Source organism: Micromonospora sp. WMMD708 (assembly GCF_049315245.1).
GTDB classification, from domain to species: domain Bacteria; phylum Actinomycetota; class Actinomycetes; order Mycobacteriales; family Micromonosporaceae; genus Micromonospora; species Micromonospora wenchangensis.
On sequence record NZ_CP186060.1, the window covers coordinates 5,078,173 to 5,308,858 of the forward strand.

181 protein-coding genes, 3 tRNA genes and 5 pseudogenes (2 of these 189 running past the window's edge) are annotated in these 230,686 nt (G+C 72.0%); 80 read left to right on the forward strand and 109 right to left on the reverse strand.

The genetic code is table 11. From position 1 onward, the window contains the following. The 8 genes from mutM to rsmD all read right to left on the reverse strand — a co-directional run. Window positions 1-312 carry the 5' portion of a bifunctional DNA-formamidopyrimidine glycosylase/DNA-(apurinic or apyrimidinic site) lyase gene (mutM, locus tag ACN260_RS22340; protein WP_422752892.1) on the reverse strand. 546 nt of this gene lie to the left of the window's left edge, so only the first 312 of its 858 coding nucleotides appear in the window; the start codon lies at window positions 310-312; its stop codon lies beyond the left edge, outside the window. After that, the gene (rnc, locus tag ACN260_RS22345) at window positions 305-1,213 is read right to left on the reverse strand and encodes a ribonuclease III (protein ID WP_422752893.1); all 909 of its coding nucleotides are present in this window, start codon (window positions 1,211-1,213) and stop codon (window positions 305-307) included. Before rnc ends, mutM begins: the two co-directional genes overlap by 8 nt. Then, a complete protein-coding gene (locus ACN260_RS22350) occupies window positions 1,210-2,223 on the reverse strand; it encodes a phosphate acyltransferase PlsX (RefSeq protein WP_422756796.1) in 1,014 nt (337 codons plus the stop codon). The genes rnc and ACN260_RS22350 overlap by 4 nt, the downstream gene beginning before the upstream one ends. 135 nt (window positions 2,224-2,358) lie before the next feature. Further along, complete coding sequence (gene rpmF / locus ACN260_RS22355) at window positions 2,359-2,532, reverse strand: 50S ribosomal protein L32 (protein WP_088646032.1); 174 nt, start codon at window positions 2,530-2,532, stop codon at window positions 2,359-2,361. Between the two features lie 5 nt (window positions 2,533-2,537). Further along, complete coding sequence (locus ACN260_RS22360) at window positions 2,538-3,101, reverse strand: YceD family protein (protein WP_422752894.1); 564 nt, start codon at window positions 3,099-3,101, stop codon at window positions 2,538-2,540. Window positions 3,102-3,212: 111 nt separating this feature from the next. Continuing rightward, on the reverse strand, window positions 3,213-3,710 hold the full coding sequence (locus ACN260_RS22365) for a hypothetical protein (protein ID WP_088646034.1): 498 nt from the start codon (window positions 3,708-3,710) through the stop codon (window positions 3,213-3,215). Between the two features lie 153 nt (window positions 3,711-3,863). Next, the gene (gene coaD / locus ACN260_RS22370) at window positions 3,864-4,349 is read right to left on the reverse strand and encodes a pantetheine-phosphate adenylyltransferase (protein ID WP_088646035.1); all 486 of its coding nucleotides are present in this window, start codon (window positions 4,347-4,349) and stop codon (window positions 3,864-3,866) included. Then, complete coding sequence (gene rsmD / locus ACN260_RS22375) at window positions 4,346-4,909, reverse strand: 16S rRNA (guanine(966)-N(2))-methyltransferase RsmD (RefSeq protein ID WP_422752895.1); 564 nt, start codon at window positions 4,907-4,909, stop codon at window positions 4,346-4,348. The genes coaD and rsmD overlap by 4 nt, the downstream gene beginning before the upstream one ends. A 304-nt stretch (window positions 4,910-5,213) precedes the next feature. On the opposite strand from rsmD, the gene ACN260_RS22380 reads away from it, so the two are divergent. After that, window positions 5,214-6,491: a hypothetical protein gene (locus tag ACN260_RS22380; protein WP_422752896.1), complete on the forward strand. Its 1,278-nt coding sequence runs from the start codon at window positions 5,214-5,216 to the stop codon at window positions 6,489-6,491. Window positions 6,492-7,003: 512 nt separating this feature from the next. Here ACN260_RS22380 and recG read toward each other — a convergent pair. Both recG and ACN260_RS22390 read right to left on the reverse strand, forming a co-directional pair. Continuing rightward, on the reverse strand, window positions 7,004-9,208 hold the full coding sequence (gene recG / locus ACN260_RS22385) for an ATP-dependent DNA helicase RecG (protein WP_422752897.1): 2,205 nt from the start codon (window positions 9,206-9,208) through the stop codon (window positions 7,004-7,006). After that, a complete protein-coding gene (locus ACN260_RS22390) occupies window positions 9,205-10,824 on the reverse strand; it encodes a DAK2 domain-containing protein (RefSeq protein WP_422752898.1) in 1,620 nt (539 codons plus the stop codon). Before ACN260_RS22390 ends, recG begins: the two co-directional genes overlap by 4 nt. Before the next feature lie 221 nt (window positions 10,825-11,045). On the opposite strand from ACN260_RS22390, the gene rpmB reads away from it, so the two are divergent. Together rpmB and ACN260_RS22400 are read left to right on the forward strand one after the other, a co-directional pair. Next, window positions 11,046-11,237 carry a 50S ribosomal protein L28 gene (rpmB, locus tag ACN260_RS22395; RefSeq protein ID WP_046569512.1) on the forward strand — a complete coding sequence of 64 codons (192 nt, stop codon included), beginning with the start codon at window positions 11,046-11,048 and terminating at the stop codon, window positions 11,235-11,237. Window positions 11,238-11,348: 111 nt separating this feature from the next. Then, entirely contained in the window at window positions 11,349-12,602 is a 1,254-nt protein-coding gene (locus tag ACN260_RS22400) for an ATP-grasp domain-containing protein (RefSeq protein WP_422752899.1), read from the forward strand. 30 nt (window positions 12,603-12,632) lie between these two features. On the opposite strand, the gene ACN260_RS22405 is transcribed toward ACN260_RS22400, so the two are convergent. After that, window positions 12,633-13,094 (reverse strand): GNAT family N-acetyltransferase, encoded by a 462-nt coding sequence (locus ACN260_RS22405; protein ID WP_422752900.1) that lies wholly within the window; start codon window positions 13,092-13,094, stop codon window positions 12,633-12,635. 22 nt (window positions 13,095-13,116) lie between these two features. Beyond that, on the reverse strand, window positions 13,117-14,055 hold the full coding sequence (locus ACN260_RS22410; protein WP_422752901.1) for a thiamine-phosphate kinase: 939 nt from the start codon (window positions 14,053-14,055) through the stop codon (window positions 13,117-13,119). A gap of 121 nt (window positions 14,056-14,176) precedes the next feature. Here ACN260_RS22410 and ACN260_RS22415 point away from each other — a divergent pair, with 121 nt between their 5' ends. The 10 genes from ACN260_RS22415 (at window position 14,177) to ACN260_RS22460 (ending at window position 26,531) form a co-directional block, all read left to right on the forward strand. Further along, entirely contained in the window at window positions 14,177-14,410 is a 234-nt protein-coding gene (locus ACN260_RS22415) for an Lrp/AsnC ligand binding domain-containing protein (protein WP_088646044.1), read from the forward strand. Further along, the gene (locus ACN260_RS22420; RefSeq protein ID WP_422752902.1) at window positions 14,411-15,055 is read left to right on the forward strand and encodes a DUF3515 family protein; all 645 of its coding nucleotides are present in this window, start codon (window positions 14,411-14,413) and stop codon (window positions 15,053-15,055) included. Between the two features lie 1,129 nt (window positions 15,056-16,184). After that, on the forward strand, window positions 16,185-18,317 hold the full coding sequence (locus ACN260_RS22425; RefSeq protein WP_422752903.1) for a hypothetical protein: 2,133 nt from the start codon (window positions 16,185-16,187) through the stop codon (window positions 18,315-18,317). 46 nt (window positions 18,318-18,363) lie between these two features. Further along, complete coding sequence (pelF, locus tag ACN260_RS22430) at window positions 18,364-20,205, forward strand: GT4 family glycosyltransferase PelF (RefSeq protein ID WP_422752904.1); 1,842 nt, start codon at window positions 18,364-18,366, stop codon at window positions 20,203-20,205. After that, window positions 20,205-21,722: a hypothetical protein gene (locus ACN260_RS22435; protein WP_422752905.1), complete on the forward strand. Its 1,518-nt coding sequence runs from the start codon at window positions 20,205-20,207 to the stop codon at window positions 21,720-21,722. Before pelF ends, ACN260_RS22435 begins: the two co-directional genes overlap by 1 nt. Before the next feature lie 37 nt (window positions 21,723-21,759). Continuing rightward, window positions 21,760-22,557, forward strand: coding sequence for a sugar phosphate nucleotidyltransferase (locus tag ACN260_RS22440; protein ID WP_422756797.1), 798 nt, complete (start codon window positions 21,760-21,762; stop codon window positions 22,555-22,557). After that, complete coding sequence (locus tag ACN260_RS22445; RefSeq protein WP_422752906.1) at window positions 22,554-23,447, forward strand: NAD-dependent epimerase/dehydratase family protein; 894 nt, start codon at window positions 22,554-22,556, stop codon at window positions 23,445-23,447. The genes ACN260_RS22440 and ACN260_RS22445 overlap by 4 nt, the downstream gene beginning before the upstream one ends. A 53-nt stretch (window positions 23,448-23,500) precedes the next feature. Further along, window positions 23,501-24,877: a nucleotide sugar dehydrogenase gene (locus tag ACN260_RS22450; protein ID WP_422752907.1), complete on the forward strand. Its 1,377-nt coding sequence runs from the start codon at window positions 23,501-23,503 to the stop codon at window positions 24,875-24,877. Then, on the forward strand, window positions 24,874-25,839 hold the full coding sequence (locus ACN260_RS22455) for an NAD-dependent epimerase/dehydratase family protein (protein WP_422752908.1): 966 nt from the start codon (window positions 24,874-24,876) through the stop codon (window positions 25,837-25,839). The genes ACN260_RS22450 and ACN260_RS22455 overlap by 4 nt, the downstream gene beginning before the upstream one ends. Next, window positions 25,839-26,531 (forward strand): hypothetical protein, encoded by a 693-nt coding sequence (locus ACN260_RS22460; protein ID WP_422752909.1) that lies wholly within the window; start codon window positions 25,839-25,841, stop codon window positions 26,529-26,531. Before ACN260_RS22455 ends, ACN260_RS22460 begins: the two co-directional genes overlap by 1 nt. A gap of 144 nt (window positions 26,532-26,675) precedes the next feature. Here the strand turns inward: ACN260_RS22460 and ACN260_RS22465 are convergent, their stop codons facing one another. Next, window positions 26,676-27,302 carry a TetR/AcrR family transcriptional regulator gene (locus ACN260_RS22465; protein WP_422752910.1) on the reverse strand — a complete coding sequence of 209 codons (627 nt, stop codon included), beginning with the start codon at window positions 27,300-27,302 and terminating at the stop codon, window positions 26,676-26,678. A 106-nt stretch (window positions 27,303-27,408) separates the two neighbouring features. Here ACN260_RS22465 and ACN260_RS22470 point away from each other — a divergent pair, with 106 nt between their 5' ends. Then, entirely contained in the window at window positions 27,409-28,431 is a 1,023-nt protein-coding gene (locus ACN260_RS22470) for a hypothetical protein (RefSeq protein WP_422752911.1), read from the forward strand. A gap of 68 nt (window positions 28,432-28,499) precedes the next feature. Here the strand turns inward: ACN260_RS22470 and ACN260_RS22475 are convergent, their stop codons facing one another. Then, complete coding sequence (locus tag ACN260_RS22475) at window positions 28,500-29,096, reverse strand: TetR/AcrR family transcriptional regulator (protein WP_422752912.1); 597 nt, start codon at window positions 29,094-29,096, stop codon at window positions 28,500-28,502. A gap of 211 nt (window positions 29,097-29,307) precedes the next feature. Between ACN260_RS22475 and ACN260_RS22480 the strand changes: the two genes are divergently transcribed. Continuing rightward, window positions 29,308-30,327 carry an aldo/keto reductase gene (locus ACN260_RS22480; protein ID WP_422752913.1) on the forward strand — a complete coding sequence of 340 codons (1,020 nt, stop codon included), beginning with the start codon at window positions 29,308-29,310 and terminating at the stop codon, window positions 30,325-30,327. Window positions 30,328-30,426: 99 nt separating this feature from the next. On the opposite strand, the gene ACN260_RS22485 is transcribed toward ACN260_RS22480, so the two are convergent. Then, complete coding sequence (locus tag ACN260_RS22485) at window positions 30,427-30,642, reverse strand: hypothetical protein (protein ID WP_422752914.1); 216 nt, start codon at window positions 30,640-30,642, stop codon at window positions 30,427-30,429. Window positions 30,643-30,708: 66 nt separating this feature from the next. After that, window positions 30,709-31,611, reverse strand: a complete 903-nt coding sequence (locus ACN260_RS22490; protein ID WP_422752915.1) for an oxidoreductase — start codon at window positions 31,609-31,611, stop codon at window positions 30,709-30,711. Window positions 31,612-31,669: 58 nt separating this feature from the next. Here ACN260_RS22490 and ACN260_RS22495 point away from each other — a divergent pair, with 58 nt between their 5' ends. Both ACN260_RS22495 and ACN260_RS22500 read left to right on the forward strand, forming a co-directional pair. Next, complete coding sequence (locus ACN260_RS22495; protein ID WP_422752916.1) at window positions 31,670-32,263, forward strand: TetR/AcrR family transcriptional regulator; 594 nt, start codon at window positions 31,670-31,672, stop codon at window positions 32,261-32,263. 40 nt (window positions 32,264-32,303) lie between these two features. Beyond that, window positions 32,304-33,173: an alpha/beta fold hydrolase gene (locus ACN260_RS22500; RefSeq protein ID WP_422752917.1), complete on the forward strand. Its 870-nt coding sequence runs from the start codon at window positions 32,304-32,306 to the stop codon at window positions 33,171-33,173. Between the two features lie 143 nt (window positions 33,174-33,316). Here the strand turns inward: ACN260_RS22500 and ACN260_RS22505 are convergent, their stop codons facing one another. From ACN260_RS22505 to ACN260_RS22515, 3 genes are all read right to left on the reverse strand, one after another. Then, complete coding sequence (locus tag ACN260_RS22505; RefSeq protein WP_422752918.1) at window positions 33,317-34,318, reverse strand: trypsin-like serine peptidase; 1,002 nt, start codon at window positions 34,316-34,318, stop codon at window positions 33,317-33,319. Between the two features lie 271 nt (window positions 34,319-34,589). Further along, complete coding sequence (locus ACN260_RS22510; protein WP_422752919.1) at window positions 34,590-35,684, reverse strand: D-alanine--D-alanine ligase family protein; 1,095 nt, start codon at window positions 35,682-35,684, stop codon at window positions 34,590-34,592. 150 nt (window positions 35,685-35,834) lie between these two features. Beyond that, window positions 35,835-36,065 (reverse strand): hypothetical protein, encoded by a 231-nt coding sequence (locus tag ACN260_RS22515; RefSeq protein ID WP_422756798.1) that lies wholly within the window; start codon window positions 36,063-36,065, stop codon window positions 35,835-35,837. A gap of 253 nt (window positions 36,066-36,318) precedes the next feature. On the opposite strand from ACN260_RS22515, the gene ACN260_RS22520 reads away from it, so the two are divergent. Together ACN260_RS22520 and ACN260_RS22525 are read left to right on the forward strand one after the other, a co-directional pair. Next, a complete protein-coding gene (locus tag ACN260_RS22520) occupies window positions 36,319-37,164 on the forward strand; it encodes a helix-turn-helix domain-containing protein (protein WP_088646065.1) in 846 nt (281 codons plus the stop codon). A 7-nt stretch (window positions 37,165-37,171) separates the two neighbouring features. Continuing rightward, window positions 37,172-37,372 carry a DUF397 domain-containing protein gene (locus tag ACN260_RS22525; RefSeq protein ID WP_145918315.1) on the forward strand — a complete coding sequence of 67 codons (201 nt, stop codon included), beginning with the start codon at window positions 37,172-37,174 and terminating at the stop codon, window positions 37,370-37,372. A 65-nt stretch (window positions 37,373-37,437) separates the two neighbouring features. On the opposite strand, the gene ACN260_RS22530 is transcribed toward ACN260_RS22525, so the two are convergent. The 5 genes from ACN260_RS22530 to ACN260_RS22550 form a co-directional block, all read right to left on the reverse strand. Then, window positions 37,438-38,508 (reverse strand): ROK family protein, encoded by a 1,071-nt coding sequence (locus ACN260_RS22530; RefSeq protein WP_422752920.1) that lies wholly within the window; start codon window positions 38,506-38,508, stop codon window positions 37,438-37,440. A gap of 159 nt (window positions 38,509-38,667) precedes the next feature. Then, the gene (locus tag ACN260_RS22535; protein WP_422752921.1) at window positions 38,668-39,459 is read right to left on the reverse strand and encodes a putative protein N(5)-glutamine methyltransferase; all 792 of its coding nucleotides are present in this window, start codon (window positions 39,457-39,459) and stop codon (window positions 38,668-38,670) included. 157 nt (window positions 39,460-39,616) lie between these two features. Then, window positions 39,617-40,747: a cystathionine gamma-lyase gene (locus ACN260_RS22540; protein ID WP_422756799.1), complete on the reverse strand. Its 1,131-nt coding sequence runs from the start codon at window positions 40,745-40,747 to the stop codon at window positions 39,617-39,619. Between the two features lie 29 nt (window positions 40,748-40,776). Further along, window positions 40,777-41,784, reverse strand: a complete 1,008-nt coding sequence (locus ACN260_RS22545) for an NAD(P)H-dependent glycerol-3-phosphate dehydrogenase (RefSeq protein WP_422752922.1) — start codon at window positions 41,782-41,784, stop codon at window positions 40,777-40,779. A 40-nt stretch (window positions 41,785-41,824) separates the two neighbouring features. Further along, window positions 41,825-42,550: a lysophospholipid acyltransferase family protein gene (locus ACN260_RS22550; protein WP_422752923.1), complete on the reverse strand. Its 726-nt coding sequence runs from the start codon at window positions 42,548-42,550 to the stop codon at window positions 41,825-41,827. Window positions 42,551-42,678: 128 nt separating this feature from the next. On the opposite strand from ACN260_RS22550, the pseudogene cofC reads away from it, so the two are divergent. The 3 genes and pseudogenes from cofC to ACN260_RS22565 form a co-directional block, all read left to right on the forward strand. Continuing rightward, window positions 42,679-43,332: pseudogene (gene cofC, locus ACN260_RS22555) on the forward strand (2-phospho-L-lactate guanylyltransferase); the annotation flags it as partial. A gap of 459 nt (window positions 43,333-43,791) precedes the next feature. After that, window positions 43,792-45,960 (forward strand): RNA degradosome polyphosphate kinase, encoded by a 2,169-nt coding sequence (locus ACN260_RS22560; RefSeq protein WP_422756800.1) that lies wholly within the window; start codon window positions 43,792-43,794, stop codon window positions 45,958-45,960. Window positions 45,961-46,009: 49 nt separating this feature from the next. Next, entirely contained in the window at window positions 46,010-46,894 is an 885-nt protein-coding gene (locus tag ACN260_RS22565) for an NUDIX hydrolase (protein ID WP_422752924.1), read from the forward strand. A gap of 137 nt (window positions 46,895-47,031) precedes the next feature. Here the strand turns inward: ACN260_RS22565 and ACN260_RS22570 are convergent, their stop codons facing one another. The 3 genes from ACN260_RS22570 to leuC form a co-directional block, all read right to left on the reverse strand. Beyond that, window positions 47,032-47,760: an HU family DNA-binding protein gene (locus tag ACN260_RS22570; RefSeq protein WP_422756801.1), complete on the reverse strand. Its 729-nt coding sequence runs from the start codon at window positions 47,758-47,760 to the stop codon at window positions 47,032-47,034. 172 nt (window positions 47,761-47,932) lie between these two features. After that, window positions 47,933-48,520, reverse strand: a complete 588-nt coding sequence (leuD, locus tag ACN260_RS22575) for a 3-isopropylmalate dehydratase small subunit (protein ID WP_422752925.1) — start codon at window positions 48,518-48,520, stop codon at window positions 47,933-47,935. 15 nt (window positions 48,521-48,535) lie between these two features. Further along, entirely contained in the window at window positions 48,536-49,978 is a 1,443-nt protein-coding gene (gene leuC / locus ACN260_RS22580; protein ID WP_422752926.1) for a 3-isopropylmalate dehydratase large subunit, read from the reverse strand. A 49-nt stretch (window positions 49,979-50,027) separates the two neighbouring features. Here leuC and ACN260_RS22585 point away from each other — a divergent pair, with 49 nt between their 5' ends. Next, window positions 50,028-50,714: an IclR family transcriptional regulator gene (locus ACN260_RS22585; RefSeq protein WP_088646078.1), complete on the forward strand. Its 687-nt coding sequence runs from the start codon at window positions 50,028-50,030 to the stop codon at window positions 50,712-50,714. 308 nt (window positions 50,715-51,022) lie between these two features. Here the strand turns inward: ACN260_RS22585 and ACN260_RS22590 are convergent. From ACN260_RS22590 to ACN260_RS22605, 4 genes are all read right to left on the reverse strand, one after another. Continuing rightward, window positions 51,023-51,098: transfer RNA gene (locus ACN260_RS22590), tRNA-Glu, on the reverse strand. 281 nt (window positions 51,099-51,379) lie between these two features. Then, a tRNA-Glu gene (locus ACN260_RS22595) sits at window positions 51,380-51,452 on the reverse strand. A 139-nt stretch (window positions 51,453-51,591) separates the two neighbouring features. After that, window positions 51,592-51,663, reverse strand: a tRNA-Gln gene (locus ACN260_RS22600). 108 nt (window positions 51,664-51,771) lie between these two features. Then, entirely contained in the window at window positions 51,772-52,575 is an 804-nt protein-coding gene (locus ACN260_RS22605) for a fumarylacetoacetate hydrolase family protein (protein WP_363652387.1), read from the reverse strand. A 153-nt stretch (window positions 52,576-52,728) separates the two neighbouring features. On the opposite strand from ACN260_RS22605, the gene ACN260_RS22610 reads away from it, so the two are divergent. Both ACN260_RS22610 and ACN260_RS22615 read left to right on the forward strand, forming a co-directional pair. After that, complete coding sequence (locus ACN260_RS22610) at window positions 52,729-54,309, forward strand: hypothetical protein (protein ID WP_422752927.1); 1,581 nt, start codon at window positions 52,729-52,731, stop codon at window positions 54,307-54,309. 33 nt (window positions 54,310-54,342) lie between these two features. Continuing rightward, the gene (locus ACN260_RS22615) at window positions 54,343-55,227 is read left to right on the forward strand and encodes a 3-methyladenine DNA glycosylase (RefSeq protein ID WP_422752928.1); all 885 of its coding nucleotides are present in this window, start codon (window positions 54,343-54,345) and stop codon (window positions 55,225-55,227) included. Window positions 55,228-55,269: 42 nt separating this feature from the next. On the opposite strand, the gene ACN260_RS22620 is transcribed toward ACN260_RS22615, so the two are convergent. The 8 genes from ACN260_RS22620 to ACN260_RS22655 all read right to left on the reverse strand — a co-directional run bounded on the left by ACN260_RS22620 (window position 55,270) and on the right by ACN260_RS22655 (window position 62,247). Then, entirely contained in the window at window positions 55,270-56,424 is a 1,155-nt protein-coding gene (locus ACN260_RS22620; protein ID WP_422752929.1) for a cellulose binding domain-containing protein, read from the reverse strand. Between the two features lie 88 nt (window positions 56,425-56,512). Continuing rightward, on the reverse strand, window positions 56,513-56,911 hold the full coding sequence (locus tag ACN260_RS22625) for a DUF4180 domain-containing protein (RefSeq protein WP_422752930.1): 399 nt from the start codon (window positions 56,909-56,911) through the stop codon (window positions 56,513-56,515). A gap of 110 nt (window positions 56,912-57,021) precedes the next feature. Next, complete coding sequence (gene arfB, locus ACN260_RS22630) at window positions 57,022-57,447, reverse strand: alternative ribosome rescue aminoacyl-tRNA hydrolase ArfB (protein WP_422752931.1); 426 nt, start codon at window positions 57,445-57,447, stop codon at window positions 57,022-57,024. 133 nt (window positions 57,448-57,580) lie between these two features. Further along, complete coding sequence (locus ACN260_RS22635) at window positions 57,581-58,444, reverse strand: S1C family serine protease (RefSeq protein WP_422752932.1); 864 nt, start codon at window positions 58,442-58,444, stop codon at window positions 57,581-57,583. A 61-nt stretch (window positions 58,445-58,505) separates the two neighbouring features. Then, a complete protein-coding gene (locus ACN260_RS22640) occupies window positions 58,506-59,465 on the reverse strand; it encodes a VWA domain-containing protein (protein WP_422752933.1) in 960 nt (319 codons plus the stop codon). Further along, on the reverse strand, window positions 59,462-60,442 hold the full coding sequence (locus ACN260_RS22645) for a DUF58 domain-containing protein (RefSeq protein ID WP_422752934.1): 981 nt from the start codon (window positions 60,440-60,442) through the stop codon (window positions 59,462-59,464). The genes ACN260_RS22640 and ACN260_RS22645 overlap by 4 nt, the downstream gene beginning before the upstream one ends. Then, window positions 60,439-61,488, reverse strand: coding sequence for an AAA family ATPase (locus ACN260_RS22650; RefSeq protein ID WP_088641647.1), 1,050 nt, complete (start codon window positions 61,486-61,488; stop codon window positions 60,439-60,441). Before ACN260_RS22650 ends, ACN260_RS22645 begins: the two co-directional genes overlap by 4 nt. Window positions 61,489-61,725: 237 nt before the next feature. Continuing rightward, on the reverse strand, window positions 61,726-62,247 hold the full coding sequence (locus ACN260_RS22655) for a hypothetical protein (protein WP_422752935.1): 522 nt from the start codon (window positions 62,245-62,247) through the stop codon (window positions 61,726-61,728). 396 nt (window positions 62,248-62,643) lie between these two features. Between ACN260_RS22655 and ACN260_RS22660 the strand changes: the two genes are divergently transcribed. Beyond that, the gene (locus ACN260_RS22660) at window positions 62,644-63,579 is read left to right on the forward strand and encodes an endonuclease/exonuclease/phosphatase family protein (RefSeq protein ID WP_422756802.1); all 936 of its coding nucleotides are present in this window, start codon (window positions 62,644-62,646) and stop codon (window positions 63,577-63,579) included. Between the two features lie 15 nt (window positions 63,580-63,594). Here the strand turns inward: ACN260_RS22660 and cimA are convergent, their stop codons facing one another. Next, window positions 63,595-65,178, reverse strand: coding sequence for a citramalate synthase (cimA, locus tag ACN260_RS22665; protein ID WP_422752936.1), 1,584 nt, complete (start codon window positions 65,176-65,178; stop codon window positions 63,595-63,597). A 252-nt stretch (window positions 65,179-65,430) separates the two neighbouring features. On the opposite strand from cimA, the gene ACN260_RS22670 reads away from it, so the two are divergent. Both ACN260_RS22670 and ACN260_RS22675 read left to right on the forward strand, forming a co-directional pair. Next, the gene (locus ACN260_RS22670) at window positions 65,431-65,889 is read left to right on the forward strand and encodes a PRC-barrel domain-containing protein (RefSeq protein WP_422752937.1); all 459 of its coding nucleotides are present in this window, start codon (window positions 65,431-65,433) and stop codon (window positions 65,887-65,889) included. An 82-nt stretch (window positions 65,890-65,971) separates the two neighbouring features. Continuing rightward, window positions 65,972-66,727 (forward strand): tyrosine-protein phosphatase, encoded by a 756-nt coding sequence (locus ACN260_RS22675; protein ID WP_422752938.1) that lies wholly within the window; start codon window positions 65,972-65,974, stop codon window positions 66,725-66,727. A 659-nt stretch (window positions 66,728-67,386) separates the two neighbouring features. Here ACN260_RS22675 and ACN260_RS22680 read toward each other — a convergent pair. Together ACN260_RS22680 and ACN260_RS22685 are read right to left on the reverse strand one after the other, a co-directional pair. Next, window positions 67,387-68,484 (reverse strand): branched-chain amino acid aminotransferase, encoded by a 1,098-nt coding sequence (locus tag ACN260_RS22680; RefSeq protein WP_422752939.1) that lies wholly within the window; start codon window positions 68,482-68,484, stop codon window positions 67,387-67,389. Between the two features lie 111 nt (window positions 68,485-68,595). Beyond that, a complete protein-coding gene (locus ACN260_RS22685) occupies window positions 68,596-69,627 on the reverse strand; it encodes a 3-isopropylmalate dehydrogenase (RefSeq protein WP_422752940.1) in 1,032 nt (343 codons plus the stop codon). 221 nt (window positions 69,628-69,848) lie between these two features. Here ACN260_RS22685 and ACN260_RS22690 point away from each other — a divergent pair, with 221 nt between their 5' ends. Further along, entirely contained in the window at window positions 69,849-70,724 is an 876-nt protein-coding gene (locus tag ACN260_RS22690) for an FAD:protein FMN transferase (RefSeq protein ID WP_422752941.1), read from the forward strand. A gap of 359 nt (window positions 70,725-71,083) precedes the next feature. Beyond that, on the forward strand, window positions 71,084-71,440 hold the full coding sequence (locus ACN260_RS22695) for a hypothetical protein (RefSeq protein WP_204956794.1): 357 nt from the start codon (window positions 71,084-71,086) through the stop codon (window positions 71,438-71,440). A gap of 87 nt (window positions 71,441-71,527) precedes the next feature. Here the strand turns inward: ACN260_RS22695 and serA are convergent, their stop codons facing one another. The 5 genes from serA to ACN260_RS22720 form a co-directional block, all read right to left on the reverse strand. Then, window positions 71,528-73,126 carry a phosphoglycerate dehydrogenase gene (gene serA, locus ACN260_RS22700; RefSeq protein ID WP_422752942.1) on the reverse strand — a complete coding sequence of 533 codons (1,599 nt, stop codon included), beginning with the start codon at window positions 73,124-73,126 and terminating at the stop codon, window positions 71,528-71,530. A gap of 490 nt (window positions 73,127-73,616) precedes the next feature. Beyond that, window positions 73,617-74,630, reverse strand: a complete 1,014-nt coding sequence (gene ilvC, locus ACN260_RS22705; RefSeq protein ID WP_422752943.1) for a ketol-acid reductoisomerase — start codon at window positions 74,628-74,630, stop codon at window positions 73,617-73,619. Between the two features lie 69 nt (window positions 74,631-74,699). Continuing rightward, window positions 74,700-75,215 carry an acetolactate synthase small subunit gene (gene ilvN / locus ACN260_RS22710; RefSeq protein ID WP_067307043.1) on the reverse strand — a complete coding sequence of 172 codons (516 nt, stop codon included), beginning with the start codon at window positions 75,213-75,215 and terminating at the stop codon, window positions 74,700-74,702. Window positions 75,216-75,281: 66 nt separating this feature from the next. After that, window positions 75,282-77,165 carry an acetolactate synthase large subunit gene (locus ACN260_RS22715; protein WP_422752944.1) on the reverse strand — a complete coding sequence of 628 codons (1,884 nt, stop codon included), beginning with the start codon at window positions 77,163-77,165 and terminating at the stop codon, window positions 75,282-75,284. Between the two features lie 241 nt (window positions 77,166-77,406). Next, window positions 77,407-79,821, reverse strand: coding sequence for a putative bifunctional diguanylate cyclase/phosphodiesterase (locus ACN260_RS22720; RefSeq protein WP_422752945.1), 2,415 nt, complete (start codon window positions 79,819-79,821; stop codon window positions 77,407-77,409). Window positions 79,822-79,931: 110 nt separating this feature from the next. Here ACN260_RS22720 and ilvD point away from each other — a divergent pair, with 110 nt between their 5' ends. Beyond that, window positions 79,932-81,779, forward strand: coding sequence for a dihydroxy-acid dehydratase (gene ilvD, locus ACN260_RS22725; RefSeq protein ID WP_422752946.1), 1,848 nt, complete (start codon window positions 79,932-79,934; stop codon window positions 81,777-81,779). A gap of 105 nt (window positions 81,780-81,884) precedes the next feature. Here the strand turns inward: ilvD and ACN260_RS22730 are convergent, their stop codons facing one another. The 7 genes and pseudogenes from ACN260_RS22730 to ACN260_RS22760 all read right to left on the reverse strand — a co-directional run bounded on the left by ACN260_RS22730 (window position 81,885) and on the right by ACN260_RS22760 (window position 92,061). Continuing rightward, complete coding sequence (locus ACN260_RS22730) at window positions 81,885-83,549, reverse strand: SulP family inorganic anion transporter (RefSeq protein WP_422752947.1); 1,665 nt, start codon at window positions 83,547-83,549, stop codon at window positions 81,885-81,887. A 107-nt stretch (window positions 83,550-83,656) separates the two neighbouring features. Beyond that, window positions 83,657-83,986 (reverse strand): annotated as a pseudogene (locus tag ACN260_RS22735) (ArsR/SmtB family transcription factor); the annotation flags it as partial. 106 nt (window positions 83,987-84,092) lie between these two features. Next, window positions 84,093-86,102, reverse strand: a complete 2,010-nt coding sequence (locus ACN260_RS22740) for an FAD-dependent oxidoreductase (RefSeq protein WP_422752948.1) — start codon at window positions 86,100-86,102, stop codon at window positions 84,093-84,095. 132 nt (window positions 86,103-86,234) lie between these two features. After that, window positions 86,235-88,706, reverse strand: a complete 2,472-nt coding sequence (locus tag ACN260_RS22745) for a glycoside hydrolase family 2 protein (RefSeq protein ID WP_422752949.1) — start codon at window positions 88,704-88,706, stop codon at window positions 86,235-86,237. After that, window positions 88,703-89,605, reverse strand: coding sequence for a carbohydrate ABC transporter permease (locus ACN260_RS22750; RefSeq protein ID WP_422752950.1), 903 nt, complete (start codon window positions 89,603-89,605; stop codon window positions 88,703-88,705). Before ACN260_RS22750 ends, ACN260_RS22745 begins: the two co-directional genes overlap by 4 nt. 114 nt (window positions 89,606-89,719) lie before the next feature. Further along, window positions 89,720-90,733 carry a carbohydrate ABC transporter permease gene (locus ACN260_RS22755; protein ID WP_422752951.1) on the reverse strand — a complete coding sequence of 338 codons (1,014 nt, stop codon included), beginning with the start codon at window positions 90,731-90,733 and terminating at the stop codon, window positions 89,720-89,722. A 50-nt stretch (window positions 90,734-90,783) separates the two neighbouring features. Beyond that, complete coding sequence (locus ACN260_RS22760; protein WP_422752952.1) at window positions 90,784-92,061, reverse strand: extracellular solute-binding protein; 1,278 nt, start codon at window positions 92,059-92,061, stop codon at window positions 90,784-90,786. Between the two features lie 384 nt (window positions 92,062-92,445). Here ACN260_RS22760 and ACN260_RS22765 point away from each other — a divergent pair, with 384 nt between their 5' ends. Continuing rightward, entirely contained in the window at window positions 92,446-93,465 is a 1,020-nt protein-coding gene (locus ACN260_RS22765) for a LacI family DNA-binding transcriptional regulator (RefSeq protein ID WP_422752953.1), read from the forward strand. 28 nt (window positions 93,466-93,493) lie between these two features. Here the strand turns inward: ACN260_RS22765 and ACN260_RS22770 are convergent, their stop codons facing one another. After that, entirely contained in the window at window positions 93,494-96,094 is a 2,601-nt protein-coding gene (locus ACN260_RS22770; RefSeq protein WP_422752954.1) for a putative bifunctional diguanylate cyclase/phosphodiesterase, read from the reverse strand. Between the two features lie 219 nt (window positions 96,095-96,313). On the opposite strand from ACN260_RS22770, the gene ACN260_RS22775 reads away from it, so the two are divergent. Then, entirely contained in the window at window positions 96,314-96,688 is a 375-nt protein-coding gene (locus ACN260_RS22775) for a PH domain-containing protein (protein WP_302741084.1), read from the forward strand. A 38-nt stretch (window positions 96,689-96,726) separates the two neighbouring features. Here the strand turns inward: ACN260_RS22775 and ACN260_RS22780 are convergent, their stop codons facing one another. Next, window positions 96,727-97,653 carry a 2-hydroxyacid dehydrogenase gene (locus tag ACN260_RS22780; RefSeq protein WP_422752955.1) on the reverse strand — a complete coding sequence of 309 codons (927 nt, stop codon included), beginning with the start codon at window positions 97,651-97,653 and terminating at the stop codon, window positions 96,727-96,729. 169 nt (window positions 97,654-97,822) lie between these two features. On the opposite strand from ACN260_RS22780, the gene ACN260_RS22785 reads away from it, so the two are divergent. From ACN260_RS22785 to ACN260_RS22795, 3 genes are all read left to right on the forward strand, one after another. After that, entirely contained in the window at window positions 97,823-99,628 is a 1,806-nt protein-coding gene (locus ACN260_RS22785; RefSeq protein WP_422752956.1) for a GAF domain-containing SpoIIE family protein phosphatase, read from the forward strand. 70 nt (window positions 99,629-99,698) lie between these two features. Further along, complete coding sequence (locus ACN260_RS22790; RefSeq protein WP_422752957.1) at window positions 99,699-100,862, forward strand: PQQ-dependent sugar dehydrogenase; 1,164 nt, start codon at window positions 99,699-99,701, stop codon at window positions 100,860-100,862. A gap of 102 nt (window positions 100,863-100,964) precedes the next feature. Then, window positions 100,965-102,599 carry a metallophosphoesterase gene (locus tag ACN260_RS22795; RefSeq protein WP_422752958.1) on the forward strand — a complete coding sequence of 545 codons (1,635 nt, stop codon included), beginning with the start codon at window positions 100,965-100,967 and terminating at the stop codon, window positions 102,597-102,599. Between the two features lie 145 nt (window positions 102,600-102,744). Here the strand turns inward: ACN260_RS22795 and ACN260_RS22800 are convergent, their stop codons facing one another. From ACN260_RS22800 to ligA, 6 genes are all read right to left on the reverse strand, one after another. Beyond that, complete coding sequence (locus tag ACN260_RS22800) at window positions 102,745-105,102, reverse strand: transketolase-like TK C-terminal-containing protein (protein WP_422752959.1); 2,358 nt, start codon at window positions 105,100-105,102, stop codon at window positions 102,745-102,747. A 153-nt stretch (window positions 105,103-105,255) separates the two neighbouring features. Beyond that, window positions 105,256-106,755 (reverse strand): Asp-tRNA(Asn)/Glu-tRNA(Gln) amidotransferase subunit GatB, encoded by a 1,500-nt coding sequence (gatB, locus tag ACN260_RS22805; protein WP_422752960.1) that lies wholly within the window; start codon window positions 106,753-106,755, stop codon window positions 105,256-105,258. Window positions 106,756-106,768: 13 nt separating this feature from the next. After that, window positions 106,769-108,244, reverse strand: a complete 1,476-nt coding sequence (gatA, locus tag ACN260_RS22810) for an Asp-tRNA(Asn)/Glu-tRNA(Gln) amidotransferase subunit GatA (protein ID WP_422752961.1) — start codon at window positions 108,242-108,244, stop codon at window positions 106,769-106,771. A 94-nt stretch (window positions 108,245-108,338) separates the two neighbouring features. Then, window positions 108,339-108,644 (reverse strand): Asp-tRNA(Asn)/Glu-tRNA(Gln) amidotransferase subunit GatC, encoded by a 306-nt coding sequence (gene gatC, locus ACN260_RS22815; protein ID WP_088641698.1) that lies wholly within the window; start codon window positions 108,642-108,644, stop codon window positions 108,339-108,341. Between the two features lie 187 nt (window positions 108,645-108,831). Beyond that, on the reverse strand, window positions 108,832-111,267 hold the full coding sequence (locus tag ACN260_RS22820; RefSeq protein ID WP_422752962.1) for a putative bifunctional diguanylate cyclase/phosphodiesterase: 2,436 nt from the start codon (window positions 111,265-111,267) through the stop codon (window positions 108,832-108,834). Between the two features lie 166 nt (window positions 111,268-111,433). Then, complete coding sequence (ligA, locus tag ACN260_RS22825) at window positions 111,434-113,572, reverse strand: NAD-dependent DNA ligase LigA (protein WP_422752963.1); 2,139 nt, start codon at window positions 113,570-113,572, stop codon at window positions 111,434-111,436. Window positions 113,573-113,752: 180 nt separating this feature from the next. Here ligA and ACN260_RS22830 point away from each other — a divergent pair, with 180 nt between their 5' ends. Continuing rightward, window positions 113,753-114,265, forward strand: coding sequence for a type II toxin-antitoxin system PemK/MazF family toxin (locus ACN260_RS22830; protein WP_422752964.1), 513 nt, complete (start codon window positions 113,753-113,755; stop codon window positions 114,263-114,265). Window positions 114,266-114,340: 75 nt separating this feature from the next. On the opposite strand, the gene ACN260_RS22835 is transcribed toward ACN260_RS22830, so the two are convergent. The 7 genes from ACN260_RS22835 to ACN260_RS22865 all read right to left on the reverse strand — a co-directional run bounded on the left by ACN260_RS22835 (window position 114,341) and on the right by ACN260_RS22865 (window position 121,138). After that, the gene (locus ACN260_RS22835) at window positions 114,341-115,354 is read right to left on the reverse strand and encodes an ADP-ribosylglycohydrolase family protein (RefSeq protein WP_422752965.1); all 1,014 of its coding nucleotides are present in this window, start codon (window positions 115,352-115,354) and stop codon (window positions 114,341-114,343) included. A gap of 88 nt (window positions 115,355-115,442) precedes the next feature. Beyond that, complete coding sequence (locus ACN260_RS22840; RefSeq protein ID WP_422752966.1) at window positions 115,443-115,811, reverse strand: VOC family protein; 369 nt, start codon at window positions 115,809-115,811, stop codon at window positions 115,443-115,445. 36 nt (window positions 115,812-115,847) lie between these two features. Then, a complete protein-coding gene (locus ACN260_RS22845; RefSeq protein ID WP_422752967.1) occupies window positions 115,848-116,855 on the reverse strand; it encodes a methionine synthase in 1,008 nt (335 codons plus the stop codon). A 45-nt stretch (window positions 116,856-116,900) separates the two neighbouring features. After that, the gene (mnmA, locus tag ACN260_RS22850; protein ID WP_422752968.1) at window positions 116,901-117,974 is read right to left on the reverse strand and encodes a tRNA 2-thiouridine(34) synthase MnmA; all 1,074 of its coding nucleotides are present in this window, start codon (window positions 117,972-117,974) and stop codon (window positions 116,901-116,903) included. Window positions 117,975-118,361: 387 nt separating this feature from the next. After that, window positions 118,362-119,537, reverse strand: coding sequence for a cysteine desulfurase family protein (locus ACN260_RS22855; RefSeq protein WP_422752969.1), 1,176 nt, complete (start codon window positions 119,535-119,537; stop codon window positions 118,362-118,364). Between the two features lie 105 nt (window positions 119,538-119,642). Beyond that, complete coding sequence (locus ACN260_RS22860) at window positions 119,643-120,311, reverse strand: class F sortase (RefSeq protein ID WP_422752970.1); 669 nt, start codon at window positions 120,309-120,311, stop codon at window positions 119,643-119,645. After that, on the reverse strand, window positions 120,308-121,138 hold the full coding sequence (locus ACN260_RS22865; RefSeq protein WP_422752971.1) for a DUF4397 domain-containing protein: 831 nt from the start codon (window positions 121,136-121,138) through the stop codon (window positions 120,308-120,310). Before ACN260_RS22865 ends, ACN260_RS22860 begins: the two co-directional genes overlap by 4 nt. A 250-nt stretch (window positions 121,139-121,388) precedes the next feature. Between ACN260_RS22865 and ACN260_RS22870 the strand changes: the two genes are divergently transcribed. Further along, window positions 121,389-121,991, forward strand: a complete 603-nt coding sequence (locus ACN260_RS22870; RefSeq protein ID WP_422752972.1) for an RNA polymerase sigma factor — start codon at window positions 121,389-121,391, stop codon at window positions 121,989-121,991. Next, window positions 121,945-122,856: an anti-sigma factor gene (locus ACN260_RS22875; protein WP_422752973.1), complete on the forward strand. Its 912-nt coding sequence runs from the start codon at window positions 121,945-121,947 to the stop codon at window positions 122,854-122,856. The genes ACN260_RS22870 and ACN260_RS22875 overlap by 47 nt, the downstream gene beginning before the upstream one ends. A gap of 158 nt (window positions 122,857-123,014) precedes the next feature. On the opposite strand, the gene ACN260_RS22880 is transcribed toward ACN260_RS22875, so the two are convergent. From ACN260_RS22880 to ACN260_RS22895, 4 genes are all read right to left on the reverse strand, one after another. After that, entirely contained in the window at window positions 123,015-123,974 is a 960-nt protein-coding gene (locus ACN260_RS22880) for an electron transfer flavoprotein subunit alpha/FixB family protein (RefSeq protein ID WP_422752974.1), read from the reverse strand. 11 nt (window positions 123,975-123,985) lie between these two features. Next, window positions 123,986-124,765, reverse strand: coding sequence for an electron transfer flavoprotein subunit beta/FixA family protein (locus ACN260_RS22885; RefSeq protein ID WP_422752975.1), 780 nt, complete (start codon window positions 124,763-124,765; stop codon window positions 123,986-123,988). A 214-nt stretch (window positions 124,766-124,979) separates the two neighbouring features. Next, window positions 124,980-125,402, reverse strand: a complete 423-nt coding sequence (locus tag ACN260_RS22890; protein ID WP_422752976.1) for a hypothetical protein — start codon at window positions 125,400-125,402, stop codon at window positions 124,980-124,982. After that, window positions 125,399-126,196, reverse strand: a complete 798-nt coding sequence (locus ACN260_RS22895; protein WP_422752977.1) for a GNAT family N-acetyltransferase — start codon at window positions 126,194-126,196, stop codon at window positions 125,399-125,401. The genes ACN260_RS22890 and ACN260_RS22895 overlap by 4 nt, the downstream gene beginning before the upstream one ends. A gap of 11 nt (window positions 126,197-126,207) precedes the next feature. Between ACN260_RS22895 and ACN260_RS22900 the strand changes: the two genes are divergently transcribed. The 3 genes and pseudogenes from ACN260_RS22900 to ACN260_RS22910 form a co-directional block, all read left to right on the forward strand. Then, window positions 126,208-126,630 carry a YidH family protein gene (locus ACN260_RS22900; RefSeq protein ID WP_422752978.1) on the forward strand — a complete coding sequence of 141 codons (423 nt, stop codon included), beginning with the start codon at window positions 126,208-126,210 and terminating at the stop codon, window positions 126,628-126,630. Continuing rightward, the gene (locus tag ACN260_RS22905; RefSeq protein ID WP_421485995.1) at window positions 126,627-126,947 is read left to right on the forward strand and encodes a DUF202 domain-containing protein; all 321 of its coding nucleotides are present in this window, start codon (window positions 126,627-126,629) and stop codon (window positions 126,945-126,947) included. Before ACN260_RS22900 ends, ACN260_RS22905 begins: the two co-directional genes overlap by 4 nt. A 27-nt stretch (window positions 126,948-126,974) precedes the next feature. Further along, window positions 126,975-127,337 (forward strand): annotated as a pseudogene (locus tag ACN260_RS22910) (PLD nuclease N-terminal domain-containing protein); the annotation flags it as partial. A 138-nt stretch (window positions 127,338-127,475) separates the two neighbouring features. Here ACN260_RS22910 and ACN260_RS22915 read toward each other — a convergent pair. The 4 genes from ACN260_RS22915 to ACN260_RS22930 form a co-directional block, all read right to left on the reverse strand. Beyond that, window positions 127,476-128,294, reverse strand: coding sequence for an ABC transporter permease (locus tag ACN260_RS22915; RefSeq protein ID WP_422752979.1), 819 nt, complete (start codon window positions 128,292-128,294; stop codon window positions 127,476-127,478). Then, complete coding sequence (locus tag ACN260_RS22920; RefSeq protein WP_422752980.1) at window positions 128,291-129,259, reverse strand: ATP-binding cassette domain-containing protein; 969 nt, start codon at window positions 129,257-129,259, stop codon at window positions 128,291-128,293. The genes ACN260_RS22915 and ACN260_RS22920 overlap by 4 nt, the downstream gene beginning before the upstream one ends. A 144-nt stretch (window positions 129,260-129,403) precedes the next feature. Further along, on the reverse strand, window positions 129,404-131,026 hold the full coding sequence (locus ACN260_RS22925) for an acetolactate synthase (protein ID WP_422752981.1): 1,623 nt from the start codon (window positions 131,024-131,026) through the stop codon (window positions 129,404-129,406). Window positions 131,027-131,163: 137 nt separating this feature from the next. Then, window positions 131,164-131,937, reverse strand: coding sequence for an enoyl-CoA hydratase-related protein (locus ACN260_RS22930; RefSeq protein WP_422752982.1), 774 nt, complete (start codon window positions 131,935-131,937; stop codon window positions 131,164-131,166). A gap of 100 nt (window positions 131,938-132,037) precedes the next feature. Here ACN260_RS22930 and ACN260_RS22935 point away from each other — a divergent pair, with 100 nt between their 5' ends. Next, window positions 132,038-132,565, forward strand: a complete 528-nt coding sequence (locus ACN260_RS22935) for a DUF6232 family protein (protein WP_422752983.1) — start codon at window positions 132,038-132,040, stop codon at window positions 132,563-132,565. A 121-nt stretch (window positions 132,566-132,686) separates the two neighbouring features. Next, window positions 132,687-133,169 (forward strand): DUF6232 family protein, encoded by a 483-nt coding sequence (locus ACN260_RS22940; protein ID WP_422752984.1) that lies wholly within the window; start codon window positions 132,687-132,689, stop codon window positions 133,167-133,169. Between the two features lie 37 nt (window positions 133,170-133,206). On the opposite strand, the gene ACN260_RS22945 is transcribed toward ACN260_RS22940, so the two are convergent. Next, window positions 133,207-134,739 (reverse strand): dienelactone hydrolase family protein, encoded by a 1,533-nt coding sequence (locus ACN260_RS22945; protein ID WP_422752985.1) that lies wholly within the window; start codon window positions 134,737-134,739, stop codon window positions 133,207-133,209. A 72-nt stretch (window positions 134,740-134,811) separates the two neighbouring features. Here ACN260_RS22945 and ACN260_RS22950 point away from each other — a divergent pair, with 72 nt between their 5' ends. Next, window positions 134,812-135,540 (forward strand): hypothetical protein, encoded by a 729-nt coding sequence (locus tag ACN260_RS22950; protein WP_422752986.1) that lies wholly within the window; start codon window positions 134,812-134,814, stop codon window positions 135,538-135,540. Window positions 135,541-135,548: 8 nt separating this feature from the next. Here the strand turns inward: ACN260_RS22950 and ACN260_RS22955 are convergent, their stop codons facing one another. Both ACN260_RS22955 and ACN260_RS22960 read right to left on the reverse strand, forming a co-directional pair. Next, complete coding sequence (locus tag ACN260_RS22955; protein ID WP_422756803.1) at window positions 135,549-136,454, reverse strand: ribokinase; 906 nt, start codon at window positions 136,452-136,454, stop codon at window positions 135,549-135,551. A 171-nt stretch (window positions 136,455-136,625) separates the two neighbouring features. Further along, the gene (locus tag ACN260_RS22960) at window positions 136,626-137,456 is read right to left on the reverse strand and encodes an ABC transporter ATP-binding protein (protein WP_422752987.1); all 831 of its coding nucleotides are present in this window, start codon (window positions 137,454-137,456) and stop codon (window positions 136,626-136,628) included. A gap of 128 nt (window positions 137,457-137,584) precedes the next feature. Here ACN260_RS22960 and ACN260_RS22965 point away from each other — a divergent pair, with 128 nt between their 5' ends. Both ACN260_RS22965 and ACN260_RS22970 read left to right on the forward strand, forming a co-directional pair. After that, window positions 137,585-138,592, forward strand: a complete 1,008-nt coding sequence (locus ACN260_RS22965; protein WP_422752988.1) for an ABC transporter ATP-binding protein — start codon at window positions 137,585-137,587, stop codon at window positions 138,590-138,592. Further along, window positions 138,589-139,602: an ABC transporter permease subunit gene (locus ACN260_RS22970; RefSeq protein ID WP_422752989.1), complete on the forward strand. Its 1,014-nt coding sequence runs from the start codon at window positions 138,589-138,591 to the stop codon at window positions 139,600-139,602. The genes ACN260_RS22965 and ACN260_RS22970 overlap by 4 nt, the downstream gene beginning before the upstream one ends. Before the next feature lie 99 nt (window positions 139,603-139,701). Here ACN260_RS22970 and ACN260_RS22975 read toward each other — a convergent pair whose 3' ends face one another. After that, window positions 139,702-140,877: an ROK family transcriptional regulator gene (locus ACN260_RS22975; protein WP_422752990.1), complete on the reverse strand. Its 1,176-nt coding sequence runs from the start codon at window positions 140,875-140,877 to the stop codon at window positions 139,702-139,704. 199 nt (window positions 140,878-141,076) lie between these two features. On the opposite strand from ACN260_RS22975, the gene ACN260_RS22980 reads away from it, so the two are divergent. Beyond that, window positions 141,077-142,537 (forward strand): glycoside hydrolase family 3 N-terminal domain-containing protein, encoded by a 1,461-nt coding sequence (locus ACN260_RS22980; RefSeq protein WP_422752991.1) that lies wholly within the window; start codon window positions 141,077-141,079, stop codon window positions 142,535-142,537. A 49-nt stretch (window positions 142,538-142,586) separates the two neighbouring features. On the opposite strand, the gene ACN260_RS22985 is transcribed toward ACN260_RS22980, so the two are convergent. Together ACN260_RS22985 and ACN260_RS22990 are read right to left on the reverse strand one after the other, a co-directional pair. Further along, window positions 142,587-142,928: an STAS domain-containing protein gene (locus ACN260_RS22985; RefSeq protein WP_422752992.1), complete on the reverse strand. Its 342-nt coding sequence runs from the start codon at window positions 142,926-142,928 to the stop codon at window positions 142,587-142,589. A 353-nt stretch (window positions 142,929-143,281) separates the two neighbouring features. Then, window positions 143,282-143,944 carry a GNAT family N-acetyltransferase gene (locus ACN260_RS22990; protein WP_422752993.1) on the reverse strand — a complete coding sequence of 221 codons (663 nt, stop codon included), beginning with the start codon at window positions 143,942-143,944 and terminating at the stop codon, window positions 143,282-143,284. Window positions 143,945-144,140: 196 nt separating this feature from the next. Here ACN260_RS22990 and ACN260_RS22995 point away from each other — a divergent pair, with 196 nt between their 5' ends. Together ACN260_RS22995 and ACN260_RS23000 are read left to right on the forward strand one after the other, a co-directional pair. Further along, entirely contained in the window at window positions 144,141-144,341 is a 201-nt protein-coding gene (locus ACN260_RS22995; protein WP_422752994.1) for a DNA repair protein, read from the forward strand. A gap of 233 nt (window positions 144,342-144,574) precedes the next feature. Then, entirely contained in the window at window positions 144,575-145,093 is a 519-nt protein-coding gene (locus tag ACN260_RS23000; RefSeq protein WP_422752995.1) for a hypothetical protein, read from the forward strand. Window positions 145,094-145,199: 106 nt separating this feature from the next. Here ACN260_RS23000 and ACN260_RS23005 read toward each other — a convergent pair whose 3' ends face one another. After that, entirely contained in the window at window positions 145,200-145,925 is a 726-nt protein-coding gene (locus tag ACN260_RS23005; RefSeq protein ID WP_422752996.1) for a Clp protease N-terminal domain-containing protein, read from the reverse strand. A 210-nt stretch (window positions 145,926-146,135) separates the two neighbouring features. On the opposite strand from ACN260_RS23005, the gene ACN260_RS23010 reads away from it, so the two are divergent. Next, complete coding sequence (locus ACN260_RS23010) at window positions 146,136-146,963, forward strand: DUF72 domain-containing protein (RefSeq protein ID WP_422756804.1); 828 nt, start codon at window positions 146,136-146,138, stop codon at window positions 146,961-146,963. 22 nt (window positions 146,964-146,985) lie between these two features. Here ACN260_RS23010 and ACN260_RS23015 read toward each other — a convergent pair whose 3' ends face one another. Next, window positions 146,986-149,586 (reverse strand): tetratricopeptide repeat protein, encoded by a 2,601-nt coding sequence (locus ACN260_RS23015; protein WP_422752997.1) that lies wholly within the window; start codon window positions 149,584-149,586, stop codon window positions 146,986-146,988. 348 nt (window positions 149,587-149,934) lie between these two features. Here ACN260_RS23015 and ACN260_RS23020 point away from each other — a divergent pair, with 348 nt between their 5' ends. From ACN260_RS23020 to ACN260_RS23045, 6 genes are all read left to right on the forward strand, one after another. Next, window positions 149,935-151,227, forward strand: coding sequence for a hypothetical protein (locus ACN260_RS23020; RefSeq protein ID WP_422752998.1), 1,293 nt, complete (start codon window positions 149,935-149,937; stop codon window positions 151,225-151,227). Window positions 151,228-151,722: 495 nt separating this feature from the next. Beyond that, window positions 151,723-153,057, forward strand: coding sequence for an MFS transporter (locus ACN260_RS23025; protein ID WP_422752999.1), 1,335 nt, complete (start codon window positions 151,723-151,725; stop codon window positions 153,055-153,057). Further along, a complete protein-coding gene (locus ACN260_RS23030; RefSeq protein ID WP_422753000.1) occupies window positions 153,054-154,871 on the forward strand; it encodes a prolyl oligopeptidase family serine peptidase in 1,818 nt (605 codons plus the stop codon). The genes ACN260_RS23025 and ACN260_RS23030 overlap by 4 nt, the downstream gene beginning before the upstream one ends. Before the next feature lie 246 nt (window positions 154,872-155,117). Further along, window positions 155,118-157,103: a RiPP maturation radical SAM C-methyltransferase gene (locus ACN260_RS23035; RefSeq protein ID WP_422753001.1), complete on the forward strand. Its 1,986-nt coding sequence runs from the start codon at window positions 155,118-155,120 to the stop codon at window positions 157,101-157,103. 11 nt (window positions 157,104-157,114) lie between these two features. Then, on the forward strand, window positions 157,115-157,798 hold the full coding sequence (locus ACN260_RS23040; RefSeq protein WP_422753002.1) for a DUF5825 family protein: 684 nt from the start codon (window positions 157,115-157,117) through the stop codon (window positions 157,796-157,798). Between the two features lie 480 nt (window positions 157,799-158,278). Then, the gene (locus ACN260_RS23045; RefSeq protein WP_422753003.1) at window positions 158,279-159,313 is read left to right on the forward strand and encodes a glycoside hydrolase family 11 protein; all 1,035 of its coding nucleotides are present in this window, start codon (window positions 158,279-158,281) and stop codon (window positions 159,311-159,313) included. An 83-nt stretch (window positions 159,314-159,396) separates the two neighbouring features. On the opposite strand, the gene ACN260_RS23050 is transcribed toward ACN260_RS23045, so the two are convergent. The 9 genes and pseudogenes from ACN260_RS23050 to ACN260_RS23090 form a co-directional block, all read right to left on the reverse strand. Next, entirely contained in the window at window positions 159,397-161,748 is a 2,352-nt protein-coding gene (locus ACN260_RS23050; protein WP_422753004.1) for a ricin-type beta-trefoil lectin domain protein, read from the reverse strand. Window positions 161,749-162,174: 426 nt separating this feature from the next. After that, window positions 162,175-163,410, reverse strand: coding sequence for an RCC1 domain-containing protein (locus ACN260_RS23055; protein WP_422753005.1), 1,236 nt, complete (start codon window positions 163,408-163,410; stop codon window positions 162,175-162,177). Between the two features lie 177 nt (window positions 163,411-163,587). Further along, window positions 163,588-164,976 (reverse strand): lectin, encoded by a 1,389-nt coding sequence (locus ACN260_RS23060; protein WP_422753006.1) that lies wholly within the window; start codon window positions 164,974-164,976, stop codon window positions 163,588-163,590. A 429-nt stretch (window positions 164,977-165,405) separates the two neighbouring features. Further along, window positions 165,406-168,099, reverse strand: a complete 2,694-nt coding sequence (locus ACN260_RS23065) for an RICIN domain-containing protein (protein ID WP_422753007.1) — start codon at window positions 168,097-168,099, stop codon at window positions 165,406-165,408. Window positions 168,100-168,472: 373 nt separating this feature from the next. Beyond that, window positions 168,473-170,131, reverse strand: coding sequence for a glycoside hydrolase family 44 protein (locus tag ACN260_RS23070; protein ID WP_422753008.1), 1,659 nt, complete (start codon window positions 170,129-170,131; stop codon window positions 168,473-168,475). Between the two features lie 380 nt (window positions 170,132-170,511). After that, window positions 170,512-171,774, reverse strand: a complete 1,263-nt coding sequence (locus ACN260_RS23075; protein WP_422753009.1) for a DUF6357 family protein — start codon at window positions 171,772-171,774, stop codon at window positions 170,512-170,514. Next, entirely contained in the window at window positions 171,771-172,424 is a 654-nt protein-coding gene (locus ACN260_RS23080; protein ID WP_422753010.1) for a hypothetical protein, read from the reverse strand. Before ACN260_RS23080 ends, ACN260_RS23075 begins: the two co-directional genes overlap by 4 nt. A gap of 414 nt (window positions 172,425-172,838) precedes the next feature. Then, a complete protein-coding gene (locus tag ACN260_RS23085) occupies window positions 172,839-173,669 on the reverse strand; it encodes a M23 family metallopeptidase (protein WP_422753011.1) in 831 nt (276 codons plus the stop codon). Window positions 173,670-173,928: 259 nt separating this feature from the next. Beyond that, window positions 173,929-174,087: pseudogene (locus ACN260_RS23090) on the reverse strand (pentapeptide repeat-containing protein); the annotation flags it as partial. 554 nt (window positions 174,088-174,641) lie between these two features. Here ACN260_RS23090 and ACN260_RS23095 point away from each other — a divergent pair. Beyond that, a complete protein-coding gene (locus ACN260_RS23095) occupies window positions 174,642-176,135 on the forward strand; it encodes a hypothetical protein (RefSeq protein WP_422753012.1) in 1,494 nt (497 codons plus the stop codon). Between the two features lie 379 nt (window positions 176,136-176,514). Here the strand turns inward: ACN260_RS23095 and ACN260_RS23100 are convergent. The 7 genes and pseudogenes from ACN260_RS23100 to amcA (ACN260_RS23130) all read right to left on the reverse strand — a co-directional run. Then, window positions 176,515-176,865: pseudogene (locus ACN260_RS23100) on the reverse strand (cyclic-phosphate processing receiver domain-containing protein); the annotation flags it as partial. 487 nt (window positions 176,866-177,352) lie between these two features. Beyond that, window positions 177,353-177,652: a hypothetical protein gene (locus ACN260_RS23105; RefSeq protein WP_422753013.1), complete on the reverse strand. Its 300-nt coding sequence runs from the start codon at window positions 177,650-177,652 to the stop codon at window positions 177,353-177,355. Between the two features lie 69 nt (window positions 177,653-177,721). After that, entirely contained in the window at window positions 177,722-178,384 is a 663-nt protein-coding gene (locus ACN260_RS23110) for a pentapeptide repeat-containing protein (protein WP_422753014.1), read from the reverse strand. A gap of 76 nt (window positions 178,385-178,460) precedes the next feature. Continuing rightward, window positions 178,461-178,646: a multiple cyclophane-containing RiPP AmcA gene (gene amcA, locus ACN260_RS23115; RefSeq protein WP_422753015.1), complete on the reverse strand. Its 186-nt coding sequence runs from the start codon at window positions 178,644-178,646 to the stop codon at window positions 178,461-178,463. After that, window positions 178,643-179,779, reverse strand: a complete 1,137-nt coding sequence (gene amcB, locus ACN260_RS23120; protein WP_422753016.1) for a cyclophane-forming radical SAM peptide maturase AmcB — start codon at window positions 179,777-179,779, stop codon at window positions 178,643-178,645. Before amcB ends, amcA (ACN260_RS23115) begins: the two co-directional genes overlap by 4 nt. A 2-nt stretch (window positions 179,780-179,781) precedes the next feature. Further along, on the reverse strand, window positions 179,782-180,129 hold the full coding sequence (locus ACN260_RS23125) for a hypothetical protein (protein ID WP_422753017.1): 348 nt from the start codon (window positions 180,127-180,129) through the stop codon (window positions 179,782-179,784). Further along, window positions 180,126-180,287, reverse strand: a complete 162-nt coding sequence (amcA, locus tag ACN260_RS23130; RefSeq protein WP_422753018.1) for a multiple cyclophane-containing RiPP AmcA — start codon at window positions 180,285-180,287, stop codon at window positions 180,126-180,128. Before amcA (ACN260_RS23130) ends, ACN260_RS23125 begins: the two co-directional genes overlap by 4 nt. Window positions 180,288-180,699: 412 nt before the next feature. On the opposite strand from amcA (ACN260_RS23130), the gene ACN260_RS23135 reads away from it, so the two are divergent. From ACN260_RS23135 to ACN260_RS23165, 7 genes are all read left to right on the forward strand, one after another. Further along, window positions 180,700-182,037: a hypothetical protein gene (locus tag ACN260_RS23135; protein WP_422753019.1), complete on the forward strand. Its 1,338-nt coding sequence runs from the start codon at window positions 180,700-180,702 to the stop codon at window positions 182,035-182,037. After that, window positions 182,034-182,579 (forward strand): flavoprotein, encoded by a 546-nt coding sequence (locus tag ACN260_RS23140; RefSeq protein ID WP_422753020.1) that lies wholly within the window; start codon window positions 182,034-182,036, stop codon window positions 182,577-182,579. Before ACN260_RS23135 ends, ACN260_RS23140 begins: the two co-directional genes overlap by 4 nt. A gap of 69 nt (window positions 182,580-182,648) precedes the next feature. Further along, a complete protein-coding gene (locus ACN260_RS23145) occupies window positions 182,649-182,999 on the forward strand; it encodes a hypothetical protein (protein WP_422753021.1) in 351 nt (116 codons plus the stop codon). A gap of 720 nt (window positions 183,000-183,719) precedes the next feature. Then, on the forward strand, window positions 183,720-187,166 hold the full coding sequence (locus tag ACN260_RS23150; RefSeq protein ID WP_422753022.1) for an AAA family ATPase: 3,447 nt from the start codon (window positions 183,720-183,722) through the stop codon (window positions 187,164-187,166). A 267-nt stretch (window positions 187,167-187,433) separates the two neighbouring features. Continuing rightward, complete coding sequence (locus ACN260_RS23155; protein ID WP_422753023.1) at window positions 187,434-188,204, forward strand: DUF429 domain-containing protein; 771 nt, start codon at window positions 187,434-187,436, stop codon at window positions 188,202-188,204. Beyond that, on the forward strand, window positions 188,201-188,791 hold the full coding sequence (locus ACN260_RS23160) for a DUF6361 family protein (RefSeq protein WP_422753024.1): 591 nt from the start codon (window positions 188,201-188,203) through the stop codon (window positions 188,789-188,791). Before ACN260_RS23155 ends, ACN260_RS23160 begins: the two co-directional genes overlap by 4 nt. A gap of 51 nt (window positions 188,792-188,842) precedes the next feature. Next, window positions 188,843-190,351, forward strand: coding sequence for a PIN-like domain-containing protein (locus tag ACN260_RS23165; RefSeq protein WP_422753025.1), 1,509 nt, complete (start codon window positions 188,843-188,845; stop codon window positions 190,349-190,351). Between the two features lie 414 nt (window positions 190,352-190,765). Here ACN260_RS23165 and ACN260_RS23170 read toward each other — a convergent pair whose 3' ends face one another. Further along, the gene (locus tag ACN260_RS23170) at window positions 190,766-191,908 is read right to left on the reverse strand and encodes a DNA cytosine methyltransferase (RefSeq protein ID WP_422753026.1); all 1,143 of its coding nucleotides are present in this window, start codon (window positions 191,906-191,908) and stop codon (window positions 190,766-190,768) included. A 291-nt stretch (window positions 191,909-192,199) separates the two neighbouring features. Between ACN260_RS23170 and ACN260_RS23175 the strand changes: the two genes are divergently transcribed. Genes ACN260_RS23175 through ACN260_RS23185 form a run of 3 tightly spaced genes read left to right on the forward strand, consistent with a single transcriptional unit; the run spans window position 192,200 to window position 198,626 of the window. Next, window positions 192,200-193,807, forward strand: coding sequence for a sigma-70 family RNA polymerase sigma factor (locus tag ACN260_RS23175; RefSeq protein WP_422753027.1), 1,608 nt, complete (start codon window positions 192,200-192,202; stop codon window positions 193,805-193,807). Then, complete coding sequence (locus tag ACN260_RS23180; protein ID WP_422753028.1) at window positions 193,804-196,869, forward strand: helicase-related protein; 3,066 nt, start codon at window positions 193,804-193,806, stop codon at window positions 196,867-196,869. The genes ACN260_RS23175 and ACN260_RS23180 overlap by 4 nt, the downstream gene beginning before the upstream one ends. An 11-nt stretch (window positions 196,870-196,880) precedes the next feature. Beyond that, the gene (locus ACN260_RS23185; RefSeq protein WP_422753029.1) at window positions 196,881-198,626 is read left to right on the forward strand and encodes a hypothetical protein; all 1,746 of its coding nucleotides are present in this window, start codon (window positions 196,881-196,883) and stop codon (window positions 198,624-198,626) included. Here the strand turns inward: ACN260_RS23185 and ACN260_RS23190 are convergent. Beyond that, window positions 198,613-199,029, reverse strand: coding sequence for a very short patch repair endonuclease (locus ACN260_RS23190; RefSeq protein ID WP_422753030.1), 417 nt, complete (start codon window positions 199,027-199,029; stop codon window positions 198,613-198,615). The two genes, ACN260_RS23185 and ACN260_RS23190, sit on opposite strands and share 14 nt — an antisense overlap. 136 nt (window positions 199,030-199,165) lie before the next feature. Here ACN260_RS23190 and ACN260_RS23195 point away from each other — a divergent pair, with 136 nt between their 5' ends. The 5 genes from ACN260_RS23195 to ACN260_RS23215 all read left to right on the forward strand — a co-directional run bounded on the left by ACN260_RS23195 (window position 199,166) and on the right by ACN260_RS23215 (window position 216,029). Then, entirely contained in the window at window positions 199,166-202,069 is a 2,904-nt protein-coding gene (locus ACN260_RS23195) for a helicase-related protein (RefSeq protein WP_422753031.1), read from the forward strand. Then, entirely contained in the window at window positions 202,066-206,769 is a 4,704-nt protein-coding gene (locus ACN260_RS23200; RefSeq protein WP_422753032.1) for an Eco57I restriction-modification methylase domain-containing protein, read from the forward strand. Before ACN260_RS23195 ends, ACN260_RS23200 begins: the two co-directional genes overlap by 4 nt. Further along, entirely contained in the window at window positions 206,766-213,104 is a 6,339-nt protein-coding gene (locus ACN260_RS23205; protein WP_422753033.1) for a DEAD/DEAH box helicase, read from the forward strand. The genes ACN260_RS23200 and ACN260_RS23205 overlap by 4 nt, the downstream gene beginning before the upstream one ends. Beyond that, entirely contained in the window at window positions 213,104-215,239 is a 2,136-nt protein-coding gene (locus ACN260_RS23210) for a UvrD-helicase domain-containing protein (RefSeq protein ID WP_422753034.1), read from the forward strand. The genes ACN260_RS23205 and ACN260_RS23210 overlap by 1 nt, the downstream gene beginning before the upstream one ends. A gap of 178 nt (window positions 215,240-215,417) precedes the next feature. Further along, window positions 215,418-216,029, forward strand: coding sequence for a hypothetical protein (locus ACN260_RS23215; RefSeq protein ID WP_422753035.1), 612 nt, complete (start codon window positions 215,418-215,420; stop codon window positions 216,027-216,029). Window positions 216,030-216,316: 287 nt separating this feature from the next. Here the strand turns inward: ACN260_RS23215 and ACN260_RS23220 are convergent, their stop codons facing one another. From ACN260_RS23220 to ACN260_RS23235, 4 genes are all read right to left on the reverse strand, one after another. Next, window positions 216,317-217,789 carry a tyrosine-type recombinase/integrase gene (locus tag ACN260_RS23220; protein WP_422753036.1) on the reverse strand — a complete coding sequence of 491 codons (1,473 nt, stop codon included), beginning with the start codon at window positions 217,787-217,789 and terminating at the stop codon, window positions 216,317-216,319. Then, window positions 217,786-218,184, reverse strand: a complete 399-nt coding sequence (locus ACN260_RS23225; protein WP_422753037.1) for a hypothetical protein — start codon at window positions 218,182-218,184, stop codon at window positions 217,786-217,788. Before ACN260_RS23225 ends, ACN260_RS23220 begins: the two co-directional genes overlap by 4 nt. Next, window positions 218,181-219,068 carry a DUF2637 domain-containing protein gene (locus tag ACN260_RS23230; RefSeq protein WP_422753038.1) on the reverse strand — a complete coding sequence of 296 codons (888 nt, stop codon included), beginning with the start codon at window positions 219,066-219,068 and terminating at the stop codon, window positions 218,181-218,183. The genes ACN260_RS23225 and ACN260_RS23230 overlap by 4 nt, the downstream gene beginning before the upstream one ends. Before the next feature lie 384 nt (window positions 219,069-219,452). Continuing rightward, entirely contained in the window at window positions 219,453-220,340 is an 888-nt protein-coding gene (locus tag ACN260_RS23235; protein WP_422753039.1) for a replication-relaxation family protein, read from the reverse strand. 1,279 nt (window positions 220,341-221,619) lie between these two features. On the opposite strand from ACN260_RS23235, the gene ACN260_RS23240 reads away from it, so the two are divergent. The 4 genes from ACN260_RS23240 to ACN260_RS23255 all read left to right on the forward strand — a co-directional run bounded on the left by ACN260_RS23240 (window position 221,620) and on the right by ACN260_RS23255 (window position 224,633). Further along, a complete protein-coding gene (locus ACN260_RS23240) occupies window positions 221,620-222,594 on the forward strand; it encodes a hypothetical protein (protein WP_422753040.1) in 975 nt (324 codons plus the stop codon). Between the two features lie 128 nt (window positions 222,595-222,722). After that, the gene (locus ACN260_RS23245) at window positions 222,723-223,052 is read left to right on the forward strand and encodes a hypothetical protein (protein WP_422753041.1); all 330 of its coding nucleotides are present in this window, start codon (window positions 222,723-222,725) and stop codon (window positions 223,050-223,052) included. Window positions 223,053-223,139: 87 nt separating this feature from the next. Then, window positions 223,140-223,694, forward strand: a complete 555-nt coding sequence (locus ACN260_RS23250) for an HAD domain-containing protein (RefSeq protein ID WP_372445874.1) — start codon at window positions 223,140-223,142, stop codon at window positions 223,692-223,694. Window positions 223,695-224,135: 441 nt separating this feature from the next. Beyond that, a complete protein-coding gene (locus ACN260_RS23255; protein ID WP_422753042.1) occupies window positions 224,136-224,633 on the forward strand; it encodes an NUDIX domain-containing protein in 498 nt (165 codons plus the stop codon). A 214-nt stretch (window positions 224,634-224,847) separates the two neighbouring features. Here ACN260_RS23255 and ACN260_RS23260 read toward each other — a convergent pair whose 3' ends face one another. Together ACN260_RS23260 and ACN260_RS23265 are read right to left on the reverse strand one after the other, a co-directional pair. Next, entirely contained in the window at window positions 224,848-225,555 is a 708-nt protein-coding gene (locus ACN260_RS23260) for an SDR family oxidoreductase (RefSeq protein ID WP_422753043.1), read from the reverse strand. A 2-nt stretch (window positions 225,556-225,557) separates the two neighbouring features. Continuing rightward, window positions 225,558-226,913, reverse strand: a complete 1,356-nt coding sequence (locus tag ACN260_RS23265; RefSeq protein WP_422753044.1) for a transcriptional regulator — start codon at window positions 226,911-226,913, stop codon at window positions 225,558-225,560. A 285-nt stretch (window positions 226,914-227,198) separates the two neighbouring features. On the opposite strand from ACN260_RS23265, the gene ACN260_RS23270 reads away from it, so the two are divergent. The 3 genes from ACN260_RS23270 to ACN260_RS23280 form a co-directional block, all read left to right on the forward strand. Beyond that, the gene (locus ACN260_RS23270; protein WP_282267781.1) at window positions 227,199-227,333 is read left to right on the forward strand and encodes an FxLD family lanthipeptide; all 135 of its coding nucleotides are present in this window, start codon (window positions 227,199-227,201) and stop codon (window positions 227,331-227,333) included. A gap of 110 nt (window positions 227,334-227,443) precedes the next feature. After that, window positions 227,444-230,473 carry a lantibiotic dehydratase gene (locus ACN260_RS23275; RefSeq protein ID WP_422753045.1) on the forward strand — a complete coding sequence of 1,010 codons (3,030 nt, stop codon included), beginning with the start codon at window positions 227,444-227,446 and terminating at the stop codon, window positions 230,471-230,473. Beyond that, window positions 230,470-230,686 carry the 5' portion of a lanthionine synthetase C family protein gene (locus ACN260_RS23280; RefSeq protein WP_422753046.1) on the forward strand. 1,046 nt of this gene lie beyond the right edge of the window, so 217 of the gene's 1,263 nt are visible here — the first part of the coding sequence; its start codon is at window positions 230,470-230,472; the stop codon falls past the right edge of the window. The genes ACN260_RS23275 and ACN260_RS23280 overlap by 4 nt, the downstream gene beginning before the upstream one ends.

Here is a 230,686-nt window from a genome sequence, read left to right on the forward strand (position 1 = left end):
GTCGGCGAACCGGAACCGGACCCGCAGGTGCAGTTCGTCGGCCGCCTCGGCCGGCTGGAGCAGCAACTGCCCCGACATGCCCAGGTGGCCGACGAGCGCGTCCCCGCTGTCCAGTGGCAGCCAGAGGTACTTGCCGCGCCGCCGCACGTCGGTCACCGTCCGGCCGGCCAGCACGTCGGCGAAGTGCGCCGCGCCGGGCAGGTGCCGTCGCACGGCCCGGGGGTGGCGCACCTCCACCGTCGCGATCCGCCGGCCGGTGACCCACTGGGCCAGTCCCTGCCGTACGGTCTCGACCTCGGGCAGTTCAGGCACGGCCCAGTCCCGCCTCGGCGGTCCCGTCCCCCGCCGGGACCACCGCGTCGGCAGCCGGCCCGTCGGACGCGGCCGTACCGTCACCGGTGGCCGCGGGCGTGCCGTCTACGGCAGCCCCGGGCGTCGCGTCGGCCGTCCCGGTGCCGGCCCCGTCCTGCTCGGCCGTCCCGGTGCCGGCCCGGTCCCGCTCGGCCTGCGCGGTGAGTTCCCGCCAGGCCGCCTCGGCGGCCCGCTGCTCGGCCTCCTTCTTGCTGCGCCCCTCCGACCCGCCGTAGCGGTTGCCGGCCACCACCACCCAGGCGGTGAAGGTCTTGAGGTGGTCCGGGCCGGTGCCCTCGATCCGGTACTCGGGCACCCCCAGGCCGAGCGCGGCGGTCAGCTCCTGGAGGCTGGTCTTCCAGTCCAGCGCCGCGCCCCGACCCGCCGACTCGGCCATCAGCGGGTCGAACAGCCGGTGGATGACGACCGCCGCGGTGTCCAGCCCGTGCTGGAGGTAGATCGCGCCGAGCAGCGCCTCCAGGGTGTCGGCGAGGATGCTCGCCTTGTCCCGCCCGCCGGTGGTCTCCTCGCCCTTGCCGAGCAGCAGGTAGGCGCCGAGCCCGTCCGGGCCGAGGCCCCGGGCCACGTCCGCCAGGGCGCGCATGTTGACCACGCTGGCCCGTAGCTTCGCCAGTTGCCCCTCGGGCAGGTCGGGGTGGTTCCGGAACAGCGCCGTGGTGATCACCACGCCGAGCACCGAGTCACCGAGGAACTCCAACCGTTCGTTGGTGGGCAGCCCCCCGTTCTCGTACGCGTACGAGCGGTGGGTCAGCGCCCGCTCCAGCAGCTCGGCGTCGAGTGTCACCCCGAACGCCGCCTCGAGGTGGCTGACGGGCGCACGCCGCCGCTTGTCGTTGCTCATGTTCCTACCTCTGCTTCGGTCCCGCCGGGATACGCGGGCGGATGATCCGCGTGCCGGGCGGCGGGTGCGTTCTGGACCGCCGGGTCGGTGCCGTCGTCGGCGGGAAGGAGCGCGACCTGCTCCCGGACCTGGTCGGTGGCGCGGCGACGCCAGAGGTGGGCGGCCAGCGCGATACCGGAGGCGACGTCGTCCGGGGTCGCCGCACCGTGGCAGACCACCACCGTCCCGGCGACCCCGAGCAGGGCCGCCGCCCGGGGCGCTCCGCCGCTGGTCGGTGGACCCCCGGCCATCGCGTACGCCCCTTCGATGGCCTTGAGCAGGATGTTGCCGGTGAAGCCGTCGGTGACCACGACGTCGGCGCGGACGCCGGAGGTCACGTCGTACCCCTCGACCAGGCCGACGTAGCGGGCGTCGCCGGGCAGCGCGGTGGCGGCGAGCAGGGGGTCGGCGGTGCGGCGCGGGCGGTCCCCCTTGCCGGTCTCGGTGCCGACCGAGAGCAGGCCGACCCGGGGGGCGGCGACGGCGTGGGCGACGGCGGCGTAGGCCGCGCCGAGCACGGCGTGCCGGGCCAGGGTGACCGGGCGGGGTTCCAGCGAGCCGCCGACGTCGAGCAGGACCACCGGGCCGGAGACGGCCGGGAGCGTCGCCACCAGCGCGGGCCGGCGCACGTCGGGCCAGCGGCCGAAGCCGAGGGCGGCGGCGGAGACGGTGGCGCCGGTGGACCCGGCGGAGACGAGCGCGTCGGCGGCGCCGTCGCGGACGGCGGAGACGGCGGCCCGGACGGTGCTGTCGGCGCGGGGCGCGTGCTCGGTCGGTCCGGCGGCGGTGCGGGTGGCGCGGATGGTGATCCGGGTCTGTTGCGCCGGGGTCAGGGCGTCGACCACCCCGGCCGCGACCTCGGTCGGGCCGACGAGCAGCAGGTGCAGGTCCGGGTCGGCCCGCACCGCCCGCAGAGCGCCGTCAACCACGACGGCGGGAGCATCGTCCCCGCCGAGGAGGTCAACGGCGATCCGCGCGGTGCCCGACTCCCTCGCCGGGCCGGCCGGATCAGGCCGGCCGGCGTCGGAGGGAGCCGGGGCACCGGGCGATCGCCGGGGTGCGTGCGCCACCCGACCCGTGGTCGGGGGTGTCACTCGGCGTCCAGGTCAGACCTCGAGGACCTGGCGGCCGTTGTACGTGCCGCAGACGGAGCACGCCGCGTGCGGCAGCTTCGGGGACTTGCACTGCGGGCAGGCCACGGTCGCGACCACAGCCGCCTTCCAGTTCGCCCGGCGGGACCGGGTGTTGCTGCGCGACATCTTGCGCTTGGGGACGGCCACGGTTCCTACTCCTCTGTACGGTTCAGTTGCGACAGGCTCGCCCAACGCGGGTCGATCTGCTGGTGGCTGTGATCGGCCGGCAGATCGTCCCGGTGCACCCCGCATTCGGGGCACAGTCCCGGGCAGTCCTCCCGGCAGAGCGGGTTGGTCGGCAGCGTGAGCACCACCGCGTCCCGCAGCGCCGGCTCCAGGTCGATCAGATCGTCCTGCATCCGGCCCACCTCGTCCTCGTCGGTCGTGATGTCCGTGGTGCTGTTCTCGTACGCGTACAGCTCCTGGACGTTCACGGTCAACGAGTAGTCGATCGCGCGCAGGCAACGACCGCACTCGCCCTGGACGGGACCGGTCACGGTCCCGGAGACGAGCACGCCCTCGGACACCGACTCCAACCTCAGGTCGAGGTCGAGGTCCGCGCCCTCCGGCACGCCGATCAACTCCACACCGAGGTCCGCCGGTGCCGGCACGACCCGCCGTAGCGTACGCAACGCGCCAGGGCGACGCGGCAGGTCCCTCGTGTCGAGGACCAGCGGCGCCCTGGGGTTGAGTGATGAAGGCGAGTGTTTGGGCATAGTCAGACTCCGGCCGGTGAGAGGCCGACAAAAAAGGTTACCTGGGCGACCGCCGGGTCGTCGAACCGGGGGGCGACGCCCGACCCGTCCGTCGGTGGGATGAGGTGCCGCTCAGAAGGGTAACGGGCGTTCCGCCTCGTCCCCACCGAAGGTGCCGATCTCCCGCAGCGCGTGCATCTTGTCCCGCCCGCGCTCGATCGAGGCCAGCGCCCGGGTGAGGAACTGCTCGAAGTTCGCCAGCGCGGTGTCGACGTAGTCGTCGACCTCCTCGCGCAGCCGCTGCGCCTCGGCGCGGGCCTCGGCGATGATCCGGGCCCCCTCGTGCTCGGCGGAGACGGTGATCTCGTTCACCGAGACCAGCCGGGCGTGTTCCGCCTCACCCTCGCTGATGATCCGGTCGGCCTCCCGCTTGCCGGCCTCCATGATCTTGTCCCGCTCCTCCAGGAGGGCGGCGGCGCGGCGCAGGTCGGCGGGGAGTTCGGCGCGCATCTCGTCGAGGGCGGCGATCATCTCGCCCCGGTCGACCATGCAGTTGTTGCGCGACATCGGGACGGAGCGCGCCTGCTCCACCATGGCGATCAGTTCGTCGATGCGGTCGAGCGGGTCCACCGGTACCTCACTCCTGTCGTTCGTCGGCCGACCTACATGATGCGGCCTGCGCCCGGCTTCGGCGCTGCACCACATGATGTCGTGCCCCGGCCACCACCGCCGCCACCACCCCGGCCCGACGCGCCGCCCGGGTCCGCACGCCGGGGCGTACGGTCAGGGGCGCGGGACGGTCAGCCGGGCCTGCAGCGCCCGGCGGACGGTGTCGGGCACGTGCGAGGAGATGTCGCCACCCCACTTCGCCACGTCCTTGACCAGGCTGGAGGAGAGGAACGAGTAGAGCGGGTTGGTCGGCATGAACAGCGTCTCCACCCCGGCCAGGCCGATGTTCATCTGGGCCATCTGCAACTCGTAGTCGAAGTCGCTGACCGCCCGCAGGCCCTTGATCAGCACACTCGCCTCCTGCGCCCGGCAGAAGTCGACGAGCAGCCCCCGGAAGGACGCGACCCGCACGTTGCCGTACGAGGAGGTCACCTCGCGGAGCATGTCGATCCGCTCCTCGACGGTGAACAGGCCGCTCTTGGACTGGTTCACCAGCACGCCGACGATCACCTCGTCGAAGAGCCGGCTGGCCCGTCCGATGATGTCGAGGTGTCCGTTGGTGACCGGGTCGAACGAGCCGGGACACACCGCACGTCTCATGATCGGCGACCGTACCAAAGAGTGGTCTCGCCGTAACGCCGGCTGCGCCCGGCGGTGATGCCCCGCACCCAGTCGACCGGGCCGCTGCGGGTGGACCGCTCGACCACCACCAGCGCGTCGGGGGCGAGCCAGTCGTGCTCCACCAGCCCGGTCAGCAGGGCGGTGATCTCGTCGTCCGGCACCGCGTAGGGCGGGTCGGCGAAGACCACGTCGTACGGCGCGTCGCCGGGTCCGGCCGCGACCACCCCGGCCACCCTGCCGGTGACCAGCCGGGCGGCGGGGGCGGCCCGCAGCGCGGCGACGTTCTCCCGGATCACCCGGGCGGCCCGGGGGTCGGACTCGACCAGCAGCACGTGCGCCGCGCCCCGGGACAGCGCCTCCAGCCCGACCGCGCCGGAGCCGGCGTACAGGTCGGCGAAGCGTGCCCCGTCCAGGTCCACCTCGGTGGAGACGGCGCTGAACAGGGCCTCACGGACCCGGTCGGAGGTGGGTCGGGTGCCGCCGCCGGTGGGTGCGGCGATCCGTCGTCCGCCGAGCGTGCCGGCCACGATCCGGGTCACGGTCTGCCCCTGTGCATGCCCTGACGCTACGCGACGGGTGACGCGGGCCGGCGACGCGGTACGTCCGGCCAGGGTGACCAGATGATCACCGGGAGTAGATCAATGATCTCACATGCATAACAACACTCCGCGTACCGGCTGTGCACTATGTCCGTATCGACGGGCCCACTAGGGTCGGCCCGGTGCCGGTGCCGCTCCGCCGGCCGGGGCGCCGCACCGGCGTCGTCGCGGCGCTCCCACCCTGCCGCGACCCGTAGACGCCACCCCCGCCGCGCCCTGACGCATCCTCACCCCGGGAGTACGCGTGACCCGTCCCCAGCTGTCGCCACGGCGACCGCTCGCCGTGACCGCCGCCGCCCTGGCCGGCCTGGCCACGGCCCTCGCCCTGACCGCCCCGGCGGGCGCCACCTCAGCGTCGCCGTCTCCGACGGCCACGCCGACGGTGGCCGCCACGCCGAGCGCGACGGCCGGCACCCCGTCGGGTGGCGAGCCCACGCCGTCCTGCGTCGCCGCCGCCGACGCCCGCTACACGCACACCTTCGACGGGCCGGCGGGCAAGGCGTCGATCACGCTGACCAACGGCCCGCTGTGCCGGGGCGAGGAGCAGGACCTGGCCCTGGTCTCGTACGTGACGCCGTCGGCGAAGTTCGCCGTCCCGCAGTACGTGCTCGACAAGTCGGTCAAGAAGTTCACCGGGGTGGCCCCGGGCGAGCTGGGAGTGGCCACCCTCGACTTCGCCGTCGAGGTGCCGAACTGCTACACCCAGGTCGACTTCGTCTTCGGCAGCAAGCTGATCGACCCGTTGACCGACACCAGCGACCGGTACGGCGACCGCAAGGTCGGCAGCCCGACCGGCATCGGCGCCCGCTCCACCGGCCCGCGCGCCTGGTACAACGGCGGCTCGGGCACCTGCTCGGCGGCGCCGGAGGTGATCGCCGAGTCCGACTGCGACGGCAACGTCGAGCTGACCCTGGTCAACCGCGGCGGCAACGCCGGGGCGACCTTCGCCATCGTCGGCAGCGGCGGCTTCACCGAGCAGGTGACCGTCCCGCTGCGCAAGATCGAGACCCGTAGGCTCAGCGCCGGACAGGCGCAGGAGATCACCGTCACCGCCCCCGGCATGAAGGACTTCACCGGCGGCTGGCAGAAGCCCGCCGACTGCCAGCAGCCCGAGGTCGGCGCCCCCGACGCCAGCTACGAGTCGAGCTGCGACAAGATGACCTTCCGGATCAGCAACCCGGAGGACGGCACCCCGCTGACCTCCGTGTTCACCCCCAACAAGGGCGAGTCGAAGAAGCTCACCGTCGAGCCCGGCCGGACCGGGACGGTCAGCTTCCCGGCCAGCAAGGGGCTCACCGTCACCGTCACCGGTGACCTCGACTCCGGTGGCCCGCTCAAGTGGGAGCAGCCGAAGGACTGCCCGTCCACCGGTGGCGGCGGTGGCGGCGGCGACCAGGACGGCGGCCTCCCGGTGACCGGCGCGGCGGCCGGTGCCATCGCGGCCGGCGCGGCCACCCTGCTGGTGGCCGGCGGGGTGCTCTTCCTCGTCGCCCGACGTCGGCGCATCCGCTTCACCGTCTGACCGCGACACCGCCGACCCGCACCACGACGCAGGCGCGTGCCGACCCGATGGTCGGCACGCGCCTGCGTCGCTCCCTGGCCCCGGAGCGGAGCCGATTCGAGCGGAACAGACGCGGTCGCCGACACCCACGAGCGCCAACCGCTCCAGCGCTACCCGGTACACCCCCTTGCACCAATAACCTCATGGGCGTCCTTTGGACCTGATGACGTCAACGATTCACCGCACGAACCAACCCAAAACCCACCGAAACGAACCGGACAGAGTGGACCCCACAACCGCGAGCTCCGAGACCGGGCGGGCTGCCACGGCTTGATGCGTCAACCTCATCAGCTCTGAAGGACGCGGATGAACCATGCTCCGCTGCCGTCACTCACCGCGCGCCGCCACTGCGCGCCACCGCCCGCCACCGCGCGCCAGACACCCGCAGCGGGTGCCGGCACGTCAGCGGCCCACCAGCGGCCCCTCGGCCAGGGCGGGTTGTCACGCCGGGACCGGGACCGATCGGGGGGCGGTCAGCCCTTCTCCAGGTATTCCGCGCGTTCCTCGTCGACCAGGGCGGCGACCGAGGCGGCCAGGGCCGGGTGCCGTGCCAGCTCCGGGTCCTGGTCGACCAGGGTGACCGCCTCGGCCCGCGCGTCACGGATCAGGTCGGCGTCGCGTCTCAGAGAGAGCAGCCGCAGGTGCGAGCGGCGGCCGGACTGGGTGGCCCCCAGCACGTCGCCCTCCCGGCGCTGCTCCAGATCCAGCTCGGCCAGCTTGAACCCGTCGGTGGTGGAGGCGACCGCCTCCAGCCGCTCCCGCGCCGACGAGCCCTCGGCCGCCTCGCTGACCAGCAGGCAGAGCCCGGGAGCCGAACCCCGACCGACCCGACCCCGGAGCTGGTGCAGTTGCGAGACCCCGAACCGGTCGGCGTCCAGCACGATCATCACGGTGGCGTTGGGCACGTTCACCCCGACCTCGACCACCGTGGTGGCGACCAGCACGTCGAGGTCACCGTCGGCGAAGGAGCGCATCACCGCGTCCTTCTCGTCGGCGGGCAGCCGGCCGTGCAGGACGCCGATCCGCAGCCCGTGCAACGGCCCGTCGGCGAGCAGCGGCGCCACCTCGGTCACCGCCAGCGGGGGGCGTCGCCCGTTGTCGTCCTCGCGGGGCGGCTCCTCCTCGCCCACCGACCCCTCACCGATGCGCGGACACACCACGTACGCCTGGTGGCCGGCGGTGACCTCCTCGCGCACCCGCCGCCACGCCCGGTCCAGGAAGGCCGGCTTCTCGGCCGCCGGCACCACGTGCGAGGCGATCGGGGACCGGCCCTGCGGCAGTTGGGACAGGGTGGAGGTCTCCAGGTCGCCGTAGACGGTCATCGCCACCGTGCGCGGGATCGGGGTGGCCGTCATCACCAGCACGTGCGGCGGCTGGTCGGCCTTGGAGCGCAGCGCATCGCGCTGCTCCACGCCGAACCGGTGCTGCTCGTCGACCACCACCAGGCCCAGGTCGGCGAAGTCGACCCCCTCGTAGAGCAGGGCGTGGGTGCCGAGCACGATGCCGGCCCGCCCCTGCGCGACCTCGGCCAGGGCCCGCCGCCGGGCCGCCGCGCCCAGCGAGCCGGTGACCAGCTCCACCCGGGTCGCGTCGGCGGCGGCACCCAGCTCACCGGCCTGGGCCAGCGGGCCGAGCAGGTCGAGCATGCCGCGGTGGTGCTGGGCGGCGAGCACCTCGGTCGGGGCCAGCAGCGCCGCCTGGCCGCCCGCGTCGACCACCTGGAGCATCGCCCGCAACGCCACCACCGTCTTACCGGAACCGACCTCACCCTGTAACAGCCGGTGCATCGGATGTGGGGCGGCGAGGTCGGCGGCGATCTCGACGCCGACGTCGCGCTGCCCGGGGGTCAGCTCGTAGGGCAACCGGGCGTCGAACGCGTCGAGCAGGCCACCCGCCTTCGCCGGGCGCGGCTTCGCCGGCCAGGACGCCGCCCGCAGCTTGCGCTGCACCAGGGTCAGCTGCACGGCGAACGCCTCGTCCCACTTGAGCCGGCGACGGGCCCGGTACAGCTCCTCCTTGCTGGACGGCCGGTGGATCTCGCGCAGCGCGGTGCCGATGCCGACGAGCTTGCGGTCGGCCCGCAGGGACGCCGGCAGCGGATCGTCCGGTGGGGCGACCGTGTCCAGCACCACCCGGACGCACCGGGCGATCACCCAGGTCGGCACGGCGGCGGCGGCCGGATAGACCGGGATCAGCGCCCCGGCGAACTCCTCGACCTCCTCGGAGGCCGCCGCCTCGCCCTCACCGCCCTCGCCGAGCAGCACGTATTCCGGGCCGTTGAGCTGCCGCTTGCCCCGGAACTCGGTGACCTTGCCGGCGAACAGGCCCCACCGGCCGGGGCGCAGCTCGCGTTCCCGCCACGCCTGGTTGCCGAAGAAGGTCAGCGTCAGCGTCCCGCCCGAGTTGTCGCCGACGGTCACCTCCAGCAGGTTGCCCCGGCGCTGCCGCATCGGACGCACCGCCGTGCGCTGCACCTGGGCCAGCACGGTGACCTGCTCACCGACGTCCAGCGACCGGATGTCGGTGTGCTCGCCGCGCTCGTCGTAGCGGCGCGGGAAGTGGTACATCAGGTCACCGGCGGTGTGCAGGTCGAGATGACCGGCGAGCGCCTTCGCGGTCTTCTCCCCGACCAGCTTCTTGAGCGCGGTGTCCACCGTGGCCGGTTCGGCCGTCGTCATTCGACCCCCACCAGGAGCGGATAGTGCGGTTGCCCGCCCGGGTACGCCTGCACCTCGACGAAGGGCCAGCGCCGGGTCACGTGCTCCCGGACCGCCTCGGCGAGCCCGGCCGGGGCATCCGCGCCGGTGAGCAGGGTGACCAGCTCACCGCCGCCGCCGAGCATCCGGTCGACCACGGCGGCGCAGGTGTCGACCAGGTCGCTGCCGATCAGGTGCACCTCCCCCTCGACCAGGGCCAGCACGTCGCCGGGCCGGCACGGGCCGGCGACGGTCAGCGCCTCCCGGCTGGCGTGGCACACCTCGGCGTACCGGCAGGCTCCGGCCGCCTCGGCCATCGCGATGACGTCGTCGGCGAACCGGCGCTGCGGGTCCCGGACGGCGAGCGCGGCCAGCGCCTGCACCGGCGAGCGGGTCGGCACCACGCTGACCTTCACCCCGAACCGGTGCGCCTCCCGGGCGGCGGCGCTCGCCACCGTCTGGGTGTTCGGGTCGTTGGGCAGGACCACCACCCGGGCGGCGGCGGTGGCCCGGATTGCGTCCAGCAACTCGCCGGTGGACGGGTTGCCCGGCACCACCGTCGCCCCCTCCCCACCGAGGAGTTCGGCGATGCCGACACCGGTCGCGACCACCACGGCCGCCCGGCTGTCGGTGGCGGCGTGGTCGGCCGGCGGGGCCTGGTCGGCGAACCGGGTCACCGAGATCCGGTACGGCCGGCCGGCGGCCACCCCCGCCTCGACGGCCGCCCCGACGTCGTTGACGTGGACGTGGACGTTCCAGGTGGTGGACTCGGCGGGTGAGCCGGCGTCGCCGACCACCACCAGCGAGTCGCCCAGCATGGCCAGTTCGGCGCGCATCCGGGTCACCGCCTCGTGCGGGGCGTCGAGCAGGAACTGCACCTCGTAGGCGTACTCGGGGGAGCCGGTCTCCCGGACCACCGTCAGCGGCGGGCGCACCGGGCGGGCCACCGGCGTCGGCCCGGCCGGGGCCTCCCCGGTGACCACCTCGACCAGCGCGTCGAGCAGCAGGCAGAGCCCCCGGCCGCCGGCGTCGACCACGCCGGCCCGGGCCAGCGCGGGCAACTGCCCGGGGGTACGCGCCAGCGCGCGGGCGGCCTCCGTGGCGGCGGCGCGGGCGACGGTGCACAGGTCGTCGCTGTCGGTCCGCTCGGCGGCGGTCGCGGCGGCGGCGACCACACTCAGCACGGTGCCCTCGACCGGTCGGGCCACCGCGGCGTAGGCGGCGGTGGTGGCCTCGCGCAGCGCGGCGGCCAGCGCCCGGCCGGCGACGGCGGGCACGTCGCCGAGTGTGTCGGCGAGGCCGCGCAGGATCTGCGAGAGGATCACCCCGGAGTTGCCCCGCGCTCCGAGCAGCGCGCCCCGGGCCATCAGCCGCAGCGCCCGCCCGTGCGCGGTCGTGCCCCCCTCGGGCAGGGTGCCGGGTGCCAGCGCCAGCGCCTGTTGGGCCGAGGTGAGCGTGAGCACGAGGTTGGTGCCGGTGTCACCGTCGGGCACGGGGTAGACGTTCAGCTCGTCGATCTCGTCCTGGTGCCGGCGCAGCGCGGCCAGACCGCCCGCGCACCAGCGGCCCACCGCGGCGGCGTCGAGGGTGTCCAGCACGGCCAGAAGCCTACTGGCGGCGACCGACACCCGCCGGGGTCGGCCGGCGTGTCCCGCCCGGTCCGGGTGTGCCGCCCCGGTCCGGGACGGCCGGGCGGGCGGGGCGGCGGGGGCCGGGGCGGGCGGTTGGTCCTGCCCGGAGTGCATCGGGTACCCTGGCCAGGTTGTCCGGGCAGCGCCTGCCGGCGACCTCATGAACGTATCAATCTCAGGAGTATCCCGTGGCTAGCGTGTGCGACGTCTGTGGCAAGGGGCCGGGCTTCGGCCACAACGTGCCCTGGTCCAAGAAGAAGACCAACCGCCGCTGGAACCCGAACATCCAGTCGGTGCGTACCCCGGCCGGTGGGGGCACCACCAAGAAGCTCCAGGTCTGCACCTCGTGCATCAAGGCCGGCAAGGTCACCCGCGCCTGACCTGGCGACACCTCCACCGCCTCAGCTCCGATCAGTACCGGTGGGCCGTCCGGCCCACCGGTACTGTCGTGTCCCCGCCATCCGGTGACCGACCCGCACGGAGGACGACCTTTGGACCTCGACCTGGGCCGCGACGAGATGATCGTCGTGGGTGCCTCGCTCGGCATGCTGCACTGGTTCGCCGAGGAACTGCCGGCGGGCAGCGTGGTACTCGTCGAGGAGCCGGAGATCATCGCCCGGCGGGACGTCACCGCGACGACGGCCCGGCTGCCGGTGGTCTCCCGGGTGGTGCCCGCCCGCTACCAGACCGGCCTGGACGTCGAGGAGCTGCTCGCCCGGGAGCCGGGCCTGACCACCGCCCGGCTGGTGATGCCCGGGCTGGAGTACGCGGTCGGGGCCGCCGCCCGGCTCGCCGAACGGCTGGGCCTGCCCGGTGCCGGCCCGCAGGCCGCGGACGTGTTCTCCGACAAGCACCGGATGCGCGTGCTGGCCGACCGGGCCGGGCTGGCCAATCCGGCGTACGAGCTGGTCGACTCCCCGCAGCGGGCGGCGGCGTTCGCGGCCCGGTTCGGTGGCCGGTGCGTGTTGAAGCCGACCCGTCGCTCCGGCAGCCTCGGCGTGCAGCTGGTCGACGCCGCCGACGACGTGGCGGCGGCCTGGTCGGCGACCGCCGCCCCGGAGGCACCGGTGGAGGCGGCCACCGACCTGCCCACCGAGGTGCTTGTCGAGCAGACCCTGGTCGGGCCGGAGTACAGCGTCGAACTGCTGGTCGCCGACGGCGAGGTGTCCTTCGGCAACGTCACCGACAAGCGGGTGCTGCCCGGTCGCCGCCCGGTGGAGACCGGGCACACGGTCCCGTCGGCGCTGCCGGCGGACGGCCGCGCGGAACTCGTCGCGGCGGCCACCCGGCTGGCGGCGGCGGCCGGCTTCCGTACCGGTGTGCTGCACAGCGAATGGATCGTCGCCGACGGGGTGCCGACGCTGGTGGAGTGCGCCGCCCGGCTGCCCGGCGACATGATCGCCGCGCTGATCTCGCTGGCGTACGAATGCAGCTTCATCGACGCCTACCTGCGGACGCTGCGCGGCGGGCGGCCCCGGCTGCCGGCCCGGCCGTCCGGGGCGGCGGCGGTGGAGTTCCTGCTGCCACCACCGGGGACGCTGACCGCGGTCGACGGGCTGCGCGACGCCCGCCGGGTGCCCGGCGTCCTCGCCGTGCAGCTCGACGTGGCCGTCGGGGACCGGGTCGGCGAGGTCACCTCGTCGGTACGCCGGGGTGGGCACGTGCTGGCCTGGGGTGCCGACCCGGCCGAGGCGGCGGCCGCCGCCCGTGCCGGTGCCGACCGGCTCCGGTTCACCGTCGCCTGACGCCCGCCGCTGCGAGCGGGACCGGCGCGGTCAGAGCGTCCGGCCGAACGACAGGCAGCCGGGGGCGTCGGCGTAGTAGCCGAAGTTGGCGATCCGCTCGTACCCCGCCGAGGTGTAGAGGGCGACCGCCTCGGGTTGCCGGTCGCCGCACTCCAGGATGATCCGCTTGCGCCCGTGCCGGCGGGCCGACTCCTCGATGGCGGCGAGCAGTGCGCGGGCCACCCCGCGCCCCCGCACGGCCGGGGTGGTGTACATCCGTTTCAGCTCGGCGGCGTCCGCGCCGTGGCTGCGCCACCCCGCGCAGCCGACCGGCTCGCCGTCGAGGTGGGCGACGAGGAACTCGCCGTACGGCGGGACGAACTCGGTGTGGTCGATGGGGGTCTCGTCGCCGCTGCCGCCGTACCGGACGCCCAGGTCGGCCATGGTCGCCCGGATGAGCGTCTGGGCCACCGGCGTGTCGAAGCCCAGCGGCCGGATCTCGATCTCACTCACCGGGGAAGGGTACGACCGCCCCTTACCGGAAGTGGTCCCAGCCTGCCGGTCCGTCGTACACGTCACCGTCGACGGTCACCCCGGCGCCCTCGACGACCCGGCCCACCGGCCGCCACCGGTCCGGTAGCGCCACCGTCGCCGGGAAGGTGGCGACCAGGGCGTGATCGTCGCCACCGGCCAGGATCCAGGTGTACGGGTCGACGCCGAGCGCCTGGGCGGCGTCGCGCATTTGCGGCGGCACCGCGAAGGCGTCCCGGCGCAGGTCGACGCGGACACCGCTGGCCTTCGCCAGGTGGCCCAGGTCGGCCAGCAACCCGTCCGAAACGTCGATCATGGCGGTGCCGCCCAACCGGGCGGCCTCCGGCCCGGCGTGGTAGGGCACCTCCGGCCGCCGGTACGCCTCGACCAGCACCCGCGGGGTGCGGAACCCCCGGGAGAGCACGGTCAGCCCGGCGGCGGCCCAGCCGGTGCGGCCGGCGAGCGCCACCACGTCACCCGGCCGGGCGCCGGAGCGGACCACCGGTGCCCGACCCGCCAGGTCACCGAGAGCGGTCACCGCGATGGTCAGGGTGGGGCTGGCGGACATGTCCCCACCGACCACCCCCGCGTCGACCAGCGCCGCCTCGGCGGCCAGCCCGTCGGCCAGTTCCTCCACCCAGGCGGTGTCCAGGTCGGCGGGGATGCACAGGGCCACCAGCAGGGCGGTGGGGGTCGCGCCCATGGCGGCGATGTCGGCGAGGTTGGCCGCCGCCGCCCGGTGCCCGACGTCCCGCGCGCCCGACCAGTCCCGCCGGAAGTGCCGCCCCTCGACCAGCACGTCGGTGGAGGCGACCACCCGCCGGTCGCCGGCGGCCACCACGGCGGCGTCGTCGCCCGGCCCGAGCAGGCAGGACGATCCGTACGTCAGCCGGGTGGTCACCCGGTCGATGAGGCCGAACTCGCCCACGTCCGCGACACCCATGTCTTCCTTCCGACACGCTCGCTAGCTGCTTGTCCGCGACCACCGATAGGGATCACGCCTGCTCCGTAGGGTATTTTCACCCTTCGGGCCGCCCCTGGCGGCGACGGACGGAGGTCGAGTCGTGGTACAGGCGTACATCCTCATCCAGACCGAGGTGGGCCGGGCGCGGGACGTGGCCGGTCTGATCGCGGATCTTGCCGGCGTGGTACGCGTCGACGCCGTCACCGGGCCGTACGACGTGGTCGTCCTCACCGAGGCGAACACCGTCGACGAACTCGGCAAACTGATCGTCAGCAACGTGCAGATGGTGCCCGGCATCACCCGCACCCTCACGTGTTCGGTGGTGCGCCTGTAAGTGGACGAGAAGACCTCCTCCCCCGAGACCCCGACCGACGTCGCGCCCACCGACGTCACGGCGACCGGCGACCGGCCGGCGGTGGACCGGTCGACCCGGCGGGCCGCGCTCTGGGCCACCCTGGTCGCCGTGCCGGTGACGGTGGCCGTGGCCGGCTTCACCTTCGCCAAGCTCTCCCCGGACGCGCCGGTGGCCGCGCCGGAGGCGTCGCCGACCAGTGCCGGGCCGAGGTCCAGCGCCCCGGTCGAGATGCCCGCCCCGGCGCTGGCCGAACGGCCCGGTGTGGTGTGCCGGGCGCTGGTGTCGCAGTTGCCGGCCACCGTGCGGGACCTCGCCCAGCGGCCGGTGACCGCCGGTGCCGAGCAGAACGCCGCCTACGGCGACCCGGCGCTGACCGTGGCCTGCGGGGGTGCCGAGCCGACCGTGGACGCCACCGCCGACGTGTGGACCGTCAACCGGGTCTGCTGGTACGCCGACGAGCGGTCGGACGCCACCGTGCTCACCACGCTCGACCGGGAGACCGCCGTCACGGTGACGGTGCCCCGGGCGTACGAGGGGGCGTTGCAGTGGCTCACCCCGATCTCCGACGCGGTGGTCGCCGCCGTGCCGTCGGGCGGCGACAGCCCGGCCGGCTGCCGGGGCTGAACCACCACCCGCGCCGGTGTGTCGGCGGTCAGCCGGTGACGCGGAAGGCCGGTCGACGGCACCGATGCTCTGATCCTCCGTACCTGCGGCCGGCCGTGGGTGGCGAGGGGGCCGGTCTCTTCGCGGCCGGTTCGACGCTCCTGCTGGCCACCACACCCGACCTACGGCTGCCCTGACGCACCCGACCGACGGTGCGGGAAAACTGCGCGACCGGTGCCGCCGGACCGACCGCCCGATGCGTCGGGTGTGGACTCGGCCTGCCGTTTCATCAGGTCGCACCGACCGACTCCACCGGTGCACGTCCACTCCTGCATTTGCGTACCGTGGAACTTCCACGAAACCGATCGGGCGAGCAAAACGATTTGGCTCCGGACGCGTTGATAGGTGGGACAGCGGACGGCTTCCATTGGCTGGGAATGGGCAACTCCTTACGCTGGGAACCGCTTCTGCCGAAACTGGCTGATTCGACGGTCAGCGCCGTGGTATTCGCCATTTCCGGACGGGTTCACCCGCCGGCCCGGTCGCGGAAAGTCAACATTCTCCACGATGTGCCGTCGATCAAGCGATTGCCCGACAAAAGGCGCAAGCGACCACCGGTGGCACCCGGCCCACAGGGCTTCTGGCTGCGAAAACGTCGGGTGGGAGCCGCTCCGGCGCGACCCGCCACCAGCACAGCGGCCACCCCCGGCCGAAGGTATGGCCGGAAAATCGGCTGATCGGCGGGCCAGCATGGACTGATCGGCCACTCTTGCCGCACCGCAGCAGACGTAACCCGAGCGAATGGCCGATGCGCGCGACGCTCCACACCCGACCGCCGACCACATTCTGGCCACCGCCGGCTACAGCCGTGTGAAGTGAACGTGAATGAGGTGTTTCGATCACTTCGGAAAAGCGCACGTCAGGGCACCTGACACCGAGCGGCAACATCGACAAGATCAGCGAAAAGCGCGTTACCGGAAGGCCACTTCGTACGCACGGCGCTAACACCCGCCCCCGCTTGCGTCAATGGTCCACATGCGACAGGATCATGTGCGGAATCCGAACCAACAATTGCTAGCCTTCGATGGCAACCCCGCCATCCATACAGGATCGGCGGCATTGTTCACATCTCCTCATCGGAGGTCACCACATGGTCCACACCGGACCTACGCGTCGTCGCGCGAACCGATTCGCCCTCGCCGGGCTGACCGCACTCACGGTCCTGCTCGGCACCCAGACCCCGGGCCTCGCCCAGCCGCCGGCCGCGCCGGGCACGCTGGCCCAGCCGCCGAGCGCACCCGGCCTCGGCCAGGTCGCCAGCAAGCAGGAGGCACGCCCCGGCCCGCTGCCCACCCGGGCCGGCACCGTCAAGGTCTCCCCGTCGTCGGGAGCCCGCAGCGGCGGCGTGGGCACCCAGGCGATCAACGACAAGGTCGCCCTCCGGTCGCTGATCGTGGCCACCAACACGGCGGACTTCGGCGTCGCCACGCTCACCACCACCCTCGACCGGGTCGGCGCGAGCTACGACATCATCTACACCGCCAGCCAGACCCTCTCGGCGAGCACGCTCGTCGACGCCAACGGAGTCGGCAAGTACAACGCGATCCTGCTCACCAACAGCATGTTGATCTACGAGTCGGGCGGCAACTACCTGGAGGGCCTCAGCAGCACGGAGTGGACCACCCTCTGGGCCTACGAGCGCAACTTCCAGGTCCGGCAGGTGGCCCTCTACACCAGCTACGGCACCTGGCCGGAGGACTACTGCCTCAACTCCGCAGGTGAGACCGCCGTCGGCGACACCCCCCTGCCGGTCTCCCTGACCACCGCCGGCGCCGGGGTCTTCGACTACCTCAAGAGCACCGCCGAGATCCCGGTGACGCAGTCCTACGTCTACAAGACGTCGATCAAGAGCGGCTGCAACGCCGACGCCCTGCTGACCAACGGGTCCAACGTGCTGGCCGTACGCACGACGTCGACCGACGGTCGGGAGCGCCTCGCCCTGACGTTCACCTCGAACCAGTACCTGCTCCACTCGGACCTGCTGGTCTACGGCCTGATCCGGTGGGCGACCAAGGGCCTGCACTTCGGTGAGCAGAAGCACCACCTCAACGTCGACATCGACGACTGGTTCAGCTTCTCGGACCACTACAAGGAAGACGGCACCGTCGAGTACAGCCCCGGCTTCCAGACCACCGGGCACGACGCGGTCAACCTCGACGCCAAGCAGACCGCGCTGCGCGCCGCGCACCCGCTGGCGTCCGGGTTCACCTTCAACATCCCCTACAACGGCGCCGAGATCGACCCGTTCGCCGGCAGCACGTGCAGCCCGAACGGCGACGCCACCACGCTGACCGCCACCACGAAGTGCCTGAAGAACAACTTCCGGTGGATCAACCACACCCTGACCCACCCCGCGCTGAACACCACCGACTACACCACCACCCACGACGAGATCAGCGCGAACCAGACCGCGGGCACCTCGATCGGGCTGAACCCGCCGGCCAGCGTGCTGAAGACCCCCGAGTACTCCGGCCTCGGGGTCTACAACAACTCCAGCGGCGTGCTCACCGACTACGGCCTCGCCGCGTCCAACCCGGACCTGATCGACGCGGCCGCCGACCTCGGCATCACCACGCTGGCCGGCAACATGTCGTTCGCCAGTCACGTGCCGGCGCACTTCAACGCGTCCACCGCGCACCCGCTCGACCCGAGCATCGCCGTGGTGCCGTGCTGGCCGACCAACATCGCCTACCACACCACCAACCAGGCCGAGGAGACGCACTTCTACAACGCGTTCTACGGCCCGAACGGCCACTTCCCCTACTGGCCCACCGACCGCACCTACGCCCAGATCCTGGACTACGAGTCCTCGGTGGGCCTGCAGCACGTGACGTCCGGCTCGATCTACGCGCACACGTTCCACGTCGCCAACGTGCGTGACTACGGCTCGGGCAACAGCCTGGTCACCGATTGGGTGGGCGCGGTGCTGACCAAGTACAGCTCCTACTACTCGGTGCCGCTGCTGAACTCGACGTGGACCGACATCGCCACCTACACCAGGGCACGTACGGCCCACTTCGCCACGCTCGGCGCCGGAGCCTCGGCGATCTACGACCGGACCACCGGTGAGATCACGGTGACCTCGCCGGCCGCCGGCTCGCTCCAGCTCGGGGGCGTGGCCGCGACCACCACCGGTGCCGGCACCTACGGCACCGACGTCACCGTCCCGGTGACGCTGGCGGCGAACACCCCGGTCACGTTCACCGCCGCGCCTCGCCTCTAGGGCGAGACGGCGACATCAGAACAGCAAAGGTAAACGGGAGCAATCGTTGAGGATCGCACTGGTCTCGGAGGGCACCTACCCGTACGCGATGGGTGGGGTGAGCATCTGGTGCGAACAGCTCATCCGGGGAATGCCGGACTACCGGTGGGAGGTCGTGGCGCTCACCGTGGACGGCACCGAGGAGCCGGTGTTCGACCGGCCGGCCAACCTCGACCGTGTGCACTCGATCCCGCTGTGGGGCGGCCGGCCGACAGGCCGCCGCCCCCGGCGGGGGGTGCTGGTCCCCGCCGGGCGGCCCGGCACCGAGTTCATGCAGTCCTACGAGGTGTTCCTGCGGGCCCTGGTCACCCCCCTGGAGTCGACCCGTTCCCAGGCCGGTGCGGTCAACCGGAGCACCTTCCTGCTCGCCCTGCGCGGCATGTTCGAGTACGCCGCCGCCGGCGGCGACCTGGGCGCGGCCCTGCTGTCCAACGAGGCGCTGCGGATGATGCTGGAGGCCTGGCACACCCTGCGGGTCGAGGAGACCGGGCCGGCCCCCACCGTCGCCGACGCGTTGGAGGCGGCCTGGCTCATCGCGCACATGCTGCGGCCGTTGAGCGCGCCACCGGTACGCGCCGATATCGTGCACTCGTCGATGAACGGTCTGTCCACCCTCGTCGGGATGGCCGCCACCTGGACGTACGGCACCCCGCTGGTGCTCTCGGAGCACGGCATCTACCTGCGCGAACGCTACATCTCCTACCTGCACGACGACGCGCCGCACCCGGTCCGGGTGCTGGTGTTGAGCTTCTTCCGCTCGCTCGCCGGCGCGGCCTACCTGATCACCGGCGCACTCGCCCCGCACTCGCAGTACAACCGGCGCTGGCAGCTGCACAACGGCGCCGACCCCGAGCGGATGTGGACGATGTACAACGGCGTCGACCCGGACGAGTTCCCACCCGCGGCCGGCGAGCCGGACGTGCCGACCATCTCGTTCATGGGCCGGATCGACCCGCTGAAGGACCTGCACACCCTGATCCGGGCGTTCGCGCTGGTACGGGCCGAGATTCCCGAGGCCCGGCTACGCATCTTCGGCGGTACGCCGGCCGCCAACAAGGTCTACCACGAAAGCTGCGAGGCGCTGATCGACGAACTCGGGCTGACCGGCCACGCGGTCCTGGAGGGCCGGGTCGGCAGCGCCGTCGAGGCGTACCACGCGGGCAGTCTGGTGGCGCTCACCAGCATCTCCGAGGGCTTCCCCTACACGGTGGTGGAGGCGATGGCGTGCGGCCGGCCGACCGTGTGCACCAACGTCGGCGGGGTCGCCGAGGCGGTCGGTGACACCGGTTTCGTGGTCGCACCGCGCGACGTCGCCGCGATCGCCGCCGCCTGCGTCAGAATGCTCAACGACCGGGAGCTGCGGCTGCGGCTGGGGGCGACCGCCCGGCAACGGGTGCTGGAGCGGTTCACCCTGCAACGGTCGTTGCAGGCGTACCGCGACATCTACGAGCGGCTGGCCGCGCCGCGCGGGGCGTCGCCCGCGCCGAAGCACCTGCGGGGTCAGGCCCAGGGCTTCGTGCGGGTGCCGAACCGGCCGACCCGCCCCGGGGTGGCGGCGGTCACCGCCCGCCCCGCCGCCACGTCCATGACCCGGCCCGAGGCGGTCCCCGCCGCCGCGACGCCGGCCGTCGTCCGACCCGAGCCGACGCCCGCCGTCCTGCGGCCCGAGGTGTCGCCGCTGGCCGGGCGGATACCCCGCCAGCGGGGGCCCGAGCAGTACTCGGCGGCGGCGTACCGGAGCCGCCACGACCTCAACTCGGCCGCGCCGGAGCTGCCGCAGCCGGCCGGGCCGGGCCCGGACGACGACGAGACGACGACCGTCATCACGCATACCGCCGGTGGTCGCTGATGACCGGGGCCACCGACCCGGACGGCACCGACCCGTTGTTCCGTCCCGTCGCCACGATGACCACCGAGCCGGGGCCGGCCGAGAGCCCCGAGCGCACCATCCTGCTGCCCCGGATCTCCACCGACCCGGTGGACGACCTGGTCGAGCGGGTCCGGCCCCGGCTGGCCCGCGCGGTGGACGCGCTCCAGGTCGCCGCCGCCCTGGAGGCGGACGGGCACACCGACCGGGCCGCCCAGGTCGAGTACGGCTACCGCGATGTCTTCGTCCTCGCCGCCGAGGTGTTCCGGCGGTTGGGCCCGGCCCCGGCCGTCCAGGAACAGCCGGCCGCAACGCCGGGGGCCGGCCGGGACCGGCGGGGCGACCTGCGGACCATCTCCCACGGCCTGCTGTACGTGCTACCGAGCGCCGCGTTCCCCGCCGTGCTCTCGGTGGTGGGACGGTCGGGGCTGGTGGCCGGGATGATCCTCGCCGGCACGGTCGGCTGGATCTGGTCGGGCGTGGTCGCCTACGCGGCGTTCCGCCTGCTCGGCCTGGGCCGGGCCCGTTCGGCCAGCCGGGTGCTGCGGATCGCCGCGCTGACCGCCGTGCTGCTCGGCCTGGCCACCGGTGCCCTGATGCTGCCGTACGGCGGGCTGCCGCTGGCCACGATGATGGTCTGCCAACTGGCCTACCAGATGGCCAGCACCCTGCTGGTCTTCTACCGGCGGGAGGGGTGGCTGGCCGCCGCGCTGGTCCCGGCCGTCCTCGCCAGCGCGGTGTTCCTGGTCGCCGGTGGGGTGACGGCACGGCGCTGGGCGGTGGGCGCGGCGGCCCTCGGGGTGCTGGCCGCGTTCGCCGCCGGGCTCTGGGCCACCCGGTCCGCCGCCCGGTCGACCGAGCCGGCCCCGCGTGACCCGCTCTGGCCGGCGTGGCCCGCCCTGCTCGGCGTCGCCGGGTACGGGCTCTGCTCGGCGACGCTGCTCTTCCACGCACAGGCGCCCTACCTGCTGGGTCAGTGGGACGTCGCGGCGTCGGCGGTGCCGCTGATCCTGTCCATGGGGTTCGTCGAGTGGCGGACCAGCCGGTTCTGGGCGAGCGGGGTCGCCCTGTCCCGGCGGGCCCGGTTCCCGCACGCCTTCGTCGTCGGGATCTGGCACACCATCGGCCGGGAGTTCGCGGTGTGCCTCGCGGTGCCGGCGGCGTTCGGGGCGCTGCTGCTCGTCGTGCTCGACCGGGCCGGCGTGCTGTCCGCCGCCGGGGTGGTGATGACGGCCGCCCACGTGGCTCTCGCCGGGGCGTACTACCTGGCGTTCCTGCTCGCCGGTCAGGGCCGGTACGGCTGGCTGTGCCTGTCGATGGCGGCCGTGATCGTGCTGCACGTCGGCGGGGGCGCGCTGCTCGGCGTCGCCCCGCTGCTCGGGCAGGGCGGCGACGCGGTCACCGACACCTCGCTGTACCTGGGCAGCGTGCTGCTGCTCCAGGCACTGTTCGCGCTCGGTCTGGTTCCGGTGATCGGGCAGGTACGGCACTACCGATAGTCCACTTGAGACCTATGGGGAGGTCCGGTTGCACGCGGTGATCCTTGCCGGTGGCAAAGGGGTGCGGCTCCGGCCGTACACGACGACGCTGCCGAAGCCCCTGATGCCGATCGGGGACAGCCACTCGATCCTGCAGATCGTGCTCGACCAGCTCGCCTCACGCGGGTTCACCTCGGTGACCCTGGCGATCAACCATCTCGGCCCGCTGATCCGGGCGTTCGTGGGCGACGGCAACCGGTGGGGGCTGGCCATCGACTACATCGAGGAGGACCGGCCGCTGTCCACGGTCGGCCCGCTGTTCGGCCTCAAGGACCGGCTGCCCGAGGAGTTCCTGGTGATGAACGGGGACGTCCTCACCGACCTGGACTACGGCGACCTGCTGCGCAGCCACCGGCTCTCCGGGGCCGGCCTGACCCTGGCGACCTCCGAACGGGTGCACCGGATCGACTTCGGCGTGCTCGACGTGGACGCCGGCCGGGTCGTCGGGTTCCGGGAGAAGCCGGCGCTGCGCTACCCGGTCAGCATGGGCGTCTACGGGATGTCGCGGCGGACCCTGGAGCCCTACCCGGCCGGGTTGGCCCTCGGCTTCGACCAGCTCGTGCTGGACCTGCTCGCCGGTGGCGACCCGCCGATGACGTACCCGTTCGACGGGTTCTGGCTGGACATCGGGCGGCCGGAGGACTACGACGAGGCGAACCGGTCGTTCCACCAGCTCAAGCCGATCCTGCTGCCGGCCGCTGCGGTGGAGGCGGCCGTCGGCGACCCGGTGGGGGTCGTCGGCGAGCCGGTGGCCGCCGACCTGACGGGCGTGGTGGGCGCCGGGGAGCTGACGTGACCCGGGTGCTGCTGTTCGGGGCGTCCGGGTTCATCGGGGGGCACGCCCGCGACGCGTTGACGGCGGACCCCCGGGTGGCCGAGGTGGTCTGCCCGGGACGGACCACCCACGACCTGCTCGACGGCTCCACGGACGCGTTGGCCGGGCTGCTGCGGGAGGTCGCCCCGGACGCGGTGGTCAACTGCGTGGGGGCGCTCACCGGCTCCGCCGGGCAACTGGTCACGGCGAACACGCTGGTCGCGGCGAAACTGTTGGAGGCGACCGCCGCCGCGGCACCCCGGGCCCGGCTGGTCCGGCTCGGTTCGGCAGGCGAGTACGGGCCGGTGCCGGACCGGGTCCCGGTCACCGAGGACTCCCCCGCCCGGCCGGTAAGCGCGTACGGCGTCAGCCACCTGGCCGGCACCCGACTGTTCCAGCTCGCCGGGGAGGCCGGCGAGGTCGACGCGGTCTCGCTGCGGGTGTTCAACCCGATCGGCCCCGGCATGTCGCAGGAGAACCTGCTCGGTCGGGCGGCGGCCCGGCTGCGGGCCGCCCTGGCCGACGGTGCCACCGAGATCACCCTGGGGCCGCTGTCGGCGTACCGGGACTTCGTCGACGTGCGGGACCTCGCCGCGCTGATCGTCGCGGCGGTCCTCGCGCCGACGCTGCGGCACCGGGTCGTCAACGCCGGCAGCGGCCGGGCCGTCACCGCCCGGGAGGCGGTCGCCCTGCTGGCCGACGCGGCGGGCTACCGGGGCCGGATCCGCGAGGCCGGGTCCGGGCCGCAGCGCTCGCAGGCGGTCGACTGGATCCAGGCCGACATCGGCCGGGCCGCCGGGCTGGGCTGGTCACCGGTGCGTGACCTGGCCACCTCGATCAAGGACATCTGGGCCGCCGGCGAGGCGCGGTGAGCCGGGCGGACCGCTCCCCCTTCACGACACACCCGCACACGAGAGGACAGCAGATGAGCATGAAGATCGGGGTCGTGGGCCTGGGCTACGTGGGGCTCACCCTCACCGCCGCCCTCGCCGACAAGGGCTTCACGGTGTACGGCGCGGACGTGTCACCGGCGGTGCTGGACGCGCTGTCGCACGGCCGGCCGCACATCTTCGAGCCGGGCATCGAGGACGTCTTCGCCGCCCACCTCGGCACCCGCATCCACGTCGCCGCCGACCTGCCCAAGGACACCGTCGACGTGGCGGTGATCAGCGTGTCGACGCCGGTGGACAACATGACCCACCGGCCCAACCTGGCGAACCTGGCCGCCGCCGCCCGGGTGGTGGCGGCGAGCTGCCGGCCGGACACCCTGGTGGTGGTCCGCAGCACGGTGCCGGTGGGCACCAGCCGTCGGGTGGTGCTGCCGGAGCTCCAGGCCGCCTGGGGCGAGCGGGTGAAGCTGGTGATGGCCCCGGAGCGCACCATCCAGGGGCAGGCGCTGCGGGAACTGGTGGAGCTGCCGCAGGTGATCGGCGGTCTGGACGACGACAGCCTGGTCGCCGCGACCGGGTTCTTCAACGGGCTGGTCCGCACCATCGTCCCGGTCTCCAGCCTGGAGGCCGCCGAGCTGGTGAAGCTGTCCAACAACTGCCACACCGACCTGATCTACGCGTTCGGCAACGAGATCGCGCTGGTCGCCGAGCGGCACGGCCTCGACCCGCTGGAGGTGATCCGGGCGGCCAACGTCGACTACCCGCGCCCGGATCTCGCCAAGCCCGGGTACGTGGGCGGCGGCTGCCTCTCCAAGGACCCGTACATCATGATCGACAGTGCGGGTGACCGCCGGCCGTTCCTCGTCGGCAAGGCCCGCCAGCTCAACGAGTACCTGCCGATCCACGTCGGTGAGACGGTGGTCCGGATGCTCGTCGAGGCGCGCGGGCGCAGCCTCGGTGCCCGGCTGGCGGTGCTCGGGTGGGCTTACAAGGGCTGGCCGGCGACCGACGACATGCGCGGCACCCCGATCGAGCCGATGATGCGGGTGTTCTCCGCCGCCGGGGTCACCGTCCTCGGCCACGACCCGATGGTCACCGACGACGTGATCCGCCAGTACGGCGGCGAACCGGTCAGCCTGGACAAGGCGTTCACCGAGGCGGACGCCGTCCTGATCATCAACGACCACCCGGACTACCGGGCGTTGCGGGTGCCCGAGGTGCTCGGCGCAACCCCACCGGCGTTCGTCTACGACTCGTGGCGGGTCCTCGACGCGGACGCGGTGCTGGCCGCCGGGGTCCGCTACGCCGGGCTGGGTTACCTGCCACCCGCCCCCGCCGCGGCGTCCGGTGCGGACGCGGCGACCGTCGCCGCCGGTGCGGACGCGTCGAACACCGCGGCGGTGTCGGCATGAGGGCGTTGCTGCTCGGCGGGGCCGGCTTCATCGGCCTGCACCTGGCCCGCCGGCTCGTCGCCGACGGACACCGGGTGACGATCGTGGACGACTTCTCCCGGGGCCGCGACGACGCCGACCTCGACCGGCTGCGCGCCGACCCGGCCGTGCAGGTGGTCTCCGGCGATCTGACCGACCCGGGCACCTGGGCGGCGCTGCCGACCGGCTGGGACCAGATCTACCTGCTCGCCGCCGTCGTCGGGGTGCGCAACGTGGAGCAGGACCCGGCCCGGGTGATCCGGGTCAACACCCTGTCGGCGCTGCACCTGCTCGACTGGGTGGCTCCGGGCGAACGGGTCTTCTTCGCCTCCACCAGCGAGGTCTACGCCGGGGGCGTGACCGCCGGGGTGGTGCAGGTGCCGACGGACGAGACCGTGCCGACGATGATCTCCGACATCGCCGCGCCCCGGTTCGCGTACGCGGCCAGCAAGCTGCTCGGCGAGGCCGCCTTCCTGCACACGGCGCGGGCCCGGGGCTTCGCGACCGTGGTGGGCCGGTTCCACAACGTGTACGGCCCCCGGATGGGCGCCGACCACGTCATCCCGGAGATGTCGCTGCGCGCCCTGCGCGGGGCCGACCCGTTCCCCGTCCCCGGGGCCGACCAGTTCCGGGCGTTCTGCCACGTCGACGACGCGGTCGAGGCGATGCTGCGGCTGATGGCGGCACCGGCCGCCGCCGGGCAGATCGTGCACATCGGCAACGACCGCGAGGAGACCAACATCGGCGACCTCGCGAAACTGGTGCTGCGGGTGGCCGGGGTCAGCCCCGCCATCGCTCCCGGGAACGCGCCACCGGGATCGGTCGCCCGCCGCTGCCCGGACCTGTCCCGGCTGCGTGAGCTGACCGGCTACGAGCCGGCCGTCAGCCTGGAGGAGGGGGTCCGCAACACGTTCGCCTGGTACCGGGAACACGGGTGGACGTGATGAGCCGACGCCCCATCTGCTTCTACTACGGCGACGGCCGCCTGCCCGAACTGACCCGCTACGTACGGGTGGTGCTGCAACCGGACTTCTACCGTCCGGCCGAGCTGCGCTACCTCGCGGCTCAGGACGTGCAGACCCTCGGCTACCTGTCGCTGTCGGAGGACCAGGGGCCGCCCGCGCCCTGGCAGCGCAAGGAACGCAACCCGGACTGGGGCGGCGCGTTCGTCCACGTCGACCATCCGCTGTGGGTGTCGCACGTGGTGGGGCAGGCGAAGCGGGCGATCGCGCAGGGCTTCGCCGGGCTGTTCCTGGACACGCTCAACGTGGAGCTGACCTTCCCGGAGGACGTGCCGCACCTGCTGACCCTGGTCGCCGCGATCCGGGAGGAGGCGGAGCCGGCGTACCTGCTGGCGAACCGGGGCTTCGGCATGCTGCCCCGGCTGGCCGAGATCGTCGACGGGATCGTCTTCGAGTCGTTCTCGGCCCGGTGGACCGACCAGGGCTACGCGCCGTGGCCGCCCGACGTGCTGGAGTTCCACGCCCAGATCGCCGAGCAGCTGCTCCAGCTGGAACTGGACCTGTACAGCCTCGACTACGCCGACAGTCAGGGGCTGACCGATTTCGCCGAGCGCCGGGCCCGGCAGTTCGGGCTCCAGTCCTCGGTCAGCGACCGCGCCCTGTCGCGTACCTGACCGCCTCACCGGGGCGGGACCGCTGCGGTCCCGCCCCGCCCGGTACCCCCGCCCCCGCCGGCCGGGACCGGACCGCGCGTCGGCACCACGCGCGTCCGGCATCCACCCGGCGGGGGCGGGGTCCACCGGAGCCGGTCGGGCGGGTCAGGACGCGGCGGCGTCGAGTGCCGGAGCCAGCGGCAGCAGCGCGGCCCGGACGAGGTCCGGCAGCGGCGCGGACGGCACCACGAAACCGGCCATCGACGGCACCTCGCCCGTGCCGTGCAGCCACTGCCGCAGCGCCACCCGGGCCGCCGCGCCGACCGCGGCGGCCAGCACCTGGGCGGCCAGCGGTCCGACGTCGGGACAGCGGGTGGTGACCGCCCCGGCCAGGGGTTCCTCGAACGTGGTGACGGCCTCGACGTAGCAGGCGCGCAGCGTGGGGCTGGCGGCGATCATCAGCAGCGCGGCGGGCGGCTGGTCGCCGGGGTCGGCGTACAGGCCCACCACGGCGTCGACGACCGCGTCGGCGAGGCCGACCCCCGGCGGCCGGGCGAGCACCGCCGCCGCGACGCCGGCCGCGCGGTCGGCGGCGACCCCGGCGACGATGGCCTGCTCCCGGCTCGGGAAGTAGTTGTTGTAGGTCCGGGTCGACACGCCCGCCGCCTGGGCGATCTCCTCGACCCGGACGTTGTCCGGCCCCCGTTCCAGCGCGAGGCGCAGCGCCGCCGCCTGGAGCGCCTCCCGGGTGGCCCGCTTCTTGCGTTCCCGCAACGTCGATGGACCGGTCACGGTGCCACTGTCGCACATACGGTACGTGCACGCAAAATTGCGCGTACGCAAAAATATGCTACGGTCCCTCCGAACTCCGGGAGCACCACGACCGAAAGGGACCGACATGCGTGCCAAGGGCATGGCCTACGACACCGGCTTCGTCACCGACGGCGTCACCTCGGTGCCGCACTGGGACCCCGAGGTGGTCCGGCGGGAGCTGGCCATCATCCGCGACGACCTGCACTGCACCGCCGTCCACCTGGTCGGCGGCGATCCCGGGCGGTTGGAGTCCGCCGCCCGGATCGCCGCCGGGCTGGGGCTGGAGGTGTGGTTCTCGCCGTACCCCCTGGAGCTGGAGCCCGACCTGATCCGCGCCCTGTTCCTCGACTGCGCCGAGCGGGCCGAGCGGCTCCGCGCGGCGGGGGCCGAGATCGTGTTCGTCACCGGCGCCGAGTTGAGCATCATGAACCGTGGCTTCATCGAGGGTGAGCGCCTCGCGGACCGGCTCGGCCACCTGTTCACCGACCCGGACGGCCGGGCCGAACGCATCGCCGGGGTCCGTACCCGCCTCGACGGCTTCCTGCGCGCCACCGTGGCGGCGGTCCGCGAACGTTTCCACGGGCGGGTCACCTACGCCGCGATCCCGTTCGAGGGCGTCGACTGGGACCTGTTCGACGTGGTGACCGTCGAACTGATCCGCTCCGCCGAGGTCGCCGACCAGTTCCGCGACGGCGTACGCCGGCTCGTCGACCAGCCCAAGCCGGTCGCCGTCACCGGCTTCGGCACCGCGACCTGGCGCGGCGCGGGCGACGTCGCGCCGCGCAGCATGGAGATCATCGAGTACGACCCGAGCGGCAGACCCCACCGGCTGAACGGCGTGTACGAGCGCGACGAGCCCGGCCAGGCCGCGTACCTGAGCGAACTGCTCGACATCTTCGACAGCGAGGGCGTCGACAGCGCCTTCGTCCACCTGTTCGCGCTGCCCAGCCTCCCGCACCGACCGGACGGCGACCCACGCGACGACCTCGACCTCGCCAGCCCCGGGATCGTCAAGGTGCTCGAAGGGCGCACCGGTGCGACGTACCCCGGCCTGCCCTGGGAGCCGAAGGCCGCGTTCGCCGCGGTCGCCGCGCACTACGCGCGCTGATCCGCCCCCGCCCGGCCCGGCCCGGCGGACGACGTCAGGGGCGCGGCACCGGCCACCGGGCGCGCCCCTCAGCTCAGCCGCAGCCCGGCGACGAGGAGGCCGACCATCCGGCGGGCGTCGTAGTAGGGGGCGCGGCCGGCGCAGAGGTTGCCGACCGCGAACAGCAGTTCCCGGGGGTCGGTGCCGGGGCGGATCTCGCCGGCCGCGGCGGCGGCGTCGAGCAGCCGGGCGCAGGCGGGGACGAGGTGGTCGAGAAAGTACCCGTGCAACGTCTCGAAGGCGGCGGTGTCGGAGTTCATCGCCCCGGCGAGGCCGTGCTTGGTGGCCAGGAAATCGACGAACTGGTCGATCCAGGCGGTCAGGGCGGCGTACGGCGAGCGGCCGTCGGCGAGCAGGGCCGGTGCGGCCTCGGCGCACGCCAGCACCTGGTGCCGGTAGACCCCGACGATCAGGTCGGCCCGGGTCGGGAAGTGGCGGTAGATGGTGCCGACACCGACGCCGGCCCGCGCGGCGATGTCGCGTACCGGCACGTCGACACCGGCGTCGAGGAAAGCCGCGGCGGCAGCCTCCAGCAGGGTCGCCTCGTTGCGTCGGGCGTCGGCCCGCTTCCGGGGTGCGGGGGCGCGCCCGTCCGGGGTGGGCGACCCCGGTCCACCGTCGGCCATCGCGTCGTCACCTCCGGGCACCCTTGGCAAACGGAACAGCGTTCCGTATAGTTCAGAGCGGAACACGGTTCCGCTTGGGACCATGATGCCAGAGCCGGACGGCCGGCGACCAGCCGCGCCCCGTCCCCCACCCGGCCCACGGCGCGTCCGCACGCGCCGTGGGACCCGGCGGCACCGGACCGTCACCCCGTCACCCCGTGGAGGAACAGTCATGCAGTACCGCACCCTCGGCCGCACCGGCGTCCAGGTCAGCACCCTCGTGCTCGGCGCGATGAACTTCGGTGCCATCGGCCGCACCGGCCAGGCCGAGGCCACCGCGATCATCGACGCCGCGCTGGAGGCCGGCATCAACCTGATCGACACCGCCGACCGGTACAGCCAGGGCGAGTCGGAGGAACTGGTCGGCCGGGCCATCGTCGGCCGTCGCGACGACATCGTGCTGGCCACCAAGGCGGCCCTTCCGATGGGCGACGAACGCAACCACCGGGGCACCTCCCGCCGCTGGCTGTACACCGCGCTCGACGACAGCCTGCGCCGGCTCGGCGTCGACCACATCGACCTCTACCAGGTCCACCGCTGGGACCCGACGACCAGCGACGAGGAGACGCTGTCCGCGCTCACCGACCTCCAGCGGGCCGGCAAGATCCGCTACTTCGGCTGCTCGACGTTCCCCGCGTACCGGCTCGTGCAGGCCGAGTGGGCCGCCCGGGAACACCACCTTGGCCGGTACGTCACCGAGCAGCCCAGCTACTCGATCCTGCAACGCGGCATCGAGACCCACGTCCTGCCCGTCACCGCGCAGTACGGCCTGGGCGTGCTCGCCTGGAGCCCACTCGCCTCGGGTTGGCTGTCGGGCGCGGTCCGGGCAGGCCGGGAGATCACCACCCACCGCGCCGACGTCCTACCCGGACGCTTCGACCTCACCGTCGCCGCCAACCGGGCCCGGCTCGACGCCGTCGAGCAGCTCGCCAAGGTCGCCGACGAGGCCGGGCTCACCCTGATCCAGCTCGCGCTCGGTTTCGTCACCGCACACCCCGCCGTGACCAGCGCGATCATCGGCCCCCGCACGCCGGAGCACCTGAGCAGCCAACTCGCCGCCGCCGACACCGTGCTCACCGCCGACGTGCTCGACGCCATCGACGCGATCGTCGCCCCCGGCGTCGACCTGGCCCCCGACGAGAAGCACGACACCCCGCCGGCCCTGCTCGACCCGGCGCTGCGCCGCCGCTGAGCGCCGGCGCAGCGCACCGGTCGACCGGCCCGGGTCAGCTCACGCAGAACACGTTGCCCTCCGACGGCGGCCGGGCGCAGCGCTGACGTCGCCCCGCGGTCACCGGGTCGACGGCACCGCCCCCGACCGGCCGGCCCGTCCGGAGCGCTTGAGCAGCACCGCGCCCCCGACGACGAGGACGACACCCAGGGCCGTCCCGACGACGTTGCCCTGGGTCAGCGAGGCCAACGCGCCCAACACGCCCACCACGACCAGCAGCACACCGAGCACCCGCAGCAGCAGACCACCGATCGTCTTCACCTGTCCGTTCGCCATGGCAGCCCTGTTCCCCAGCCGGACCCTCCACAAACGACTGACGGCTGATCGCCCGGCACGCGCCGCCTACCGGGCGGGCTGGGCGGCCAGGGGGAAGGTGACGCCGGTCAACTCCTCGGAAACCGTCCACAACCGACGGGCGACCGCACCGTCACGGGCGCTCTTCGAGCGGCCGACGAGCTTCGGCGCGCCACGCCCTTCGAAAAGGCCGTCCGGCCCGGCGTAGCTGCCGCCCGGAATGTCGGCGACCGCCGCGTAGAGGGTGGGCGACGCGCCGTCGGCGTCGCTCTGCGCGAACCGGTTGACCAGGGCCGTCTGGAGCCGGTTCCACCAGGAGCGGTCGCGGTCGAGGTGCCCGAGCAGGTTGGTGGCGGCCAGGCCGGGGTGGGCGGCGGTCGCCAGCACCGGCGAGCCGACTTCGGTGAGGCGGCGGTGCAGTTCGGCGGTGAACAGCAGGTTCGCCAGCTTCGACTGGGCGTACGCGGGGAAGGCCCGGTAGGGGCGGCGCTCCCAGTTCAGGTCGGCGAAGTCGATTCTTCCGGCCCGGTGCGCGGAGGACGCGACGGTGACCACCCGCCCCCGGATCTGCGGCAGCAGCAGGTTGGTGAGCGCGAAATGCCCGAGGTGGTTGGTGCCGAACTGGAGCTCGAAGCCGTCGACGGTACGGGTCGGCGGCGGGATCATCACGCCGGCGTTGTTGACCAGCAGGTCGATCGGCCCCGTCCAGCCCTCGGCGAACGCGCGGACGGAGGCGAGGTCGGCGAGGTCGAGCCGCCGTACCTCGACGTCGCCGGTCATGCCCGCGGCGGCCGCGGCACCCTTGGCGGGGTCACGGACGGCGAGCACGACCCGGGCACCCCGGGCGGCGAGCGCCGTCGCGGCGACCCGGCCGATGCCGCTGTTCGCGCCGGTCACGATCACGGTACGGCCGGTCAGGGCGGGGATCTGGGCGGTCGTGAATGTTGTCATGGGAAACAATGTATACGGCGACAACAATGTCGGCAACGGCGACATTTTTCGGGCTACCATGACCCCCGTGCCCGCGTACCACCACGGAAACCTGCGGTCGACGCTGCTCGCCGCCGCCGAGCGCAGCCTGCGCCAACACGGCGCGGGCCAGCTCTCGCTGCGCGAACTGGCCCGTGAGGCGGGTGTCAGCCACGCCGCGCCGCGCCGGCACTTCGCCGACCGGCAGGCGTTGCTGGACGCTCTCGCCGAGGCCGGATTCGCCAGGCTGCACGCCGAGCTGCACGCCGCACTCGCCGCCGCGGGTGCGGACTTCGGACCGCGCCTGCACGCCATGGCCGCCGCCTACCTGCGGTTCGCCACCGAGGACGCCGCCCTGCTGGAGCTGATGTTCACCGGCAAGCACCGCGAGGGGGCCGAACACCTCGTCGCCGCCGCCGCCGGACCGTTCGGGCTGATGCACGACCTGATCACCCAGGGGCAGGCCCAGGGGGTGCTGGAACCCGGCCCGCCGGAGCGCGCCGGGATCGTGCTGTTCGCGACGTTGCAGGGCATCGCCACGCTGGTCAACGGCAACCTGGTCGCACCCGATCTGCTCGACGGGATCACCCGGACGGCGGTCGACCAGTTCATCCGGGGGTCACGCCGCCCCTGACCGCCGGACGGTGTCGGGGGCCGGTCGTAGGCTCGGCGCCATGACGAGGACGCACACGCTCACCCTGCCGGGAGTGGAACTGGTCTACGACGTCCGCGGCCCGCTCCCCCCGGCGGACGGGCGACCTGCCCTGGTCATGATCGGTCAGCCGATGACGGCCGAGGGCTTCGACGCGCTCGCCGCCCAGTTCGCCGACCGCACGGTCGTCACCTACGACCCGCGCGGCCTGGGGCGCAGCGTCCGCACCGACGGCCGGTCCGAGCACACGCCCCAGCAGCAGGCCGACGACCTGCACCACCTGATCGGGGCGCTCGACGCCGGCCCGGTCGACATGTTCGCCAGCAGCGGCGGGGCGGTGACCGCGCTCGCCCTGGTCGCGGCCCACCCCAACGACGTCGTCACGCTGGTGGCACACGAGCCGCCCGTCAACGCCGTGCTGCCCGACGCCGCCGCCGCCGAGCGTGCGCGGGCCGCCTTCCACGAGGCATACCAGGCGGGGGGCACCGGCGCGGGAATGGCCGCGTTCATCGCGATGACGTCGTGGCAGGGCGAGTTCACCGACGCCTACTTCGCCCGGCCCGCGCCCGACCCGGCGACGTTCGGCCTGCCGACCGACGACGACGGCAGCCGGGACGATCCGCTGCTGTCGAGGAACTCGTGGCCGGTCACCGACTACCGCCTGGACGCGGCGGCGCTCACCGCCGCACCGACCCGGATCGTCATCGCGGTCGGCGAGGAGTCGACCGGGACGTACACCGCCCGGACGGCCGTCGGCGTCGCCCACCTGCTCGGCCAGGAGGCGACGGTGTTCCCGAGCCACCACGGCGGTTTCCTCGGCGGGCACGCCGGCTACGCCGGCAGGCCCCGGGAGTTCGCCGCCAGGCTCCGCGAGGTGCTGGCCACCCCCTGACCGATGCCCCACCGCCGGGTTCGAAACAGCGGTGTCCGGGTGCCGGAATACCGCTGTATCGACCCGACAGGCGCATTTCCCGGCTACGGAAACAGACCGGAGCCCCGGCCGGTGGCCGGGGCTCCGGTGCGGGGAGGGTGGATTTACGCGGGAGAGCCGGCTTCGGCGTAGTCGTACAGGCTCTTGATGTCGTTGTCGTAGTAGGGGCCGTCGAATTGCCCGTTACCCGGATTGTCGCCGTGGCTGACGGTGCTGTTGATGTAGCCGGCACCGATCGAGTCGTTGTATTCCTGCAACCAGGGACCACCACTGGAACCGTAGGTCATGTTGCAGTACATCCGGATCTGCTGGCCACCGGCGTCCCAGGTCGTGCCCTGGCAGTACTGCTGGCTCTCGCCACCGCCGAGGTTGGACGGGTAGCCCAGGGCGGTGACCGCCACGGAGTAGCCCCAGTTCCAGCGCAGCCCGTTGCCACCGACGGTGTCGACCACCTTGGCGTTGTACGTGCCGCCGTTGGACATCACCGCGATGCCCATGTCCTCGGCGTAGCTCGACGAGCTGGCCCACGCGCCCCGGGTGGAGAGGCTGTAGGCCACGAAGGTGCCGAACGGCCGCACACCGTTGCGGTACCGGGGGACGAACTGCCAGTTGGAGTACCACCCGCCGCCGGCACCCTGGTGTACGCAGTGCCCGGCGGTCACCACGAGCCGCCGCTTGGTGCTGGCGACGGTGCTGGCCGAGCAGGAGGCGGTGCCGCCGCCGGGGACGGTGAAGTAGACCTTGCCCACGGTCACCGCCTCGTTCAGCATCGTCCGGGGGCCGCCGGCGATGCTCGGGGCCACCGGAGCGACCGCGCCGGCCGGACCGGTGGGCCGCGGCGCGCGGCTCGACGACGTGGTGGCCCGCGCCGACTTCGGGAAGTCCAGGTCCCGGGCGGACGCCATACGCTCCGGGGTCCAGAAGTCGGCGACCTCCTTCGCGATTTTCTCGTTGGTGATCGCCCGCCCGTCGAGGGTACGGGCGATCGCCGTGATGTTTCCTTTTCCGTCGGCCGTGGTCGAATTCGCCTCGGCTGCCGGCGCACCGGCAAGAATGAGGGTGAATGCCGCACCGGCACACACCGACCAACGAAGAGCGGATTTCAAGAGGACCTCCTCTGCCCCTTGCACCTATCCGAACTCCGGCAGAATATTGAGGCCCAACCATTGATCACAATGACGCGCGATAGTTGTCAGTAATTCGTGCCGCATCACCGGGGACGCCATAACCGACGTCGATTTTGTCAGCCGTGGGATACGCACCGGATCGCGTCGGTCGACCGGTCGGGGTGATCCCCGGACGACCCGGGACACGCCTGTCGACGCCCCCGGACGGGGAGGCGTCGACGAGAGGATGGACCGGTAGCCGGCGCGCTGGTCAGTGCCGGTGCAGGGCCGTGCGGATCAGCCGGTTGACCAGCTTGGGGTACTCCAGGCCGCTGGCCGCCCACATCCGGGGGAACATCGACGTCGGGGTGAACCCGGGCATCGTGTTGATCTCGTTGAGGTAGACGTCCAGGTCGGAGGTGACGAAGAAGTCGACCCGGGCCAGGCCGGAGCAGTCCAGCGCGGTGAAGGCGCGGGTGGCGTACTCCTGGACCTGGTGGGTGACCCGGTCGGGCAGGACGGCGGGGACGTCGTACTCGCAGACCTCGTCGGCGAAGAGGTACTTGGCCTCGAAGTCGTAGAACTCGCGGTCGCCGACCATCCGGACCTCGGCCAGTACGGACGCCTCGGGCGCCCCGCCGGCCTCGCCCTCCAGCACGCCGCACTCGATCTCCCGACCGACGACCGCGGCCTCGACGAGCACCTTGGTGTCGATCTCCCGGGCGACGGCGACCGCGTCGTCGAGCCGCGCCCAGTCGTCGACCCGGGTGATGCCGAACGACGACCCGGCCCGGGACGGCTTGACGAAGACCGGCAGGCCCAGTCGCTGCTTGTCGGCCTCGCTGAGGGTCATTCCGTTACGCAGCACCGCGTACGGGCCGACCGGGATACCCTCGGCGGCGCAGAGCTTCTTGGTGAACTCCTTGTCCATCGCGGCGGCGGAGGCGAAGACGTTCGCACCGACGTACGGGATGTCGGCCATCTCCAGCATGCCCTGGATGGTGCCGTCCTCGCCGTACGCGCCGTGCAGCACCGGGAAGACCACGTCCACGTCGGCGAGCGCGCGGGGGCCCTCGGTCGGGTCGAGCACCAGCAGGCCACCGGCGGTGGGGTCGGTCCGCAGCACCACCTCGGCCCCGGCACCGGCGGTGACCTCCGGGAGCCTGCGCGCCCGGATCGCCAACTCGCCCGGGTCCCCGTCGGTCAGCACCCACTGGCCCTGCCGGGTGATGCCGACCGGCACCACGTCGTACTCGTCGGGGTCGAGCGCGCCGAGCACGCTGCCCGCGCTGACGCAGGAGATGCCGTGCTCGGGACTGCGTCCGCCGAACACGATCGCCACGCGGGTCTTGCCTGGGGTGGTCACTCGGGTCACCTCTCGGTACGCGACTGCGGAGCCGTCAGTTGCGCTCACCCGACTGACCTTACTGTGGGTTGCGGCGGGCCGATGGTGATACCCGGCAGGAAGCGAGCGACCCTCGCAAACGGTCATCCGACCCGATACGTTACGTGACGATCAGGGTCGGTGGGGGTGATTGCCGCGTCCCCGTCCGACGGCGATCACCTTCACCCGCTGCCGCCCGGCCCGGACCATGCCGAGGGCCATGAACGCCCCGGCTATCCGGTCGGCGGCCTCCCGGCTGCTGGTGCCGACCACCTGCCGCCGACGCTCGGGCCGGGCCCGCTCGTCGCGGGTGGGTGTCTCCACCGGCCGGACGTCGCTGAGCACCACCAGGAACCGCGTCATCGCCGTCACCAGACCCCTCACTGTTGGAAGTCCTTTCTCGACGCATGCGGCGGCGGCACGTGGCGATCGGGAACGGGGGAGTAAACCCGATCGCCACGCACCTCATCCCCTCCGGTCACCCACCATCGCCGTCGCCACGACAACCGATGGTGAGGACTCCGTTACAGATTGACAGGTGGACAGGCGTGAATGCAACTCTCATCGCCTGTTCTCTCATGTACGTCTTCCCATAGACCTGTGTCACCATCGATGCATGGCACCGAAGACCGCCCGTGCTCGCCGCCTCGGCATCGCCCTGCGTGCCCACCGGGAGGCGGCCGGCCTCACCCTGGAGGCCGCCGCCGACGAGATCAACAGCACCCGCAGCACGCTCAGCCGCTACGAGAACGCGCAGACGCTGGTCAGCCCGGCCACCGTCCGCGCGCTGCTCAGCCTCTACGGGGTCAGGCCCGACGAGATCGCCGCGGCGGTCCAGCTGGCCAAGGACACCCGCAAGCCCGGCTGGTGGGTGCCCTACTCACACCTGCTCGACAAACGCACCATCGACTTCATCGCGCTGGAGGCCGAGGCCACCGCGATCGCCAACTTCGAACCGTCCATCGTGCCGGGTCTGCTCCAGACCGCCGACTACATCCGGGGCGTGATGCGGGGCGGGCCGCACACCCTCACCGACGAGCAGGTCGAGCAGCGGGTCAAGCTCCGGCTGGACCGGCAACAGCGGATCACCGCCGCCGAACCGCCGATCTTCGACGCGATCATCGACGAGGGTGCGCTGCTGCGCCCGGTGGGCGACCGGACGGTGATGCAGGCGCAGCTCAGCCACCTGCTCAAGACCTCGGAGCTGCCGAACGTCACCGTCCAGGTGATCCCGCTCGCCGCCGGCTACCACCGGGGCACCCGGGGCTCGCTGCACATCCTGGAGTTCGCCGACCCGGAGGACCCGCTGATCGCCTCGGTGGAGACGGTCGCCGGTCAGATGGTCCTGGACCGGCCGGGTGACCTGCGTACCTGCACCAAGATCATGGAACACCTGCGGACCGTCGCGCTCAGCCCGGCCGACAGCCGCGACCAACTCGTGCAACTGATGAAGGGACGGTAGGAGACCGATGACACCGACGATCGGCGGGGCCCTGTCCGGGGCCGCCTGGCGCAAGAGCAGCCACAGCGGGGACGAGGGGGCCTGCGTCGAGCTGGCGTCGCTGCCCGGCCGGGTCGCGGTCCGCGACTCCAAGGACCCGGGCGGCCCGGTGCTGCTCTTCCCGCCCGCCGCCTGGTCCGCCTTCGCCACCGCCCCGCCGCGCCGCTGACCGCCCCGGCCCCGTCCCGCACCCGTCGTGACGGGGTACGGGGCGGGGCCGGGCGCGTCGGCGGGTCAGTCGACCGGGGCGTCGGCGGGTGGGGTGCCGGCGGGTGGGGTGCCGGCGGACCGGACCGCCTCGGCGGCGGCGATGGCCACCCCCCGCGCGCCGGCCATGTCCCGGTCCGGCACCAGCGCGAACGTCGCCAGCGCGGCCTGCTCCTGGCGCAGCACGGTGTGCGCGCGGACGGCGTCGAGGAACCAGTCCCGGAACTCCGCTGCCGCCTCCACCACCCCGCCGCCGACGAAGTAGGCGTGCGGATCGGTGAAGTTGGCCGCGATGGTGAACAGCCGGCCGAGCGCCGCCGCCTGCTGGGCGAAGACCTCCCGGGCCAGCGCGTCACCCCGCTCGGCGTACCCGCGCAGCAGGGTGGCGGCCCGCTCGGGCGGCTCCTGCGCCAGCGGGTGCCCCGGATACCGCGACAGCCAGTACGGCAACAGGTTGCGCCGGATCGCGGTCAGCGAGGCGACGCTCTCGGCGTCCCCGGCGAAACCGCAGGCGCAGCGCGGTTCGGGCTGGTCGGGGGCGAGCAGCCCGGCCAGCGGGATGTGCACGTGACCGAACTCGCCGGCCATGCCGGCGGCCCCGGTGACCACCCGCCCGTCGACCACCACCGCGCCGCCGAGGCCGGTGCCGACGATCGCCGCCACCGACGACCGGGCCGCCGCGTCGGCTCCGAAATGGACGTGGTGGGCGTAGAGCGCGGCGGCGTTGCCGTCGTTGTGGTAGATCACCGGCAGCCCGAGCCGCCGCTCCAGCGCGCCGCGCACGTCGAAGCCGTGCCAGGCGGGCTGGGCGAAGTTCGTCGAGCCCCGCGACGAGATGACGCCTGTCGCGCTGGCCGGGCCCGGGGTGTCCAACCCGACCGCCCGGACCAGCCCCCGGGGCACCCCGGCGTGGGCCAGCACCCCGTCGAACGCGCCGGCCAGCGCCTCGATGGCCGCCTGCGGGCCGGCGGTCACCTCGCTGGGCGTCTCCACCAACCCGTCGATCAGGAACCGGCCGTCCAGCCGCAGCACCGTGGCGTTGTTGCTGGTGCCACCGTTGTCGAGGCCGACCACCACCGGCACGTCCACGCTGACCATCCGCCACCTCCGACCGGGCCTGCTGCGAGGTTAGTTCCCGTTCCCACCGCCCGTCACGCCCCACGTGCGGCAATCCCGCCGGGCACCCGGCCGGAGGGCGACCGGCCCCGCGCCGACCGCCCGGGACCCGACCCGGCGGCACGGGGCCGGCCCGGCGGCTCACTCCGGTCGGCGGGCCAGGACTCCCGTCGCGTCCCAGCGGTCGGCGTGCAGGACCCTCGGCAGCAGCCCCAGCCCGGTCATCGCCGTACACAGCGCCCCGGCCTGCCCGGCGCTGACCTCCACCACCAGGTGCCCGCCGGGTCGTAGCCAGTCGACCGCGCCCGCGGCGACCCGGCGCAGCACGGCCAGCCCGTCGACGCCCCCGTCCAGCGCCACCACCGCCTCGTGCAGCCGGGCCTCCGCCGGCATCAGCGCCACCGCCGGGGTGGGCACGTAGGGAGCGTTGGCGACCACCACGTCCAGCCGGCCCCGCCAGTGCGCCGGCAGCGGGTCGTACAGGTCGCCCTGCACGACGGTGACGTCCCGGCCGGCCAGGTTGCGGCGGGCGCAGGCCACGGCGGCCGGGTCGACGTCGACGGCGGCCAGCCAGCGCGGGGCGAGCCGGTCGACGAGCGCGACACTGATCGCCCCGGACCCGCAGCACAGGTCGACCAGCGCCGGTGCCGGCCCGGCGACCGACGCGGCGGCCTCCACCAGCAGCGCGGTCCGGGTCCGGGGGACGAACACCCCCGGGTCGACGGCGACCCGACGGCCGCAGAACTCGGCCCAGCCGAGCAGGTGTTCCAACGGTTCACCGGCGATCCGCCGGTCGGTGAGGGCCGCCAGCGCCTGCGGCGAGTCGGCGGCGGCGGTGAGCAGCGCGGCCTCGTCCTCGGCGTAGACGCAGCCGGCGGCACGCAGCCGGGCGACGAGAGCGGCGGGTTCGTGGGGAAACGGATCGGATGCCATGGTGATGCCTTTCGGGAGCGCACGTCGGCGCTCCCACCGTCGCTACCGCGGCGACGGGACTCCGTTGCCGCAGCGACGGGACTCGACGGGGAGCGCCGGTCCTGACGTCTGGTGGATCGGACTCACCTCCTCCGGTCGGGGCCCGGGTGGGCCGGCATCACGATAGCGGACCGGCCGCCCCCGCGTCGTCCAGCGCGGCGGTCACGTCGGCGACCAGGTCGGCGGTGTCCTCCACCCCGCAGGAGAGCCGGACGAACCCGGGGGCGGTGTCGTCGCCCCACTGCGCCCGCCGGTCGGCGCTGGTGTGCAGGCCACCGAACGAGGTCGCGGCGGCGACCAGCCGGGACCCGGCGACGAACCGGGCCACCCGGTCGGCGTCGCCGAGGTCGAACGAGAGCACCCCCGGCATCCGGCGCAGCTGCCGCGACGCCACCGGGTAGGCCGGGTCCTCCGGACGGCCGGGCCACCGCAGCCCGGTCACGTCCGGTCGCCCGGCGAGCAGGTCGACCAGCGCCGCCGCGTTGGCGGACTGCCGGGCCAGCCGCAGGTCGAGGGTGGCCAGCGAGCGGTGGGCCAGCCAGGCGTCGAACGCCCCGGGCACCGCGCCGGTGGTGGTGCGCCACCCGGTCACCGTCTCCAGCAGCTCCGCCGACCGGGCCGCCACGTAGCCGAGCAGCAGGTCGGAGTGGCCGGTCAACGCCTTGGTGCCGGAGGCGACCACCAGGTCCGCGCCGAGGTCCAGCGGGCGCTGCCCCAGCGGGGTGGCGGTGGTGTTGTCCACCGCCACCAACGCGCCGGCCGCGTGCGCCGCGTCGGCCACGGCGGCGATGTCGGCCACGTCCAGGCCCGGGTTCGCGGGGGTCTCCAGCAGCACCAGGCGGACCCCGTCCCACGACGGGTACGGCCCGGCGGTGGGCACGAACCCGACCCGTACCCCCAGCGCGGCGAGGGTGGCGGTGGCGAACGCCCGGACCGGGAAGTAGCCGTCGGCGGGCAGCAGCACGGTGTCGCCGGGGCGCAGCACGGCCAGCAGCAGCCCGGTGATGGCGGCCTGCCCGGAGGCGAACACCCGGCAGTCGCCGCCCTCCAGCTCGCCGATGGCGGACTCCAGCAGCCGCCGGGTCGGATTGTCCGGGCGGCCGTAGCCGTTCGGTGTCGCGGCCGGCCCCTGCCACGGGTCGAGGTGGTACGGCGCGGCGAAGACCGGGCCGGGCAGGAACGGCTGCCCCGGCTCCGGCTCGGGCAGCCCGGCGTGCACGCACCGGGTGCCGTCGTGCCAGTGCGTCACCGGGTGGCCCGGCCCGGTCGGCGGGCCGCTCACTCGTACGACTCCGGCTTGGCGGTCCGGCTCATCAGGGTGTCCACCGCGAGTCTCGGGTCCATCCCCTCGTGGCAGATCCGTTCGATCTGCTCGGTGATCGGCATCTCCACCCCGTGCGCGCGGGCCAGGTCCCGGATGGCCAGGCAGCTCTTGACCCCCTCGGCGGTCTGCCGGGTGGCCGCCTGCGCCTGCTCCAGCGTCTCCCCCCGGCCCAGGTGCTCGCCGAAGGTGCGGTTGCGGGCCAGCGGCGACGAGCAGGAGGCCACCAGGTCACCCATCCCGGCCAGGCCGGCGAAGGTGATCGGGTCGGCGCCGAGCGCCACCCCCAGCCGGGCGGTCTCGGCCAGCCCCCGGGTCATCAGCATGGCCCGGGTGTTGTCGCCGAAGCCCATCGCGGTGGCGATCCCGTACGACAGGGCGATCACGTTCTTGACCGCCCCGCCCAGCTCGCAGCCGATCACGTCGTCATTGGTGTACGGCCGGAAGTACGGGGTGCGGATCGACTGCTGCACCAGCTCGGTGCGGCGGGCGTCGGTGCCGGCGACCACCGTCGCGGCCGGCTGCTCGACCGCGATCTCGGGGGCCAGGTTGGGGCCGGAGACCACCACCACCCGGTCCGGGGTGACCCGGGCGGTCTCCACGATCACCTCGCTCATCCGCCGGGTGGTGCCCAGCTCGATCCCCTTCATCAGGGAGACCAGGGTGGCGTCCGGGGCGAGGTGGCCGGCCCACTCGGCGAGGTTGCCGCGCAGCGTCTGCGACGGCACCGACAGCACCACCAGTTCCGCACCGGAGATCGCCTTGGCCGCGTCGCCGGTGGCGGTGACCCGGTCGGGCAGCCGCAGCTCCGGCAGGTAGTCGGGGTTACGCCGGTGGACACGGATCGCCTCGGCGACCTGCTCGCGCCGGGCGAGGATGGTCACCTCCCGACCGGCGTCGGCGAGGATCTTGGCGAACGCGGTCCCCCACGAACCGGCCCCCAGCACCGCCACGTGCCCGCTCACGCCACCCCTGCCCCTGCGTCGCGCCGGTCGATCCACTCGCTCATTCGGTCCCCTCGGGAGTACGCGTACGGACGGGACGTTCCCACAGCGGCGGTGGTGTGCCGCCCCGGACCCCGGCGAGCAGGTCCCGCAGGGTCAGCATGATCTGGTCGGTCATCTCCTCCAGCACCATCCGGCTCGGGGTGGCCCCCGCCCACCGGTCCAGGTCGACAGGCGGACCGGCCACCACCGTCACCGGGGTCCGGGGACGCAGCCCCACCCGGCTGGTACGCGGGTCGAAGAGACGTTCCGGACCCCACATCACCACCGGGACCACCGGCGCGCCGGTGGCCAGGGCCAGCCGGGCCGCCCCGGTCTTGCCCTTCATCGGCCACAGCTGCGGCTCCCGGGTGATGGTGCCCTCCGGATAGATCACCACCGCGCCGCCCGCGTCCAGCGCGGCGACCAGCCGGTCCAGCGACTTGACCGCGGTGGCGGTCTCCCGTTCCACCGGGATCTGCCGGCAGCGGTGCAGGATGTAGCCGACCACCGGCACCCGGAACACGCTGGCCTTGCCGAGGAACTGCGGCCACCGGCCCGCGTCGTAGATGAAGTGGGCGCAGACCAGCGGGTCGGCGTGCGAGATGTGGTTGGGCACGATGATGACGCCCCCGGGGCGGCGCAGCTGCTCGACCCCGTGCCAGGTGCGCCGGGTCCAGGCCAGCATCACGGGCTTGACCAGCACCACGGCGAACCGTCGCCAGAAACCCAGCCTGCGCCGTGCCACCGTGCCTCCTCGTCACCCCACCCGCGTGCCGCACCCCCACCGTTGCGTGCCCGCAGCGGAAATCATGCCTGCTCGTCCCTGGTACGGCCAGTGCGGGTACCGCCGCCGCCGCTGGCAGGATTGTCGACGTGGGCCAGGCGAGGTGGGTGGCGGTGGTGCCGGTGAAGCGGCTCCACGCGGCGAAGAGCCGGTTGCGGGGGGCGCTGCCGGCCGTACCGCACGAGGAGCTGGCGCTGGCGTTGGTGGCCGACACGGTCGGCGCGGTGCTGGCCTGCCCGGCGGTGGCCGAGGTGCTGGTGGTCACCGCCGACCAGCGGGTGGCCGCGACGGTCGGCGCGGCGGGCGCGCGGGTGGTGCCGGACCATCCGGACGCCGGGCTGAACGCCGCCCTGCGGCACGGCGCGCAGGCGGCGGCCGACGACGGCCGGAGCTGGCTGGCCGCCCTCACCGCCGACCTGCCGGCGCTGCGCTCGGCCGAACTGGCCGCCGCGCTGCACGCGGTCGGCTCCGGCCCGACGGGGGTACGCCGGTTCGTGGCCGACGCCCCCGGCACCGGGACCGTGCTGCTCACCACATCTCCCGGGGTGCCGCTTGCGCCCCGGTTCGGGGCCGGCTCGGCGGCGGCGCACCTTGCCTCCGGGGCGGTGCCGCTGCCCGGTGTCTGGCCGAGCCTGCGCCGCGACGTGGACACCGCCGCCGACCTGGCCGACGCGGCCCGGCTCGGGCTCGGCCCGGCGACCGGCGCGCTGACCGGAGTCGTCCCGGCCGTCCCCGGCCGGACCGGCCGGCGGCCCCACGCCGACCGCCCGGTGTACGGTGCTGGCATGCAGGGCACCGTGGCGACCTTCGACGCGCAGAGCCGCACCGGCGTGCTGCTGCTCGACGACGGCACCGAGCTGCCCTTCCCGGCCCGCGCCTTCGACGCCTCCGGGCTGCGGCTGCTCCGCCTCGGCCAGCGGTTGACGGTGGAAACCGATCCGGACGGCGGGGTCGTCCGGGTGACGTTGCCGACGATGGTCTGAACAACGCGGCCCAAGTTCATTTTGCGTTAACCGTAATCGGGTGATTATGAGCGGGTGAGCACCCCTCGCGAGCACCCCACCAGCCCGTCCGCCGCCACCGACCCGACCCGCAACGGCACCCGCCGTCGCAGCGGTTCCCGCACCCGTCGCGCCCCGGAGGAGGTCTCCGCCACGGCCCCCGACTCCCCCGGCGCCAGCGCCGCCGGGGCCTCCGCCGGCCTGGACGAGGTGCTCGACACCGACGACCGCCCCGTCGACGTCCCCGCCGCCGACGTCCCGGCCAGCGGCGAGGGGTCGACGGCCGACGGGTCGCCCGCCGTCGCGCCGCTGCCGGCGGACCGGTTCCTCAACCGGGAGCTGTCCTGGCTCGACTTCAACGGCCGGGTGCTGGCCCTGGCCGAGGACCCGCGCACCCCGCTGCTGGAACGGGCCAAGTTCCTGGCCATCTTCGCCAGCAACCTCGACGAGTTCTACATGGTGCGGGTGGCCGGGCTCAAGCGTCGGCTCTCCGCCGGCCTGCCGGTACGCGGCGGGGACCGGCTGCCGCTGCGCACCCAGCTGGAGCGGATCACCGAGTGCGCGGCCGGCCTGGTCGCCCGGCAGGCCGCCTGCTTCGTCGACGACCTGCTGCCGCAGCTCGCCCGGGAGGACATCCGGATCACCCGCTGGGCGGAGCTGGACGACCCGGAGCGGGAGCGGCTGCGCACCTACTTCCGGGAACACATCTTCCCGGTGCTCACCCCGCTCGCGGTGGACCCGGCGCACCCGTTCCCGTACATCTCCGGCCGGTCGCTGAACCTGGCCGTGGCGGTGCGGGACCCCGACGGCGGCTCGGAGCTGTTCGCCCGGGTCAAGGTCCCCAACAACGTGCCGCGCTTCGTCCGGGTCGGCCGGGACCAGCCGGGGCTGCGGATGCTGCCCGTGGAGGACCTCATCTCGGTGCACCTGGGGCAGCTCTTCTCCGGCATGCAGGTGGTCGAGTGCCACCTGTTCCGGGTCACCCGCAACGCCGAGGTGGAGGTCGACGAGGACCGCGACGAGGACCTGCTCCAGGCCCTGGAACGGGAACTGGCCCGGCGGCGCTTCGGCCCCCCGGTCCGGCTGGAGGTGGCCGCCTCCATCTCCGACCACATGCTGGAGCTGCTCGTCCGCGAGCTGGACATGGACGACCACGACGTGCTGCGGGTCCCCGGCCTGCTGGACCTGTCGGCGCTGTGGCAGCTCTACGGCGAGGCGGACCGCCCCGACCTGAAGGACAAGCCGTTCGTGCCGGCCACCCACCCCCGGCTGACCGAGGGCGAGGTGCCGCGCAGCGTCTTCGCCACCCTGCGCGACGGCGACGTGCTGGTGCACCACCCGTACCACTCGTTCGCCACCAGCGTGCAACGGTTCGTCGAGCAGGCCGCCGCCGACCCGGACGTGCTGGCCATCAAGCAGACCCTCTACCGCACCAGCGGCGACTCCCCGATCGTCGACGCGCTGGTCGACGCCGCCGCCGCCGGCAAGCAGGTGGTGGTGCTGGTGGAGCTGAAGGCCCGCTTCGACGAGGTGGCCAACATCGGCTGGGCGCGCACCCTGGAACGGGCCGGCTGCCACGTCGTCTACGGCCTGGTCGGGCTCAAGACGCACTGCAAGACCGCCCTGGTGGTACGTCAGGAGGGCAACCAGATCCGCCGGTACTGCCACATCGGCACCGGCAACTACCACCCCAAGACCGCCCGGCTGTACGAGGACTTCGGCGTGCTCACCGCCGACCCGGAGATCGGCGCCGACCTGACCGACCTGTTCAACGTGCTCACCGGCTACAGCCGGCAGACCGCGTACCGGCGGCTGCTGGTGGCCCCGCAGGGCATCCGCAGCGGGCTGGTCGAGCGGATCGAGCGGGAGATCGCGCACGTCCGGCTGGGCATGCCGGGGCTGGTGCAGTTCAAGGTGAACTCGCTGGTCGACGAGGAGATCACCGACGCGCTCTACCGGGCGTCACAGGCCGGCGTGCACGTGGACCTGCTCATCCGGGGCATGTGCACGCTGCGGCCCGGGGTGCCGGGGCTGTCGGAGAACATCCGGGTCCGCTCGATCCTCGGCCGGTTCCTGGAACACTCGCGGATCTTCCGGTTCGGCAACAACGGCGACGCCGAGTTCTGGATGGGGTCGGCCGACCTGATGCACCGCAACCTCGACCGCCGGGTGGAGGCGCTGGTGCAGGTCAGCGACCCGGTCGCCCGCGCCGAGCTGGACCAGGTGATGACCACGGCGATGAGCCCGGACGTGGACGCGTTCGAACTGGCCGCCGACGGCAGCTGGACCAGGCGCACCGGTACCGACGAGGAGCCACTGCACGACCTGCAGGAACTGCTGCTGCGCCGGGTGGGCAGTTCCGCCGGCTGAGCCGGGCGGGCGGCCGGTACGGGGGATCGCACGGACGTAGGGTGATCGGATGGTGGACGAGGAACCGGCCGGTATCCGGGCGGCCGGTGGAGTGGCGTGGCGACCCGCCGACGGTGGCGGGGTCGAAGTCTGCCTCGTACACCGGCCCCGCTACGGCGACTGGTCGCTGCCCAAGGGCAAGCTGGAACGGGACGAGCATCCGCTGCTGGCCGCCGTCCGGGAGGTGGCCGAGGAGTCCGACGTACGCGCGGTGCCGCAGGTCCGGCTGCCCACCGTGCGGTACCGCAGCGAGGGCCGACCCAAGCTGGTCGACTACTGGTCGATGCGGGCCGTGGGCACCGGCGGGTTCCAGCCGGGCACCGAGGTCGACGACGTGTGCTGGCTCGACGTCGACGCGGCGGTCGACCGGGTGAGCTACCCGCACGACGCGCAGGTGCTGGCCGCGTTCGCCGCCCTGCCCCGGGTCACCGGCACCGTGGCGCTGGTCCGGCACGCGCACGCCGGCAAGCGGGCCACCTGGTCGGGGCCGGATACCGGCCGCCCGTTGGACGCCGAGGGGGTCGCCCAGGCCCGGGCGCTGGCCCCGCTGGTCGCCCTGGTCCGGCCGGTACGCCTGCTGTCGGCCTCGCCCCGCCGGTGCGTACAGACCCTCGGGCCGGCAGCCGCCCTGCTGGACCTGCCGATCGAGGTGTGCGGCGACTTCGACGAGCCGCAGCCGGGCCAGCAGGTCGACGAGTGCGCGTTGGCCGCCGCCGGCCGGCTGGTCGAGCTGGCCGCCACCGGGCAGCCGGTCGGGGTGTGCAGCCAGGGCAAGGTGATCCCGGGCGCGTTGGCCCGGTTGGCGGGGCGCGACGACGATTTCGGCACCGCCAAGGGTGGCGGCTGGCTGCTCGCCTTCACCGCCGACGGGCTGCTCGCCGCCGACCGGTTCTGAACACTCGCCGCCCACCGCACCGACCCGACACCGCCGGCTGCGCCGATCGGCTCTGCACCCTCGCGGCCGCCCCGGGCCGGACACCGGAAACGGGCGCCCACCATGGCAGTGGGCGCCCGTCGCGTAGTACCGGGAAATCAGCGCTTGGCGGCGGTCCGCTTCGCCGGCGCCTTCTTCGCGGTGGTGGCCTTGGCGGTGGTGGCCTTGGCAGTGGTGCTCTTGGCCGCGGTCGTCTTCCTGGCTGCCGCGCTCCGGGCGGGAGCCGACTTGGTCGCCGTGGCGGTCTTCTTCGCCGGAGCGGCCTTCTTCGTCGCCGCCTTGGTCGCGGTGGCGGCCTTGGTGGCCTTCGCCGCGGTGGTCTTGGCGGCACCGGTGGCCTTGCTGGCCGCGGTCGTCTTCTTGGCCGCGGTGGCCTTGGTCCCGGTCGCCTTCGCCCCGGTCGCCTTGCTGGCCGCGGTCGTCTTCTTGGCCGCGGTCGCCTTGGCCGTGGTCGCCTTCGCGGCGGTGGCCCTGGTGCCGGTGGCCTTCGTGCCGGTGGCCTTGGCGGCCGCCGTGGTGGTCTTCTTCGCCGGAGCGGCGGTCTTCGGCACCTTGCCGGTGGCCACCATCTCCTTGAAACCGGCGCCCGGCTTGAAGGCCGGAACGGATGTCTTCTTGACCTTCACCGCCTCACCGGTACGCGGGTTGCGCGCTGTTCGCGCCGCCCGGACACGCTTTTCGAACGATCCGAATCCGGTGATCGCCACTTTGTCGCCCTTGGTGACCGCCGCCTGGACCTCGGCGAGGACCGCGTCGAGCGCCGCCGTCGCCGACTTCCGGTCCCCCAGGCGAGCGGCGAGCGCCTCGATGAGCTCGGCCTTGTTCACGACTTCCTCCCGATTGTGCAACTGACTCGACGCGAGCCATTCTGCGCGCACCGTATGCCCTGTGCTGCCTGGACACAAACATTCGGTGGAAAAAAGCCCTTGTGTCGTAACGGATTCGCCCCCACCGGATGAACCGGTGGGGGCGAAAACGGTGCCGTGGCCCGGCGTACGGCTAGACCACGGAGGGGGTGAACGACGGTCGGCCGGCCTCGTATGCCTCGATGTCGGCGACGTGCCGCAGGGTGAGTCCAATGTCGTCGAGGCCCTCCATCAGCCGCCAGCGGCTGTGGTCGTCGATCGGGAACGACCAGGTGGAGTCCCCGACCCGGACCTCACGGGTGGTCAGGTCGACCGTCACCTCAGTGGTCGGATCGGCCTCCACCAGGTCCCAGATCTGCTCGACCGCGGTCAGTTCCAATTCAACCGGGAGGAGCCCTTCCTTGAGCGCGTTGCCCCGGAAGATGTCACCGAAGCGGGGCGAGACGACCGCCTGGAAACCCCCGTCGCGCAGCGCCCACACTGCGTGCTCCCGGGATGACCCGGTGCCGAACTCCGGCCCGGCCACGAGGATGGTGGCCCCCGAATACGCCGGGTTGTTGAGCACGAATGCGGGATCGTCGCGCCAGGCCCGGAAGAGTCCGTCGGCGAAGCCGGTACGGGTCACCCGCTTGAGGTACACGGCCGGGATGATCTGATCCGTGTCCACATTGGAACGGCGCAGCGGCGCCGCGGTGCCGGTGTGGGTGGTGAACTTGTCCATCTCTCGGCTGCCCTTCTACAGATCGGCCGGGGCGGCGAGCCGACCGGTCACGGCGGTGGCGGCGGCGACCGGGGGCGACACCAGGTGGGTACGCCCGCCCCGGCCCTGCCGGCCCTCGAAGTTGCGGTTGGAGGTCGAGGCCGAACGCTCGCCCGGCTTCAGCGTGTCCGGGTTCATGCCCAGGCACATCGAGCAGCCGGCGAACCGCCACTCCGCTCCGGCGTCGGCGAAGACCTTGTCCAGGCCCTCCGCCTCGGCGGCCTCCCGCACGGCGGCGGAGCCGGGCACCACCAGCATCCGTACCCCGTCGGCGACCCGGTGGCCGCGCAGCACGTCGGCGGCGGCCCGCAGGTCCTCCAGCCGGCCGTTGGTGCAGGAACCGACGAAGACCACGTCGACGGCGAGGTCGCGCAGCGGGGTGCCCGGGGTGAGGTCCATGTACTCCAGGGCCCGGCGCGCGGCGGTCCGCTCGGCGTCGGTGGTGAACTCCTCCGGGTCCGGCACGGCCGCGTCGAGCGGGGCGCCCTGGCCGGGGTTGGTGCCCCAGGTGACGAACGGGGTGATCCGGCTCGCGTCCAGGGTCACCTCGGCGTCGAAGGTCGCGCCGTCGTCGGTGGGCAGCGTCCGCCAGTAGGCCAGCGCCGCGTCCCAGTCGGCTCCGGCCGGCGCGTGCGGCCGGCCCTTGAGGTACGCGAAGGTGGTCTCGTCCGGCGCGATCAGGCCCGCCTTGGCGCCCCACTCGATGGACATGTTCGCCACCGTCATCCGGCCCTCCATCGACAGCGCGCGGATGGCCTCGCCCCGGTACTCCACGATGTGGCCGCGTCCGCCGCCCGTGCCCACCTGCGCGATCAGCGCGAGGACCAGGTCCTTGGCGGTGACGCCGGGGGCGAGCCGACCGGTGACGTTGACCGCCATGGTCTTCGGGCGGGCCTGCGGCAGGGTCTGGGTGGCCAGGACGTGTTCGACCTCACTGGTGCCGATGCCGAAGGCCAGCGCGCCGAACGCGCCGTGGGTGGCGGTGTGCGAATCGCCACAGACGATCGTCATGCCGGGCTGGGTGACGCCCAACTGGGGGCCGATCACGTGCACGATGCCCTGGTTCTCGTCGCCCAGTGGGTGCAGCCGCAGGCCGAACTCGGCGCAGTTGCGGCGCAACGTCTCGATCTGGGTACGCGAGGTCGGGTCCGCGATCGTCAGCAGGTCGCCCCGGCGCAGCCGGAACGCGGGATCGTCGTACCCGGTCGGGGTGTTGTGATCCTCGGTCGCGAGCGTGAGATCGGGGCGGCGGACCCGCCGGCCGGCCTGGCGCAGCCCGTCGAACGCCTGCGGGCTGGTCACCTCGTGCAGCAGGTGCAGGTCGATGTAGAGCAGGTCCGGCTCACCCTCGGCGGTCCGTACGACGTGCGCGTCCCAGACCTTCTCGGCCAGGGTCCTCGGTTGAGTGACTCCCACCATCTGGACATCCTAAATTCTGGGAGGTAAATTTCGGCTTGTGGGACACAGTATGAGCGGTGTCGGCGTCCTCGACAAGGCGGTGGTCATCCTGGCCGCCTGTGTCGACGGCGCCAGCCTGGCCGAACTCGTTGAACGCACCAAGCTGCCCCGAGCCACCGCACACCGGCTGGCCCAGGCCCTGGAGATCCACCGGATGCTGGTCCGGGACACCCAGGGGCGATGGCGTCCCGGGCCCCGGCTCGGCGAGCTGGCCAACGCCGCCCCGGACGTCCTGCTGACCGCCGCCGAGCCGCTGCTCGCCGCGCTGCGCGACGCCACCGGGGAGAGCGCCCAACTCTACCTGCGCCGGGCCGACGAACGGGTCTGCGTGGCCGCCGCCGAGCGGGCCAGCGGCCTGCGGGACACCGTGCCGGTCGGCTCGGTGCTGCCCATGACGGCCGGCTCCGCAGCGCAGATCCTGCTCGCCTGGGAGCCGCCCGAGGCGGTCATGCCGCTGCTGCCCCGGTCCAAGTTCACCGGCCGAACCCTCGCCGAGGTACGCCGCCGGGGCTGGGCGCAGAGCGTCGCCGAACGGGAGGCCGGTGTGGCAAGCGTCTCCGCCCCGATCCGGGACCGCACCGGCCGGGTGATCGCCTCGATCAGCATCTCCGGCCCGATCGAACGCCTCGGCCGCCGCCCCGGCGAACGCCACGCCATGGCCGTCGTCCGCGCCGGCCAACGCCTCTCCGGCCTCTAACCCACCCCACCCCGCCCCGCCCCGCCCCCGGTCTCGCCCCGGTGATCAAGAAGTTTGCGTCATGACCAGAGATCAAAATGGCGCAAACCTCTTGATCACGTGACGCAAACCTCTTGATCACCGGGGTGGAACCGGGCGGGGGAGGCGGGGGAGGTGCGGCCGGGAGGGTGAGCGGGGCGGGGCGGGGCGGGGTAGCGCAGGCCAGGGCCGGGGGCGGGTGACCGGCGGGGTGGGCGGCCCGGGGGGAAGGCCCGAAAGAGGGGGAACGGCGATCGGCCCGCCTCGCGGGGCGAGACGGGCCGATCGTGTGGTAGCCCCGACCGGATTCGAACCGGCGCTACCGCCTTGAGAGGGCGGCGTCCTGGGCCACTAGACGACGGGGCCAGGCACTTTTCCTGCTTCACCACCCCGTGGGGCGGTGCGGGGCTAGTCTAACGGCACCGGCATCCGGTCCCCACGACGGGGGTCGGCACCCCGGCGGGGGCCAGAGCGCTCGGGTGACGAAACAGGGGTGTCCGGGCAGCCGGGACGGCGCAACATCGCCACCCATGTTGGGGCAGCCACCCGTCCGGGGGTCCACCACGCGCCGGGCCAAGCCACCCACGATGCTGGCCCAGACGCGAAGAAGCCCGCCCCAACGAACGTGGGACGGGCTGTCAGCGTTGTAGCCCCGACCGGATTCGAACCGGCGCTACCGCCTTGAGAGGGCGGCGTCCTGGGCCACTAGACGACGGGGCCAGAACATAGCTTGTGCTTCCCTGCCCTACCGGGCAGGGAAGCTGCACTCTATCAGAGATCAACTTCGCCCCGACTACGGGACGGAGCCGCTCTCCGCCAGAATCCAGCGTCCGCGGATTCGGGTGAACCCGCGGTTGCGCTGGGGTACCAGGACTCGAACCTAGACTAACTGAACCAGAATCAGTTGGGCTGCCAATTACCCCATACCCCATTGGCCCCTTGTGGCGCCGGGAAGGAACTTTACCCTCCCCGCGCCAACAGGCCAAATCCGATCCCCCCAAACCGCCCGTGAGCTGCGGAAACAGGGGTGTCGTACGGGTCAGGCGACCGGTACCACCGTGTTGGTGAGCTCGCCGATCCCCTCGATCCGTACGGTGACCGTATCCCCGTCCGTGAGCGGACTAACCCCCGCCGGGGTGCCGGTCAGCACCACGTCCCCGGGCAGCAGCGTCATCACGTGCGAGATGTACGACACCAGCGCCGGCACGTCGAACACCATGTCCTTGGTCCGGCCGAGCTGTCGTACCTCCATCTCGTCCGGGTTGCGCCCCACCTCGCAGCGGACCTCCAGGTCGGAGACGTCCAGCCCGGTGGTGATCCAGGGGCCGATGGGGCAGAACGAGTCGAAGCCCTTGGCCCGGGTCCACTGCGAGTCGGAACGCTGCAGGTCCCGTGCGGTGACGTCGTTGGCACAGGTGTAGCCGAAGACGGCCTTCGCGGCGGCGGCCCGGTCGGCCCGGCGGGCACCCGGCGCGCCGATCACCACGGCCAACTCGGCCTCGTGCTCGACCTGCCTGGAGAAGATCGGCAGCCGGATCGCGTCCCGGGGGCCGATCACCGAGGTGGACGGCTTGAGGAAGAGCAACGGCTCCTTCGGCACCTCGTTGCCGTGCTCGGCGGCGTGCTCGGCGTAGTTACGCCCCACACAGACCACCTTGCTGGGCAGGATCGGCGACAGCAGCCGCACGTCGGAGAGCGCCCACCGGGCGCCGGAGAACTGGATCTGCCCGAACGGGTGGCCCTCGATCTCGGCGACGGTCAGGCCCTGCGGCCCGGCCTCCGGCTCACCCTCGACGACCCCGAACGACATTCCCTTGGCATGAGCGAAACGAGCGATACGCACCCGGCCAATCTATCCCCACACCCGGCGTCACCCGTCGCCCACCGGAACGTCGGCGCAGCGTAGGCCATCGGCCGGCGCGGCGGGCGGGGTTCGCCGCTTCGTACCCGCCCGGAGGGTGCGCGCTCCTAACGTCGGCTCCGGAGGTTCGTTGGTATGCCTGCATCGAGACGACACCACAGGGCCCTCGCGGTTTTCGTGAACTGCCTGGGCGTCCTCGCCGCCGTACCGGCCCTGCCCGGCACCGGCCCCGCGCCCCACGCCACCCCGGCCAGCCCGGCGGTGACCGCCGCGGCGGCAGGGCCCGCCACGACGCCCGGACCGGGTAGGGCACCGGCGGCGGGCCACGCCGGCCCGGCGGCCGCGGGCCGGGCACCGACGGGGCCGGCCACCCGGGCCCGGCCGGTGGCAACCGCCCGTCCCGCCGCACCGGCCCACCTGGCCGCATGGGCGACGCCGGTGGCCCCGACCCGGGACGCGGCAGTTCCCCGGCCGGCGCGGGCCGCGCCCGGGGTGGCGGCCAGCGGGGCGGTCGTACCGGTCACCCCGACCGCACCCGCCCCCGGGATGACCACCGCCGGCAACCCGGGCGCGCCCCGGCCGGCACCCCAGGTCACGGTGGCCGTGGCACCCGCCGCGACCACGGTGCCGGGTTACCGGATCATGGTGCGCAACACGGGCGGCTCGACGGTGCAGACGATGGTCCGGCAGGAACTGCCGGCCGGCACCTCGACCACCGCCGTCAGTGCGGGTGGCCTGGTCACCCGACCGGGCGGGGCGGGTGCGGGCGGGGAGGTCATCTGGCGGCTCGTCCTGCCGGCCGGGGCGACCCGGACCCTGGACACCGCCCTGGCCGCCGCCGCGCCGGGCCAGGCGCTGACCGCGCCGGCCTGCGCGTACGCCGGTGACGGCGAGCAGCCGTACGACTGCGCGACCGCCACCTGGCACAGCGCGGCGACCCCGGAGGCGTTCGTGCCCGCGACGCCGACCTGGCGGCAGCCGCCGATCCTGCTCGGCGCGGCCCTGGTGGTGCTGGCGCTGCTGGCCGGCGCGCTGTGGTGGTGGCGGCGGGCCCGGCGACGGGTGGGCGGGATCGAGCCGACCGGCACCGCTCCGGTGGCGGCCGGCACCCCGCCGTACGCGGGCGGCCCGGCGGCACCCGGCGGCGGGACCGTGTACCCGCGCCCCGCCGTACCCGGAGAGGTCCGGCGACGCCGCAGCCCGTCGGTGTGGCTGGTGGTGGGGGTGGCCGCGACGGTGCTGGCGGGGGTGGTCTTCGCCGCCGCCTGGACGGCCACCCGCGAGGTCGCCGCCATCGACACCACCAAGCAGCCGACCGCCGGGGCGTGGACGGGCACCACTATGACCGGCCCGGTCGGCACCCCGCTGCGGGAGCAGGCCTTCGAGTTCACCGTCTACCGGGTGGCCTGCGCCACCGCCAGGGTGGCCAGCCAGCAGTGCCAGGCCACGGTCGGGGTGCGCAACGTCACCCCGGAGCAGCAGAGCTGGCACGGTCAGCTCCAGCGCGCGTACCTGCCCGGTGGGAGCTGGGTGAGCACCGACGAGGACGCCACCCGGCTGGCGAACCTGGGGCGCGACGTCTTCGCCCAGCCCGTCTCGGCGGGCAGCCGGGTGGTGCTGCCGCTGGTCTTCACCGTGCACGGCGCGCAGAAACCGAAACAGTTGGAGCTGCGCAGCGGGGTGTTCTCCGCCGGGGTCCGGGTGGACGTGCCCTGACCGGGGGCGGGCGGCGGTCGTACCCTGAGGGGTGTGACCGCCGCCCTCGCCCCCGCCGCCCTCGACGCGGCCGACTGGCGGGCCCGGCGGGCGGCCCACGCGGCGCGGGTGGCCACCTGGCTGGACCCGCACCTGGCCCGCCGCCGCACCGGCGGCCGGCATCCGGTGGAGGATTTCCTCTTCACCTACTACTCCTACCGCCCGGCGCAGTTGCGCCGTTGGCATCCGGGCGCGGGGGTGCTGCTGCGGGACGCGGACCCGGCCGAGTTCGGCCGGGACTACCGCGCCGACCCCGCCGGGGTCACCCTCGACACCGACCGGGTACGCGGACGCCGCGCCGACTCGATCGGCTGGATCAGGACGCTGCTGGCCGCGACCGCCGGCCGGCCGGCGCACCTGGGCTGCTTCGGGATGCACGAGTGGGCGATGGTCTACCGGCAGACCCAGGAGGAGGTCCGGCACAACGCCTGGCCGCTGCGGCTCAGCCCGGACGACACCGCCGCCGTGGTCCGCGAGCGGGGCGTGCGGTGCAGCCACTTCGACGCGTTCCGGTTCTTCACCGCGCCGGCCCGGCCGCTGAACCTGCTCCAGCCGAGCCGGGACACCCAGCACGCGCTGGAGCAGCCGGGTTGCCTGCACGCCAACATGGATCTCTACAAGTGGGCGTACAAGCTCTCCCCGCTGGTCGCCGCGGAGCTGGTGGCTGACTGTTTCGCGCTGGCCCGGCAGATCCGGACGCTCGACATGCGGGCCAGCCCCTACGACCTGGCCGCCCTCGGCTACCCGCCGGTGCGGGTGGAGACCGCCGAGGGCCGGGCCGAGTACGCGGCGGCGCAGCGCGGCTTCGCCGAGCGGGCCGCCGTGCTGCGCGCCCGCCTGCTGGCCGCCCTCGACCACGCCACGGCGACTGCCGGCTGACCCGGGCGAGGGTCCGGGCCGGGCCCGGACCCTCGGAACGGATCAACTGGCGGTACAGGTCGCCGTGGGGGCGGTGGCGGTGCCGGTGTGGGTGCCGAGGAACCCGAAGGTGGCCTCGGCGGCCGGAGCGAGCGCCCCGTTCCAGTTCACGTTGCGGGCGGTGACCGCGCTGCCGGTCTGGGTCAGGTCGGCGTTCCAGGTCTGGGTGATCTGCTGCCCGGCGGGCAGGGTGAAGGTGACCCGCCAGCCGGTGGTCCGCGCGGTGCCGGTGCTACGGACGGTCACCTCGCCCTGGTGCCCGCCCTGCCACTGGTTGGTGATCCGGTAGCTGGCGGTGCACGCCACCCCGGCCGGTGGCGAGGTGGTCGGCGGGTCGACCGTGGGCGACCCGGTGGGCGGGACCGTGGGGCTGACCGTCGGGCTCGGCGGGCCGGTCGGGGTGGGCGAGCCGGTCGGGGTGGTGCTCGGGGTGACCCCGCCGAGGGCGGCGACCAGCGCCGGGTACCACCGGTCGGACATCTTCTGGTCGCCGGCCGCGTTGGGGTGCACCCCGTCGTAGGTGTCGGTGGTGGTGTTGAACCCGGTCCACTGGTCGACCACGACGATCGGCGACGCGGCGGTGGTCTTCCCCGCCGCCCAGCCGTCGATCACGGCGTTGAGGGCCACCGCCCGCTGCCCGCACTCGGCGCAGCTCGACGGGGCCATCGGGATGATCTTGGCGACGATGATCCGCATCGCCGGGTTGCTGGCCCGCATCTGGTCCACCAGCCTCGAGTACGCGGCGAGGATGGTGGCCGGGGGGATGTTGCTCCACACGTCGTTGGTGCCGAAGTGCATGAGCACGACGTCGGGGTGGGTCGCGGCGAGCCAGCCGGGCAGCAGGTTCTGGTTGGCGACGTTCGTCACCAGGTAACCGCCGTGACCCTCGTTGTCCCCGTCGTACGGCTGCCCGCAGCCCTGCGGGCCGAGGGTGCCGACGAAGTCGACGGCGGTGTGGCCGGTGGACTGGAGACGGTTCCACAGCAGGGAACGCCAGCAGCCGGGCGAGCCGGTGATCGAGTCCCCGAGCGGCATCACGCGGACCGGGATGGCGGCGGCGGGGTGGGCCGCCGGGGTGGCGACCAGCCCGACGAGCAGGGTGAGGGGGACGGCCGCGAACGCGGCGAGCAGGGCGGAGAGGAACGGCTTTCGGAGCATGGTGAGGGAACTCCTGTCACGTGACGACGTACGGTCGGTGACGGCCCGGTTGCTCCCACGGACATCCCACCAGACCGGCCGCCCCGGCTCAACGCCCTCCCGCATCCTGGCGAAGCGCTTCGACACGCAGCCGCTCCTCCAGTTCGGCCGTGGTGTCGACGAACCAGAGCTGGTCGCCCCGGTTGGCCTCGACGACGAAGTCGCGCAGGGCGGTGCTCCGCCCGACGTGCCAGGAGATGTCACCGACCACGGCCAGCCGCAGCCGGTAGTTGACGAACTTCTGCACCACCGCGCCCGCCACCCCGGTACGCAGCGTGAAGAACTCGACGGCGAGCCGACGTACCGGCAGCACCACCAGGTCGACCCCGTGGCCCAACGCCGCGCCGATCACGTCGGTGGCGTCGTCGCCGCCGCAGATCCTCGGCCCGTCGGGGGCGCCGGCGAGCGCGGTGACGCCGGCGAGGGTGACCAGGGTGTCGGTGGACATGCCCGCCAGCCTAGGCAGCGTCGGCCCACCCCGGCCCGGGTTTTCCGCCACCGCCGCACCGCACCGCGCCGACGGTGCCGCCGCCGGGACCCGACCGGCACTGGCGGCGGTCAGTCGCCGTCGGCGCGGCGGTCCCGCTTGCGCTGGGACTGGCGCTTCTTGTCGGCCAGCCGACGTTCCTTGGCGCCCCGGGAGGGGCGGGTGGGCCGCCGGGGCGGCGGGGGCGGTGCGACGGCCTCGCGCAGCAGGGCGACCAGCCGTTCCCGGGCCGCCTCCCGGTTGGCCAGTTGTGCGCGGTGCTCGCTGGCGGCGATGGTGAGCACCCCGTCGACGAGCCGGCCGGCGAGCCGTTGCAGCACCCGCTCGCGCAGTGCCGGGGGCAGGCTGGTGGTGCCGGCCACGTCGAAGCTCAGCTCGACCCGGGAGTCGGTGGTGTTGACGCCCTGCCCACCCGGCCCGGACGAACGCGAGAACCGTTCCCGCAGCTCGGCGGCGGGCACGGTCCACCGGTCGGTCACCCGCAGTCCGTCGTCCATCCGGCGAGGTTAGCGCCCCCGGCCGCCGGTGGGCGTCGCGGTCGCCGAGGGTGCGGGGACGGGTGCCGGTCCGGCGGGCACCGGCGATGGCCCGGGTAGCCGGTCCGGGTCGCACGGCGCGGACCGCCCGGGGTCAGCCGCCCTTGCCGATGATGGTGTCGGCCGTCTGCTGCACCTGGTCGATGGGGATGGCGAAGCCGATGCCGATCGAGCCACTGCCGTCGATGGTGGCGATCGCCGTGTTCACCCCGACCACCTCACCCCGGGCGTTGACCAGCGGGCCGCCCGAGTTACCCGGATTGATCGACGCGTCGGTCTGCACCGCGCTACGCCGGTTGGTGCCCAGCCGCACCTGTCGGTTGAGGGCGCTGACGATCCCGGCGGTCACCGTGCCGGTCAGGCCGAGCGGCGAGCCGACCGCGAGCACCGGTTCGCCGACCCGGGTGGACCGGGGCTTGGCCAGCGGCAACGGGGCCAACCCGGCGGCCGACGGCACCTTGAGCACGGCCAGGTCGCTGCCCGGCTCCCGGCCGACCACCTCGGCGGCGTACCGACGGCCGTCGGGCATCTCCACGGTCACCGCGCCACCACCCCCCTTGGCCAGGATGTGGTCGTTGGTGACGACGTGCTGCTCGTTGTCGATGGCGAAGCCGGAACCGGTCGCCGACTGCCCGGCCGCACCGCCGCCGACCAGCACGGACACCACGCCCGGGACGGTCTTCTGGGCGGCGGTGACCAGTTCCGCCGGGACCGGGGCGGCCGACGCCGCCGTCAGGCCCGCGCCGTCCTGGCCGGCCACCCAGCCGCCGGCCGCCGCCCCGGAGACGGTGGACAGGGCGACCACCGCCACGGCGGTCCACAACCGCCCGCGCCAGCGCCGCCGGGACGGGTCCTCCCCCGGCGACGGTACGTCCCACCGGGGTCGGCCGTCCGGCCCCAGGTCGGGTGAGAGGAACCAGGGGCCCCGGGGCTCCCCCAGGCCGGTCGGTACTGCCATACGTCCGCTCCTCACTGTGCGCTACGACGGCTCAGGGGCAGGTGGGCCAGCACGGTCCCGTTCAGGGCAGGCGGGAGAACCAGCGCATCGACCCGGCCGCCGCCCCCATGGCGAAGACCAGCCCGAGCCCGATGAACCGGGCGGAGATGTCCTGGCGTTCCTTGCGGTAGCCGACGGAGGAGCCGATGTCCTCGTAGACGTCGCGCAGTTCGGAGCTGCTGCCCGCCTCGTGGAACCCGCCCCCGGTCTGGTCGGCTACCTCCCGCAGGGTCTGCCCGTCCACCGGCACCTGGATCGGCCGGCCACCCCGGTCGACGAAGCCGCCCGGGGTGCCGAACGAGATGGTGTGCACCGGCACCTTCGCCTCGACGGCCGTCGCGGCGGCTTCCATCGGGTCGGCGCCGGAGGTGTTCGCCCCGTCGGAGAGCAGGACGACCCGGGCCGGCGGCGGTTGCTTGGCCGCGTTCCCGTCGAGACTCTTCACCGCGCCGAGACAGGCGCTGATCGCCTCGCCGATGGCGGTGCCCTGCACGCCGGTGATCCCCTCGGCGAGCCGGTCGATCCCGTCGTGCAGGGCGCCCCGGTCGGTGCTCGGCGGCACCAGCACCGCCGCGCTTCCGGCGAACGCGACCAGCCCCACGTTGAACTCGTCGGGCAGCCCGTCGACGAAGGTCCGGGCGGCCTCCTTGGCGGCGGTCAACCGGTCCGGTTCCACGTCGGTGGCGAGCATCGACGTGGAGACGTCCACGGCGACCATCACGGTGGCCCGCTCGCGGGGCACCCGTACCTCGGCGGTGGGGCGGGCGAAGCCGACCACCAGCAGCGCCAGCATGGCCAGGAACAGGCCGGCGGGCACGTGCCGCCGCCAGGCGGGCCGCTGCGGGGCGACCCGGTCGAGCAGCCGCAGGTTGGTGAAGCGGACCGCGTACCGGCTGCGTCGACGCTGGGCCAGCAGGTAGCCGACGGCCAGCGCGGCCACCCCGAGCAGCAGCAGGAGACGGGCGGGTGACTGCCAGCTCACGCGACACCTCCCCGGGGTGCGGCGGACGCCGCCAGCCGGCGCTGGGCGTGCACGTGCCGCACGATGTCGGCGGTCCAGTCCCGGTCGGTCCGCAACGCGAGGTGGTCGGCTCCGCTGCGGCGCAGCGCGCGGGCCACCTGGGCGCGTTGCGCGGCGGCGGCGCTGGCGTACCGGCGGCGCAGCTCCGGGTCACCGGTCCACACCTCGCGCCGCCGGCCGGTCTCCGGGTCGACCAGGGTGATCAGGCCGACGTCGGGCAGTTCCAGCTCACGCGGGTCGGCCACCTCGACCGCGAGCACCTGGTGGCGGGCGGCGAGGCGGCGCAGCGCCGGCTCCCACCCGGTGGTGGCGTCGTGGTCGTCGGGCAGCCCGTCGAGGAAGTCGGAGACCACCACCACCAGCCCCCGCCGGACGGCGACCCGCTGCACCGCGGCGAGCGCGGCGGCCAGGTCGGGGCCGGCCGGTGCCGGGTCGTCCGCCCGGGGGGCGTGCAGCAGCGCGCGGAGCAGGCTCAGCAGATGGGTACGCCCGCAGCGGGCCGGGAACCGGCGCAGCCCGTCGCTGCCGAGTACCTGCGCGCCGAGCCGGTTGCCGGTGCCTGCGGTGAGGAAGCCGACCGCGGCGACGGCCGCCACGGACAGTTCCCGCTTGTCCAGGGCGGCGGTGCCGTACTCCATGCTGGGGCTGGCGTCGACCAGCAGCCAGGTGGTCAGCTCCCGGTCGGCGTCGACCTCGCGGACGTGCGGGACGGTGGTGCGGGCGGTGACCGCCCAGTCCATCCGGCGTACCTCGTCCTCGCCGGGGCGGTACTCGCGGCTGCCGGCGATCTCGCTGCCGGGGCCGGGCAGCAGGCCGCGCAGTTGACCGTGGAGCAGCCCGTCGAGGCGGCGGGTGACGGTCAGTTCGAGGCGGCGCAGCCGCCGTTCGGGGGCGAGGTCGGCAAGGGTCGGGCCGGCGGGGGCGGCCGGGGCGCTCACGCCGCCGCCAGGTCGGGCGTGTACTCGGGGTGGCCGGTGGCGAGCACCGGGGGCGGCACCGCCTGCACCAGCCGGTGCACCACCGCCTCGGCGCTGACCCCGTCGGCGACCGCGTCGAACGAGAGCACCAGCCGGTGGGCGAGCACGTCGACCGCGAGTTCGCGGACGTCGTCGGGGAGCACGTACTCGCGGCCGCGCAGCAGCGCCTGGGCACGGGCGGCGGCGACCAGGCCGAGGGTGGCCCGGGGGCTCGCCCCGTACGCCAGCAGCGGGGCGATCTCCGGCAGCCCGAAGCGGCCCGGGTCGCGGGTGGCGAGGATCAGCCGGACCACGTACTCGGCGAGCGCGTGGTGCACGAAGACCTGGGCGGCCCGGCGCTGGTAGTCACGCAGCCGGACCGGGTCGAGCACCTGCCGGGGGCGGGGCCGGTCGCTGCTCATCCGGTAGAGGATGGCCAGTTCGTCGGCGTCGCCCGGGTAGTCGACGACGATCTTCATGAGGAAGCGGTCCCGCTGCGCCTCGGGGAGCTGGTAGACCCCCTCGGACTCGATCGGGTTCTGGGTGGCCAGCACCAGGAACGGCTCCGGCACCGGCCAGCTCCGCCCGCCGATCGTGACCTGCCGTTCGGCCATCGCCTCCAGCAGCGCGGACTGCACCTTGGCGGGGGCCCGGTTGATCTCGTCGGCGAGCACCAGGTTGGCCATGATCGGGCCCAGCTCGACGTCGAAGTTCTCGGTCGAGGCCCGGTAGATCCGGGTGCCGACGATGTCGGAGGGGACCAGGTCGGGGGTGAACTGGATGCGGGTGAAGGTGCCGCCGACGACGGTGGCGAGGGTCTGCGCGGCCAGCGTCTTGGCCACGCCGGGCACCCCCTCCAGGAGGCAGTGGCCGTCGGCGATCAGCGCGGTGAGCAGCCGTTCGACGAGCCGGTCCTGCCCGACGATCACGCGTTTGACCTCGAAGAGGGTCTGTTCCAACTCGGCGCCCGCCGCGTCGGCATCGACCGGGCGGGGCAGGCTGGCCAGGGTGTCCGAGATGTCCGTCACGGTGCTTGCTTCCCGGGGTCACCGGCCGGCAAACGTCGGAATTTCCCGCCCCCACGGGCCGATTCGCCCCGGACCGGGACGACCTGCCCGGCGGGGCGGCAACACCGTGCGACGACCCAAGGCGTGCGTCACCGGGTGATCCGTGCCCCGCCCGCGCGGACCTGGCCACGCGCACCGGGGTCCACAGCAGACGGTGCCGGCCCCGGTGGGGGCCGGCACCGCCGACGGGTCCGTGCCTCAGTTGGCGACGAACAGGTGGAACGGCTTGTTCGACACCGATCCGCCGGAGCTGTACGTCTGGATGAAGACGCCGTTCGGTGTCTGGTTGCGCGGGGCGACCGAGATCTCGCCGGCCGGCGGCACGTTGAACTGATCGTTGGTGCCGATGGTGGCCTGGAAAGCCTTCCCGACCACGCTGTAGTCGAGCAGCACCTGGTACTGGCCGGTGCCGTACTTGGTCGACGACACGACGTTCGCCGAGTGCTGGAGCAGGGTGCCGTCGCTGGCGACGACGGCCCAGGCGACCGAACCCGCAGCCGGCGGGGCGAGCGAAGCCTTGAGCGCCGCGCGGGCCTGCTTGGCTTCGGCCGCCGTCACCGGCGGCTGACCGGTGGCGCCGGCCAGCCGCGCCCCGGGCTGGGCGACCTCGGCCGGAGCCTTGGTCGCCGGTTGCGCGACGGCGATCCCGCCGCCGGCCAGGGTGAGCGCCAGGACGCCGAGCGTCACCGCCGCCGCCTTACGCCTGAAGAATGTGGCCATGACAGGTCTCCCTTTTGTGACCGTGGCAATACGGCCGACCCACCGTACGGCGAGCCGGATACAGGTGGTGCGATCGTGCCGGAATTAACGTGGGCGAAAAGCCCTCCACCCACGCCGAAAATGGCGAAAAAGAACCACTTTAACCGGCCTGAGCTGGGAAAACTACGCTCTGTTGCGGCACCTCAACGAGGAGGAACGTAGCACCGCCAAAAGCGGAGCGTCAATAGCCGACCGACCCGTTTTGCCATCTCGAAAACGATGTTGAAAATTGCGAAACGTGAACTCTCGACCGTTCACGGAATGACTCCACGCCCGGCGGAACCGGCATCGGCCGCTAGGCTGACCGCCGTGCTGACCACCCCGGCGCCGGCCACCACCCGTCGTCGCGCCGTCCCGCTGATCTGCTGGCTGGTGGTGGCACCCGGCCTCGCCTGGGCGGCGGTCCGCCTCGTCGGGTTCGACCGGGGCCCGCTCGTGCAGGCGCTCGCCTTCACCCCGTACGTGGCGGGATGGAGCCTGCTGGCCCTGACGCTGACCCTCGTCCTACGCTGCCGCTGGCCGGCGGTGACCGCGGCGGTGGCGGCGCTGGCACTGCTCGGCGTGGTGGCGCCCCGCGCGCTGCCCGACCGGCAGCCGGCGACCCGGGGGCCGCACCTGCGGGTACTCACCGCCAACCTGCTCGCCGGCGACGCCGACGCGGCCACCCTGGTCGGCCTGGTCCGCCGGCACGAGGTGGACGTGCTCACCGTGCAGGAGTTCACCCCGGCGGCGCGGGACGCCCTCGACCGGGCCGGCCTGGCCGACCTGCTCCCCCACCGCCAGCTCAACCCCGAGGTGGGCACCACCGGCTCCGGGCTCTACGCCCGGTTCCCCCTCACCGACGGCGGTTTCCGGCGCAACGCCGGGTTCGCGTTCACCCAGGCGTACGCGACGGTGGCGGTGCCCGGCGCACCGCCGCTGCGGGTGGAGTCGGCCCACCCGGCGGCACCCTGGTCGGTCGGGGTCGTCGGCGAGTGGCGCACCGACCTGGCGGGCCAGCCGCGCGCCACCCCCGACGGTCAGCTCGGCATCCTCGCCGGCGACTTCAACGCCACCCTCGACCACTCCCCGCTGCGTGCCCTCCTGGCCAGCGGTTACGTCGACGCCGCCGACGCCGCCGGGGCCGGGCTGGTGGGCACGTGGGGCCCGTACGACGGCGACCCGATCCCGCCGGTCACCATCGACCACGTCCTGGTCGACCGCCGGATCGCCGTCCGTGCGGTCACCGTCCACCGGGTGCCCGCCACCGACCACCGCGCCGTGCTGGCCACCCTGCGCCTACCCGCCCCCTGACTCCGGGGGGTCGGCTCACACCGCCGCGCGGTCGAGGCCGTAGGTGAGGGCGTCGACCAGCGCGTGCCAGGACGCCTCGACCACGTTGGGGTGCACACCCACGGTGGTCCAGTCCCGGCCGGTGCCGTCGGCGGTCTCCACCAGCACCCGGGTCACCGCGCCGGTGCCGTGGGTGCCCTCCAGGATGCGCACCTTGTAGTCGGCCAGCTCGAAGTCGCGCAGCTCCGGGTAGTGCCGGGACAGGCCGACCCGCAGCGCCTCGTCCAGGGCGTTGACCGGGCCGTTGCCCTCGGCGGTGGCGATCACCCGCTCACCGCGTACCCGGATCTTCACGGTCGCCTCGGAGATCACCTCGCCGTCCTCCCGGTGCTCCACCAGCACCCGGTACGACTCCAGCGCGAACGGCCGCACCGGGGCGGCGTCCGGCAGCTCGGAGCGGACCAGCAGCTCGAACGAGGCGTCGGCGGCCTCGAACGACCAGCCGCCCGCCTCCAGCTCCTTGACCCGGGCGGTCACCTTCGACACGGCGTCCGGATGGCCGGCCAGGTCCAGACCCAGCTCGCGGCTCTTCAGCTCGATGCTGGCCCGGCCGGCCATCTCGGTCACCAGGATCCGCATGTCGTTGCCCACCACCGACGGGTCCACGTGGTTGTAGAGCAACGGGTCGACCTTGATCGCGCTCGCGTGCAGCCCCGCCTTGTGGGCGAAGGCGGCGGCCCCGGCGTACGCCTGGTGGGTGTCGGGGGCGATGTTGGCGATCTCGGCGATGGCGTGCGAGACCCGCACCATCTGTTCCAGGCAGCCGTCCGGTAGGACGGGCAGCCCGAGCTTGAGCTGGAGGTTCGCCACGACGGCGAAGAGGTCGGCGTTGCCGGGGCGCTCGCCGTACCCGTTGGCGGTGCCCTGGACGTGCCGCACCCCGGCCTCGACGGCCGCGATGGTGTTGGCCACCGCGCAGGCGGTGTCGTTCTGGGCGTGCATGCCGAACAGTTCCGGGGCGATCCCGGTCCGGGCGGTCAGGTCGGCGATCGCGGCGGTCACCCGCGACGGCAGCATCCCCCCGTTGGTGTCGCAGAGCACGAACCGTTCGGCCCCCGCGGCGAGCGCGGTCTCGACCACCGAGGCGGTGTACGCCGGGTCGTGCCGGAACCCGTCGAAGAAGTGCTCGCCGTCGACGAAGACCCGTCGCCCCTGTGCGACCAGGTGGGCGACCGTGTCCCGGACCATCGCCAGGTTCTCCGCCCCGGTGGTGCGCAGCGCGCGTTCGACGTGCCGGATGTCGGCCTTGGCGACCAGTGCGACGGCCGGGGTCTGCGCGTCGAGCAGCGCGCGCACCTGCGGGTCGTCGGCGACGGCGACCCCCGCCTTGCGGGTGGCCCCGAACGCGACCAGCAGGGCGTGCCGCAGCTTCAGCTCGGTGCGCGCCCGGCGGAAGAACTCGGTGTCCTTCGGTACGGCACCCGGCCATCCGCCCTCGATGAAACCGACACCGAACTCGTCGAGCAGGCGGGCCACCGCGAGCTTGTCGATCACCGAGTAGCTGAGCCCCTCGCGCTGGGCGCCGTCGCGCAGCGTGGTGTCGTAGACCTGGAACGTCATCGAGAGTCCCTTCATCGGATCTGGGGGGAGCAACAAAAAGACCCCCCGCGGATGCGGGAGGTCTGCGCGCTCGGCAGAGGGGAGGCCGGCGCGCTAGCTGCCAATAATGCGGGCGGAGCTGGTCACGGTCGCCACTCTGCCACTCCCTCCGGGTTCTGGGAGACAGAATCCACATCCCGGGACGGGGTGTGTGCGAGGTCTCCCCGGGGGTAGCCCGGTTGACGGACACGACTATTCGAGGCAGGGGTTCCGATGGACAGGCTCGACCCGCACAGCGCGCACGGTGCCACCGACCCGATGGTCGACGACGGTCAGGGCGCGATCGCCGGCGGCGCTCCCGGCGGGGCGTTCGACCCGTGGACCTACCGGGACGAGGCCGGGGTGGCCGACGCCGACCTGGTCGGCTACAAGGTCGAGGCGACCGACGGCGGCATCGGCAGGATCGACGAGGCGAGCCACGAGGTCGGCGGCAGCTACCTGGTCGTCGACACCGGGCCGTGGATCTTCGGCAGGAAGGTGATGCTCCCGGCCGGCACCGTCAACCAGGTCGACCACGACGACCGGAAGGTCCACGTCGACCGCACCAGGGACCAGATCAGGGCCGCTCCCGGGTACGACGAGAACAGCCACAGCGACGCGGCCTTCCGCGACAAGCTGGGCGGCTACTACGACGACACCTACGGCAACCTGCCCCCCGGCACCGCCCGGTAACCGGCCGGCAGGCACGCCGGTCGATCGACGGTGGCGGCCGGCGGGGCGGCGTGCACGCCCCGCCGGCCGTTACCGTGTGCGGGTGGATCCCACCGAGAACAGCCGCCGTATCCCGTTCTCCGCGATGTTCAACTTCCGCGACGTCGGCGGCTACCCCGGCCATGACGCCCGCACCGTCCGCTGGGGCCGGCTCTACCGGTCGGACTCCCCGCACCGCATCGACGGCACCGACCGGGAGGCCTTCGCCGCACTCGGCATCCGTACGGTGATCGACCTGCGTCGCCCGACCGAGGTGGACCGGGACGGCCGGGTGCCCGACCTCGACGGCATGGCCTACCGGCACATCCACCCCGAGCACGCCGACTGGGCGCTGAGCCGCCACGAGCCGGACTCCAGCCTGGCCCGCTACCTCGCCGACCGGTACGCCGACCTCGCCGAGACCGGCACCGCCGGGCTGGCCGAGGCGGTCGGGCTGATCGCCGACAGCGCCAACGCGCCCGTCCTGGTGCACTGCGTCGCCGGCAAGGACCGCACCGGCATCGTCTGCGCGCTGACCCTGTCCGTGCTCGGCGTCGACGACGACCGCATCGCCGAGGACTACGCGCTGAGCAGCGAGGCGTCCCAGCGGTTCAGTGCCTGGCTGGCGGCGTCCATGCCGGAGGCCGAGGCGCCGCCCGCACCCTTCCTGGGCTCCCCCGCCGAGGCGATGTCGCTCTTCCTCGCCGAGTTGCGCCAGCGGCACGGTTCGATCGAGGACTACCTGCGGCACGCCGGCGTCACCGACGACCAGCTCGCCGCCCTGCGCGACCACCTGCTGGAGCCGTCCGCGTCACGGTGACCGCAGCTGCGGCGCCCTGACACCGGGCAGCGTCGTCAGGTGGCGAGAACCGGCACCGCAGGGCGGCGACCTGGGGCGGCGACCTGGGGCGGCGACCTGGGGCGCACCGCCGGTACCGGGACCGCACCGACGACGGGCGGTCGAGCACCTCAGGGCGGATCGACAGGTCGAGGGCGCAGACCCTCCGGATGCTCGGGCGCATCCTTTAGAGCTGATGGCGCAAACGAGTCACCCCGGCGACGGCGCCACCCGCAGCACGCCGAAGCGAACCGGGTGAGCCAAGACGGCCGAAGCGAACCGTGCGGCGGAGCCCGCCGGGCGACGGCGTCCCCCTACCGGCCGTCACGCCGACCCAGCCCTTGTTGCAGGCCGAGCGGACACCTCGGCTGATTCGTTCACGTCATCAGCTCGAAAGGACGCACGGACATGACTACCTGCCCGGCCGAGGCATGCTTCCCCGCGCTGCCCGGAGAAGCGTCGGCTCCGGCTCCGGGCGCGGGCAGCCGACCGTCGGGCCCGCCGGCCCGGGACCGCGACGGCCGCCCACACCCGGCAGCCCGGCCCCACTCCGGCACCGCGAGCCCACCCGCGGACCCCCGGGAGCGACGGAAAGCCGACGGGAAGCCGGCGGTAAACGGGCGGGAGGGCGGCGGGGGTGGTCAGCGGATGTGCGTGACCCAGCCGTGCGGGTCGGGTGCCTCGCCCCGCTGGACCGCCACCAACTGCTCCCGCAGCGCCGCGCTGGCCCGGCCCGGCTCACCGCCGCCGATCACGAACTCGCCGCCGGGGTGCCGTACCCGGGCGATCGGGGTGATCACCGCGGCGGTGCCGCAGGCGAAGACCTCACGCAGCCGGCCGCTCTCGGCGTCGGCCTGCCACTCGTCGAAGCTCACCGGACGCTCGACGACCCGGTGCCCGGACGCGGCGGCCAGGGCGAGCAGCGCGTCCCGGGTGATGCCGGGCAGGATGGTGCCGGTCAGCGGCGGGGTGACCAGGGTGTCGTCGTCGTAGACGAAGAACACGTTCATGCCGCCCAGCTCCTCGACGTAGCGGCGCTCGACCGCGTCGAGGAAGACCACCTGGTCGCAGCCGGCCTCGATCGCCTCGGCCTGGGCCGACAGCGACGCCGCGTAGTTGCCGCCGCACTTGGCGGCCCCGGTGCCGCCGGGGGCGGCCCGGGTGTAGTCCGGGGAGACCCAGACGGTGACCGGCTTCACCCCGCCGGCGAAGTAGGAACCGGCCGGTGAGGCGATGACGCAGTAGAGGTACTCGCGGGACGGGCGGACGCCGAGGAAAACCTCGCTGGCGAACATGAACGGCCGCAGGTAGAGGCTGGCGTCGGCGGCGTCGGGGATCCAGTCCCGGTCGATCTCGACCAGCCTGCGCAGCGACTCGACGAACAGTTCCGCCGGAAGTTCCGGCATGGCCAGCCGCCGGGCGGAGGCGATGAACCGGGCCGCGTTGGCCTCCGGCCGGAACATGGTCACCGAGCCGTCGGCCCTGCGGTACGCCTTCAGCCCTTCGAAGATCTCCTGCGCGTAGTGCAGGACGGCGCTCGCCGGGTCCATCGGGATCGGCGCGCGGGCCTCGACCCGGGGGTCGTACCAGCCCTTGCCGTCGGCGTACCGGATGGTCACCATGTGGTCGGTGAAGACCCGGCCGAAGCCGGGGTCGACCAGCAGGGCGGCCCGCTCGGCGGCGGATACCGGCGCGGGATTCGGACGGATCTCGAAATCGAGCATGTCACCACCGCTCATCGCGCTGACCTCCCTGCGGTTTTGACGGCGCGCGGGAACCACGCACCGCGCTGACGTCCCAGAAACCTACCCCGAACGGTCGTTCAGTGGATAGCTCCACTTCCCGAGGGGTCAGGCCACCGCCTGCGCGGCGAGCCGGTCCCCCACCTCGTCGGTGCGCAACGCCACACCCGGCGTCCGGCCGGCCAGCTCGGTGGCGACCGCGCCGGTCACCCGGGCGGCGGCGTCGGCGTGGCCGAGCTGGTCGAGCAGGAGCGCGGCGGACAGCACCGCCGCCACCGGGTCGGCGACCCCCTTGCCGGCGATGTCCGGCGCCGAGCCGTGCACCGGCTCGAACATCGACGGGTACGCCCCGGTGGGGTTGATGCAGCCGCTGGCGGCCAGCCCGATCCCCCCGGTGACCGCGGCGGCGATGTCGGTGAGGATGTCGCCGAAGAGGTTGTCGGTGACCACCACGTCGTACCGCTGGGGCTGGGTGACCAGGAACATGGCGGCGGCGTCGACGTGCTGGTACTCGGTGGCGACGTCGGGGTGCTCGGCGGCGACGGCCGCGAAGGCCCGCGCCCACAGCGAGCCGGCGTGGGTCAGCACGTTGGTCTTGTGCACGAGGGTGACCTTGCGCCGCTCACGGCGGCCGGCGCGGGCGAAGGCGTCCCGGATGACCCGTTCCACCCCGTGCCGGGTGTTCAGGCTCTCCTCGGTGGCCACCTCGGCCGGGGTGTCCCGGTGCAGGCTGCCGCCGGCCCCGGCGTAGAGACCCTCGGTGCCCTCCCGGACGACGACCAGGTCGACCTCGCCCGGCTTGACGTTGGCCAGCGGGCCGGGCACCCCCGGCCAGAGCCGGGACGGGCGCAGGTTGACGTACTGGTCGAAGGCGAAGCGCAGCTTCAGCAGCAGGCCGCGCTCCAGCACGCCGGGCGGCACGGTGGGGTCGCCCACCGCGCCGAGCAGGATGGCGTCGTGGCCGGCCAACTCGGCCAGCACCGAGTCGGGCAGCACCTCGCCGGTGCGGTGGTACCGCGCCGCGCCGAGGTCGTACCGGGTGGCCTCGACGCCGGGAAGCACGGCGTCGAGGACCTTGAGGGCCTGCGCGACCACCTCGGGTCCGATCCCGTCCCCGGCCACCACCGCGATCCGTGCCACCTGCTGCTCCTCACTTCGTCCGCTGTGCGCAACGGTACGTCCCCGTCCCGCCTCCCGGTACGCGCCTTCCACCATCTGGGAGGACGAAATGCTCAGCAGGCTCCCAGGCAGCGTTCATGGTGCGCTCATCTCCACTGCCTAGGGTCGGTGCAGGACGGGTCGTGGGGGCCCGGGACGGACCGGCCGCGACGCCGCGGCACCGTCGGTGAAGGAGCAGCGTGATGCGGACCGAGCAGCAGCGGGGGCCAGGCCGACTGGACGAGCAACCGCGCACCCGCTGGGTGGATCAGACGGCGTTCTCCCGCCGCCGTCCCGACCTGCGCCTGGGCACCCGCAGCCACCGCCTGGACCGCGCCGGCGACCCGTCCGGCGGGCGGATCGCCGTGCAGCACTCCGTCCGGACCGGCACCGCCGGATATTCGCTCCTGCTCAACGCCCCCGAGGAGATGGGCCGCCGGGCGGTCGGCGACGCGCTGCGCGACGCCGTCGCCGAACTGCGGGCGATCGACCTCACCTACGGGCCGAACCGACCGCAGAGCCTGGTCTCCCGGCTACGGCGCGGCGAGATCAGCCCCGAGTCGTACCCACCGCTGACCGACCTGGTCGACCGCTGCGTGGCCATGCGGGCCGCCACCGACGGCTGGTTCGACGCCTGGTCCGTCCCCGGCGGCTTCGACCCCGGCGGCCTACTCAACGGCTGGGCGGTGGAGCGGGCCGCGGCCCGGTTGCGGGCCGCCGGCATCCACGACTACGCGGTGCTCTCCGGGGCCGACCTCACGGTACGCGGGCACGCCGCGCACGGCGGACCGTGGCGGGTGGCGGTGCACCACCCGACCGACAGCCGGCGGGCCCCGCTGGTGCTGGAGATGACGGCCGGCGCGGTGGGCACCTCCGGGGTCAGCGGCCGGCAGGGGCACGTGGTCGACCCGCACACCGGCGAACCGACCGGACACCTGGTCGCCGCGACCGTCGTCGGCCCGGACCTGGCGGTGGCCGACGCCTACGCGACCGCGTTGTACGCGGCCGGGCCGGTGGGACTGTCGTGGTTCCGCGCCGACTCGGCCTACCAGGCTCTCTTCGCCCACCGACGCCGCTGAGCGGTGTCGCGGTGCGTCGGCCGACCTGTGGAGGGGGTCCACGGGGTGGCGCGGTCGACGGGCCGGCGATCGGCCCCCACGGTCTCGGCAACGACCGTGGGGGCCGGTCAGCGACGAGTGCGCGTGGCTCGCGCATTCGAGGGGTGCGGACCGGCCGGCCGGACGCTCGGCCCCGTCACCCGAAGACGGGTCGACTTTCCGACTTTCCCGATGACCGCCCCGGTACGCTAGCGAATCGACGCAACTCTACGCAAGAGTCTCCACAGCGGACCGTGTTTCTCCGTACACTCTCGACCACCCGCGGCGATCACGGCGGGTCAGTGTCGCCCGGGGGTCCGGGTGATGGCACGCTGTCCGCCGTGAGTTTCGATCTGAGCGTGTGGGCCCTGCACGACGGGGCCACGCCCGAGGACGTCCGGGCGGCGGTGCGGCAGTGCCACGAGGGGCGGCACGGCGAGCGGTATCCGGACCCGCGGGTGGTCGCCTTCTACCGCGCCATCACCGCCTCGTACCCCGACCGGCCCGCCCACCAGGGCACCCCCTGGGAGGTGTCGCCGCTGCACGCGGCGGCCGACCACGTGGCGCTGAACCTCGTACCGACCTGTGACGACCAGGTGCTGCTCGACATCGAGCGGCTGGCCGGCGAGTACGACCTGATGCTCTTCGACCCGCAGGACGGTTCGGTCTACCCGCCGCCGTCGCGTCTCGCCCGCTGAGGCCACCCGCCCGCGACACCTCGGGTGTGGACCACGGAGGGCCCGGCCGTGCGGCCGGGCCCTCCGTGGTGAACCGTGCGGATGCGACTACTCGTCGCGCAGGTCGGCCGCGCTCGCGGCGGTCGCCCCGATCGAGTCGGCGGCCGAGGTGAGCAGGTCCGCCCCGAGCGCCTGGTCGACGGTGAGCGTCATCAGGGTCTCGCCGCCGGCCTCCCGGCGGGCCACCTGCATCGCGGCGATGTTGATGCCGGCCTCGCCGAGCAGCGTGCCGACGGTGCCGACCACGCCCGGCCGGTCGGCGTACCGCAGGAAGAGCAGGATGCCCTCCGCGCCGATCTCGACGTCGAAGCCGTCCACCTCGGTCAGCTTGATGACGTCGCGGGTGCCGGTGTGGGCGACCGTGCCGGAGACGCTGACCGTACGACCGTCGGGCAGCGCGCCCCGCACGGTGACCAGGTTCGGGTGGTCGACCGTCTCGGCCTGGGTGGCGAGGGTCACCTCGACACCCCGCTCGGCGGCCAGGTGCGGCGCGTTGACGTACGTGACCTGGTCCTCGACCACCGAGCTGAACAGCCCCTTGGTGGCGGCGAGCTTGAGCACCGACACGTCGTGGTTGACGATCTCGCCGCGCACCTCGACGGTGACGCTGGCGGCCACCCCGCCGGCCACGGCGGTGAACGCCCGGCCCAGCTTCTCGGCCAGCGGCAGCAGCGGCCGGACGTCCTCGGCGACGACGCCGCCGGCCTGCACGTTCACCGCGTCCGGCACGAACTCGCCCTGCAACGCCAGCTTGACGCTCTTGGCCACGGCCAGGCCGGCCTTGTCCTGCGCCTCGTGGGTGGACGCGCCCAGGTGCGGGGTGGCCACCACGTTGTCGAAGGCGAACAGCGGCGAGGAGGTGCAGGGCTCCTTGGCGTACACGTCGACGCCGGCGCCGGCGACCCGGCCCTCGGCGATCGCGTCCGCGAGGGCCTGCTCGTCGACCAGGCCACCCCGGGCGGCGTTGACGATCCGGACGCCCGGCTTGACGATCGACAGCTCCTTCTCGCCGATCAGGCCGACCGTCTCCGGGGTCTTCGGCAGGTGGATCGAGATGAAGTCGGCCTCCCGCAGCAGCTCCTCCAGCCCCACCAGGCGGACGCCGAGCTGGGCGGCGCGGGCCGGCTGGATGTAGGGGTCGTACGCGATCAGCCGGGTGCCGAAGGCGGCGATACGCTGGGCGAACAGCACCCCGATGCGGCCGAGGCCGACCACGCCGACCGTCTTGCCCTGCAACTCGACGCCGGTGTACTTGGACCGCTTCCACTCGCCGGCCTTGAGCGCGGCGCTGGCGCTTGCGGTGTTGCGCGCGACGGCGAGCAGCAGCGCGACGGCCTGCTCGGCGGCGGAGACGATGTTGGAGGTGGGGGCGTTGACGACCATGACGCCCCGCGCGGTGGCGGCCGGGACCTCGACGTTGTCCAGCCCGACGCCGGCCCGGGCGACCACCTTCAGGCGCGGCGCGGCGGAGATCGCCTCGGCGTCGATCTGCGTGGCACTGCGCACGATGACCGCGTCGGCCTCCGCCAGCGCGGAGAGCAGGGCCGGACGGTCGGTGCCGTCGACGTGGCGTACGTCGAAGTCGTGCGCGAGCACCTCGATGGCGGCGGGGGCGAGTTCTTCGGCGATCAGTACGACAGGATTCATCGGTCCTCGTAGACGTCGTATTAGGTTGGCCGGGGCGACCGGGCGCCGCGATGCGCCCTACGCCGATCCGTGCCATGGCCGTCAGGTGCCGGTCACGCACCTCACCAAGGATGGTAGGGGGCGCTCCGGCCGGCATGTCCCGGTCTGTGGGGTGAGGGCCCTCACACAGGGTTGTCGCACGCCTGTCATCCCCCGTTCATCCGGTCCGGGAGCACGGCGCGAGGGCCGATCGCGGTCGATGAGGCGACGATCACCCCGTCCCGCCTGGTGAACCGGCCACCGCGCACGGCGACGGCGACCGGCGGGACGGGTGACGCCCCGGCGGGGTCCGGCGGTGGCCCGGCCCTGGCCGCCGGGGAACGTGCCCACGCAGAAAGCGGTATGACTGGCGGGCATAAATATGCCTACCAGTCATACCGCTTCACGTAACCACGTCGACCGGTCCGCGACCCGCCCGAGGGGCGCCGGCGACCCGGTCAGGACCGACAGGTCAGGCGGTCTCGGTGAGCGGGCGGTCCACCCAGCTCATCATCGAGCGCAGCTTCTGCCCGGTCTCCTCGATCGGGTGCGCCGCGCCCTCGGCCCGCCACTTGGCGAAGTTCGGCCGGCCGGCCTCGTCCTCGGCCACCCACTCGCGGGCGAACTCGCCGGACTGGATCTCACCGAGGATCTTGCGCATCTCCTCCTTGACCCGCGAGTCGACCACGCGCGGGCCCCGGGACAGGTCGCCGTACTCGGCGGTGTCGGAGATGCTGTAGCGCATCCGGGCGATGCCACCCTCGTACATCAGGTCGACGATGAGCTTCAGCTCGTGCAGGCACTCGAAGTAGGCCACCTCGGGGGCGTAGCCGGCCTCGGTGAGCACCTCGAACCCGGTCTGCACCAGGGCCGCCGCGCCACCGCAGAGCACCGCCTGCTCGCCGAAGAGGTCGGTCTCGGTCTCCTCGGTGAACGTGGTCTTGATGGCGCCGGCCCGGGTGCCGCCGATGCCCTTGGCGTACGCCAGGGCGAGCGAAAAGGCGTTGCCGCTGGCGTCCTGCTCCACGGCGACCAGGCAGGGCACGCCCTTGCCGTCGACGTACTGGCGGCGGACCAGGTGGCCGGGGCCCTTCGGGGCGACCATCGCCACGTCCACGTCGGCCGGCGGGGTGATCAGGCCGTAGCGGATGTTGAAGCCGTGCCCGAAGAAGAGCGCCTTGCCGGGGGCGAGGTTGGGGGCGATCGACTCGGCGTAGATGGTCCGCTGGGCGGTGTCCGGCGCCAGGATCATGATCACGTCGGCCTCGGCCGCCGCCTCGGCCGGGGTGAGCACCCGCAGGCCCTGCTCCTCGGCCTTCGGCCGGCTCTTGGAGCCCGCCGGCAGGCCGATCACCACGTCGACACCGGAGTCGCGCAGCGACAGCGCGTGGGCGTGGCCCTGGCTGCCGTACCCGATCACGGCGACCTTACGGCCCTGGATCAGGCCCAGGTCGGCGTCGTCGTCGTAGTACACCTCAACGCTCATTGACTTCCCTTTCGTACGGCGGTCTCGTCGACCGTCGTGGACTGTGTGCGGTGGCGGGTGGGCGCGCGGTCAGGCGGCGCGCAGCGCCGGGCCGGCGGTGATCGACCGCGAGCCGCGCCCGATCGCCACCGTGCCGGACTGGACCATCTCCTTGATCCCGAACGGCTCCAGGTCGCGCAGCAGCGCGTCGAGCTTGTCGGGGGTGCCGGTGGCCTCGACGGTGAGGGTGTCCGGCGCGACGTCGACCACCCGGGCCCGGAACAGGGCGACCGTCTCCAGCACCTGCGCGCGGGCGGTGCGGTCGGCGCGGACCTTGACCAGCAGCAGCTCCCGCGCCACCGAGACCTGCGGGTCCAACTCGACGATCTTCAGCACGTTGACCAACTTGTTGAGCTGCTTGGTGACCTGCTCCAGCGGCGACGAGTCGGCGTTGACCACGATGGTGATCCGGGAGACGTCGGGGTTCTCGGTCTCGCCGACGGCCAGGCTGTCGATGTTGAAGCCGCGCCGGGAGAACAGGCCGGAGACCCGGGCCAGGACACCCGGCTTGTTCTCCACCAGCACGGACAGGGTGTGCAGGGTCATGCCACCGTCTCGCTTCGCTCGGTCGGGCCGTGCCCGCGCACGGTCCCGGGGAATCGGTCACTCATCTCAGATGTCGTCCTCGTCGAACGCCGGGCGGACGCCCCGGGCGAACATGATCTCGTCGTTGCTGGTGCCGGCGGCCACCATCGGCCAGACCATCGCGTCCTTGCCGACCGTGAAGTCGATCACGACCGGTGCGTCGGTGATCGCCATCGCCGCCTCGATCGTCTTGTCGACGTCGGCGGCGTTCTCGCAGCGTAGGCCGACACAGCCGAGCGCCTCGGCCAGCTTGACGAAGTCCGGGATGCGGTGCTTGTGGGTGCCCAGCTCGGTGTTGGAGTAGCGCCCCTCGTAGAACAGGGTCTGCCACTGCCGCACCATGCCCAGGTTGCCGTTGTTGATCACCGCGATCTTGACCGGGATGCCCTCCAGCGCGCAGGTGGCCAGCTCCTGGTTGGTCATCTGGAAGCAGCCGTCGCCGTCGACCGCCCACACCACCGTGTCCGGCCGGCCGGCCTTCGCGCCCATCGCCGCCGGGACGGCGTACCCCATGGTGCCGAGGCCACCGGAGTTGAGCCAGGTGCCCGGCTTCTCGTACGAGATGAACTGGCTGGCCCACATCTGGTGCTGGCCGACCCCGGCCACGTAGATCGCGTCCGGGCCGACGATCTCGCCCAGCCGCTTGATCACGTACTGCGGGGAGAGGGTGCCGTCGGCCGGCTCGTCGTAGCCCAGCGGGTACCGCTCGCGCAGGTCGTCGAGCTGGTGCCACCAGTCGTGCAGGTCGGTCCGGCGGCCGGCCTTCTGCTCGGTGGTCACCGCCGCGATCAGCTCGTCGATGACGTGCCTGGCGTCCCCGACGATCGGGACGTCGGCGTGCCGGTTCTTGCCGATCTCGGCCGGGTCGATGTCGGCGTGCACCACCGTGGCGTCCGGGGCGAACGAGTCGAGTTTGCCGGTCACCCGGTCGTCGAACCGGGCCCCCAGCGCCACGATCAGGTCGGCCTTCTGCAGGCCGTAGACGGCGGCGACGGTGCCGTGCATGCCGGGCATGCCCAGGTGCTGACGGTGCGAGTCGGGGAACGCGCCCAGCGCCATCAGCGTGGTCACCACCGGGATGCCGGTCAGCTCGGCGAGCCGGCGCAGCGACTCGGTCGCACCGGCCTTGAGCACCCCGCCACCGACGTAGAGCACCGGCCGGCGGGCGCCGCTCATCAGCCGCGCCGCCTCCCGGATCTGCTTGCCGTGCGGGTGCAGGGTCGGCCGGTAGCCGGGCAGGTCCAGGGTGGGCGGCCAGGAGAAGGTGGTCGCCGCCTGGAGGACGTCCTTGGGGATGTCCACCAGCACCGGCCCGGGACGCCCGGTCGCCGCCAGGTGGAACGCCTCGGCGAGGACCTGCGGGATCTCCTCGGCGTTCTGCACCAGGAAGTTGTGCTTGGTGATCGGCAGGGTGATGCCCTGGATGTCCGCCTCCTGGAAGGCGTCCGTGCCGATCATCGGCCGGGCCACCTGACCGGTGATCGCGACGATCGGCACCGAGTCCATGTACGCGTCGGCGATCGGGGTGACCAGGTTCGTCGCACCCGGCCCGGAGGTGGCGATGCAGACGCCGACCCGGCCGGTTGCCTGCGCGTACCCGGTGGCGGCGTGGCCCGCGCCCTGCTCGTGCCGGACCAGGATGTGCCGCACCGAGGAGTCGTAGAGCGGGTCGTAGGCGGGCAGGATCGCCCCGCCGGGGATGCCGAAGACGACGTCGACGCCGAGCGCCTCCAACGACCGCACCAGCGAACCGGCACCGGAGACCGGGACCGGCCCGGACGGCTTTACGGCCGGGGTGGCCGGCGCGGCGGCGCGCGGCGGGGTGGTGTGGTCGGCGTCGCCGGCCGGCTCGGTGACCGTACGGGCCCGCCGGGCGGAGTGGGCGAGGGTCTCTGGCGTGGGTCTCGTCATGGCGGTTCAGGCCTTCGGCTGGAGTTGGGTGGAGCTGCTACGACAGGTGCGACGGGGGCGGTGACCCGCCCCGGTGGTTCCGACGGCAATAAAAACGGCCCTCGTGCAGATATGCACGGGGCCAGCGCACTCTCGACAGCGGGAGAGTGCGCTCAGGTAAGTACTCGCAGCGACCGGTTCGACGACATGGGCCAAGCCTGACGCATCTCACGCGATGAGTCAACTGATCCCACATGTTGGTTCACGAACGGGGGACGCCCTCCCCGTTGGGACTCTCGTCAACCGGCCCGGCCTGCGCAGACTCCTCGTACGCCGGGCGCGGGGTGGGCGTCGCCGGGGATGCCGGTGGGTGGGATCGCAGCCGGGGCAGCAGCGGCGACGGGGCGGGTCGCAGCGGTGGGGGCGGCGGGGCCGGCGGAGCCGACGCGGGGCGGGCGCCCGGCGAGGTGGCCGCTTCCAGCATCGCCTCCAGGTGCTCGGCCGGCACCCCCCAGCCGAAGAGCGCGCCCTGGCCGAACCGGCAGCCGGCGGCGACCACCGCGGCCAGCTCGGCCGGGTTGGTGACCCCCTCGGCGATCACCTCCAGGCCGAGCTGGTGGCCCAGCCGCATGACGATGTCGACCATCGGGGCGAACGCCGGCCCGTCCCGGCCCACCGGGCGGACCGGCTCGTGCTCGGCGACCAGACTGTGGTCGATCTTGAGGATGTCGATCGGCAGCCGGCGCAACTGCCCCAGCGACGAGTACCCCGCGCCGAAGTCGTCGAGCGCGATCCGTACCCCGGTCCGCCGCAGCGCGGTCAGCCGGCGGATCAGCTCGTCCAGGTCGGTGGCGACGGCGTGCTCGGTGACCTCCAGCACCAGCCGCTGCGGCGGCACGTGGTGGGCGCGCAGCGCCTCGGCCACCTGCACCACGTACTCCGGGGCGTGCAGCTCGCGCGGGGAGACGTTCACCGACACCCACACGTCGTGGCCGTCGGCGAGCCAGCGGGACAGCTGCCAGCACGCCTGGTGCAGCACCCAGGCCCCCAGCTTGGCGATCATCCCGCACTCCTCGGCCAGCGGGATGAACTCGTCCGGCCGGACGTTGCCCAGCTCCGGGTGGTGCCAGCGCAGCAGCGCCTCGGCGCCCACCGGCCGCACCGAGGGCAGCGACGCCACCGGCTGAAAGGCCAGCCGCAACTCGTCGCGCTCGATCGCGCCGCGCATCTCGTGCTCCAGCCGGGTGCGGCGGGTCAGCAGTTGGTCGTAGCTGCCGTCGTAGCGCTCGATCCGGTTCTTGCCGCGCTGCTTGGCGTAGCGCAGGGCCAGGTCGGCGTGGCGCAGCAGGCCGACCACGTCCGGGTCGTCGCCGTCCTGGCCGGCCACCCCGATGCTGACCGAGAGGAAGACCGCCCCGCCCTCCTGCTCGTACGGCCGGCCGAGCACCCCCAGCAGCCGCTCGGCCACCACGTCCGCGTCGGTCGGCCGGCCCCGCATCAGCACCGCGAACTCGTCGCCACCGAGCCGGGCGGCCAGGTCACCCGGGCGCAGGTTGCTCCGCAGCCGCCGCCCCACCTCGGCGAGCACCATGTCACCGACGTCGTGGCCGCGCATGTCGTTGACGTTCTTGAAGCCGTCCAGGTCGAGGCCGAGCAGCACGCAGCCGCCCCCCTCGGTGGCGCAGCGCTGCATCTCCCGCAGCAGGCCACGCCGGTTGGCGAGAGTGGTCAGCGGGTCGGTGTGGGCCAGTTCCCGGAAGTGCGCCTCCCGGTCGGCCAGCCGGTGGGCGTAGCTGCGGACGTCGTTGAGGGTGAGGTACTGCCGGGTGACCAGCGCGAAGCCCTCCAGGCTGCCGGCGATGATGCCCAGCGCGTCGAACCGGCCGCCCTGCACCAGGTGGTACATCGCCGAACCGGCCATCGCCACCATCGGGATGAAGGCGTACTCGCCGTCGCGGCGGATCAGGTCGATGTCGACCTGGCCGGGGGCGTCCACCCGGTGCACGGCGAGCGCCCCGGCGAGCATGCCCACGGCGAGCAGCGCGGCACCGGTCAGCGCCATCGCCGAGCCGCCCTGGCAGACCCCGGCGGCCAGGCCGAGACCACCGATGGCGGTCGCGGTGATGCCGACGCCGAGCACGGCCAGTCGGGTCCGTGGGCCGTCGGCGCGGGCCACCACCATCGCGGTGAGGCCGGCGGTGAGCGCCACGGTCACCGACGCGAGCAGGATGGCCGGGCAGGCGCTCGGGGTCGCCGGCCCGAGCAGCCGGGTCGGCTCCGAGAAGAGCACCCAGCCGACGAACCAGATCGCGGCGGCCACGGTCAGCCCGTCGAGCAGCAGCCGCGCGGCGGCGGCCCGGGCCACCATCGCGCCGGGCAGGCGGAGCAGACCCGCGCAGTAGCCCAGCCCGCTCAGCGCGGTGCCGGCCGCGATCAGTGACGCCCAGCCCATTCCCTGCCCGCGCCGGTGCGCCCCGTGCTCGGTCGCGCCGAGCACCGCGACGGTGCCGGCGACCAGGGTGGCCAGGGCGACCGTGGCGGCCACGGCGAACAGCAGGTGCGCCTGGCGGTGCGGCCCGCCGCGCCGCCGGGCCGAGTCGGCCAACAGTGCGGTGGCGGCGACGGCGAGCAGGCCGCTCAACACCGCCACGGCGACCATGCCCGGGGGTAAACGCACGACCTCAACTGTGCCGGATCGCCGCCCGCAACGGGGTACCGGGTGTGCAACTGTTGGGACACGGCGCGAGCGGTAGGAGCCGCCCGCCGGACGGTGCAAGACTGGTACCCATGCCTGAGCTGCGGTCGAGGACCTCCACCCACGGTCGGACGATGGCCGGCGCCCGGGCCCTCTGGCGGGCCACCGGGATGACCGACGACGACTTCGGCAAGCCGATCGTCGCCATCGCGAACAGTTTCACCCAGTTCGTCCCCGGTCACGTCCACCTGAAGGACATGGGTGGCCTGGTCGCGGACGCGGTGGCCGAGGCCGGCGGGGTGGGGCGCGAGTTCAACACCATCGCCGTGGACGACGGCATCGCCATGGGCCACGGCGGGATGCTCTACTCGCTGCCCAGCCGGGAGCTGATCGCCGACGCGGTCGAATACATGGTCAACGCGCACTGCGCGGACGCGCTGGTCTGCATCTCGAACTGCGACAAGATCACCCCCGGGATGCTGCTGGCCGCGCTGCGGCTCAACATCCCGACCGTCTTCGTCTCCGGCGGCCCGATGGAGGCCGGCAAGACGGTGGCGATCGAGGGGATCGTGCACTCCAAGATCGACCTGATCGACGCGATGATCGCCTCCTCCAACGAGGCGGTCACCGACGACCAGCTCGGCGAGATCGAGCGGTCCGCCTGCCCCACCTGCGGCTCCTGCTCCGGCATGTTCACCGCCAACTCGATGAACTGCCTCACCGAGGCGATCGGCCTGGCCCTGCCCGGCAACGGCTCGACGCTGGCCACCCACGCCGCGCGCCGGTCGCTGTTCGTCGAGGCCGGCCGGACCGCCGTCGCGATCGCCAAGCGCTGGTACGACCACGACGACGCCTCGGTGCTGCCCCGCGCCGTCGCCAACCGCAAGGCGTTCGACAACGCGGTCGCCCTCGACGTGGCGATGGGCGGATCGACCAACACGATCCTGCACCTGCTCGCCGCGGCCCGCGAGGCCGAACTCGACTTCGGCGTCGCCGACATCGACGCCATCTCCCGGCGGGTGCCCTGCCTGGCCAAGGTCGCCCCGAACTCGCCCAACTACCACATGGAGGACGTGCACCGCGCCGGTGGCATCCCGGCCATCCTCGGTGAACTCGACCGCGCCGGCCTGCTGCACCGCGACGTGCACGCCGTGCACTCCCCCTCGCTGGCCCAGTGGCTCACCGACTGGGACGTCCGGGGCGGCTCGCCGAAGCCGGAGGCGGTCGAGCTGTTCCATGCCGCGCCCGGCGGGGTGCGCACCGTCGAGCCGTTCTCCACCACCAACCGCTGGTCCACCCTGGACACCGACGCCGCGCAGGGTTGTGTGCGGGACCGGGAGCACGCCTACACCGCCGACGGCGGGCTGGCCATCCTGCACGGCAACCTCGCGCCGGAGGGCTGCGTGGTGAAGACCGCCGGGGTGCCCGAGGAGTGCCTGACCTTCCGGGGCCCGGCCAAGGTCTACGAGTCGCAGGACGACGCGGTCGCCGCGATCCTCGCCAAGGAGGTCGTCGCCGGGGACGTCGTGGTGATCCGCTACGAGGGCCCCAAGGGCGGCCCCGGCATGCAGGAGATGCTCTACCCCACCTCGTTCCTCAAGGGGCGCGGGCTGGGCCGGTCGTGCGCACTGCTCACCGACGGCCGGTTCTCCGGTGGCACCTCCGGGCTGTCCATCGGGCACGCCTCCCCCGAGGCGGCCTCCGGTGGGCTGATCGCCCTGGTCGAGCCCGGCGACGAGATCGTCATCGACATCCCGGCCCGGTCGATCGAACTGAACGTGCCCGACGACGTGCTGGAGGCCCGCCGGGTGGCGCAGGAGAAGCGGGACCGGCCGTACACCCCGCTCGACCGGCAGCGTCCGGTGTCCGCCGCCCTGCGCGCGTACGCCTCGATGGCCACCTCGGCCAGCGACGGCGCGTACCGCCGCGTCCCGGAGTAGTCCGGACCGGCGTCGCCCGCGCCGCCACATCGGCGATGTAGCGGTATCCCTATCCGGGGACACCGCTACATCGGCCCCGAAGAGTCGATCAACCGCCGACCCCCGTCAGGCGGTGACCGGGCCCTGGAGCAGTTCCCGGGCGTGGGCGATCGCGGCCGGGGTGTCGGGGAAGACCAGCCCGTCGCGGCGCAACTCGTCGGCCACCCCGAGGGTGGCGAGCACCTGGTCGTGGTCGGGGGTGATGCCGGAGAGCAGCACGGTGATCCCCCGTCCGCGCAGCCGCCCGATGGCATCGCCGAGCACGTGCGCGCCGGTGGCGTCCAGCGCCGACACCCGGGACATCCGCAGGATGACCACCCGGACGTCGGCCACCTCGGACAGTTCCAGCAGGAAGGTGTGCGCGGCGGCGAAGAACAGCGGCCCGTCCAGCCGGTACGCCACGATGTGCTCGGCCAGCAGGGCGTGTTCCTCGGCGCTGTGCTCGCCCCGGTCGAGCGGCACCTGTTCCAGCCGGGCGCTGCGGGCCACCGCGCGCAGCGCGATCACCACCGCCACGGCGACCCCGACGGCGACGGCGGTGACCAGGTCCCAGGCGACCGTGACGACGAAGGTGAGCACCAGCACCAGGGCGTCGCCCCGGGTGGCGCGGGCCAGCGCCCACAGCGATCCGGCCTCGATCATCCGTATCGTGGTGGCGAGCAGCACCCCGGCGAGCGCGGCGAGCGGGATCCGGCCGACCAGCGGGGCGGCGGCCAGCACGATCGCGGCGAGCGCCACCGCGTGGGTGAGCGCGGCCAGCTTCGATGCCGCCCCGGCGCGGACGTTGACGGCCGTACGGGCGATGGCGGCGGTGGCCGGGATGCCGCCGAACAGCGGCGAGGCGAGGTTGGCCAGGCCCTGACCGAACAGTTCCCGGTCCGGGTCGTGCCGTTGCCCGACGGTCATCCCGTCGGCGACGGTGGCCGACAGCAGGCTCTCCAGCGCGGCGAGCGCGGCCACCGCCAGCGCCGACGGCAGCAGCACGCCGACCGCGCCGGGGTCGAGGAAGCCCAGCGACGGCGCGGGCAGCCCCTGCGGCAGGGCACCGATCCGCACCAGGTCGAGCGGGAGGGTCTCGGCGAGCACCGTGGCAGCGGCCACCCCGAGCAGCGAGAACGGTACGCCGGGCCGGAAGCGTGCGCCGAGCAGCATCAGCGCCGCCACCCCGAGCGCGACGGCCAGCGCCACCGGCCGGGGGTGTACGGCGAACCGGGCGACGGCGTCGGCGGCGACGGCCCAGACCCGGTCGCCGTGCGCGTCGGTGACGCCGAGCGCGGCGGGCACCTGTTGCAGGGCGATGACCACGGCGATGCCGGCGGTGAAGCCCTCGATGACGGGGGTGGGCAGGTAGCGGACGTAGCGGCCGAGGCGGGCCAGGGCGAGGGCGATCAGCAGCAGCCCGGCCAGTGCGCCGACCATCAGCACCCCGGTCGGGCCGAACTGCTGCACCACCGGCACCAGCACCACGGTCATCGCCCCGGTGGGGCCGGAGACCTGGAGGTGGGAGCCGCCGAAGACGGCCGCCACCGCACCGGCGACGACGGCGGTGACCAGCCCGGCCTGCGCGCCCAGCCCGGAGGTGACGCCGAAGGCGAGGGCGAGCGGCAGGGCCACCACGGCCACGGTCAGCCCGGCGACCAGGTCCCGCCGGGGTGCGCGGCGTACCGCCTGCCAGTCGGCGCGGTCGGGCAGCAGGCCGAGGACCCGGTCGGCGACGGCGGTGGCGTTCACCGGCCCGGCCGGGCCGGCGGGCCGTTCGTGACGTGGGCGCGTGGCCCGTCGCCGCCTGCGGCGGGACCGGGTGGTCCGGCGGCGGGTGCGGTGCTGCCGGCGGTCGCTTCGGTGCCGGCGCGGAGTTCGCCGAGGAGGGCGTCGCGGTCGGTGAGGACGGTGCCGAGGATGCGTCGGCCGGCGGCCAGCAGGTCGGCCACGTCGGGGGTGCTCAGCGAGTACATCACCAGCGGGCCGTCCCGGTAGGAGGTGACCAGGCCGGCCCGGCGCAGCACGGCGAGCTGCTGGGAGAGGTTGGACGGCTCGACCCCGATGACGGCGAGCAGGTCGCGGACCGGCTTCGGCCCGTCCTGGAGCAGTTCGAGCACCCGGATGCGCACCGGGTGCCCGAGGGTGCGGAACAGCTCCGCCTTGGCCTGGTACAGCGGGACCGACACCCGGGACCTTCTTCCGTCGACATCGTGAACACTTTAGCACTTGCGAAATTCTTCAAGTCGACTGTCGCGTGGTTCGTGACTCCCGGTTCGTGGAGCGATGGCGAGGTCAGGCCGGGACGAAGCGGGCCGCGTCGGCGACCACGTACCCGTCGGTGCCCTCGGTGCGGATCAGCACGCTGCCGGCCGTACCCGCCGGGAACTGGTAGGTCCCCAGCGACACCCACTGCCCGCCCGACGTACGCTGGTCGACCACCCGGGTGGTCACCCCGCCGCCGTGCACCACGTCGACCGGGACGTTGCCGGCCCGGTTCGGGTCGGCGGTCCAGCGCAGGTGGACCGCCCAGCTCCCGGCCGTCGGCAGGGACGGGGTGAACCGCAGCCGGTTGACGCCCTTGCCGGTGTTGCCGTCGTGCTCGTAGTCCGACCCCCAGTAGCCGCCGATCGCGGTGCTGCCCACCCAGACACCGGCCCGGGTGACCCCGGCCGACTTGTTGTCCACCACGATCTCACCGTCGACGGTGGGCGGCCAGGCGAGGATCTGCCCGTCGGCGCGCAGCCGGGCCTGGAGGGCCGCCACGTCCACCTGCTGCACCGGCACCCCCGCGTCGATCGCCAGCTTCGCCGCCGTCGCCGCCGACTGGGCGAGGATCATGAAGACCGGTTCCATCCGGATCGACCCGTACGCGATGTGGGTGGCCGACAGGCAGACCGGCACGAACAGGTTGGCGCACTGCCCGGCGGCGGGCACGACCGACCGGTAGCTGACCGGGTACGGGCCGGGGACCCCGACCTGCACGTCCCCCTCGTTCTTCACCAGCCCGTTCACCACCACCCGCTGGCAGTTGTGCGAGTCCATGGTGTAGCTGGCCAACCCGATCGAGTCGGCGGCCCGCACGCCGCCCCGGCAGTCCCGCTCGGTCATCACGTACGCCGAGACCATCCGGCGGGCCTCGCGGACGTAGAGCTGCGGGGGCCAGTTGCCGGTGGCGGTGAACTCGTCGGCGGCCAGGCCCCAGGCGACGGTGCCCGCCCGGACCGACGCCGGTAGCCGGGGGTCGTTGGCCAGGAACCACATCAGGCCCTGCTGGTACGTCAGGTGGTCGGCGACCATAGCCTGCCGCTGCGCCCGGGTCGCCGTCGGGTAGGCGTGGTTCGCGGCGATGAAGTCGGTGGAGAACGCCCCGGTGTTGTTCGAGTCGGTCTTGCCGCCGCCGACGCTCTGGGTGGTGAAGAACGGCCCCGGGTAGCCGGCCTGCACGTACCGCAGCAGCAGTTCGTAGTCGGCCGGGTCGTAACCGGCCGGCTGGGGGAACGGGACCCGCCCGGCGTCCCGGGTCAGACACATCCGGAAGTTGTACGCCTGGATCCGGTCGTCGCCGGTGCCGTTGGGCGCGACCGGGGCGGCGGAGATGCCGGGGAGTAGGCCGCTGGCCGGGCTGCCCGGCACCACGTACGGGTCGACGGGCCGGGTGAACTGGTGTTCCCCGCGCAACTGCACCCCGTTGACGGTCTCGCCGTACGCGGTGTTGGCCTCCCGCCCGACGGTGTACGACACCCCGGCGGCGGCCATCAGGTCACCCTCGTACGTGGCGTCGACGAACATCGGGCCGGTGAAGAGCTGCCCGTGCGCGGTGACCAGCCCGGTGATCCGGTCGCCGGCCCGCTCGACCGTGGCCAGCGGGGCGTCCAGGTAGACCGGGACCGCGTGCTCGGTGAGCAGGTCGTCGAAGACCTCAGCGGCCACGTGCGGCTCGAAGACCAGCCGCATCGGCGAGTCGGGGGTGACCGGGGTGCCCTGGTAGCGGGCGTACACCCGGCGGTAGAACTCCCCGGCGAGGCCGCCGATGGCGGCGCTGGTGCCGCTGTCGGTGTAGCCGAGCCCGCCGGTGGTGAGCCCGCCGACGTGGCTGCCCGGTTCGACGATCACGGCGGTGCCGCCGAGCCGGCGCATCTGCACGGCGGCCATGATGCCGGCTGACGTCGCGCCGTAGACCACCAGGTCGACGGTGACGGTGCCGGCGGCCAGGGCGGGCAGGCCGAGCCCGGTGCCGGCGGCGACGACGAGGGTGGCCCCGCCGAGGCGGAACAGGTGGCGGCGGGTGAACGCGGACGACATCACGGCTGCCCTTCGAACGAGGGGAGGAGCGCGCCGCCGCACCCGGAACGCATCGACCCTCGCTGATCGCACCGGGGCTGTCAAGGGGCGGCCCGCCCCTTGACAGCCGGCGGGGGGCGGCACCCCGTCCGGTCAGCCCGTCGTAGCCCCGGTCGCGTCGTCGACCAGGTCGTTGACGCAGCGCAGCACCGGCCGGCCGGTCAACGCCGCCGGGTCCAGCGGGGTACGGGAACTCACCGTGAACGTGACCGACTCCCCCGGCAGCAGGGTGACCAGCGCGGTGTCCACCTCGGCGGCCGGGTCGAGCCGGTCCGGGAACAGCGTCAGGTCCCGCAGCACGGTCCGCGCGGTCACCCGGACCCGCTGGCCGCCGTCGACCGGTTCCACCGTCGCCTCGTAGCGGGCCGCCGGCCACTGCGCGTCCCGGTCCTCGGCGAAGAACCACAGCGCCCGCTCGGCGGTGTCACCGGCCTCGGCGACCAGCAGTTCCCGGCGTTCCTCCTCGGCCACCGCCAGGTCCGCCGGCAGCGGCACCGTCACCGCCGCGTACGCGGGCACGTCGAGCGGGTACGACGTCTTCGCCCTCGGCTCGCCGGTCAGGGTGGACCGGGTCACCGTCACCGGGGCCCGCCACGGGGTGCCGGTCTCGTTCACCGCCACCAGCACCAGCCCGCCGTCGCGGGGTTGGACGGTGAGCAGCCGGTCGGCGTACGCCCGGCGCAGCGCGTACCACAGGGGTTTGCGGCGACCGTCGCCGTCGACGGCCGACCAGGAGGTGACCGGCCAGCAGTCGTTGAGCTGCCAGACGATGGTGCCCGAGCAGACGTCCCGGTGGGCGCGGAAGTGTTCCACCCCCAACTGGATCGCCCGCGCCTGGTTGAGCTGGGTCAGGTAGTGCCAGTCGTCGAAGTCGGCCGGGGCGGGCAGGTGCGCGTCGAGCCCGCGTCGCAGCTTGGCGTCCCCGTCGGCGGCCTTCTGGTGGTGGGCCATCCCCGGCGAGTCGGGCGCGAGCGGATCGTCGGACAACGCCCGGCGCAGCGTCGCGTACGCCGGGGGTGCCTGGTAGCCGAACTCGGCGACGAACCGGGGGACGTACTCGCGGTACTTCGTGTAGTCGTCGGTGTTCCAGACGTCCCAGATGTGTGTGGTGCCGTGCGCCGGGTCGTTGGGGTGGACCGCCTCGCTGCCCGACCACGGGCTGCCCGGCCAGTACGGGCGGGTCGGGTCCAGCTCACCCATCACCCGGGGTAGCAGGTCGAGATAGAAGCCCCGCCCCCAGCTCCGGCCGGCCAGCGGCTCCTGCCAGTCCCAGTCGTGCCAGCCCCAGATGTTCTCGTTGTTGCCGGTCCACAGCACCAGCGACGGGTGCCCGGCCAGCCGGGTCACCTGCTCCCGCGCCTCCGCCTCGACCTCCGTGCCGAACGGCTCCTCCTCCGGGTACGCCGCGCAGGCGAACAGGAAGTCCTGCTGCACCAGCAGGCCGCGCTCGTCGGCCAGGGAGTAGAAGTCGGTCGACTCGTACCGGCCACCGCCCCAGACCCGCAGCAGGTTGACGTTGGCGTCGGCGGCCTGGGTGAACCGGTGGGCCAGCCGGTCGCGGGTGACCCGGGTGGGGAACGCGTCGTCGGGGATCCAGTTGACCCCCCGGACCAGCACCGGCACGTCGTTGACGTGCAGGGTGAACGGGGTGCCGTGGGCGTCGGGGGTGGTGTCCAGGCGTACCGAGCGGAAGCCGATCCGCTGCGACCAGGTGTCCAGCGTGCGGCCGTCGGCCGTCGCCAGGGTCACCGTCAGCGGGTGCAGTGGCTGTGCGCCGTACCCCCGGGGCCACCACAGCTCGGGGTCGGCGACGGTGAGGGTCAGCGCGGCCGTGCGCCGGCCGGCGGGGACGGTCGCCTCGCCGGTGACGCCGGCGACCTCGGCGCGGACGGTCAGCGGCACGTCGGCCACCCGCTCGACCTCGACGTGCAGCTCGACCCGGCCCTGCCCGTCGACGACCGTCACCAGTGGACGGACGGTGCCGAGCCGGGCGGTGGACCAGGCGTGCAAGCCGATCTCCTGCCAGATCCCGGCGGTGACCAGCGTCGGCCCCCAGTCCCAGCCGAAGTTGCAGGCCATCTTGCGGATGAACGGGAACGGCTCCGGGTAGGCGTTGGGCCGGTCACCGAGCCGGTCCCGCTGCGCCTCGGCGTACCGGTACGCCGAGGCGAACCGGACGGCGAGGGTGTTCTCCCCCGGCCGCAGCGCCGGGGCCACGTCGAACCGGTACGACCGGTGCATGTTCGCGGTGCGGCCGACCTCGACGCCGTTGAGGGTGAGCGTGGCGACCGTGTCCAGCCCGGCGCAGAACAGGTCGACCCGGTCGTCGTCGCCGGACCGGTGCACGAACGTGGTCGCGTACTCCCAGTCGGTGCGGCCGATCCAGGCCAGCGTCGTCTCGTTGGCATCGAGGTAGGGGTCGTCGATCAGACCGGCGGCGAGCAGGTCGGTGTGCACGCAGCCCGGTACGGTGGCGGGCACCGCCCGGCCGGCGACGGCATCGGGCACCTGCGGCCCGGACACCGCGCGCAGCTGCCATCCCTCGTGCAACGCCTGACGGTTCACGACTTCACCGCGCCTTCCATGATTCCCCGGACGATCTGCCGGCCGCCGACGAAGAGCATCACCAGCAGCGGGACCGTGGCGATGAACGCCCCCGCGAGCACCCGACGGTAGATGACGTAGTTGCCGCTCGCCAGGTCGGAGACGGCCACCATCGAGGTCGGATAGTCGGTGCCGCTGAGCGTGATCAGCGGCCACTGGAAGTCGTTCCAGGTGGCCACGAAGGTGAGCAGGCCCAGCACCGCCAGGGCCGGGCGGATCGCCGGCAGCGCGATGCTGCGGTAGATCCGCATGGTGGTCGCCCCGTCGACCCGGGCCGACTCGACCAGCTCGTCGGGAACGCTGTTGACGATGAACTGCCGCATGTAGAACACCCCGAACGCGGTGACCAGGCCCGGCGCGATGACCGCCAGCAGGGTGCCGTTCCAGCCGAGCCGGCCCATCACGATGTAGAGCGCGACGATGCCGAGCTGGTTGGGCACGGTGAGGGTGAGCACGACGAGCAGCATCAGCGCGTTGCTGCCCCGGAACCGCAGCTTGGCGAAGGCGAACCCGGCCAGCGAGCAGAAGAACAGCACCGAGGCGGTCACCACGGTCGACACGATGACGCTGTTGACCAGGGAGGCGGCGAAGTAGACGTCCTGGAGCGAGAAGACCTCCTCCAGGTTGGCCAGGAACCGGTCGCCGGGCACCACCGCCGGGGGCAGCTTCGCCAGCGCCTCGTCGTCGCTGGTGGCGATGACGAACATCCAGTACAGCGGGAACGCGGCGAACAGGAAGGTCAACGACAGCAGCAGGTACGTGCCGAGGCCGGCCGGGGTGTCCTGCGGCGCGCGGCCCGACAGGGCGGGCCGGCGCCGGCGGGCCGGTCGGGTGGGTCGCGGCGGGGCGGCGGCGGTCATCGGTGACCCCTTTCGTTCGCGACTGCGGGACTCCGCTGCGCTGCGTTCCTCGCGCTCACCGGCGACCCCTTTCGTTCGCGACTGCGGGACTCCGCTGCGCTGCGTTCCTCGCGCTCACCGGCGTCCCCCTGACAGGCGGTTGGTGAGCAGGGTGTTGAGCCCGGTGACCAGCAGGATGATCAGGAACAGTGCCCAGGACATCGCGGCGGCGTAGCCGAGGTTGAGGTCCTTCCAGCCGACCTTGTAGATGAGCTGGGCGATGGTCTGCCACTCGCCGTTCGGTCCGCCGGTGGCGGCCTGCGCGTTGAGGTCGAACAGCATCGGCTCGGTGAACAGTTGCAGCCCGCCGATGGTGGACAGCACCACCGTGAACACGATCACCGGCTGGATCATCGGCACGGTGATCCGCCACAGCTGCCGCCACGGGCCGGCCCCGTCGATCGCCGACGCCTCATAGACGTCACGCGGGATGGACTGCATGGCGGCCAGGTAGAGCAGGGCGTTGTAGCCGATCCACTTCCAGTTGACCATGGTGGCGATGGCGATCCACGCGTGCGGCTTGTCGGCCCGCCAGTCGATCGCGGCGTCCCCCGTCCCGCCGATGCCCACCTCGGCGAGCAGCCAGTTCGCCATCCCGAAACTGCGGGAGAAGAAGACGCTGAACACCATCGTCGAGGCCACGATCGGGGTGACGTACGGCAGCAGCACCCCGACCCGCCACCAGGTCTGCGCCCGCAGCCTGCGGTTGAGCAGCGAGGCGACCACCAGCGCCAGCAACAGTTGCGGCACCGAGGAGAGCAGGAAGATGCCGAAGGTGTTGTAGAGCGCGTTCCCGAAGTCCTCGTCGCCGACCAGCCGGGTGAAGTTCGCGAACCCCGCCCAGTAGGGGAGGGTGGGGTCGTCGAGCCGGTAGTTGCGCAGCGCGACGACCCCGTTGAACAGCAGCGGGAACAGCCCGAAGACGCCGAACAGCAGGAAGAACGGCGCGACCATCAGGTAGGGCAGGTAGCGCAGGTCGAACCGGTACAGCCGGTCGCGCCAGCCGGTCGACCGGTCGCCGGCCCCGGAGGCCGCGCGCTGCGGACCGGTGCGGTGCGGTGACGGCGGCACGGCACGGGTGGTGGACACGGGGCACCCTCCAGGGCCGGGGACGGTACGGGGGCGGGGCGGCGTACGGGTCAGGAGGTGCGGGCCTTCTCCGCCTCCTTGACCGCCTCGGCCCAGGCGGCGTCCGGCTTCAGCGTCCCGTTCTGCACCCGGTTGATGACGTTCTCCACGGCCACCCGGGTCGGGCCGTTCCGCTTGCCCAGGTACTGCGGGGTGAGCCCCTGCGCCATCGTCGGGAAGATCTGCCCGACCGGCGCGTCGTGGAAGAACGGGTTCTTGAACTCGGCGATCGCCGGGTCGGCGTAGAGCGCCGGCTGCGAGGGCAGGTTGCCGACCTTCTTGAAGATCTCGATCTGCTGCTCCGGCTGGACCAGCCACTCCAGCAGCTCGTACGCCTCGTCGACGTGCCTGCTCTGCTTCGGGATGGTGAGGAACGAGCCGCCCCAGTTGCCGCCGCCACCGGGCACCGCGGCGATGTCCCACTTGCCCTGGGTGCCGGGCGCGGTGTCCTTGATGTGGCCGAGCATCCACGCCGGGCAGGCGAGGACGGCGAACGAGCCGGCGGTGAAGCCCTTGTCCCAGTCGGCCTGGAAGCTGGCCAGGTTGGCCGACAGACCGGCCTGGACCGCCCTGATCGTGTAGTCGAACGCGACCTTGGGACCCTGCTCCATCCGGAGCTGTTCCTGTTCGTCGTAGAAGCCGACGGGCTGCTGGCCCAGGATCGGGTTGAACAGGTTGGTGCCGGAGTCGAGGAACTTCTTCTTCGTCCGGCCGGTGTAGTCCTGGCCGACCTGGATGAACCTGTCCCAGGTGGGCCAGAGGGCGGAGACCTGGTCGCGGTCGGTGGGCAGCCCGGCGGCGGCGAACAGGTCGGTGCGGTAGCACATGGCCAGGCCGCCGACGTCGGTGCCGAGGCCGATCTGGGTCTTACCGTCGGCCGACAGTGACTGCTTCCACTTCCACGGCAGGTACCTGCTCTCGTACGAGCCGGCGCCCTTGTCGAGCAGGTTGACGAACTTGTCCGACTGGCTGCGGAACTGGACCATGAAGCCCTCGTCGATGGCGGCGATGTCGGCCGCTCCGGAGCCGGCGACGAGCTTCTTCTGGAGATCCTCGTGCTGGGCGTTGTACTCGCCCGAGTTGAGTTGGATCTTGATGTTGGGGTGGTCGGCCTCGTAGCGGGTCTTGAGGTCCTGGAGACCGAAGTCGCCCCAGAAATTGATCTTCAGGGTGACCTGGCCACCGCCGTCCGAGCCGGTGGTGCTCCTGCCGCTGCACGCCGCGACCAGCGTCAGGCTGACGGCACCGACCGCCGCCGCGCGGGCCCAGCGGGTCCAGGACCGTGTCATCTCATCCTCCGCGCACGCTTGTGGAACGCTCCACGCATCGAGGAACGTCGACTGAACCGGATAAGTGAGGCCACCGTACGGGCCGCCCCGTGCACTGTCAACGGCCGGTTAACGACGACCCCGGGCGGTAACCCGGGCCGCCCCGAAAGCCTTTCCGGCATGCCTGTCCACGCCTTCCGGCAGGTGGAAAGGCACCGGTCACTGGTGGCGGCGCACAGGCCGACCGGCACACTTAACCGAGCAAGCGAATCAGGCGCCCCCGCCGAACGGGACCGGCCACGGCCGGGGACGACGGCCGACGGGGGCACCGGTAGCGTGAGGACCGCCGGTGACCCCGGCCCGAGAACGGCCTGCCCAGGCCGCGAGAAGTGGAGGAAACCGCCGGTGAAGCGGCCGACCATCGCCGACGTCGCCCGACGCGCCGGAGTGTCCAAGGGCGCGGTGTCGTACGCGCTCAACGGGCAGCCGGGCGTCTCGGAAGCCACCCGGCAACGCATCCTGGCGATCGCCACCGAGATCGGATTCAGCCCGAGCAGTGCCGCCCGCGCGCTCTCCGGCGCCACCGCCAACGCCGTCGGCCTGGCCCTGTGCCGACCGGCCCGGATACTCGGCATCGAACCGTTCTTCATGGAGCTGATCAGCGGCGTCGAGGCCGAACTCTCCGCCCGGTCGTACGCGCTGACCCTCCAGGTGGTGGCCGACCAGGAGGCGGAGATCGCGGTCTACCGCCGGTGGTGGGCCGAACGGCGGGTCGACGGGGTCCTTGTCTGCGACCTGCGGACCGACGACATCCGGGTGCCCGCCCTGGAGGAGCTGCAACTACCCGCCGTGGTGATCGGCGGGCCGAGGCACACCGGCACGCTGGCCCACGTCTGGTCGGACGACGCGGCGGCGCTCGCCGAGGCGGTGGAGTACCTGGTCGCCCTCGGCCACCGCAGGATCGCCCGGGTCGGCGGGCTGCCGTCGCTGCTGCACACCGAGATCCGTACCGACGCGTTCGCCGAGGTGTGCGGCCGGCTCGGGCTCACCGACGCGGCGACCGTCTGGTCGGACTACACCGGCGAGGAGGGCGCACGCGCCACCCGGCGGCTGCTCAGTTCCGCCCACCGCCCGACCGCGGTGATCTACGACAACGACGTGATGGCTATCGCCGGGCTGGCCGTGGCCCAGGAGATGGGCCTCGGCGTCCCCACCGATCTGTCCATCGTGGCCTGGGACGACTCCCCGCTGTGCCAACTGGTGCACCCGCCGCTGACCGCGCTCGGCCGGGACATCCCCGCCTACGGCGCGCACGCCGCCCGACAGTTGCTCGCCGTCATCGCCGGTGAGCCGGTGCGCGGGCTCCAGGACGAGACGGCGCACCTCACCCCCCGGGGCAGCACCGCCCCGCCCCGGTCAAGGTGAACCGGTTCATCCCGACCCGGCCCGACCATCAACGGGATGTCGTCGGGAACTCCGCGAAGTACGCCTCGACCCGCTCGGCGGTGGCCGGACGCGCCAACGCGAACCCCTGCCCGTACCGGCAGCCGGCCCGGGTGGCCCGCGCCACGTCCGGCTCCGACTCCAGCTCGGCCATCACCACGGTCACCCCCAGTCGCTCCCCCAACCCCACCACCACGTCGATCAACGGTCGGGAGTCCTCGTCCGGGTCGACCGGCCGGGGCTGCACCTTCAACAGGTCGATCGGCAGCCGACGCAGCTGGGCCAGGGAGGCGTGCTCGGCCCGGAAGCTGTCCAACGCGGTACGTACCCCCAGCGACCGCAGGCCGGCCAGCCGGGCCACCACCGTGGGCAGGTCGGCCCCGAGCCGCGACTCGGCGATCTCCAGCACCAGCCGCTCCGCCGGGACCCCGTGTCCGGCCAGCACCGCCGCCACCCGGGGCACCAGATCCGGCGCCAACAGCTCGGCGAGGGTGACGTTGACCGCCAGCCACAGCTCCCGGCCCCCGGCCGACCAGTCGGCGAGCTGCCGGCAGGCCCGGTCGAGCACCCACCGGCCCAGCTCCCCCAGCAGACCCAGATCCTCGGCGACCGGCAGGAATTCGGCCGGCAGCACGGTGCCCAGCACCGGACTGCGCCAGCGCAGCAACGCCTCGATGCCGGCCGGTCGCCGGTCGGCCAGCGCCAGCACCGGCTGGTAGACCAGGTCCAACTCGCCCCGGGCCGCCGCGCCGGGCAGCTCCCGTTCCAGGTCCAGCCGGCGGACCAGCTCCTCCTCCAGGCAGGCGTCGTACCACTCGACCCGGTTGCGGCCGAGCTGGACGGCCCGGCGGCGCGCCAGGTCGGCCTGGCGCACCGCGTCCTGCGGCGACGTCGCGGCCAGCTCGGTCAGGCCCACGCCGACCCGGAGCCGGGCCATCCCGGTCGGCACCGGACACGGCTCGGTCAACGCGGCCAGCAGCCGCTCGCCCAACGCGTACGCCGGGACCGGGCCGGCGTCGGTGACCACCGCGAACTCCTCACCTGACAACCGGGCGACCAGGTCCCGGGGGCCGACCACGTCGCGCAGCCGGCGGGCGGTGGTGGCCAGGAGCGGGTCCGGGCCGGCGGCTTCCCGCGCCGGGCCGAGCCCGTGCACGTCGAGCAGGAGGAGCGCGCCGGGGGTGCCGCCCCGTTCGTCGAGCACCCGCAGCAGCTCCCGCCGGGTGGACAACCCGGTGAGCGGGTCGGTGGCCGCGCCCCGGCGACGCTCACGCTCGGACCGGCGGCGGTCACCGACGTCGCGGACGTGCAACACCACCGCGGCCACCTCCGGCACGGTCCGCTGGTCGCTCACCGTCGACTCGGTCTCCCGCCAGCCGCCGTCACCGGTCCGCATCCGGGCCACCAGCAGCGGCGCGACGGCATCGCCTGACAGTGGCGCGACGGGATCGCCGGACGGTGGCGCGACGGCGTCGCCCGGGGACGGCGCGGCGTCCCGGCCCGGCCGTCCGGCCAGCCGGGCCAGGACGCCCGGCGCGTCGTCCGGATGCAGCAGGTCGGCCAGCGGCCGCCCGCACACCGCCTCCTGGCGCAGCCCGAACCAGCGTTCACCGGCCGCCGAGAGCCAGCGCACCCGCAACCCGTCGTCGAGAACGAGGACCAGGTCACGACCGCCGGCGACCAGCGTGCGGAAGTACACCTCGCGGGCGGCCAACCGCCCGGCCCACCGCCGCTGGTCGGTCACGGAGATCAGTTCCCGGGCCACCAGCGGCGGGATCACCGCCAGCCCCAGCAGGACGGCGGTCGGGGTGAAACCGCCGACGAACGCCAGATGACCGGCGGCCGCCACGCTCGCCACCGCCGCCGGTGCGGTCACCCGGGGCCAGGCCGGCGCCGGACCGGTCGGGACCGTCGGGTCGCCCGCCGCGACCCGGGCCATCCCGGCGGCCGTCAGCAGGGCCCCGCCGACCAGCAGCGGCACCGCGGTCAGCAGCGCCACCGAGGGGGCCCGGTAGGCCAGCAGCACCACCAGGTCGGCCAGACCGAGCAGGACCGCCGCCACGCCGAGCCGGCACCGGGCCGCGCCAGGATGGCCACGGTGCCCGGCCGACGCGCCCACCAGCAGCCCGGCCAGGACACCCGCGCCCGCGACGGTGACCACCCGGACCACCGGGGGCACCGGGCCGGGCGGGACCAGCACCCAGCCGGCGAAGAGCAGGGCGGTGCCGAGGCCGAGGAGGTCGACGCCGCGCCGCCACCGGGCCCGGGGCGTCAGCCGGGAGCGGCCTGGCAGCAGGAACAGGCCCAGCGCGTAGCCGAGCGTGGCCGTGCCGAGCCCGACCGCCGCGACCTCGGCCCGGTGGAACGCCGGTGCCAGCGGTAGCACCGCCACGGTCGTCCCGACCACGGCCGCCGCGACGGTGAGCAGGACGGCGGCCCGGCGGTGCGGGACGCGACGGTCCGGCCTGCCGCCGGCGGTGAGGCGGAGCAGCCGGGCGGCAGCCACGGCACAGCCGCCCGCGCCGGCCGTCGTGGTGGCGGCCAGCGGCGCGACGGCGTCGACCAGGGCGGCGGCGACGAGGAGGAACGCGACCAGCAGGGTGAGCCCCACGGGTGCGGACGATGGGCGGCGGAGGGGACGGTCGACGGTCACGGCGGTCACCTTCGTGAGGGGGACACGGCGCGGTGCGGCTGAGGGTTAGCGGTTCAACGAGGCACCATCCGCCCGGTTACGCCCTCCGGTCGTGACCTACATCACCGGGTAGTGCCGGTCGCGGCCGCCCCACCGCCCGCCCGGCGCCGCCCCGGCCCCGGGTGGAATCATCGGGGGGTGAGTCGCGCCGACACCATCCGCTTCCGGCACAACCAGGCCATCCTGGTCGCGGCCGTCATCGCCACCATCGGCGCGCTGCCCCTGGCCGCCGCCCGGTGGTACCTGCTGCCGGTGCTGCTGGTCCCGCTGACCGTCGCGGTCTGGGCCTGGCGCTCCGGCACCGACGCCGACCCGCGCGGGCTGCGGCTGCGGGCGCTCGCCGGGGGCCGGCGCATCCCCTGGGAGCAGGTCGTCGAGTTGGCCGCCGACCCGCGCGGCCGGGCCGTCGTCCGGCTCACCGACGGCCACCAGCTGCCACTGCCCGCCGTCCGGGGTGTCGACCTGCCCCGGCTGGTCGCGGTCACCGGGCAGGCCCTGCCCGACGCGCGCTGAGCCGGCGCACCCCCACCGGCAGGTCGGCCCCGCCCGGGTCAGTAGCCGTCGACCACCGTGTTGACCAGCGGTGACCCGGCGACGAACCGGCGCACCTGCTCCCCCACCAGCCGGTACGCCCGGGGCAGCAGCCCGCGTACCGAACCGGCGACGTGCGGGGTGAGCAGTACGTTCGGCAGTTCCCAGAGCGGATGGTACGCCGGCAGCGGCTCCGGGTCGGTCACGTCCAACGCCGCCCGTAGCCGGCCCGAGGTCAGCTCCGCGACCAGCGCCGCCGTGTCCGCCACCGGGCCCCGGGCGGCGTTGACCAGCAGCGCCCCGTCCGGCATGGCGGCCAGGAACGCGGCGTCGACCAGCCCCCGGGTGGCATCGGTCAGCGGCACCAGCAGCACCACCACGTCGGCCTCCGGCAGCAGGCACGGCAGCTCGGTCACCGCGTGCACCCCCTCGTCCGGCCGGGCGGTCCGGGCGACCAGGGTGAAGGTGACGTCGAACGGGGCCAGCCGGGCCCGGACCGCCGCGCCGATCGAACCGGCCCCGACGATCAGCACCCGCTTGCCGGTCAGCTCGTCGGTCGGCGCGACCCGGTCGTACGCCCACTCCCGGCGGGCCTGGGCGCGGGCCAGCTCGGGAAAGCCGCGCAGCTGGGCGAGGATCGCGGTGACCACCCACTCGGCGGTGCCGGCGTCGTGCACCCCCCGGGCGTCGCAGAGGGTGACCCCGGCGGGCACCCGGCCCGTCCAGGCGTCCGCCCCGGCGGAGAGCAGCTGCACCACCGCCAGATCGGGCAGCCGGTCCAGCATCGCCGTGGTGTCCGCCCCGGCCAGGAACGGCGGCACCCAGAAGCGGACGTCGGTCGGGTCACCTGGCGGATTCGCCGGGTCGGTCCACGGCTGTACCGTGACACCGGCCGGGACGGAACCGAGCAGCTCGACCCCTTCGGGGTGCGGAATCCATACCTTCACGCGTGCCGACGATAGCCCTCCGGCGGGTGGGCGGCACCGACGGGCCGCAGGACGACGCCGTACCGGGCGGCGCCGCCGACGGCCACGGGTGACGGTCGGGCGGGACGGGTATAACCGGGGGTCGGAACGCCGAACGGTGTCCTCCCCCACGACGGCAGACAGGTGGTCGATGACCGAACGCACCGTACGGCCGGACCTGGACATCGCCGCGCTGGCCGATCCGGCCCGGCTGCGCTCGCTGACCGAGACCGGCCTGGACGCCACGCCGGACGAGGCGTTCGACCGGTTCGCCCGGCTGGTCAGCGACCTGCTCGACGTGCCGGTGGCGCTGGTCTCGCTGGTCACCGAGACCCGGCAGTTCTTCCCCGGCGCGGTCGGGCTGCCCGAGCCGTGGGCCGCCCGCCGGCAGACCCCGCTGAGCCACTCGTTCTGCCAGCACGTGATCGACACCGAGATCCCGCTGGTGCTGCCGGACGCCCGGCTCTACCCCCGGGTGCGGGACAACCTGGCCGTGCCGGAGCTGGGCGTCGTCGCGTACGCCGGGATGCCGCTGACCGACCTGGACGGCCGGGTGCTCGGCTCGCTGTGCGCGATCGACAGCAAACCCCGGGCCTGGACGAAGGCACAGCTACGGACGCTTGCCGACCTGGCGGCGGCCTGCTCGTCGGAGCTGCGGCTACGGATCGCGCTGGACGCGGCCGAGGCGGCCCGCCGGCTGGTCGAGCAGGCACACGAACGGCTCAACCTGCTCGCCTCGCTGAGCGAGGAGCTGACCGGGACGCTCGACGTGGAGACGGCGGTGGGGCGGCTGGCCGACGCGGTGGTGCCCCGGCTGGCCGACTGGGCCATGGTGACCCTGATCGACCAGGGCGGCACCCCCCGCTGGGTGACCGCCGTGCACCGCGACCCGGCCCGCGCCGCCGACATCACCCGGTTCGGCGAGGTCGCGCTGCACCGGCTCGGCCCCGCCTCGGTCACCCGGACGGTGCTGCGGACGGGCCAGCCGGTGCTGCGCGGCGTGGCCGACCTGGACGACGTCCGGCGGGCCAGCGACGCCCCGGAACTGGTGGCCCTCGCCGAACGGCTGGGCTTCGCCTCGCACCTGACCGTGCCGGTGCCGGCACCGGGCCGGGGCACGGTGATGGGCGCGGTCACCCTGGTCAACGGGCCCGACCGGCGGGCCTTCGACGACGACGACCTGGGCACCGCGCTGGAGATCGGCCGCCGCGCCGGGCAGGCGGTCGGCAACGGCTGGATCTACGGCGAGCAACGGCACGTCGCCGAGGTGCTGCAGCACAGCATGCTGCCGCAGTTGCCGCAGAGCCCGTGGGTGGAGCTGGCGGCCCGCTACCAGCCGGCCGCCGACCGGGTGGAGGTGGGCGGCGACTGGTACGACGCCTTCGTCCAGCCCGACGGCGACCTGGTGGCGGCGATCGGGGACGTCGCCGGCCACGACATCGAGGCTGCCGCGACCATGGGGCAGCTGCGCAACCTGGTGCGGGGCAACGCGTTCGGTCGGGACGACCCGGTCGAGGAGCTGATGCGGCGGTTGGACGCCACCATCTCGGGGTTGTGCATCCCGACCGCCGCCACGGCGGTGCTGGCCCGGCTGCGGCCGGTCCCGGGCGGGGTGGCGGTCACCTGGTGCAACGCCGGTCATCCCGCGCCGCTGCTGGTCACCGCCGACGGCACGGTACGGCTGCTCGACGGCCGGCGGGAGCCGCTGCTGGGGTTGACCCGGCCGACCCCGCGCACCGGGGCGGAGGCGCTGCTCGCCCCCGGGGACACGCTGCTGCTCTACACCGACGGGCTGGTGGAGCGGCGGGACCAGTCGATCGACGAGGGGATGGCCCAGTTGTGCGCCCGGGTCGCCGCCGCCGGCACCCGTCCCGCCGCCGACCTGTGTGACCTGCTGCTCGGCACCGGTCACCGGCGCGAGGACGACGTGGCGCTGCTGGCCCTGCGGGCCCGCTGAGGCGGTCACCGGCCGGTGCGCCGTCCCCGGTGGCCCGGCCGACCGGGATTCGCGGGCTAGGCTGGGGCGGGTGAGCGCCCGTCTCCCGTACCCCCGTACCGTCCGGGTCCGCGCGGCCCTGGCGGCCTCCGGTGCCGCGCTGCTGCTGACCGGGTGCAGTTTCGGCCCGCCGGAGCCCGATCCGGCCGGTGAGCCCCCCAACCTGCCGACCCCGTCGGCGTCGGCGAACACCCCCGAGCAGCAGGTGGTGGCCACGGTGCTGGCGAAGGGCCTGCGGGTGCCGTGGGGCATCGCCTTCCTGCCCGACGGGGCGGCGCTGGTCACCGAGCGGGACAGCGGCAGGATCCTCAAGGTCGGGCCGGAGTCGGGGCCGCAGGGGTTGACCGTCACCCCGGCGCAGACCGTGCCGGGGGTGGCCGCGTCCGGCGAGGCGGGCCTGCTCGGCATCGCCGTCTCCCCGGCGTACGCGCAGGACCGGACGGTCTTCGTCTACTACACCACCGAGCAGGACAACCGGGTGGCCCGGTTGACGCTGGGCGGCACCCCCACGCCGGTCCTGACCGGCATCCCGAAGTCCGGCAACCACAACGGCGGCGGGTTGGCGTTCGGCCCGGACGGGCAGCTCTACGTCAGCACCGGCGATGCCGGTGACCGGGGCGCCGCCCAGGACAGGGCCAGCCTGGCCGGCAAGATCCTGCGGATCACCCCGAACGGCAAGCCGGCGGCGGGTAACCCGTTCCCCGGCTCGCCGGTCTGGTCGCTGGGGCACCGCAACGTGCAGGGCCTGGCCTGGGACTCCGGGAAACGGATGTACGCCACCGAGTTCGGGCAGAACACCTGGGACGAGATCAACAAGATCGACAAGGGCGCGAACTACGGCTGGCCGACGGTGGAGGGGCAGGCCGGCGACGGCAGGTTCGTCGATCCGATCGTGCAGTGGGGCACCGACGAGGCGTCCTGCTCGGGGCTGGCCGCCACGGGTCGGCTGCTGGCCGCCGCCTGCCTGCGCGGCGAGCGGCTCTGGCTGGTGGAACTGACCGACGCCGGCTCGGTGCTCGGCGCGCCCCGGGAACTGCTCACCGGGAAGTACGGTCGGTTGCGGGCGGTCGCCGCCGCCCCGGACGGTTCGCTCTGGGTCTCCACCTCCAACCACGACGGGCGGGGCCAGCCGGCCCCGGAGGACGACCGGCTGCTGCGGCTGGTCTTCGCCGACGGCGGGGCCGGCCGGAGCTGACGACACGCCGACGGGCCGGACAGCCGGGCAGGTACCGGGCGGATCGGCCGTCCGTCTGTCGGGTTTGCCAAGATCTTTCACGGGGCAGGTCAGAATCTCATCATGGGCGGTCAGGAGAACGAGCAGCGCGGACCCGGGGAGACGGACCTTCCCGACCGGCGTGAGCGACGCTGGCGGACCTGGTGGTCGGCCCTGCGGTCGACCCGGGCCCGACGGGCCGGCGTGGTGCTGGCGGTGCTGCTGGTCGCTCTGACCGGGACGGTCATCGGGGTGTTCGCCGGTGGTCGGGTCAGCACCGACATCGGCCCGTTCCGCGCCGACCTGACCCTCGTCCCGGCGGTGCGGGGCGGCACCACCGTCGACATCCCCCCGCTGGGCGCGCTCCAGCTCGACAGCCACCAGGGTCCCACCCACCTGACGGTCGGGCTCGGCGCGCTGGACCAGCGCAAGACCGAGGCGTTGATCGACGACCCGGCCAGCATCAGCCGGGCCAGCCAGTCGGCGGTGACCGACGTCCGCAACGGGGTGTTGCGGCTCGGGCTGCGTACCCTCGGCGCGGCCGTGCTGGTCACCCTGATCCTGGCGGCGCTGGTCTTCCGGGACACCCGGCGGACCGCCTGGGCCGGCGGGGTGGCGCTGGTGGTCACCGCCGGCAGCCTCGGCCTGGCGGCCGGCACCGTCCGCCCGCAGGCCATCGAGGAACCCCGCTACGAGGGCCTGCTGGTCAACGCCCCGGCGATCGTCGGTGACGCGCGGCGGATCGCCAACGACTACAGCCGCTACGCCGAGCAGTTGCAGCGGCTGGTCGGCAACGTCAGCCAGCTCTACACCACCGTCTCGGCGCTGCCGGTGTACGAACCGGCGCCGGGCACCACCAGGGTGCTGCACGTGTCCGACATGCACCTCAACCCGACGGGCTGGCAGCTGATCCGCACCGTGGTCGAGCAGTTCGGCATCGACGTGGTGATCGACACCGGTGACCTGACCGACTGGGGCAGCGAACCCGAGGCGTCGTACGTCGGCTCGATCGGGCTGCTCAAGAAGCCGTACGTCTACATCCGGGGCAACCACGACTCGCCCCGGACGGCGGCGGCGGTGGCCCGGCAGCCGAACGCGGTCGTGCTGAACAACTCGACCACCACCGTCGCCGGGCTGACCATCGCCGGCATCGGCGACCCGAGGTTCACCCCGGACAAGGAGACCTCTCCGGCCGGCAGCGGGCTCACCTCGCAGGTCGCCAACCAGGTGATCGGTGCCGGCGAGACGCTCGCCACCACGGTCCGCGACTCGCCGCGACCGGTGAACATCGCGCTGGTGCACGACCCGGCCTCGGCCGGCCCGCTCTCGGGCACCTGCCCGCTGGTGCTGGCCGGGCACACCCACGCCCGGCAGATCTCGAAGCTGCCGCAGGTGCCGGGCCAGCAGCCGACGCAGCTGATGGTGGAGGGCTCGACCGGCGGTGCCGGGCTGCGCGGCCTGGAGGGCGAGAAGCCGACCCCGCTGTCGATGACGGTGCTCTACTTCGACCAGCAGAAACTGCTCCAGGCCTACGACGACATCACGGTCGGCGGCACCGGGCAGGCCCAGGTGAACCTGGAGCGGCACGTGATCCGGGACCCGGCGAAGGGCGCCGACGTCCCGGTCACCCCCACCCCGACCCGGGGCGGCTCGGAGTCCCCGTCGCCCTCCGGGACCGACCCGACCCCCACCTCGCCGACCCCCAGCCCGACCAGCTGACCCACCAACGGCAGGCCCGCCCGCAGCGACGCGCCGCCCGCGGCGGCCGGGCGGCGGGCAGCGGCCGCAGCGGGCGGGCAGCGGCCGGCCGGACCAGGCCAGGCCGGGCCGCGCCAGCACAGGGTGCGGTCAGGGCGGGGTGCGGTCAGCGCAGCGACAGGGCGGCCAGGGCGGCGTTGACGATGCTGCCGGGGAGCAGGTCGTGCAGCTCGTACAGCTCGCGGACGCTGCCGGACTGGCCGAACTCGTCCACCCCCAGCGGCACCGCCGGCACCCCGAGCGCCGAGCCGAGCCAGGCCATCGCGTGCGAGGCGGCGTCGTGCACGGTCACCAGCGGCGTACGGTCCCCGAACGCCGCCCGCAGCGCGCCCGGGACGCTCGGCACGGTCGCCGTGCGTACGCCCTGGCGCAGGGTACGCTGCCAGGCCCGGTAGAGCCGGTCCAGGCTGGTCACGTCGACCACGTGCGCGGCGATGCCCTCCTCGGCCAGCTCGGCGGCGGCGGCCAGCGTCTCCGGCAGCACCGCCCCGGAGGCGGCCAGGGTCACCACCGGCGCGTCGGCCAGCTGCGGGTACGCCTGGTGCGCGTCCACCAGCCGGTACGCCCCGGCGACCACCTGCCGGCGCAACACCGCGTCGCCGAGGCGGACCCGGGCCGCCTCGAACGGCGACTGGTCCAGCGGGCGGGTGCTCAGCCGGAAGTAGTACGCCCCGTCCTCGGCGGGCGCGGCGGTGGCGGCCGGTGCCGAACCCTGCGCGATCTGCCCGAACGCGTCACAGAGCAGCCAGTCGAGGCTGGTCGCGTACGCCGGTTCGCAGAGGGTGACGCCGGGCAGTTCCAGGCCGACGGACGCGGTGATGGTCGACTGGTGGGCACCGCCCTCCGGGGCCAGGGTGACGCCCGACGGGGTGCCGGCCACCACGAACCGGGAACCCGAGTAGGTGCCGTAGAGGAACGCGTCCAGCCCGCGCAGCACGAACGGGTCGTAGACCGTGCCGACCGGCAGCAGCGGCTGCCCGGACAGATCCCAGGACAGGCCGAGCTGCCCCAGCAACAGGAACAGGTTCATCTCGGAGATACCCAGCTCGATGTGCTGGCCGGCGGGGCTCTCCGTCCAGCGCAGCATCCGGTCCTCCGACCAGGAGCGCCGCTCGGTGGGGGCGAACACCCCGGTCCGGTTGATGAACCCGGCGAGGTTGGTGGAGGTGGCCACGTCCGGCGCGGTGGTGACCAGGTAGGGCGCGACCTGCGGGTCCCGGGCCAGCTCCACCAGCACCCGGCCGAAGGCCTCCTGGGTGGAGACCGGCTTCTGCGTGCGTACCCCGGTGGCGTCGGGGACGGTGACCCGGAGCGACCGTTGGCGGGGCGCGCGGGCCAGCGCCTCGCGGCGCGCGCCGGCCCGGATGCCGGCCGGGCTCGCCGGGTCGAGGCGGTCCCACTCGGTCGCGACGGTCAGGCCGTGCTCCGTCCGCAGCGCGTCGACCTGGGCCGTGGACAGCAACGCCGAATGGTTGCGCGGGTTGCCGGCGATCGGCAACCCCCACCCCTTGACCGTGTACGCGAAGACGACGCTGGGCCGGTCGGTCACCGCGTCGCACTGGGCATACGCGTCGAGCATCGCCGCCAGGTCGTGCCCGCCCAGGTCGGTGACGAGCGGGGCCAGTTCCTCGTCGGTCAGGTCGGCGATGAACCCGGCGATACCGTCGGGTGCGCCGTCCAGGAACTGCCGACGCAGTGCCGGCCCGGTCAACCCGAACAGCGACTGGTACTGCTCGTTGGGCATCCGGTCGATCCAGTCGCGCAGTGCCGCCCCGCCCGGCCTGGCGTACGCCTGCGCGAGCCGGCGGCCGTACTTGACCTCGACGACGTGCCAGCCGGCGGCCTCGAACTGCCCGCGCCACTGGTCGATCCGGATGCCGGGTACCACCCGGTCCAGCGACTGCCGGTTGAAGTCGACGAGCCACATCACGTTGCCGAGGCCGGTGGTGGCCGGGTCGGCGACCGCCTCCCAGATGTTCCCCTCGTCCAGTTCGGCGTCGCCGATCAACGCGACGAACCGGGAGTGCGGGCGGGCCCCGAAGTGGGCGTCGACGTAGCGGCGGGTGACCGCCGCGAACAGCGGGGCCGCCGCGCCCAGCCCGACCGAGCCGGTGGAGAAGTCCACCGCGTCCGGGTCCTTCGTCCGCGACGGGTACGACTGCAACCCGCCCCGCGCCCGCAGCCGCGTCAGGTACGACCGGTCCAGGTTGCCCAGCAGGTATTGAATCGCGTGGAACACCGGGGAGGCGTGCGGCTTGACCGCCACCCGGTCCTCGGCGTCCAGGTGGGCGAACCACAGCGCGGTCATCGCGGTGACCAGGGAGGCACTCGACGCCTGGTGGCCGCCGACCTTCACCCCGTCGCCGGTGTCCCGGTCGTGGTTGGCCGCGTCCACGATCCGGGTGGCGAGCCACAGCACCCGTCGCTGGATCTCGTCGAGGACGTCGAGGTCGTGCTCGTTCACGGGAACTCCATCCGGGCGTCGCCGTTGACGCCCTCTGGTGGGGGTCGCGCGGGTCGCGCGCGTACTCCGGAAAGGGTGGCGGGGCCATCGTCGGATCACGACGACGGCCCCCGCCGGAGGTGGGCAGGAACGCCGGGGCTGTCGCCCGGCGGGTCAGCCCTGGACGCCGAGGCGCTCCAGGACCAGGTCACGGACGGTCTTGGCGTCGGCCTGGCCACGGGTGGCCTTCATCACCGCGCCGACCAGCGCGCCGGCCGCAGCGACCTTGCCGCTACGGATCTTGTCGGCGATGCCCGGGTTGGCGGCGATCGCCTCGTCCACGGCGGCGGTGAGCGCGCCGGTGTCGGAGACCACCTCCAGACCCCGGTTGGTCATGATCTCGGTCGGCGAACCCTCGCCGGCGACCACGCCCTCCAGCACGGTACGGGCCAGCTTGTCGTTGAGTTTGCCCGCGTCGACCAGCCCCTGCAGCTCGGCGACCTGCGCCGGGGTGGCCCCGATGTCGGCAAGCTCCGTGCCGGTCTCGTTGGCCCGGCGGGACAGCTCACCCAGCCACCACTTGCGGGCGGCCGCCGGGGTGGTGCCGGCCGCGACGGTCGCCTCGATCAGCTCGACCGCACCGGCGTTGAGCACCGACTGCATGTCGAGGTCGGACAGGCCCCACTGCTCCTGGAGCCGGCGACGGTGCAGCCGGGGCAGCTCCGGCAGGGCCGCCTTCAGCTCGGCCACCCAGGCGGTGTCCGGGGCGAGCGGCACCAGGTCCGGCTCCGGGAAGTAGCGGTAGTCGGTGGCGGTCTCCTTGGACCGGCCCGGCGTGGTGTCCCCGGTGTCCTCGTGGAAGTGCCGGGTCTCCTGGGTGATCCGGCCGCCCGCGTCCAGCACGGACGCCTGGCGCAGGATCTCCGAACGGACCGCCCGCTCCACCGACCGCAACGAGTTGACGTTCTTGGTCTCGGTGCGGGTGCCCCACTCCTGCCCCGGCAGGTTGAGGGAGGTGTTGACGTCGCAGCGCAACGACCCCTCCTCCATCCGGACGTCGGAGACGCCCAGCGAGCGCAGCACGTCGCGCAGCTCGGTCACGTACGCCTTGGCGACCTCGGGGGCGAGCGCGCCGGTGCCGGGAACCGGCTTGGTGACGATCTCGACCAGCGGGATGCCGGCCCGGTTGTAGTCGACGAGCGACTCGGTCGCGCCGTGGATGCGGCCGGTGGCCCCGCCGACGTGCAGCGTCTTGCCGGTGTCCTCCTCCAGGTGCACCCGCTCGATGCCGATGCGCACCAGTTCGCCGTCGACCTCGACGTCCAGGTAGCCGTCGAAGCACAGCGGCTCGTCGTACTGGCTGATCTGGAAGTCCTTCGGCATGTCCGGGTAGAAGTAGTTCTTCCGGGCGAACCGGCACCACTGCGCGATGGAGCAGTTCAGCGCCAGGCCGATCCGGATCGTCGCCTCGATCGCCGCCTTGTTGGCCACCGGCAGCGAACCGGGCAGGCCCAGGCAGACCGGGCAGACCCGGGTGTTCGGCTCGCCGCCGAAGTCGGTCGGGCAGCCGCAGAACATCTTGGTGTTCGTGCCCAGCTCGACGTGGGTCTCCAGGCCGATCACCGGCTCGTAACGCGCAACGACCTCGTCGTACGCGGGCAGTGTCGTCGTCATCTGAACTCCAGCCTCACAGTGCCGGTGGGGTGAACGTGCCGACCACGGACTCCAGCGCGGCGGCGACCCGGTACATCCGGTCGTCGGCCATCGTCGGGGCCATCACCTGCAGACCGACGGGTAGCCCCTCGGACAGGCCGCACGGCACCGAGATGCCCGGCCCGCCGTACAGGTTCGTCGGGATGGTGAACAGGTCCGCCAGGTACATCTGGTACGGGTCGGCGGTGCGCGCCCCGATCGGGAACGCCACGAACGGCGTGGTGGGCGAGATCAGCGCGTCGACCTGCTCGAACGCCGCGGTGAAGTCGCGGGTGATCAGGGTACGGACCTTCTGCGCCTGCCCGTAGTAGGCGTCGTAGTAGCCCGACGACAGCGCGTACGTGCCGACCATGATCCGGCGCTTGACCTCGGCGCCGAACCCGGCCTCCCGGGTCAGCGACATGACCTCCTCCAGCGACCGGCTGCCGTCGTCGCCGACCCGCAGCCCGAACCGGACCCCGTCGAACCGGGCCAGGTTGGAGGAGCACTCGCTCGGCGCGATCAGGTAGTACGCCGGCAGCGCGTACCGGAAGTGCGGGCAGGACACCTCGACAATCTCCGCGCCCAGCTTGGCCAGGGTGTCCACCGACTCGCGGAACGCGGCCATCACGCCCGGCTCCGCGCCCTCGCCGGTGAACTCCCTGACGATGCCGAGCCGCACCCCGGTCAGGTCGCCTGTCGCACCGAGCTTCGCGGCGGCCACCACGTCCGGCACCGGCTGCGGGATGGAGGTGGAGTCGCGCGGGTCGTGCCCGCCGATGACCTGGTGCAGCAGCGCCGCGTCGAGCACCGTACGGGCGCACGGGCCGGGGGTGTCCAGCGAGGAGGAGAACGCGACCAGACCGTACCGGGAGGTGCCGCCGTAGGTGGGCTTCGCGCCGACGGTGCCGGTGACCGCGCCGGGCTGGCGGATCGAGCCGCCCGTGTCGGAGCCGATGGCCAGCGGCGCCTCGTACGCGGCCAGCGCGGCGGCGCTGCCCCCGCCGGAGCCGCCCGGGATCCGGTCGGTGTCCCACGGGTTGTGCGTCGGACCGTACGCGGAGTATTCCGTGGAGGAGCCCATCGCGAACTCGTCCATGTTGGTCTTGCCGAGCATCACCGTGCCGGCCGCGCGCAGCCGCTGCACGATCGTCGCGTCGTACGGCGGACGCCAGCCTTCGAGGATCTTCGAGCCGACGGTGGTCGGTACGCCCTTGGTGGTGAGCACGTCCTTCACCGCCACCGGCACCCCGGCCAGCGGCCCGAGCTGCTCACCGGCGGCCCTGCGCTCGTCGACGGCGCGGGCGGCGGCCAGCGCCCCCTCGGTGTCGACGTGCAGGAACGCGTGCACCCGGTCGTCGACGGCGGCGATCCGGTCCAGGTGGGCCCGGGTCACCTCGACGGCGGAGGTCTCTCCCGAGGCCACCAGCCCGGCCAGGTCGGTCGCGGTCATTCTGGTCAGGTCGGTCATGCCGTCGCCTCGCTCCGCTCACCGGTGCCCCGGGCAGCCGGCGCACTGGGCTCGATGGTTCGCCTGTCACGCCCGGTGTCAACTACACACCCGCTCACGACGCCACGTCCTCGTCGAGGATGCGCGGGACGCGGAACCGCTGCTCGGCGACGTCGGGGGCACCCGACAGCGCCTCCTGCGGGGTCAGTCCGGGCACCACCACGTCGTCGCGGAGCACGTTGGTCAGCGGCACCGAGTGGGAGGTCGGCGGGATGTCCGCCGCAGTGACCTCGCCGACCTGCGCGACCGACTGGAGGATCACGTCCAGTTGACCGGCGAAGGTGTCCAGCTCCTCCTCGGTGACGGCGAGCCGCGACAGTCGCGCGAGGTGCGCGACCTCCTCGCGGGAGATGGCGGCCATCGGTGCCCCCTTCGTGGCTGTGCTGCTGCGGGCGGGTGGGCCGGCCGCGACGTCGACGGGATGACGCGCGGTGACCGGAGCGAGTCTATTGTCCTGCGCCGGACCCGACGCCTCCGACTCCCCCCGCGTCCGGGCCGCCGGGCCGGTCGGGGGCCGCCCACCCGCCCCCGGGGTGTACCGACGACCGTCAGCGGGCGTGCCGGCGGGGGATCTCGGCGTCCGGGCTGGGCACGGGGCTCAGCGGCCGGTACCGGGCCAGCCAGGCGGTCAACTCGTCGGCGGGCATCGGGCGGGCGTAGAACCAGCCCTGCGCGGCGTCGCAGCCGGCCGCGTACAACAACCGCCAGGTCCGCTCGTCCTCCACGCCCTCGGCCACCACCCGTAGGCCGAGCGCGCCGGCCAGCTCGATGGTCGACCTGACGATCGCCGCGTCGTCGGCGTCCCCGGCCATCCCCAGCACGAACGACCGGTCCACCTTCACCTCGGACAGCGGCAGCCGGCGTAGGTGCTGCAACGACGAGTAGCCGGTGCCGAAGTCGTCGAGCGAGATGGCCACCCCGAGCTGGTGCAGCCGGGTGATGGTGGCCAGCACCCGCCGGGGGTCGGCCATCAGCGCCCCCTCGGTGATCTCCAGTTGCAGGCGGTCCGGGCGTACCCCGTTGCTGGCGAGCCGGTCGGCGATCCGGTCGACGATCTCCCCGGTGTGCAGGTCGCGGACGCTGACGTTGAGCGCCGCCCGCAGCGTGGTGCCGGCGGCCGACCACGTCGCCAACTGCGCCACCACGTCGTCGATCACCCGGTAGGTGAGCAGGCGCATCACGGCGCTCTGCTCGGCGACCCGGATCAGCTCCTCCGGGTCGACCATCCCCCGGCGCGGGTGCCGCCAGCGCAGCAGCGCCTCCACCCCGACCACCTCGCCGGTGGCGATGGCGACCTGCGGTTGGTAGTACATGGTGATCTCGCCGACCTCGGCCGCCGGGGCGGGGGGCGTCGACTCGGGCCCGGTGTCCGGGGCCGGCGCGGGTGGCAGGTGCGCCGGGGCGGTGCCGTGCCGGCGGACCGGGTCGGCGCCGGTGAGGATGCGGTTCAGCAGCTCGTCGGGGTGCGCCGGGGCGGGCCGGGGGCGTCGCCGGGGCAGCCACCACCGGCCGGTGCCGCCGACGCCCGTGCGTGGGCCGCCCCCGGCGCGCAGGCCGCTGCCGGGGCCCGGTCCGGCGTCGACGTCGGAGCGCGGGGAAGGGTCCGGTCCGTCGTCGGGGGCCAGCCGGGGTGGCAGCGCCGCGCCGTCACCGCCCCGCACGGTCCGCCCGGCCACCGGCCGGCTCTCCAGTACGCGCCGCAGGTCGGCCAGGAGCCCCAGCCGCTCGGCGGAGTTGTGGTCGGACTCGGCCGCGTACACGGCGACGGTGTCGTTGCGGTGCTTCGCGTCGTACATGGCGACGTCGGCGTGGCGCATCAGGGTGGCGTAGTCCTCGCCGTGGTCGGGGAAGAGCGCGATGCCGATCGAGCCGCCGACGTCCAGCGGCAGGCCGTCCAGCGACACCGGCTCGGTCAGCGCGGCGACCACCCGACCGGCCAGCTCACGCGCCTCGTCGACACCGTCGAGCCCGCCGGCCACGATGGCGAACTCGTCCCCGCCGAGGCGGGCCAGCAGGTCCCGGTCGCCGACCACCCCGGCGAGCCGGGCGCCCACCTCCACCAGCAGCCGGTCGCCGACGGCGTGGCCGAGCGCGTCGTTGACGTTCTTGAACCGGTCCAGGTCGATCAGCAGGAGCGCCACCCGCGCCCCCGGCTCGCCCCGGGCGACCCGCTCGGCGTGCCGGTGCACCTGCTCGGCCACCTCGGCGAGCAGCGCCTTGCGGTTGGGCAGGCCGGTCAGCGGGTCGAGAGCGGCGAGCTGGACCTGTTCGTCGGAAAGGTGGGCCATCCGGTAGACCGCGAACAGCGGCACCAGCACCAGCGGGATCAGCGCGGCGCTGGCCCGCGCGGCGGTGACCAGGACGGGGGCGAGCAGCAGCAGCGAGCCGGTGGAGAGCAGCTCGAACGGCAACCCCTGCCGGACCGCCGGCCACCACCGGCCGCCGAATCGCAGCCGCAGGGCGGTGCTGACCAGGCCGTAGTTGACGACGAACCAGGTGACCGTGGCACCGCCGACGGCGAGCACGTCGGTCCAGCCCAACCGGTCGCCGCCGAACAGCCCACCCGGCCCGAGCCGGAGCACGAGGTGGGCGGCGGCGAGTGCGCAGGCGTACTGGGCGGCGTTGAAGGTGGTCCGCCAGGGGGCGTGCCCCAGCCGGACGCCGGACACGGCGACCGCGACGGCCTGCACGAGCACCGCCGGACCGAGGCCCCAGCCGAGCAGGATGGCGAACGTGAAGCAGGTGGACGGGAAGACCGCTGAGGTCTGCCGGCGGCCGGACGGCACGAAGGGGCGGGCGTCGCAGCCGACCGCGAGCACCGCCATCGTCCAGAACGCCGCCGGCAGCCCGTCCGGCCGGTCCACGAGGTCGACGAGCGACGCCACGGAGACCAGGGCGGCCAGGCCGATCACCCCGGCGACGAGTCCCAGGAACGGGCCCTCCCGCCCACCCGGGAACGAGTTGCGGGGGTCGGCGGTCTCCATCGCACCTCCCGGGCACGCCCATCAGGGTGTACGCCGGCCGTACACCTGCCACCATGAAACGCCCTGGGCGCCGGTGGACCCGCACGACAGCCGCGAATCGGTCGTAGTCGTGACTAAGTTGGTATACGGACCAAGCGTCACCTATGGGTGCGCCGGGACGGGTTGGTCAGCTCTCGTCGACCCGGGCCACCTCGCGGGCCGCGTCCGGGCCGGCGTCGAGCAGCACCCGGAAACCGTCCTCGTCGAGCACCGGCACCTTCAGACCGGCCGCCTTGTCGGCCTTGGAACCGGGGTTGTCGCCCACCACCACGAAGCCGGTCTTCTTGGAGACCGAGCCGGTGACCTTGCCGCCCCGGGTCTGGATCGCCTCGGCCGCCTGGTCCCGGCTGAACCCGGTGAGCGTGCCGGTCACCACCACGGTGACGCCCTCCAACGGGCGGGGCCCCTCGTCGACCGCCTCCTCGGCCATCCGGACGCCCGCCTCGGCCCACTTGCGGACCACGTCGCGGTGCCAGTCGACGGCGAACCACTCCTTGATGCTGGCGGCGATGGTCGGGCCGACGCCGTCGACCGAGGACAGTTCCTCCTCGGCGGCCGTCTCGATTGCCTCGACGGAGCGGAAGTGCCGGGCCAGGGCCTGCGCTGCGGTCGGCCCGACGTGCCGGATGGACAGCGCCACCAGCACCCGCCACAGGTCACGTTCCCGGGCCACGGCGAGGTTGTCGAGCAGCTTGGTGGCGTTGGTGCCGAGGCTGCCGTCCTTGTTGACGAAGAACGGCGAGCGGGCGAGCTGCGCGGCGTCGAGGGCGAACAGGTCACCCTCGTCGCTGATGATCGCGGCGTCGAGCAGCGCGGCGGCCCCCTTGTAGCCGAGCACCTCGATGTCGAACCCGCCCCGCCCGGCGAGGTGGAAGACCCGCTCCCGGAGCTGCGCCGGGCAGCTACGGGTGTTCGGGCAGCGGATGTCGACGTCGCTCTCCTTGGCCGGAGCGAGCGCCGTGCCGCAGGACGGGCAGTGGGTGGGCATGACGAACGGGCGGGCGTCGGCGGGACGCAGCTCGACCACCGGGCCGAGCACCTCGGGGATCACGTCGCCGGCCTTGCGCAGCACCACCGTGTCGCCGATCAGCACCCCCTTGCGTTCGACCTCGCGGGCGTTGTGCAGGGTGGCCTGGGCGACCGTCGAACCGGCCACGTGCACCGGCTCCAGCACCGCGTACGGGGTGATCCGGCCCGTCCGCCCCACGCCGACCTCGATGTCGAGCAGCCGGGTGTTGACCTCCTCCGGCGGGTACTTGAAGGCGATCGCCCAGCGGGGCGCCCGGCTGGTCGAGCCGAGCCGGCCCTGGATGGGCACCGGGTCGACCTTGACCACCACCCCGTCGATCTCGTGCTCGACGTCGTGCCGGTGCTCGGCGTAGTGGGCGATGTACTCCGCCACGCCGGCCAGGTCGGGCACCACCCGCCAGCGGTCGCTGGTCGGCAGCCCCCACGCCCGCAGCGCCGCGTACGACTGCGACTGGGTGGCCGGCCGGAAGCCGGTGCGGGCACCGGTGCCGTGCACCACCAGCCGCAGCGGCCGGGACGCGGTGATCCGGGGATCCTTCTGGCGCAGGCTGCCGGCGGCGGCGTTGCGGGGGTTGGCGAACGGCGCCTTGCCCTGCTCGACCAGGCTGGCGTTGAGATCGGCGAACCCGGCGACCGGGAAGTAGATCTCACCCCGCACCTCCAGCAGCTCCGGCACGTCGGGGAACTCGTCGGAGGGGGTGAGCCGGGCCGGCACGTCGCGGATGCTGCGGACGTTGGCGGTGACGTCCTCGCCGGTGCGCCCGTCGCCCCGGGTGGCGGCGCGGACCAGCCGGCCCTTCTCGTAGGTCAGGTTGATGGCCAGGCCGTCGACCTTCAGCTCGCACAGGTAGGGCACGGGGCCACCGGCGTCCCGCTCGACCCGCTCGGCCCAGGCGGCCAGCTCCTCGTCGGCGAACGCGTTGTCCAGCGAGAGCATCCGCTCGGCGTGGGTGACCGGGGTGAAGTCGGTGGAGAAGGTGCCGCCGACCCGCTGCGTCGGCGAGTCGGGGGTGCGCAGCGCCGGGTACTCCGCCTCCAACGCCTCCAGCTCCCGCAGCTGCCTGTCGAACTCGGCGTCGGTGATGGTCGGCGCGTCGAGGACGTAGTAGCGGTACTGGTGTTCGGTCAGCTCCTGGCTCAACGTGGCGTGCCGCTCCCGGGCCTCGGGGGTGGGCTCACCACCGGCCGCCGCCTCCTGGGCCGCGCTGACCTGCTGGGGAATCTCTTCTTCCGACACCCTGCCGCCTCCGGACACCGTGTGAACCTCCCCCGTGATCACGCTACGGGAGCACGGTAACCGGCCGGTAGGACATTCCCCTGCCTCCCCCCACCCCGCCCGACGGGCGGGCGGCCCCGCGACGTGCGACGATCGCCGCACGTCGGCGGCGGTGGCCGCCCGGGAGGGAGGCAGGTACCGATGCCGCAGTGGTTGCTGTGGGGACTGCTGATCGTCCTGGCGGTGGCCGCCGGGTGGGTGTGGAACGAGTGGCGACGCCGGGGTGGCCGCCCGTCGAGTGGCGACGGGCGCACCCGACCGGAGCGGGGCACCCCGCCCCGGGACCGGGCCCGACCGACCGCGCCGCCCCGCCCCCGTACCCCCACCGGCACGCCCCGGCCGGGTGACATCTGGTGGGCGGACGTGCCGTTCCACGACGGCACCGGCTCGAAGGTCCGGCCCTGCCTGGTGGTACGCGCCGACGACCGGGGCGCGGAGGTACTGAAGATCACCAGCCAGGACAAGAGCGACCGGGACGACCACGTGCCGATCCCCACCCGGGACTGGGACCCGGACGCCGACCACGACAGCTGGCTGGATCTCGCCGAGCCGCTGCGTATCCCGGCCGACGCCTTCTCCCGCCGGGCCGGCAGCTGCGACCCGGCCCTGTGGCGACGGGTGAAACGCCTGCACGGGCGACGCAGCCCGGCCTGAGCAGCGCACCGGCCCGGCACCCCCGTTCGTGCCGGCCGGCACCGCGACGGCGCGGCATCCGGCCGGGCGGGCGGATCAGTCCCAGGTCGCGCCGAGGGTGGCGAGCTGGTCGGCGTACTCGATGCGGGTGGCCCAGTCCGTGGGCCAGCCGGACATCCCGTGGGCCGCGCCGAGGAACGCGCCGGCCAGCGCGGCGATCGAGTCGGAGTCCCCGGCGGTGGTCGCGCCCCGGCCGATCGCGGCCACCGGGTCGTCCGGGTGCCGCAGCACGCACAGCAGCGCGGTCGCCAGCGCCTCCTCGGCGACCCAGCCCTCACCGGTGTACCGGCAGGGGTCGTCGCCGTCGTCGGGCCGGCGCAGCGCGGCGACCAGCCGGTCCAGCGCCGACAGGCACTCGTCCCAGCCGACGGCGATGAACTGCGCCGGGGAGCCCGCACCGGCACGCTGCCACAGGTCGCCCAGCCAGTCCCCCCGGTAGGTGTCCCGCTGGCTGCGGGCCCGGTCGGCCAGCAGGCCGGGCAGTCGCGCCGGTGCCACGCCGTCGCGCAGCAGCCGCACCGCGTACGCGGTCAGTTCGCTGGCGGCCAGCCCGGTCGGGTGGCCGTGGGTGAGGCCGGCCTGGAGCTGGGACAACCCGGCGAGGGTGGCCGGGTCGACGTCGAGCAACCCGACCGGGGTGACCCGCATGTTAGCCCCGCACCCCTTCGAGTCGACCACCGTGGCCTGCTGCCAGCGCAGCCCCCGGCCCAGCTCGCCGCAGGCCCGCAGGCAGGTCATCCCCGGGGCCCGGTTGTTGTCCGGGCTGGCCGCCCAGTCCAGGAAGCGCCGCCGCAGCAGCGGCTCGACCGCCCCGGCGGTGTGCTCCGGCGCGTCGTGCAGCGCCCAGGCGACCGCGAGCGCCATCTGGGTGTCGTCGGTGACCAGCACCGGATCACCGACCAGTTCCCGTGGCCCGGCCGGGCCGTAGCGACGGTGGATCTCGGTGACGGAGAGGAACTCGGTCGGCTTGCCGAGCGCGTCGCCGTAGGCGAGCCCGAACAGCGAACCGGAGGCACGGCGCAGCGGGGAGTCGATCACGGACCCGATCATGCCCCGCCGGCACCACCCCGGCACGTCGGGCGGGCCGGGCCGACCGGTGGTCCGACCCGCCCGACGCGGGGACGTGCTCCCCGGAGGCTCAGTCCCAGCAGAGGCAGAACGGGTGGCCCACGGGGTCGGCGTACACCCGGAAGCCCTCGCCCTCGCCGGGCAGCCGCCGGGCACCCAGGGCGAGCGCCGCCTTCTCGGCCACCTCGATGTCGTCGACCGTGACGTCGAGGTGGAACTGCTGCGGACGCGCCGGATCGGGCCAGGCCGGGGGGACCAGGTCGGGCGCCTGCTGGAAGGCGAGCCGGGGTTGCTGCCCGACCGGACCGCCCAGCACCACCCACTCGTTACCGTCGGAGTCCTCCTCGGCCAGGCTCAGGCCGAGCAGCTCCGCGTAGAAGCCGGCCAGCGCCCGGGGGTCGGGGCAGTCGATGGCCACGGTACGCAGTTGTCCAATCATGGCCGTCATCCTGCCCACCGGGTACGACGGGAAACCTCACTCCTCGTGCAGCCGGCGGCCGGCGTCCCGGCAGGCGGTGAGCACCGCGCGGGCGTACCCGGGGGTGGCCCCGGCCAGACCGCAGGCGGGGGTGACCACCACCTGCTCGGCGAGTTGGCGGCGCGGAAAGCCGAGCCGGTCCCAGAGCCCGCGTACCCGGTCGGCGAGCTGCGCCGAGGTCGGCGCGACGCCGGCCGACGGCGGCAGGGTCGGTGCCACCCCGGCCAGCAGGCCGAGGCCGGCGTCGATCGCCTCGCCCAGCGGGTCGAGGTCGGTGAGCAGGGCGAGATCCAGCGCCACCCCGACCGCCCCGGCGGTACGGATCAGCTCCAGCGGCACGTCCGGCGCGCAGCAGTGCACCACCGTCGGCACCCCGACCGCCGTGATCACCTCGCCGAGCAGGGTACGGGCGACGGCGGTGTCGACCGGCCGGTACGTGCCCAGGCCGCTCTCGGTGCGGACCCGGCCGGCGAGCGCCGCCGGCAGCGACGGCTCGTCGAGTTGGAGCAGGACCGACGCCCGGGGCAGCCGCCGGGTCACCGCCTCGACGTGCAGCCGCAACCCCTCGGCCAGCGACGCGGTCAGCTCCCGCACCGCGCCCGGGTCACGTAGCAGCCGCCCGCCGATCGGTAGCTCCACCGCCGTGGCCAGGGTGAACGGCCCCGCCGCCTGCACCTTCACCGGCCCGGCGTACGACTCGGCCTGCTCGGCGAGCTGGTCGAGGTCCCGTTCCATCAGGTCCCGGGCGCGGCGCAGGTCGCGGCCGGGGCGGGGGGCGATCCGCCAGCGCGCGGCGTACAGCTCGACCGGCAGCTCCACGAGCAGCCCGCCGGTACGCCCGATCAGGTCGGCACCCGGGCCCCGGGCGGGCAGCTCCGGCAGGTGGGGCAGGGCGGGCAGTTCACCCAGGACGATCCGTTGCGCCTCGGCGATGTCGGTGCCGGGCAGCGAACCGATGCCGGTCGCCGCGCCCGCCGGCCAGGGCCACACCTGCTGTTGGGTCACGGCCGAAGGGTAACCGGCGTCGGTCGGCGCACCCGGCCGGTGGGGTCAGCCGGTGATGGTGGCGGAGCCGAGCACCACGTCCCCGGCCGGGTCCGGCCGGTACGCCACCACGGCCTGGCCGGCGGCCACCCCGCGTACCGGCCGGCGCAGCTCGGCGGTCAGGCTGTCGCCGTCCACGGTCACGGTGGCCGGTACGACGTCGCCGTGCGCCCGCAGCTGCACCTCACAGGCGATCGGCGCGTCCGGCAGGTCGCCCCCGGTCCAGACCGGACGGGTGGCGCGGACCAGGGAGACCTCCAGCGCCTCGGCGGGGCCGACGGTGACGGTGTTGGTCTTCGGGGTGATGGACAGCACATACCGGGGTCGCCCGTCCGGGGCCGGCCGGTCCAGGTGCAGGCCGCGTCGCTGGCCCACCGTGTAGGCGTACGCGCCGGTGTGGCTGCCGACGACCGCGCCGGTCAACGCGTCGACCACCGCGCCGGGTGCCTCGCCGAGCCGTCCGGCGAGGAACCCCCGGGTGTCGCCGTCGGCGATGAAGCAGATGTCGTGCGAGTCGGGCTTCTCGGCCACCGCCAGGTCACGCCGGGCCGCCTCCGCCCGGACCTCGGCCTTGGTGGCGTCGCCGAGCGGGAACATCGCCCGGTCGAGCTGCGCGCGGGTGAGCACCGCCAGCACGTACGACTGGTCCTTGGCGAGGTCGACGCTGCGACGCAGCAGCCCGTCGGGGCCGAGCCGGGCGTGGTGGCCGGTGACCACCGCGTCGAAGCCGAGGGCCACCGCCCGGTCCAGCACCGCCGCGAACTTGATCTTCTCGTTGCAGCGCAGGCACGGATTCGGGGTACGCCCGGCCGCGTACTCGGCGACGAAGTCGTCCACCACGTCGGCGTGGAAGCGCTCGGCCATGTCCCACACGTAGAAGGGGATGCCGATGACGTCGGCGGCCCGGCGCGCGTCCCGGGAATCCTCCAGGGTGCAGCACCCCCGGGCACCGGTGCGGAAGGTCTGCGGGTTGCGGGACAGCGCCAGGTGCACCCCGGTCACGTCGTGCCCGGCGTCCACCGCCCGGGCCGCCGCGACGGCGGAGTCCACCCCGCCCGACATCGCCGCCAGAACCTTCACCAGCCCACGCTCCCTTCCCCCGTCGAGCCTACCCACCCCGCCCGCGTCCCTCCCCTCCCCGGCCGCCCCTGCGCCCCTGCCCCGCCCTCGCCCCACCCCGGCCCGCCCCTCGCCCCGGTGATCAAGAGGTTTGCGTCATCCCAGCGTCCATTCCTGACCTCAACCTCTTGATCACCGAGCACCACCACGGCTCAGCAGCCCGAATGGGCTGGACTGCGTGCGCGGTCGGAAGGGGGTGGGTGCGGGCCGGCAGGGGCGGGTGATCAAGAGGTTTGCGTCAGAATCCGGCGGGCGGCTGACGCAAACCTCTTGATCAACGGGGCGGGGCAGAGACCGGGGCAGGACCGGGACAGGGACCGGGACCGGGCGGGACCGCGCAGGCGGGGGTCAGCGGGGGCTACGGAGGGCGGCGGCTCGGCGGGCGCGGTCGACGGCGGCGGGGAGGGCCGCGATCAGGGCGTCGACGTCGGCGGGGGTGCTGGTGTGGCCGAGGGTGAAACGCAGCGAGGATCGGGCCCGGTCGTGGTCGGCGCCCATCGCCAGCAGCACGTGGCTGGGCTGGGCCACGCCCGCCGAGCAGGCCGAGCCGGTGGAGCAGGCGATGCCCTGGGCGTCGAGCAGGAGCAGCAGGGCGTCCCCCTCGCAGCCCGGGAAGGAGAAGTGCGCGTTGCCGGGCAGCCGGTCGTCGGGGTGGCCGTTGAACACCACCTCGGGCACCGCCTCCCGGACCCGCCGCACCAGGTCGTCGCGGAGCGCCGCCACCCGGGCCGCGTACTCCTGCTGGCCCTTGACCGCCGTCTCGACGGCGACCGCGAAGGCGACGATGCCGGCGGTGTCGAGGGTGCCGGAGCGTACGTCGCGTTCCTGCCCGCCACCGTGCAGCAGCGGGGTGGCGGCGACGTCCCGGGCGAGCAGCAGCGCGCCCACCCCGGTCGGGCCGCCGAGCTTGTGCCCGGTCACGGTGAGCGCGGAGACCCCGCTGGCCGCGAAGTCGACGGGCACCTGGCCGACCGCCTGCACCGCGTCGGTGTGGAACGGCACCCCGTGTTCGGCGGCGACGGCGGCCAGCTCGGCCACCGGCTGCACGGTGCCGACCTCGTTGTTGGCCCACATCGCGGTCACCACGGCGACCCGGTCGGCGTGCGCGGCGAGTTCGGCGCGCAGCAGCGCCGGGTCGAGCCTGCCGGCGGCGTCGGTCGGCAGCCAGGAGACCTCGGCGTCCTCGTGGTCGGCGAGCCAGTCGACCGCGTCGAGGACGGCGTGGTGCTCGACCGCGCTGGAGACCACCCGGACCCGGTCGGGCCGGGCGGCCCGCCGGGCCCAGAAGACGCCCTTGACGGCGAGGTTGTCGCTCTCGGTGCCGCCGCCGGTGAAGATGACCTCGGACGGGCGGGCGCCCAGCACGGCGGCCACCCGCTCGCGGGACTCCTCCACCCGACGCCGGGCACGCCGGCCCGTCGCGTGCAGCGACGACGCGTTGCCGACCTCGCGGGCGGTGGCGACGTACGCCGCCAACGCCTCGTCGAGCATCGGGGTGGTCGCCGCGTGATCCAGGTATGCCATCACCGTTCAGCGTAACGGCCAGCGCACGGCGCGTTGGATGCCGGACCACCCGTACCGAAGCGTGGATGGGGCCGGGTCGGGACCGGATCGGCCCCGACCCGGCCCTCAGGCCGGTACGGCGGTGACAACGATGTTGTCCCGGTAGTGCCGGGTCTTCGGGTCGAACGGCCCGCCGCAGGTGATCAGGGTCAGCCGCGGCTTGCCGTCCCGGGCGAAGTACCGGTCCAGCGGGATCTTCGTCTTGGCGTACTCCTCGCGGGCGACGACCCGGTAGGCGCGTTGCTTCCCGTCGGAGCCGGTGGCGGTGACGGTGTCCCCCCGGTCCAGTTCGCGGAGCCGGAAGAACGCCCCCTTGCCCTGCTCCGAGCTGTCGACGTGACCGGCGATCACCACCGAGCCGGCGTCGGTCTCCAGCCCGGGGCCGAACCGGTACCAGCCGATCTGGTCCACGCTCGGCGGGACGTCGAACTCGTCGGTTCGGGTGTCGATGCCCACCGGGTTGACCGTGGCGGTGACGTCGATCGCCGGGATGCGCAGCTTCACCGGCGGCACGGTCCGTTCGGCCGTGGGCAGGTCACCGGCGGTCACCGGCACCGACGGGCCGCCACCGGTCCCGGCCGTCGGGCTCGGCGGACTGCTGCTGGCCAGCGCCGCCGCCTCGTCCGCCCCGACGTCCTCGGCCGGCTGCGAGCCGCAGGCCACGACGGTGGCGACGGTGAGCGCGGCGACGCCGGCGGCCATCGCCGCCAGCGCCCCGCGGTGTCGCACCGTCACCGGCGACCGGTCCGGGTGGCGGCCACCCGCGCCCCGCCGCCGACCAGCAGCAGTACGCCGGCACCGGCCAGCACGTACCACCAGGTGTCCACGCCGGTGCCGGCCTGCCCGCCGGTGCCGCTGGGCACGCCGCCCGGGGCGGAGTGCAGACCGGTGATGGTCTGGGCGACCAGGTCGAGGTTCTTGGCCTCGGCCGAGCCGATCGCGTAGACGATGGTGGCGGTGCCCTCCTTGAGGTTCAGGTCCGCCGGGCCGATCGCCACGGTGTCGGTGCCGGCCAGCACCACGTCGGCCTTGACCGTGCCCGCGTCGATGTCGGCCTTGGCCTCCTTGGGGTTGGTGAGGTCCTCGAAGACCGGCTTGCCACCGGCCCGGACGTCGACCGCCGGGGCGGCGGCGGTGTGCCGGACGATCAGCCGGGCCTTGCCGGCGGCCAGCTTGGCGGTGTCGTTGACGAACGGGGTGATCTGCGGCTTGCCGTCCGCGCCGAGGTGCGCGGCGAGGCTGATGTTGGCGCCGCCCGGCACCTCGGCGTCGTCGACCTTGAGGATCGCGCTGCCGACCGGCTCGCCCGGCTTGGTCAGGGCGATGTCGTACGCGCCCTCGGGCAGGGTCAGCGGGCCGGCGACGTCACCGGGCTTGAAGTTGTCGAGGGTCTTCTCGCCGTTGACGTAGACGTCCACCGGGGTGTCCGGGATGCCGTGCACGACGGAGACCTTGGACGAGGCGGCGTACGCCGGGCTGGTGGTCGCGGCGCCGACGCCGGCGAAGGCCAGAGCGGCCACCGCGCCGCCTGCGGCGACCCGACGGAAGATAGCGAGCTGCATGTCTGCCTCCTGGTGATTGGTGCTGGTTCGTCAGGTCTGGCTTGCAGAACGGGTTACGCCGGCCGTCGCACCGCCGGATGCAGCCCCACACCACTTTCTTTTTCTTCGCCCGGGGTGCATCCGGGACCACCCCCGGCGACGAATAGCTGATGAGACGAGTGGAGGCGGACCGGACCAGGAGAGTGGGGCGGAGGCTGTGGGCGTTACAGTCGGGCATGCCCCAGGGAAGGCGACCCGCCCGGTGACAGCGGTGGGAACAGCAGGACACGAACCCGAACCACCCCCCGACGAGTTGGCCGCGCGCTTCCGGGCGGGCGACGAGAGCGCGCTGCGGGAGGCGTACGACCGGTTCGGCCGGGCCGTGCTCCACCTGGCCACCAGCACGTTGGCCAACCGCAGCGACGCGGAGGACGTGACCCAGGCGACGTTCGTCGCCGCCTGGCTGGGGCGGGAGACCTTCGACCCGGCCAAGGGCTCGTTGATCGGGTGGCTGCTCGGCATCGGCCGGCGCAAGGTGATCGACCGGCTGCGCGCCTCGGCCCGGGAGGCCCGGGTGGTGGAGACGGTGCGGCAGCTACCCGAACCGGTAGGCACCGGCGGGGACCCGGACACGGTGGTCGACCGGCTGGTGGTCGCCGACGAGCTGGCCCGGCTCCCCGACGACCAACGACGGATGTTGGAGCTGGCCTTCTACGACGACCTGACACACCAACAGATCGCGACGGTGACCGGGGTGCCGCTGGGCACGGTCAAGAGTCACATCAGGCGGGGAATGGCGAGCTTGAAACGCAGATGGGAGGTGGACGGTGCAGCACCTGGACCACGACCGGCTGGTCTTTCTGGCGCTCGGTGAGAGCGAGGCGGACCACGGCGAGACCGACCACCTCGGCGGCTGCGTGACCTGCCGGCGCGAGCTGGAGTCCCTGCGGCACGTCGCCGGGCTGGGCGCGGGCACCCAGGGCCTGCACGACCTGCCCGACCCGCCGGCCCACCTCTGGGCGGGCATCCTGGCCGAACTCGACGCCGTCGCGCAGGTGCCGTCGCTGGCCGAGGCCCACCGGCAGGATCTCGGGCCGGACCCGACGCAGGCCCGGCCGGCGGCCAGGAACGGCGTCGACCCGACCTACCGGCGACCGGCGGCGGCCACCGGCGACCCGCAGCCGTCAGGCACCGGTGACCGGCGACCGACGGCGGTCACCGGCGACCGGCCGGAGTCCCGGCGGCCGTCGTCGTCCCCCGGCGGCGGGCGTGCCGCCCGACCTGCGGGCCGGTCACGGCGTTGGCCACGCTGGGCGACCACTGTCGTCTCGGCGACCGCCGCCGCCGCGATCGCGGTGTTCGGTACCGTCCTCGTGCTCGGCGACCGGGGGGCCACGCCCCGGCAGGACGTGCTGGCCAGCGCGCCGCTGGCCGCGTACGGGAGCACGCCGGCCGACGCCCGGGGCGACGCCCGGGTCTTCGCCGACGGACGACTGCACCTGCACGTCGCGAATCTCCCGGACGTTACGGGGTACTACGAGGTCTGGCTGATCAATCCGACGACCATGGAGATGTTCTCGGTGGGTGTGCTGCGGGGTAGCTCGGGCGACGCCCTGCTGCCCCTGCCCCCGAACGTTGATCTTCAGGCATACTCGGTGGTCGACGTCTCCGCTGAGCAGTACGACAACAAGCCCGCCCACTCCGGCGACAGCCTGCTGAGGGGCACCCTGACGGGCTGATCGGCGGGCCGGCTCAGCTCCCCGGCCCGTCGATCAGCTCCCATCGGCGTATCCGCGCGGGACCGGCCGGGCCGGGGACGGGCGACGACCGGGCGGTGGGGACGACCGAGCCGCCGCCCGGTGGACCGGACGGCGGCTCGGTGCGGACCCGGGACGGGTCACTTGCGCTTGCGGATCTCCTCGGCGGCCTGCGGTACGACCTTGAACAGGTCACCCACCACGCCGTAGTCGGCCAGCTCGAAGATCGGGGCCTCGCCGTCCTTGTTCACGGCGACGATCGTCTTCGAGGTCTGCATGCCGGCCCGGTGCTGGATCGCGCCGGAGATACCCAGCGCGACGTAGAGCTGCGGGGAGACGGTCTTACCGGTCTGCCCGACCTGGAACTGGTGCGGGTAGTAGCCGGAGTCGACCGCCGCCCGGGACGCCCCGACGGCGCCGCCGAGCAGGTCGGCCAGCTCCTCGACCAGCTTGAAGTTGTCGGCGTTGCCGACGCCGCGACCGCCGGAGACGACGATGCCGGCCTCGGTCAGCTCCGGGCGGGAGCCCTTCTGCTCGGCGACCCGCTCGACGACCTTCGCCAGCCGGTCGGTGTCGGTGACCGACACGGTGAGCTGCTCGACGGTCGGGCTGGCCGCCGCCGGGGCCGGGGTGACCGAGTTCGGCCGCACGGTGACCAGCGGCAGCCCCTTGGTGACCTTGGACTTGACGATGGTGGAGCCGGCGAAGGCGACCTGGGTGGCGGTGCCGTCGGCGTCGAGGCCGACCACGTCGGTCAGGATGCCGTTGTCCAGCTTGACGGCCAGCCGGGCGGCGATCTCCTTGCCCTCCTGGGCCGAGGCCAGCAGGACGGCGGCCGGCTGCACCCGGTTGACCAGTTCGGCGAGCACGGTGGCCTTGGGGGCCACCAGGTGACCGTCGATCTCTTCGCTCTCGGCGGCGTAGATCTTCTCCGCGCCGTACTCGCCGAGCTTGGCGGCCAGCGCCTCGGCGGCACCGGGGCCGCCGAGCACCACGGCGCTCGGGGTGCCCAGCCCGCGGGCGAGGGTGAGCATTTCCAGGGTGACCTTCTTGACGCCGAATTCCCTGGTGGCTTCGACGACGACGAGTACCTCAGCCATGTTCAGACCCCTCAGACGAACTTCTCGGTGGCGAGGAACTCGACCAGCTGGACGCCGCCGGAGCCCTCGTCGGTGATCTTGGCGCCGCCGGAGCGCGGTGGACGCCTGGTGTGCTCGACGACGGCGCTGGTCGCGCCCTCGAAGCCCACCTCGGTGGGCGCGATGCCCAGGTCGGCCAGGGACAGCGTCTTCACCGGCTTCTTCTTGGCGGCCATGATGCCCTTGAAGGAGGGGTAGCGCGGCTCGTTGATGGTGTCCCAGACGGAGACCACGGCCGGCGTCGAGGCGGTGACCACCTCGTAGCCCTCCTCGGTCTGCCGCTCGACGGTCAGCGTGCCGCCGTCGACGGTGAGCTTGCGCGCGCCGGTCAGCGCGGCGACCCCCAACCGCTCGGCGAGCATGTGCGGCATGACCTGGACCCGGCCGTCGGTCGACTCGGCACCGCAGAGCACCAGGTCGGCGCCCAGCTGCCCGAGGGCGGCGGCGAGCACCTTCGAGGTGGCCACGGCGCAGGACCCGTGCAGGGCGTCGTCGAGGATGTGCACGGCGGCGTCGGGGCCCATCGACAGCGCTTTGCGGATCGACTCGGTGGCCCGGTCCGGTCCCATGGTCAGGACGGTGACCTCGCCGCCGTGCGCCTCCTTGATCTTCAGCGCCTCCTCGATGGCGTACTCGTCCATCTCGTTGATCACGTTGTTCGCCGAACCGCGGTCGACGGTGTTGTCGTCAGCACGCAGGTTGCGGTCCGCGCCCGAATCAGGCACCTGCTTGACGAGTACGACGATGTTCATCGCGATTCGACAACCCTCCTGTTGGTGGTGTGCGATCTGCTCGCCCGGTTAAGGGCGGAGCTTTGCGCGTCGTTGACACCCGGTCAACCGCAGGCTGCTGTGCAGTTGCCCACGAACGCAATGTTACCTGCCAGTAGGTTACCCCTCCCGGCCACCCACGGTGACACACCTCACCGCGCTGCGGCCGCGCCCCGGGACCGACGCCCGGCCGGCGTCAGGCCGGACCGGCGGGGTCGGCCAGGGCGGTCCTGATCCGGTCGATCGCGTCCTGCTCGGCCGGCGTCACCCCCCGGTACGCGCGGGCCACCTCCCCCGCGGCGGTCAGCACCAGCTCCCGGTACGCCGACACGTCGGCCGGGGACTTCTCCCGCAGGATGTCCACCGCCCGCGCCAACGCCGGCAGCACCACCGACTCGACGTCCAGGGCGGAGTCCCGGGGCAGCCGGGGCAGCCCACCGGCACCGAGCGCCTCCTTCACCAGCCCGCTGGCCCCGGCGAACGCCCCGGACGCGGCGAAGCTCTCCCGGATCATCGCGAACACCCCCGGGTCGGCGTTCGACACCAGGAAGACCGCGCCGAACGCGCCCGTCTTGAGGACCTGCTGCTCGTCGTCCGTCAGCCGCTGCTCCATGATCACGGAGTGTAGACGTACGGGGTGGTCGTGGTGACCGGGACGAAGCCGAGTCGCTCCAGGATGGGTCGGCTGTCCTCCGAGGCGTCCACCTGCAACAACGTCTTGCCGCGCTGGTCGGCCAGCCGGGCCCGGTGGACCACCAGCGCCCGGTAGACGCCCCGGCGTCGCCACTGCGCCAGCGTCGAGCCGCCCCACAGGCTGGCGAAGCCGGTGCCGTTGAGGTAGCGCACCCAGCCGGCGCTGACCACCGTCTCCCCCGCCTCGGCCACCACCACGGTGATCGACTGCGGGTCCGCCTCGATCTCCCGCAGCAGGCCGGTGACGAGGTGGGAACGGTCCTCGCCCCAGACCTCCGCCTCCATCGCGGCGATCCGCTCCAGGTCGTCGAGGCCGGTGACCTCGCGCAGGCGTACCCCGTCCGGTGGCACCGGCACGGCGGCGGCCAGGGGCGCGACCGGCCCGATCAGGACGGTCTCCCGCTCTTCCGGGACGAAGCCGGCGGCGCGCAGCCGGTCCGGCAGGTCGGCGGGCTCGTCGTGGGTGTTGTGCTTCCACTCCACCGACTCGCCGCGTTGCCGGAACAGCTCGACCTGGCGGGCGATCAGCGCGTCCAGCTCCGGCCCGGCCAGCCCGTCCAGCGTGCGGTAGGTGAGGAAACCGCCGTGGTCCAGGCCCAGGATGCGCACCAGCGGCCCGTCGTGTTCGACGGTCACGCCGGCCGGGACCGGGTCGGGGATCTCCGGCCGGAGCTGCCGGTCGTAGGTGTCGCGCAGGGTGGTGGCATCAAGATCGGTCATCGGTCCAGGCTATGCCGGCGGCAAAGCGGATAATCGGCGTCGTGTGGCAGGCGATCAGACGGTGGTTCGACCCGTCGGACCTCGACTCCGTGGGCACCACCCCCGACTACCGCTTCTCCCTGGCCAACGAACGCACCTTCCTGGCCTGGCTGCGCACCGGGCTGGCGCTGATCGCCGGTGGGCTGGCCGCCGCCCAGTTCCTGCCGCCGTTGCCGCTGCGGCACCTGCGGGAGGCGATCGCGGTGACGCTGCTGCTGCTCGGCGGCACCGTCGCCGTCCGGGCGGTGGACCACTGGTCCCGCACCGAGCAGGCCATCCGGCTCGGGCAACGCCTGCCGGCGTCCCGGTTCCCGGCCGTGCTCGCCCTGATCGTGGCGGTCGGCGCGCTGCTGCTGGTGGTCGCCGTCCTGGCCCGTGGGGTGAGCGGCAGGTGACCGGGGTGCCGTCGGACGGGACCCGCGACCCCGGCCTGCAACCCGAGCGCACCCGGCTGGCCTGGCGACGCCTCGGGCTGGCGTACACGGTGGTGGCGGTGCTGGCGGTCCGGCTGGCGCTCACCGGTGACGTCGCCGGGGCCCTGCTCGCCGGGGCCATCGTGCTGGCCTGGTGGGCGACGCTGGTGGTGGGCTGGGGACGGGCCACCGGCCGCCGGCAGTCCCGCCTCGACGCACGGGCCGTACCACTGGTGGCCCTCGGCACCGCCGGCCTGGCGCTGCTGTGCGTGTCGCTCGTGCTGCGCGGGGTGTGGTGACGCGCACGGCTGAGCCATGATGGGTGCATGGCCCGGCTCTATGTGCTGTTGTTCCTGCTCCAGGTGGTGCTCGCCGCCTGCGCGCTGATCAGTTGCCTCTCCGCCGAGGACGGGACGGTCCGCGGGCTGCCCCGGTTCGCCTGGGTGGCGGTCATCCTCTTCTTCCCGCTGGTCGGCTCGATCGCCTGGTTCCTCGCCGGCCGCCCGGTCGCCGAGGGTGACCGCCGCCGGGGTTGGCCGCCGGCCGGCCGGCGGCCCGTCGCGCCCGACGACGACCCGGAGTTCCTCAAGTCGATCGACGAACGCGTCCGCCGCGACGACAACGCCCTCTTCCAGCGGTGGGAGGAGGACCTGCGCGGCCGGGAGGAGGACCTGCGCCGCCGCGACGGGGGCCCGTCCCCCGAGGGCACCGCACCCGGGGGCGGCCCGGCGTCGGCCGACCGCTCGCCGCCCCGGGAGGACGCCGCTCCCCGGGACGGCGAGCGGCCCCGCGACGGCGAGCGACCCGAACTCTGACGGCGGCCGGGGTCACACCCGCCGGCGCAGGCCCCGCACCGCGAGCGGGGCGAAGACGGCGGCGATGGCCGCCGCCCAGAGCAGCGACTGGAGCACCGGCGCGGCGACCGGCCCGCCGACCAGCAGCCCCCGCAGCGCGTTCGCCAAAATGGTCACCGGGTTCACCTCGACCCAGTGCTGCAACCAGGACGGCATGGTCTCGGTCGGTACGAAGGCGTTGCTGGTGAAGCTCAGCGGGAAGATCACCGTGAAGCCGAAAATCTGCACCTTGTCCGGCTCGCTGACCAGCACCCCGACCAGCACCGACATCCAGGCGGCGGCGAGCGAGAAGACCAGCAGCAGGGCGAACGCGCCGAGCAGGCCGAACACCCCGTTGCCGAGCCGGAAGCCGAGGATCATCCCGACGCCGAGCAGCAGGGTCAACGACCACGCCTGCTTGACCGTGTCGGCGACGATCCGGCCGGCGAGCGGGGACCAGCGGGCCACCGGCAGCGACCGCAGCCTGTCGAACACGCCCTTGGTCAGATCCTGGTTGAGGCCGAACCCGGTGGTCATCGTGGCGAAGAAGGCGTTCTGCACGATGATGCCCGGCAACGCGAAGGTCAGGTACTCCCCCGGGCTGCCGGAGATCGCCCCACCGAAGACGTACGTGAAGAGCAGTACGAACATCACCGGTTGGATGCTCAGGTCGAGCAGCTCCATCGGGTTGTGCTTGATCTGCACCAGGCTGCGCCAGGCCAGCGTGCCGGTGTGCCGCAGCCCGGCGGTCGGGCCGAGCCGGCGGGCCGGCGTGGCCGGGGCCGCCGGGGCGGAGACGGTCGCGGCGGTCATGCCGGGCTCCCTTCCAGGGTCTGGTTGGTCTCGTCCTCGGCCCGGTGGCCGGTGAGGGAGAGGAACACCTCGTCGAGGCTGGACCCGCGCAGGGCCAACTCGCCGACGTGCACCCCGGCGTCGTCGAGCCGGCGGACCACGGCGGGCAGCGCGTCCGGACCGTTGACCGGCGCGCTGACCGTCGTCTGGGCGACCTCCGGGTCGACCCCGGTCACCTCGCCGACGACGGCGAGCACGGTGGGCAGGTCGGCGGCCTCCACCGGCCGGACGGTCAGCACCTGGCCGCCGGTCTTGGCCTTCAGCTCCTCCGGGGTGCCCTGGGCGATGACCCGCCCGTGGTCGACCACGGCGATCTCGTCGGCCAACTGGTCGGCCTCCTCCAGGTACTGCGTGGTCAGCAGCACGGTCACCCCCTCGGCGACCAGACCCCGGACGATGTCCCACAGGTCGTTGCGGCTGCGCGGGTCGAGGCCGGTGGTGGGCTCGTCGAGGAAGAGCACCTGCGGCCGGCCGACGAGACTGGCCGCCAGGTCGAGCCGGCGGCGCATGCCCCCCGAGTAGGTCTTGGCGGCCCGCCCGGCGGCGTCGGTGAGCTGGAACCCGGCCAGCAGCTCGGCCGCCCGGTCCCGGGCACCGCGCCGGGACAGGCCCAGCAGCCGGCCGATGAGCAGCAGGTTCTCGGTGCCGGTCAGGTTCTCGTCGACCGAGGCGTACTGGCCGGTGAGGCCGATCAGCTGGCGGACCCGGTGGGCGTCGCGGCGGACGTCGTACCCGCCGACGGTGGCGTGCCCCTCGTCGGCGGTGAGCAGGGTGGCGAGCACCCGTACCGCGGTGGTCTTGCCGGCGCCGTTGGGGCCGAGCAGACCGAAGACCGTGCCGGCCGGGACCGCCAGGTCGACCCCGGCCAGGGCCGTGGTGTCGCCGAACCGGCGCACCAGCCCCTCGGCGCGGATGGCGTATGTCATCAGAACTCCCGTCGTTATCGCTGGATCGTCCAACGATGGGCGAGGGGTCTGACGTTACGTGCGCCGCCGCTGACATTCCGCCGATTTATCCGCGCGGCAGAACCCGACCGCCGCCGGGTCCGGCGGCGGTCGTGGGCCTGGTGGTCAGGCCAGGTTCGACGAGCGCGGGTACGCGTCGGCCGGGTCGGTGAGCACGTTGACCAGGTACGGCACCCCGGCGTCGAACGCCCGGCCCAGGGCCGGACCGAGGTCGGCGGCCTTCGCCACCGTCTCCCCGGCCCCGCCGAGCGCCTCCACCACCTTGTCGTAGCGCAGTTCGGGCTGGAGGTCGGCGGCGACGTCGTAGCCGTACATGGCCCGCATCGGGTGCTTCTCCAGCCCCCAGATGCCGTTGTTGCCGACCACGATCACCACCGGCAGCCGCTGCCGGACCAGCGACTCCACGTCCATCAGCGAGAACCCGGCCGCGCCGTCGCCCATCAGCACGCAGACCTGCCGGTCGGGGTGGCTGACCCGGGCCCCCATCGCGTAGCCCATGCCGGTGCCCAGGCAGCCGTACGGGCCGGGGTCGAGCCAGGTGCCGGGCTGCGACGGCTCCAGGTAGCGCCCGGCGTACGAGACGAAGTCGCCGCCGTCGCCGATGGTGATCGCGTCCGAGGCGAGGACGCGGCGCAGCTCGCCGTAGACCCGGGCGGGGCGGATCGGGTCGGTGTCGGCGGCCATCTCGGCGGCGTCGCGGGCCCGTGCCGCGTCCTCGGCGGTGCGCAGCCGCTCGATCCAGTCGGCGTGGTCGGCCCGGTCGCCGGTGTGGTCGGCGAACGCGGACAGGATCAGCCGCAGGTCACCGGCGGGGCTGGCGGCCGGCTGGACGTGCCCGGCCCGCTGGGTGGGGGCGTCGACGACGTGCACCACCGCCGCGTCACCGAAGTCGCCGAAGCTGAGCCGGAAGTCCAGCGGGGTGCCGACGACGACCACCACGTCCGCGTCGCCGAGTGCGACCCGGCGGGCCTTGGCGAAGGCGAGCGGGTGCTCCGGCGGCAGCGCGCCGCGGCCCATGCCGTTGGTGAAGACCGGCACCTGCAACGCCTCGGCGGCCTCGCGGAGCGCGGCGACGGCGTCCCCGGCGTACACGTCGGAACCGGCGATGATCACCGGACGGGCGGCGGCGGCGATCAACCGGGCGGCCTTCGTCACCTCGTCCGGGTCGGGTTCGAGCGGCGCGACGGGCGTCGGGGCGGGCAGGTCCGCGTCGCCGACGGAGAAGATCGCCTCCAGCGGGAAGTCGAGGAAGACCGGGCCCCGGTGCGGGGTGAGCGCGGTGGTCAGCGCGGCGCAGACCGCGCGGGGGATGTCGTCGGCGGTGAACACCGTCTCGGCGTGCTTGGTGACCGGGGCGACCAGCGGCAGGTGGTCCATCTCCTGGAGGCTGCCGGAACCCCAGCGGAACTGCGGGGCCCGGCCGCCCATCACCAGCACCGGCGAGGCGTTGAAGTGGGCGCTGGTCAGGCCGGAGATGCCGTTGGTGACGCCGGGTCCGGCGGTGAGCACGGCGAGGCCGGGGCGGCGCTGGAGCTTGGCCACCGCCTCGGCGGCGAAGACGGCGGACTGTTCGTGCCGGACGTCGTAGAGCGGGAAGCCGGTGGTGTGGGCGGCGTCGTAGAGCGGGAAGACGTGCCCGCCGGAGAGGGTGAACATCTCCCGTACGCCGTACGCCCGCAGTGCCGCCAGCGCCAGCGCTCCGCCGTGGCCCTCGACCCGTTCCGTCATCGCCGCTCCCCTCGTCCATGACCGGAGTCACACGCTACTGGCCGGTATCCAGGATGTGAACAGTTCTCGGCACGGTGCCGGCGGCGGGACCGGGGTCCGTCCCGGGGCCGACGGATCGCGGCCCCGGGCGGATCGGGTCAGCGGCCGGTGAAGTCGGGCCTGCGCTTCTCGACGAAGGCGGCCATCCCCTCACGCCGGTCGTCGGTGGCGAAGAGCCCGGCGAAGAGCTGGCTCTCCCAGGCGAGGCCCGAGGTGAGATCCATGTCCAGGCCGGCGTCGACAGCCAGTTTCGCCGCCCGCAACGCCTGCACCGGCCCGGTCAGGTACGGGCGTACCAGCGCCACGGCGGTGTCGTACACCTCGGCCGCCGGGGCGACCCGGTCGGCCAGCCCGATCCGCAGCGCCTCCGCCGCGTCCACCATCCGGCCGGACATGATCAGATCCTTCGCGCGGGCCGGACCGACCAGCCGGGCCAGCCGCTGGGTGCCGCCCGCGCCGGGGATGACGCCGAGCTTGATCTCCGGCTGGCCGAGCTTGGCGTCCTCGGCCACCACCCGCCAGTCACAGGCCAGCGCCAGCTCGCAGCCGCCGCCGAGGGCGTACCCGGTGATCGCGGCGACCACCGGCTTGGGGACCCGGGCGAGCGCGCCGACGGCGCTGGACAGGTCGGCGGCCCGCTCGGCCATGTCCACGTAGGACATGTCGGCCATCTCCTTGATGTCCGCCCCGGCGGCGAAGACCTTCTCGCCGCCGTACACGATGACGGCGCGGACGGCCGGGTCGGCGGACGCGGCCGTGGCGGCGGCCCGCAGTTCCTCCTGGACCTGCTTGTTGAGCGCGTTCATCGGTGGCCGCTCCAGCCGGATGGTGCCGATGCCGTCCCTGGTATCCAGCCGCACGAACTCGCTCACGCTGCCCTCACTTCCTCGTCGAAGTCGCGTGCCAACCTTACGACCCGGGTCGTTGGGGTACGTAGTCTGGTGTTCGCCCCCCGCGCTCGGGAGTCCAGCGATGATCACGTACTACGACGACCGGTCCGTGCAGGTCACCTCCACCGCCATCCGGGTCGACGGCCGGGCCATCCCGCTGGCCGAGATCGGCCTGGTCTGGCACCGGCGGGGCGACCGCTCCTGGCGGGCGCTGGCCGGGCGGGGGGCGATCGGGGCAGCTTTGGCCGGCCCGCTGGTGGCCGCGGCGGTCGGCATCGCGGTGGCGGTCCGGCTGCACCGCTCCCCCACCGTCGCGCTCGCCATCGTGGGAGCGTCGGTGCTGGTCGGGCTGGCCGTCGGACCGCTCGCCGACTTCCTCTTCGACCGGCTGGACCGCTCCTACGACCGGGGCAGCCGGCAGCGTGAACTGTGGGTCCGCTGGCAGGGGCGGCCGGTGCTGCTGCTACGCACCGGCGACGCGCTGCGCTTCGGGCGGATCTACCGGGCGGTGCAGCGGGCGATGGAGAACACCGCCCCGCCGCGCCGGCCCGACGGGTCACCGGCGCGGGCCACGGGGCCGACGGCGCCCGGCCCGGGCAGCCGGCGGTGACCGGCCCGGGCGGGTCCGCAGACTGAGCCGAGGCACAGGACGGGACCGTCGCGCCACCCGCCGGGCGCGATCCGCCGGCCACACAGCGACACCGGACGCCTGCGAACGGTTAGGGTTAGTGATGACCCTCTATTACCGGGACGACACGGTGCAGGTGACCTCCGAGTCGATCCGGGCCGGTGGACAGGTCGTACGGATCGCCGACGTCGCGTACGTCTGGCACGCACGCGGGGCCACCACGATGGCCGTCCGGTCCCGCATCCTCGGGCGCGGGGTGCTGGTGCTGCTGCTCTCGCTGCCCCCGCTGGTCGCGCTGATCTGTGTGGTCTCGCTGGTCTGGTCGGCGCAGGACCGGGGCGAGTGGAAACCGGCCCTGATCGTGCTGGCCGCCTGCGGCGTCGGGGTGCTCGCCCTGCTGCCCTTCCTGGAGGTGCCGCTCGGCTGGCTGGACCGGTCCTACGAACGCGGCAACAAGGTCAACGAGCTGTGGGTGCAGCACCTGGGGCAGGAGGTGATGCTGCTGCGTACCCCCGACGCGTTGCGGTTCGGCCAGATCTACCGCGCCGTACAGCGTGCCGTCGAGCAGCAGGGCGAACCCCGGTGACCGCGGCGCCCGGGCGGTCGGTCCCGGCGGCTGCGGGTCAGCTCAGCGGCAGCGCGGTGGCGACCGGCCAGGCCAGCAGGACCGCGCCCACCACCGCCGGCGCCCAACGGGGCGCACCGGCCCGCCGCAGCACCGCCGCCCAGGCGGCCTGCCACCCGAGCAGCACCACGAACAGCGGCACCACCAGCAGCACGAAACCGGGGGCCAGCCCCACCACGGCCGCCCCGCCCAGCGCCGGTACGGCGAGCGCGCCGACCGCCGCGTACCGCCAGCTCCGCCCCTGCGTGAGCAGCTCCGCACCGGCCAGGAACACCAGGCAGCCGACCGTCACCACCGGTAGCAGCCACCACCGGGCGCCCACCGGCAGCGCCCAGGTGAGGCCGAGGTGGATCGGCACGGCGACGGCGACCACCGCGTACCCGGTCAGCAGCAGGGCCGCGACCACCGGCCGCAGCGGCGTACGCCCGCCGGCCGGGACGGACCCACCGGCCGCGGCCGGCGCGGCGGGACCGGTGCCGAACAGGCGGAGCGGCACGTGCCGGGCGACGGCCAGCAGGAATCCGGTGACCAGCAGGAAGCCGGTGAGGTAACCGCCGACCGCGAGCGGCAGCCGGGTGGTCGGCAGCACCGGGGCGAGCAGCACCCCCAGGCCGGTGGCGGCCGTGGCCACCGCCAGCACGGCGGGTGCCGGCGCGACGGGTGCCGGCCCGGGGCGCCGCCCGCTACGGCCGGTCAGCAGGACCGCCAGCGGCACGAAGCCGAGCCCGAACCCGAGCAGCAGCAACCCCGCCGGGACCAGTCGGGCGGCCGGACGCGGTGCCGTACCGTCGACGCCGCCGACCCACGCCGCGACCTCGCGGTGGGTACGGCCGGCGAAGAGCACCGAGATATGCTCGACGCCGGGGACGACCACCAACCGCCGCCCGGAGCCCCGGCGGGCGGTCGCCTCGGCGGTGGCCCGGAAGGCGGGGAACTCCAGGCCGCCGACGATCAGCAGCAGCCGCCTCGGCCGGGTGTCGGGCAGGTCACCGCCGTCGGGCAGCGAGATCGCGACGGTGCCGGCGATGTCGGGGTGGCCGGCGGCGTACCGGGTCACCGCCCCCGCGCCCATCGAGTGTCCGACCAGGACGATCCGCGTCGGATCGACGTCGGGCCGACCCCGCAGGTAGGCGACGGCGACCGCCAGGTCGTGTGTCAGGGTGCCGCGGGACGCGGTGTCGTCGCGGCCCGCCCCGGGCAGCCCGGCCGGGTTGCCGCCGTGCCCGGCGAAGTCGAGCAGCAGCGCGACCGCGCCCCGCCGGGCGACCGTGTCGGCGAGCGGACGCATCAACCGGGCCGAGCCGGCGAAGCCGTGCGCGATCACCACCCCCGGCCGGCGCACCGCGCCCGCCCCGTCGTCGGCCCGTACCTCGGTCAGCGGCACCCCGTCGACGGTGACCTGCCGGGTACTCAGGCCGGCGTCCGCCCGCGACAGCCCGTAGCCACCGATCACCAGGGCGAGCACGGCGAGGACCGTCAGCGCCGCGCGGCCCCGGCCGGCCGGCGTCACGCCGGGGGGACGGAGCGACATGCCGGCACCCTACCGCCGGTCCGGGACCGTTCCGGCGGGCGGCGCTGGCCGGCCCGACGCACACTGGATGACATGGCCATCCCCCTGCCCCGACCGGCCGACGTCGTCGGTCTCACCCGCTCCGCCCTCGACCAGGCGTTCGGTTCGGCCGCCTCGTTCGCCGCCGTGCCGGCCCGCGCCTTCGCCGTGCTCGACGGGGTGGAGGCGCTGCTGACCCGGATCAACGGGGTGGTGGACCGGATCGAGGGCACCCTGGACCGCACGGACCGGGTGCTCACCGACGCCGAGGTGGCGGTGCGCGAGGTAGCGGTGATCAGCGCGGCGGCGACCACGACCGTCACCCGGGCCACCGAGGTCGCCGACGCGGCGGCCGGGGTGGTGGCCGGGGCCGGGCAGGTGTCCCGGGCTGCCGGCGAGGTGGTCGCCGAGGCCGGGGCGGTGGCCGGCCGGGCCGCCGGCACGGTGGCCACCGCCGAGGGCGCCGCCACCGTCGCGGCCGAGCTGATGACCGCGTACGAGCCGGCGTTGCGGCGGGGCGCGCCGATGGCGAACCGGTTCGTGGCCGAGCTGAGCCACGAGGAGCTGGCCGCGGCGATCCGGCTCGTCGACGAGCTGCCGAAGCTCAAGGAGCACCTGACCTCGGACGTACTGCCGATCCTGGCCACCCTCGACCGGGTCGGCCCGGATCTGCACGACCTGCTCGACGTGACCCGTGACCTCAAGCTCGCCGTCGCCGGTATCCCCGGCCTGGGCATGCTGCGTCGCCGGGGTGAACGGCTCAGCGACGACCCGGCCGACTGAGCCGCCGGTCAGGCGTCGGCGGCCGGGGTGTAGAGGGCGTCGATCTCGGCACGCTCGGGCAGCGCCACCGACGCGCCGAGCCGCCGGACACACGCCGCACCGGCCGCCGCCGCCCAGCGCACCGCGTCGACCACCGGCCGACCCTCACCCCAGGCCACGGCCAGGGCACCGGTGAACGCGTCCCCGGCGGCTGTCGTGTCGACCACGTCCACCGCGACGGCGGGCACGTGCACGGCGGGGGCGTCCCGCTCGACGTACCAGGCGCCCCCGCCACCGAGGGTGAGCACCGCCCGGGGCACCAGCGCCAGCAGCGCCCCCGGGTCGTCCCGCCCCCGGCCGGTGAGCAGTTGCGCCTCGGTCTCGTTGACCACCAGCAGGTCCACCGCCGCCAGCAGCTCGGCGGGCACCTGCCGGGCCGGTGCGGCGTTGAGGATCACCCGGGTGCCGGCGGCACGGGCGGCCACCGCCGCCTCGGTCACCGTCTCGACCGGGATCTCCAGCTGGGCGACCAGCACGTCCGCCCCGCGTACGGCGGACAGCTCGGCGTCGGTGAGGGCGGTGAAGGCGGCGTTCGCGCCGGGGGTGACCAGGATGGCGTTCTCCCCGGCGGCGTTGACCATCACCAGGGCGACCCCGGAGGCCCCGTAGACCACCCGCAGGTGGGTGGCGTCCACCTGGGCGGCGGTGATCCTGGCCCGCAGGGTGACGCCGAACGAGTCGGAGCCGAGCGCGCCGAGGAAGGTACAGGCGGCACCGGCACGGGCGGCGGCTATGGCCTGGTTGGCGCCCTTGCCGCCGGGCACCATCACGAAGTGGCTGCCGAGCACGGTCTCCCCCGGCCGGGGCAGCGTCGGGCCGGCTCCGACCACGTCCATGTTGGCGCTGCCCACCACGACGATCCGGCTCTGCCGCACCCCACCTCCCACCGACACCCCCAACCTCCCCACCGCCCCCGCCAGTCACACCACGACGAGTCTAAATCCCCACCCACCCCCCGATCATGGACTTACGGTGGCCACAAAAGGGGCATGGGGGACTTTTCCCCTACCACAACTCCAAGATCGACGCTGGGGTGGGGGTGGGGGTCAGGCGGCGCGGGCGGTCCAGCGGTCGCCGCGTCGTTCGACCACCAGCGGCAGGCCGAAGGTCTTGCTGAGGTTGTCGCCGGTCAGCGTGTCGGCGAGCAGCCCCTGGGCGACCACCGCGCCGTCGCGCAGCAGCAGCGCGTGGGTGAACCCGGGCGGGATCTCCTCGACGTGGTGGGTGACCAGCACCAGGGCCGGGGCGTCCGGGTCGTGGGCCAGCTCGGCGAGCCGGCCCACGAGGTCCTCGCGCCCGCCCAGGTCGAGCCCGGCCGCCGGCTCGTCGAGCAGCAGCAGTTCCGGGTCGGTCATCAGGGCGCGGGCGACCTGCACCCGCTTGCGTTCGCCCTCGGAGAGGGTGCCGTACGTGCGGTCGGTCAGGTGGCCGACGCCGAGCTGCCCGAGCAGGGCACCCGCGCGGGCCTCGTCGGCCCGGTCGTAGCTCTCCCGCCAGCGGCCGACCACCGACCAGGCGGCGGTGAGTACGACGTCGCCGACCCGTTCCTCGGCGGGGATGCGCTCGGCCACGGCGGCGGTGGTGAGGCCGATCCGGGTCCGCAGCTCGGTGAGGTCGGTGCGGCCGATCCGCTCGCCGAGCACGTGAGCGACGCCCGTGCTCGGGTGCAGTTGACCGCAGGCGAGGTTGAGCAGGGTGGTCTTGCCGGCGCCGTTGGGGCCGAGCACCACCCAGCGTTCGTCCAGCTCGACCCGCCAGTCGACGTCGTGCAGCAGGGCGGTGCCGGATCGCCGGACGGCGACGCCGTCCAGGCTGACCACCAGATCCGCGTCCACGGTCGAGGGGGCGGCTGCGGCGGGGAACGGGTCACCAGTCACCGCTCCATCCAACCACGCAGCCCGGGGCTGCCCCCACGGGCGGGTGGCCCGGCCTTAGGGTGCACCGTGTCGTTGGTCACCATCCCGGGAGGACGGCCCATGCCCGTACGAGACGAGGGGCGGTGCGGATGAGCGCGGTCATCGAGATCGCCGGTCTGCGCAAGACGTTCCGCACCCTGCGGCGGGGCAGACGGGTGGCGGTGGACGGCTTCGACATGGTCGTCGAGGCGGGCCAGGTGCACGGCTTCCTCGGCCCCAACGGCTCCGGCAAGACCACCACGCTGCGCGCCCTGCTGGGGCTGGTCAACGCCGACGCCGGGGAGTTGCGGGTGCTGGGCGCGCCGGCCCCGGAGCAGTTGGGCCGGGTCACCGGGCGGGTGGGCGCGATCGTGGAGAGCCCGCAGTTCTTCGGCAACTTCACCGGGTACCGGACGCTGCGGTTGCTGGCGGTGGCCGGCGGCGTGCCGACGTCCCGGGTGGACGAGGTGCTCGACCAGGTCGGCCTGCGGGAGCGGGGCGAGGACCGGGTGCGCAGCTACTCCCTGGGCATGAAGCAGCGTCTCGCCGTCGCGTCGGCGCTGCTGAAGAACCCGGAGCTGCTGATCCTGGACGAGCCGGCGAACGGGCTGGACCCGGCCGGTATCCGGGAGATGCGGGACCTGATGCGTACGCTCGCCGGGTCCGGGGTGACCGTGCTGGTGTCGAGCCACATTCTGGCCGAGATCCAACTGATCTGCGACCACGTCACGATCATCGCGCGGGGCCGGCGGGTGGCGGCGGGCCGGGTGGACGACGTGCTGGCCGGGCACGACCCGCACGAGTGGCGGGTCCGGGTGGCCGAGTCGGAGCGGGGCGCGGAGCTGCTGCGGGAGGCCGGGCTGACGGTCACCGTCGACCCCGACGACGTGCTGGTGGTCGGGGGCGCGCCCGAGCCGGAGCTGATCAGCAGCACCCTCGGTGGGCAGGGCCTGTGGGTCCGCGAGCTGACCCCGGTCCGGCCGGACCTGGAGAGCGTCTTCCTCGACCTCACCGCCGCAACGGCCCCGCCGGGGCAGCCCGACGGGGCCGGCGTGGGCGACGCCGACGAGCCGCTGATCGAACTGGACCGGACCGACGGTCGGAGGGTGGACGCGTGAACCTGGTCCGTGCCGAGGTGGAGCGGTTGACCGCCCGCCGCTTCGTCCAGCTGATGGTGCTGCTGCTCGCGGTGGCGTTCGCGGTGACCACCGCGACCACCCTGATCGGGTCGCACCGGCCGACGGCGCAGGAGATGTCCGCGGCGCAGGAGCAGGCCGCGCAGGCGGTGGCCGCGATGGAGGCGGAGCACACCCGCTGCCTGCGGGTCCGGTCCGGCGAGATCCCGATCACCGAGGACGCCGGGTACGTGCCGGCCGACTGCGCCGAGCTGGACCCGGCGCGGATGGAGCGGCTGCCGGTCGCCACCGATTACCTGTCGTCGGTCTTCGTCTTCTCCCAGGAGGCGCGCGGGCTGCTCTACTTCCTGATCGCGTTCCTGGTGCTGTTCGGCTTCCTGGTGGGCGCGTCGTACATCGGTGCCGACCTGAACTCCGGCGGGGTGGTCAACCTGCTGCTGTGGCGGCCGGGCCGGCTGACCGTGCTCGGCACCAAGCTGGGCACCCTGGTCGGGGTGGTGGCCGCGCTCGCGGTGGCGGCGTCGGTGCTCTACCTGGGCGCGTTCTGGACGATCGGGCAGACGGCGGGGGTGCCGGGCCCGCTGGACGGCCGGTTCTGGGGCGGGTTGGGGGCCATCTACGGGCGCGGGCTGGTGCTGGTGCTGGTGGCGACCGTGCTCGGCTTCGGGATCGCCACGCTGGGCCGGCACACCTCGGCGGCGCTCGGCGCGGTCGCCGCGTACGCGGTGGTCTGGGAGATGGGCGCCCGGCTGGTGTTGCAGATCCTCGACGTGGCGCGGGCGGACCTGCTGATGCTCTCCAACTACCTGGGCGCCTGGTTGGCCGGCCGGTTGGAGTTCTGGGACGACCGGGGTTGCGCGCCGGGCAGCGGCGTCTGTGACGGCGGCTTCTACGCGATCACCTGGGGGCCGGCGCTGCTGGTGCTGCTGGCGCTGACCGGTGCGGTCACCGGGTCCGCGTTCGTCGCGTTCCGCCGCCGCGACCTGGTCTAGGGCGGCCCGGCCCACCGACGCCGGTCACGGCAACATATTGCCGTGACCGGCGCGGTGGTGAAGTATTCCTTCATGACGACGGACGGGCGGGGTGATCGGTCAGCCGATGGTCGACCCGAACACCTCGTCCCGCACGGCGTCCAGCGCGGTCCGCAGCGCCCCCCGCAGGATCGGCTCCTCGGTCAGCCCGGTGGGCACCACCCGGGGCCGGACCAGGGTGATCGCGGCCACCTCGTGCTGCACCCGTTCGGCCAGCGCCGCCCCGCCGGCCTGCCCCACCTCACCGGCGAGCACCACCAGCGGCGGGTCCAGCACCACGCAGGTGCTGGCCACCCCGAGGGCGAGCCGTCGGGCCAGCTCGTCGAGCAGCGGGCCACCGGCGGTGCCGGCGGCGATGGCGGCCCGTACCGCGCCGGCCGCGTCGGGTGCGTCGATGCCGTGTTCCCGGGCCACCGCCTGGACCGCGTCCGCCCCGGCGAGCTGCTGGAACGCGGGCTTCGCCCGGCGCGAGACGTCCCGGGGGATCGGCACCCCCGGCACCGGCAGGTAGCCGATCTCGCCGGCCGCGCCGCTGCTGCCGTGGTGCAGCCGACCCCCCAGCATGATCGCCAGACCCACCCCCGCACCCACCCAGACCAGGACGAAATCCGCCACGCCCTGCGCGGCCCCGGACTGCGCCTCGGCGACGGCGGCCAGGTTGACGTCGTTCTCGAAGACGACCGGGGTGTGCAGGTCCTCGCGCAGCGCGGCGAGCAGGCCCCGGTGCCAGCGGGGCAGGTTGAACGCGAAGGTGATGTCCCCGGTGGCCGGATCGACCAGACCGGGGGTGCCGAGCACCACCCGCCGTACGTGGTCCAGCTCCGCGCCGGCCCGGCTCGCCGCCTGCACCACCGCCGTGTGCACCACGCCGACCGGGTCGTCGGTGTCCCGGGTGGACTGCTCGACCTGGCTGACGACCGCGCCCGTGATGTCCGCGCAGGCGGCCACCACCCGCTCCGCTCCGACGTCCACCCCGACCACGTACGCGCTGCCCGGCCGTACGGCGTACAGCTGCGCGTTCGGCCCCCGCCCACCGGCCTGTTCACCGACCCGGGCGACCAGCCCCCGCTCCTCCAGCCGCTCGACCAGCTGCGAGGCGGTGACCTTGGACAGGCCGGTCAGCTCGCCGAGCCGGGCGCGGGTGAGCGGGCCGCGTTCGAGCAGGAGCTCCAGCGCCGCACGGTCGTTGAGCGCCCGCAACAGTCGGGGGGTGCCGGGCAGCCGGGTCGCACTCATGCCACGTCCTCTGGTTTTCGTAAACTCTGCTAACCGAATCGCGTTGATCAGGGATGTCCGTAGCGTATCGGCCGTCCCGTGGCGGGGAACTCGGACGACCCGGCCGCCCGGGCCGACACACGTGCCGTCCACCGGCACACACAGGCCGCCGGCCGGCCCGCCGTCGGCGCGGGTTCCGGGCGGCGGGAGAGGGGTTCAGGTGGGGCTCGATCCAGGACTGCGCCGGCTGGTGCTGGGCACGCTGCTGGCCGCGTACCCGGGGCCGGTGCCGCCGGACTGGGCGGTCGCGCTGGTCGCCGAAGGGCTGGCCGGGCACACCCTGTTCGGCGGCAACGTGCACGACCCGGGCCAGCTCGCGGCGAGCACCGCCGCGCTGCGTGCCGCCCGGCCCGACGTGCTGCTCGCCATCGACGAGGAGGGCGGCGACGTGACCCGGCTGGCGCACGCCACGGGCAGCCCGTACCCGGGCAACGCGGCGCTCGGCGCGGTCGACGACACGGCACTGACCCGGGAGGTCTACGCGGCGATCGGCGACGAACTGGCCGCCGTCGGCGTCACCGTCGACCTGGCCCCCACGGTCGACGTGAACACCGCCGACGAGAACCCGGTGATCGGCACCCGCGCGTTCGGGGCCGACCCGGGCCGGGTGGCCGCCCACACGGCCGCCGCCGTCGCGGGTCTCCAGTCGGTGGGGGTGGCGGCCTGCGCCAAGCACTTCCCCGGCCACGGCGCGACCGTCGCCGACTCGCACCATGAGCTGCCCACCGTGGACGCCGACGCGGCGCTGCTGCGGGCCCGCGACCTGCCGCCCTTCGCGGCGGCGGTCGACGCGGGCGTGCAGGCGGTCATGACGGCGCACATCCGGGTGCCGGCGCTGACCGGGGACGGGCCGGCCACCTTCAGCCGGGCCGTCCTGGTCGACCTGCTGCGCGGCGAGTACGGCTTCACCGGCACGGTGGTCACCGACGCGTTGGAGATGAAGGGCGCGGCCCTCGCCGCCGGTGGGGTCGGGCCGGCCGCCGTGCGGGCCCTGGCCGCCGGGGCGGACCTGCTCTGCCTGGGCGCGAGGGTCGACGCCGCACTGGTCGAGCGGGTGGTGGCCGAGATCGTCGGGGCGCTCGGGGACGGCCGGCTAACCCGGGCCCGGGTGGAGGAGGCCGCCGGTCGCGCCGCCGCGCTCGCCGCCTGGACCGGTGCCGCCCGCCGGCCCGCTCCCACCGGCCCGGTCGAGGTCGGCCTCGGGTACCGGGCCGCCCGCCGGGCGGTGCGGGTGGAGGGCGACCCGACCGGGCCGGGACGCCCGCTCGTGGTGCAGGTGTACGCCGCCGCCACCGTCGCCGAGGGCCGGGTGCCGTGGGGGCTGGGCCCCCACCTGACCGACGTCGAACAGCTCCCGGTGGTCGCCACCGGGGTCGACCCGGCCACGGTACGCCGGCTCGCCGGGGACCGGCCGGTCGTGCTGGTCGGGCGGCACCTGCACCGGTTGCCCGGTGGTCCCGCGCTGGTCGAGGCGCTGGCCGCGACGCACCAGGTGACGGTGGTGGAGATGGGCTGGCCGGGGCGGTGGCGACCGGCCGGGGTGCGGGCCTTCGTCACCACCTTCGGTGCGAGCCACGCCAACGGTCGCGCGGCGGCGGAGGTGCTCGGCCTGACGGGTTGACGGGCCCTCCCCGACGGGCGGGGCAGCTACGCGGGACGGGACGGACCGGTCAGCGACGCCAGGGTGCCGGGTCGCCGTGGTCGTCGGGAAGGCCGAGCAGCCGGCCGACCGCGGTGATCCGCAGGACCCGGGACACCACCGGTTGCGGGTCGACCAGCCGCAGGGTGGCCCCCCGGCCGACCGCCTCGGCCGCCCCGCGCAGCAACGCGGCCACCCCCGTCGAGTCGAGGAAGGTGACGGCCGTCAGGTCGACGACGATCTCCGACAGGCCGGGGTGGCACAACGCCTCGTCGAGGTCGCGTTGCAGCCCGGGAACGGTGGCGATGTCCAGGTCACCCACCGGTGCCAGGACCACCCGCCCGTGCCCCTCGGCCGGCGTCGGCAGCTGCATGTCCGTCCACTCCTGGCCATCCGGCCGTCCCCGACCGCGCGCCGGTTCTCGCCGCGACGCCCGACCCTACCGGGGGCTCCTGACACCCCCCTGCCGGGCAGCCGCCGGAGCGAACGACAAGCACGTTGCGTCACCGGGCTTCGACGGCGAATTTTTCCTTAACCGCAGCTCAAGTCCATTACTGGACAGAGAGGACCCGCCGGCCACCCCTTGCCGAGCGGGCATCCGAGTACGTAGCGTGACCGACACCGAGGTCGACCGGTGGACACCGGTCACGGCGGGGCCTGGGGCAGGCAGCGGACCGTGGATCCGGCCCGGGATCCACGGTCCGCGCCACCGGTCGGGCCGTGCCCTCATGGCGGGTAGACGCCGTAGGTCGACCAGCCCCGGTCGGCGAACCCGGCGGCGTCGGCGACCCGGGCGGAGGCGGTGTTCGCCGGATCGTGCCGGTAGGTGGGGACGGCGCCCTCGTCGAGCACCCGACGGGCGGCCTGCGCGACGAGCCGTCGGGCCAGCCCCCGGCCGCGCGCCGCGGGCACCGTGCCGACGGCCAGTTCGTGCCCGTACGCGTCGTGCCGCTTGATGCCGACCCCGGCCAGGTAGCCGCCGTCGGCGTCGCGCACCACGAGCACCTCGCGGTCGAACAGGTGCAGCCAGGGCGGCAGGGCGGGGTCGGTGGGAGCGGTCCAGGTGCCGACGTCGGGCAGCGCGGCCGGCGCGAGGCACCACCGGAACACGTCGTCCTCGACCACCCACCCGGGTTGCCCGACCAGCGCCGGCAGTGCCCCGTACAGGGCGGGCCAGGGGCCGGTGGCCAACTCCCGGACGGCCGCGACCAGCCCGGACGGCACGGAGAGCACGGTGCTGCCGGCGGCCCGGACCGCGACGGCCGGGCGGACCCGGCCGTCCCAGGCCGGACGTGTCCGCCGCCACGAGCCGACCACGTGCAGGCCGGGCGGTGCCGGCCACTGCCCGAGCCAGGTAGCCAGGTGCAGGTACAGCCGCCGGTCCAGCACCGCCCGCCCCTCTCACCCGGTGGATCGCTTCATGATCCACGGTACGCCGGGCCGCCACGGCCCACGCCCGGTTGCCGGGAGCCCGTCATGGGTAGAGGGAACCGGACCGTGAGCTGCCTCACCGGAACGCGGTCCATCGACCGTGCGTCATATCTATTTCCATACATGGACACCTTTCTTTGGGACGGTAATCGCCATGCCTATGCAGCCGAACGAGCGGTACCAGCAGGACAGCGCACGAGTGTGGAACACGGCGGGGGGTACCGGGCGGTTTCCGGCCCAGCCGCGCTACCGGGAGGCCCGGTGCGGTCGCGGCGTCGACGCCCGACTGTCCTGGAGCGAGCTGAACATCCTCCCCGCCGGCATCTCCTCCCGACGCGGCCTCACCGCCCGCTGAACCGGCACGGCGCGCCCGCGACGACGGCCCCGGTCCGTCCCCCGCGGCCCCGGCGGACGCGCCCCGTACCGGCGAACGACGACCGCACCGACCACGTCGGGTGCCACCGCGCGGCCCCCGGCGGCTCCGCCACGCTCCGGCCGTCCCGCCGGGGTGTCCGGCCGGGGCGTTCGCACACCTGTCGGGTAGCGTCTTGTGGTCGATTCCGGCCAGCGACAGGAGAACCGCAGCGCATGGGCAAGAAGACGATCCACGTCTCCGACTTCAGCGGCACGGTGCTGCGTCCCGACGACGAGGTGGTCCGGGTCGTCGTGCTGGAGCATCCCGACCTGGTGGCCGGGCCCGTGCAGTTGGACGCCACCGTGACCGAGGTGGAGGGCATCGACGACGCCGCGCTCGACGTGGCGGTGGTCGAGATCCACGACCGGCATGCCGGCGGGGAACCGCGTCGGGTGGTGCTGACCGCCAGCGAGTTCGACGCGATGGCGACCGACACCCCGATGGCCCAGTTGCTGCGTACCGCCGAGCGGGTCCGCCCGCCGAAGGCCCGCAAGAGCGCCGAGAAGATCGACTACGGCACCCTCGACCACGCCGGGAAGCCGCACCGGGGACGGGTCACCGAGGAGGAGGCCCGGCTGGTGCGCGAGCAACTCGACGAGGTCAACAAGCGGCTCGCCGACGCCGGCATCCGGCAGATCGACCCGGCCGACCCGGAGCACGCGCTGCGGTACGGCTTCCCCACCGGCGACTGACCGGCCGGCCGGGCACGCCCCCGGTGCCGTGCCCGGCCCCGGCCCGCCGGAACCCGGCCGGACGCGCCCTGCCCGCCATGCCGGACGGGACGGTCACGTCGGGCCGTTACCTGCCGGCGAATCCGGCTAGGGCGGCGGACAGCTGGGCCTCGGCCCGGTCCTTGGTCAGGCCGAGGCCGGACAGCACGCCTGTGCCGTCCTCCAGTTCGAGCAGGGCCAGCAGGATGTGCTCGGTGCCGATGTAGTTGTGCCCGAGGCGCAGCGCCTCCCGGAAGGTGAGTTCGAGGGCCTTCTTGCCCTGTGCGTCGTACGGGATCAGGTCGGGGACCTGGTCGGACGCGGCGGGCAGCGCCGCGGTGACCGCCTCCCGGACGGCGTCCGGGCCCAGTCCTTCGGCGACCATGGCCTTGGCGGCGAGGCCGTCGGGTTCGGCGAGCAGGCCGAGCACCAGGTGTTCCGGGCGGATCTCCGCGTTGCCGGCGCCGCGGGCCTCCTCCTGCGAGGCGATCACCACGTTGCGGGCGCGTGGGGTGAACCGGCTGAAGCCGGCGTTGGGGTCGAGCGTCGCGGCCGCGTCGGCCTTCGCGGCGGAGCGTTTCTGGGCGGCCTGCTTGCTCACCCCCATGCTCTTGCCGATCTCGGTCCAGGAAGCTCCGGAGCGGCGGGCCTGGTCGACGAAGTGGCCGATCAGGTGGTCGGCGAGGTCGCCGAGGTGGTCGGCGACGAGCACCGCGTCACTGAGTTGGTCGAGCGCGTCCGGCCGGGCCTTCTTGATGGCCTGGATCAGCTCGTCGAGGCGGACAGGATGTGGGAGCTGGGCGGGTTCCGTCATGCGTCAACCATAGGTTGACGCCTCCCCCATCGTCAACCGGAAGTTGACGATGGGGCATGTCGACCACCCACCGGCACTCCGGTCATCCGTCGATCCCCCACCGCACCCGACCCGGGCGGACCGCCGGCGCTCGGATAGCGTGCGGCGACGGACCGGGTCGGGCGACGTTACGGGAGGATCGGGATCATGCGGTTGCACGTCGGCTGCGCGATGTGGACCCACCGGTCCTGGCAGGGGCGGCTGATCGCCCACCCGCTGCCGGCCAACGAGCGGCTGCGGCACTACGCCGGCTGGTGTGACGCGGTCGAGGGGAACACCACGTTCTACGCCACCCCGACCCGGGAGACCGTGGAGTCCTGGGCCCGGCAGACCGGGCCCGACTTCCGGTTCGTCCTCAAACTGCCGAAGGTGGTGACCCACGAACGGCGGCTCGTCGACGCCGACGCGCCACTACGCGACTACTTCGACGCGATCGCCCCGCTCGGCAGCCGGGCGCACGCCCTGTGGATCCAACTGCCGGGGTCGTTCACCCCGACGGACGTCCCCGCGCTCGCCGACCTGCTGCGTCGACTGCCCGCCGGACACCGGTACGCGGTGGAGGTCCGGCACCCCGCGTTCTTCCGGGAGCCCCGCGCGACGCGCCTGCTGGAGGGGGTGCTCGCCGAGGCGTCCGCCGAGTGGGTCCCCTTCGACACCACCGCGTTCTTCCGCATCCCGCCGACCAGTGACGCGGAGCGGGAGGCGTGGACGAAGAAGCCCCGCCTGCCGTTGCGGACGGCGGCGCTGACCGACCGGCCGATCGTCCGCTACCTCGGCCGGGACGCCGAGTCGGAGACGGTCGAGGGCTGGCAGCGCTGGGTCGGGATCACCGTCGACTGGTTGCGGGAGGGCCGCTCGCCCACCGTGTTCGTGCACACCCCGGACAACGCCGACGCACCCCTGCTCGCCCGCCGGTTCCACGACGAGGTACGGGCCCGGGTGCCCGCCCTGGCCCCGCTGCCCGAGCCGATCCCGGTCGGGCCGCTCACCCTGTTCTGACTGCGAGCCTGGTGGGATCGGTTCAGTCCCCGGCCGCGCTCCCGGTCGTCGCCCGGGTCAGCCGCTCCCGGACCCGGGCGGCGTCCGGGTGACCGAGGTCGTCGAAGATGTCCAGCGCCCGCCGCCAGGTCCGCAGCGCACCGTGGACGTCCCCCGCCGCCTGCCGGGCCTCCCCGAGCCGGGTCAGGGTGTCGGCCTCGTCGTACCGGTCCCCGATGCGCCGGTACAGCGCCAGCGCCTGGCCGTAGCAGCGGATCGCCTGCCGGTGGTGGCCGAGCCGGTCGTGGATGAAGCCCAGGCTGTCCCAGGTGTTCGCCTCGCCGTGCCGGTCGCCGGTCGGGCGCAGCAACGTCAGCGCCTGGGAGCAGTGCTCCAGCGCCGGCCCGTACTGGCCGAGTTGGGCGTGCGCCCAGCCGACCCCGTTGCGGGCGCTGGCCTCCCCGGCCAGATGGCCGGCGGCCCGGTAGAGCGCCAGCGCCCGCTGCCCGTGCTCCAGCGCCTCGGCGTACCGGCCGAGCCCGTCGAACATCGCCCCGAACGCCCGGTGGGTGCGCGCCTGCCCGGTGTGGTCGCCCAACGCGCCGAACAGGATCAGCGCCTCCCGGTAGTGCGCGACCGCCTCGTCCAGCCGACCCAGCCGGCAGAGCACCCGGGCCAGGTCACGGTGGGCGTTCGCCTGCCCCACCCGGTCCCGGGCCTGCTGCGCCCCGGCCAGGGCGGCCTGCTGGGCGGCGGCCAGGTCCAGCCAGTTCCCCCGGCGCTGGAGGAAATCCACCAGGGTCCAGGCCAGTTGCCACGCGTGGCCGTCGAACCCGGTACGCCTGGCGTGCGAGACCGCCGCCAACAGCACCGGGTACTCGGTGGTGAACCAGGCCAGGGCCGGACCGTGGTCGGTCAGTTCCTCGGGCGTCACCCCGGGCGGGGCGGCGGCCAGCGTCACCGGGTCCCGCCCGGGTTGCAACAACAGCGCCGCCGCGTGCGCGGTGTGCAGGTAGTGGTCCAGTCCACGCCGGACCGCCGCCTGCCGCTCCTCGGCGGGGTCGAGATTCTCGGCCAACTCGCCCGCGTAGGCCCGCAGCAGGTCGTGCGCGGTGAACCGGCCCGGCGCGTGTTCGGTGACCAGGTGGGCGTGGGCCAGTTCGGCCAGCAGCCGGGTCACCTGGCTGCGGGGCAGGCCGGCCAGGCTGGCCGCCGCGGCGATCCCGATGTCCGGCCCCGGGTGCGAGCCGAACAGCCGGAACAGTCGCGCCGCCGCCGGGGTCAGGTTCCGGTACGACCAGGAGAAGACCGACTGCACGTCCGTCCCGGTGTCCCCACCGTCGAAGGAGTCCAGCAGGCGCGGTGACTCGCGTAGCTCGTCGACGATGGTGGCCAGCGGGAACGTGGGGTGCGCCGCCCCGCGCGCGGCGAGCACGGCCAGCGCCAGCGGCAGCCGTACGCAGCGTTCGATCATCTCGTCGACCGCCTGCGGTTCGACGGTCAACCGGTCCGGACCGAGCCGCCGGGCGAGCAGTTGCCACGCCTCGGCGGTGCTGAGCAGGTCGACGGTGATCTGCCGGGCCCCCTCGGCGGTGATCAGCCCGGCCAGCCGGTTGCGGCTGGTGACCAGGAACAGGCAGCCGGGGCTGCCGGCCAGCAGCGGCCGTACCTGCTCGACGTCGCGGGCGTTGTCCAGCAGCACCAGCATCCGCCGGCCGGCGAGCAGGCTGCGGTAGAGCCCCACCTGGGCGGGCAGGTGGGTGGGGATCCGCTCGGGCGGCACCTCCAGGGCCTCCAGGAAACCCCGTACCGCTTCGGCGGGTGTGACCACCGCGCCGGTGGCGTCGAATCCGCGCAGGTCGACGTAGAGCTGCCCGTCGGGGAAGCGGTCGGCGACCCGGTGGGCCCAGTACACCGCCAGGGTCGTCTTGCCGACGCCGGCCGTACCCGACAGGGTCATCGTGGTGGTCGACTCGCCACCGCCGGATGTGCCGCAGCCGGCGGGCGTGCCGTGGCCGGCGCAGCCGGCGGGCGTGCCGTGGCCGGCGCAGCCGGCGGGCGTGCCGTGGCCGGCGCAGCCGGCGGGCGTGCCGTGGCCGGCGCAGCCGGCGGGCGTGCCGTGGCCGGCGCAGCCGGCGGGCGTGCCGTGGCCGGCGCAGCCGGCGGGCGTGCCGTGGCCGGCGCAGCCGGCGTCGAGCTGGGCGAGCTGCGCGGCGCGGCCGACGAAGCCGGGCAGCGCCGGGGGCAGTTGGCGGGGCACCGGCAGGCGGGCCGGCGTGCCGCCGGCGCGGCTGCCGCCGGACCGGGGGCGGACGACCGCGCGACCGGCCCGGCCGGTGGACGGATGTTCCGGGCTGGCGAGCCGGCGACGCTCCTCGACCCGGTCCCGCGCGGTGGCCAGCGCCCCCTGCTCGGCGGGGCTGGCCCCGAGCAGCCGGATCAGGGTGTCGAAACGCTCCGGCGGGGGCAGGATGTTCCCGGCGAAGTACTCCCCGATCACCCCCCGCGACCAGCCGGTCTTCGCCGCGAGCTGGCGGTAGGTCAGCGGGGTCTCGCCCTGTTGCCGGGCCTCCCGACGGCGGAGCTGCCGCAGCAGGGCGGCCAGTTCCGCGACGGTGTTTATCCCGGTGTCCAGTGGGGACATCGGGGACGCCGAACGGACTGTCCCGGCCATCGGTCGCCGAGCATCCGAAGGGACCCGTTGGTCGGTCATACGGCCTCCACCCCCCGGCCATCCGTCGCCCCGGATTGCCGACAGGGGGAGGGTATGACCGGCGGCACAGCGTCGGGTAGGCGACCGCCGATGTATGACAGTTCCATGTCGGTCCGGTTTCGCCTGCCGCGGCCGACCAGCGTCCGTCCCCCGTCCGTCCGGTGCCGTCCGGGGGTGTCCGGCGCTGTCCAGGATGCGCTGCCGGACACCCCCGGCACCTGCCAATGTCCCCGGGGCGGGTCGAGGCCCGCACCAAGAAACCCTGGGGAAGGGGTACGTATGTCTCGTCCACAACCGACCGTGCTGCGGTCGACCGGGCTGCTGCGCCGGGCCGCCGCTGCGGCGTTCGGCGTCACCATGCTCGTCGCCGGGGTGGCCACCGCACCGGCCACCGCCGCGCCCGCTCCCGCTGTTGGGGGCAAGGCGACGGCCGCCGGGTCGTTCATCGACAGCACGCCGGTGCCGGGTGGCTTCGCCTCCTGGAAGGAGCTGCTCGAACTCCAGCAGCGGATGAACACCGCCGCCGCCCGGATCGACAAGATCGCGCAGCGCGACGCGAAGTCCGGTTTCGCCGGTGTGATCGCCGATCCCACCGCCCGCAAGCTCCAGGTCTTCTGGAAGGGCGAGGCACCGGCCGGCCTGGTGGCGACCAGTCGGGCCACCGTGCCGACCGAGGTGCTGCCCGCCGCGTACACCCGACGGGAGCTGAACGTCGCGGCGGCCAAGCTGCGCCGCTCGGCCGGCGACCGGATCACCACGGTCGGGCCGCGGGCCGACGGCGCCGGCCTGCTCGTCGGCACCCGGAACGGCCTGCTCGGCGCGGCCGGCATGGCCGGCGTCCCGGTGACCGTGCAGACCGGGGTCTCCGCCGCACCGGCCACCCGGTGGGACGACACCGCGCCGTGGTGGGGCGGCGGCGCGTGGCGCAACGCCACCACCGGTGGCGGCTGCTCGACCGGCTTCGGGGTCTTCCAGGGCGGGTCGGCGCGGATGCTCTCCGCCGCGCACTGCGGCAACATCAACAACGCCGCGACCGACCCGACCGGGCAGTCGATGGGCATCGTCGGCACCCGCAACGCCGGCACCGACACCCTGCTGCTGTCGGGCGCCTCGGGCGGTCGGGTCTTCAACAACAGCACCGACGCCAACGGCGCGGTGGTCAGCGAGTTCAGCAACCAGGTGATCGGCGCGCAGGCCAGCCAGGTCGGCAACTTCGTCTGCACCTCGGGGGCGTACTCGGGGACCCGGTGCTCGATCCAGGTCAAGGCCCGGAACCTGTGCATCAACGTGCGTGACTTCGGCACGGTCTGCGGCCAGGTGCAGGCGGAGAGCACCACCCGCACCAACGCGGTCGGCCAGGGCGACAGCGGCGGCCCGGTGGAGATCGTCAACGCGGCGAACACCCTCCAGGTCTGGGCCACCGGCACCAACACCGCCATCGACGACGGCGGCGCGGCGACCGCCTGCACCGGCTACCGGCCCACCGGCCGGGTCTGCGCCTGGCGGATGTACTACGAGGACATCTTCTCCGGCCTGGCCGGCGTCGGCGCCTCGGGCGTGATCCTCGGCTGACGGACCCGACCCCCGGTCGACGGGGGCCGGTGGAGGAGGGTGGACCGGCGCGACCCCGTGCGCCGGTCCACCCGACGGCCGGGTCGGTACGCGTGGCTCGCGTACCGACCCGGCCGTTCGTCGTCGGCTGACCCGGACGGGATTTGCGTAATCGTCAACCGGAATGACGGCAGCATCTTGTGACATCGTCATGCGTCATTAATTGACGACGAATCCCACTGGATGGAAAACAACCGGCATCCGGGCCGGCCGGAGGTTCGGTGCGTAGTGCAGATTCTTTGACAGAGGTGCACAAGCTGCCCATCATCCCCACAACCGAATAACTGCCATAACTGGCCGTATTTGAATCCTTGCTTTCCGCACACGACATTGTTAGCCTCGTACGCACCCCACTCACCATTGGGGGCCGAAATTGTCACCCGGATCACGCGAACTCGTACCGGAAGATCTCGCACACGGATTTGGGAAAATCATGGAAACTGTGCGGACGAGGCTATGACAGCCACCCCCACCGCAGCGATGAAACCGGGCGACAGCCCCCACCGCAGCGGCGATTTCCACCGGTACTGGATCGCCGGGGCGATCGACCAGATCGGCTCGCAGGCCACCGGCATCGTGCTCCCGCTGGTCACCCTGGCCGTGACCGGGTCACCGGCGGCGGCCGGGCTGGTGGGCGCGCTGGCCCTCACCGGTCGACTCGTCGCCGCACCGGTGGCGGGGGTGCTGGCCGACCGGCTGCCACGCAAACGCATGATGGTCGTCTCGCTGCTGGTCGCGGCCGGCGCGATGACCGCGATCCTCGTCTCCGTCGCGGCCGGCGTGCCGACCCTCGGGCTGCTGGCCGCCGCCGCGTTCGTCGAGGGGGTCGCGCAGAGCGGTTACGAGGCGGCCGGTTCCGGCGCGATCCGGCGGCTGCTGCCCGCCGACGACCAGAAGGCGCTGGCCCGGCTGGAGGCCCGCAACAACGCCGCCCGGATCGTCGGCCCACTGCTCGGCGGCGCGCTCTACCAGCTCGCCCGCTGGCTGCCGTTCCTGGCGGACGTGGTGTCCTACCTGGTCGCGGCGGGGCTGGTGGCCACCATCCGCACCGACCTCACCCCCGAGCGCACCCAGCGCACCTCGTTCCGCACCGACCTGCGGGAGGGGCTGCGGTTCGTCTGGCGGCAGCCGTTCCTACGCTTCGTGACGATCTGGGCCGCCGGCATCAACGTCACCTTCGGCGCGCTGGTCTACTACGCCATCCTGACCACCGGCCGGCAGGGCGCACCGGCCGCGTCGATCGGCCTCATCCTCACCCTCGCCAGCGTCGGCGGCCTCGCCGGCGCGCTGGCCGCCCCGATGGTCTTCAGCCGGGTCCGGCCGGTCACCGTCATCGTGTTCGCCTCGTGGGCCATGGTCGCCCTGGTCGTCGCCATGTCCCAGGCCCGGCAGACCTGGAGCTACGGCCTGCTGTTCGGGCTGGTATTCCTGCTCAGCCCGCTGCTCGGGGTGATCTTCCAGTCCCGGGTGATCGCATTGACACCCGACGGACTCCAGGGTCGGGTGGCCACCGTGATGGGCACCGTCGGCGAGGTGCTCCAGACGCCCGCACCGCTGCTGGCCGGGGTGCTGGTCGCCTGGTACAGCCCCGCCACGGTCCCCCTGGTGTTCGCCGCCGCGCTGGCGCTGCTGGCCACGTACACCACCCTGGTCGTGCGCCAGCTCCGCGCCGGCTCCGGCGCGACGGCCGAACCCGACGACAGCGCCGCCGCCGACCCCGCCACCGACGGCGACCGGAGCGCCGACGGCGACGCCGGGGCCGTCCCCGATCCCGAGGAGGCCCACCGATGAGTCGCGGCCACCGGCTCTTCTATCCGGCGCTGCCGGTCGTCGCCGAACACGCGCCCCACCGGGCCGTCTACGTCGGCGACGCCGACGGCCGCTGCGAGATCCTGGCCTGGGACCGGGCCGCCGGCACCGCCCGGCAGGTGACCGACCGCCCGGCCGGCACGGTCCGGGCGGCGCTCGACCCGGCGGGGGCCACCATCTGGTGGTTCGACGACGATCTCGGTGGCGTGGGCACCTGGCGGACGTGTGACTTCGACCGGCCCGACCGGTCGGTCGAGGCGCTGCCGTCGGTGCTGCCCGCCCGGCACGCCGGCATCGCGATGGCCGCCGACGGCACCACCGCCGTCGGCCTCTCCGACGACGGCGGGATGACCGTCTTCCTGCGTACCGGCGACGGTCGGGTCGACGAGGGCGTCCACGTCGGCGGCTACGCCTACCTGGTCGACCTCGACCCGGCCGGACGGCTGCTGGTGGTCGGCGGCGACGCCGCCACCGACCCGGCGGTCACGGTGTTCACCGCCGACGGCACCCGGGTGGCCGGCATCGGCGGCGGGCCGGACCGTCGGGTGTGGGCGCTCGGCTTCGCACCGGGCGTCGACCCGGCCCGGCTGCTGCTGGTGGTCGAGGACGAGGGGGGCTACCTCCCGGCCACCTGGACCGCCGCCGAGGGGGTGGTCCGGCACCGGTGGTGCCGGTTCGACACCGAGATCACCGCCGGCTGGTTCCCCGACGGGCGGCGGCTGCTCGTCCGGCAGGACCGGCACGCCCGCACCCTGCTGCACGAGGTGGACCTCGCCGCCCGCACCCGGACGGTGGTCGACACCCCGCCGGGCAGCGTCCTGGACGCCGCGGTCTGGCCGGACGGCGACGTCGCCTACGTGTGGACCGACTCGGTGACCCCGCCGCAACTGCGCTCCGTGCGGGGGGTGCAGCTGCCGGAGCACCCCGGCGGCCGACCCGACCCGGGCGGACCGGACGCGGTCGCGGCACCGGCGGACTACCGCCGCGAGGAGATCCGGGTGCCCGGACCGGGTGGCCCGATCCCCGCCCTGGTGGCCCTCCCGGCCGACCGGGAAGGACCCCGGCCGGCCGTCTTCCTGATCCACGGCGGGCCGTTCCAGCACGCCCGCGACGCCTACGACCCGCTGGTCGAGATCCTGGTCAGCACCGGCTGCGCGGTGGTCCGGGTCAACTACCGGGGCTCCAGCGGCTACGGCGCGGCCTGGCGCAACGACTTCTCCGCCGGGGTCGGCCTCACCCAGTTGGAGGACCTCGCCGCGGTGCGGGCCCACCTGGTCGCCGAGGGGGTCGTCGAGGACCGGCGCACCGCCCTGTGGGGCACCTCGTGGGGCGGCTACCTGACCCTGCTCGCGCTCGGCCGGCAACCGGAGCTGTGGCGGCTCGGGATCGCGATCAGCCCGGTGGCCGACTACGTCGCCGCGTTCGAGGCGGCCACCCCGGCGGTACGGGCGCTGGACGTGCTGCTGTTCGGCGGCACCCCGGACGAGGTACCGCAGCGCTACGCCCGGTCCTCGCCGGTCACCTACGTCGACCGGGTCCGGGCGCCGGTGCTGCTGGCCGTCTCCACCGGTGACGTGCAGTGCCCGCCGGCACCGGTGGAGCACTACGCGCGGCTGCTGGCCGAGCGGCGCATCCCGCACCAGGTGGTCCGGCGACGGGCCGGACACGAGGACTTCGACGCGCAGAGCCATCTGGCTCTGATGCAGACCGTGCTGCTGTTCATGCAGCGGCACTTCGACGGCGTGCAGGACGAAGGCACCCCGGTCGCGCTCGCGATGGCGCGCCCGGTGGGCTGACCCCGGCACGTGACCCGTCCCCCCGATACCGGAGAGGAGGTGAACGACATGCGCAAGAACGTTGTCGAGAACGACCCGATCAACGGCAACCGCGACCAGCTTCGGGCCTCGAACGTCACGGTCACGGTCACGGTCAAGGTCAGCTTCTAGCGGCCGTACGGGGTGCGGGCCATCCGCCCAGGCAGGTGGCCCGTGCCCCGTATCCCCCGTCATCCGGCCCGGACATCACGAGAAAGGAGAGTTCACGTGCGGGTTCTGCTGGTCAATACGCCCTGGACTTCCATCGACGTCCCCTCGTTGGCGATTGGAATCCTCACCAACAGTGTCCGCCAGAAATTGCCGGATGCCGAGGTGGAGGCCGTCCACGCGAATCTCGACTTCGTCGACTGGGTGGTCGACCGGACGGAGTTCGGGCTGAGCGACTATTACTACTACTCACTGTTCACCTATTTCGCCGGCTGCGGCGACTGGGTCTTCTCCTCCGCCCTGTACGACGATCCGCAATGGCGCGTGAAAGAGTTCACCGACCGCGTCCGGACCCAGATGACCGAGCGGGAACTCGCGCTCAACCTGGAGCTGCACCGCCTGGCGCCGGAGTTCGTCGCCGAGCTGGCCGACCGGATCGTCGCCCGGGAACCCGACGTGGTCGGCTTCACCTCCACGTTCCAGCAGAACGCCGCCGCGCTGGCGACCGCGCGGGCGGTCAAGAAGCGGGCCCCCGGCATCCGTACGGTGATGGGTGGCGCGAACTGCGACGGCGAGCAGGGTGCCGCGATCCACCGCAACTTCTCGTTCGTCGACTACGTGGTCCGTGGCGAGGGCGAGGCGGTGTTCCCCCGGCTGCTCGCCGCGATCGGCACGACCCTGCCGGCGGCCGACGCGACGGTGCCGGCGGCCGAGGTGCCGGCGCCGGCGAGGGCCGGCGCGGTGCCGGCGGACGCGCTGACCGGCATCGAGGGCCTGTGCTGGGCCGACGCCGACGGCCGCTCGGTGGCGAACCCGATGAGCAGCAAGCCGCTGCCGCCGGCCGAGATCGTCGCCCCGGACTACGGGGGCTACTTCGAGCGGCTGGCCGCCTCCCGGGCCCGCAACTGGGTCGAGCCCCGGCTGGTCGTCGAGGGCGCGCGGGGCTGCTGGTGGGGCGAGAAGCACCACTGCACGTTCTGCGGCCTCAACGGTTCGTTCATGCAGTTCCGCAGCAAGCATCCGGGGCGGTTCTACGACGAGATCATCGAACTGGTCGAGCGGCACCAGGTGCTGGACATGTTCGTCGTGGACAACATCCTGGACATGAGCTACGTGACCTCGCTGCTGCCCCGGCTCACCGAGTCCGGCTACGACCTGCGGTTGCAGTACGAGATCAAGTCCAACATGAAGGGCCCGCAGGTGCAGGCGCTGGCCGACGCCGGCCTGGTCAGCGTGCAGCCCGGCATCGAGAGCCTGAGCAGCCGGGTGCTCAAGCTGATGGACAAGGGGGTCAGCGGCTGCCTCAACATCCGCATGCTGCGCGACGCCGAGACCAGCGGGATCACCATCGCCTGGAACTACCTGTACGGGTTCCCCGGCGAGACAGACGCCGACTACCTGCCGGTCATCGAGCAGATGCCGGCCCTGCACCACCTGTGCCCGGCCGACGGCAGCACCCGGATCGCCATCGAACGGTTCAGCCCGTTCTTCGTCCGCCCCGAACTCGGCTTCACCGACCTGCGACCGGCGGCCCAGTACCGGCTGATCTACGACCTGCCCGAGTCGGAGCTGATGGACCTGGCGTACCTGTTCGACGTCCCGCCGCAGGGCATCGACGGCGAGACGGCCGACCGGCTGGACCGGGCGGTCACGCAGTGGCAGCACGAGTACGCCCGCAGCCGGCTCACCCACCACGACCTCGGCGACGAGATCGTGCTGGTCAGCCGGCGCAAGCACTTCGACTGGCACGTGCTGCGGCTGACCGACCCGGTCGAGGTGGCCGTCTTCCGGCAGCTCGACCAGCCGCACAGCATCGCCGCGCTGAGCCGGCGGCTGTCGGTCGACGAGCCGGTACTTACGGCGTTGCTGCGGCGCTGGCGCGATCTCGGCCTGGTCTACGAGGACGCCGGGCAGTTCATCCAGATCGCCCCGCAGGCGATGAACCAGGACCTGCTGCGCATCGACCACCTGCACCTGGAACGCGAGGCCGCGGAGACCCGGGCCGCCGCCGGGGCGGGCGAGCCGGCCGTGCTCACCGCGGTCTGAGGGGAGGGAACGTGTCCACCATCGACACCGGTCTGCGGCCCATCCTGGTCGGTCTCGCCCGGGACCACGACCCGGCCGTCCTGTCCATTCCCGGGATGACCATCGGTCCGGCCGAGCTGCGCGAGCCGGCCGCCGATGCGGTCGCCCGCTGGCGTGCCGAGGGGGTCCGCCGGGTAGACCTGCCCGACCCGGTGGACCTGACGGTCACCGGGGACGGCGCGCCGGCCGCCGACACGGTCCGCCGGCTGGTACTGGTCCGGGAGCTGACCAGCCACGGCCTCGCCGTGGACTGGCGGCTGCGGTTGCCCGGCGTCGAGGCCGACGAGTGGCTTCCGTACAGCCACCTGCGGGCGCCGGTCGAGCTGCTCCCTCCGCCGGGGGGCGAGGGTGACCCGGCCACACAGCTCGACGCCTGGGTGAAGGGTTTCTACTTCGACAAGTGCACCTACCGTCGGGGCCCGGGCTTCGTCCAGGTACGGGACCGCCGGTCCGGCCGGCTGAACCTGCTGACCATCGACGATCCGGCCTACCTGGCGGTGCTGGACCAGTTGCTGGACGGTGCCGCCGTCACCGGGGTCGACCTCGCCATCGCCCGCGACTTCGGCGCGGAGGGCCTGGTCACGAAGATCGGCGAGCTGCTGGTGTGGCTGCCGCACCGGCTGCGCCGCTGGCCCCTGCCGTCGATGGTGATCTGACCGCCGGGAACCCGGCCGCGTCACCGACCGCCCGTCCATCCGCCCGCGACCCCGGGCCGGTGGGCGGGCGGTCTGGCGTCCACCCCGACTGGCGGTTCTCGAAACTTTCGGGTATACAGGTGAGACGCCCTCTTCGCGGTCGAATTAACACATGCCCTCCGTGGGCCCATCTCGGTGACAGCCGACGTCAACCCGTCGAAATCCGCCCCGCGTCGGATAGCTGCTCAGGACGATGTTTCGGGAAGATTTCCGAAACTTGTTGACAGGCGGAGCATCGACACCCTACCGTCGCCATCGACGGCACTCGATGCTGTCGACACCACCCACCGCGACCCGTCCCCCCGGTTCTGCTGGACGACCGGCCCACCACCGCGTGGTGGCACACACCGAATGACCGGCTGCCGCACCTGGCCACGGACAGTCCACCGGGTCGTACCGCGTCGCTGGCGTCCGCCAGCTGTCACGAGGAGGAACACGTACATGAGCGACACCTCGACCCGACCGCGAAGGAGCGGTCGCCTGCGGCTGCTGCTCAGCGCCGCGTGCGCCGCGGCGCTCGCCGTCACCGGCACGTTCATCGCCTCGCCCAACGCGTACGCCGAGGCCGACCGGACCCTCACCTCCAACCTCACCGGCACGCACAACGGCTACTTCTTCTCGTTCTGGAAGGACAGCGGCAACGCCAGCATGACGCTGCGCGCCGACGGCCGCTACAGCAGCAGCTGGGACCGGAGCACCAACAACTGGGTCGGCGGCAAGGGCTGGGCCACCGGCACCCGGCGGACGGTCAGCTACTCGGGCAGCTACAACCCGGGCAACAACAACACCTACCTGGCCCTGTACGGCTGGACCCGCAACCCGCTCATCGAGTACTACGTGGTCGAGAACTTCGGCAGCTACAACCCGAGCAGCGGCGCCACCCGGATGGGCACGGTGACCACCGACGGCGGCACCTACGACATCCTGCGCAGCCTGCGGGTCAACGCCCCGTCGATCGACGGCAACCAGACGTTCTACCAGTACTGGAGCGTCCGGCAGCAGAAGCGCAGCAGCGGCACCATCACCACCGCCAACCACTTCGACGCGTGGGCCCGCGCCGGCCTGAACCTCGGCACCAACCACAGCTACCAGATCATGGCGACCGAGGGTTACCAGAGCCAGGGCAGCTCCGACATCACCGTCCGCGAGGGTGGCAGCGGCAACCCGACCAGCGGGCCGACCGCCAACCCGACGACCACCCCGCCCGCCGGTGGCAACTGCACCGCGGTGCTCTCGGCCGCGGAACGGTGGGGTGACCGGTTCAACCTCAACGTCGCGGTCAGCGGCACCAGCAACTGGGTGGTCAGCCTCGGCCTGGGCGGCGGCCAGAGCATCCAGAACAGCTGGAACGCCTCGGTCAGCGGCACCACCGGCACCGTCACCGCCAGGCCGAACGGCAACGGCAACAACTTCGGCATCACAATCATGGCGAACGGAAACTGGAACTGGCCGACGGTCAGCTGTCGAACGGCCTGACCCCGACCAGTTCCGCAGCACAGCGCACGGCGGGCGGTCCCGGTGCCACCGGGACCGCCCGCTTTCTGTGTCGGTGTCGCCGCTCAGCCGCGTATCCACTGCTGGTTGCTGCCGCCGTTGCAGGTCCAGAGCTGGACGGCGGCGCCGTTGGCGGTCCCGCCGCCGTTGACGTCCAGGCACAGCCCCGAGGCGACCCCGACGATGGTGCCGTCGGAGTTCAGCCGCCACTGCTGGTTGGTGCCGCCGGTGCAGCTCCAGATCCGGGCCCGGGTGCCCGACGCGGTGCCCGCCACGTCCAGGCACTTGTTGCCGTAGACGGTGAGCTGGTTGGTCGAGGTGAGCGACCAGCGCTGGTTGACGCCGCCGTTGCAGTCCCAGATCTGCACCACCGCGCCGTCGCTCTGGCTGGCCCCGTTGACGTCCAGGCACCGGTTCGAGCCCGCGCCCCGGATTTCACCGGTCGGGGTGCCTGGGGAGCCGACGGCGGTCACCGAGAGGTTGTCGAACTGGGCGGTGACGCCCTGGCCGGTGCCGTACCCGATCTGGCCGGCGACCCAGGTGGAGTCGGTGGCCGTGCCGACGGTGGTGCCGTCGATGGCGGCGGTCAGCGTGCTGCCGTTGAGCGTGAACGCCAGGTTGTGCCACCGCCCGGTGCCCAGCGCCGAGGTGTTGCCGCTGGCCAGGGTGCGCCAGTTGCCGCTGGTGTTGTTGCTGCGGATCGACCAGGCCCCGCCGTCGGTCACCCGGAAGTAGTACCCGTTCATGTTCTGCGGGCCCTGGTGGTTGTAGGTGTTACCGCGCCCGATGAGCTGCGCGTAGCCGGACTTCTCCAGCAGCACGTCGGAGGAGACCGTGTAGTTGCGCCAGGTCAGGTCGCCCAGCAGGGTGTACGGCTCGGCCTGGCCGGAGGTCCAGTAGATCGGGGCCTGCTCGGACATCTGCCGGACGCACTGCCCGCTGCGGCCGGCGGCGCACCCGGCGATCTCGAACGAGCCCTGCTGGTCCATCAGGTACCGCGCCTCGCGGCCGGTCGCGTACGAGTCGAAGGTGTCGGTGTACGGCAGCTTCAGGTTGCCCTGCGCCGGGCTGACCGCCGTGCCCCTGCCCTGCCCGCTGGTGGTGGTGATGCTGTAGACGTAACCGGGCTGGACGGTGAGCGAGAAGCGCCCGCCGTTCGGGGTGATGTCGCCGCCCCGCACGAAGTGCTCGGCGGTGTTGTTGGAGCGCACGTTCGTCGACCAGACCCGTACCGTGCCGGTGGACAGGCCGCCGGTGACGGTGAAGTCGAGGGTCTGCGCCGCACCGGCGTCCATCGTCTCGATGATGGTGCTGTAGTCGCTGTTGTTGGTGGATTTCAGCGAGACGTAGCTGCCGTTGTTGCGGTTGCCGCCGATGTATCCGCTCGACGCGTCGAGGTAACGCCAGCCCGGCGCGGTGAACTGGGTGGTCTGCGCCATCACCCAGGCGTTCTTGCCGATCGAGTACGCCCCGGACCACGGCTGCTGGGCCACCGCCACGCCGGTGGTCGCCCACGGGATGTTCGGGGTGATGGCGGCGATGACCGGCCAGTTGATGTACGCGGTCATCTTGCCGTCGAGGTAGCCCCGGTTGATACCCCGGGCGAGCGCCTGCGCGCCGGCGTTGTAGTCGTCGGAGCCGTTCTCGCTGGCCCACAGCGACTTGCCGGTGGACACCGCGTTGTTGGAGCTGGGGCAGCTGGTCTGGGCGCTGCGGTAGCCGCAGACGTAGTGGCTGCCGAAGACCTGCACGGCGTTGCCGAAGGCCGGGTCGCGCAGCGACTCGTCGGCCGCGCCCCAGCCGAAGTCGTCCGAGGCGACGATCTTGACGTTGCCGTAGCCGCGGGCGTTGAGGGTGGCGCGCAGGTTCTTGTACCAGGTGGTGTTGTACCCCTTCTCGTTCCACCCGCCCAGGTAGTTGATGGTCAACCCGTGAGTGCCCGCGCAGTCCAGCCAGGCCACCAGGTAGTCGATCGAGTCGGTGGACCAGAAGTTGCCGTTGCCGATCCAGCCGGGCGCACCCCAGGCCAGGCCGACCAGGGCGATGTTGGGGTTACGGGCCCGGGCCTGCTCCATCATCCACCACTCGTAGCCCCGGTTGCAGTTGATGCTGCCCCGGGTGTGCTCGTGGCTGGGCTCGGCACCGGAGGTGGAGTTGGTGTCGCCGCCGATCTCCACCTTCATCAGCTGCATCGCCGCGCCGTAGCCCGGCTTGAACAGGTAGTCCAGGATGTCGCTGCGCTGCGGCTCGGGGTAGTCGATCAGCAGCCGGCTGTTGCCGCCGCCACCGCTGACCGCGCCGATGCCGTCGAGCGCCCGGCCGCCGGACCCGCCGTTGATCGTGATCGCGGTCGCCGCCTGGGCGGGCGAGGCGAACCCGGTGAGTACGGCCGCCGCCGCGACCGTCGCCCCGAGCAACGATGCGGCCCACCGCCGGGGACGCCATCCGCTGTGCCACGGTCCGCGCGGTGCCCCGCCGCCGCCCACACTCCACCGACGACTTGTTGAACTGAACAATTGACTCGCCTCCCCAGCCGGTTACCGGCCCCGAAGCTCTGCGGCGTGGGACGGGGCGCCGCCCGTGACCCGCGCAGCCCTGACATCGTTGATCATCGATGATCAGACGTCACATGTTAGGCACCGTAGCGCGCGCCGGTCAACGTCACCAGTGGAGCGAAACCGCCGATCAGCCCGCCTTTCGGCAACCGCCACGGGCGGAGGACTTTTGTATTGATCAGACGAATGTGCTGGCGGGTGCCCAGCACCGGCAGGAGGCGGGCACACCGCCGACCCGGCCGTCACCGGGTCGGCGGCGGCGCGGGTCGGCGGCGTGGCGCGTACGGATCAGCCCGGCAGAACCAACTGCGCCGGGGTCGAGCGGTGCGTGGTGGTGCCGTCACCCAACTGCCCGGACATGTTGTTGCCCCAGCACCACAGGCTGCCGTCGGTACGCACGCCGCAGCTGTGGTAGCTGACGGACAGGGTCTGCGTCCAGGTGGTCAGGGTGCCCACGCGCAGCGGTGCGGAGCGGTGGGTGGTGGTGCCGTCACCCAACTGCCCGAACCCGTTGTTGCCCCAGCACCACAGGCTCCCGTCGGTACGCACCGCGCACGACGAGTCCACGCTGGCGTCCACCTTCGTCCAGGTGGTCGCGGTGCCTACCTGGATCGGGCTGGTCTGCACGCCGGTGCCGGCGCCGACCTGGCCGTACCCGTTCTCGCCCCAGCACCACAGCGTCCCGTCGGTACGGTTCGCGCAGGTGTGCGCGTGCCCGGCCGTCACACCGGCCCACGAGGTCGCGGTGCCGACCTGCGCCGGGGTGGCCCGGTAGCCGAGGATGCCCACGCCGAGCTGCCCGTCGGTGCTGTCGCCCCAGCACCACAGGGTGCCGCCGGAGCGCACGCCGCAGCTGTGCGCGTACCCGGTGGTGACGCTCGTCCAGGTGGTCTCCGTGCCCACCTGCACCGGGCTGGTCGCCCGGGAGGGGGACGTGCCGACGCCGAGCTGCGCGTTGCGGTTCAGACCCCAGCACCACAGGGTGCCGGTGGTCTGGACGCCGCACGTGTGGTTGGCGCCCGCGCTGACGCCGGCCCAGGTGGTGGCGGTGCCGACCTGCACCGGGGTGCTCCGGCTGGTGGTGGTGCCGTCACCGAGCTGCCCGTTGTAGTTGCCGCCCCAGCACCACAGCGTGCCGTCGGTGCGGATCCCGCAGGTGTTGCTGGTGCCGGCGTCGACCTTCGCCCAGGTGGTGGCGGTGCCGACCTGCACCGGGGTGGTGCGGTTGGTGGTGGTGCCGTCACCGAGCTTGCCGCCGAAGTTGTCCCCCCAGCACCACAGCGTCCCGTCGGTGCGGATCGCGCAGGTGTGCAGGTCACCGGTGGCCACCTGGGAGACCGTGGCGGCGGCGAGGGCGGCGTTGGACGCGCCCCGCTCCGCGACGGCCGCACCCGCGACCGCCGTACCCGCCGAGAAGCCCACCGCGAGCGCGGCGACCCCGAGCGAGACCGCTGCCGCGGTGCCGGCGGTGCGGACCGCCCGTCGCCAGCGGGCCCACAGCCGATTGTCCTGTTGTCCGTTCATGTTCTGTTCTCTCCCCAGACGAACGTCGATTTCTGCACGGCGGAGGCAGCGTCGCCCCGGCGGGTCACCTCGACCCACCTCGTACAACAGTGACCCTATGCATTGAAACGCATCAATGCATAGGTCCCGCCGGAGCGACTTACCCCTACCGATGTCCTCCGCTGACGTCCGAACGGCTCAGCTCCGGCTCCACCGCTGGCCGGCGCTGCCGTTGCAGTCCCAGATCTGGGTACGCGTGCCGTTGGCCGTACCGCTGCCGACCACGTCCAGGCAGCGACCCGAGCCGACGGCGGTGATGGTGCCGTCGGCGTTGAACCGCCACCGCTGGTTGGCCTGGCCGTTGCAGTCCCAGATGATCACCGAGCTGCCGTTGGCGGTCGCCGCGCCGTTGACGTCCAGGCACTTGCCGCCGAAGACCCGCAGCTCCTGGGCGGCCGTCGAGGTCCAGCTCTGGTTGGCCTGCCCGTGGCAGTCCCAGATGATCGCCGCCGAACCGTTGGTCTGCGCGCCGCCGTTGACGTCCAGGCAGCGCCCGGAGGACGAGTTGCGCAGCGCGCCCGTGCCGCCCGGGGGCGGGGTGGTCGGAGGCGGGGTGGTCGGGTTGCCGGTCGGCGTCACCGTCGGGGTCGGCGTCGGAGTGGTGCCGCCGAACTGGGTGAAGAACCGCCACACCTCGACCTTGGTCCAGGTCCGCACGCCGCTGTCCCCGCCACCGTCGACCGGGCCGGGGGTGTGCCCACCGTCGAACGCGGCCCACACGACCGGGTAGCCGGCGCGGCAGCCGGAGTAGGTGGTGGTGATGTGGGTCAGGCTGCCGGCGCGCGGCTCGGGCGGGCTCTGCGCCGTACACCCGTTGTTGCGCACGAAGGTGTCCCGCAGGGACCGGCCGGCCGAGACGTTGAGCACCGGGTCCCCGATGCCGTGGATGCCCATGTAGGCGATCGGCTGGCTGCCGCCGCTGCACCCGCTGAGCTGCCCGCCGGAGTAGACCGCGACGGCCCGGAAGACGTTCGCCCGGGAGCAGGCCAGCGAGTAGCTCATCCCGCCGCCGTAGCTGAAGCCCAGCGCGAACAGCTGCGTCGTGTCGACGCACAGGTCGTTCTCGATCAGCCGGACCATGTCGTCGACGAAGGTGACGTCCTGGCCGCCGGGGTTGGCCCAGCCGTTGCCGTTGCCCTGGGGGGCCACGAAGATCGTGCTGTTGTTCGCCTGCTGGCGCAGCCCGTAGTAGGACCAGGCGGCCCCGTCCGAGCCACCCCCGTCGACGTCGTTGGCGGTGCCGCCGTTCCAGTGGAAGCCGAAGATCAGCCGGTACTGGTGGTTGCGGTCGTAGTTGTCGGGGATCCGGAGGATGAAGCTGCGGTTCTGGCCGCTGCTCTGGATGGTCCGCTGGCCGCTGGTCAACGTGGGTGCCTTGCCACACCCGGCGGTCGCGGCGGCCGCCGAGACACCGGCCGCCGAGGCGGTGGTGGTGCCGGGGCCGCCGGCGAGTGTCGTCGCCCCCACGGTCACGACGAGGGCCGCCGCCGCCGCGAGGGAACCGAGGATGGGTCTGCGCCTTGTCATGAGGGGGCTCCTGCCACTCGTCATGGACTGGTTCGGGGGTACGGGGTCCACGACGATCCCGACGTGTCGCGCCCCACGCGCTCCCGCTGACCGCACCCGCCAAGGACGGAACACCAGGAGGCGCACGATGCGCCCACGACGCCGGCCGGCTCGTCGCCGCAGCTGCCAGCCGATGGTCCCGCTGCCCGGCAGGACCGACTGGTCGTCGAACCGATCGGTGGTCCACGTCGCGCCCGGACGCCACCGGCCGAGGCCCGGAGCAGTGCCCCGGACGTCGAATCGATTCGGCAAGACCCTAGGTCGAACAGTGAAATATGTCAATGCCGTGTCGGGTCGGTTGCCACCCGGGGTCGGCCACCCGACGACGGCGAACCGCAGGTCACCCGGTGACACCCCGGGGCCGGGTCGTCCCGGCCCCGGGGACGCCGGTCAGTTGCGCAGGCTCCACTGCTGGTTGGTCCCGCCGTTGCAGGACCACAGGATGATCTTCGTGCCGTTGGCGGTGGCCGCGCCGTTCGCGTCGAGACAGAGCCCCGACTGGGCATTGGTCATGGTGCCGTTGGCGTTGAGGTTCCACTGCTGGTTGGTGCCGCCGTGGCAGTCCCAGATGATGACCGTGGTGCCGTTGGTCGTACCCGCACCGTTCGCGTCCAGGCACTTGTTGCCGTACGCGGTCAACTGCCTGCCGCTGGTGTACGTCCACTGCTGGCCGGTGCCGCCCGTGCAGTCCCACAACTGCACCTGGGTGCCGTTGGTGGTGCTGGCGTTGGGCACGTCGACGCAGCGGCCGGACTGCCCGCCCACCAGCCGGCCACCCTGCTGGCCGCTGCCGGTGCCCTGCTGGCGCACCAGCGAGCCGGACTCGGCCGACCGGTTGCCCTGGGCGTCCACCACGAACAGCCGGTACTCACCCTGGTTCGTCGGCACCGCGATGGAGGTGGCGGTGCCCGCCGCCCGGGTCATCGTCGGGCCGGCGGTGAAGGTGGTCGTGCCGGCCGGGGCCAGCCAGACCGTCCTTCCCGCGTCGCCGGTGCTGCGGATCGGGATGGTCGCCGAGGCGCTGGTGACGAAGGTGCTGGCGGGCAGCACGTAGTTCGGCAGGGAGAGGTTCGCCGCCGGGATGATGTCCCGGTACGCGTCCTCCAGCCCGGAGTTGGCCGCGATGGCGTACGCCGCAGCCGGCCAGACGTAGTCGGACGAGACCAGGATGTCGTTGACCGTGCTGTTCGGCAGGTTCTTGTTCGACACCTTGTTGATCGGGCCGTAGATCTGGGTGATGCTCAGGTCGTGCTTGCGCCCGAAGTCATCGGAGTTGATCATCCAGGTGATGTTCTTGTCCACGCTGAGCACGTTGTCCCGGAACGTGATGTACGCCGACCCCTCGTCCGGGTGCAGGCCGTACTTGTGCCCGGACGGCACACCCTGCAGGTAGTTGTTGGTGATCGTCGTTCCCGGCTGGGCACCGAGGGTGTAGATGGGTGCGGTGTCGCTGAGCCGCTGCACCGTGTCGATGATGTGGTTGTAGCTGATGGTGTTGTTCCGGGCCGTCGTGGTGGGCCGGTTCGGCGCGATCGAGCCCGATGACCCGTCGAAGTTCCACCAGCCCCAGCCGAGCGTGATGCCCGACCACGGCGACTTCTCGATCCGGTTGCGTTGGATCGTCAGGGTGTCCACGAAGTACGCCGAGATCGGGCTGTGCCCGTTGAACAGCACCGCGCTGTCGTACAGGTAGTTGTTCCTGATCTCGATGTTCTTCGGCAGCCCCTCGACCTGCGGCAGCCACTTCTCCCGGTTGGTCGACGTGCCATCGCCGAGGTAGACGTGCTGGGGGTGGCCGACGGTGATCGCGGAACCCGCGATGTCGTTGGTGACGTTCCCGGTCAACTGGCTGTTCTGCACGTCGTTTACCATGTTGACGCCGTCGGCGCCGCTGTGCTGGATGCGGTTGCGGCTGAACAGGATGCCGTCGGCGTTCTCCACCTGGACCATGCCCGGGGTGACGTCGACGTTGCGGTAGTAGTAGTCGTGGAAGTTCCGCTTGGCGTACGCCTGCGCCCCGAGGTTGCCCTGCTGCGCCTGCTTGAACGACGAACCGGCGACGGTGAACAGGTTCCAGTCGGAGTGCTGCACGGTGAGCCCGGCGAACGTGATGTTGCGGGCGTGGTTGTTCGTCGAGGTGCCGGCGACCCGCAGCAGGGTGGTCACGTTGTTCGGCGCGAACACCGACGCGGTCGCCATGTTCTCGGCGCTGCTCTTGTAGTAGTAGAGGGTCCTGCTGCCCTTGTCGAAGAAGAACTCACCCGGCGCGTCCAGGAACTCGTAGGCGTTCATCAGCTTGTGGCTGCCGCCGCTCTGGGCGTTGCCGTTGAACGCGCCCTGGGCGATGGCGGCACCCGGCTGCTGGAACAGCGCCACCCGGTTCGCGCCGTCGGAGGTGACCTGGCGTACCCCGACGATGGCGGTGGTCCAGGTGGTCGCCGTCTCGATCTCGATGTCCTCGGCGTTGCGGGCGACGGCCGGGAAGTCGTTCAGGTTGTACTTCGCGCCGTCGCACTGCGAGCCCGACTCCCAGGCCCACGCGGCCTGCCCGGCCGTGACGTTGTACGTCCCGTAGCAGCCCGCCGAGTTGATCGTCTTCGTCGCCATGACGGCCCGCTTGTCGTTGACGTAGAGCGCGCGCAGCTTGTTGGCCCGGTCCAGCGGGGCCTTCCAGATGTTCCCGCTGTGCTGGGTCCACCCGGTGACCGGTACGCCCCCGTCGAGCACCGGGGTCTCACCGGGGTAGGCGGAATAGCTGACCCGGTAGCCGTTGCTGCCGGAGTCGGCCGCGCCGAACTCGATGGTGCTGCTCACCGGATAGCGGCCGCCCCGCAGGTAGACCTGGATGTCGCCGGTCATGTTCGCGTTCACAGTACGCACCACGTCCCGCGCGCGTTGCATGGTCCGGAATGGGGACTGCATCGTGCCGGGATTGGCATCGCTGCCGTCCGGCGCGACGTAGTAGGTCTCCTGGACTGCCGCCGACGCCGGCAGTTGGTTCACGATCACGGCCGGGAACGCGGCGGCGACGAGCAACGCGCCGGCCAGCAGCGACCTTCGGGCGGTGGAGAGGGCTGGTTTCACGTGCCGTTCCTTTCGCAGGCCACCGACAGACATGTCCGCTGGACAGTCGTCCTGGGGGTGCGACAGTGAACCCGCCATGCGAACATGGGCCGCCGCGCCGGGAGGCGGGGGCGCTCCGGGCGGCTCGGCCGTTGGCGGGTTACTGGGAGATGCCGTGACCTTCGGCGGCAGGGTCCATGTGCGAAACGGTCGGGATCATCCCGTGCCACCGGGAACCCCCGCCGCCCGCGCACACGCTCCTGCCGTGGTCACGGAATGCTGCCCTGAAGCGTAGGCGTCGGCATCAGCGGAGGCAACCACCAATTGTCAACCACCTATGCGTAATCGTGATCGACGGCACCACCTTGGGTGCTGTCCGGGTCTGCGTGCGGCCTCAGTGCCGACGTTGCGGCACAACGAGCAGCGTCACCGAGTTCGCCGGGTACGTCGCGCTGACGCCGCCCCGGTGCACCCGGAGGTCCTCGCCCCGCACGATCGAGGTGAGGTCGGCCGGACCGTAGCTGAACCGCTGCACCCGGTCCCCGCCGCGGAATCCGGCGAGCGCGGTCCGGGAGGTCAGGTCCTGGCCCGTCTTGTTGACCACCATGACGGTGAGCGCCCGGTCGGACGAGCGTTGCGCGGCGTAGACCGCGAGCTGCCCCTGGTCGCTGCTTCCCGCCGACACGCTCACGTCGCCGAACCTGCCGCCGACGCCGTCGTAGTTCCGGTACATCCGGAAGGCGTACGCGCCGGGGTCGGTCGGTTTCGGCTCTCCCCAGATGGTGGCCAGGTCCAGGCCCTCGCGCCCGAAGATACCGAGCACGTCGGCCTGGGCGAGCGCGCCGTTGATGTCGTCCAGCGCGCCCCAGTTGTATTCGGTGATGGCGACCTTCGTGCCGGGGTAGTGCTGGGCGACCCACGCCTTCATCTGGCGGATGAACTGCAACGGCGGGGCGTTCACCCCGCCGGGGCCGATCCACGACTCGTCGACGTACGTCGGGTCCCACAGCGAGCGGGTGGACCGCAGCCGCAGCGCGTTGGAGTCCGGGTCCCTACCGCCGCTGATCTGCGGGTAGTAGTGCTGGTCGAAGTAGTCGAGGAAGCGCTTCCCGCCGTGGGCGTCGCTGAAGTCCTTCATGTTCTTCAGGTACCACTGGGAGAGGTTGAGCCCGCCGTGCGCCGCCGCGTCCGCGCCGGGCGCGCAGCCGTCCAGGCCGGACGCGACCCACTCGCAGTAGCCCCAGCCGGACGGGCCGAGCACCTGCGCACGGGGGTCGGCGGCCTTGATGGCCGCGGCGGTCGCCGTGCCCTTGCCGCCCAGTTCGTCGTAGCTCACCGGCTCGGGGTGCACGTCGCGGTGGGTGGAGCTCCACAGGACCGGCTCGTTGTCGAGTTCGTAGATCGACACACCGCCCCGGGCCGCCGGGCCGAACTGGTTCACCAGGTGCGACACCATCTCGCCCGCGAACGCCGGGCCGGCCGGGACCGAGGTGTCCGTGGGCACCGCGCCGGTCAGGTTCGCGTCGGCGTGCCGGCCGTTGCCGCAGTTGGGGTCCCACTGGTCGAACGAGTCCTGCTCCGGGAAGCGGGTGGCGGGGAAGCCGCAGGCGAACGGGTGCGACGAGGGTGAGTCCTTGGCCACCCAGCCGATCAACGGCACGGCGACCACCTGTTTCGTGCCGTGTTCCCGGTTGCGCCGCACGAACGCCTCGACCGTGTTGTCCGGCCCGGCCACGATGTTCTCGAAATACCAGTCGCTGCCGGTGTTGTAGGTGTGGTTCCTGAAGTTGTAGCGGCTGCTCGCGTTGCCGCCCCAGCGCGCCACCGGGGTGCCGAGTTCGGCGACGAGCGCGGGATCCCCGCCGTTCATGCCGTAGATGTCGGGGCTGATCCGGTGCCGGGCGGCGGAGACGTCCACGGTCAGGGTGGGCCCGTCGGTGGCAGCCGCGGCCGGGCCGACGCCCGCCTGGGTCGCCAGCAGCCCCACCACGAGAGATCCGGCCACCCCGATCGCCGTGGCCGGTCGTGGCTCACGCCGTCGTCGCACACCCATCGGAGCCTCCTGTCGCCGGTCGGCCCCCGGGGCCGAACCCCCATACACATTACGGGTCATCCATATCAAGTCAATCGATTCCATGAATCGACGGTCGACGATCTTTATGTGCTGCTGAAAATGTCGCGTCGACAGCAATTCCACGCCCGGGACGGGCCGGTGGCCGGACGGACGAGCAGGGTGGCACCCATGGAATCTGATGCGAACCGTCCGGGTGGCTGCGCATGCCCACCCGGACACGCTGAGCGATTGCGGTGGATCCGTTGGAACAAGGCGTCTACGCGGCCCGCCGGTCCGGCACCCGGCACCGGCCGGCACCACCGGGTGGCAGAGGTTCCCCCTGCGAGCCCGTGACTGCGACAGCCTCCGCCCTCCCCGGACTACCTGGCGTCGTCGCGCTGACGCCGCGCCCGTTCGAACTCGGCGACATCCGCCGTCCAAGGACCGTACCGGTCGAGTGCGGCGCAGCCACCACGGACGAAGGCGCTCACCAGCGTCCGGTACCCGCCGATCCCGTCGACCAGGCCGTACTCGACCCGGTACTGCGGGTCCGCCCCGCCGTCACCGTGGCGCACCGTCGTGATCCGGGCGATGGAGTCCGCGTAGAAGTGCAACTGGAGCCCCTCGCCGCGTTCCTCGTCCTCGATGGTGAACACCTCGTTGTCCGCGGCGGAGCGATCGGCGACGAACTGCCAGAACCCGGCGGAGGCGGACCGCGAACCGTCCCGTACCCACGTCTTCCGGCCGCCCTTGTCGTCGGTGAAGGACAGGGTCGTCCTGCGCGTACCCCCACCGGCGTCGGCGTGGTCGCCGACGGTGCCGTCGTCGTCGTCGACAGGTGTGCTCCGGGCACGGTCCGCGGCCTCCGAGCACATCAGGAAGCTCACCGTACGCACCGCGTCGTCGACGAGCCCCGGGTACGCGCGACGCACGGCCGCCTCCACGGTCGACGCGAGCCGGTCCCAGTCCCGCTTGTCGGTCGCCCGGTTCCCCCGGCGCGGATCGAGACCGATCCGCATCCCGGCGCACGCCTGCTCGGCGGTGGCAATCACCCGCAGGACCTCCGGCAGCAGTGCGGGGTCGACGGCGTCGGGCAGCCGCCTCGGCACGGTCGCGCCGTGCAGATACTGGCCCGTGTACCGCAGCACCTGCTCGTCGAGCGGCCCCAGGACGACGCCCCGCTCGGCGCGACGACGCTGCGCGTGGTGCTCCTGGACCCGCTTCTCGTCCGCCCGCTCCGTCGCCGGGCGCAGCGCCGCACAGACCTGCCCCCGGTCGAGCAGGTCGAGGTCGGCGCCATGGGCGACGAGCCGGTCCCGGTTCCACCCGATGCGTCGGAAGAGCGCGTCGACCTCCACGGGCGGGGCGAGCAGGACCGGATCCAGGAGCGCGACGGCGGCGTCCTCGTCGAGCCGGCCCCGCGTCCCGGCGGCGTCGCACAGCGGCAGAACGGCGCTCCACAGCAGCAGGTGTCGGGTCAGGTCCTCCCGGATCACCGCAAGGTGGACCGCAGAGACCGGAAACGTGAAGGTCCGCGGCTCATGGTTGGCGTCGGCCCCGGCGCCGAGCATCAGCTTCAACTCGCCGTTCTCGCGGATCACCCGCGGAAGCCAGCCGCCCCGCGCGAAGACGACGTCGCTCACGACCACCGCGCACACTCGACCTCGAGGCGCGGATCGGTGCGCACCCACACCTCACCCCCGGTGGCTCCGGCCGGAGCGTCGACCCGTTCCAGACCGAGGAACCCGATCAGTTTCAGCACCGTGGCCCGTTCGGCCCGGTCCTCGTCGGCACTGCGTGTGTGGAAGAAGACGTAGTACCTGTCGCTCGGGTCGACACAGCCGGAGTCCGCCCAGATCCGGGCGACCTCCTGGAGGGCTCCTTCCTCCGTCGTGATCGTCGCGGCGAAGGCGGCACCCCGGGTCTCCGGTGACGCGTCGAGGTCGGCGAGGTCGGAGAACCACTGGCCGAAGCGGTCGAGGCCGGCGTAGCCGTTCTCGAAGAACAGCATGGCGCTCGGCAGGTAGCGGTTGGCCCGGCCGGCCCGGAAATATTCCGCCCGGGGCTGGTCCGCTCCCTGGATCCGGGAGATCACCCCTCGACCGGGCATGAGCACCAAACTCTGCCCCGCTGCTTCGTCCCTGATGGTGTAGGTCTCGGCCTCCCGCCCCCGGAAGAAGGCGGAGAAGGCCATGTAAGCCTGCTGGGGGTCGTCCACCGAGACCTGCTGGTCGTCGCCGTCGCCGGTGGTGAAGACGAACTGTTTCGGTCCGGGGTGATAGGGGCGGGCCATGGTTCGTCCTCCGGTTCGGTGGATACGTCCCGCCAGGGTAGTTGATCAGGGCGGACCCGACTGCGGCCCTGGTCACAGACGAACCACGCGCGGGCGACGGACGCTGGACCGCACCACCGCCGGGGCGTCGTGGCGCTCTGTCGGATCTCATCTGGTCGTGACCGGCTGTTCCTTGGTCCGGGTGGGGCACTGCCGGTATTCCAGGGCTTCCGGGACCTCCCCGTACTGCAGCAGGCGCGGCTACGACCGGATCATCTGGAACTTCATCCGCTACGTCCTCGGCAACCGGCGCACCGGGCGACCACGCGTCCGCAGGCTGTCCATGAACACGGCCACACGCCCGGCTGATCACCCTCACCAGCCGACACCACGCGAACCGGTTCCGGCCGGGCGACCGGCGGACGCCGCTGGGGATCAGCCGATGCCGTCGACCGCCGCCCGGAGCGCGTTGATCGACGGATCCCAGGTGAAGTTCAGGACGGGCAGGCCGGAGGCCGCAGCGTTGCTGTCGCCTCCGAGGACCACCGCCCGCGGCTTGGCGGTGCCCTGCGGGACGACGAGATACCAACTGCCCCGCACGTTCGCGATGAACACTTCATCAACCTCCTGGTCCGGTGGGTTCGGGTCGGTGGCGTCCCCGACGTGGTTCTCGAAGTCGACGGTCGCGCCGAAGTTCGTCGGAGCGCCGGTGTTCAGCCAGAGGCTGGTGTGCACGTGCGGTCCCACGCCGGACTCGCTGCCGTTCGCCGAGGAGCCGGAGTACGCGATCGTCTGGCCCCGGGACACGCGTTGGCCGGTGGTGACGGCGATCCGCGACAGGTGCAGGTGCCGGGTGTAGTTGCCGTCGTCGTGGGCCATCCCCACCACGCGTCCGGTCGCGGTGGAGGTGTCGGTCTTCACGAGACGGATCGTGCCGTTCGCTGCGGCCACCACGGGAGTTCCGGTGCCGACCGCGTAGTCGGTGCCCGGCTCACCCGAGGGCGGCGTACGGTTCCGGTGGTCCTGCCACGAGCTGGAGATCCGGACGTTCCCGCACGGCCGCTGATAGCTGCCGGCGGCCCGAGCGGTGTCGGGAAGCAACGCGAAGGCGGCCGACACCCCCGACGCCGCCAGCGCGACGCTCGTGACGAACCCGCGTCTCGTGAGACCTCGCAGGTAGGCGATCCCACTGAGCTCCTCGGGTCGCGGGCCGCCGTGGCCGCCGTTGCAAGGAGGGTCGGGGCACGGCTCCCCACTCAGGATCATCAATGCAACCTACGGCCCCGTCCGACGCGGGGCAAGGTCGACCCTGGGGTGGGGACCGGACCGCCTGCCGCCGTTACCGACAGCGGGCGCTCCGGGTCGGCGCCGGGTGCGGGTGATGTCCGGCCACGTTCTGGTTCTGGTTCCTACGGGCTCACCAGCATCGTTGTTCAGCCCTGGATGGTGGGCCACGACGTCGTTCTCCTGAGGTGTTCGTGTGCTCTCGCAGCCGGCGACCGGCCAGGGAAGAAGAGGGGCTGTGTCACCGCCCGCGTACGGTCAGGTGGAGATCCTGAACGGCCAGGTGGGTGAGGTCGGGTAGCTGGTCCTCGTCGAGGGTGACCCCGTGCAGGTTGCCGAGACCGGTCTTCAGGTCGTGCAGGCCGTTGCCTCGCAGGTCAGCGCCATGGAGGTGGCAGGAGGCGAGGCGGCTTCCCTTTCGCATTGCACTGCTACGACCCGGCAAGGCAACGAGAAGCATTTTCCCAAGAAACCGTGCCCTTGACCAAGGCGCCTTCCCACCCAGGAAAGGCGAGAATTCACTCGCAGTTGTCGCATAAATCAAGCTGCTAGCCTCACGAATAGCGAAGAAGCCCGCCGACCGCGCCCATGGCGATTCTGTTCAAGGCCAAGGCGGCAAGCGATGATCCGACGACGTCCAAGAAAGATGATCTTGTTCAATCCACCGAGAATCTTGTGCAGGCGACCGGAGTCAGGTGACACACCTTCGCCGAGTTCGGTCCACATCCGACGGCCGCCCCTCCGACAGCGGCGGTAACCGAAGTAGCTGCGTTATGCAACGGGCAGATATCGAGCATCACGCCGCACGACGCCAGATCTGACGATTTATGCATATCGGGCATATGTCGTGCACCATCCGCCAACTGTCGGGAAGGCGTCAGGTGACAACGGCCGCGAATCTGCGGGGATGCCGATACCATGCCCTCGCCGATAGCGAGTCATGAGGAGCATTCCGTGCTGCGACGAACGGCCAAGAAAGTGTGGATCGGCCGCGCGGTCGCATTCGCTGCGATTGCCGCGCTCGCCTCATACTTTTCGCTAGTCGGACTGGACAGGGCAGACAAACTGGCCAGCGCCATCAGTGTACTGGTCGCTATCACCGCACTCGGAGCACCTTATCTTCTTCCAGTCGAACCGCCACCTTCGGCACCAGAATCCAGTGCAAGCAGTGCGCCGCCAGGACCGGTCAACATCTCTTATTCACAAGGCGTACAGGTAAACCAGGCATCGGGCAACGTCCAGCACAACAGTTGGCCGTTCATCAGCCTCGTACTCAACCCGAAGGTCATGATCTTCGCGGTGGTCGCGTTGGTCGCCGTTGTTGTCGCGGTCCTCTACATGAAGCCATGGGCGGCCACCGCAGATGTGCGCCTCGTTGAATATAGTGTGGCTCCGCCGGCCGCCGTCGGTGGAACCAGCTTCGAGGTTGGGAGCATGGGTGACGGGCCCGAGAAGCGCACCGACCGTGGCCCACTCGAGGTATCGACCACGCCGATCGACATCACCGTCAAAAATAACGGAAGCGCTTCCGCTGTCATCGTGGAAGCGGCGGTGGAGGTAGTGTTCGCTGAGCACTTGGAGGATTGCGCCCAGACCGGCGGCCCACTTCAGGTCGAAGCGAACTACGACGTGGCCCTACCACAGGATGCGCCAGCACGTCCCTTTACGGTGCGGCATGGCATGCGATTCGAGGTGGAACCACACCGGTCCGAGCGTTTCACGCTGACGGTCGGCCCACGAGAACAGGGCATCGAGTCCTGGGACGCGCGGCTCTACGTCGCTAACGTTTCACTCAAGCTGGATGACACTGATCATCCGCTCAAAGTGGGCCGGGCAGCGTGGGTAGCTCAGTCAGGCGACGGGTACGACAACCTCAACGCCGGCCTCGGCCGCGACGAACGGTGCCTCAGAGAAAACGCCTCCGTGCTGGCGCAATTTGGTCGCCTCGACGCCAAACGTTCCGAGGAAGCCGCGATACTGGTTGAACGATGGGCACACCTGACAGCTCGGGACGGCTCCGTTCACAAACCGACCTGCCAACCCGAGCAGCCGTACCAGCCAGAACGACAGGTCTACGGTTACTGCGCGATCTATACCAAGAACCTCCTGTTCGTCGACGTCTCCATCGCCAGCCCCGAGGAGGCGCCCGAGACAGACCTACTGCTTCGGATGATCAGCGCCGACGGCGTGGTCCGTCACAGTGTGCGCTGCCGTGTCACCGATCGTGCGACAACCCGCGACGTACCTCTAGCTACAGGGGATGCGAAGGGCGTAGGCATCGAGCCGTGCAGCGACAGGGACCAGAACGGCGTGACGCTGTACGCGTACCCCGAACAGGAACTCGGCGAGGGCGCGATGTTCATCAGCGTGGAGGCCATCGCCGCAGGCACACGCACGCTTCCTGACGCGGACGCCGCGCCAACTACATTGGTGAAGCGCAGCGGGTGATCGGCAAACTGGGGTACGAGGCCACGAACCGCACAGCTGACGCGACACAACTTTTCCGAGCTGCGGACATTTAGTGCAATTCCGCGATCCGGTGTGAGCGCGACCACCCAGCAACGACGGATTGTGGGGTCGAGCGCGACCTCCCACTCGTCGTGGTCGAGGTACTCGCGGACGTCCACCACCGTCACGCCGGCCTCATTGACGACATCAGCGGGGACCATGGCCGCAGCACGGGCGAGCGCATGGGCAACATCCACCTGCGGATTATTCAACGTCGTCGCAGCATCAGCGTGACATCTCCCACCCGCGCTCGGATCTGCCGCCCCGGATGTGACAACCGTCGGGCGGCGCGTTCGAGTCGGTCAGCTCGCCCGAGGCTGTCGAGGTAGCAGACGTCCGTGGAGCCCGACGCGACGCGGACCCGATACCCCCAGTGCAGGAGGACCTGGGCGACCTTCGCGGCACCGGCCGGATTGGCGGAGTGGACGTTGATGACGCCGACGTCGAAGGGGCGGTTGTCGAAGGCAGCCCGCTCCAGAACCTCCACGACCGGCCAGATCGTGTCGCCCCCACCGAGGTCGTGGTCCAGCCACAGCTCGTCCAGGTGCCGGTCGCGATACCGATCGAGGAGTTCCACTCCGGCGGTGCTGGTGCGGGCCACCTCCGCGCAACGGCCATCTACGAACGAACGGAGGTCATCGACCAGGACGATCGTTCGACGGGCATCCACGCGATGATGATGCCTGGCACCGTCATCATCTGACATCCGGATTTGCCGCGACGAGAGCGGGAGCCTGTCGTTGTAGGGACTGCGCCGGCCATCATGGTCGGTCATGAGGCTCGAGACGCTCGTCATCGTGGAGGTGGTGGGTCGGCCGGCAAGCTACTCGTCGGCAGCCGAGGCTGCGTGGAAGGCCTCGGTCCGTTGTCGTAGCCGAGGGCACACTCGGGCGAGCCGCGAGGCGGTCCCGCGCGACATCCGACGGTTCGATCATCACTTCGACGGGTCCCGCGAGGACCGCGACAGCGCCGGTCGCGTCGTCGTGACGGACCAACGCCGTAACAGTCTCGGCGTGGACGTTCACGGTCACCCGTACCGCCGCCGCTCGGGCCATGATGACCGGACCAGCCGCGATCACTACCGAAACCGGGCGGCCCGGGTCGACACCGGGGGTGAGGTCCAGTTAGCTTCTGGTCCTGGTTTCTCCGGGCTCGCTTCAGGATCCTTTGTCGTGTCCCTGGATGATGAAGAAGCCGAGATCAGCGTTGGTCGTCATACCGAGGACTTCCCGCAACGCCGTGCGGTACGGCTCGAACGGCCACCGGTGCTCCCCTCGTTCGAGCTTGCCGATGTAGCGGGCGTCACCGGCGCTGCGGCATCCCGCGTGGGCGTGGGTGTGGGCGTTGACGGCGTCAGCCAACTCCTGCCGGGACATCGGCCGCCCCGAGCCGGACGGAGACGGCAGCGCCAGCCGAGCCGCGCGAAGCAGGTTGTTCGGCCCTGGGTGATAGGCCACGACGTTGTTCTCCCGATGTGTTCGTGTGCTGTGCAGCGGGCGACCGGCAGGGCATGAGAACCGGCCCTGTCACCGCTTGCGCACGGTCAGGTGGAGATCCTGAACGGCCAGGTGGGTGAGATCGGGTAGCTGGTCCTCGTCGAGGGTGACCCCGTGCAGATTGCCGAGACCGGTCTTCAGGTCGTGCAGGCCGTTGCCTCGCAGGTCAGCGCCATGGAGGTGGCAGGAGTCGAGTTCCAGGCGGGCCAGTTGGCAGGACCGCAGGACGATGTTGGGTAGGCGGCAGTACGACCACGTGGCGTCGGTGAGAAGGCAGTCCACGAAGGCCACGGCTCCGGCGGCGGTGACCCGGGTGAGGAACGCGTAGTCGAAGCGGCATCCCTCGAACAGCACGTCCTTCAACCGAACATCAGTCAGCCGGGTGCCGGTGAACCGGGAACCCGTGACGGCACAGCGCTCAATGCCGACGCCGGACACGGTGGCACCGGAAAAGTCGGCACGGGTGATCTCGCAGCCGAAGAGGGACCCACCCTCCCAACCACTCTCGCTCACATCGACACCGACGAGCCGGCTACCACGGACAGTAACGCCGTCCAGGGTGCCGCCACGCCACAAGGCATCCTCGATGGTGGCGTCGCTGAGATCGTCGGTCGGGTCACTGATGGGGTCGAGATCGTCAGGGTCCAGCTCCGGGAGCAGAATCCGCAGCTCGCCGACTGTCGTGGTCCGCATGTGGTCCTCTACCTGATTCCGAGGGCGGTGCGAGACGGGCCGGCCGCCGCACCACCCGAGTGTCGGGAGTTCACTGTCAGCGCTTCTTCTTGTCCCAGTTGTCCCAGCCCGGACTGCTGTCGAATTTGCCACGGTTCTCCCAGGTGGGCCGGTTGTCGAACTTCGCGGCGTCGATCGACGCTACCGCCTGGGACGGTGCGACACCGAGACTGTCGAGGTGGTGCGGCGGAGCGTTGACGAGGGCGGCGAGGGCGGCGGTCATGCTGGTCCTCCGGTCGGGGTGAGATGGTCCGCGGTGGCGCGGACGAGGGCCTGTCGGGTGGTGCGGCAGAAGTTGGTCTCGCGGACTGTGAAGGTGCCGTGTTCGAAGTAGCGGTTGCCGGCCTGTCCGCCACGGCAGAAGTCGTAGAACCCGCACCGGTCGGCGCAGTCGTTGAGCGCGGTGACGAACTCGGTCACGTAACGCAGACCGCCGGCCCGGCCGATCATCGCGGTGATCGGTTCCTCGACCACGTTGCCGGCAATGAAGTCCCCGTACTCGGAATCGGTGATGCCGAGCAGTTCCGGTGACAGGAGCACGACCTGGCCGTCCCAGGACACCGTGGGAATCGGTTCATGGGGTGTGTGGTCAACGTGTCCGGCGCGAACGGCGGTCAGGTAATCGGCCAGCCGGTCCAGGTCACGGATACGCAGCCCGCTACCGGCAGTTCGGCGTTGCACGAGCCGCCGCCAGAACCGGTACGCGGAGCCCTCCGACACGGGCAGCCGGGCTGCGCCTTCCTGCTCCTCGATGTTGAAGCCCACAGACTGGCACCCAGGCAGGTCGGTGAAGAAGTCGACGAGGTCGTCGGCGTGGTCGATGGTCTCCGGAGTGACAACACAGATCACCGAGTACTCCAGACCCGCGTCAGCGAGCATCTGAACGCCGCGCATCGTCCGATCGACCGTCTGCCTACCGGCGCGGTCGACCCGGTTGCGGTTCAGGGTGCCAGGGCCGTCCACGCTGACACCGATCTCGAATCGGTAAGCGGTGAACAGGTCACACCACCGCTGGTCGATCAGAGTGGCGTTGGTCTGGATCTCGTGACGCACCCGCCCCGTTCGCCGTAGCGGCTCGAAGGCGGTGAGCAGGTTTCGGAAGTGGCCGATCGGCGTGGCGGTGGGCTCACCTCCGTGCCAGACGACGCTGACGGGATGCTCGCTGCCCTGCTGCTCGATCGAGGTGGCACATGCCCGCGCCACCTCCACGGTCATGAGACGGCGGGACCGGCGGTCAGGCAGGTAGCAGTAGGCGCAGTCGAGGTTGCAGAAGCTCGTCGGCTGCACGACCAGGGTGTGAAACACCTCCGCGATCGCCGGCCGCCCCACAGCGGTGATCACACCGATGCCGCTCACGATCACGCCTCCTTCGAAGACGCTGATGCGTCGGTCGTCGCCCCGGCAGAGCCGGCACGTCGCCTGGCCCAGTCGACGAAGCGGTCGAACAGGTCCTCGCAGTCGCTCGTCCCGCTAACGTCCGGCTGGCTCAGGTCGTCGATGGCCTCGTGCAGACATCCGGCCAGATAGAGGAACAGGCCGATCCGATTGCCCGCGTACTCCGCCAGGAGCGCGCTCCTGGCCCCGTCGCAGGGCCATGGATGGCCACAGGCGCGGCAGCCCCAGTGCGGACGCGACGGCACATGCTCGTGGCCCATCGGGCTGCGACGGCCCGCCGCAGTCGCCGGAGGGCTTTGGTCAACGCTCACCGGCGGATCTCCCCTCGGGTCCGCTGCGCGAAGAACCGACGCCACACATGGGTCAACAGCGGCGGATCCGCCGTCCTCGCCGGCATGGGTTCTGTCGACGCCGGTGGGCCGGGCCGCTCCTGCTGACCGCTCGCGAAGCGGGAGACGTACACGGTCATGCCCGCTCCCCCGTCACGACGCGTCCTTCGCAGCGGTGGGTCCACCGGGGCCCGGTGGACCCACCGCTGCCGGCCCGCGGCTCGGCAGCGAGGTGACCGCCACCCGCCTTCTGGTGGTACGAGAGCGAGGAGTCACCAGCGCTGCCGGCGGACTGGCCGGTGACGGCAGTTGCGGAGGCGTCGGGTCGCGTTCCGTCCTGTCACCGCTCGGCACATCCATCCGAAGCTCCCTGCTCTGAGACTGCCGCTGACCTACCGGCGCGCCCTGGAAAGGCGGCTCGGTACACCCACCCTCGCCCGGGGCAGGGCATGCACGGAATGTCCTGTCGGTGCACCGCCGGTGCACCTGCGGTAACCCCAGGTGCCGCTACGATCACCAGGCAGGAGACGGTCCCTGTCGGGAGGACGTGCGATGGCTCCGATCACGACCTGGACCGGCCGGGATGCCACCGCCCTACGCCAGGCGGCGCGGATGAGCGTCACCGCCTTTGCCGAGCACCTGGGCGCGGCCCGCCGGACGGTGGCCAAGTGGAGCAGCCAGGGCGACAACGTCATTCCCCGCGCCGATATGCAGGCCGCGCTGGACACCGTGCTGGCCCGAGCCACCCCCGACGTCCGCGAACGCTTCGCAGCCCTGCGGGCGACGGGCACCAACGGTGCAGCCGCGAGCACCACGCCACCGCACCCCGGCCCGGATACCGATACTGGTCAGGACAGCCACCACGGTTCGGACTCGGATGGTGACGTGCAACGGCGAGACTTCCTGCGCAGCGCTGCGGTCAGCGTCGCCGCTGCCCCCGGCGTCGCGCCGGTGCTCGACGCGCTCGTCTCGCCCCGGCAACAACCCGCCACAGTGCTGTCCGTGCAGCAGCTTGTCCGCAAGGTGGCCGCCGTCAAACGCGACTACCAGGCATGCCGATACGAACGGGTCCTCGACCGGCTCGGCACGCTGTTACCCGCTCTCGAACCCGCCAGGACGGACGCGCAGGGCACACAGCGAAGGCAGGTCGACGTCCTGGCCGCCGAGCTGTACCACGTCGTCGGTAGCGTCCTACTCAAGCTGGGCGACCGTGGGATGGCCCTGGTCGCCGCAGAGCGGAGCACCCGAGCCGCCGCAACGAGCCAGGACCCGGTCGCCATCGCCGCGAGCGCACGGATCATGACCCACGCCCTGATGAGCAACCACCACGACGAGCAGGCCGTGACCCTCGCCGCATCCGCAGCCGGCCTACTCGACCGGGACACCCGCCTCGCGTCGACCGACGCGGTCGCCGTGTACGGCGCCCTCGTCCTACGCGGGGCCGTCGCCGCAGCCCGCCGCGACGACCGGGACACCGCACACACGATGCTCGACGAGGCCACCCGCGCCGCGACCCGACTCGGCTACGACGGCAACGACCGATGGACCGGCTTCGGCGCCACCAATGTCCTGCTGCACCGGGTCAACATCGCACTCACCCTCGGCGACGCCGGCACCGCCATCACTATCGCCCGCACCATCCCCCTCGGCAAGGTGACTCTCGCCGAACGCAAAGCCACCCTCCACGTCGACGTGGCCCGCGCCTACACCCAGTGGGGACGCCACGAACAGGGCCTCAACGCCCTCCGCACCGCGTATGAGGTAGCACCCGAAGAGATCCGCTGCCGCCCGGCGGTCCACCGCCTCGCCAACGACCTCGCCCACCTCGCCACCGGCCCGGTACGCGCCGCAGTCGTCGACTTCACCCGGACCGCCGGGATCCCCCGGTGACCGCAGGGCACCTCCAGATCGTCGTCTGCGCCGCCGGTCCCGCACCCGACGTCACCACCCTGATCAACACCGCACACCAACGGTCCTGGACCACGGCGGTCACCGCCACGCCCCACGCGACCAGCTTCCTCGACATCGCAGCCGTCGAAGAACTGACCGGGGCACCCGTGCGATCTGATTACCGGGCATCCCCGGGCGTCCGCCGCTCGCTACCCGCCGCCGACGCACTGGTCGTCGCACCCGCGACCTACAACTCGATCAACAAGATCGCCCTCGGCCTCGCCGACAACTACGCCATGACCACCATCGCCGAACTCATCGGACGACACGTACCCACCGTCATCGTCCCCTTCGTCAACACCGCCCTCGCCGCCCGACACCCCTACCGCCGCGCCGTGACCAACCTCCGCGACGAAGGCGTACACATCCTCCTCGGACCCGACCACGACTGGGAACCACACCCACCCGGCACCGGCAACGACCGACGGCTCACCTTCCCCTGGACCAAGGCATTCGAGATCGCAGCCCGGCATGCCGCCTGACCGCTTCGACCTGGGCACGTCCGGGACCGGCGCCAGCCCTCCCGCGCAGAGCGTGTGACAGTCGGGGGCGTGACCTTCCCACTGGAAACACTGTCCGACGCCGTGCTGGCCCGAGCCCAGACGTGGACGCGGCTGGGCATGACATGGCACACCCGACCGATCGAGCCGAACCACGGCAACCCGATCGTCATCAGTGAGGCCGAGTCCCCGTCATGGCTCGCCGCGATAACGATCTGGAGCACCGGCGAGGCCGAACTAGAGACAGTCCGCGTGGCCGACGAACGGATCGTCAACAAGCACTACGACCTGACCACCCCCGACGACCTCGAACTACTACTCGACGAACTCGTCGCCCTCCTCATCGACGACTGCATCCCCGCAGCAGCAGTCGTTGCCCACCACCCACCGGAACCAGTCTGAAACCAGCAATCGAAAACACCCGCCGGCCGGAGCGCCAGGTGCACCGATGTAGGCCCCGGTCCACGCGGGCACGGAATGGTCCAACGGCTCCTGAGCACCCACCGAGACACCGAACCACGAACAGCAACGCCAAAAGGCTCTGACCCAGGGTGAAACCCCAGGTCAGAGCCTTTTTGGTGGTGCGCCGCCAGGGACTCGAACCCCGAACCCGCAGATTAAGAGGTTGATCTTGGTCGAGTCGTCTGGTCCCACGGGGTCGCGTGAGTCCATCTGTTCGCGGTCAGGCCCCAGTTTCAGCGGGACGGCGTCCAACCCAGTCCCTCGTGTGCCGGCCCCGTCCATCGCGCCTGAGCACCCACAGAGCGCCCGCCGAGACGCAACACGGATGATGGCTTTCTCGACCGCATCGCTGAGGTTCCTCGGCAGGTACCACCGGTCGGTGACCTGAATCGCGTCAGGCACGCTCTCTCTTCCACGACCCGGTGGGCCTCGGGTCACCCGTCATGGTGCGAAAGGCCTCGGTCCGGCGATGCCGGCCTGTCGTACAGGTCCTCATGGTCAGCAGCGCCCACGCCGCAGTGGCGCCGTCGGTCATGTCGCCGTATGCAGTCCGCCGCCACCGCACGGTCCGTGGATCGTAAGTAGAGTCTGTGAATGGCACGTGGCAGGGGTAGCCCGGTGGAATCGCTTAGTGCGGCCAGTGCTGACATCAAGCAGCTGTTGACCAGCATCTTCTTCGGCTTCGCAATCAACATCCTCACCGCGGAGACGGGCAACTGGTGGGGCCCGCTGCAGCCGCTGACCCGCTGGCCATGGATCTGGGTTCCCGCTTCTGCGCTGTTCTGGGTCGGCTGGACCTGGCTCGACCACCACCGATCGGCACGGACCTGGGCCAGTAGCGAGAACCCGTATCCCGGCCTCGCGCCCTTCGACAGCGCGCATGCCGGCGTCTTCTACGGCAGAGACGCGGAGATCGGCAAGATCACCACCCGGATCCATCGCTCGGCAGTCACGCCGGCCGGTCGTTTCCTCGTGCTGGTCGGGCCGTCCGGTTCTGGCAAGTCGTCGATCGTGCGCGCGGGTGTCCTGCCCGCACTGGGCAAGGGCTGGCGGGTGCTGGGCCCGATGCGACCGGGCGCAGACCCATTCCTGGCCCTGGCGCAGGCCGTCGCGCCGGACGATGACGTGTGCACGGCGGGCCGGCTCCGCGACAGGCACCCCGGCCCTGTCCTGAGGCTGGTAGGAAGTGGGCAGGCGGTACTTGTCGTCGATCAACTGGAGGATCTGTTCACGCTCTCCTCACCGGAGGACCGCGGCGCTTTCGTCGCGTTGCTACAGGCCGCGCTGACCGGCCATCCCTCGTTGTCCGTCCTGGCCACGATGCGGCCCGAGTATCTAGCCCAGGCCGCGCGCCTCCAGCAGTCGCTTTTCTCGCAGCCGATTCCTATCGGGCCGCTGGACACTGGGCATGTCCGCGAGGCGATCGAGCAGCCGGCCCATGCTGCGGGAGTCGCCTTCGAACCGGGTCTGGTCGACGCGATGGTCGCCGAGGCCACGATGGGCGACGCGATGCCGTTGCTGGCTCTGGTGCTGCGGAGGCTTTACGACGCTGCAGACCGTGGAGTGGTGACCCTGGCTTCCTACGACCATCTGGGGAGGGTCTCCGGGGCGATCGCTGACCAGGCGGACGAGGTGTACCGGCTCGCCGGGCAGAACACCGCGGTCGACGCTACGCTGCTGCGCTTCGTCGGCTACGAGAACGGCGAGCCGATCCGGCGCCGGGTGCCACGCTCGGTGCTCGACCCGGTGAGCATGGCCGTGGTGGAGGAGTTCCGGAACGCCCGCCTCATCGTCGATGTTCAGGACGGACAGGCGTTCGAGTTGGCCCACGACGCGATCTTCCGGCGGTGGTCCGTCATGTCCCGGCTGATCGACGAGAACAGGGAACGGCTACGCCGGCTGACTCTGCTCGAGCAGCGCGCGGTCGATTGGGCGGTCTCCGCCAGCGCGGACGAGCTGCTGCGGGGCGCAGCGCTCCGGCAGGCTGTCGCCGACCTGTCGGAGGGCATCACGTCGGGGACGATCACCGCCTACCTCGATGCCTCGGTCGCGGCTGCGGAGAAGGAGCAGTCGCGGATTGCTGACGGGATAGCTGCAAGCGCACGGCGTCTTCGACACCAGGATCCCGAGCTGGCTCTCGCCTTGGCCGCGACGGCGGTGGAGGAGTTCCACCGGTCACCCGCGGCCGGAATGACGCTCTGGGCGCTGACCGGCCAGGCCAGCAGGAGCTTCTTCGTCGCAGGTCACTCCAGCCCGGTCCTCTCGGTATCGTGGTCCCCGGACGGGGGCATGACCACGCTCGACAAGGTAGGCCTGGTGTGCACCTGGAACTCGGCCGGCGAGCTGGCAGCCAGCGAGTGGCTGACCAGCGAGCCCTTCCGTCGTGACCGTGCGAACCGCGACATCTCACAGTTCTACAAACGCCATATGAGCCCGGATGGTCGGCATGCGTTGGTCACCTCTTTCGACGAACGCGCCCACGTCGAACTGTGGGATATACGGTGCCGGCACCGACTGTGGCGCTTCGCTCCGGAGGGCAGGGCGCGTCGTGCTTGGTTCTGTTGGATTGGTAACGAGCGCTTCGCGTGTTCTGTCGGCCTGAATCAGCTTGAGGTCCTGGAGTTGCGGGACGGCACACCACACTCGCTCCACACGCTTGACGTGGCAAGCGGATGTGTCCTGGCAGGTACGGCGGACGGCACGATGTTGGCCGCCGCCGACAGCCACCGGCTCGGCATCTGGAGGCTCGACTCTTCCGGCCCGGCCGTCTGCCACAGCGATACCGCGATCGAGGAGGTGCTAGCCGTCACATGGTCACCGGCAAGTGACCGGCTCGCCGTACTCGGCACGCAGTACGTCGGCGATACCGACGACCTTGTGGAAGTTCACCAGCTTGTGGAGATCCACAATCCGACCGGCGGTGAACCCATCCGGTGGGAATCGCCGGATTGCTTCGGAATCTCCTGGTCCCCTGACGGACGGCTACTGGCGCAGATCACCCCGACGGAAGTGGTCATCAGCTCTCCCGAGGATGGCACGACTGACCATCGGATACGGCATGCGGGAAGCGCTGAGACCGTGCATTGGTCTCCCTGCGGGAGCCGCATCATGGTCGGACGCTCGGACGGCGCCATCGCGATGTACCACCGAGACCAGCGCGAGTGGGAGGTCCGGCCGTCGGGTTGGCTGACTACGATGGACTATCACCCAACCGACCGGAACACGGTGGTCGTGGCAGCACATGGTGTTCCGCGCATCGTGGCCCCCTACCCACCGCATAAGGCGCTTGAAAGGTTCAACCGTCCCTCAGCAGTGGCGTGGTCTCCGGAAGGCGAGCTGATTGCCTGCATAGACGGTTCCGATTTGTGCTTCTGGGACCCGGCCACAGGCCGAATCGTCAGTGCTGTTCATCTGCCCGAGGCAGTGAGCGGCCCGGCGTTGAGCTGGTCCCCCTCAGGCGACATGATCGCCCTCCGTTACCACCCGGACTCGATTCTTAACCCCTCGATGAAGCAAAGCTTGATCGTTTGGGATGTGGCTTCTCGGACCACCGTGTCGTCATCGAAGCTGGGGTCTTTCGAACAGCCAATCGCATGGCGACCAGGACACCCGGCACTCGCCGTAGCCAGCGGTTCAAACGTGCAGCTGGGCTCGTGGTGTTGGAAAGCCGCGGACGGCGTCATCAGCGCCCTTGCCTGGTCATCGGACGGCTCTCGGCTGGCAGTGTCATCGAACCTCGCGCTCTGGTTATGGAACGTCGACAACGCCACCGAGATCGCGCGCTGCGACCTACCCACCAAGCACCTCTGCTGGTCGCCTGACAACGGCATCTTTGCCGCAGTGTCGGAGCAACGAGAAATCTATCTCTGGGACGGCATGTCCGGCCGCGAACTCGCGATCCTCCAGACGGAACGGCGGGACGATATCGCGGACTTCTCCTGGCCCGCCCGGCTCACCATGACGTTCCAGCACGGCGAGGTTCTCTCCTGGGAGGTCCCGCAGCACGACCAGCCGGTGATCGTGCCGCCCGGTCTCCGCGCGTTGACCGATGCGGAGCGCCAGCGTTACGACGTGCCCTCCGGCACCAGTGCCCCGGCAAGGTCATGATGGTGTCAGGCTTGGGCGGCTTTACGTAGAGCCGCCGCCGTCTGGGGAAGCAAGACGAGCATGACCGGCTCAGAAGATCATCAAGTTTCTGTACATCATCTAGCCACGGATCACGGTCGACCCCGGGCCATGCTGGCGCAGAAGCACTCACACGGACCCGGGCCCACTCTCACTCGCCGATCGGCGGGGTCACGCGTACCTGAACGTCCTACAACGACGGTCGGTCGATCCATGTCTCGGCACATGAACGGCACCTAGAGTGTTGCGGTGCTGACCCTCGGCGTCGACCTCGCAGCGGCGGACAAGCGTACGGCGATGGCGACCATCGAATGGCTGTCGGACGGCGCAGTGGTGCGAAATCTGGTCCTCGACGTCGGTGACGCCCAGATCGTGAAGGCCAGCCAGAACGCGGACAAGGTCGGGCTGGACTGCCCGCTCGGCTGGCCGGAATCCTTCGTCGCGCTCGTCACGGCCCACCGGTCCGGCCACGTCTCCGTCGCCGACGGCGATGCCGCACGGTGGCGGCGTCGCCTGGCCTACCGGTTGACCGACGAGGTGGTACGCGAGACGACCGGCATCATTCCGCTCAGCGTGGCCGCGGACCGGATCGCCCATGCCGCTTTCCGGTGCGCCGGGCTGTTGGCGATGCTGGCCGCCGCCGGACACGACGTCGACCGGTGCGGCGACGGCAGAATCGTCGAGGTGTACCCGGCCGCGGCCCTGTGCCGCTGGGGACTGACGTACCGCGGTTACAAGGGACGGGGCCAGAAGACGCAGCATGCCGACCTCGTGACCGCGCTCTGCGCGGCCGCACCCTGGCTCAAGCTGGGCGCTTCCGAAACGCTGTGTCGCCGCAGCCACGACGCCTTCGACGCGGTCGTCGCGGCCCTCAACGCACGTGCCACCGCGACAGGCAGGGCGACCCGGCCCGACGACGAGCAGCGGCAGGTCACAGGGGCCGAGGGCTGGATCGCCCTGCCCACGGGGCCGCTCAGCGACCTTGTCGACGTCACCGAAGCCGGCGGGAGGCGCTCATGACCTCATGGCTGAGTTGGCTGGACACGTCTCGCGAGGATCAGCAACGCATGCGCGAGTTGCTCAAGCTCTTCAGCGACACGGAGAGCCGGGACGAACTGGGCGTCGGCCAGGTCCGCGACGCGTTCAGCGACCTGCTGTTTCCCGGCACGTCGGTCCTGCAGAACCGGGCACGTTACCTGTTGATCGTGCCCTGCTGCTACCAGGAGGCGCAGAAACGTGGGCTACGTGGTGACCGCCTCGCCGCGCGGGTCGACCGCAACGAGCGGAAGGTGATCGCCGCGCTGCTGCGCGGAGAAGACACGGAGGGCATGATCGGCAGGCGCGCCGGAGTCGGGGTCCGCACCCTGCCCTCGAACATCTACGCCGTTGCTGCACAAGCGGATCATCGACAGATCGACTCCGGCTCGGCCAGTGCCACCGGGTCGTCCCACGCGCATCACCATCCGACCCAGGATGAAGGGCGGGATCGAGCAGTTGCGCCAGCAGAGTGCCAGGCATCGCGTTCCCTGGCTCGGAACGTGCTGCGCTTCGGCCGCCTGACCACAAGCGCGGACCAGGAGACCGACAATCGGCCGCTCGGCCCATAGGACTGCGCCATGGGATCGATAACAATGAGGTCCGTCTTGGGGAGGTCATAGATGGTTGGGCTGTTCGACGGGTTCGAAGGCTATCGAGTGGTAAGCGAGGCCGAGTCGCGCCAGGCGTTGACCACCGCGCTAGTCGCGGTAGACGCAAACGTACTTCTCAACCTCTACCGCTACAACGCTCGGACGACGGCGGACCTGTTGACGATCTTCGAGAAGCTCGGTGACCGTCTCGTCGTTCCGTACCAGGCAATGCGCGAGTTCCACCGCAATCGGCTTCGGGCCATCGGCAATCCTGAACAAGCAACGGGAGAAGCGCGCGCCGCCTTGGAGAAGAGCCGGGCAACGGCAGCGCGGGCTCTCGAGACCTGGTCGAAGCACCTGGCCATCGACGACGCCGAACTGCAACGTTTGCATCTTGACATCGACGGCGTATTCCAACGCCTGCGAGACGCGATCGACCGAGCCACGCCCGACCGCGTTCACCCCTCCACACCGGCCGACGCGGACCCGGTACTGAGCAGACTCTCCGAGCTCTTGTCCGGCAGGGTCCTCCCACGCCCCGAGGACAAGGTCTGGGATGCCCTGATCGCCGAGGGCAATCAGCGCGTCGACGAACTCATTCCTCCAGGCTATCTAGACGCAGAAAAGGGCGACCAGTATCCAGAGGGCGCTGCCGGCGACTTCCTCGTCTACCGACAGGCATGCCACGAGGCGAAAGCGCGGGACATGGACCTCATCATCGTCACGAACGACGAGAAGGAGGACTGGTGGTGGCGCCGTGGACCAGACATGATCGGCCCGCGACAGGAGATGACGAAAGAGTTCTTCGACAGCACGGGCCACCGCCTGTTCCTGATGCGGGCCAGTGACCTGCTGAACCGATCTCAGGCTCTCGATGTCGAGGTCAATCCCGAGTCCGCCAGAGACGCCGACGTCAACCGTGCAGACATCAATGAGCCTGGCAAGTGGACGGCTGAAGCGGTGGACATGCTGCTTCAGAAGCTACGCGGCGAAGGACGAAGCGACCTGGCCGACGTGATCACTGCCGCCGCGTCCGCAGGCGGCACCATCAGTCGCGAAGACATCTATACCCTCTGCGGCTACCGCGAGGATCGCATGCTGCGCGGGATCACCCGCCCAACCACCCGGATCACCGGCGACCTGCAGGCCGCGAGGATCCTGCCGCCCTCCGTCACACCGATGATGAAGCCGGTTTACATCGACGCAGGTGCCTTGAGTGCCATCCGAATCCCGTCGGAGGTCGTGGACATCCTCGATCCGAACTCAACACCGCCCAGCCCAGGGCTGGATACAGAAGCGGCCGGCAAGTACCAACCCCTTGCTGACTATCTGGCGGCGCTGGACAGCGAGTCGACATCGATGACTTTCGGTGAGATCGAAGACATCCTCGGCGACACACTCGCACCCTCTGCCCGCAAGCACCTCCCCTACTGGTACTCCCCGCAAAACTCACTGGGCAAAGCGGTAGCATCGGCGGGATTCAAGGCTCGCGGTGTACGGATCGAGACTGAAACGGTCGAGTTCGTCCGGCGCTCCTAGGCCAATCGACCTGAGATGGCCGACCGCCGCGACGGAACGTCTGCGACGGCCTTGCAAGTCCGAGTGACGCGGGCGGCGATAGTTGCTGTCGCCGCCTGTGACTCCGCGAAGTCCAGCCGCGTCCACAAGGGCTAGCGGCCCCTACGAATCTGTCAACACCGGCCACCCTGCAATGGAGCCGAAATACTTCGGAATACGGTTTGGTAGACCGGGCATCCCCACTGCCACTCCGCGCACTCGCGGACTGGCCCGATGGGGCAGGCACGCGACATGACACCCAAAGCCAGGGTGCGACATTGGTCGATCGTGGCTGGCTCGAACGACTTTCGTCGCACCAGGTGCACCGGTCTTCTGCAGGCCGGGCGGTACCATACGACCTGCCGGTTCACCTCCGCCAACGCTACGCAGAACAGTTCATGCGACGGCCGTGGACACCGGGACGGAACTAGGCACGTTAGCCGAGAAAGGCCGAGATTTGGCACCCCGTCGTGTTGGTCGGATCGACGCTTTGACGGTTTCTACATGCTGGACGATCGCTGCGCCCACTGCTTCAGCCAGCTTCGGCGGCACCGCATTGCCGATGAGCCGCCCAAGAGGAGCGAACTGCACCGGCTTTCCGGGAGCGACGAACTCGTAGTCAGGCGGGAAACTCTGAAGGATCGCGGCTTCGCGCAGTGAGACGGCCCGGTCCTGTTCAGGATGGCCGAAGCGACCGGCTCCGAAGTTGTAGGACAGTGTCGTGATGGTGGGTGACGGCTCGTTCCACACCATGCGGGCATAGACGTTGCGGAAGGTGGATCCTGACGACCTACGATGACAGGGTGCGCGGAGCTCTTCCTGCCAGTCCTCCCAGGTGCCGCCTGGTTTCGAACTCTTGATTCTCTCCAGGTTGATCGGAGTCAGGCTACGGCTCTTGTGGAGACGATCAGCAGGGTCGGTCTCACCATGCCGAAGGGGTGGAAGATCGCCGATGGCTTGTTCGACGGTAGGGTAGTCGGCTACCCCGACTCCACCCTTGGGTACGCGGATCTCGCCGAGGAGAGAGGCGACGAGAACCATACGCCGTCGCTGTTGGGGCACTCCGTAGGCCGGGCAGTAGCAAGACTCGTACCGCACCCGGTAGCCGAGTTCCTCGAGCTTGGCGACGAATGTCTGGAAGATCGGAGTGCTGCCGATGCGGGGAACGTTCTCCATGGTGACGATCTCGGGCATGGCACCCTGGACCAGACGACTGACTTCGTCGATCAATGGCCACTGTGCTTCCTGCGACGTGTCGGTGCCGCGGCGGTACGAGGAGAACGGCTGGCAGGGTGCACATCCAGCCAGCACACGGATCGCCCCTTTCGGCCACATCGCGCTGAGTTCATCGGCGTCCAGGTCGCGTACGTCCTTCTTGCGGAAGGGGGCGCGGACATTGGCCTGATAGGGATACTCGCAGGCCGGATCGATGTCGAAACCTGCAGCGATACCGACACCAGCCTTCTTGAGCCCGTACGACAGGCCCCCCACGCCGCAGAACAGGTCGACTGCAGAGATCTTGACGGTACGCGGGGCCATGCCAGCGACTGTAGTGGGTCGACGAGCACCGGCACCGACTGGCTTCGAGGGTCGTACTTTCGACCCCGGTTCGGCGGCGGATGGTCGGATCACGGACAGCTACACGACAGGGATGGCTCCGGAGTGCTGGTCGACTGATAGGAATGCTCGCATCTGATCCCGACCGATGCCAGGGCGCCACCGTCACGATCGGAGGGTCGAGACCCCGCCGTAGCTAGAACGCATGTTCGATTCGCCTGCTTTGTCACACTCCGGCTCTACGCTCGGATCCTCGTAGAGGGGGAGGGATTCATGGCTACGGCCACACGGTCTTCCACCAGCTTTCCGCCAGCCCTGGTCGACGAGTTGCGAGAGATCGTCGATCGCCACGACAGGAACCGGGTGCAGTCCCTGGTCACGGCGTTCGTCGCTCGCCATCGCCTGACTCACGGAGATGTCGATGACCTGCTGATGGTATTGACCAGGCAGCGAGCGTCGGGTTACCAGGCGGTTTTGTCGAGCGGTTCCGTGGTCCAGCCTTCCATGTCGCCCGACCTCGCACCCGCGGAGGTGGCCGGAAGCCACGTGGCTGGAGGTGAACCGCACGAGTTCTCGACTGCAAGTGGGGCGGCCCCGGGGCAGTCGCCGGACGAGGCGACGGCTGACGACGGCCCGGACTGGCTGTTCGGTGATGCTCCCGAGCAGCCAGTCTCGTCGGCATCCGACGGGGCGGTGGGGGTGGCGTTCGAGGATCTACTCGGTGACTGGTCTCGCACCGGGGGGAAGCTGACGCGCGCCGAGGTCGCCTTGGTCGCGACACGACGGGCACTGTCCGCAGGACAACACGGCGAACTGCTGCGTCTGCTGGAGGAAGCCGGCGTCGAGTTGCCCGCTGCCGCCGACACGCGTCCTGCCAGATCCGCCGTGAAGGGCTACGAACTGCACGGGGACACGATCCGCCAGTATTTGGGGACCATCGGCCGGTACCGGCTGATCGGTGCCGAGCGTGAGGTGGAACTGTGGTCGCTGATGAAGCAGGGCGAGTCGGCACGACGCACACTCGAAGTCGGGTGGGGCGAACTGTCGCGCGCGGAGCGGCGAGCCTTGCGTCACCGGATCGAGGAAGGCCGTGAAGCGCACGCCGAGCTGGTGTGTGCGAATCTGCGGCTCGTGGTGTCGATCGCGAAAGCCAAGCAGTACGACGGCAGGGGTCTCGAGTTCGCCGACCGGATCCAGGAGGGCAACCTGGGACTGATGCACGCGGCCCACCTCTTCGACGGCTCCAAGGGATACAAGTTCTCGACCTATGCGACCTGGTGGATAAGGCAGCACATAGAACGCGGCATCGCCAACCACGGCCGCACGGTCCGCATACCCGTCCATTTCATGGAGCAGATGCGGAAGGTCGACAAGGCCGTCCGCACACTCACGGCACGACTCGATCGGGCACCCACACTGTCGGAACTCGCCGACGAGACGGGACTGGATCCCGGCAAGGTGCAGGCGACGTTGGACCACTCACGTCCAGAGGTCAGTCTCGACGATCTACTCGGTGACGAGGGCGACCTACGTCGGTCGGACCTCCTCGTCGCCGAGCAGGAGCGTGACGGCCGCACGGACCCGGCGGAGATCGTCTGCCATGCGATGTTCCATGCGGACGTCGAGTACACCCTGCGGCAGGCGCTGCCGGAGCGAGCCGTGTGCGTGCTTAGACGACGGTTCGGCCTCGGCACCTACGAGCAGGAAACCCTCGACGAGATCGGAGCCCACTACGGTGTCACCCGCGAGCGGATCCGACAGATTCAGGCGAAGGCGTTGAAGACGCTTCGGGAGCACCCGGCCGCGGCGGCGCTGCGCGTGTACGTGACCGAGGCACCCCTGGCCGTGGTTTCCCGGAGTGGTGACGAGGAGAAGACGTGACGAGCTACGGCAAGGGTCAGCCGCTGGCGGAGGCGTGCGACCGATTCGTCACTTGGCTGGATGGTCGGGTGGTGGCGGCTGGCCGGGGTGACGGTCTGGAACGGTTGGAGGTAGCGCCCTCCGGAACGTTCTGGCTCGGCCGATTGGCCTGCGAGGACGAGGTTCGCAAGGGTGTGGGCGACGACCGGTCGGAGCGCCTGGACCCGTGCGCGATCGGTGTCCGGTTCCGTCCGGAGGGGCCGGCACCGTGGTCGGCGACGGTGACGGTACGGGCTCGGGCGTGGGTGAAGGATCCCAAGGACGGTCCCGATCCCGAGCGCCGGTGGTGGAGGAGCGGTCTGGTCGAGGAGAAGGTCCCGCTCGTCGTCGACGCGGCCGGGGGGACCTTCGGTGCCAAGCAGTTGGAGGGTGCTTTCGCAGCGGTCGGTGCACCCGGATTGTGCGCAGAGGTACGCGTCGAGGTAGAGGACTGGCACCGCAGGCCCGAACTGGTGGTGCAGCTGGTGAACACCAGCCCGCAGAAGGCCCCGGGGCTGACCGATTCCCATATCTACGAGACGCAGTTGGAGGTGGCGGGGCTCGGCACGGTGCCGTTCGAGCTGGAGGCCCTGCCGGACAGCTTCCGCTACGACCGGCGGGTGCCGGCATACGGCATCAACGTGGGCGTCGAGGTGGTGGCTCCCGGGGTGTTCCGTACCACTGACACGGTCGGTGTGCAGACCTTCCGGCCGGAGTACTGGAACAGCCCTCGTCCCCAGCCCGATCTTTCCTTTGCTCGCCTCGCCGCCGATCCGATCCCGGTCCTCACCGACCTGGTGGACGCACTCGACGAGTACGACCGAACGCACTGGTCCACGGTCGCCTTGGACGAACGCCATCTGGCCGATGGCTGGACGGATGCGATGCGCGCCGAAGCGGACCGGTCGGCTGCCGACGTGTTCGACGAGCTCGCCCGGCTGCGTGCCGGCCTGGAGCTGGTCCGGACGCGCCCGGAGATCCGACGCTCGTTCCAGCTCATGAACGAGGCGATCGGGCTGAGCGCCAAGGGGCGTGGTTACCGTACGTGGCGCGCGTTCCAGGTGGGATTCCTGCTCTCCGCCATCCGGTTCCTCGCCGAGCCGGCTGAGGAGGCCGATCACGTCGACACCGTGTGGTTCGCGACCGGCGGTGGCAAGACCGAGACGTATCTGGGTCTCCTGCTGACCACGGCGTTCTTCGACCGGTTGACCGGGAAGCGTACGGGTGTGACCGCGTGGTCGCGCTTCCCGCTACGCCTGCTGAGCCTGCAGCAGACCCAGCGTTTCGCCGATGCGCTCGCTGGGGCGGAACTGGTCCGCCGGCAACAGGATGATCTCCGGCGTAGCGCTCCGTTCAGTCTCGGCTTCCTCGTCGGTCAGGCCGGCACCCCGAACAAGATCGTTCCCAAGCCGGAGAACGACGAGATCGGACCGGACAGCCCGGGAATGCCGGAGAAGTACCGGGTGCTGCTGCACTGCCCGTTCTGCCGGGACGAACGCCTGAGCATGAAGTTCGACCGTAAGCGATGGAAGCTGGAGCACCACTGCACCAACCAGGCGTGCCCCTGGCAGCGGGGCCCGCTACCGGTCTACGTCGTCGACCAGGAGGTGTTCCGCTTCCTGCCGACGGTGGTCGTCGGCACACTCGACAAGGCGGCGTCGATCGGCCTGCAGCAGGCCATGCGAGGGCTCATCGGTCCGCCGCAGAAGCTCTGCTCCGAGGAATGGCACGGGTTCACCTACTCGACCCGGTCGAAGTCCCCCAACGGCTGCCTCGTTCCCGACTGCCAAGGCACCCTCAAGGCGCTGCCAATGGCCGCGGAGAGGTTCGGTCCGTCGCTTCGCCTGCAGGACGAGCTGCACCTGCTACGCGACAGCCTGGGCGCGGTCGACTCGCACTACGAGAGCCTGTTGGACCATCTGCAGGACAAGCTGTGCGGCACCCGCGCCAAGATCGTCGCTAGTAGTGCGACCCTGACCGGGTACGACCACCAGGTCAGGATCCTGTATCGGCGCAAGGGGCGAGTCTTCCCGCAGCCGGGGCCCCGAGCAGGCGAGTCCTTCTGGACCGCGCCGGTCACCGCCGAACTACGGCGCTTCGTCGCCGTGGCACCGCGTGGCGTCACGCTGGAGCACGTCAGCGACCGGACCTTGGACGCCCTGCAGCGATGCGTCCGGGAGCTGCTGAACGACCCGAAGACCGTGTGTGCGGAAGCCGGGATCGATCCGGGGCACGCGGAGAAGCTGCTGAGCATCTACGGCACCGACGTCGTCTACGGGTCGACTCTCTACGACGTGGAGGCCGCCGGCCGGAGCCTCGGCAGCAACAACACCGTCGACGGCATCAACGTCGAGCAGCTGACCGGTCAGACCGACTTCGACGAGGTCCGCAACATCCTGGAGCGGTTGGAGAAGCCGGAGGACGCGTTCGAGGACCGCATCCACGTGATCGCCGCCAGCTCGATGCTGTCCCACGGTGTCGACGTCGACCGGCTCAACACGATGGTCATGCTGGGTCTTCCGCTGACCACGGCCGAGTTCATCCAGACCACGGCCCGCGTCGGTCGTCGGTACCCGGGTCTGGTGTACGTCCTTCACAAGATCGGTCGTGAGCGTGACGCCCAGACGTTCCGCCACTTCGACAAGTACGTGAGCCAGGGCGACCGGTTCGTCGACGCCATTCCGATCACCCGTCGCAGCAGGCGGGTGCTGGCCCTCACGATGCCCGGTGTGGTGGCGGCGCGGATACTGATGCTCGTGGAGCCGGCCAGCAAGCAGCGGCTGAGCACTCCGGTGAAGCTCCGACAGTACGCTCGCGACGCCGGGCTCACTCCGGCCGACGAAGCGGCGTCGGTCGCAGCGGTCCTCGGGTTCGACGGGCCGGAGGATTCCCTGCACCAGCAGCAGATCGTCGAATGGGTTCAGGAGTGGTTCGCCGACCTTGAGGACCCTGCCAGCAAGGCCAGGTTCATCGGCCAGATCGGCAGCCCGTCTCCGATGACGAGCCTGCGCGACGTCGAAGCCCAGGCCCCGATCCACGACTGAAGGCGGACGAGATGACGATCCTGGGATCCCGCAGTGGCAGCCAGATCCTGCGGACCTTCCTGCCGGCTCAGACGGTCGACTTGCGCGGTGACATCTACCGGGTCGACGAGTGGTCGGCGCCGAGTCCGATCGAGGTCGACTCCGAGCGGGTTCGCTGGAGCCTGCTGAACGAGATCGGCGCCTGGAGCGCCCACGACAAGGACAGCGGCATGGCCGCCGACTTGCTGCGCAAGGTGCCAGTGGAGGTGGTCGAACTCGACGAGCGCCGTGGCGTCACGGTGGAGCGGTACCCGCGAGTCTGGTTGTGTCGGGCCTGCAAGCGCATCGGAAAGTCCGAGGAAGCCCGCTGCAGGTGCGGCAAACGAGCGTGGGGGCAGCTGCACTTCGTCGGCGTGCACGAGTGCGGAGCCGTCACGGAGCCCTGGATCAGACGTTGCCCTCAACACGACGACGTGCAGGTGGTCATCCCGAAGAGCGCCAAGGCGACGGACATCCGCTTCGTCTGCCCGACCTGCCGAACGGAGACCATGCAAGGGCTCGGATACGGGCGCAAGTGCGCGTGCGGTGACGGCACCGTGCGGTGGAACGTCCACAAGGCCCGGATGGTCTACGTGCCCCGCGGCATGGTGCTGATCAATCCGCCGCGTCCGGAGCACCGCGAGAACCTGAAGCTCGCGGGCGGCCCCCGCAAGGCTCTCGTCTGGGTGGTCGATGGCCTGACCGCAGTTCGACCCGCCGACGTGACCGCGAAGCAGACCCGCGAGGAACTCGTCGGACAGTTGATCTCCAGTGGCATGGCTCCGGACATCGCGGAGCAGATGGCGAACCTGGCCGAGGCGGGGGGCCAGTTGGCCAAGGCCGGCGACCACCCTGTCGACCGGTTGTCGCCGCAACGTCGCGAAGTGGCCGAGCGGGCCGCCGTCGACATCGCGATGGCCCTGGCGGAAAGTCGGATGCCGACGACGGCCCTCCACGCACCCGAGTCCGACGATCCGCTCGAAAGGCGCTACCGGGAGGACTATCCGCCCGCGCTACAGCGGGCCGGCATCGACGGCCTCGACCTGGTCGACAAGTTCCCGGTACTCAACGCCATGTACGGCTACACCCGTGGCGAGGACGATCCGTCGAAGTGCCGACTGGTGCCGTTCCGGCGCAAGCGCAGCGGCTACCGGCTCTACGGCAACCTGGCGGAAACCGAGGCCTTCCTGATCCGCCTCGACCCGGTACGCGTGGCGACATGGTTGTCCGGCCGAGGTCACCGCCTTCCCGGCTGGACCTCCGAGTCGACCGACGCCCTCGCGGCGCGCGTGGCGATCCTGGAGTCGGCGGTCGTCCCCACCAAGCGAGACGATCCCACCGTGGAGTCGGTCGGCTCCGACGTGCTCAAGTTGATCCACACCTACGCGCACAGGTTCATCCGGCAGACGGCGGTATTCGCGGGCATCGAACGCGACGCGCTCAGCGAGTACCTGGTGCCCGAGCACCTCGGCTTCGTCGTGTACGCCGCAGCCCGTGGTGACTTCGTGCTCGGCGGAATGCAGGCGGTCTTCGAGTCCAACCTCGACGCCCTGCTGACCGCCTTCGTCGACGCCGAGCACCGGTGCCCCCTGGACCCGGGCTGCAGCATCGGCAGCGGCGCCTGCACTGCCTGCGTCCACCTCGGTGAGCCGTCGTGCCGGTTCTTCAACCGGTTCCTCGACCGTGGCGTGCTGTTCGGAAAGGGCGGCTTCCTGCGTACCTCGGTCACTGCCCGATAGTCGTCACCCGGCGTCGCCACTCGGCCTGGACCAGGTCGGCGGCGGCGCCGATGGCTTCGTGCTCCCACACGTGCAGCACGACCCAGCCCAACTCGGCGAGAGCGACGTCCTTGGCTCGGTCGCGGGCGACGTTGCGGTCGAGCTTGGCCTGCCACCACTCGCGGTTGTTGCGGGGAACGGTTCCGTGCTGCGGACAGCGGTGCCAGAAGCAACCGTCGACGAAGACGGCGAGCTTGGCGCGGCTGAAGGCCACGTCAGGCCGCCCGGGCAGGTCCGGGTGGTTGACCCTGAACCTCAGCCCCCGCCGGTGCAGCTCACGGCGGAGTGCCAGTTCGGGCTTGGTGGACGTGCGGGGCTGGCGGCGCATGCGGACCGACGTGGCGGCGTCGAGCGGTGTCGGCACAGTCGACTTTCGGACCATACTCTCGGCCTCTCTGCGGAATCGTGAATGATCGTGCACGGTTAGGCTTTCGCCGGGTAACGACCCGAGACTTGTTCGGTGTCGTTTTCGTACGGTTTCGAAGACGGAGCATGCGCCTGTGCCGGCAACCAAGCCTGACGTTCACGGTTCGTTCGCACCAGGATCGGTCGTGGTGGTCCGCGACGAGGAATGGCTCGTCCGCGCGGCCGAGGAGACAGCCGACGGCACCCTGGTCCACGTCCAGGGGCTCGGTGAACTCGTCCGCGACACCACCGCCTCGTTCTACACCCGGCTGGACCGGGTGGTCGTGTCGGACCCCGCTCGGGCCCGGGTGGTGGCCGACGCCAGCCCTCGATACCGCACCGCGCGCCTCTGGCTGGAATCGACGCTCCGGAAGACCGCCGTGCCCCTCGGCGAACGCTCGCTGACGGCGGCGACAAGAGGGCTGGCGGACGCGTTGAGCTACCAGCAGTCGGCGGTACGCAAGGCGTTGGACCCGGCGAACCTGCGACCCCGGATCCTGCTCGCCGACGCCGTCGGCCTCGGCAAGACCCTCGAGATCGGCATGATCCTCTCCGAGCTGGTACGTCGCGGCCGCGGCGACCGCATCCTCGTGGTGACCCCACGCCACGTGCTCGAACAGATGCAGCACGAGCTGTGGACCAGGTTCGCCCTGCCGTTCGTACGACTCGACACCGCCGGCATCCAGCGGGTTCGACAGAAACTACCGGCGACCCGCAACCCGTTCACCTACTACCGCCGGGCGATCATCTCGATCGACACGCTCAAGTCCGACCGGTACGTGGCCAGCCTGCGTAGACAGCGGTGGGACGCGGTGGTCATCGACGAGTCGCACAACCTGTCGAACGCCGCGACCCTCAACAATCGGCTCGCTCGTCTACTCGCCCGCAACGCCGAAGCCCTGATCCTGGCTTCGGCCACCCCGCACAACGGCAAAGCGGAGTCCTTCGCCGAACTGGTGCGCCTGCTCGATCCGGCCGCCGTGCCACCGAGCGGGGTCCTCGACCGGGAAGAGGTTCGCCGGCTCGTCGTCCGTCGCCACCGACACAGCCCCGAGGTCGCGAACGCCGTCGGCGCCGACTGGGCCGAGCGGCAGGAACCGAACAACGTCCTCGTGCCGGCTACCCCGGCCGAGAACGCGGTCGCGGACGAACTCGAGCACACCTGGCTGTGGCCCGGCGAGGGCGGCAGCCCGTACTCGGGACCGCGCGCGGCGTTCTTCCCCTGGACGCTCGCGAAGGCGTTCCTGTCCTCACCGGCCGCACTTCAGGAGACGATCGACGGCCGCATCGACCGGGTCGGCAAGGACGAGAAGGTGCCGTCCCAGCGAGCGGAGGTCGAACTGCGGGCCCTGCGCCACCTGCGACAGCTCAACGAGCGGACCATGCGGGAGCCGTCGGCCAAGTACACCCGGCTGGTGGCGTACCTGAAGGAGATCGGTGTCGGCCCCGGCTCCTCCACCCGGGCAGTGGTCTTCGCCGAGCGTCTGGAGACGCTGCGCTGGCTGCACCGCAGCCTTCCGAAGGATCTCGGCCTACCGGCGAGCGCCGTCGAACTGATGCACGGCGGCCTCACCGACGCCGAGCAGCAGGACGTCGTCGAGCGCTTCAAGCAGGAGCAGGCGGCGGTACGCGTGCTGGTGACCGGCGACGTCGCCTCCGAGGGAGTCAACCTGCACGCCCAGTGCCACCAGCTCGTCCACTACGACATTCCGTGGAGCCTGATCCGCATCGAGCAGCGCAACGGCCGCATCGACCGCTACGGCCAGAAGCACCCGCCTCGCGTCACCGCCCTACTGCTCGACCCTGCCAGCGAGAAGTTTGCCGGAGACGTCCGCGTGCTCGCCAAGCTGATCGAGAAGGAGAACGAGGCGCACACCGCTCTGGGTGACGTCGCCTCGCTGATGGGGCAGTACGACGTCAAGGGCGAGGAGAACGAGATCCGGTCCGTGCTCGCCCGCACCAAGCAGCTCGACGACGTGATCCGACCGGTCGCCGAAGTCGCCGCCGGAAACGACCTCGCCGCGCTGTTCGCCCAGATCTTCGAGTCCGCCGGGCAGACGACCGGCGAAACTGCGGCCCCTGACTCCACCATGGAGGCTGGTGACGCCGGCTCGGGCCTCTACGACGACGAGATCTCGTACCTGGAGGAGGCCCTGCGGGAGGCGTTCGTCGACCCCACCGCGCCGCCGACCCGCGGCGGTATCGGCTGGCGCCGCGAAGAGGCGTTCGGCACCGCGGAACTCGTCCCCCCGACCGACCTGGTGCAACGCCTCGACGTGCTACCGCAGAGCTATCTCGCCGACCGCAAGGTCACCGAACGCCTGGTGCTCGCCACGACCATGGCCCGAGGCCGGGAACGGCTCGCCGCAGCCCTTCGCGACCGCAGCGGTACGACCTGGCCCGACGCGCACTACCTGAGCCCCCTGCACCCGGTCCTCGACTGGGCCGCCGACCGGGCCCTGGCCGCCCTCGGCCGCAACGAGGTGTTCGCCGTACGCGGCGCCGTGGAGACCCCGACGGTGCTGCTGCTCGGCACGCTGACGAACAAGCGGGGACAGGTGGTCTCCACGGCGTGGCTGACCGCGCAGTTCCCTGCCCCGAAGGACCCGTCGTTCGTCCTGGTGACGCCACACGAATCGGTCCGTACCGCGTTGCAGGAGCTGGGCTGGACCACACCGCGAGCCAACCCCGGCCCCGTGCCCTCGATCGACAGTCTCGAACCTCTGATCGCGCCTGCGGTGCACCAGGCTGCGGCCTACCTGGAGAAGAACGTCTTCGAGGCGGCCAGCCGCGACGCCCAGCAACGGGTCGAGACCTGGCGCCGCAAGCTCGACGCGTGGGACGAGGGAGCGGACGTCCTGATCCGGCGCAGCGACGTACAAGCCAGCCGGGCCCGCATCGACGAGGAACGCGAGCTGGCCGAATCGATGGCACCGTCCCGACAACTGGTACGCCCACTGCTGGTGGTCGTGCCCGACACGGAAGGCGAAAACGAGTGAGCGGGTCGGACGCGATCCTCGTCGGCGAAGGCTGGATCTCCGAGCACTACTTCACCACCGAGGCCACGAGAGAATCGTTCCGCGCCAAGGTCCTGGAACGCCGCACCGCGTGGGACGCCGAGGGCGCGGAGAAACGCCCGACACCACGGTCCCGCTTCCTCGCCGCCCGCAAGGAGTTGGAAAGCGACCTGGCCTCCCTGTCCGAGTTGCTCGACCCGGCCGCCGCCACCGAGCAAACTGGCAGCCGGACGGCCCACGACGCACCCGCCCGCGTCGCCACGACGATGCGCACCATCCTCGGGCTAGACGGGCCCGGCTTCGTCACCGTCGAAACCGGGCCGGTCACCCGTGTTTCCTCGGTCGGCGTGACCGGACCCGCGCCGCTGGTCGTCCTCACGGCTCTGCCCGTAACCACCGTCGAGGAACTGCTCGCCCGCGACGCGGTGACGCTCGACGAACCGGTCCGGCTGACCGAGGACGGCGAGGACGTCAAAAGCGTCGCCCGACTGCTGTCCGCCCTCTTCGTCGCCGACGACGCCCCGGAACTGGCGCTGGTGCTGGCCGGTCGGTGGGCGCTGCTCGCCGAACGCGAACGCTGGGCCGAAGGCCGCTACCTCGCCGTCGACATCCAACTGGTCTGCGAACGCAACGACACCAAGAAGGGCGGCGAGGTCGACCGGGCGCTGGCCTGCCTGTGCGCCGAGTCGATCGCCCCCGACACCGACGGCAAGCTGTGGTGGCACGGCGTGCTGGAGGCGTCGATCAAACACACCGTCGGCGTCTCCCAGGACCTACGCGAGGGCGTACGCCTCTCCATCGAGATCGTCGCCAACGAGGTCGTCACCCGCCGCCGCGCCCGAGGTCTGCCGCCGCTGCCGAAATCCGAGGCCCAACCGCTGGCCCGGCAATCGCTGCGGTTCCTCTACCGCATCCTGTTCCTGCTCTACGCCGAAGCCTCCCCCGAGCTGGGCGTGCTGCCGGTCGGTGCACCCGAGTACGACCGGGGCTACAGCCTCGACCGGCTCCGCGAACTCGTGCAGGTCGAACTGGCCACCCCCCGCGCCCGCACCGGCACCCACCTCTACGAGTCGCTGGGAGTCCTGTTCCGCCTCGTCGACAAGGGCCATCCATCGGCCGCCGCCGGCGACGACGACGCGACGAGCATCCCGGGCCTGACCTTCAACCCGCTGCGCGCCGACCTGTTCCGCCCCGAAGCCATCGCCCACATCGACGAGGTCGGCCTGGGCAACGTCGCCGTCCAGCAAGTGCTGGCCCACCTGCTGCTCAGCAAGGAGCAGCGCGGCAAGGACCGAGGCTTCATCTCGTACGCCGAGCTGGGCATCAACCAGCTCGGCGCGGTCTACGAGGGCCTGATGTCCTACACCGGCTTCTTTGCCGACACCGACCTGTACGAGGTGGCCAAGAATGGCGACGGCTCGAAGGGATCGTGGGTCGTCCCGGTCGAGCGGGCCGACGGCATCGCCGCCGCCGACTTCGTGAAGACCATCGACCCGGTGACCGGCGAGCCCCGCCCGGTGGTGCACGAGCAGGGTTCGTTCGTGTTCCGCCTCGCCGGTCGGGAACGCCAGCAGTCGGCCTCCTACTACACCCCCGAGTTGCTGACCCGCTTCACCGTCGGGCAGGCCCTGGAGGAACTGCTCACCGATGAGACTCCAGCCGAGCAGATCTTGAGCATGACGATCTGCGAGCCGGCGCTGGGCTCGGGCGCGTTCGCCATCGAAGCGGTCCGCCAGCTCGCCGATCAGTACCTCAAGCGCCGGCAGAAGGAACTCGACCAGCGCATCGACCCGGACGAGTACCCGAAGCGCCTGCAGGAGGTCAAGGCATACCTCGCGCTGCACAACGTCTACGGCGTCGACCTCAACGAAACCGCCGTCGAGCTGGCCGAGATCTCGCTCTGGCTGGACACCATGGTCGAGGGCCTGTCCGCGCCGTGGTTCGGCCTGCACCTGCGTCGAGGCAACTCGCTGATCGGTGCTCGCCGCGCCGTCTACCGCCGCAGCCAGGTCGCCGACAAGTCCTGGCTGGGAGCCGTGCCGCAGGAGGTGCCGTTGACCTCGCTGGTCGAGGACATCGACGCCGGCCGGGTCGCCACCGACGGCATCCACCACTTCCTGCTGCCCGCCGACGGCTGGGGCTCGGCCGCCGACGCGAGAGAGGCCGCCGTCTTGGCCCCGGACGCCGCAAAGAAGCTCAGGAGGTGGCGAACCGGCACGCGGAACAAGCCCACCAAGACCCAGGTCGACGCGTACACCGAACTCACGCATCGGGTCGAAACCCTGTGGCAGATCGCCTACCGGCGGCTGACCATCGCCGAGGAGCAGATCCGCCGGTCGATCCCGGTGTGGGGAGCGGGTGAGCTGCCGGCCGGTGGAGCAGTGACTCGCGAGCAGATCGAGACGGCGCTCGCCGACCAGAATGGTGCCTACCGCCGGTTACGACGAACGATGGACGCCTGGACCGCGTTGTGCTTCTGGCCCCTCACCGACTCGCTCGCCACCGTGAACGGCAAGGTGATCGAGCCGCCCACGGCCGCACAATGGATCACCGGCCTGCAGGCGCTACTCGGTCGCAACCCGGACGTGCACAAGCGCAAGCCGGTCGAGCTGCGCTTCGGCGCGGGCATGAGTTGGGCCGAGTTGGACGAAGCCGAGTCTCTGGAGATCGGTTTCGCCAGCGCGGAATCCATCGGCGAGGTGCTCCAGAAGCACCCCTGGCTGGTGGTCTGCGAGCGGATCGCCCAACGACAGGGCTTCTTCCACTGGAACCTGGACTTCGCAACGGTCTTCGCCGGTGGCGGCTTCGACCTCCAAGTCGGTAACCCCCCATGGGTTCGACCGGATGTCGATGTCGCAGCACTACTCGCCGAGGGGGACCCGTGGTGGCAGCTCGCGCTCAGGCCAACCCAGGCGCAGGTCGCCGCGAAGCGCACCGGCACGCTTGCCTTGCCTGGCATGACGGAGTTCGTCATCGACGGTATCGCGGACACGGCCTGCGTCGGATCTTCTGTCAGCGCAAAGCCGCAGTATCCGCATCTCGTCGGGCTGCGGCCCGACCTCTATCGCTGCTTCATGGAGGTGATGTGGCGGCACAGCTCGAAGCTCGGCACGATCGGCATGATCCACCTGAACTCGCACTTCACGGACGAGAAGGCGGGCGTTCTCCGCTCCGAGCTGTATCTCCGCCTACGCCGCCACTGGCACTTCGTCAACGAACTCAGGCTCTTTGAAATCGAAGACCACAAGCACTACGGCATCACGGTGCACGGATCTCGGCAGGAAACGCCGGGGTTCACCCAGGCGAGTTGGCTCTACCACCCCGACACTGCGCTGCGATCACTCGTCCACGACGGTTCCGGGCCTGAGCCAGGGCTAAAGGACGACGATGGAAAATGGGACTTACGCCCGCACGGATCGCGGATCACCCGCGTCACCGACGAGACGCTACGCGCCTGGCACGCCACCATGGAAACCGAAGAAGTGCCAGTCCAGCAGACCCGGATGGTGTACGCGGTGAACCGGTCTACGGCAGTGGTACTGGAGAAGCTGTCGCATGCACGCCGCATGCACGAACTCGGGCTCCGATTCTCGCAGGGATGGAACGAGACAACCGATCGACGCAAGGGCTATTTCGAGTCGGAGTGGGCGGTGCCGGCGTCCTGGAACGACGTGATTCTGCAAGGGCCGCACCTGTTCGTGGCGACGCCGCTCTACAAGACTCCGAACAAGACCATGCGCAACAATCAGGACTGGTCGGTGACGGACTTCGAGGAGTTGCCGGCCGACGCGATCCCGGCCACCGCCTACCAGCCCATCGGCGACCGGTACGAATACGACTGCGCTTACACCGACTGGGGTGACGAGGACCATCCAGACCCCGCCCGCGACCACTACCGAATCGCCTGGCGCCGCATGGCTGCAAACCAGGGCGAACGCACCCTAATCCCGGCCATCATCCCGCCTGGAGCCGCTCACGTTGACGGAGTCTTCGCTGCTGGAGATCCAAACGGGTCGGCTGGCAATGCAGTCTTGATCCAGGCCATTCTCGGCTCCTTGATTAGCGACTTCATGACGCGCACTGCCCCGAAGGGCGACATCCGCGGTCCCGGCATTACAAGGTTGCCATGGATCGACACTGACACTCGATTCCGTGATTCACTGATCCTGCGCGCACTGAGGCTTAACTGTGTGACAAACGCTTATGTGGACCTGTGGCTAGACGGTTATGAGGAAGAATTCGCCGAGGACTCCTGGGCAGGCGGGTTCGCGCATCGACGGCGGAAGCCGCTGGAGCAGGTCGGCCCGGAGTGGACCGTCGAAACGCCCTTGCGGATCGCCGCAGACCGGCGTCAGGCAATAGTCGAGATCGATGCGTTGGTCGCGTTGATGCTCGGGCTGACCGCCGACGAGCTGTGCTCGATCTATCGGACCCAGTTCGCGGTGTTGCGCGGCTACGACCGCAACGTCTACTTCTACGACGTCAACGGGCGGCTCGTGCCTAATTCGGTGCTCACCGTGTGGCGCAGGAAGGGCGACCGGATCACCGCAGAGGAGCGGACCGCGACCAACCAGGCCGGCTACACCTACACCTATGAACTGCCCTTCGTCACCCTCGATCGGGAGGCGGACATGCGGCAGGCGTACGCCGTCTTCGAACAGCGGCTGCGGGAGCGTTCGTGACCGAACTGCTGCCCACCTTCCAGGCGGCCCGAATTCGGCAAGGTCTGGTCGACTACCTGACGACGACGTTCGGGCTGACCGACGGCGACGCACGCGACGGTCTGGACCGGTTCCTCTCCGACCCGGACACGGGCATGTTCAAGGGCCCCTACGTGCGACTGCGGCTGCCGTTCCGGCCCGCCGAGGAGGGGTGGCGGAATAGTCTGGAGTGGTACGAGGGTTTCCCGCCCTACGGCCACCAGGCAGCGGCGTTCGCCCGGCTGGCGTCGGCGGTCGGCGGCGAGCCGCGTCGACCGCTGCCGACGTTGGTCACCACCGGTACGGGTTCGGGCAAGACCGAGGCGTTCCTGCATCCGATCCTCGACCACGTGATCCGGGCCCGTCGCGACGGGGTGACCGGCACGAAGGCGCTGATCCTGTACCCGATGAACGCGCTCGCCAACGACCAGGCGGCGCGACTGACCCGTCTGCTCACCACGCACTCGGCGCTGGCCGGCGTGACGGCTGCGCTCTACACCGGGCAGGAGGGCGCCACCCGCACCACGGTCACCCCGGACGGGCTGATCACGGACCGGGGGGCGATCCGGGATACCGCACCGGACCTGCTGCTGACCAACTACAAGATGCTCGACCAGTTGCTGCTGCGTTCCGAGGACCAGGAGCTGTGGCGGCAGTCGGCGACGAGCCTTCGCTACCTGGTGTTGGACGAGTTCCACACCTACGACGGGGCGCAGGGTACCGACGTGGCGATGCTGCTGCGTCGGTTGGGGCTGGCGCTGAAGAGCCACTGGCGTGACGACGATCCACTCGTCGACGACGCCGCCCGGTCCCGGCCGTTGGGCCTGATGACGCCGGTCGCGACCTCCGCGACGCTCGGTGACAAGGGCGACCCGTCGGTGATGCGGGAGTTCGCCCACACCGTCTTCGGGGAACGCTTCGACTCCACGTCGGTGATCACCGAGACGCGGCTGGGCCTGACGGACTGGGCCGACGGCGCGGCCGAGGCGGTTGCCACGGCCGGGTTCACACCGAAGAGCCTCGACGAGTTGCACGCCGCCGGGATCCGGCCGTTGCCGGACGTGAGCCTGGACGCCTCCGGCGCGGAGACCGCGTACGCCGTACTCGGGCTGCTGTACGGGGTGACCAGCGACGAGCTTGCCGGTGCGGCGCCGGAGTCGTTGTCGGCGCTGTGCCGGGCGCATCCGCTCGTGATCGAGCTGGCGCGGTCGGCTGGTCAGGCCGTCGCACTCAGCGACCTCGCCCTGCAGGTGTTCGGTCCGCAGGCCGAGCCGGAGCAGGCCGAGGCGTCGTTGTCGCAGGTCCTGGCGATGCTCGGGCACGTACGTAAGGTCGTCGGTGGCGGTGCGCTTTCGGTCGACGTGCACCTGTGGGTGCGGGAGCTGACCCGCATCGATCGGGCTGCGGCCGCCACGGCGCGGTTCCGGTGGAGTGACGACGGGCCGGTGGTCGCGGGCGACGAGGCCGAGGAGGCTCGCCCGTCGTTCCCGGCGATCTTCTGCCGGCACTGTGGGCGGTCCGGTTGGGGGGTCGGGCTCGCCCCGGTGGGCGACAGCCTGGGCCCGGACGACGAGGGCATCCGTCGGCAGCATGCCGCCCGGGAGGGCCGGTTCCGGCCCCTGCTGTACGCGCCGGCCGAGGCCGCCGTCCGGTCCGACGACGAGTCGCCGGTCGAGGGGCTGATGTGGTTCGCGGTGCGCAGCCGGGAGTTGCTGGGCACGGTCGACGTGGACGATCCGGATCTGCGTGACGGGTGGGTCCTGCCAGTGCTGACGAACGTCGGGGACGCCGCCGACGAGCTCAGCCGCAAGGACACGTGCCCGTCGTGCGGGCAGGAGGACGGCATCCGGTTCCTGGGCAGCGCCATCGCCACCCTGCTGTCGGTGTCGCTGTCCACCCTCTTCGGTGCGCCGAAGCTGGCCTCCGAGGAGAAGAAGGCGCTGGTCTTCACCGACTCGGTGCAGGACGCGGCGCACCGGGCCGGCTTCGTGCAGGCCCGGTCGCACACGCTGACCATGCGTTCGGTGCTGCACGAGGCTGTCGCGGAGGGGGCGCTGACGCTCGACCGGTTGGTGGAGGAGGTGCTGACGAAGGCGGGTGACGATCCGGTCCGGCGCTACCGGGTCCTGGCACCGGACTGCGCCGACCGGGAGTCGTTCACGCCGTTCTGGCAGGCGCCGCGTCAGCGGGCCGTCAAGACGTCGGTGCACTCGCGGGTACGCAAACGGCTGGCTCTGGACGCCGCTCTGGAGTTCGGGCTGAACTCCCGTATCGGCCGGACGCTGGAGCTGACCGGGTCGGTGGCGGTCGAGGTCGAGGCGGGTCTTCCAGGCCGTATCGCCGGCCTGGCTCGGGCCGCTCTCGACGGCACCGCCTGGCAGGAGCGTCTGGGGTCGGCCGGTGTCGGTGACGACGTCCTGGTGCAGTGGGTGCGCGGTGTGCTGGACCGGATGCGGGTACAGGGCGCGATCGAGCATCCGTGGTTCGACCGTTACCGCGCCGAGGACGGCCGCGACTGGTCGATCTGGGGTGGCCGGCCCCGCGGAGACGGCATGCCGGCGTTTCCCCGCGACCGGCCGCGACCAGCGTACCCGAAGGTGGGTGGCTCGCCGGGGCCGACCAACTACTCCCACCTGGACCCGGTGACCGCCTCTCAGTCCTGGTACGCCCGCTGGACGTCGCGGGTACTCGACGTCTCGCCCCTCGACGGTGGCCGGCTCGCCCGGATGCTGTTCGAGCGGCTCGCCCGTGACGGTGTGCTGACCACGACGACCAGCCAGTCCGGGGCCACCGTCTACGCCTTGCCCGCCTCCGGCGTGGTGGTGGCCCCGGCGGACGAGGCCGACCTGACCTCCGGGCGGCACCTTCTGGTCTGCGACACCTGCCGGGGCAGCATGCCCGGCGGCGTCGCCACCGTCGTCCAGCTGTCCGGGGCACCTTGCCTGAACGTACGGTGCCGTGGACGCCTGCAGCCTCAGCCGCTGCCGGCCGACAATTTCTACCGCCGCCTCTACGCCTCGCCGGACATGCGGCGGGTCGTCGCCCGGGAGCATACCAGCTTGCTCGACGACGCGACGCGTCTGGCGTACGAGGACGGTTTCCGTGGTGCGGCGACCAGCCCGCAGGCGCCGAACGTGCTGGTTGCGACGCCCACCCTGGAGATGGGCATCGACATCGGCGACCTGTCGGCGGTGTTCCTCGCCTCGCTGCCTCGTACGGTGGCTTCCTATCTGCAGCGGGTCGGGCGGGCTGGGCGTCTCACCGGAAACGCTTTCGACCTGTCGTTCGTCACCGGTCGCGGTGAGCACCTGCCGAAGCTCGGCGACCCGTTGTCGGTGATCGACGGCGAGGTGCGGCCACCAGCGACCTACCTGGCCGCCGAGGAGATCCTGCGTCGTCAGTACACGGCCTACCTGATCGACGCGTCGGCTCGGGAGCAGGGTCGCCGGCATCCGAGCAGGGCGGCCGGGGCCATCGGGTCCTGCGCGCCGGGCACCTTCCTCGGTGACCTGGTCCTGCGGGCCGAGCAGTCGTGGGAGCAGGATCTGGCCCGATTCGTCGCGACGCTGGCCGACCTACCCGGCGAGGTGGTGGACGGGCTGCGAGACTGGCTGGTGCCGAAGGCCGGCCCGCGCAGCAGCGGATTCGCCCGGCACCTGCAGGAGGCGAGCGGGCGCTGGCAGCAGACGGTCGCGGTGCTCGAGCAGCGCCGAGCGAAGATCACCGAACTGCTTCCGGAACTCGAGGCGCGGGCGCAGTCACCTGCGGTGACCGAGGACGACCGGCAGGCGCTACGGTCCGCACAGGCGACCCGGCAGATGACCAGTGGTCAGCTGGCTCATCTGCGTAGCAGCTACTGGATCGGTGTCCTGGAGGAGTACGGGCTACTGCCCAACTACACACTGCTCGACGACACCGTCACCCTGGACGTCGGTCTGTCGTGGATCGACCCGGACGACGCCAAGTACCGCTACGACAGTGCCCAGTTCCAGCGGGGTTCGGCACACGCACTTCGGGAGTTCGCGCCCGGAGCCACCTTCTACGCCCGTGGTTGGGAGATCGAGATCGACGCTGTCGATCTCGGCCTGGACGGAGCGTCGGTCCGCACCTGGGCGTTCTGCCCGGACTGTGGGTACGCCGCGGATCTGGCTCTGACCGGGAGGGAAATCGTCCCGGTCACCTGCCCGCGCTGCGGCAGCCGGGGAATCCACGACACCGGTCAACGCCTCGACGTAGTCGAACTCACCCGCGTCTCCGCCGAACTGCGGCGTGACGAGGTGGCCATCTCCGACCGCCGCGACGAGCGGGGCAGGGTCGCGTTCCAGATCGTGACCACCGTCGACGTGAACCCGGACGACGTGGCGGACCGATGGTTCGCCGAGGGCATCGGACTGGGTTGCAGCCTCCTTCGCTCGGTCGACATCCGCTGGCTCAATCTCGGCCCGGCCGGGCACGGTCCGACCCGTACCATCGCCGGGGCCGAACGGCAGGGAACGTTGTTCCGGGTCTGCTCCGGCTGCGGGAAACGCGACACCGACACCGGCCGCAACCGGCCGCACGAGCACCGTCCCTGGTGCCCGCACCGGACGTCGGTGAGCGAGGTTACCAGCACCGTCGCGCTGTCCCGGACACTGCGCACCCAGGGTCTGCTGGTCCGGTTGCCCCATACGGTCACCCTCGGCGACGACTTCGCCGTACCGAGTCTGTCCGCAGCGCTACTGCTGGGCCTGCGCGAGCAGATGGGCGGCCACCCCGACCACATCCGGGTCGAGCAGGTCGTCGATCCGACGTTGTCGGACGGAAGCGACAACCACGACGCGATCCTGCTGCACGACACCGTTCCGGGCGGTACCGGGTATCTGGCCGGCATCGCCGATCCGGACGACTTCAGGAAGCTGCTGGTCCTTGCCTGGAACCGGGTGCGTGACTGCGAGTGCCGCCTCGAGGAGCGCCTGGCCTGCCATCGCTGCCTGCTACCGTTCCCTCCACCGGGAGTCGTCCGCCGGGTTTCGCGGGCCTCGGCCGAACGGCACCTGCACACCCTGCTCGGGTTGGCTCCCGACGTGAACACAGCCGAGGACACGACCTGGACGGTGACCAAGGTGGCCCCGAACGAGGAACCGGAGTCCCATCTGGAGCGTGCGTTCCACCGCGTGTTCCTGGGCCGGCTGCGCCGTAGCGGCGCGGCGGTCACCGAGACACCCTCCCCAGTCGGCAACGTCGCCCGGTTCACCCTGCCCGGCACACCCCGGCACTGGACCCTGACGCCACAGGTGAACGTCGCCAACTCGCGGCCGGACTTCCTGCTCAAGGCCAACGACACGAACGTGCCCGACGTCGCGGTCTTCACCGATGGCCGGGCCTACCACGCCACCGCCACTGTGAACCGACTCGCGGACGATGCCGCCAAACGTGCCCACCTGCGTGACCTGGGCATGGTGGTGGTCGCCCTCACCAGCGCCGACATCGCCGCTGCCGAAACCGGCACCCACACCGCGCCGCAGTGGTGGAATGCCACCCTGGCCGGCAATCTGATGAACGTACCGGGGTTCCAGGCACCGCCGGAGGCGTACAAGGCTCTGGGTCGAGGGATGGTCGACTGGCTGGTCGGCTGGGTTCTCGATCCGAACCCGGCTGCGGCGAAGGCCGCCGCACGCGCAGTACCGATGTTCCTGTCCGCCGGGGCGCAACCGCTCCAGGTCGCCTCGGACGTCACCCTCGCCCAGGTGGGCCGGGCGGCACTGCTCGGTGAGGAATCGCCCGTCGGCGAACGCCGAGTTCACCTGCACCGCAGCGGCTCCCTCGCCGCTGTCGTCGAGATGAGGCACACCGCCGGCGTCGAGGTCGCAGCCGTGCTCGACGACCGGTCCGAGATGCTCGACGAGAGACATGCCGAATCGTGGCGTGCCTGGTTGCGGCTCGCGAACGCGCTCGGTCCACGAGACTGGCCGACCGCCGTGACGACGACCAGCCTCGTCGAGCCGATCGCCGGCAGTCCGGACACGGCCGAGCCGCTGCGGCCGGTGGGTGCCTGGGCCGACGTGTACGAGGCCGCGTTCTCCCAGGACGAGAAGGAACTGATCAGTTCCCTGGCCAACCACGACGTCACACCACCGACAGTCGGAGCGGAGGGCCCGGACGGCATCCCGCTCGACATCTGCTGGCCTACGCTGCGCGTCGCCGTGGCCTTTCCCCACATGACGCCGGAGGACCGCACCGACCTGGCCCGCCACGGCTGGCGGTTGGTGGCGCCCACGCCCGCCGAGGTCGTCGCTGCCCTGGCCCACGCTGCCGTCGAGACGGACGAAGGACACTGATGCCGACCATCATCATGGGAAAGCTCGCCAGCAAGATCGACGGCTCGGTCCGTGGAAAGGCGATGACCTTCCTGCAGAAGCTCGGAGTCGACGACGCCACCCCGGGCCTGCACGTCGAACCCATCCAGCACAGCGTCGACCCGCGGGTTCGCACCGGGCGGGTCGACGACTTCTGGCGGGCCGTCATGTTCCGCCTCGACGGCGACGGCGAAACGCACTACGTCATCCACGGCATCTGGCCGCACGACGACGCCATCGCCATCGCTCGACGCGTACGGCTGAGGGTCAACCCGATCAACGGCCTACCCCAGATCGAAGAGATCGAGCCGTCCCCAACCCCAACTTCGCCTCCCGACGAGACCACGACGAGGCCCACGAAGCCGCTGTTCGCCCGGCTCGGTCACGAACACAGCGAACTCGTCGAGCAGCTCGGGCTCCCCGAAGACGTCGTCATCCAGGCCGCGGCCGCCTCCGACGAGGACGGCATCCTCGACCTCGCACAGCGGTACGAGGGCTGGATCGGCACCATCCTGGTCGACCTGGCTGCAGGGGACGACATCGACACGATCGTCCGACGCATGCAGCTGGAGAAGGCCTCCTCGTCCGGTGACGACGATGCCGACGTGTTGCAGTCACTCAAGCGGCCAGCCGCCGCGCTGCAGTACGCGTTCATCGACGACCAGGAGGAACTACGGCGGGTCATCGAAGGCGGCGACTTCGGTGCTTGGCGCATCTTCCTGCACCCCGAGCAGCGTCGCTACGTCGACCGCTCGTACAGTGGGCCGTTCCGGCTCTCGGGCGGAGCCGGCACCGGCAAGACCGTCGTGCTCGTCCATCGGGCCCGCGCACTCGCCCGCCGCAACCCCGACGCCCGGATCATCCTGACCACCTTCACCACCAACCTCGCGGACGCCTTGGGCGACAGCCTCGGCCAGCTCGACCCGCGTGTGCCACAGGCCAAGGCCCTCGACCAGCCCGGCGTGTACGTGACGGGTGTGGACGCGCTCGCCTCCGCAGTGCTACGGACCGCTGGTCGCGGCCTGGCCCCCGCGATGCGAGAGGTCCTCGGCGAGGAGCGCTCGACGCCGCTGGCCCGCACCGCACCGAATCGTTGGCGGGAGGTCGTCGAATCGACCGGCACCATGCTGCCGTACGAGCTGGCCAACGAGACGTTCCTCGCCTCGGAGTACGCGCACGTCGTCCTACCCAACAAGGTGCACGACGAGGTCGGCTATCTACGGGTACGCCGACCAGGTCGAGGCGTCGCGCTGGACCGGGCCAAACGCCGAGCCGTCTGGGCACTCGTCGAGGCATACCGGGCCCGCTGTCGGGCCGACGGCGGCCTCGACTTCGCCGAGGCCGCCGCAGTCGCCGCAGCGCACCTGACGGTCACCGACCCGCGTCCAGCCGATCACGTGCTCGTCGACGAAGGGCAGGACCTCTCACCCACCCACTGGCTCCTGCTCCGTGCCGTCGTCGGGGAGCACGCCGACGACCTGTTCATCGCCGAGGACTCCCACCAGCGCGTCTACGGCACCCGCGTCGTGCTCGGGCGGTACGGCGTCGCCATCGTCGGCCGTTCCCAGCGGCTCACCCTGAACTACCGGACCACGGCGCAGAACCTGCACTACGCCATGACGATCCTTGGAGGCGGCCAGTACGTCGACCTGCAGGACGAGCCGGAAGGCACCGGCTACCGATCGGCCCGCACCGGCCCGATGCCCATCATCGAACTCGTCGACTCCCTTGCCGAAGAGACAGCAGCGGTCGTCCGGCACGTGCGCACCTGGCTCGACGCCGGAGATCCGCTCGAGAACGTCGCCGTCCTGGTCCCCGACCGGTACCACCGCGACCGCGTCGTCACCGCTCTCACCGACGCCGGCATCGACGCCCGCGCCGTGGACCGTGACCGCCCACCGGCAGGCCGGGTACCAGTACTCACGATGCACCGTGCCAAGGGCACCGAGTTCTCCAAGGTCCTGCTGGCCGCAGGTAAACCATCGCCGACAGAGATGGAACGCCTCGCCTTGCTGGACCCTGCCGAGCGCGCGGACGCGGAGCTTCGGGCCCGGTCGTTGACCTACGTCGCGGCGACCCGGGCACGTGATCAGCTGATAGTGGTGCAGCGAAGCTGAAGCCGAGTAGGAGGCCTGGCAAGGAAGCCGCGCCCGATGCCAGATTGGGAATCAGGCAGCCGAAACGAGTCGGTAAAGCGGCGTGGGTGACGGTCAAAACGGTCGTTCATGCATACCCCTTTCCAGGCCATGTCGACCATGCAAGCACCAGGAAGGGTCGTGGATGAGGCCGAGAAGAGTGACCTTGCTCGACATCGGGCTGGACTCGTCGTTCGATGCTGCGATGACGTTCGTGCAGTCGACGCTGCAGAACATCAACGCCGGTTGTGAAGCTCCGATCGTGGAAATCGACTTCGTTCGGTCACGTGATCCCGACACCGTGTTGTCCGCGTTCACTTCGTCATGCGACGTCCTACACGTCATGGCCCATGGCGACCACAGCGTCACGCCGTCGTTCACCAGCACGGACGGCGATTTCACCGTGTCCTTCGAGCAGCTCGGGGAGGTCGCGGCAGGCAGGGGCAAGGGCATCTCGACCGGCGCCATCATCGCGGACGGCTGCAAGACCGGCACCGGCGCGTGGCTGAAGGCGGTACGAGACTGCCTCCAGGGCGAGGTCACCTATGTGGGCACCTCTTCCCTCATCGGCTGGCACGAGAGCGGCGTGTTCAGCTCCGCCTTCTACGGCGCCCTGTTCCGCAACCGTGGACGCGGCGTGAAGCCTGCCGACCAGGCTCAAGACGCCGCCACCCGGGCCATCGACGCGTATGCCCTGCTGACGGACAAGAACTGTCCATTCAAAGTCACGACCCTCAAGCCGAGTCAACGAGCCCGGACGCTGCTGAGCTGACAGGAGCGTCGACCAAGCACACGGTCACGAAGCGCTCGACGGGTTGGCTTCCCAGATGGATCGCACCTCGCGACCTGCAGGTCGCCCTCACCCCAGACCGACCGCCGGATCTGGACGCCAGTCGATGATCCGTCAGTACGACAACTCGGTATGCATCGCAAGACGTTGCGGAACCGGATCAGCCAGAGCCCCCCGGCCGGCAGACGCTGCGCTGACGAAGACCGCGTGGGGCCGGCCGACAGCGTCGTCGACCGGCCCTACGCGACTGCTGGAGGCGAAACTGCGAACTATGCCGGCCTTGCGGTGCTACCGCGGCGGGGGACGATGGCGGCGGTTGCTTCGGCTGCGGCGTGTGAGAGTTCGGGGAGGACAGCGCCGTAGAACGTGGCGGTGAAGTGTGGGCTGGAGTGGCGTAGCCGGTTGGAGATGACTTTCATCTGGACGCCGGCGGCGAGTCCCATGGTTGCGGCGCCGTGGCGGAGGTCGTGGAGTCGGATGGGTGGTAGTCCGGCTTGGGTGGCGAGGTGGTGGAAGTGGTCGGTGACGTCGGCAGGGTGGAGCCGCCCGCCGGTGGGGGTGGTGAACACTAGTCCGGTCCGGGTCCAGGCTGCTCCGGCGGCGAGGCGTTCGCGGTTCTGTTGGGCGCGGTGGGCGCGGAGGACGGTGGTGGTTTCGGTGTCGAGGGCGATGGTGGCTTCACTGTCGGTGGTTTTGGGGGTGTCGATGGTGGTGGCCCAGCCTTGTTGGACGAGTTGCCAGCGGACGGTGAGGGTTTTGGCGTCGAGGTCGAGGTCGTCCCAGTGCAGTCCGCAGGCTTCGCCTCGGCGCAGGCCGGTGAAGGTGATGAGGTGGTAGAGGGCGTAGAGGCGGTCGTTCGCGTCGTGGGTGTGGTCGAGGAATCTGCCGGTGTGTTCGGGGGTCCAGATCATGACCGGGCTGGGGGTCTTGCCGGTGTCGCGCCAGGTGCGGATGCGTTGGTCGGTCCAGATGGTGGGCTTGGGTGCTCGGGCGGTGGGTAGCTCGATCAGGAGGGCGGGGTTGATGTCGAGGTAGCGGTGGCGGCGCATCGCGTCGTTGAGGGCCTTGCGGAGGGTGGCGTGGATGACGTGCATCGTCCTCGGGCCGACGATCCGCTGGTTTTTGACCTGGTCGCGTTTCGCGGGGTTGGGGCTGGCGCGCAGGGTGGTGATGGTGGTGTTGCGTTCGGCGATGGCTTCGTACATGGCGTCGATGTGGCCGGGGCGGAGCCGGTCGATGCGTAGGTGGCCGAGGTGCGGGATCAGGTAGAGGCGGATGTGTCCTTCGTAGGAGCGCAGGGTGCCTTTCTTGATGTTCTTCCGTCCGGCGAGCCAGTCGGTCAGGTAGTCGGCCATGGTGGGGAGTTCGGTGGGGGTGATGTCCAGGTGCAGGGTGCGGCGGACCTGGTCGGGGGTGGGTACGGGTGCGCCGGTCTTGACAGCGGTCTCGATGAGGTCGCCGGTCTTGACCATGGCGTGGGGGTCGGTGGGGTCGGGGACGGCGAGGGCGGCGCGGATGCGGTCGAGGGTGGTGTCGGCGTCGGTTTGGGTGGGGTAGGGACCGTGGCGCAGTGTGCGGCGGGTGCCGTCGTTGCGGGCGGGGATTTCGATCTGCCAGTGCCATTGGCCGTGGTTGCGGGACCATCCGCCGCCGGGCCGGCGCAGATCGGGGCATGAGCGTCCCAGGCGGCGGCCGGTGGTGGTGTCGCGGCAGCCGCAGCGTTTGAAGATGGAGCCTTTCACTGGTCGTCTCCGGGGTGCTCGACGTGGTGCCGCCAGCGGTGGTGGGTGTAGTCCGCTGGTGGCGGGGTCGTTGCATCCACGCTCGACACCACGCCGGGATCAAGTCGCCGGCTCTCGTGGGGGTTCGGGGTGGGGTGGTCGAGGAGGAGGAGTCGGAGGAGGCCGGTGACGGGGACGATGATGCGGGTCCCGGCGCGGATCAGTGGTGTGGGGAAGGTGTCGGTGGCGGCGAGCCGGTAGGCCTGGGACCGGCTGATACCCAGGACCGCCGCAGCGGTGGGCAGGGTGGTGGCGGCGCCGAGCGCGCGGATCCGCTCGACGGTCCACGGCACGTTGGTAGACGGGGGTGGGCTGGTCGGTTGGGTGTCATGGTTCGGGGTGGTGTGGGCGTTCATGGGGTGAGGTCTCCTGACTGCGGTGGAAGCGGTGCAGAGGTACGCGTGGCCGTAGGCGTGGCGGGTTCCGGTGCTGTCGACGGGGTGCTGCGGTCGGCGGGTTCGGGAGTCTGCTGGTCGGTGGGTGGGGGTTGGTCGGCTTTGAGGATCTTCAGTAGCTGGGATGCGCGGGTGTTGGACACGGTGTGACCGGTGGCGCGTAGCGCGGTGGCCAGGGCGGCGCGGGTCAGCGGCCGGCCTTCGGCGGTGAGGTCCTCCTGGGCGCGCCTGGCGACCAGGAGCAGGACTTCGGTGTCGGTGGGGTGGGTGGACGGTCCACGCCGCGACGGCCGGTGCCGGCGGACCGGTCCGCCGGTCCGGGGGTGGTCCGGTCCTGTGTGCGGGTGGTCGTTGCTGGTGTCGTGGACGGTCCGCGCGGGCAGACGCCGGTCCCCGGTCGGCAGGGTAGGCTGGGCGTCGGTGCGGTCCGCCGGGAGCTGGCTTGCGGTGGCGGTGGGCTGGTCCGCTGGTCGGGCGGTGGACGGGTGCGTTCCGGCTGGTGGGGGTTCGGGTGGGGTGTTGGTGTAGCCGAGGGCGATCTTGACCATGACCAGGAACCCGAGCGCGGGCACGGCCGCGGCGGTCCAGCCGATCGGGGACGGCTCGGCCTCCACGACCTGCGCCGCGAGCGACAACGTCACCGCGCAGGCCAACACCGCCGCCGGGAACACCGCCGACACCTGGGCTCGTTTGCGGCGGCGCAGTTCCAGGCCGGAGGCGATGGACATCAGCTCCAGCACGATCGCGTCCGCCCACGCCAACCACCCCGGCTGACCGTGAGCGGCGGCCACGTTGTGGACGTGAGTGAAGCTGGCCGCACCCGCCGCCCCACCAATCGCCAACATGATCACGACCTGAACGAACCCCTCCACCGGGCTCCGTCCCGGACCGGCGTTCGGATCACCGGGTGCGGTCGTGGCCGACCACCTCCCCCGGCCGGACCACCAGCACGCCCCGTCCGCCCGCGCATGCGGACCGGACCAACGGACGGACGGTCCCCGCGTACCGGACCAGGACCATGGAAGGCCCGGTCCAGGGCCGGTCCGCGGACCAGCCACGCGGGCGCCGGGACGATACCTCCGTCCGCTCGCTGTCAGGACTGTCCGGTGCTGTCACCGGTCGGTCAGCAGCCTCCGATGAGACGCTGACAGACCGGTGACAGAACGACCCCGGGACTGTCGTCGCACACGCCGGCCGCACGATGAAGGGGTCCGGGGAAGTGTCGTCGGTCATGCCGCCTCCCCGGCCGGGTCACGGTCGTCGAGGACCCAGGCCGACAGGTCAGCCAGCGTCGACCGCTGTCCGCCGTCGCCGGCCACCGCCCACACCGCCTCAGCGGGACACAGGCCCGCCAGGGTGGCGTGGTCGCGGGCACCGGTAGCCACCGGCACCAGCGGCGGCGTATCGGCCCACATCCGGCGCAGGTTGCGTTCCCGGGCGGCGGAATGCAGCCAGAACAACACCGGCCACACCCGCCCCAACGCCGCGAACCACTCCCGGTAACCGACCAGCTTGTGGACCAGCACCGACAACGGCTCACCACCGGTGTCGTACTCCACGAAGAACGGCACCCGCCCATCCCCCACCACCCACAACCCGTAGCCGTCCGGGCGGACCCGGGGCTGGTAGGCGCGCACCAAAGCCGGATCCCCCGGCCGGGTGAACACCCCCGACCGCCGGCACGCCGCCTCCGACAACCACTCCCCCAACCGGGCATCAGCATGGGTGCGGGCGTAGCCGGCGAGATCGGTGAAGAAGCCGTTCACCCCCAGGCGGTGCTCCAGGGTGCGACTGGACGTCCAACGGCGCCGCTCCACCCGGGCATGATCACGCCGAGGCGGACGCTCGTCACGGCCCGCCGCGACGACCTCCGCGCCGAGCTGGTCGATGACGTAGTGGTAGGGGTACGAGCCGCCGTCAGCGCGCTGCGGACGGAACCGCGCCACCAACCGCAACCGGTACAACGTCCGCAACCGCCGCTGACAGAAATCCAGAGACGGAAACAAGGCATGCGCGATCTGGAACGACGTCAACACACCGTGGTCGTAGAGCCAGCCCAACAGCACACGGTCACGGGCGGTCAGCTGGGACTGGACCCGAAGAACCGGATCATCCACCGGTCACCACCTCCCCTCCTGTAGGGAATGCCAGCCCCAGGGGGAGAGACCCGAGACCACGCAGGGTCTGTCGCAGGACAAGCCAGCAGGGCTGACAGCCGACCTGACCAGCGGTGTGAGACGGAGCAGGGGGTCCGTTCCGGCGTCCGGTTGAAGACTGACCTCAACACCGACACCAACCCGGACCCCGCAACGGACACCGAAACGGGATCTGTCACCGCCACCGGCACGAAGCCGGAGCGCATAAGGAGGAGATGAACCACGAACACAACAACTCCTTGATCGGAAACAATGAAAATGCGCGACGACACTCACGACGCCGCAGGGATACGCAGCCGCAGCCAGTGCGACGGACTACGGTGAAGCGCACTGTGGGTTTGCCAACCAACACCCGACCGGGCATCCGGTCGACCCGAGAGCGGATGGGGACAGCAACGACCGACACGACCACCAGAAGGGCGGTCGCGGCAGTTACGGAAGCAGGGCGGCATACCGCCGCGTCGGCAGGCGACACGGCACAGCGGGGGACATAGGCCCGGGAGCCGTCCACATCACGGCTCGGTAGGGCGTCGACTCAATCCGCCGGAGAAAGATCCTTCATCGCGAACCCCCTACCACTCAAACCAACGACGATCCGCCTACCCCGAGCCTCGAACGACCCGCGACGCTCCTCCATGGAACGTCGCCAGCCTGGCCGATTAGACCCGGCAGACAGACCGCCACGCGGTCACGTCCGTACCAGTACGCCTCCCCCGGCAGCACCCTGTCAACCAGCATCACCAGCAGCCGATCACGACGTCTCCGGACCCAGCCGGACGCACCGACACCCACCAACCCGCACTGGACCCCAGCGGCACAAATCCACGCCCGAAACAAGCAGAAAAATCTTGACCAGCCGGGTCAGATGTCTCACATTGCGAGACAGTGCTCTCGCCGACAGACCAGCCAGAGCCACGGCGCCGCTTCCCATCAGGCCAAAACAGCATGCCGGACAGCGACAGCAAGGACCGACCCGCAGACGTGCCCCGCCCCGACAGCACCCCACCTACAGCGCGAAGGCGCGCTCAGCCGACCGACCTCGACCTGATCGGGCACCACCTACCCGACACCTCCCACACACCGATGGCGAGATCCACGAGCAGGCGAAATCACGCTCACCCACCCTCTCATGCCGAGTTGAATGCACTCGATCATGCGAAGATCGGATGCTAACCGTGTGGTGGGGTTGAAGCGGTCCCCGCCATCATCGGTGTCTTCTCGTTCAAGCGGAGAGTCGATGATGACGGTTGACTGGTGGCAGTTACGGCACGCCTACGGCCGGGCGACAGACACTCCGGAGCATCTGCGCGCCCTGGAGTGCGGCGATGCCCAGGCCCGTGAGACGGCGCTGGATCATCTCCAGGTCGCAGTGCTGCATCAGGGTTTCCCCGAGACCGCGACTGCGCCAGCCGTCCGGGCCGTGACCGCCCTGCTCGGCGAAGGCCGGGCACATCCGGACACGGTCGATGCGCTCGTAGAGTTTCTGGGTGACGCAGCCTCGTCCGTAACCTTCCTAGCGGGGAACCCGCACTTCGCCGAGAAACTCCCCGACGTCGCCAATGCCGTGGCAGCGGCATACCCAGTGGTGCTGGCGCTGTTGAAAACGGCGGCGTCCGGCCGCGCATTGTTCTATGCGGAGCAGCTCACGGCGATCGCCCAAATGGCGCCACTGGTTAACCAGCGCGAGGACCTCGCTGCCATCATCAGAGATCAGCTGCAACACGGTCCCGGACCGCGAGCCCTCTGGGTCCGTTGCCTCGGCCAGCTAGGCGTGGATCTGCGCGACCTACTCTCCGACCCAGACCCCGCGGTCAGCCTGCGGGCCGCGCTGGTCCACGACGACGACCCACGGAGTCAACAGCTGATCCTCGCCGCGCTGGCGGAGCCGCCGCCTCCAAGTCTGCACCAGTTCGAACTCGTCCCCGCAGCGATCCGCGTCGCGCCCGACTTCGACACGATCGCAACGGCCGCTTGCGAGGTTGCCAGGCGGGACGGTTGGACCGGATTCGACGACGGATGGGGCGCCCTGGTGCGCTTTGCCTTCGCCGAGCCGCACGGCCCGCGCCGGCCATTGACCGACTCCCAGCGTGCGCTCCTTCGAGCTCTCGTCATCAACGACCAGCTATGGGATCCGAAGAACGGAAACTGCGGGCTGGTATTCAAGGAGGCCGGGCTGCCACACGACCGGGATGCCTGCCGCCAGCTTGCCCAGTGATGAACTCCCATGACCTGGACCTCGTGATCGGGCACCACGACCGCCCGAGAGGTGGTGGGGCTTTGTAACCTTGCGTAGTGACAGGAAGGCGAACCGGGCACCCAAGCATCCGGCTGGCAGGTGCCGGCGTGATGCTGGTTGGCTTGTTCTCCGCCAAGGACAAACAGGTTGAGGCGAAACTTGACCTTCTGGCGGCTTCAGTGGAAGCACGTGGTGGACGAGTGGTTGGCCGGCAGATCCAGAGACGGGGTATCTCCCGCGGCGGTGCGAGCAAGATGACCTCGCCGTTCTCCCGGCGAACCCTGCTCAGCTCGGGCAAGGCCCACGAAGTCGCCGACGCATGCCGGTCAGCCGCGGTCGCCATGGCCGTCTTCGTCAACCCGTTGACCGACCATCAGCGGGCAGTTCTCAGCGATCTGTTCGGGTGCCCGGTGGTCAGCGGCGACGACCTCGCCTGAACATCCGCCCATGCCGTCTCGGGCCGCTGAAGGTCATCGACCGCTGGCGTCAGCGGCCCCGACCGCCGGTCGCGGTACGGTTCCGCAGTGCCCGCCAGCGTCAGACGACCGTTGATCTTTGTCGACATCGACGGCGTGCTGATCCCGCTACGGGCCCGACCGCACCAGGTCGGTACTCGTTGGAGCGGCACAGCGGCGGACGGTGCCGACCGCCACGGCAATCCTCTGTTGGACCGGCTCGATCCCGCCGACGGTCAACGGCTCCTCGCCCTGCCAGGTGAGCTGGCCTGGGCCAGCACCTGGATGGCCGAAGCCAACGAGGTCGTGGCACCCCGGATCGGTCTTCCCGCCCTCCCCATCATCGACTGGCCCGACGACGACGAGGAACCACCGCGTGGAGTGCACTGGAAGACCAGACCGTTGCTGCGCTGGGCGGCAGGACGCCCCTTCGTCTGGCTCGACGACGAAACCACCGACGCTGACCGGCGATGGGTCGCCGCACACCACCCACAACCGGCACTCCTGCACCACGTCGACCCACACAGCGGACTGACCCACATCGACCTCACGGCAGTACGCCGATGGCTGAACCACCACCACGACATCGGCTGCCACCGCGAGTCGAGCGGTCCAGCCAACTGACCCGACCGCCGATAAACGATCAACGTGGCGTCCAGCGCCCCAAGCGTGGAGACCTCACGTTGGTGTGCCGACCGAGGACTACGGCCCGCCGCTCAGTCGAAGACCTGGTTAACCATGACCTTGGTGTGGCGGCGTCGTCTGGCCTACCGGTTGACCGACGAGGTGGTACGCGAGACGACCGGCATCATTCCGCTCAGCTCGGCCGCGGACCGCATCGCTCATGCCGCTTTCCGGGGCGCCGGGCTGCTGTCGATGCTGGCCGCCGCCGGCCATGACGTCGACCGGTGCGGCGACGGCAAAATCGCCGAGGTATACCCGGCCCCTGTGCCGCTGGGGGCTGACGTATCGCGGTTACAAGGGGCGGGGCCAGTCGCTGCGGTTCGGGCATCCCTCCTTTGGTAACGCACCATTCGTCAGGGGCGAGCCCGTAGGGTCTGTCGCGTGGCCGAGACACAGACCGAACCCGACCTCTCCTACATCGCCAGCGTGACGCGGGTCCGCGCTGCCGCCGGCGTGATCCTCCGGGACCAGGTCGGCCGGGTGCTGGTGGTCCACCCGACCTACAAGGACATGTGGGAGATTCCCGGCGGAATGGTGGAGCCGGACGAGTCCCCGGCAGATGCTTGTGTACGCGAGATCCAGGAGGAACTTGGCCTTCCAGTGCCCACGGGAACGCTGCTGTGCGTCGACTGGGTACCGGCGAACCCACCCTGGGACGGCGGGCTCATGTTCGTCTTCGACGGAGGCGTACTGACAGCGGACCAGATCACGGCGATACGACTGTGCCCGGACGAACTCGACCGGTTCGACTTCGTCGAGCCGGAACGCCTGGACGAGGTGTTGATCCCACGGCTGGCTCGGCGGGTTGCCGCAGCCGTCGCCGCGATCGGGCATGGCGGCGTCTACCTCGAAGATGGAGTCACCGTCTCAACCAGGTAGTCGGCCGGATTGAGCCGTGGACGCGGCGCTCCTGGCAGGTCGGACACAGCGAAGCTCCCGAAGGCCGCCGAGCCCCGCTGGGGAGACGATGTCGACAACACAGCGATCAGCAACTGCTGCCTGTTCCACCTCGACTCACTCACCGAGCTTCTTGAGCGGCCGACTGGAGTAGGCGGCGCGGCGGCGGCAGCAGCCGATGGGTCACAGGTGTTTTCTACCAGTCGATTGGCTTGCCGTCGGCGAAGAGGCCGCCGGTCGGCCCGTCGGGTGGCAGGGTGGCGAGCCACACGGGTGTTTCGGCACCTTCCTTCGGCGTCCGGTCGGTCTCTCCGTACGCCAATCTGGTGTTCATGCGTCCCGGTGAGCATGCGTTGACCAGGATGCCGGTGCCGTCCAGTTCGGCCGCGAGGACCCGGGTCAGCGCGTTGAGGGCCGCCTTGGACACGCGGTAGGAGACGTTGGTGTCGCCCATGGTGGCGAGTGAGGCGAGGTGGCTGCTGACGTTGACGATGCGGCCGTAGCCGTTCTTCTTCATCTCCGGCACGGCGGCGGCGCAGCAGCGCCACGCGCCCAGGAGGTTGGTGTCCAGGGCGCTGCGGACCCGCTCGAAGTCGGGGCTCGCCGCTGTCTGGCCGCGGTCGATGGCGATGCCGGCGTTGTTCACCAGGACGTCCAGCCGGCCGTGGCGCTTTGCGGTGTCGGCGAAGGCACGCGCCACGCTGGCCGGGTCGTTGACGTCGAGTTGGTGTGCGCTGGCGGATAGTCCGTCCCTCGTCAGGTCGGACACCACGTGGTCGACGGAGTACTCGTTTCGGCCAGCGAGCACCACGTGCAGGCCTTGCTCGGCAAGGTTGCGGGCGATGGCTGCGCCGAGTCCTCGGTTGGCGCCGGTCACTACGGCGACCTTGATGTCGTCAGTCATGGTCAGACCCCCAGGGTGGCGAGCTGGTCATCGAGGGCGCGAGCACGCGGGTCGGCTTTGGTGAACGGGAGCCGTTGCCGTGCTCGAACGACGCGGCGCATGTTCCGTTCTGATGGGGCCTCACGGATCAGTGGTATCGCCTCCGCGACGAGCGATGCCGCGTGGTCGGCGTCTCCGAGTTGCGTCTGCGCCGACGCACGGCGAATTACGTACGTGGCCCGGTCGCGCACCTTGGTGGGTGGAACCAACCGCAGCGTTCGGCTGAAGTACCTGTCGGCTTCTTGCGATCGGCCCAGATCCAGGTAGCAAGTCCCGACCTGGGCGTTGAACTCGGATTCGTCGAAGTACCCAAGATAGGCGGCCTCCGGGTCGGTCGATGTTATGCGATCGAACTCGACGTCGGCCTGTTTGAGGAGACGTTCGCATGCCGCGCTGTCGCCGATCGCTGCGTGAGCCCTGGCCTCCCGTAGCGCCAGCATCGCGGCGGCGCGTGGGGTCACCCCGTTGGCACCCTCGTGGGCGCTACGCGCCAGCTCCAGTGCCTCTCGGGGGCGGCCGAATTCGTAGCACTGCAGGCTCATCGATTTGAGGATGTTGGCTCCCAGCAGTCGGTCGGCGGCGGCGTGTGCGGCGTGTAGTGCGGCGAGCCAGTAGCGCTGCGCCGCTGCGTGCAGGCCAGCGTCGAACGACGCCCAGCCGGCCATCCGGCCGAGTTCTGCCGCCAAGGCGTACAGTCGCTGACCTACCACAGCCGTGTAGGCGGATCGGTCGAGGACATCCACCACCATGCCGAGTTCGGCGTGGATGAGGGCCCGGGCTTGATCACCGCCTCGGGTCGCCTCCAGGAAGCGTAGTCGCGGAAGACCCTCTTCCATACGTTCGACCAGGTCAGCGGTCACCTGGCCGCCTCGCAGGACGGCAACGAGTTCTCGGGGTTCGATGGTCAGCCACGCTTCGGCGATGCCGACCAGGGGCACGCCTGTGATCTTCATGAAGGCACGGCGGTCCACGTGTGCGTACTCCAATGCGTTGACGAGTGTCTGCAGTCCGCCCGACTGGGTCCATCCGAAGGAGGTCGGGATCGGGTCACCGGCGGGAAGCCACTGCGGCCATGGCGCCTCCCGTACGCGCTCCTGCGGAATGTCGAGCACTGCGGCGAGAGCGAGCTGGCTTTCGAGATCGGGGACCACTCCCCAGTGCTCCCAACGCCACGCCTTCTCTCGCCGGGCGGCCATATTCCGGCTGTGCTTCGCGATCGCACTGACCACGTCCTGGTATGTCCACCCTCGTGCAGCGCGCACGACGCTGAGCGGGTGAATGAGCCGATCCCGATCGGATGCCGGTAGCTGCGACGCCATCGCTGCCTCCTCAATGCCTAAGCACTGTAATGCGCGTCCGCTTATCCGCTGATGATCAACGACCAAGATCTGGTGAGAGACAACGGCGAGACTACGCCCCGGACCTGTTCAACCGCTTCGTAGCACGGTTGGCTGTGGTTGCCGGATCGCGTCGTCTGGCGCTTCTGAGGCTCCTGCTCGTCGTCACTGCCGGGGAGGGCGTGACGGCGGGCAGGACAAGACGCAGTGCTGGTAGCTGCGGGGGCTACCTGCCCACCCATCATCCCAGTCCTATTGGAGGTTGCCATGAACAGCCTGCTCGCCGTCAGCGACGACCCGTTCGAGCTCGACGTGCAGATCGTCACGGAGGGTCCGGTTGCCGCCGCCTTACTGGGCGACACGGACGACGGCTGCGACACCGTGAGGGGCAGCGACTGCTGACCGATCATCCTCGCTGGTTCCGGCAGGCGATCCCCCGGTGCCTGCCGGAACCGGCACCCCTATCCAGCTATGTCCCGCAGGAGCGCCTCGCGACGGAAGGAGAGCGACTCATGTTTCGGTCGGTCGATGCCGCGACGATCCGCATTGCCGCTCACTCGTGGCCCGACGGCCCGGTGCCTTGGCCGGACCGGAGTGATGCCTCCGGTATCGGGGACTGGTTGCAAGCAACGTGGCAGAAGGTCGGCTTGGCCGAGGCTGCTTGGGCCGCCAGCCCTGAGTTCGCTGCTCGCGTAGAAGCGGTTCTCGCCATAGGAGGCACTGCTCCGGACCGAGGGTGGCGGATGGCGTTGGCGTTGGCGCGGTACCTGGTCCGTGCGCAGCGGCGTGCGACGCCCTTCGGGTTGTTCTCGGGCGTGGCGGCCCTGCGGTTCGATGCGGTGGCTGCGGTGGTGCCGGCAGGGCGGCTGGCGATTCGGGTACGGCCGGACGCGAGTTGGCTCGCGTCCCTGATTGCGCATCTCGAAGCTGAGCCTGACGTGCGCCGCCGTCTACCGGTGCAGGCGAACAACCTGGCGCTGGTGAGCGGGCCTCGGATCGTTGTGGCGCGCCGGCCGCATGCCTCGGCACGTGCGGAGTCGACCTCGGTGAGGAATACCGCAGCGGTACGGCTGGCGGTGTCGCTCGCCCGTTCCCCGTTGCCGTGGGCTGAGCTGGTCGACGCGGTCGCTGCTGCCTTTCCGGGCTTCCCACGCGTTTCCGCTGACGCGATGGTTGCCGGCCTGGTGGACCACGGCGTGTTGATCTCCGCTCTCCGACCACCATCGACGCGCACAGACCCGATCAGGCATGTCCTGGACGCCCTCGATGCGGTGTTCGACGGTGATCCGGAGGGGCAGCGAGCCCTTCGGGCCGAACTGCGCTCGCTGCATGGTCGTCTCGGTGGTACCAGCGCTCGCAGCACGACGTACCTTCGTGGGCTCGCCGACCGCATGCGTAGGGTGGCGACGGCCACCCAGCCGCTCGCGGTGGATCTTCAGCTCGCGGATCAGGTCGCCCTGCCGGAGCAGGTCGCCGCCGAGATTGCCGCATCGGTGGAGGTGCTGCGACGGCTGACGCCGGATCCGGCGGGGCGGCCCGAGTGGCGTGCGTACCGTGCCCGGTTCGTCGACCGCTACGGGATGACGGCGGTGGTGCCGCTCGCTCGGCTGGTAGATCCGATCGTCGGGTTGGGCTTCCCAGAGCACTTCGGCGCTTTGGGCAACGCGCCTGCGGCACCACTGTCCGGCCGTGACGAGCGTCTGCTCGCGATGGCTCAGCAGGCGGTGATCGATGGCGCTCGTGAGGTGGTTCTCGATGACGCGGCCGTCGAATGGCTCGCCGGCGCTGGCCGAGTCATCGGGCCTGTTAGCCCTCACGTCGACGTCTCGGCAGAGGTCCGCGCGGTCTCGCTGGAGGCGCTGACACAGGGACGGTTCACTGTCGCGTTGACCGGCATGGGCCGCTCGGCGATGGCGACGAGCGGTCGCTTCCTCGACGGGCTGCCCTACGCCGACCGGGAGTTGATGTGCCGGGAGCTCGCCCGCCTTCCGGTCGCGGTGGACGGGGCCATGCCAGTGCAACTGAGCTTCCCGCCGCGCAAGCTACACAGCCAGAACGTGCTCAGCTCTCGGCAGGTACTTCCGTGGCTGGTCAGCATGGCCGAGCACCGGCCCGTGGCTGAGAACGTGATTGGCCTCGACGACCTCGGTGTGACCGCCGGCCGGGATCGGTTGGTGTTGGTGTCGATGTCGCGGCGGCGGGTGGTGGAGCCGACAGTGGCGCACGCTGCCGCCGTACACACGATGCCGCTGCTTGGCCGGTTCCTCCTGGAACTGCCGCGAGCCACGGATGCCCGGCTGAAACCGTTCGACTGGGGTACGGCTTCCTGCTTGCCGTTTCGACCCGCACTGAGGTACAGCCGCGTCCTCTTGACGGCGGCCCGGTGGCGCGTCGATCCGACGTCCCTGCCCGGTGCGAACGCAAACGATGGCGAATGGGCGACGGCCTGGGAGGCACTGCGGACGAGGCTGCGGCTCCCGGCATGGGTGCAGGTCGGCAACGGTGACCAGCGGCTTCGACTCCACCTCGATCAGTCCATGGATCGGGCCCTGCTGCGTGCCCACCTGGACGCCAGCGCCCGACCGGTCACCGTAGTGGACGCGGCGAGTCCGAAGGACTTCGGTTGGCTCTCCGGCCGCGCCCACGACATCGTCGTGCCCGTCGCCTCGACGGTTGCGCCCGCTGCCGCGCCGGCTGCGGTTACCGCGCGCAGCGCATGGCCGCCACCCGTTCCCCCCGAGCCGCTCCTACCTGGTGCCAGTGGCCTGCTGTCCGCTTCGGTGGCCGTCGACCCTTCGACGATGGAGATGGTCTTGGCCCGAGGGCTGCCCGCGCTGTTCGCCGACTGGCCCGAGCCGCCACTGTGGTGGTTCGTGCGCTTGCGACGCCCCATCCCGCATCTTCGACTACGACTGCACACCGATGACTACGGTGACGCGGCGGTACGGGTCGGGCGGTGGGTCGCCGGGCTCCGACAGCAGCGCCTTGCCGGCGATTGGAGCCTGGACACCTACCATCCCGAGTCCGGTCGCTACGGCTACGGCACCGCGCTGGCAGCGGCCGAGAAGTTGTTCGCCGCCGACTCCACCGCAGCCCTGGCCCAACTGGTAGCGCAGCCCGCGTCTGGAATCGATCGGCAGGCACTGACCGCCCTGAGCATGGTCGACCTGGCCGCCTCGATGCTCGGCAGCCGCACCGACGCATGCGAGTGGCTGGTGGCGCGCCCCGAGCAGACCAGGCAGGCACCAGTCCAGCGGGACGTGCTGCGTCAAGTGGTCGCCCTCGACCCGGGCGAACTTCCCGAGCCCATCCAGCGTGCGTGGCAGGAACGCTCCAGGGCCGCAAGCCGGTACGCAGCCGAACTGTCCGCCGTCGCCGGCCCGCTCACCCCTGCCTCGGTGCTCGCGTCGCTGATGCACCTGCACGTTGTTCGCGCTCTCGGCCCGGACGAAGACGCCGAGCAGCTCACGTATCGGTTGGCACGCCATGTCGCGCTGGCGGCGGTGCGTCGCCGGGTGCGCGCCGTAGGAGCATCCCGATGACCGGAGTACCGCTGAGGACTCCGTTGCTACGGGCGGCCGAGGCGATGGCTGCGTGCATCACCGACACCCTGACCGAGCCGCCGCCCCCGGATTTCGCGGCGGACGACTACGGGCCACGCAGTACCCGCTGGTACGCCCAGTCGCTGTCCCGGGGTGCCGCCGGGGTGGCACTCCTGCACGGGGTGCGAGCGCAGACCGGACACGGCGGGTGGG

Bases quoted from the DNA above. Each gene is read 5' to 3' on its own strand.
- rnc (WP_422752893.1), bottom strand. From the start codon at position 1,213: ATGAGCAACGACAAGCGGCGGCGTGCGCCCGTCAGCCACCTCGAGGCG.
- ACN260_RS22360 (WP_422752894.1), bottom strand. From the start codon at position 3,101: ATGCCCAAACACTCGCCTTCATCACTCAACCCCAGGGCGCCGCTGGTC.
- coaD (WP_088646035.1), bottom strand. From the start codon at position 4,349: ATGAGACGTGCGGTGTGTCCCGGCTCGTTCGACCCGGTCACCAACGGA.
- recG (WP_422752897.1), bottom strand. From the start codon at position 9,208: ATGACGACGGCCGAACCGGCCACGGTGGACACCGCGCTCAAGAAGCTG.
- ACN260_RS22410 (WP_422752901.1), bottom strand. From the start codon at position 14,055: ATGGGTGTCGCGGACGTGGGCGAGTTCGGCCTCATCGACCGGGTGACC.
- ACN260_RS22425 (WP_422752903.1), top strand. From the start codon at position 16,185: ATGGTCCACACCGGACCTACGCGTCGTCGCGCGAACCGATTCGCCCTC.
- ACN260_RS22435 (WP_422752905.1), top strand. From the start codon at position 20,205: ATGACCGGGGCCACCGACCCGGACGGCACCGACCCGTTGTTCCGTCCC.
- ACN260_RS22450 (WP_422752907.1), top strand. From the start codon at position 23,501: ATGAGCATGAAGATCGGGGTCGTGGGCCTGGGCTACGTGGGGCTCACC.
- ACN260_RS22455 (WP_422752908.1), top strand. From the start codon at position 24,874: ATGAGGGCGTTGCTGCTCGGCGGGGCCGGCTTCATCGGCCTGCACCTG.
- ACN260_RS22460 (WP_422752909.1), top strand. From the start codon at position 25,839: ATGAGCCGACGCCCCATCTGCTTCTACTACGGCGACGGCCGCCTGCCC.
- ACN260_RS22470 (WP_422752911.1), top strand. From the start codon at position 27,409: ATGCGTGCCAAGGGCATGGCCTACGACACCGGCTTCGTCACCGACGGC.
- ACN260_RS22475 (WP_422752912.1), bottom strand. From the start codon at position 29,096: ATGGCCGACGGTGGACCGGGGTCGCCCACCCCGGACGGGCGCGCCCCC.
- ACN260_RS22480 (WP_422752913.1), top strand. From the start codon at position 29,308: ATGCAGTACCGCACCCTCGGCCGCACCGGCGTCCAGGTCAGCACCCTC.
- ACN260_RS22485 (WP_422752914.1), bottom strand. From the start codon at position 30,642: ATGGCGAACGGACAGGTGAAGACGATCGGTGGTCTGCTGCTGCGGGTG.
- ACN260_RS22490 (WP_422752915.1), bottom strand. From the start codon at position 31,611: ATGACAACATTCACGACCGCCCAGATCCCCGCCCTGACCGGCCGTACC.
- ACN260_RS22495 (WP_422752916.1), top strand. From the start codon at position 31,670: ATGACCCCCGTGCCCGCGTACCACCACGGAAACCTGCGGTCGACGCTG.
- ACN260_RS22500 (WP_422752917.1), top strand. From the start codon at position 32,304: ATGACGAGGACGCACACGCTCACCCTGCCGGGAGTGGAACTGGTCTAC.
- ACN260_RS22515 (WP_422756798.1), bottom strand. From the start codon at position 36,065: ATGACGCGGTTCCTGGTGGTGCTCAGCGACGTCCGGCCGGTGGAGACA.
- ACN260_RS22520 (WP_088646065.1), top strand. From the start codon at position 36,319: ATGGCACCGAAGACCGCCCGTGCTCGCCGCCTCGGCATCGCCCTGCGT.
- ACN260_RS22525 (WP_145918315.1), top strand. From the start codon at position 37,172: ATGACACCGACGATCGGCGGGGCCCTGTCCGGGGCCGCCTGGCGCAAG.
- ACN260_RS22530 (WP_422752920.1), bottom strand. From the start codon at position 38,508: ATGGTCAGCGTGGACGTGCCGGTGGTGGTCGGCCTCGACAACGGTGGC.
- ACN260_RS22535 (WP_422752921.1), bottom strand. From the start codon at position 39,459: ATGGCATCCGATCCGTTTCCCCACGAACCCGCCGCTCTCGTCGCCCGG.
- ACN260_RS22565 (WP_422752924.1), top strand. From the start codon at position 46,010: ATGGTGGACGAGGAACCGGCCGGTATCCGGGCGGCCGGTGGAGTGGCG.
- leuD (WP_422752925.1), bottom strand. From the start codon at position 48,520: ATGGACAAGTTCACCACCCACACCGGCACCGCGGCGCCGCTGCGCCGT.
- leuC (WP_422752926.1), bottom strand. From the start codon at position 49,978: ATGGTGGGAGTCACTCAACCGAGGACCCTGGCCGAGAAGGTCTGGGAC.
- ACN260_RS22585 (WP_088646078.1), top strand. From the start codon at position 50,028: ATGAGCGGTGTCGGCGTCCTCGACAAGGCGGTGGTCATCCTGGCCGCC.
- ACN260_RS22610 (WP_422752927.1), top strand. From the start codon at position 52,729: ATGCCTGCATCGAGACGACACCACAGGGCCCTCGCGGTTTTCGTGAAC.
- ACN260_RS22620 (WP_422752929.1), bottom strand. From the start codon at position 56,424: ATGCTCCGAAAGCCGTTCCTCTCCGCCCTGCTCGCCGCGTTCGCGGCC.
- ACN260_RS22625 (WP_422752930.1), bottom strand. From the start codon at position 56,911: ATGTCCACCGACACCCTGGTCACCCTCGCCGGCGTCACCGCGCTCGCC.
- arfB (WP_422752931.1), bottom strand. From the start codon at position 57,447: ATGGACGACGGACTGCGGGTGACCGACCGGTGGACCGTGCCCGCCGCC.
- ACN260_RS22635 (WP_422752932.1), bottom strand. From the start codon at position 58,444: ATGGCAGTACCGACCGGCCTGGGGGAGCCCCGGGGCCCCTGGTTCCTC.
- ACN260_RS22655 (WP_422752935.1), bottom strand. From the start codon at position 62,247: ATGGCCACATTCTTCAGGCGTAAGGCGGCGGCGGTGACGCTCGGCGTC.
- cimA (WP_422752936.1), bottom strand. From the start codon at position 65,178: ATGACGTTCCAGGTCTACGACACCACGCTGCGCGACGGCGCCCAGCGC.
- ACN260_RS22670 (WP_422752937.1), top strand. From the start codon at position 65,431: ATGGACAGGCTCGACCCGCACAGCGCGCACGGTGCCACCGACCCGATG.
- ACN260_RS22680 (WP_422752939.1), bottom strand. From the start codon at position 68,484: ATGAGCGGTGGTGACATGCTCGATTTCGAGATCCGTCCGAATCCCGCG.
- ACN260_RS22690 (WP_422752941.1), top strand. From the start codon at position 69,849: ATGCGGACCGAGCAGCAGCGGGGGCCAGGCCGACTGGACGAGCAACCG.
- serA (WP_422752942.1), bottom strand. From the start codon at position 73,126: ATGAATCCTGTCGTACTGATCGCCGAAGAACTCGCCCCCGCCGCCATC.
- ilvC (WP_422752943.1), bottom strand. From the start codon at position 74,630: ATGAGCGTTGAGGTGTACTACGACGACGACGCCGACCTGGGCCTGATC.
- ilvN (WP_067307043.1), bottom strand. From the start codon at position 75,215: ATGACCCTGCACACCCTGTCCGTGCTGGTGGAGAACAAGCCGGGTGTC.
- ACN260_RS22715 (WP_422752944.1), bottom strand. From the start codon at position 77,165: ATGACGAGACCCACGCCAGAGACCCTCGCCCACTCCGCCCGGCGGGCC.
- ilvD (WP_422752946.1), top strand. From the start codon at position 79,932: ATGCCTGAGCTGCGGTCGAGGACCTCCACCCACGGTCGGACGATGGCC.
- ACN260_RS22740 (WP_422752948.1), bottom strand. From the start codon at position 86,102: ATGTCGTCCGCGTTCACCCGCCGCCACCTGTTCCGCCTCGGCGGGGCC.
- ACN260_RS22750 (WP_422752950.1), bottom strand. From the start codon at position 89,605: ATGACCGCCGCCGCCCCGCCGCGACCCACCCGACCGGCCCGCCGGCGC.
- ACN260_RS22760 (WP_422752952.1), bottom strand. From the start codon at position 92,061: ATGACACGGTCCTGGACCCGCTGGGCCCGCGCGGCGGCGGTCGGTGCC.
- ACN260_RS22785 (WP_422752956.1), top strand. From the start codon at position 97,823: ATGACCGAACGCACCGTACGGCCGGACCTGGACATCGCCGCGCTGGCC.
- ACN260_RS22795 (WP_422752958.1), top strand. From the start codon at position 100,965: ATGGGCGGTCAGGAGAACGAGCAGCGCGGACCCGGGGAGACGGACCTT.
- gatB (WP_422752960.1), bottom strand. From the start codon at position 106,755: ATGACGACGACACTGCCCGCGTACGACGAGGTCGTTGCGCGTTACGAG.
- gatA (WP_422752961.1), bottom strand. From the start codon at position 108,244: ATGACCGACCTGACCAGAATGACCGCGACCGACCTGGCCGGGCTGGTG.
- gatC (WP_088641698.1), bottom strand. From the start codon at position 108,644: ATGGCCGCCATCTCCCGCGAGGAGGTCGCGCACCTCGCGCGACTGTCG.
- ACN260_RS22820 (WP_422752962.1), bottom strand. From the start codon at position 111,267: ATGGAGACCGCCGACCCCCGCAACTCGTTCCCGGGTGGGCGGGAGGGC.
- ACN260_RS22830 (WP_422752964.1), top strand. From the start codon at position 113,753: ATGCCGCAGTGGTTGCTGTGGGGACTGCTGATCGTCCTGGCGGTGGCC.
- ACN260_RS22835 (WP_422752965.1), bottom strand. From the start codon at position 115,354: ATGATCGGGTCCGTGATCGACTCCCCGCTGCGCCGTGCCTCCGGTTCG.
- ACN260_RS22840 (WP_422752966.1), bottom strand. From the start codon at position 115,811: ATGATTGGACAACTGCGTACCGTGGCCATCGACTGCCCCGACCCCCGG.
- ACN260_RS22855 (WP_422752969.1), bottom strand. From the start codon at position 119,537: ATGGCATACCTGGATCACGCGGCGACCACCCCGATGCTCGACGAGGCG.
- ACN260_RS22865 (WP_422752971.1), bottom strand. From the start codon at position 121,138: ATGCAGCTCGCTATCTTCCGTCGGGTCGCCGCAGGCGGCGCGGTGGCC.
- ACN260_RS22880 (WP_422752974.1), bottom strand. From the start codon at position 123,974: ATGGCTGAGGTACTCGTCGTCGTCGAAGCCACCAGGGAATTCGGCGTC.
- ACN260_RS22885 (WP_422752975.1), bottom strand. From the start codon at position 124,765: ATGAACATCGTCGTACTCGTCAAGCAGGTGCCTGATTCGGGCGCGGAC.
- ACN260_RS22895 (WP_422752977.1), bottom strand. From the start codon at position 126,196: ATGACCGATCTTGATGCCACCACCCTGCGCGACACCTACGACCGGCAG.
- ACN260_RS22900 (WP_422752978.1), top strand. From the start codon at position 126,208: ATGCCGGCGGCAAAGCGGATAATCGGCGTCGTGTGGCAGGCGATCAGA.
- ACN260_RS22915 (WP_422752979.1), bottom strand. From the start codon at position 128,294: ATGACCGCCGCGACCGTCTCCGCCCCGGCGGCCCCGGCCACGCCGGCC.
- ACN260_RS22920 (WP_422752980.1), bottom strand. From the start codon at position 129,259: ATGACATACGCCATCCGCGCCGAGGGGCTGGTGCGCCGGTTCGGCGAC.
- ACN260_RS22925 (WP_422752981.1), bottom strand. From the start codon at position 131,026: ATGACGGAACGGGTCGAGGGCCACGGCGGAGCGCTGGCGCTGGCGGCA.
- ACN260_RS22935 (WP_422752983.1), top strand. From the start codon at position 132,038: ATGATCACGTACTACGACGACCGGTCCGTGCAGGTCACCTCCACCGCC.
- ACN260_RS22940 (WP_422752984.1), top strand. From the start codon at position 132,687: ATGACCCTCTATTACCGGGACGACACGGTGCAGGTGACCTCCGAGTCG.
- ACN260_RS22945 (WP_422752985.1), bottom strand. From the start codon at position 134,739: ATGTCGCTCCGTCCCCCCGGCGTGACGCCGGCCGGCCGGGGCCGCGCG.
- ACN260_RS22950 (WP_422752986.1), top strand. From the start codon at position 134,812: ATGGCCATCCCCCTGCCCCGACCGGCCGACGTCGTCGGTCTCACCCGC.
- ACN260_RS22965 (WP_422752988.1), top strand. From the start codon at position 137,585: ATGAGCGCGGTCATCGAGATCGCCGGTCTGCGCAAGACGTTCCGCACC.
- ACN260_RS22975 (WP_422752990.1), bottom strand. From the start codon at position 140,877: ATGAGTGCGACCCGGCTGCCCGGCACCCCCCGACTGTTGCGGGCGCTC.
- ACN260_RS22985 (WP_422752992.1), bottom strand. From the start codon at position 142,928: ATGCAGCTGCCGACGCCGGCCGAGGGGCACGGGCGGGTGGTCCTGGCA.
- ACN260_RS22995 (WP_422752994.1), top strand. From the start codon at position 144,141: ATGCCTATGCAGCCGAACGAGCGGTACCAGCAGGACAGCGCACGAGTG.
- ACN260_RS23000 (WP_422752995.1), top strand. From the start codon at position 144,575: ATGGGCAAGAAGACGATCCACGTCTCCGACTTCAGCGGCACGGTGCTG.
- ACN260_RS23005 (WP_422752996.1), bottom strand. From the start codon at position 145,925: ATGACGGAACCCGCCCAGCTCCCACATCCTGTCCGCCTCGACGAGCTG.
- ACN260_RS23010 (WP_422756804.1), top strand. From the start codon at position 146,136: ATGTGGACCCACCGGTCCTGGCAGGGGCGGCTGATCGCCCACCCGCTG.
- ACN260_RS23015 (WP_422752997.1), bottom strand. From the start codon at position 149,586: ATGTCCCCACTGGACACCGGGATAAACACCGTCGCGGAACTGGCCGCC.
- ACN260_RS23020 (WP_422752998.1), top strand. From the start codon at position 149,935: ATGTCTCGTCCACAACCGACCGTGCTGCGGTCGACCGGGCTGCTGCGC.
- ACN260_RS23025 (WP_422752999.1), top strand. From the start codon at position 151,723: ATGACAGCCACCCCCACCGCAGCGATGAAACCGGGCGACAGCCCCCAC.
- ACN260_RS23030 (WP_422753000.1), top strand. From the start codon at position 153,054: ATGAGTCGCGGCCACCGGCTCTTCTATCCGGCGCTGCCGGTCGTCGCC.
- ACN260_RS23045 (WP_422753003.1), top strand. From the start codon at position 158,279: ATGAGCGACACCTCGACCCGACCGCGAAGGAGCGGTCGCCTGCGGCTG.
- ACN260_RS23055 (WP_422753005.1), bottom strand. From the start codon at position 163,410: ATGAACGGACAACAGGACAATCGGCTGTGGGCCCGCTGGCGACGGGCG.
- ACN260_RS23060 (WP_422753006.1), bottom strand. From the start codon at position 164,976: ATGACAAGGCGCAGACCCATCCTCGGTTCCCTCGCGGCGGCGGCGGCC.
- ACN260_RS23070 (WP_422753008.1), bottom strand. From the start codon at position 170,131: ATGGGTGTGCGACGACGGCGTGAGCCACGACCGGCCACGGCGATCGGG.
- ACN260_RS23080 (WP_422753010.1), bottom strand. From the start codon at position 172,424: ATGGCCCGCCCCTATCACCCCGGACCGAAACAGTTCGTCTTCACCACC.
- ACN260_RS23085 (WP_422753011.1), bottom strand. From the start codon at position 173,669: ATGATCCTGAGTGGGGAGCCGTGCCCCGACCCTCCTTGCAACGGCGGC.
- ACN260_RS23110 (WP_422753014.1), bottom strand. From the start codon at position 178,384: ATGCGGACCACGACAGTCGGCGAGCTGCGGATTCTGCTCCCGGAGCTG.
- amcA (WP_422753015.1), bottom strand. From the start codon at position 178,646: ATGACCGCCGCCCTCGCCGCCCTCGTCAACGCTCCGCCGCACCACCTC.
- amcA (WP_422753018.1), bottom strand. From the start codon at position 180,287: ATGACCGTGTACGTCTCCCGCTTCGCGAGCGGTCAGCAGGAGCGGCCC.
- ACN260_RS23135 (WP_422753019.1), top strand. From the start codon at position 180,700: ATGGCTCCGATCACGACCTGGACCGGCCGGGATGCCACCGCCCTACGC.
- ACN260_RS23160 (WP_422753024.1), top strand. From the start codon at position 188,201: ATGACCTCATGGCTGAGTTGGCTGGACACGTCTCGCGAGGATCAGCAA.
- ACN260_RS23165 (WP_422753025.1), top strand. From the start codon at position 188,843: ATGGTTGGGCTGTTCGACGGGTTCGAAGGCTATCGAGTGGTAAGCGAG.
- ACN260_RS23170 (WP_422753026.1), bottom strand. From the start codon at position 191,908: ATGGCCCCGCGTACCGTCAAGATCTCTGCAGTCGACCTGTTCTGCGGC.
- ACN260_RS23175 (WP_422753027.1), top strand. From the start codon at position 192,200: ATGGCTACGGCCACACGGTCTTCCACCAGCTTTCCGCCAGCCCTGGTC.
- ACN260_RS23185 (WP_422753029.1), top strand. From the start codon at position 196,881: ATGACGATCCTGGGATCCCGCAGTGGCAGCCAGATCCTGCGGACCTTC.
- ACN260_RS23210 (WP_422753034.1), top strand. From the start codon at position 213,104: ATGCCGACCATCATCATGGGAAAGCTCGCCAGCAAGATCGACGGCTCG.
- ACN260_RS23225 (WP_422753037.1), bottom strand. From the start codon at position 218,184: ATGAACGCCCACACCACCCCGAACCATGACACCCAACCGACCAGCCCA.
- ACN260_RS23230 (WP_422753038.1), bottom strand. From the start codon at position 219,068: ATGTTGGCGATTGGTGGGGCGGCGGGTGCGGCCAGCTTCACTCACGTC.
- ACN260_RS23240 (WP_422753040.1), top strand. From the start codon at position 221,620: ATGACGGTTGACTGGTGGCAGTTACGGCACGCCTACGGCCGGGCGACA.
- ACN260_RS23260 (WP_422753043.1), bottom strand. From the start codon at position 225,555: ATGACTGACGACATCAAGGTCGCCGTAGTGACCGGCGCCAACCGAGGA.
- ACN260_RS23265 (WP_422753044.1), bottom strand. From the start codon at position 226,913: ATGGCGTCGCAGCTACCGGCATCCGATCGGGATCGGCTCATTCACCCG.
- ACN260_RS23270 (WP_282267781.1), top strand. From the start codon at position 227,199: ATGAACAGCCTGCTCGCCGTCAGCGACGACCCGTTCGAGCTCGACGTG.
- ACN260_RS23275 (WP_422753045.1), top strand. From the start codon at position 227,444: ATGTTTCGGTCGGTCGATGCCGCGACGATCCGCATTGCCGCTCACTCG.